The 230,686-nt window shown below is 32.6% G+C and carries 201 protein-coding genes and 35 pseudogenes (2 of these 236 cut by a window edge); 126 read left to right on the top strand and 110 right to left on the bottom strand.

Annotated features, from left to right (window positions below; genetic code table 11):
- A protein-coding gene (locus AC0L5U_RS16660; RefSeq protein WP_473417585.1) for an alpha-L-fucosidase crosses the window boundary here: on the top strand, positions 1-1,356 show its 3' portion. 144 nt of this gene lie to the left of the window's left edge; the window shows 1,356 of its 1,500 coding nt (coding positions 145-1,500); the start codon falls outside the window, past its left edge; its stop codon occupies positions 1,354-1,356.
- Positions 1,357-1,421: 65 nt separating this feature from the next.
- Complete coding sequence (locus AC0L5U_RS16655) at positions 1,422-2,036, top strand: class I SAM-dependent methyltransferase (RefSeq protein WP_473417584.1); 615 nt, start codon at positions 1,422-1,424, stop codon at positions 2,034-2,036.
- A gap of 37 nt (positions 2,037-2,073) precedes the next feature.
- On the opposite strand, the gene AC0L5U_RS16650 is transcribed toward AC0L5U_RS16655, so the two are convergent.
- Complete coding sequence (locus tag AC0L5U_RS16650; protein ID WP_473417583.1) at positions 2,074-3,708, bottom strand: sulfatase family protein; 1,635 nt, start codon at positions 3,706-3,708, stop codon at positions 2,074-2,076.
- A 102-nt stretch (positions 3,709-3,810) separates the two neighbouring features.
- Entirely contained in the window at positions 3,811-4,941 is a 1,131-nt protein-coding gene (gene folK, locus AC0L5U_RS16645) for a 2-amino-4-hydroxy-6-hydroxymethyldihydropteridine diphosphokinase (RefSeq protein ID WP_473417581.1), read from the bottom strand.
- Between the two features lie 140 nt (positions 4,942-5,081).
- Here folK and AC0L5U_RS16640 point away from each other — a divergent pair.
- The 12 genes and pseudogenes from AC0L5U_RS16640 to AC0L5U_RS16585 all read left to right on the top strand — a co-directional run bounded on the left by AC0L5U_RS16640 (position 5,082) and on the right by AC0L5U_RS16585 (position 14,034).
- Positions 5,082-5,716 (top strand): annotated as a pseudogene (locus AC0L5U_RS16640) (queuosine precursor transporter).
- Positions 5,717-5,839: 123 nt separating this feature from the next.
- Positions 5,840-8,518, top strand: a complete 2,679-nt coding sequence (locus AC0L5U_RS16635; RefSeq protein ID WP_473417580.1) for an AsmA family protein — start codon at positions 5,840-5,842, stop codon at positions 8,516-8,518.
- Between the two features lie 280 nt (positions 8,519-8,798).
- Entirely contained in the window at positions 8,799-9,662 is an 864-nt protein-coding gene (locus tag AC0L5U_RS16630) for a sigma-70 family RNA polymerase sigma factor (RefSeq protein ID WP_473417579.1), read from the top strand.
- A 102-nt stretch (positions 9,663-9,764) separates the two neighbouring features.
- Positions 9,765-9,959, top strand: coding sequence for a 30S ribosomal protein S21 (gene rpsU, locus AC0L5U_RS16625; protein WP_147765495.1), 195 nt, complete (start codon positions 9,765-9,767; stop codon positions 9,957-9,959).
- Positions 9,960-10,145: 186 nt separating this feature from the next.
- Positions 10,146-10,913, top strand: coding sequence for a helix-turn-helix domain-containing protein (locus AC0L5U_RS16620; RefSeq protein ID WP_473417578.1), 768 nt, complete (start codon positions 10,146-10,148; stop codon positions 10,911-10,913).
- A 20-nt stretch (positions 10,914-10,933) separates the two neighbouring features.
- Positions 10,934-11,398, top strand: a complete 465-nt coding sequence (locus AC0L5U_RS16615) for a hypothetical protein (protein WP_473417576.1) — start codon at positions 10,934-10,936, stop codon at positions 11,396-11,398.
- A gap of 23 nt (positions 11,399-11,421) precedes the next feature.
- Positions 11,422-12,093: an FAD-binding oxidoreductase gene (locus AC0L5U_RS16610; RefSeq protein WP_473417575.1), complete on the top strand. Its 672-nt coding sequence runs from the start codon at positions 11,422-11,424 to the stop codon at positions 12,091-12,093.
- On the top strand, positions 12,084-12,236 hold the full coding sequence (locus AC0L5U_RS16605; RefSeq protein WP_473417574.1) for a hypothetical protein: 153 nt from the start codon (positions 12,084-12,086) through the stop codon (positions 12,234-12,236). The genes AC0L5U_RS16610 and AC0L5U_RS16605 overlap by 10 nt, the downstream gene beginning before the upstream one ends.
- A gap of 21 nt (positions 12,237-12,257) precedes the next feature.
- On the top strand, positions 12,258-12,995 hold the full coding sequence (locus tag AC0L5U_RS16600; protein WP_473417573.1) for a hypothetical protein: 738 nt from the start codon (positions 12,258-12,260) through the stop codon (positions 12,993-12,995).
- 18 nt (positions 12,996-13,013) lie between these two features.
- A complete protein-coding gene (locus AC0L5U_RS16595; RefSeq protein WP_473417572.1) occupies positions 13,014-13,538 on the top strand; it encodes a hypothetical protein in 525 nt (174 codons plus the stop codon).
- 26 nt (positions 13,539-13,564) lie between these two features.
- Complete coding sequence (locus tag AC0L5U_RS16590; RefSeq protein WP_473417571.1) at positions 13,565-13,804, top strand: hypothetical protein; 240 nt, start codon at positions 13,565-13,567, stop codon at positions 13,802-13,804.
- Positions 13,801-14,034: a hypothetical protein gene (locus AC0L5U_RS16585; protein WP_473417570.1), complete on the top strand. Its 234-nt coding sequence runs from the start codon at positions 13,801-13,803 to the stop codon at positions 14,032-14,034. The genes AC0L5U_RS16590 and AC0L5U_RS16585 overlap by 4 nt, the downstream gene beginning before the upstream one ends.
- A gap of 294 nt (positions 14,035-14,328) precedes the next feature.
- Here the strand turns inward: AC0L5U_RS16585 and AC0L5U_RS16580 are convergent, their stop codons facing one another.
- Entirely contained in the window at positions 14,329-15,138 is an 810-nt protein-coding gene (locus AC0L5U_RS16580) for a hypothetical protein (protein WP_473417569.1), read from the bottom strand.
- A gap of 93 nt (positions 15,139-15,231) precedes the next feature.
- Between AC0L5U_RS16580 and AC0L5U_RS16575 the strand changes: the two genes are divergently transcribed.
- On the top strand, positions 15,232-15,855 hold the full coding sequence (locus AC0L5U_RS16575) for a LysE family transporter (RefSeq protein ID WP_473417568.1): 624 nt from the start codon (positions 15,232-15,234) through the stop codon (positions 15,853-15,855).
- On the opposite strand, the gene AC0L5U_RS16570 is transcribed toward AC0L5U_RS16575, so the two are convergent.
- Positions 15,852-16,646, bottom strand: coding sequence for a DUF2797 domain-containing protein (locus AC0L5U_RS16570; RefSeq protein WP_473417567.1), 795 nt, complete (start codon positions 16,644-16,646; stop codon positions 15,852-15,854). The two genes, AC0L5U_RS16575 and AC0L5U_RS16570, sit on opposite strands and share 4 nt — an antisense overlap.
- Before the next feature lie 44 nt (positions 16,647-16,690).
- Here AC0L5U_RS16570 and AC0L5U_RS16565 point away from each other — a divergent pair.
- Both AC0L5U_RS16565 and AC0L5U_RS16560 read left to right on the top strand, forming a co-directional pair.
- Positions 16,691-18,204, top strand: a pseudogene (locus AC0L5U_RS16565) (GH3 auxin-responsive promoter family protein).
- A 290-nt stretch (positions 18,205-18,494) separates the two neighbouring features.
- Positions 18,495-19,007, top strand: a complete 513-nt coding sequence (locus tag AC0L5U_RS16560) for an alpha-ketoglutarate decarboxylase (protein ID WP_473417566.1) — start codon at positions 18,495-18,497, stop codon at positions 19,005-19,007.
- Here the strand turns inward: AC0L5U_RS16560 and AC0L5U_RS16555 are convergent.
- Both AC0L5U_RS16555 and AC0L5U_RS16550 read right to left on the bottom strand, forming a co-directional pair.
- Complete coding sequence (locus tag AC0L5U_RS16555) at positions 19,004-19,354, bottom strand: hypothetical protein (protein WP_473417565.1); 351 nt, start codon at positions 19,352-19,354, stop codon at positions 19,004-19,006. The two genes, AC0L5U_RS16560 and AC0L5U_RS16555, sit on opposite strands and share 4 nt — an antisense overlap.
- Positions 19,354-20,328 carry a polyprenyl synthetase family protein gene (locus tag AC0L5U_RS16550; protein ID WP_473418319.1) on the bottom strand — a complete coding sequence of 325 codons (975 nt, stop codon included), beginning with the start codon at positions 20,326-20,328 and terminating at the stop codon, positions 19,354-19,356. Before AC0L5U_RS16550 ends, AC0L5U_RS16555 begins: the two co-directional genes overlap by 1 nt.
- Positions 20,329-20,453: 125 nt before the next feature.
- Between AC0L5U_RS16550 and AC0L5U_RS16545 the strand changes: the two genes are divergently transcribed.
- The 10 genes and pseudogenes from AC0L5U_RS16545 to AC0L5U_RS16500 all read left to right on the top strand — a co-directional run bounded on the left by AC0L5U_RS16545 (position 20,454) and on the right by AC0L5U_RS16500 (position 32,491).
- Positions 20,454-21,059 carry a TetR/AcrR family transcriptional regulator gene (locus AC0L5U_RS16545; protein WP_473417564.1) on the top strand — a complete coding sequence of 202 codons (606 nt, stop codon included), beginning with the start codon at positions 20,454-20,456 and terminating at the stop codon, positions 21,057-21,059.
- A gap of 1 nt (position 21,060) precedes the next feature.
- The gene (locus tag AC0L5U_RS16540) at positions 21,061-22,410 is read left to right on the top strand and encodes a TolC family protein (protein ID WP_473417563.1); all 1,350 of its coding nucleotides are present in this window, start codon (positions 21,061-21,063) and stop codon (positions 22,408-22,410) included.
- Positions 22,411-22,418: 8 nt separating this feature from the next.
- A complete protein-coding gene (locus AC0L5U_RS16535; RefSeq protein WP_473417562.1) occupies positions 22,419-23,588 on the top strand; it encodes an efflux RND transporter periplasmic adaptor subunit in 1,170 nt (389 codons plus the stop codon).
- Positions 23,589-23,760: 172 nt separating this feature from the next.
- A complete protein-coding gene (locus tag AC0L5U_RS16530) occupies positions 23,761-27,219 on the top strand; it encodes an efflux RND transporter permease subunit (protein ID WP_473417561.1) in 3,459 nt (1,152 codons plus the stop codon).
- A gap of 304 nt (positions 27,220-27,523) precedes the next feature.
- On the top strand, positions 27,524-29,278 hold the full coding sequence (gene aspS, locus AC0L5U_RS16525; RefSeq protein ID WP_473417560.1) for an aspartate--tRNA ligase: 1,755 nt from the start codon (positions 27,524-27,526) through the stop codon (positions 29,276-29,278).
- Between the two features lie 44 nt (positions 29,279-29,322).
- Complete coding sequence (locus AC0L5U_RS16520) at positions 29,323-29,718, top strand: DUF6503 family protein (RefSeq protein WP_473417559.1); 396 nt, start codon at positions 29,323-29,325, stop codon at positions 29,716-29,718.
- Positions 29,715-30,032, top strand: coding sequence for a DUF6503 family protein (locus AC0L5U_RS16515; RefSeq protein WP_473417557.1), 318 nt, complete (start codon positions 29,715-29,717; stop codon positions 30,030-30,032). The genes AC0L5U_RS16520 and AC0L5U_RS16515 overlap by 4 nt, the downstream gene beginning before the upstream one ends.
- Positions 30,033-30,037: 5 nt before the next feature.
- A pseudogene (locus tag AC0L5U_RS16510) lies at positions 30,038-31,817 on the top strand (chloride channel protein).
- Between the two features lie 4 nt (positions 31,818-31,821).
- Positions 31,822-32,250, top strand: coding sequence for a DUF1801 domain-containing protein (locus AC0L5U_RS16505; RefSeq protein ID WP_473417556.1), 429 nt, complete (start codon positions 31,822-31,824; stop codon positions 32,248-32,250).
- 4 nt (positions 32,251-32,254) lie between these two features.
- Entirely contained in the window at positions 32,255-32,491 is a 237-nt protein-coding gene (locus AC0L5U_RS16500) for a hypothetical protein (RefSeq protein ID WP_473417555.1), read from the top strand.
- A gap of 260 nt (positions 32,492-32,751) precedes the next feature.
- Here the strand turns inward: AC0L5U_RS16500 and AC0L5U_RS16495 are convergent, their stop codons facing one another.
- Positions 32,752-33,201: a nucleoside deaminase gene (locus tag AC0L5U_RS16495; RefSeq protein ID WP_473417554.1), complete on the bottom strand. Its 450-nt coding sequence runs from the start codon at positions 33,199-33,201 to the stop codon at positions 32,752-32,754.
- A 69-nt stretch (positions 33,202-33,270) separates the two neighbouring features.
- On the opposite strand from AC0L5U_RS16495, the gene AC0L5U_RS16490 reads away from it, so the two are divergent.
- The 4 genes from AC0L5U_RS16490 to AC0L5U_RS16475 all read left to right on the top strand — a co-directional run bounded on the left by AC0L5U_RS16490 (position 33,271) and on the right by AC0L5U_RS16475 (position 37,083).
- Complete coding sequence (locus tag AC0L5U_RS16490) at positions 33,271-34,110, top strand: hypothetical protein (protein WP_473417553.1); 840 nt, start codon at positions 33,271-33,273, stop codon at positions 34,108-34,110.
- On the top strand, positions 34,085-34,258 hold the full coding sequence (locus tag AC0L5U_RS16485) for an energy transducer TonB (protein ID WP_473418318.1): 174 nt from the start codon (positions 34,085-34,087) through the stop codon (positions 34,256-34,258). Before AC0L5U_RS16490 ends, AC0L5U_RS16485 begins: the two co-directional genes overlap by 26 nt.
- A 22-nt stretch (positions 34,259-34,280) precedes the next feature.
- Positions 34,281-36,035: a 1-deoxy-D-xylulose-5-phosphate synthase gene (gene dxs / locus AC0L5U_RS16480; protein ID WP_473417552.1), complete on the top strand. Its 1,755-nt coding sequence runs from the start codon at positions 34,281-34,283 to the stop codon at positions 36,033-36,035.
- 520 nt (positions 36,036-36,555) lie between these two features.
- Positions 36,556-37,083, top strand: a complete 528-nt coding sequence (locus tag AC0L5U_RS16475; RefSeq protein WP_473418317.1) for a glycoside hydrolase family 16 protein — start codon at positions 36,556-36,558, stop codon at positions 37,081-37,083.
- A 194-nt stretch (positions 37,084-37,277) separates the two neighbouring features.
- Here the strand turns inward: AC0L5U_RS16475 and AC0L5U_RS16470 are convergent, their stop codons facing one another.
- The 3 genes from AC0L5U_RS16470 to dgt all read right to left on the bottom strand — a co-directional run bounded on the left by AC0L5U_RS16470 (position 37,278) and on the right by dgt (position 40,534).
- Positions 37,278-38,501, bottom strand: a complete 1,224-nt coding sequence (locus AC0L5U_RS16470; protein ID WP_473417551.1) for a T9SS type A sorting domain-containing protein — start codon at positions 38,499-38,501, stop codon at positions 37,278-37,280.
- Positions 38,446-38,823 carry a hypothetical protein gene (locus AC0L5U_RS16465; RefSeq protein WP_473417550.1) on the bottom strand — a complete coding sequence of 126 codons (378 nt, stop codon included), beginning with the start codon at positions 38,821-38,823 and terminating at the stop codon, positions 38,446-38,448. Before AC0L5U_RS16465 ends, AC0L5U_RS16470 begins: the two co-directional genes overlap by 56 nt.
- 370 nt (positions 38,824-39,193) lie before the next feature.
- Positions 39,194-40,534, bottom strand: a complete 1,341-nt coding sequence (gene dgt / locus AC0L5U_RS16460) for a dGTP triphosphohydrolase (protein WP_473417549.1) — start codon at positions 40,532-40,534, stop codon at positions 39,194-39,196.
- A gap of 161 nt (positions 40,535-40,695) precedes the next feature.
- Here dgt and AC0L5U_RS16455 point away from each other — a divergent pair, with 161 nt between their 5' ends.
- The 3 genes from AC0L5U_RS16455 (at position 40,696) to AC0L5U_RS16445 (ending at position 45,471) form a co-directional block, all read left to right on the top strand.
- Entirely contained in the window at positions 40,696-41,079 is a 384-nt protein-coding gene (locus AC0L5U_RS16455; protein ID WP_473417548.1) for a carboxypeptidase-like regulatory domain-containing protein, read from the top strand.
- 311 nt (positions 41,080-41,390) lie between these two features.
- Entirely contained in the window at positions 41,391-44,228 is a 2,838-nt protein-coding gene (locus AC0L5U_RS16450; protein ID WP_473417547.1) for a TonB-dependent receptor, read from the top strand.
- 127 nt (positions 44,229-44,355) lie between these two features.
- Entirely contained in the window at positions 44,356-45,471 is a 1,116-nt protein-coding gene (locus tag AC0L5U_RS16445; RefSeq protein WP_473417546.1) for a multidrug transporter, read from the top strand.
- 66 nt (positions 45,472-45,537) lie between these two features.
- Here the strand turns inward: AC0L5U_RS16445 and AC0L5U_RS16440 are convergent, their stop codons facing one another.
- Positions 45,538-45,864 (bottom strand): nicotinic acid mononucleotide adenyltransferase, encoded by a 327-nt coding sequence (locus AC0L5U_RS16440; RefSeq protein ID WP_473417545.1) that lies wholly within the window; start codon positions 45,862-45,864, stop codon positions 45,538-45,540.
- Positions 45,865-46,263: 399 nt separating this feature from the next.
- On the opposite strand from AC0L5U_RS16440, the pseudogene AC0L5U_RS16435 reads away from it, so the two are divergent.
- Together AC0L5U_RS16435 and AC0L5U_RS16430 are read left to right on the top strand one after the other, a co-directional pair.
- Positions 46,264-47,454 (top strand): annotated as a pseudogene (locus tag AC0L5U_RS16435) (porin).
- 73 nt (positions 47,455-47,527) lie between these two features.
- The gene (locus AC0L5U_RS16430; protein ID WP_473417544.1) at positions 47,528-49,846 is read left to right on the top strand and encodes an anion permease; all 2,319 of its coding nucleotides are present in this window, start codon (positions 47,528-47,530) and stop codon (positions 49,844-49,846) included.
- Positions 49,847-49,927: 81 nt separating this feature from the next.
- Here the strand turns inward: AC0L5U_RS16430 and AC0L5U_RS16425 are convergent, their stop codons facing one another.
- The 4 genes from AC0L5U_RS16425 to AC0L5U_RS16410 form a co-directional block, all read right to left on the bottom strand.
- Positions 49,928-52,405: a TonB-dependent receptor gene (locus AC0L5U_RS16425; protein WP_473417543.1), complete on the bottom strand. Its 2,478-nt coding sequence runs from the start codon at positions 52,403-52,405 to the stop codon at positions 49,928-49,930.
- A gap of 165 nt (positions 52,406-52,570) precedes the next feature.
- Positions 52,571-52,693: a hypothetical protein gene (locus tag AC0L5U_RS16420; protein ID WP_473417541.1), complete on the bottom strand. Its 123-nt coding sequence runs from the start codon at positions 52,691-52,693 to the stop codon at positions 52,571-52,573.
- A 146-nt stretch (positions 52,694-52,839) separates the two neighbouring features.
- A complete protein-coding gene (locus tag AC0L5U_RS16415) occupies positions 52,840-53,502 on the bottom strand; it encodes a hypothetical protein (protein WP_473417540.1) in 663 nt (220 codons plus the stop codon).
- A gap of 17 nt (positions 53,503-53,519) precedes the next feature.
- Positions 53,520-54,332 carry a Na/Pi cotransporter family protein gene (locus AC0L5U_RS16410; RefSeq protein ID WP_473417539.1) on the bottom strand — a complete coding sequence of 271 codons (813 nt, stop codon included), beginning with the start codon at positions 54,330-54,332 and terminating at the stop codon, positions 53,520-53,522.
- A 150-nt stretch (positions 54,333-54,482) separates the two neighbouring features.
- Here AC0L5U_RS16410 and AC0L5U_RS16405 point away from each other — a divergent pair, with 150 nt between their 5' ends.
- Both AC0L5U_RS16405 and ppnP read left to right on the top strand, forming a co-directional pair.
- A complete protein-coding gene (locus tag AC0L5U_RS16405; RefSeq protein ID WP_473417538.1) occupies positions 54,483-55,346 on the top strand; it encodes an OmpA/MotB family protein in 864 nt (287 codons plus the stop codon).
- Positions 55,347-55,503: 157 nt separating this feature from the next.
- Entirely contained in the window at positions 55,504-55,785 is a 282-nt protein-coding gene (ppnP, locus tag AC0L5U_RS16400; protein WP_473417537.1) for a pyrimidine/purine nucleoside phosphorylase, read from the top strand.
- Between the two features lie 62 nt (positions 55,786-55,847).
- Here ppnP and AC0L5U_RS16395 read toward each other — a convergent pair whose 3' ends face one another.
- The 4 genes from AC0L5U_RS16395 to AC0L5U_RS16380 form a co-directional block, all read right to left on the bottom strand.
- Positions 55,848-56,369: an RDD family protein gene (locus AC0L5U_RS16395; RefSeq protein WP_473417536.1), complete on the bottom strand. Its 522-nt coding sequence runs from the start codon at positions 56,367-56,369 to the stop codon at positions 55,848-55,850.
- A gap of 144 nt (positions 56,370-56,513) precedes the next feature.
- Positions 56,514-58,316, bottom strand: coding sequence for a ribonucleoside-diphosphate reductase subunit alpha (locus tag AC0L5U_RS16390; protein ID WP_473417535.1), 1,803 nt, complete (start codon positions 58,314-58,316; stop codon positions 56,514-56,516).
- 3 nt (positions 58,317-58,319) lie between these two features.
- On the bottom strand, positions 58,320-59,594 hold the full coding sequence (locus AC0L5U_RS16385; RefSeq protein WP_473417534.1) for a ribonucleotide-diphosphate reductase subunit beta: 1,275 nt from the start codon (positions 59,592-59,594) through the stop codon (positions 58,320-58,322).
- A 480-nt stretch (positions 59,595-60,074) separates the two neighbouring features.
- A complete protein-coding gene (locus tag AC0L5U_RS16380) occupies positions 60,075-60,638 on the bottom strand; it encodes a DUF3109 family protein (RefSeq protein ID WP_473417533.1) in 564 nt (187 codons plus the stop codon).
- A gap of 108 nt (positions 60,639-60,746) precedes the next feature.
- Here AC0L5U_RS16380 and AC0L5U_RS16375 point away from each other — a divergent pair, with 108 nt between their 5' ends.
- From AC0L5U_RS16375 to AC0L5U_RS16365, 3 genes are read left to right on the top strand one after another with little or no spacing between them, the layout of a single operon-like run.
- Positions 60,747-61,328 carry a MarC family protein gene (locus AC0L5U_RS16375; protein ID WP_473417532.1) on the top strand — a complete coding sequence of 194 codons (582 nt, stop codon included), beginning with the start codon at positions 60,747-60,749 and terminating at the stop codon, positions 61,326-61,328.
- A 1-nt stretch (position 61,329) separates the two neighbouring features.
- Positions 61,330-61,533 carry a hypothetical protein gene (locus tag AC0L5U_RS16370; RefSeq protein WP_473417531.1) on the top strand — a complete coding sequence of 68 codons (204 nt, stop codon included), beginning with the start codon at positions 61,330-61,332 and terminating at the stop codon, positions 61,531-61,533.
- Between the two features lies 1 nt (position 61,534).
- Positions 61,535-62,143, top strand: coding sequence for an FAD-dependent oxidoreductase (locus AC0L5U_RS16365; RefSeq protein ID WP_473417530.1), 609 nt, complete (start codon positions 61,535-61,537; stop codon positions 62,141-62,143).
- Between the two features lie 91 nt (positions 62,144-62,234).
- Here the strand turns inward: AC0L5U_RS16365 and AC0L5U_RS16360 are convergent, their stop codons facing one another.
- From AC0L5U_RS16360 to AC0L5U_RS16350, 3 genes and pseudogenes are all read right to left on the bottom strand, one after another.
- Positions 62,235-63,821, bottom strand: a complete 1,587-nt coding sequence (locus tag AC0L5U_RS16360; protein WP_473417529.1) for a S41 family peptidase — start codon at positions 63,819-63,821, stop codon at positions 62,235-62,237.
- On the bottom strand, positions 63,821-64,252 hold the full coding sequence (locus AC0L5U_RS16355; RefSeq protein WP_473417528.1) for a deoxycytidylate deaminase: 432 nt from the start codon (positions 64,250-64,252) through the stop codon (positions 63,821-63,823). Before AC0L5U_RS16355 ends, AC0L5U_RS16360 begins: the two co-directional genes overlap by 1 nt.
- Positions 64,253-64,463: 211 nt before the next feature.
- Positions 64,464-65,053: pseudogene (locus tag AC0L5U_RS16350) on the bottom strand (HupE/UreJ family protein).
- 473 nt (positions 65,054-65,526) lie between these two features.
- Between AC0L5U_RS16350 and AC0L5U_RS16345 the strand changes: the two are divergent.
- The gene (locus tag AC0L5U_RS16345; RefSeq protein ID WP_473417527.1) at positions 65,527-65,685 is read left to right on the top strand and encodes a hypothetical protein; all 159 of its coding nucleotides are present in this window, start codon (positions 65,527-65,529) and stop codon (positions 65,683-65,685) included.
- A 58-nt stretch (positions 65,686-65,743) separates the two neighbouring features.
- Here the strand turns inward: AC0L5U_RS16345 and AC0L5U_RS16340 are convergent, their stop codons facing one another.
- The 10 genes from AC0L5U_RS16340 to AC0L5U_RS16295 form a co-directional block, all read right to left on the bottom strand.
- Positions 65,744-66,265: a hypothetical protein gene (locus AC0L5U_RS16340; protein WP_473417526.1), complete on the bottom strand. Its 522-nt coding sequence runs from the start codon at positions 66,263-66,265 to the stop codon at positions 65,744-65,746.
- A gap of 19 nt (positions 66,266-66,284) precedes the next feature.
- Positions 66,285-66,455 (bottom strand): hypothetical protein, encoded by a 171-nt coding sequence (locus tag AC0L5U_RS16335; RefSeq protein WP_473417525.1) that lies wholly within the window; start codon positions 66,453-66,455, stop codon positions 66,285-66,287.
- 144 nt (positions 66,456-66,599) lie between these two features.
- Positions 66,600-66,767, bottom strand: a complete 168-nt coding sequence (locus tag AC0L5U_RS16330) for a hypothetical protein (protein ID WP_473417524.1) — start codon at positions 66,765-66,767, stop codon at positions 66,600-66,602.
- A 232-nt stretch (positions 66,768-66,999) separates the two neighbouring features.
- Positions 67,000-67,311 (bottom strand): hypothetical protein, encoded by a 312-nt coding sequence (locus AC0L5U_RS16325; RefSeq protein WP_473417523.1) that lies wholly within the window; start codon positions 67,309-67,311, stop codon positions 67,000-67,002.
- Positions 67,286-67,774: a hypothetical protein gene (locus AC0L5U_RS16320; protein WP_473417522.1), complete on the bottom strand. Its 489-nt coding sequence runs from the start codon at positions 67,772-67,774 to the stop codon at positions 67,286-67,288. The genes AC0L5U_RS16325 and AC0L5U_RS16320 overlap by 26 nt, the downstream gene beginning before the upstream one ends.
- A 198-nt stretch (positions 67,775-67,972) precedes the next feature.
- Positions 67,973-68,182 carry a hypothetical protein gene (locus AC0L5U_RS16315; protein WP_473417521.1) on the bottom strand — a complete coding sequence of 70 codons (210 nt, stop codon included), beginning with the start codon at positions 68,180-68,182 and terminating at the stop codon, positions 67,973-67,975.
- A gap of 4 nt (positions 68,183-68,186) precedes the next feature.
- Entirely contained in the window at positions 68,187-68,423 is a 237-nt protein-coding gene (locus AC0L5U_RS16310; protein WP_473417520.1) for a hypothetical protein, read from the bottom strand.
- 20 nt (positions 68,424-68,443) lie between these two features.
- Positions 68,444-68,722: a M28 family peptidase gene (locus AC0L5U_RS16305; protein WP_473417519.1), complete on the bottom strand. Its 279-nt coding sequence runs from the start codon at positions 68,720-68,722 to the stop codon at positions 68,444-68,446.
- Positions 68,679-68,888, bottom strand: a complete 210-nt coding sequence (locus AC0L5U_RS16300) for a M28 family peptidase (protein WP_473417518.1) — start codon at positions 68,886-68,888, stop codon at positions 68,679-68,681. The genes AC0L5U_RS16305 and AC0L5U_RS16300 overlap by 44 nt, the downstream gene beginning before the upstream one ends.
- Entirely contained in the window at positions 68,873-69,289 is a 417-nt protein-coding gene (locus tag AC0L5U_RS16295; RefSeq protein WP_473417517.1) for a hypothetical protein, read from the bottom strand. Before AC0L5U_RS16295 ends, AC0L5U_RS16300 begins: the two co-directional genes overlap by 16 nt.
- Positions 69,290-69,430: 141 nt before the next feature.
- Here AC0L5U_RS16295 and AC0L5U_RS16290 point away from each other — a divergent pair.
- A pseudogene (locus AC0L5U_RS16290) lies at positions 69,431-69,887 on the top strand (CBS domain-containing protein); the annotation flags it as partial.
- 95 nt (positions 69,888-69,982) lie between these two features.
- Here the strand turns inward: AC0L5U_RS16290 and AC0L5U_RS16285 are convergent.
- The 6 genes and pseudogenes from AC0L5U_RS16285 to AC0L5U_RS16260 all read right to left on the bottom strand — a co-directional run bounded on the left by AC0L5U_RS16285 (position 69,983) and on the right by AC0L5U_RS16260 (position 74,500).
- Complete coding sequence (locus AC0L5U_RS16285; protein ID WP_473417516.1) at positions 69,983-70,207, bottom strand: hypothetical protein; 225 nt, start codon at positions 70,205-70,207, stop codon at positions 69,983-69,985.
- Positions 70,208-70,678: 471 nt separating this feature from the next.
- Positions 70,679-71,071: pseudogene (locus tag AC0L5U_RS16280) on the bottom strand (hypothetical protein).
- 2 nt (positions 71,072-71,073) lie between these two features.
- A pseudogene (locus AC0L5U_RS16275) lies at positions 71,074-71,537 on the bottom strand (GNAT family N-acetyltransferase).
- A gap of 79 nt (positions 71,538-71,616) precedes the next feature.
- Positions 71,617-72,533 (bottom strand): annotated as a pseudogene (locus tag AC0L5U_RS16270) (aldo/keto reductase).
- A 70-nt stretch (positions 72,534-72,603) separates the two neighbouring features.
- Positions 72,604-73,113, bottom strand: a complete 510-nt coding sequence (locus AC0L5U_RS16265; protein WP_473417515.1) for a DinB family protein — start codon at positions 73,111-73,113, stop codon at positions 72,604-72,606.
- Positions 73,114-73,729: 616 nt separating this feature from the next.
- Positions 73,730-74,500 carry a hypothetical protein gene (locus AC0L5U_RS16260; RefSeq protein ID WP_473417514.1) on the bottom strand — a complete coding sequence of 257 codons (771 nt, stop codon included), beginning with the start codon at positions 74,498-74,500 and terminating at the stop codon, positions 73,730-73,732.
- A 237-nt stretch (positions 74,501-74,737) separates the two neighbouring features.
- On the opposite strand from AC0L5U_RS16260, the gene AC0L5U_RS16255 reads away from it, so the two are divergent.
- Complete coding sequence (locus AC0L5U_RS16255; RefSeq protein WP_473417513.1) at positions 74,738-75,670, top strand: IS1595 family transposase; 933 nt, start codon at positions 74,738-74,740, stop codon at positions 75,668-75,670.
- 130 nt (positions 75,671-75,800) lie between these two features.
- On the opposite strand, the gene AC0L5U_RS16250 is transcribed toward AC0L5U_RS16255, so the two are convergent.
- Positions 75,801-76,040, bottom strand: coding sequence for a hypothetical protein (locus AC0L5U_RS16250; RefSeq protein ID WP_473417512.1), 240 nt, complete (start codon positions 76,038-76,040; stop codon positions 75,801-75,803).
- A 403-nt stretch (positions 76,041-76,443) separates the two neighbouring features.
- On the opposite strand from AC0L5U_RS16250, the gene AC0L5U_RS16245 reads away from it, so the two are divergent.
- Together AC0L5U_RS16245 and AC0L5U_RS16240 are read left to right on the top strand one after the other, a co-directional pair.
- Positions 76,444-76,569 carry a hypothetical protein gene (locus tag AC0L5U_RS16245; RefSeq protein ID WP_473417510.1) on the top strand — a complete coding sequence of 42 codons (126 nt, stop codon included), beginning with the start codon at positions 76,444-76,446 and terminating at the stop codon, positions 76,567-76,569.
- 399 nt (positions 76,570-76,968) lie between these two features.
- On the top strand, positions 76,969-77,301 hold the full coding sequence (locus AC0L5U_RS16240) for a single-stranded DNA-binding protein (protein ID WP_473417508.1): 333 nt from the start codon (positions 76,969-76,971) through the stop codon (positions 77,299-77,301).
- Positions 77,302-77,681: 380 nt separating this feature from the next.
- Here AC0L5U_RS16240 and AC0L5U_RS16235 read toward each other — a convergent pair whose 3' ends face one another.
- From AC0L5U_RS16235 to AC0L5U_RS16220, 4 genes are all read right to left on the bottom strand, one after another.
- A complete protein-coding gene (locus AC0L5U_RS16235; protein WP_473417507.1) occupies positions 77,682-80,882 on the bottom strand; it encodes a glycoside hydrolase family 2 TIM barrel-domain containing protein in 3,201 nt (1,066 codons plus the stop codon).
- A 41-nt stretch (positions 80,883-80,923) separates the two neighbouring features.
- On the bottom strand, positions 80,924-82,510 hold the full coding sequence (locus AC0L5U_RS16230; protein ID WP_473417506.1) for a hypothetical protein: 1,587 nt from the start codon (positions 82,508-82,510) through the stop codon (positions 80,924-80,926).
- A gap of 121 nt (positions 82,511-82,631) precedes the next feature.
- Positions 82,632-83,918, bottom strand: a complete 1,287-nt coding sequence (locus AC0L5U_RS16225; protein WP_473417505.1) for a glycoside hydrolase family 117 protein — start codon at positions 83,916-83,918, stop codon at positions 82,632-82,634.
- A gap of 10 nt (positions 83,919-83,928) precedes the next feature.
- Positions 83,929-86,757: a glycoside hydrolase family 2 protein gene (locus AC0L5U_RS16220; protein ID WP_473417504.1), complete on the bottom strand. Its 2,829-nt coding sequence runs from the start codon at positions 86,755-86,757 to the stop codon at positions 83,929-83,931.
- A 142-nt stretch (positions 86,758-86,899) separates the two neighbouring features.
- On the opposite strand from AC0L5U_RS16220, the gene AC0L5U_RS16215 reads away from it, so the two are divergent.
- Positions 86,900-87,121 carry a hypothetical protein gene (locus AC0L5U_RS16215; RefSeq protein ID WP_473417503.1) on the top strand — a complete coding sequence of 74 codons (222 nt, stop codon included), beginning with the start codon at positions 86,900-86,902 and terminating at the stop codon, positions 87,119-87,121.
- Between the two features lie 129 nt (positions 87,122-87,250).
- The gene (locus AC0L5U_RS16210; protein WP_473417502.1) at positions 87,251-88,045 is read left to right on the top strand and encodes a hypothetical protein; all 795 of its coding nucleotides are present in this window, start codon (positions 87,251-87,253) and stop codon (positions 88,043-88,045) included.
- An 18-nt stretch (positions 88,046-88,063) separates the two neighbouring features.
- Here the strand turns inward: AC0L5U_RS16210 and nadB are convergent, their stop codons facing one another.
- From nadB to AC0L5U_RS16190, 4 genes are all read right to left on the bottom strand, one after another.
- A complete protein-coding gene (gene nadB, locus AC0L5U_RS16205; RefSeq protein WP_473417501.1) occupies positions 88,064-89,632 on the bottom strand; it encodes an L-aspartate oxidase in 1,569 nt (522 codons plus the stop codon).
- 4 nt (positions 89,633-89,636) lie between these two features.
- Entirely contained in the window at positions 89,637-90,563 is a 927-nt protein-coding gene (nadA, locus tag AC0L5U_RS16200) for a quinolinate synthase NadA (protein ID WP_473417500.1), read from the bottom strand.
- A 202-nt stretch (positions 90,564-90,765) separates the two neighbouring features.
- Complete coding sequence (locus AC0L5U_RS16195) at positions 90,766-91,632, bottom strand: hypothetical protein (protein WP_473417499.1); 867 nt, start codon at positions 91,630-91,632, stop codon at positions 90,766-90,768.
- A 13-nt stretch (positions 91,633-91,645) separates the two neighbouring features.
- Entirely contained in the window at positions 91,646-92,593 is a 948-nt protein-coding gene (locus tag AC0L5U_RS16190) for a hypothetical protein (protein WP_473417498.1), read from the bottom strand.
- A 295-nt stretch (positions 92,594-92,888) separates the two neighbouring features.
- Here AC0L5U_RS16190 and AC0L5U_RS16185 point away from each other — a divergent pair.
- Positions 92,889-95,479 (top strand): annotated as a pseudogene (locus tag AC0L5U_RS16185) (phosphoenolpyruvate carboxylase).
- A 91-nt stretch (positions 95,480-95,570) separates the two neighbouring features.
- On the opposite strand, the gene AC0L5U_RS16180 reads toward AC0L5U_RS16185, so the two are convergent.
- The 5 genes and pseudogenes from AC0L5U_RS16180 to AC0L5U_RS16160 all read right to left on the bottom strand — a co-directional run bounded on the left by AC0L5U_RS16180 (position 95,571) and on the right by AC0L5U_RS16160 (position 99,745).
- Entirely contained in the window at positions 95,571-96,197 is a 627-nt protein-coding gene (locus AC0L5U_RS16180; protein WP_473417497.1) for a HEPN domain-containing protein, read from the bottom strand.
- A 313-nt stretch (positions 96,198-96,510) separates the two neighbouring features.
- Complete coding sequence (locus tag AC0L5U_RS16175; protein WP_473418316.1) at positions 96,511-96,840, bottom strand: P-II family nitrogen regulator; 330 nt, start codon at positions 96,838-96,840, stop codon at positions 96,511-96,513.
- A 175-nt stretch (positions 96,841-97,015) separates the two neighbouring features.
- A pseudogene (locus AC0L5U_RS16170) lies at positions 97,016-98,246 on the bottom strand (ammonium transporter).
- Positions 98,247-98,274: 28 nt separating this feature from the next.
- Positions 98,275-98,614: pseudogene (locus AC0L5U_RS16165) on the bottom strand (P-II family nitrogen regulator).
- A 77-nt stretch (positions 98,615-98,691) separates the two neighbouring features.
- Positions 98,692-99,745: pseudogene (locus AC0L5U_RS16160) on the bottom strand (outer membrane beta-barrel protein).
- A gap of 461 nt (positions 99,746-100,206) precedes the next feature.
- On the opposite strand from AC0L5U_RS16160, the pseudogene gltB reads away from it, so the two are divergent.
- Together gltB and AC0L5U_RS16150 are read left to right on the top strand one after the other, a co-directional pair.
- A pseudogene (gene gltB, locus AC0L5U_RS16155) lies at positions 100,207-104,720 on the top strand (glutamate synthase large subunit).
- 4 nt (positions 104,721-104,724) lie between these two features.
- Positions 104,725-106,185, top strand: a pseudogene (locus AC0L5U_RS16150) (glutamate synthase subunit beta); the annotation flags it as partial.
- Positions 106,186-106,248: 63 nt separating this feature from the next.
- Here the strand turns inward: AC0L5U_RS16150 and fbp are convergent.
- Positions 106,249-107,281, bottom strand: a pseudogene (fbp, locus tag AC0L5U_RS16145) (class 1 fructose-bisphosphatase).
- A gap of 122 nt (positions 107,282-107,403) precedes the next feature.
- On the opposite strand from fbp, the pseudogene AC0L5U_RS16140 reads away from it, so the two are divergent.
- From AC0L5U_RS16140 to AC0L5U_RS16110, 7 genes and pseudogenes are all read left to right on the top strand, one after another.
- Positions 107,404-107,882 (top strand): annotated as a pseudogene (locus AC0L5U_RS16140) (GNAT family N-acetyltransferase).
- Between the two features lies 1 nt (position 107,883).
- A complete protein-coding gene (locus tag AC0L5U_RS16135) occupies positions 107,884-109,134 on the top strand; it encodes an aspartate kinase (RefSeq protein WP_473417496.1) in 1,251 nt (416 codons plus the stop codon).
- A gap of 22 nt (positions 109,135-109,156) precedes the next feature.
- Positions 109,157-111,083, top strand: a pseudogene (locus AC0L5U_RS16130) (GNAT family N-acyltransferase).
- Positions 111,047-111,313 carry a DUF6597 domain-containing transcriptional factor gene (locus tag AC0L5U_RS16125; protein ID WP_473418315.1) on the top strand — a complete coding sequence of 89 codons (267 nt, stop codon included), beginning with the start codon at positions 111,047-111,049 and terminating at the stop codon, positions 111,311-111,313. The pseudogene AC0L5U_RS16130 and the gene AC0L5U_RS16125 overlap by 37 nt, the downstream one beginning before the upstream one ends.
- Complete coding sequence (locus AC0L5U_RS16120) at positions 111,249-111,788, top strand: helix-turn-helix domain-containing protein (protein WP_473417495.1); 540 nt, start codon at positions 111,249-111,251, stop codon at positions 111,786-111,788. Before AC0L5U_RS16125 ends, AC0L5U_RS16120 begins: the two co-directional genes overlap by 65 nt.
- A gap of 151 nt (positions 111,789-111,939) precedes the next feature.
- Entirely contained in the window at positions 111,940-112,320 is a 381-nt protein-coding gene (locus tag AC0L5U_RS16115) for a VOC family protein (RefSeq protein WP_473418314.1), read from the top strand.
- 36 nt (positions 112,321-112,356) lie between these two features.
- The gene (locus AC0L5U_RS16110) at positions 112,357-112,563 is read left to right on the top strand and encodes a TfoX/Sxy family DNA transformation protein (protein ID WP_473417494.1); all 207 of its coding nucleotides are present in this window, start codon (positions 112,357-112,359) and stop codon (positions 112,561-112,563) included.
- A gap of 74 nt (positions 112,564-112,637) precedes the next feature.
- Here the strand turns inward: AC0L5U_RS16110 and AC0L5U_RS16105 are convergent, their stop codons facing one another.
- The 14 genes from AC0L5U_RS16105 to ahcY all read right to left on the bottom strand — a co-directional run bounded on the left by AC0L5U_RS16105 (position 112,638) and on the right by ahcY (position 120,480).
- On the bottom strand, positions 112,638-113,261 hold the full coding sequence (locus AC0L5U_RS16105) for an arsenate-mycothiol transferase ArsC (protein ID WP_473417493.1): 624 nt from the start codon (positions 113,259-113,261) through the stop codon (positions 112,638-112,640).
- A 10-nt stretch (positions 113,262-113,271) separates the two neighbouring features.
- Positions 113,272-113,781: a DUF6428 family protein gene (locus tag AC0L5U_RS16100; protein ID WP_473417492.1), complete on the bottom strand. Its 510-nt coding sequence runs from the start codon at positions 113,779-113,781 to the stop codon at positions 113,272-113,274.
- Positions 113,782-113,831: 50 nt separating this feature from the next.
- The gene (locus AC0L5U_RS16095; protein ID WP_473417491.1) at positions 113,832-114,155 is read right to left on the bottom strand and encodes an ArsR/SmtB family transcription factor; all 324 of its coding nucleotides are present in this window, start codon (positions 114,153-114,155) and stop codon (positions 113,832-113,834) included.
- Between the two features lie 109 nt (positions 114,156-114,264).
- Positions 114,265-114,774, bottom strand: coding sequence for a YtxH domain-containing protein (locus tag AC0L5U_RS16090; protein WP_473417490.1), 510 nt, complete (start codon positions 114,772-114,774; stop codon positions 114,265-114,267).
- A 172-nt stretch (positions 114,775-114,946) separates the two neighbouring features.
- A complete protein-coding gene (locus tag AC0L5U_RS16085; RefSeq protein WP_473417488.1) occupies positions 114,947-115,174 on the bottom strand; it encodes a hypothetical protein in 228 nt (75 codons plus the stop codon).
- A gap of 14 nt (positions 115,175-115,188) precedes the next feature.
- Positions 115,189-115,398 (bottom strand): TSUP family transporter, encoded by a 210-nt coding sequence (locus AC0L5U_RS16080; protein WP_473417487.1) that lies wholly within the window; start codon positions 115,396-115,398, stop codon positions 115,189-115,191.
- On the bottom strand, positions 115,383-115,583 hold the full coding sequence (locus AC0L5U_RS16075; protein WP_473417486.1) for a hypothetical protein: 201 nt from the start codon (positions 115,581-115,583) through the stop codon (positions 115,383-115,385). The genes AC0L5U_RS16080 and AC0L5U_RS16075 overlap by 16 nt, the downstream gene beginning before the upstream one ends.
- A gap of 53 nt (positions 115,584-115,636) precedes the next feature.
- Complete coding sequence (locus AC0L5U_RS16070; protein WP_473417485.1) at positions 115,637-116,023, bottom strand: VOC family protein; 387 nt, start codon at positions 116,021-116,023, stop codon at positions 115,637-115,639.
- A gap of 16 nt (positions 116,024-116,039) precedes the next feature.
- Positions 116,040-116,411 carry a VOC family protein gene (locus tag AC0L5U_RS16065; protein WP_473417484.1) on the bottom strand — a complete coding sequence of 124 codons (372 nt, stop codon included), beginning with the start codon at positions 116,409-116,411 and terminating at the stop codon, positions 116,040-116,042.
- A 16-nt stretch (positions 116,412-116,427) separates the two neighbouring features.
- Positions 116,428-116,883 (bottom strand): DUF1801 domain-containing protein, encoded by a 456-nt coding sequence (locus AC0L5U_RS16060; RefSeq protein WP_473417483.1) that lies wholly within the window; start codon positions 116,881-116,883, stop codon positions 116,428-116,430.
- Between the two features lie 8 nt (positions 116,884-116,891).
- Entirely contained in the window at positions 116,892-117,398 is a 507-nt protein-coding gene (locus AC0L5U_RS16055) for a DUF4199 domain-containing protein (RefSeq protein ID WP_473417482.1), read from the bottom strand.
- Between the two features lie 114 nt (positions 117,399-117,512).
- On the bottom strand, positions 117,513-117,923 hold the full coding sequence (locus AC0L5U_RS16050; RefSeq protein WP_473417481.1) for a response regulator transcription factor: 411 nt from the start codon (positions 117,921-117,923) through the stop codon (positions 117,513-117,515).
- 9 nt (positions 117,924-117,932) lie between these two features.
- The gene (locus tag AC0L5U_RS16045) at positions 117,933-118,868 is read right to left on the bottom strand and encodes a 2-hydroxyacid dehydrogenase (protein WP_473417480.1); all 936 of its coding nucleotides are present in this window, start codon (positions 118,866-118,868) and stop codon (positions 117,933-117,935) included.
- 295 nt (positions 118,869-119,163) lie between these two features.
- Positions 119,164-120,480, bottom strand: a complete 1,317-nt coding sequence (gene ahcY / locus AC0L5U_RS16040) for an adenosylhomocysteinase (protein WP_473417479.1) — start codon at positions 120,478-120,480, stop codon at positions 119,164-119,166.
- A 131-nt stretch (positions 120,481-120,611) separates the two neighbouring features.
- Between ahcY and AC0L5U_RS16035 the strand changes: the two genes are divergently transcribed.
- The 7 genes and pseudogenes from AC0L5U_RS16035 (at position 120,612) to AC0L5U_RS16005 (ending at position 127,957) form a co-directional block, all read left to right on the top strand.
- Complete coding sequence (locus tag AC0L5U_RS16035; protein WP_473417476.1) at positions 120,612-121,238, top strand: 4'-phosphopantetheinyl transferase family protein; 627 nt, start codon at positions 120,612-120,614, stop codon at positions 121,236-121,238.
- Positions 121,238-121,960, top strand: coding sequence for a phosphoglycerol geranylgeranyltransferase (locus tag AC0L5U_RS16030; protein WP_473417475.1), 723 nt, complete (start codon positions 121,238-121,240; stop codon positions 121,958-121,960). Before AC0L5U_RS16035 ends, AC0L5U_RS16030 begins: the two co-directional genes overlap by 1 nt.
- A gap of 2 nt (positions 121,961-121,962) precedes the next feature.
- Positions 121,963-122,222 (top strand): annotated as a pseudogene (locus tag AC0L5U_RS16025) (hypothetical protein).
- Positions 122,206-122,838: a nicotinamide riboside transporter PnuC gene (pnuC, locus tag AC0L5U_RS16020; RefSeq protein ID WP_473417474.1), complete on the top strand. Its 633-nt coding sequence runs from the start codon at positions 122,206-122,208 to the stop codon at positions 122,836-122,838. Before AC0L5U_RS16025 ends, pnuC begins: the two are co-directional and overlap by 17 nt.
- A pseudogene (locus tag AC0L5U_RS16015) lies at positions 122,799-124,918 on the top strand (DUF4301 family protein). The gene pnuC and the pseudogene AC0L5U_RS16015 overlap by 40 nt, the downstream one beginning before the upstream one ends.
- On the top strand, positions 124,918-125,325 hold the full coding sequence (gene arfB / locus AC0L5U_RS16010) for an alternative ribosome rescue aminoacyl-tRNA hydrolase ArfB (protein ID WP_473417473.1): 408 nt from the start codon (positions 124,918-124,920) through the stop codon (positions 125,323-125,325). Before AC0L5U_RS16015 ends, arfB begins: the two are co-directional and overlap by 1 nt.
- Before the next feature lie 289 nt (positions 125,326-125,614).
- Positions 125,615-127,957, top strand: coding sequence for a TonB-dependent receptor (locus AC0L5U_RS16005; protein ID WP_473417471.1), 2,343 nt, complete (start codon positions 125,615-125,617; stop codon positions 127,955-127,957).
- A 120-nt stretch (positions 127,958-128,077) separates the two neighbouring features.
- On the opposite strand, the gene AC0L5U_RS16000 is transcribed toward AC0L5U_RS16005, so the two are convergent.
- Positions 128,078-128,521: a Rieske (2Fe-2S) protein gene (locus tag AC0L5U_RS16000; protein WP_473417470.1), complete on the bottom strand. Its 444-nt coding sequence runs from the start codon at positions 128,519-128,521 to the stop codon at positions 128,078-128,080.
- A gap of 158 nt (positions 128,522-128,679) precedes the next feature.
- Between AC0L5U_RS16000 and greA the strand changes: the two genes are divergently transcribed.
- Both greA and AC0L5U_RS15990 read left to right on the top strand, forming a co-directional pair.
- The gene (gene greA / locus AC0L5U_RS15995; RefSeq protein WP_473417469.1) at positions 128,680-129,153 is read left to right on the top strand and encodes a transcription elongation factor GreA; all 474 of its coding nucleotides are present in this window, start codon (positions 128,680-128,682) and stop codon (positions 129,151-129,153) included.
- A gap of 12 nt (positions 129,154-129,165) precedes the next feature.
- Entirely contained in the window at positions 129,166-129,555 is a 390-nt protein-coding gene (locus AC0L5U_RS15990; protein ID WP_473417468.1) for an HIT family protein, read from the top strand.
- 2 nt (positions 129,556-129,557) lie between these two features.
- Here AC0L5U_RS15990 and AC0L5U_RS15985 read toward each other — a convergent pair whose 3' ends face one another.
- A complete protein-coding gene (locus AC0L5U_RS15985; protein WP_473417467.1) occupies positions 129,558-129,911 on the bottom strand; it encodes a hypothetical protein in 354 nt (117 codons plus the stop codon).
- Entirely contained in the window at positions 129,908-131,062 is a 1,155-nt protein-coding gene (locus tag AC0L5U_RS15980; protein ID WP_473417466.1) for a sensor histidine kinase, read from the bottom strand. Before AC0L5U_RS15980 ends, AC0L5U_RS15985 begins: the two co-directional genes overlap by 4 nt.
- A gap of 120 nt (positions 131,063-131,182) precedes the next feature.
- Here AC0L5U_RS15980 and AC0L5U_RS15975 point away from each other — a divergent pair, with 120 nt between their 5' ends.
- The 3 genes and pseudogenes from AC0L5U_RS15975 to aat all read left to right on the top strand — a co-directional run bounded on the left by AC0L5U_RS15975 (position 131,183) and on the right by aat (position 133,263).
- Positions 131,183-132,052 carry a flavin reductase family protein gene (locus tag AC0L5U_RS15975; protein ID WP_473417465.1) on the top strand — a complete coding sequence of 290 codons (870 nt, stop codon included), beginning with the start codon at positions 131,183-131,185 and terminating at the stop codon, positions 132,050-132,052.
- Between the two features lie 74 nt (positions 132,053-132,126).
- A complete protein-coding gene (locus AC0L5U_RS15970) occupies positions 132,127-132,504 on the top strand; it encodes a DUF3127 domain-containing protein (protein WP_473417464.1) in 378 nt (125 codons plus the stop codon).
- A gap of 128 nt (positions 132,505-132,632) precedes the next feature.
- Positions 132,633-133,263: pseudogene (aat, locus tag AC0L5U_RS15965) on the top strand (leucyl/phenylalanyl-tRNA--protein transferase).
- A 98-nt stretch (positions 133,264-133,361) separates the two neighbouring features.
- Here aat and AC0L5U_RS15960 read toward each other — a convergent pair.
- The 5 genes from AC0L5U_RS15960 to AC0L5U_RS15940 all read right to left on the bottom strand — a co-directional run bounded on the left by AC0L5U_RS15960 (position 133,362) and on the right by AC0L5U_RS15940 (position 137,687).
- Positions 133,362-133,991 carry a DUF2490 domain-containing protein gene (locus AC0L5U_RS15960; protein ID WP_473417463.1) on the bottom strand — a complete coding sequence of 210 codons (630 nt, stop codon included), beginning with the start codon at positions 133,989-133,991 and terminating at the stop codon, positions 133,362-133,364.
- Positions 133,992-134,028: 37 nt separating this feature from the next.
- On the bottom strand, positions 134,029-134,628 hold the full coding sequence (locus AC0L5U_RS15955; protein ID WP_473417462.1) for a hypothetical protein: 600 nt from the start codon (positions 134,626-134,628) through the stop codon (positions 134,029-134,031).
- Entirely contained in the window at positions 134,594-135,163 is a 570-nt protein-coding gene (locus AC0L5U_RS15950) for a DNA-3-methyladenine glycosylase I (protein WP_473418313.1), read from the bottom strand. Before AC0L5U_RS15950 ends, AC0L5U_RS15955 begins: the two co-directional genes overlap by 35 nt.
- Positions 135,160-135,645 carry a T9SS type A sorting domain-containing protein gene (locus tag AC0L5U_RS15945; protein ID WP_473417461.1) on the bottom strand — a complete coding sequence of 162 codons (486 nt, stop codon included), beginning with the start codon at positions 135,643-135,645 and terminating at the stop codon, positions 135,160-135,162. The genes AC0L5U_RS15950 and AC0L5U_RS15945 overlap by 4 nt, the downstream gene beginning before the upstream one ends.
- Before the next feature lie 116 nt (positions 135,646-135,761).
- A complete protein-coding gene (locus tag AC0L5U_RS15940) occupies positions 135,762-137,687 on the bottom strand; it encodes a PQQ-dependent sugar dehydrogenase (protein WP_473417460.1) in 1,926 nt (641 codons plus the stop codon).
- 289 nt (positions 137,688-137,976) lie between these two features.
- On the opposite strand from AC0L5U_RS15940, the gene AC0L5U_RS15935 reads away from it, so the two are divergent.
- Together AC0L5U_RS15935 and AC0L5U_RS15930 are read left to right on the top strand one after the other, a co-directional pair.
- A complete protein-coding gene (locus AC0L5U_RS15935; protein ID WP_473417459.1) occupies positions 137,977-138,594 on the top strand; it encodes a thioredoxin family protein in 618 nt (205 codons plus the stop codon).
- A 248-nt stretch (positions 138,595-138,842) separates the two neighbouring features.
- Positions 138,843-139,310 (top strand): thioredoxin family protein, encoded by a 468-nt coding sequence (locus tag AC0L5U_RS15930; protein ID WP_473417458.1) that lies wholly within the window; start codon positions 138,843-138,845, stop codon positions 139,308-139,310.
- Here AC0L5U_RS15930 and AC0L5U_RS15925 read toward each other — a convergent pair.
- The 3 genes from AC0L5U_RS15925 to uppP are packed head-to-tail and all read right to left on the bottom strand — an operon-like array spanning position 139,294 to position 141,554.
- Positions 139,294-140,016 (bottom strand): hypothetical protein, encoded by a 723-nt coding sequence (locus tag AC0L5U_RS15925; protein WP_473417457.1) that lies wholly within the window; start codon positions 140,014-140,016, stop codon positions 139,294-139,296. The two genes, AC0L5U_RS15930 and AC0L5U_RS15925, sit on opposite strands and share 17 nt — an antisense overlap.
- 52 nt (positions 140,017-140,068) lie before the next feature.
- On the bottom strand, positions 140,069-140,758 hold the full coding sequence (gene truB, locus AC0L5U_RS15920; RefSeq protein WP_473417456.1) for a tRNA pseudouridine(55) synthase TruB: 690 nt from the start codon (positions 140,756-140,758) through the stop codon (positions 140,069-140,071).
- A 1-nt stretch (position 140,759) separates the two neighbouring features.
- On the bottom strand, positions 140,760-141,554 hold the full coding sequence (gene uppP / locus AC0L5U_RS15915) for an undecaprenyl-diphosphatase UppP (protein ID WP_473417455.1): 795 nt from the start codon (positions 141,552-141,554) through the stop codon (positions 140,760-140,762).
- A gap of 79 nt (positions 141,555-141,633) precedes the next feature.
- Here uppP and AC0L5U_RS15910 point away from each other — a divergent pair, with 79 nt between their 5' ends.
- The 3 genes from AC0L5U_RS15910 (at position 141,634) to AC0L5U_RS15900 (ending at position 143,756) form a co-directional block, all read left to right on the top strand.
- Positions 141,634-142,761, top strand: a complete 1,128-nt coding sequence (locus AC0L5U_RS15910) for a glycerate kinase (protein ID WP_473417454.1) — start codon at positions 141,634-141,636, stop codon at positions 142,759-142,761.
- A gap of 24 nt (positions 142,762-142,785) precedes the next feature.
- Positions 142,786-143,250 (top strand): type I phosphomannose isomerase catalytic subunit, encoded by a 465-nt coding sequence (locus AC0L5U_RS15905; protein ID WP_473417453.1) that lies wholly within the window; start codon positions 142,786-142,788, stop codon positions 143,248-143,250.
- A gap of 89 nt (positions 143,251-143,339) precedes the next feature.
- Positions 143,340-143,756, top strand: a complete 417-nt coding sequence (locus tag AC0L5U_RS15900; RefSeq protein ID WP_473417452.1) for a hypothetical protein — start codon at positions 143,340-143,342, stop codon at positions 143,754-143,756.
- Here AC0L5U_RS15900 and AC0L5U_RS15895 read toward each other — a convergent pair whose 3' ends face one another.
- From AC0L5U_RS15895 to AC0L5U_RS15885, 3 genes are all read right to left on the bottom strand, one after another.
- Positions 143,757-144,011, bottom strand: a complete 255-nt coding sequence (locus AC0L5U_RS15895) for a DUF3098 domain-containing protein (RefSeq protein WP_473417451.1) — start codon at positions 144,009-144,011, stop codon at positions 143,757-143,759.
- A gap of 74 nt (positions 144,012-144,085) precedes the next feature.
- A complete protein-coding gene (locus tag AC0L5U_RS15890) occupies positions 144,086-144,607 on the bottom strand; it encodes a PsbP-related protein (protein ID WP_473417450.1) in 522 nt (173 codons plus the stop codon).
- 27 nt (positions 144,608-144,634) lie between these two features.
- Positions 144,635-145,513: a cell division protein FtsX gene (locus AC0L5U_RS15885; protein WP_473417449.1), complete on the bottom strand. Its 879-nt coding sequence runs from the start codon at positions 145,511-145,513 to the stop codon at positions 144,635-144,637.
- A 126-nt stretch (positions 145,514-145,639) separates the two neighbouring features.
- Between AC0L5U_RS15885 and leuS the strand changes: the two genes are divergently transcribed.
- From leuS to AC0L5U_RS15815, 14 genes and pseudogenes are all read left to right on the top strand, one after another.
- Complete coding sequence (gene leuS / locus AC0L5U_RS15880; protein WP_473417448.1) at positions 145,640-148,474, top strand: leucine--tRNA ligase; 2,835 nt, start codon at positions 145,640-145,642, stop codon at positions 148,472-148,474.
- Positions 148,475-148,859: pseudogene (locus AC0L5U_RS15875) on the top strand (DUF4286 family protein).
- Positions 148,860-148,873: 14 nt separating this feature from the next.
- On the top strand, positions 148,874-149,656 hold the full coding sequence (gene rsmA, locus AC0L5U_RS15870; RefSeq protein WP_473417447.1) for a 16S rRNA (adenine(1518)-N(6)/adenine(1519)-N(6))-dimethyltransferase RsmA: 783 nt from the start codon (positions 148,874-148,876) through the stop codon (positions 149,654-149,656).
- A gap of 73 nt (positions 149,657-149,729) precedes the next feature.
- Complete coding sequence (mgtE, locus tag AC0L5U_RS15865; protein WP_473417446.1) at positions 149,730-151,103, top strand: magnesium transporter; 1,374 nt, start codon at positions 149,730-149,732, stop codon at positions 151,101-151,103.
- Positions 151,104-151,372: 269 nt separating this feature from the next.
- Positions 151,373-153,182, top strand: a pseudogene (gene uvrC, locus AC0L5U_RS15860) (excinuclease ABC subunit UvrC).
- Between the two features lie 82 nt (positions 153,183-153,264).
- On the top strand, positions 153,265-153,549 hold the full coding sequence (locus AC0L5U_RS15855; RefSeq protein ID WP_473417445.1) for a hypothetical protein: 285 nt from the start codon (positions 153,265-153,267) through the stop codon (positions 153,547-153,549).
- A 32-nt stretch (positions 153,550-153,581) separates the two neighbouring features.
- Positions 153,582-155,786 (top strand): patatin-like phospholipase family protein, encoded by a 2,205-nt coding sequence (locus AC0L5U_RS15850; protein ID WP_473417444.1) that lies wholly within the window; start codon positions 153,582-153,584, stop codon positions 155,784-155,786.
- Positions 155,787-156,014: 228 nt separating this feature from the next.
- Positions 156,015-157,169, top strand: coding sequence for a homogentisate 1,2-dioxygenase (locus AC0L5U_RS15845; protein ID WP_473417443.1), 1,155 nt, complete (start codon positions 156,015-156,017; stop codon positions 157,167-157,169).
- Positions 157,170-157,316: 147 nt separating this feature from the next.
- A complete protein-coding gene (hppD, locus tag AC0L5U_RS15840; protein WP_473418312.1) occupies positions 157,317-158,477 on the top strand; it encodes a 4-hydroxyphenylpyruvate dioxygenase in 1,161 nt (386 codons plus the stop codon).
- Between the two features lie 355 nt (positions 158,478-158,832).
- Entirely contained in the window at positions 158,833-159,618 is a 786-nt protein-coding gene (locus AC0L5U_RS15835; protein WP_473417442.1) for a DUF3108 domain-containing protein, read from the top strand.
- Positions 159,615-160,544, top strand: coding sequence for a tryptophan 2,3-dioxygenase family protein (locus AC0L5U_RS15830; protein ID WP_473417440.1), 930 nt, complete (start codon positions 159,615-159,617; stop codon positions 160,542-160,544). Before AC0L5U_RS15835 ends, AC0L5U_RS15830 begins: the two co-directional genes overlap by 4 nt.
- A complete protein-coding gene (locus tag AC0L5U_RS15825) occupies positions 160,502-161,827 on the top strand; it encodes a peptidoglycan DD-metalloendopeptidase family protein (RefSeq protein WP_473417439.1) in 1,326 nt (441 codons plus the stop codon). The genes AC0L5U_RS15830 and AC0L5U_RS15825 overlap by 43 nt, the downstream gene beginning before the upstream one ends.
- 11 nt (positions 161,828-161,838) lie before the next feature.
- Complete coding sequence (gene pgi / locus AC0L5U_RS15820) at positions 161,839-163,458, top strand: glucose-6-phosphate isomerase (protein WP_473417438.1); 1,620 nt, start codon at positions 161,839-161,841, stop codon at positions 163,456-163,458.
- A 104-nt stretch (positions 163,459-163,562) separates the two neighbouring features.
- On the top strand, positions 163,563-164,003 hold the full coding sequence (locus AC0L5U_RS15815; protein ID WP_473417437.1) for a hypothetical protein: 441 nt from the start codon (positions 163,563-163,565) through the stop codon (positions 164,001-164,003).
- Positions 164,004-164,010: 7 nt separating this feature from the next.
- Here AC0L5U_RS15815 and AC0L5U_RS15810 read toward each other — a convergent pair whose 3' ends face one another.
- Positions 164,011-165,060, bottom strand: coding sequence for an endonuclease/exonuclease/phosphatase family protein (locus tag AC0L5U_RS15810; protein WP_473417436.1), 1,050 nt, complete (start codon positions 165,058-165,060; stop codon positions 164,011-164,013).
- 124 nt (positions 165,061-165,184) lie between these two features.
- Between AC0L5U_RS15810 and AC0L5U_RS15805 the strand changes: the two genes are divergently transcribed.
- The 6 genes from AC0L5U_RS15805 to AC0L5U_RS15780 all read left to right on the top strand — a co-directional run bounded on the left by AC0L5U_RS15805 (position 165,185) and on the right by AC0L5U_RS15780 (position 172,318).
- Positions 165,185-167,632 (top strand): carboxypeptidase-like regulatory domain-containing protein, encoded by a 2,448-nt coding sequence (locus AC0L5U_RS15805; protein ID WP_473417435.1) that lies wholly within the window; start codon positions 165,185-165,187, stop codon positions 167,630-167,632.
- A complete protein-coding gene (locus AC0L5U_RS15800) occupies positions 167,584-167,964 on the top strand; it encodes a hypothetical protein (protein ID WP_473417434.1) in 381 nt (126 codons plus the stop codon). Before AC0L5U_RS15805 ends, AC0L5U_RS15800 begins: the two co-directional genes overlap by 49 nt.
- A gap of 74 nt (positions 167,965-168,038) precedes the next feature.
- Complete coding sequence (locus tag AC0L5U_RS15795; protein ID WP_473417433.1) at positions 168,039-169,475, top strand: DUF5689 domain-containing protein; 1,437 nt, start codon at positions 168,039-168,041, stop codon at positions 169,473-169,475.
- Between the two features lie 96 nt (positions 169,476-169,571).
- Positions 169,572-169,979, top strand: a complete 408-nt coding sequence (locus tag AC0L5U_RS15790; RefSeq protein WP_473417432.1) for a hypothetical protein — start codon at positions 169,572-169,574, stop codon at positions 169,977-169,979.
- Between the two features lie 74 nt (positions 169,980-170,053).
- Entirely contained in the window at positions 170,054-171,871 is a 1,818-nt protein-coding gene (locus tag AC0L5U_RS15785) for a glycoside hydrolase family 2 TIM barrel-domain containing protein (protein WP_473417431.1), read from the top strand.
- Positions 171,872-172,096: 225 nt separating this feature from the next.
- Positions 172,097-172,318 carry a hypothetical protein gene (locus AC0L5U_RS15780; protein ID WP_473417430.1) on the top strand — a complete coding sequence of 74 codons (222 nt, stop codon included), beginning with the start codon at positions 172,097-172,099 and terminating at the stop codon, positions 172,316-172,318.
- Here AC0L5U_RS15780 and AC0L5U_RS15775 read toward each other — a convergent pair whose 3' ends face one another.
- On the bottom strand, positions 172,319-173,134 hold the full coding sequence (locus AC0L5U_RS15775; protein ID WP_473417429.1) for an endonuclease/exonuclease/phosphatase family protein: 816 nt from the start codon (positions 173,132-173,134) through the stop codon (positions 172,319-172,321).
- Positions 173,135-173,368: 234 nt separating this feature from the next.
- On the opposite strand from AC0L5U_RS15775, the pseudogene hflX reads away from it, so the two are divergent.
- Positions 173,369-174,569: pseudogene (gene hflX, locus AC0L5U_RS15770) on the top strand (GTPase HflX).
- Between the two features lie 178 nt (positions 174,570-174,747).
- Here the strand turns inward: hflX and AC0L5U_RS15765 are convergent.
- The 17 genes and pseudogenes from AC0L5U_RS15765 to AC0L5U_RS15685 form a co-directional block, all read right to left on the bottom strand.
- Positions 174,748-175,678, bottom strand: a pseudogene (locus tag AC0L5U_RS15765) (DUF3078 domain-containing protein).
- 98 nt (positions 175,679-175,776) lie between these two features.
- Positions 175,777-176,319, bottom strand: a complete 543-nt coding sequence (locus AC0L5U_RS15760; RefSeq protein ID WP_473417427.1) for a DUF2480 family protein — start codon at positions 176,317-176,319, stop codon at positions 175,777-175,779.
- A gap of 3 nt (positions 176,320-176,322) precedes the next feature.
- Positions 176,323-176,574: a hypothetical protein gene (locus AC0L5U_RS15755; protein ID WP_473417426.1), complete on the bottom strand. Its 252-nt coding sequence runs from the start codon at positions 176,572-176,574 to the stop codon at positions 176,323-176,325.
- A gap of 219 nt (positions 176,575-176,793) precedes the next feature.
- On the bottom strand, positions 176,794-177,117 hold the full coding sequence (locus AC0L5U_RS15750) for an SUF system Fe-S cluster assembly protein (protein ID WP_473417425.1): 324 nt from the start codon (positions 177,115-177,117) through the stop codon (positions 176,794-176,796).
- Position 177,118: 1 nt separating this feature from the next.
- Positions 177,119-177,541 carry a SufE family protein gene (locus AC0L5U_RS15745; protein WP_473417424.1) on the bottom strand — a complete coding sequence of 141 codons (423 nt, stop codon included), beginning with the start codon at positions 177,539-177,541 and terminating at the stop codon, positions 177,119-177,121.
- Between the two features lie 38 nt (positions 177,542-177,579).
- Entirely contained in the window at positions 177,580-178,374 is a 795-nt protein-coding gene (locus AC0L5U_RS15740) for an META domain-containing protein (protein ID WP_473417423.1), read from the bottom strand.
- A gap of 51 nt (positions 178,375-178,425) precedes the next feature.
- A pseudogene (locus AC0L5U_RS15735) lies at positions 178,426-179,638 on the bottom strand (aminotransferase class V-fold PLP-dependent enzyme).
- Between the two features lie 97 nt (positions 179,639-179,735).
- Positions 179,736-181,048 (bottom strand): annotated as a pseudogene (sufD, locus tag AC0L5U_RS15730) (Fe-S cluster assembly protein SufD).
- A gap of 140 nt (positions 181,049-181,188) precedes the next feature.
- Positions 181,189-181,941, bottom strand: coding sequence for a Fe-S cluster assembly ATPase SufC (gene sufC, locus AC0L5U_RS15725; protein WP_109351692.1), 753 nt, complete (start codon positions 181,939-181,941; stop codon positions 181,189-181,191).
- Between the two features lies 1 nt (position 181,942).
- Positions 181,943-182,365: a hypothetical protein gene (locus AC0L5U_RS15720; protein ID WP_473417422.1), complete on the bottom strand. Its 423-nt coding sequence runs from the start codon at positions 182,363-182,365 to the stop codon at positions 181,943-181,945.
- A 10-nt stretch (positions 182,366-182,375) separates the two neighbouring features.
- Complete coding sequence (gene sufB, locus AC0L5U_RS15715) at positions 182,376-183,824, bottom strand: Fe-S cluster assembly protein SufB (protein ID WP_473417421.1); 1,449 nt, start codon at positions 183,822-183,824, stop codon at positions 182,376-182,378.
- A gap of 14 nt (positions 183,825-183,838) precedes the next feature.
- Positions 183,839-184,168 (bottom strand): HesB/IscA family protein, encoded by a 330-nt coding sequence (locus tag AC0L5U_RS15710; protein WP_109351689.1) that lies wholly within the window; start codon positions 184,166-184,168, stop codon positions 183,839-183,841.
- Positions 184,169-184,710: 542 nt separating this feature from the next.
- Positions 184,711-184,953: a hypothetical protein gene (locus AC0L5U_RS15705; protein ID WP_473417420.1), complete on the bottom strand. Its 243-nt coding sequence runs from the start codon at positions 184,951-184,953 to the stop codon at positions 184,711-184,713.
- 159 nt (positions 184,954-185,112) lie between these two features.
- Positions 185,113-186,111, bottom strand: a complete 999-nt coding sequence (locus AC0L5U_RS15700) for a cytochrome-c peroxidase (protein WP_473417419.1) — start codon at positions 186,109-186,111, stop codon at positions 185,113-185,115.
- Positions 186,112-186,185: 74 nt separating this feature from the next.
- Positions 186,186-186,950 (bottom strand): MbnP family protein, encoded by a 765-nt coding sequence (locus AC0L5U_RS15695; protein WP_473417418.1) that lies wholly within the window; start codon positions 186,948-186,950, stop codon positions 186,186-186,188.
- Between the two features lie 2 nt (positions 186,951-186,952).
- A complete protein-coding gene (locus AC0L5U_RS15690) occupies positions 186,953-187,849 on the bottom strand; it encodes a hypothetical protein (RefSeq protein ID WP_473417417.1) in 897 nt (298 codons plus the stop codon).
- 467 nt (positions 187,850-188,316) lie between these two features.
- Positions 188,317-189,389 (bottom strand): annotated as a pseudogene (locus AC0L5U_RS15685) (choice-of-anchor B family protein).
- 332 nt (positions 189,390-189,721) lie between these two features.
- Between AC0L5U_RS15685 and thiL the strand changes: the two are divergent.
- A pseudogene (gene thiL / locus AC0L5U_RS15680) lies at positions 189,722-190,766 on the top strand (thiamine-phosphate kinase).
- Here thiL and AC0L5U_RS15675 read toward each other — a convergent pair.
- The 3 genes from AC0L5U_RS15675 to AC0L5U_RS15665 form a co-directional block, all read right to left on the bottom strand.
- The gene (locus AC0L5U_RS15675) at positions 190,763-191,014 is read right to left on the bottom strand and encodes a hypothetical protein (RefSeq protein ID WP_473417416.1); all 252 of its coding nucleotides are present in this window, start codon (positions 191,012-191,014) and stop codon (positions 190,763-190,765) included. The pseudogene thiL and the gene AC0L5U_RS15675 overlap by 4 nt on opposite strands.
- A 79-nt stretch (positions 191,015-191,093) precedes the next feature.
- Positions 191,094-191,360, bottom strand: a complete 267-nt coding sequence (locus AC0L5U_RS15670; protein ID WP_473417415.1) for a hypothetical protein — start codon at positions 191,358-191,360, stop codon at positions 191,094-191,096.
- Positions 191,361-191,438: 78 nt separating this feature from the next.
- Positions 191,439-192,212 carry an alpha/beta fold hydrolase gene (locus AC0L5U_RS15665; RefSeq protein WP_473417414.1) on the bottom strand — a complete coding sequence of 258 codons (774 nt, stop codon included), beginning with the start codon at positions 192,210-192,212 and terminating at the stop codon, positions 191,439-191,441.
- 199 nt (positions 192,213-192,411) lie between these two features.
- On the opposite strand from AC0L5U_RS15665, the pseudogene AC0L5U_RS15660 reads away from it, so the two are divergent.
- Together AC0L5U_RS15660 and AC0L5U_RS15655 are read left to right on the top strand one after the other, a co-directional pair.
- A pseudogene (locus tag AC0L5U_RS15660) lies at positions 192,412-193,064 on the top strand (branched-chain amino acid transport system II carrier protein).
- Positions 193,061-193,690 (top strand): branched-chain amino acid transport system II carrier protein, encoded by a 630-nt coding sequence (locus AC0L5U_RS15655; protein WP_473417413.1) that lies wholly within the window; start codon positions 193,061-193,063, stop codon positions 193,688-193,690. Before AC0L5U_RS15660 ends, AC0L5U_RS15655 begins: the two are co-directional and overlap by 4 nt.
- Here AC0L5U_RS15655 and AC0L5U_RS15650 read toward each other — a convergent pair.
- Positions 193,687-194,343, bottom strand: coding sequence for a hypothetical protein (locus tag AC0L5U_RS15650; RefSeq protein WP_473417412.1), 657 nt, complete (start codon positions 194,341-194,343; stop codon positions 193,687-193,689). The two genes, AC0L5U_RS15655 and AC0L5U_RS15650, sit on opposite strands and share 4 nt — an antisense overlap.
- Positions 194,344-194,448: 105 nt before the next feature.
- Here AC0L5U_RS15650 and AC0L5U_RS15645 point away from each other — a divergent pair, with 105 nt between their 5' ends.
- Positions 194,449-195,771: an aspartate kinase gene (locus tag AC0L5U_RS15645; protein ID WP_473417411.1), complete on the top strand. Its 1,323-nt coding sequence runs from the start codon at positions 194,449-194,451 to the stop codon at positions 195,769-195,771.
- 169 nt (positions 195,772-195,940) lie between these two features.
- On the opposite strand, the gene AC0L5U_RS15640 is transcribed toward AC0L5U_RS15645, so the two are convergent.
- Positions 195,941-196,465 carry a heavy-metal-associated domain-containing protein gene (locus AC0L5U_RS15640; RefSeq protein WP_473417410.1) on the bottom strand — a complete coding sequence of 175 codons (525 nt, stop codon included), beginning with the start codon at positions 196,463-196,465 and terminating at the stop codon, positions 195,941-195,943.
- A 92-nt stretch (positions 196,466-196,557) separates the two neighbouring features.
- Between AC0L5U_RS15640 and AC0L5U_RS15635 the strand changes: the two genes are divergently transcribed.
- From AC0L5U_RS15635 to AC0L5U_RS15615, 5 genes are all read left to right on the top strand, one after another.
- Positions 196,558-197,433 carry a DMT family transporter gene (locus tag AC0L5U_RS15635; RefSeq protein ID WP_473417409.1) on the top strand — a complete coding sequence of 292 codons (876 nt, stop codon included), beginning with the start codon at positions 196,558-196,560 and terminating at the stop codon, positions 197,431-197,433.
- Between the two features lie 80 nt (positions 197,434-197,513).
- Positions 197,514-197,966, top strand: coding sequence for a DUF4199 family protein (locus AC0L5U_RS15630; RefSeq protein ID WP_473417408.1), 453 nt, complete (start codon positions 197,514-197,516; stop codon positions 197,964-197,966).
- A gap of 96 nt (positions 197,967-198,062) precedes the next feature.
- Entirely contained in the window at positions 198,063-198,731 is a 669-nt protein-coding gene (gene rplU, locus AC0L5U_RS15625; protein WP_473417407.1) for a 50S ribosomal protein L21, read from the top strand.
- A gap of 41 nt (positions 198,732-198,772) precedes the next feature.
- Positions 198,773-199,033, top strand: coding sequence for a 50S ribosomal protein L27 (gene rpmA, locus AC0L5U_RS15620; protein ID WP_054728409.1), 261 nt, complete (start codon positions 198,773-198,775; stop codon positions 199,031-199,033).
- A 100-nt stretch (positions 199,034-199,133) separates the two neighbouring features.
- Positions 199,134-199,769, top strand: coding sequence for an outer membrane beta-barrel protein (locus AC0L5U_RS15615; RefSeq protein ID WP_473417406.1), 636 nt, complete (start codon positions 199,134-199,136; stop codon positions 199,767-199,769).
- A 12-nt stretch (positions 199,770-199,781) separates the two neighbouring features.
- Here AC0L5U_RS15615 and AC0L5U_RS15610 read toward each other — a convergent pair whose 3' ends face one another.
- Entirely contained in the window at positions 199,782-200,255 is a 474-nt protein-coding gene (locus tag AC0L5U_RS15610) for a DUF1569 domain-containing protein (RefSeq protein WP_473417405.1), read from the bottom strand.
- A gap of 152 nt (positions 200,256-200,407) precedes the next feature.
- Between AC0L5U_RS15610 and AC0L5U_RS15605 the strand changes: the two genes are divergently transcribed.
- The 4 genes from AC0L5U_RS15605 (at position 200,408) to AC0L5U_RS15590 (ending at position 202,224) form a co-directional block, all read left to right on the top strand.
- Positions 200,408-200,617, top strand: a complete 210-nt coding sequence (locus AC0L5U_RS15605; protein ID WP_473417404.1) for a hypothetical protein — start codon at positions 200,408-200,410, stop codon at positions 200,615-200,617.
- A gap of 104 nt (positions 200,618-200,721) precedes the next feature.
- A complete protein-coding gene (locus tag AC0L5U_RS15600) occupies positions 200,722-200,901 on the top strand; it encodes a hypothetical protein (protein WP_473417403.1) in 180 nt (59 codons plus the stop codon).
- Between the two features lie 52 nt (positions 200,902-200,953).
- Positions 200,954-201,460, top strand: a complete 507-nt coding sequence (locus AC0L5U_RS15595; RefSeq protein WP_473417402.1) for a hypothetical protein — start codon at positions 200,954-200,956, stop codon at positions 201,458-201,460.
- An 11-nt stretch (positions 201,461-201,471) separates the two neighbouring features.
- The gene (locus AC0L5U_RS15590) at positions 201,472-202,224 is read left to right on the top strand and encodes a hypothetical protein (protein ID WP_473417401.1); all 753 of its coding nucleotides are present in this window, start codon (positions 201,472-201,474) and stop codon (positions 202,222-202,224) included.
- A gap of 161 nt (positions 202,225-202,385) precedes the next feature.
- On the opposite strand, the gene AC0L5U_RS15585 is transcribed toward AC0L5U_RS15590, so the two are convergent.
- Entirely contained in the window at positions 202,386-203,930 is a 1,545-nt protein-coding gene (locus tag AC0L5U_RS15585; protein ID WP_473417400.1) for an Rne/Rng family ribonuclease, read from the bottom strand.
- A gap of 319 nt (positions 203,931-204,249) precedes the next feature.
- Positions 204,250-204,540, bottom strand: coding sequence for an HU family DNA-binding protein (locus tag AC0L5U_RS15580; protein ID WP_055442767.1), 291 nt, complete (start codon positions 204,538-204,540; stop codon positions 204,250-204,252).
- 140 nt (positions 204,541-204,680) lie between these two features.
- Between AC0L5U_RS15580 and mutY the strand changes: the two genes are divergently transcribed.
- The 4 genes and pseudogenes from mutY (at position 204,681) to gldD (ending at position 208,196) form a co-directional block, all read left to right on the top strand.
- The gene (gene mutY, locus AC0L5U_RS15575; protein WP_473417399.1) at positions 204,681-205,721 is read left to right on the top strand and encodes an A/G-specific adenine glycosylase; all 1,041 of its coding nucleotides are present in this window, start codon (positions 204,681-204,683) and stop codon (positions 205,719-205,721) included.
- 87 nt (positions 205,722-205,808) lie between these two features.
- Positions 205,809-206,264, top strand: coding sequence for a single-stranded DNA-binding protein (locus AC0L5U_RS15570; RefSeq protein WP_473417398.1), 456 nt, complete (start codon positions 205,809-205,811; stop codon positions 206,262-206,264).
- 36 nt (positions 206,265-206,300) lie between these two features.
- Positions 206,301-207,603 (top strand): annotated as a pseudogene (locus AC0L5U_RS15565) (gliding motility-associated protein GldE).
- A 1-nt stretch (position 207,604) separates the two neighbouring features.
- A pseudogene (gene gldD, locus AC0L5U_RS15560) lies at positions 207,605-208,196 on the top strand (gliding motility lipoprotein GldD).
- Positions 208,197-208,231: 35 nt separating this feature from the next.
- Here gldD and AC0L5U_RS15555 read toward each other — a convergent pair.
- Positions 208,232-209,524, bottom strand: a complete 1,293-nt coding sequence (locus tag AC0L5U_RS15555; protein ID WP_473417397.1) for an aminopeptidase P family protein — start codon at positions 209,522-209,524, stop codon at positions 208,232-208,234.
- Positions 209,525-209,638: 114 nt separating this feature from the next.
- Between AC0L5U_RS15555 and AC0L5U_RS15550 the strand changes: the two genes are divergently transcribed.
- The 9 genes and pseudogenes from AC0L5U_RS15550 to AC0L5U_RS15510 all read left to right on the top strand — a co-directional run bounded on the left by AC0L5U_RS15550 (position 209,639) and on the right by AC0L5U_RS15510 (position 223,371).
- Positions 209,639-211,444: a T9SS type A sorting domain-containing protein gene (locus tag AC0L5U_RS15550; protein ID WP_473417396.1), complete on the top strand. Its 1,806-nt coding sequence runs from the start codon at positions 209,639-209,641 to the stop codon at positions 211,442-211,444.
- A gap of 147 nt (positions 211,445-211,591) precedes the next feature.
- Complete coding sequence (locus tag AC0L5U_RS15545; RefSeq protein ID WP_473417395.1) at positions 211,592-212,269, top strand: succinate dehydrogenase cytochrome b subunit; 678 nt, start codon at positions 211,592-211,594, stop codon at positions 212,267-212,269.
- Positions 212,270-212,280: 11 nt separating this feature from the next.
- Positions 212,281-214,293: a fumarate reductase/succinate dehydrogenase flavoprotein subunit gene (locus tag AC0L5U_RS15540; protein WP_473417394.1), complete on the top strand. Its 2,013-nt coding sequence runs from the start codon at positions 212,281-212,283 to the stop codon at positions 214,291-214,293.
- Positions 214,294-214,302: 9 nt separating this feature from the next.
- On the top strand, positions 214,303-215,046 hold the full coding sequence (locus AC0L5U_RS15535; RefSeq protein ID WP_473417393.1) for a succinate dehydrogenase/fumarate reductase iron-sulfur subunit: 744 nt from the start codon (positions 214,303-214,305) through the stop codon (positions 215,044-215,046).
- Positions 215,047-215,162: 116 nt separating this feature from the next.
- Positions 215,163-216,338, top strand: a complete 1,176-nt coding sequence (locus AC0L5U_RS15530) for a carboxypeptidase-like regulatory domain-containing protein (RefSeq protein WP_473417392.1) — start codon at positions 215,163-215,165, stop codon at positions 216,336-216,338.
- A 267-nt stretch (positions 216,339-216,605) separates the two neighbouring features.
- Positions 216,606-217,469 carry an NHL repeat-containing protein gene (locus tag AC0L5U_RS15525; protein WP_473417391.1) on the top strand — a complete coding sequence of 288 codons (864 nt, stop codon included), beginning with the start codon at positions 216,606-216,608 and terminating at the stop codon, positions 217,467-217,469.
- Positions 217,470-217,471: 2 nt separating this feature from the next.
- Positions 217,472-219,802, top strand: coding sequence for a PSD1 and planctomycete cytochrome C domain-containing protein (locus AC0L5U_RS15520; RefSeq protein ID WP_473417390.1), 2,331 nt, complete (start codon positions 217,472-217,474; stop codon positions 219,800-219,802).
- Between the two features lie 7 nt (positions 219,803-219,809).
- Positions 219,810-221,260, top strand: a pseudogene (locus AC0L5U_RS15515) (DUF1501 domain-containing protein).
- A gap of 122 nt (positions 221,261-221,382) precedes the next feature.
- Positions 221,383-223,371, top strand: a complete 1,989-nt coding sequence (locus tag AC0L5U_RS15510; RefSeq protein ID WP_473417389.1) for an FN3 associated domain-containing protein — start codon at positions 221,383-221,385, stop codon at positions 223,369-223,371.
- 6 nt (positions 223,372-223,377) lie between these two features.
- On the opposite strand, the gene AC0L5U_RS15505 is transcribed toward AC0L5U_RS15510, so the two are convergent.
- Entirely contained in the window at positions 223,378-226,800 is a 3,423-nt protein-coding gene (locus tag AC0L5U_RS15505) for a hypothetical protein (protein ID WP_473417388.1), read from the bottom strand.
- Between the two features lie 124 nt (positions 226,801-226,924).
- Here AC0L5U_RS15505 and AC0L5U_RS15500 point away from each other — a divergent pair, with 124 nt between their 5' ends.
- From AC0L5U_RS15500 to rimK, 4 genes and pseudogenes are all read left to right on the top strand, one after another.
- Positions 226,925-227,686, top strand: coding sequence for an exodeoxyribonuclease III (locus tag AC0L5U_RS15500; protein WP_473417387.1), 762 nt, complete (start codon positions 226,925-226,927; stop codon positions 227,684-227,686).
- Positions 227,687-227,715: 29 nt separating this feature from the next.
- The gene (locus AC0L5U_RS15495) at positions 227,716-228,675 is read left to right on the top strand and encodes an OmpA family protein (protein WP_473417386.1); all 960 of its coding nucleotides are present in this window, start codon (positions 227,716-227,718) and stop codon (positions 228,673-228,675) included.
- 249 nt (positions 228,676-228,924) lie between these two features.
- Positions 228,925-229,957 (top strand): annotated as a pseudogene (locus AC0L5U_RS15490) (aldo/keto reductase).
- Positions 229,958-230,317: 360 nt separating this feature from the next.
- Positions 230,318-230,686 (top strand): annotated as a pseudogene (gene rimK / locus AC0L5U_RS15485) (30S ribosomal protein S6--L-glutamate ligase) (it continues 506 nt past the right edge of the window).

Raw genomic sequence — 230,686 nt, 5'->3', positions numbered from 1 at the left:
GTTCCTGCTTTTGGTAATGAATGGTACCCTAGATGGATGTATTTTCCTGATAGAGGCGACAAATGGGGCGGGCAAGTTTATGAGCATCACAAAAAAACCTATGGAGATGTTTCAACATTTAACTATCATGATTTTATCCCAATGTTTAAAGCAGAACAATTTGATGCCAAAGAATGGGCAAATTTATTTAATAAAGCTGGCGCAAAATTTGCTGGCCCTGTAGCACAACATCACGATGGTTTCGCCATGTGGGATAGCAAAGTAAACCCATGGAATGCAAATGATATGGGACCTAAAAAAAATATTTTAGGAGATTTATTTAAAGAGCTAAAAGCGCTTAACCTTAAAACCATTGCTACATTTCATCATGCTAAAGTTGGACAACGTTATGCTAAAGATTCTACAAATTGGGCTGGAAACGGACCAAACGCCAGTAGACACAGTCATTTTCCTTACCACCCCGATTACATAACCTCTACAACAGACCCTAAATTAAGATTGTTTTATGGTAACTTAGAAGCAGAAGAATTTAACCAATACTGGTTAGACCAAGTAAATGAAGTTGTTGATAATTATGCTCCTGATATCATTTGGTTTGACTCATGGTTAGACCAAGTTCCTGAGAATTATTTAAAAAAAATGGTTGCCAATCATTTCAATAAAGCTACTAACAATAATCAAGAGCCAATTGTGGCCTATAAGCAAAAAGATTTACCAGCTAATGTTGGTGTTTTGGATATTGAACAGGGTGGCAAAACAGAAATATCAGATGATTATTGGCTTACTGACATAACCATAAGTCACAACAGTTGGTGTTATGTTGAAGGGCAAACCTATAAAGATCCAGCTTTGGTAATAAGAAATATGATTGACGTTTGGAGTAAAAAAGGCATTGTACTTTTAAATATTTCGCCGCGTGCTGATGGTGTTATTATAGACGAACAAAGACATGTTTTATCTGAAATTGGATCTTGGATAGAAAAACATAAAGAAGCCGTTTACAACACCAGAACACACTCTATTTATGGCTATGGTGTTGCTGCGTTTGAAAAAGGGCACTTTGGTGGACAATCAGCAACGATAAAATACAACAATCAAGACTATAGATTTACTACATCTAAAGATAAAAACACATTGTACATCTACACCTTAGGGCGTCCTGCTGCCAATACAAAATTAGCCATTAAACACGTTGTAGACACTAACAATTCAAAATCTATAAAAAAAGTTTCAGTAATTGGAAGTGACGCTATTTTAGAATGGTCTATCGATGCTGAAAATCTAATATTCCAAACACCAAGTGCTAATCAAATGAATGAAATTGCTACAGTTTTTAAAGTTGAGTTTGAAGATTAAATTGGGTATAGTAAACTAAATTAGGTGGTAAAAAAGTAAAGATACCTTGGCCGACAAAAGATGTGATGCATCAAATTTACGACAAGCATCTTTGGGGTGGAAACGAATTTGATTTTTATTCTGGATATGGTTCACATGACCCAAAAATCGTAAAACCTTATTTAGAATCAGTAATAACCTTTTTTAAATCCCACAATAATTCATTGGAAGTTTGCGATTTAGGCTGTGGCGATTTTAATATTGGAAAACACCTAACGACTCATACTAAAAACTACTTCGCAATAGATATTGTTGAAACGCTTATTGAAAGAAACAAAAAACTATTCAAAAGAAATAATCTAGAATTTCATTGCCTAGATATTATTGAAGATCAGCTTCCTCATGCAGACTGCATCATTCTACGCCAAGTATTACAGCATTTATCTAATAAAGAAATAAACCATTTAGTTGACAAATTATCAAATTATAAATATATAATTCTGACGGAACATATTCCTTCAAGTGATTTCATACCTAACAAGGATATTATTTCAGGACAAGGCATTAGATTAAAACAAAATAGTGGTGTTGATATATTGAAATACCCATTTAATCTTCAAATTAGAAAAACTGAACTTTTGAATGAGCATACTTTAGAAAGCAATAAAGGCAGAATAGCAACCAAATTATTCTACCTTTAATTTTTTATAAATTCAATAAAATTATAACAAGAATTTCTTAATCCCAATGTTCCTCAATAACTTCAACAATCTGAGGATATTTAGAATCATCTTCCTTAACTTCAGTTCTAAGATTCTTAAGTCTAACTTTTAAATCTTTGATAATTTCTGCATATTTTTCATCATCATAGCGGTTATCCATTTCTTTAGGATCATTTTTTAAATCATAAAACTCCCATGCTGGAGGTGTATTAAAGTCAGACATCGACTCAGGATTATGAGCCCATTCTTGCGCTTCGGTATTTCTTTCCGTATTATAATCTCTTCCGTAAAAAAATATCAACTTATAATCTTTAGTTCTTATACCAAAATGCCCTGGGTTATTGTGTTTATGTGCCATGTGCATCCAGTAACGGTAGTAGGTTTCTTGTTTCCACCCTTCGGGCTCTACACCTGTTTCAATAATATCTTTAAAACTATCTCCCTGCATATAATCTGGTGTTTCTCCTCCACCCATAGTTATTAAAGTTGGTGCAAAATCGGTGTTATTAACAATGGCATCAACCTTACTTCCAGCCTTAATTTTATCAGGATAACGCACTAAAAACGGCATACGCATTGACTCTTCGTACATCCAACGTTTATCAATATAATCGTGCTCTCCTAACATAAAACCTTGGTCACCAGTATACACAATTATAGTATTATCCATTAAATCTTCAGCTTCTAAATAATCAAACAAACGCTTTATGTTATCATCCACACCTTTTACACATCTTAAATAACGCTTTAAATATTCTTGATAAGCTAATCTTTTGTATTCTGGGTCTGGAATTTCAGGATCAATATCCATATGCATACCCATGTTTCGGATAATATTTCTATGCCCAATAGACGACCCAATAGTATCTATTAAAGTATTATTAATTCCACGAGTTCCTACAGAACCATTGTTTTTATTATCCCATAAACTAGCAGGTTCGGGGATATCAACACCTGCTAAATAATCTTCATATCTAGGTGCATATTCGAAAAAATCGTGTGGCGCTTTAAAATGATTCATCAAGAAAAATGGCTTTGATTTATCTCTTTTATTTTTCAACCAATCTAAAGCAATATCCATAATTACATCTGTAGAGTGCCCTTTGTATTTGGTAGCATTTACAGTTCTAATCAAATCTTCTTCAAAACGAAATTCTGTTGGTGTTCCTGCATCCCTGGCGTATAATGTAGGGTTAAAATAATCTCCTTGACCAGGCAATACATTGTAGAAATCAAAAGCTTCAGGCGCATGCTTTAAATGCCATTTACCAATCATAGCAGTTTGATACCCCAACTTACCCATTTCTCTTGGCAAGTGTTGGTCATCTTTTGCTAATCTTCCACTTAAATCTACTACCCCATTTACTTGCCCATACTGGCCTGTTAAAATGCTTGCTCTTGAAGGCGTACAGATAGAATTAGTACAAAATACATTTTCCATTAAAACACCTTCTTTCGCAATACGATCTATTGTTGGCGTTGGATTTAAACTTGCTAATCTACTACCATAAGCACCAATACCTTGAGTGGTATGATCATCTGACATGATGTAAATAATATTAGGCTGTTTTGATTCAGATGGTTTTTCTGCTTTTCCTTTGCAAGAAAACACAAATGCAACAAGTAAAAGCGAGGTAAATTTAATTTTCATTTTAGTGTAGTTGTTTAAAATCAAAAGTATTAAAATATGACTTTTAAGTATGAAAACAATGGTCTAATTAACAGAACATATCTGTCAAGATATTTAGAAAAGTTAACTTTTATTGATTTCATCTAAAACCCACAAGTAATCCTCTCTATTTTCCACAAAATCTCGGTTAGATACATCAATAATTTTCACATTGAAATCTTTTTGGGTTTTTAAGAAGTCTAAATACCCTGTATTGATTTTTTCTAAGTAATCATCGTCAATATTTTGCTCATAATCTCGACCTCGTTTTTTAATGTTTTGTTGTAAACGCTCTATATTTTGGTATAAATAAATATACAATTCTGGCTTTGCAATATCTTTATACATTAAGTAGAAAAGCTTTCTGTAAAGATTAAATTCATCTTCATTTAAAGTAATCTTTGAGAAAATTAGTGATTTAATAATATCATAATCACTCACAACAAAATCTTTGAACAAATCAAGTTGAGATAAGTCGTCACTAATTTGCTGGTAACGGTCTGCTAAAAAACTCATTTCTAAAGTAAATGCATATCTATTTGCATCTTCATAAAACTTGGGCAAAAACGGATTATCAGCAAAACGCTCTAAAATTAGTTTTGCATTAAAATCGTGTGCAATTTTTGTTGCTAAACTTGTTTTTCCTGCACCAATATTTCCCTCAATAGCAATGTAATTGTATTTTGAAAAATCAAATTGTTTACTTGGATTTTTTAGCCAAATTTTAATAGGTTCTAAAACCGATTTGTCTTCACATTCATCTAACAAAACACACACCTCTTTATCTAATTTTGGGTGTTTCTTTTTTGAAGCAATATCGTTAAGTGGCAATAGCACAAATTTACGCTTGCTCATTTCTGGATGCGGTACTTGCAGCAATTTTGTGTTGATTATTTCATCTTCAGCAAAAACAATATCTAAGTCTATGGTTCGGGCCTCATAACCTCTTGTTTTACTTCGGGTTCTTCCTAAGTCGGTTTCAATTTTCAATAAAGTTTTTAATACTTTTTGAGGTTTTAAATAACTCTCTAGCACCAAACAACAATTCAGAAAATCTTCCCCTTCAAAACCAAAGGCAGGCGATTTATAAACTTTCGAAATTAACTTTATTGTCCCAATACGTTCATAAATAGTATCAATAGCAAGCTGTAAATTCTTGAATTTATCGCCTTTATTACTTCCTAATGCTATATGAAACGTTTTTGGTTTTGCCATATGAGAGCAAAATAATAAAAAGTAAATGGAATTGGGTTATATTTACAGAACGTATTTATTCACAATTATAAATGACACCAAAAGACAAACTAGCTGCCCAACGCATTTACTTGCTTCTAGGTGGTTTATTCATCACATCATTGGTAGTTTCAAATCTAATTTTCCAGAAATTCTTTTATTGGTATCCGTTTGATATTGAAATTTTTGGGAGTAAGCTTTTTGAAATTTCGGTAGGTATTTTACCCTACCCCATAACTTTCTTAATTACCGATTTAATTAGTGAAATCTATGGAAAAAAAGAGCAAATGATGTGGTTGTGGTTGGTATTTTTGCTTCCATATTTTCTGTTTTAATTATTTATGTCGCTGATATGGTTCCGGCTTTAACAAATTCCCCAATACAAGATGATGTGTTTTCTAATGTCTTTGGAAGAACAATTTTAGCAGTTGGCGCAAGCATGTTTGCTTATTTATTTGCTCAGTTTGTAGATATTCGTATTTATCATTTTTGGAAACAACTTACTAAAGGAAAACATTTGTGGCTTCGTAATAATTTCTCAACCTGGTTATCTCAATTTGTAGATACTTTCTCGGTTGTATTTTTGCTGTGCATTTTTGAAGTTTTACCTTGGAGTAGTTTTCAAGGTCTTTTGATTAGCGGGTTTTTATTCAAAGTTATAGTTGCCGCTTGCGACACACCATTTCTTTATTTAGGTGTTTATCTTTTTAGAAAACGCTTTAATTTAAAGGTAAATGAAGAGATTAATTTGATTTAAAACCAAATCTTAACAAAATGATAAGATTTCTTTTCCAACCATTAACACTTTTTCTGCGTATATTAATATAGTCAGTTTCATTTAATAAAATTCCTGATTTATTAGGAATAACAAACAATATTTATGAAGAAAGCTTTTAAAATTATTGGTATTACTTTACTTATCATCATCGCACTTTTAATAGCAATTCCATTTGCTTTTCAAGGACAAATAAAAGATATGGTAAAACGTTTTATCAATCAGAATTTAAATGCAAAGGTTGAGTTTAGCGATGTGAGTTTGAGTTTTATAAGAAGCTTTCCTCAAGCACATGTTAACGTAAACGATTTGGTAATTACCAATTTTGAACCTTTTAAGGATGAAACTTTTGCAACTGCTAAGGATATTTCGTTTACAATGGATGTTAATGAACTTTTTAAATCTGCCGATGAAGATGCCATTGTTGTAAATTCAATAAACATTGACGAAGCGCTTTTAACCTTAAAAACGAATAAATTAGGCAACAATAATTACGATATTACTAAGGAAAAAGAAAATCAAACCACTTCAGGAAGCGAAAGTAGTTTTGCATTTAATATTGAAGATTATAACATAAAAAATAGTGCCATTGCTTATATAGATGAAGGTGCAAATATTTCACTTTACGTTACTGAATTGAACCACGAAGGTCATGGTACGTTTTCTGCCGAAACTTCAGAATTAAACACTAAAAGTGTAGCCAATGTGAGTATGACGCTAGATGGCACTCAATATTTAAGCAGCAACCCTATTAAATTAGATGCTTTAATTGGGCTAGATTTAAATAATAACAAATACACTTTTAAAGAAAACAAAGGTTTTATAAACGATTTACCTTTAGAATTTGAGGGTTATATACAGCAACTTGAAAACGGACAGCAAATTGATATTTCGTTTGAAAATCCAGAATCAGACTTTAAAAATTTCTTAGCTGTAATTCCAAAAACATATTCTAAAAATATTGAGAATGTTGAAACCAGCGGCGATTTTAAAATAAAAGGATTGATAAAAGGACTAAGTTCAGAGGAAACCATTCCTAATCTTGATATTAGCATTACTTCAAATAATGCGGCTTTTAAATATCCAGACTTACCAAAACGTGTGAGTAATATTTCTATCAACACCAGTATTAAAAATGAAACTGGAAAAACTGACGACACTTATATAAAAATTAAAACACTAAATTTTAAAATTGATGATGATGTTTTTAAATCATCGGCTACTCTAAAAAACATCACTAAAAACATGTTGGTTAATGCAAAGGTTGATGGTGTTTTAAACCTTGCAAACATTACGAAAGCCTATCCTGTCGAATTAGAAAATGCACTTACAGGTATTTTAAAAGGTAAAATCAACACATCGTTTGACATGAATGCCATTGAAACTAACACTTACGAACGCATTAAAAACAATGGTTCAGCTAGTATTAGTGATTTTGTATTCTCTTCGGAAGATATTGTAAACCCAATTCATATTTCCGAGGCACAAATGACATTTAATCCAGGAACAGTTGCTCTTAATAATTTTAAGGCAAAAACAGGCGATAGCGATTTAAATGCCACAGGAACCATCAACAATTTACTAGGTTTTTTATTGAGTGACAACACGCTAAAAGGAAATTTCAATGTGAATTCCGACCTCTTTAAAGTGAGTGATTTTATGTCTGAAGACGAAACCAATTCACAAGACAACAAAACTTCAAGTAAAGAAGCGTCGTTAAAAATCCCCGCATTTTTAGATTGTACTATTAATGCCAACGCAAAAACGGTGGTTTATGATAATTTAAACTTAAAAGAAGTTACTGGAAAGTTATTGATTAAAGACCAAAAGGCAAAACTTCAAAACATGACATCCAATATTTTTGATGGTGCTTTATCTATCTCTGGAGATGTTTCAACTAAAGAAGATGTTCCAACTTTTAATTTGAATTTAGGTGCATCAGATTTTGATATTTCACAATCATTTAAAGATTTAAAATTGCTACAAAACTTAGCACCTATTGCAAAATTACTACAAGGAAAATTAAATACTAATTTGAATTTATCAGGATCTTTAGATAAAGAATTTTCTCCAGTTTTAAGCTCTGTTTCTGGCGATGCTTTAGCTGAATTATTGACTACAAAAATCAACACCGAAGACGGACTTTTAAGTAAACTAGAAAGCTCTTTAAACTTTATAGATTTTGACAAACTGGACTTAAAAGATATAAAAACCAAGCTAGATTTTGCCGATGGAAAGGTAGCCGTGAAGCCTTTTGACTTAAAATATAAAGATATAGATATTGAAATTTCTGGAGCTCACGGGTTCGATAAAACTATTGATTATAACGCCGTATTTAATGTACCTGCAAAATATTTGGGTAGCGAAATTAACCAGCTTATTGGAAAAATAAATGATGAAGAAGTTAATAATATTACTATTCCTGTAACCGCAAATATTACAGGTTTATTTACTAACCCTAATGTAAAAACCGACTTAACGAGTGGTGTTAAAAACTTAACCAATCAGTTAATTGAAATCCAGAAACAAAAACTACTCAATCAAGGTAAAGACAAGGTTAAAGATTTAATTGGCGATGTAATTGGTGGCAATAAAACCAAAACCGATTCTATTAAAAAAGAGCAAAACAATACGGTTAAAGATGTGCTAAATGAGATTATAAAATCTAAACCAAAAACCGATTCTACTCAAATTGATAGTACCACAAGTACCGAAAAAACCATAAAAAATGTTTTAGGTGGTTTATTAGGCAGAACTAAAAAAACCAAGGATACGGTTAAGTAATTACATTAGCTGACTTGATGCGTTAGGGATTGTAGAGGAAAGCCCACAGCCCGACGAAGGAGGTGCGAGGACTTGAAACGGAAAGCCCGACCCCTTTTCTGGGTAACGCCAAAAAAAATAAATTTACTTTTTGTTAGAAATTAGCTAAAAACTGATAAAAAACAGCATTTTTCACTCAAAAAAGACTTGTTTTCTTAAAAAATTGCCAATTTATTAGGTTTTCCCATTTTTTAGGCTAAGTTGTTAAGATGTTTAATTTCTAAACCTTTTTTTATACTATATGCGTCAACTAAAAATTACGAAACAAGTTACCAACCGTGAATCTAAATCCCTAGACAAATACCTACAAGACATTAGCAAAATAGAACTAATTACCGCCGAAGAAGAGGTGGAATTAGCACAACGTATTAAAAAAGGAGACCAAAAAGCTTTAGATAAACTCACAACTGCTAACCTACGTTTTGTAGTATCTGTGGCAAAACAATATCAAAATCAAGGTTTAAAATTACCCGATTTAATTAATGAAGGTAACGCTGGATTAGTAAAAGCAGCTAAACGTTTTGATGAAACAAGAGGTTTTAAGTTTATATCTTATGCTGTTTGGTGGATTCGCCAAGCTATTTTACAGGCTCTGGCGCAACAATCTAGAATTGTGAGATTGCCTTTGAATAAAATTGGCTCGATTAATAAAATTAATAAAGCCTATTCATATTTAGAACAAGAGCATGAGCGTGCACCAAGTGCCCAAGAAATTGCAAGAAATTTAGATTTAACAATAAGTGATGTTAAGCAATCTATGAAAATTTCGGGCAGACATGTGTCTATGGATGCGCCTTTTAAAGAAGGCGAAACATCAAACTTATATGATGTAGTAAGCTCTGATGAAGCGCCGAGGCCAGATGCTGAATTAATAAAAAACTCTTTGAATATTGAAGTTAATAGAGTTTTGGATACATTATCTGAGAAAGAAGCTGAAGTGATTCGTCATTATTTTGGTATAAGCGTAAGGCATCCTAAAAGTCTTCAAGAAATTGGAGATGCATTTGGTTTAACCCGCGAACGTGTTAGACAGATTAGAGAAAAAGGTATTAGAAAACTGCGCCATACTTCGAAAAATAAAGTTTTAAAAACTTATTTAGGGTAATCTTTAAACAAAGCGTGTAATTAATTTGGTTTTTCTAATAAAAAAACTGAAATTTGCATCCCTTTTTAAGGAAAATTTAGAAAACGAAATAATAAAGTATATATGTTAAAGATTATTGTTAAAGATGGTGAAAACATCGAGAGAGCTTTAAAACGCTACAAAAGAAAGCATAGAAATATTAAAGTAATGCAAAACTTGAGAGAGGGACAATTTTTTACTAAACCTTCTGTAAAAAGACGTCGTGAAGTTCAAAAGGCTGCTTATATACAAAACTTAAGAGATCAAGAGGATATATAAATCTTTAATTACCTTATATATGAATCCCATTTACATTTTGTGAATGGGATTTTTTATTTGTACAAATTAATATTTAACAACTTTATTCTCAAACTTAAATTTCATAAATTGGTATTGATTAAATAATGACCATTATATACAATCAAGCTTTTTTTAATAAACATAAGTTTGGCTTTTTAGTTTTAAATGGAAGCAAATTCTTATCAAAAATATTCAGAAATAGATCCTTCGAAAGCGTTTTCGGATTATATAGCATCATATTTTCAATCAATTAATACATCAAATTCTCCTCAAGAATTCACTATCTGTCCCGATGGTTATTTCAAATTAATTATTCAATTACTTGACGGGAAAATTGTAGCCTACTTTTTAACTGGTATTTGGGCTAAAGAAATTGATATTATAATACAGCCTAGAGTTATTACTTATGCTATTAGATTCAAAATAATTGCGCCTGAGTATATTTTAAAAAGAGAGGTAAGCTCTTTGTTAAACACAATTGAACAACTAGATACTGATTACCTAAATATAAATCAAGTAGAATTTTCAAGTTTTCCAAAAATTGTGAACCAACTTGAAAATATTTTAGAAGAAAAAATTCCAAACGAACAAGATATCAAGACCAATAGACTGAGACTAAGTCAATTTCTCTACAGCCATTATGAAGATATAAAAGCAAGTGAAGTAGCAGACCAAATCTTTTGGTCTCAGAGAGAAATCAACAGATATTTAAGTAAATATATTGGTGTTTCATTAAAAAAGTATCTTAATATTCAGAAGTGTTACAGAGCCTATTTCCAAATTAGAGATGGAGATTTTTTTCCAGAAAAAGGTTTTTTTGACCAAGCACATTTTATTCGAGAAGTAAAAAAACATACTGGCAAAACGCCTACACAATTATACCAAGGACAAAATGACCAATTTATACAATTGAAAAACATGAAGCGAAAGTAAGTTTGTAAAAAACTTATTTTATGCGAATTCTAAAACAGGAAATTTATTTTCCAATCATTATTGGTATTCATTTTATTTTTTGGGCTATAGATTTATACTTTTATACTGGCTCATTTAAAGAAGTATCATCTGATACTTTATTTTTTGGAACTCTAACCGATGTTACTTGGAAAAACCCTCATCGCATTCTTGGGGAAGTATTTTCATCATGGGTAGTAACTGTGTTTGCCTTCAATTTTCTTATGGCTACAAGAGCTAGATGGGTTGAAAACATATTTGGAGGACTGGATAAAATGTACCTTATTCACAGAAGATCTGGTGTAATAGCAGTATTTCTTCTTCTAGCACATTTTATAGTAGTACCAAGAGATTTGATAGCATTTAATGCTGGAAAACCTTTAGGGTTTTATGCTTTTATTCTAATAATCATTGGTGTCATTTTATCTGCAGCCCCGATTTTTAAAAAAGAAAATCCCTTACAATAAATGGATAAGTTTCCACTAAACTTATGGGCGTATTTTACGCTATGGGTGTTATTCATGGTATTCTTGTTGATAGCTTAATTAAAGAATTACCTATCACAAGAATTTACGTTTTTGGCATGGCTTTCATTGGCATAATTGCATGGGTATACAGAGCGTTTTTATTCAATATTTTTAATAAAAAATTAGATTACTCAATCAATAACATCACCAAATTAGGGAAGAATACTGTAGAAGTTATAATGTCTGCAAACAATAATTCTTTAAACTACAAAGCTGGTCAGTTTGCGTTTTTCGCTTTTCCTTCAGTCAACAAAAGAGAGCAACACCCTTTTACTCTTAGCAGTCATCCTCATGATGAAAATCTAAGAGTTACAATTAAAGGTTTAGGTGATTACACAAACAATTTATCTTCAAAATTATCTATTGGAGATACTGTAAAAGTAGAAGGACCTTATGGGAAATTTTCAAGTGCATATTCAAAAGAAAAAGATCAAGTTTGGATTGCAGGTGGTATTGGCATCACACCTTTTTTATCATTAATAAAAGATTATTACACTAATAAAGTTACGTTGTATTGGTGCGTAAATAAAAAAGAAGAAGCATATTACAGTAAGGCTTTAGAAGCTGTAATTAAAAAAACCCACTTTTTGAATTTGTGCTTTGGGACTCCGGAAACAAAGGACACTTGTCTGTAGACAACATGAGTTTAAGAGAACCTAAAAGCAAGTCGTATCTCATTTGCGGCCCAGAAACTCTAAAAAAGAATATCACAAAACAACTTAAAGCAGAAGGCGTAAAACAAGAAAACATCTATGATGAAGAATTTGCCTTTAGATAAACAATATTTATAACTAATACAATGAAAGAAGAAAACTTTAACCCACTTATAAACGCAGTAGTTTCCATTAGACATTTAGCCATATCGGCATCCAATAATTGGACTGCTATGAACTCTAAAGGAAGTATTATTAAAAATGATATTGATGATGCATCAAATTTGATACATAAGTATGGGTCTGAAAAAACAAAAAACGATTGGCAACATGAAATTGATGATTTTACTAAAAACCTAAATCAATTAAAAACTATTATGGCTTCTGCTATTTCAAAAATAAAGCAAAAAAGTGCGGATAGTTTATCTAAAGATTGGATGGAATATCCTCAATACGCAGCTGGAATAGAGCATAGCTTCAAAAATCTTGAAACAATAGGCTTGTCCGTTTTACCAGAAAATGAAACATCAAAATGGTTAGAAAAATGGGCAAATATTAACAAAGCACATCATCAAATTAAAAGCGAGGCAGATGCCTGTAGTATCCATTTACAACTAATCGAGGAAAATAAACCAGAGGAGATAGATGAGTTAACGGCAACCATTTTAAAACATATTCCTATGAAATATTCTATTGGTGATGCTGAAAAATATACCAATGAATATATGAAAGCTTATGAAGCTATAAAGCGTGAAGCATCACAAAAGAAAAATCTTTGGGATAAATTTCTTGATATTCTCGCAGGAGGCACACAGCAAACTCCCTCACAACGTGTCATGATGCAACGTTGGGTAAACGGAGAAAAAGGAGATAACACACTATAAACTAACTAATACACTATTATGAATAAAATAAATTATTTATTATTAAGCGGATTATCGCTACTTGCTGCAGGTGCTACCCTTTTATTTTCTGAAAGTATCGGTATTGGTACATCAAAAATTCTTGTACCAGTTTCTTTCGTCTCAGGAAGCTTATTTGCATTCCTGTTTTCACAGGCTAATAAACAACATAAAATTGCCAATCAGTTTCATTTATTACAAAGCTTAGGTCTATTGGTATTTGGTGTTTTAATTGCTATGGTTCCAAAAAATCTTGAATCATTTTTAAACTTCACAACCTATTTTATAATGGCTTATGGCTTATTTGAAATCATGTTTGCTTTTGCTGTATTAAACAGTAATGTTGGTATAAACAGAAGTATTTTATTTGTACGATTAGCAACAGGGTTATTTAATCTATTGGGAGGTTTTATTCTAATTATTACTTTATCTGAAGATATTAAAACCGCATTAACCGTTGCAGGATGCTTAATTGTTATTGGTGGTTTGGGTTTTATTTGGTTTGCGAATAAAATGAAAAAATAGGCTATTTAAAACAAAAGCATATAATTATGAAGCTAAGAAAGGGTTTAAGTTTTATTCAAGAAATAGGCACAATAATGTATGTTGGAGGTATTTTATCTCACATTGTTATTGGCATATTATTTAAAGGCGCAGATGTTGAAGTCATCCATAATGTCTATGTGTATAAAGAACAAAGTGCATACATATTAATTCTTCCTGGTTTAGCTATAAAGATTATTTCTGATGTAATTTTATTTTTAGTTATAAGGAAAAACCAAATTGGTTGAAAATTAAGTTTTTGGCAGTAGCTTTTTTGGCAATTAATGCTTTTATATTTTTAGTTCCAATGATGCCTGAATTAGTAGGATTAGCAAAAAACTCAATTCCTAAAGGCAAATTAAGTGACCTATTTATAGAGAGAGAACACACAGAACAATTTATAGGACAACTAAATGTTATTCCTTTAATTTTGGAGTTGGCATTAGGTTCTTTTAAACCTAAGATTGGCAAAAACTAAAAAACCTCTTCATTGATGCTGTTTTAATTCGCAGTTATAAACCCCTTCTTACAAAAGCTACTTAAGAGATCAAGAGGATATATAAATCTTTAATTACCTTATAAATAAATCCCATTTGCATTTTTTGTGAATGGGATTTTTTATTTTTTAATCTTTATTTTTTTAACCACTTTTTTCGCTCTCGCTTACTCATTTCAGTCTGAATAATACTTGCATCACTAAATGTTGTGTAGGCTTCTCTATCACGTAGATTCATCAATCCGGACCCATCTGAATTCACACAAAACATTGGCTCTACATATGCGTATAAATGAACTTGATTACTATAAGTTTCTTTACTTCGATCATTAAAATTATAATCTCTAACAATCTCATCAAGATAATAAATAGATAATCGTATTTGACTGTTTTTTCTTTATCATAGGTTCCAGCCAAAGCCAATGGTGTTGAGGGAAAAACAACATCGCCAACTTCAACTATAAAGCTACCTTTTTTCAATACACTATAACTAGCAATTGTACCGTCGTCGTGTTCAATTAAAATGGAACTCACTTTATTTCGATAACCATATTCTAATTGTTCGTCTGTTTCTTCCTTTGCATCATCTTTTACTCTTATTACAACTCCCTTTCTTACTGCGCAAACCGTATCATTTAGCTGTGTTAAAAACTGGTAAGATGCCCAATTTTTAGGATCAGTATTTCCTAAACGCTTACCTAAATAACTAAGCTTTCTAACTTTAACTTCTTTCCCTTTTTTAAAAGGTAATACATATTTGAACTTAAAATCTGGCTTAGCATCAATATCTCCAAGAATAGACCGAGAGGAATAAGAAAAATTAATATTTTCATTGGTTTTTACAGGTAGCAACGTAACCATTTCGCCTCCGTAACCTTTAATAGTTTTTTTGACAACATCACTTGACGCATTTGATAATTGCTTGAATTTCAATATCGCAAAAACAGAACCTGGAGTTTCTTTAAAATAAGAAAATGTAACAGACTTATCTTCATTTCTTTCATATGTAACACCTTGTGTTGCAGTTTGAGAATAGCTAGAGTTAAAACATAAAACGAAGAACAATAAATAAGCTGAAAATTTCATAAATTAAATTGTAAATAATAGTTTACAATGATACTAAAAATCATTTTCAAATAGAAACTGTAAGTTTTTAGTTTTTTTCACAACAAAACATTTATGATTGTAATTTATTTACTTTTAGGAGTTGTGACTGCTATACTTAGCGCTCTTCCATTAGGAGCTTCAAATATTGCAGTAATTAACACCACGCTAAAACAAAATGCAAAACAAGCTTTTAAAATTGTAATTACAGCTGGTTTTGCAGAAGTAATATTATCTTATTATGCTTTAGATTGTAATCAAATTATCCAAGATTTTTTTAATGATAATTTATGGGTGCAAACTGTTATAGTAGCAATTCTCTTTTTGGCTGGATTATATTTATTTTTCAAAAAACAACCTGAAACTAAATCTAAAAAACTAAAATTATCTCAGTCTAAATATGCCACAGGATTTATACTTGGTATTGTAAATCCGCCTGTTTTAATTTATTGGGTAATTGCTTTTGGTGTTTTGCATAATAATGATATTATGTTGTCTTTAAAATCTTCTGCTTCAGTACTATTTCTCTTTTTTCTTGGTGTTTATTTAGGTAAGGTAATAACGCTATACTTTTACAGTAAACTAAGTTTGATAATTAAAAACAAAGTAAAGAATATATCTTTAGTAGTTAATAAAGTAACTGGTGTTTTGCTAATAGTAATTGGTTTTGCTCAAGCTGCAAAACTGTATTTTGTTTAGTTCACAGAGATATTTAAAACCAAACCTTCATTAGCACGAACATTAAAAACAGTTTCGTCTTCAAAAATAAGATACTGCCCTTTTAGACCAACTAACTTACCTGTGTAAGATTGTTCTTTTTTAATATTTAAGCTTTTTGGCTTTTCAGGATACTTATTTACTGGAAAATCTAAATTGGTTTCAGTATTGTTTTCAATAAAATATTCTGATACTTCATCTGGAATATAAGATTTCAATTTCTCTCGCCATTCTAAAAGATTTTCATCTTGAATATCATTTTTAAGCATACTTCGCCAGTTGGTTTTATCTGCTACATGATTTTTTAAAGCAACCTCGGTTATACCTGCTAAATACCTATTTGGGACCTCAACAATTTCAATAGCTTCGTGTGCACCTTGATCTATCCAACGTGTAGGCACTTGACTTTTTCTGGTTACTCCTACCTTCACATTACTAGAATTTGCTAAATACACAATATGCGGTTGTAGTTGCGCGCGTTTCTCATATTCTAAATCCCTGTCTTCTTTTCCTAAATGCGCTGTACTTAATTCTGGACGCATAATCCAATCTCCAGTCCGAGCAGTTTCATAAAAACATTGTTTATCAAAACCTTGACGGTAAATTGGTTTATCTAATCCACAGTTTAAACATTGAAATTTCACAAATTGCATGGTAATATTTTTGTTCAAAAGCTGATTCATGTTTATGAAATCATTTTCAAATATCAAATAATATTGAATTGGAATCGCTAATTCCGTTTGCATTTTAGTTAGTACACCTTGGTAGGTCATATAAAAAAAAGTGTTATTTTTAAAACCTTAAAGATAGCATAAATATGCCAATTCCCTTAGTGAATTCTATTGCATCCTGGTTCTTAAAGAAGCGATTTCATCAAATCGAATTGTTTCTTAAATACCCAAATGAAGTTCAAAATGAGCTCTTAATGAGCTTGATAGATTTTGCAAAACATACGGAAATAGGCAAACAATATGATTTTGCATCAATTAAAAATTACAAAACATTTTCAGAACGCATTCCTATTAAGAATTATGATGGTTGGCAAGATACTATTGAGCGTTCCAGAAGAGGTGAAAACAATATTTTTGGCCTACACCAATTAAATGGTTTGCAAAATCCAGCGGTACAACACGTGCAAAAAGTAAATTTATACCAGTAAGTGAAGAGTCTCTTGAAGATTGCCATTATGCAGCAAGTAAAGATTTATTGTGCATGTATTTAAACAATAATGAAGATTCTCAATTATTCACAGGTAAAAGTTTGCGTTTAGGTGGTAGTAAAGAATTGTACAAAGAAAACGGAACTATTTTTGGAGATTTATCTGCTATTTTAATTGACAATATGCCATTTTGGGCGGAATATAGTAGTACACCAAGTAATAAAGTCTCATTAATGAGCGATTGGGAACACAAAATGCAAGCTATTGTAAATGAAACTATAAATGAAAATGTTACAAGCTTAGCTGGAGTACCTTCTTGGATGTTAGTGTTATTAAATAACGTGTTGGAAACTACAGATAAACATAACCTACATGATATTTGGCCAAATTTAGAAGTCTACTTTCATGGTGGCGTTAGTTTTGTACCTTATAAAGATCAGTATAAAAAGATACTTCCTAAAAAAGATTTCAAATATTATGAAACTTATAATGCTTCGGAAGGTTTTTTTGCAATTCAAGATCAGAACAATTCTAGCGAATTGTTATTAATGCTAGATTACGGCATCTTTTACGAGTTTATCCCTATGGATATATATGCATCTTCAAATGAAAAAGCCATTCCATTAAGCGAAGTACAACTTAATAAGAATTATGCAGTTATAATTACTACTAACGCTGGTTTATGGCGTTATAAAGTTGGTGATACAATTCGATTTACCTCGTTGAATCCATATCGCATTAAAATAACAGGAAGAACAAAACATCATATTAATGTGTTTGGTGAAGAGCTTATTATAGAAAATGCTGAAAATGCATTAAAAAAAGTCTGTAAACGCACCAAGGCCGAAATAGTAGACTTTACAGCTGCTCCTATTTTTATGGAGGGTAAAGAAAAAGGCGCGCATGAATGGTTGATAGAATTTAAAACCCCTCCAAAAGACATCAACTATTTTAATGAGTTGTTTGACAATGCTCTAAAAGCATCAAATTCAGATTATGAAGCGAAACGTTACAATAATATCACATTAAATAAACCAACAATACATATGGCACGTCCCCAATTATTTCATGATTGGTTAAAACAAAATGACAAATTAGGCGGACAACATAAAGTGCCAAGGCTCTCTAATACGAGAGATTATCTAGATGATTTATTGAAATTGAATTCTTAATATTTCCATAACAAAACACTTCATTTTTACCCACTAAATATTTCAAAAAATATCGGTAAATAGATTAACTGTAAATTTATTTTGGCTTTAAACGAGTAAATCGCCCTGTTATCTAAAAGCTCAAAAACCGTTTGTTAGAAACATATGGTAAGTATATTTTTAACATCGAAATCAAAAAACAATCACAAAAAATCCTATATTAATTAATATATCCTTCAAAAAGATACCACGCCCATTAAGCGTGGTTTTTTTATATCCAAAATCTATTATCTTTACTGAAAAGTTGAATTATGTTACCATTAAAAAAACACTTTTTAATCACAATAGCAATATCTGTATTATCGTTTTGCGGAAACGCTCAACAAAATGATTTTTGGAAAAATGTACGATATGGAGGCGGTTTAGGTCTAAATTTGGGTAATGGTTTTTTTGGAGCAACTATAGCACCTAGCGCTATTTATGAATTTAACGACCAATTTGCTCTAGGACTTGGATTAAATGCAACATTCAATAACCAAAAAGATGTTTACAAAACTACCGTTTTGGGTGGTAGCTTAATAGGGTTATTTAATGTAATTCCAGAAATACAATTATCTGCAGAATTTGAACAACTTAATGTTAGCCGAAGGTATGACATTAAAGTAAACGCTCCAGATGACAAATATTGGACGCCAGCTTTATTTCTTGGTGCCGGTTACCGAAGTGGAAACGTTACTTTCGGGATTCGCTATAATGTAATACATGATGATGAAAAAAGTATTTATATAGATCCGTGGGTACCTTTTGTTAGGTTCTTTTTCTAAGAATATTTATTTTTGAACCAAACCTTTTGCCATTCGCGCTTTAGAATTAAAAACGAAACTTCTTCTGATAATTTTACAACATCATTACCATCTAAAGCTTTTACTTGTTTTTCTGAAACATCAATAATGTAAAGTAAATTTAGATATTCCATAAACTTTTCTTGAATCAACTTAAAGACGGTTTCGTGAAGTAACAATTTCAGGCTTGACGGTAAAACCTCTTCGTGAAAGTCCAAATCAATATTAGCCAAAAGAAAGTCTTTATTAAGTTGAAGAATTAATTTTCTGTATAAATCTAATTGATTGGCTTCTTCAATTAAACTATCAAAAGTATTTGGTAATTGCATCAAACAGTTCTGTTCATTAAGTTATTACCAAACGCTTTTAAAAGGTCTTTTTTATCCTCAGAAATATTTAAAGATTCCAAACCTAAAAAAGCTTTAGCTGTGTAATCTTTTATAGCTTGTTTTGTAGCATCAGCAGAACCTGTAGAAACGAAAAACTGTTTTGCAACCTCAATTTTGGTAGCCACATCATCTGGGTCTGAATTGAATAATTGAATCAATTCAAGTTTATCAGCTTCATTTGAAAACTCTAACGCTTTTAAATACAAATACGTTTTTTTATTCTCAATAATATCACCTCCAACTTGTTTACCAAATGTTTTAGGGTCTCCAAAAGCATCCAAATAATCATCTTGTAATTGGAAAGCAATCCCTAAATTCCTTCCAAACTCATAAATACCATTTTGGTCTTCCTCTGAAGCATTCGCAACAATAGCACCCATTTTCATAGCAGCACCAACCAAAACAGCCGTTTTATATTCAATCATTTTTAAATACTCAGGAATTGTTACATCATTTCGAGTTTCAAAATCCACATCATATTGTTGCCCCTCGCAAACCTCTAATGCCGTTTTACTAAATAATTTAGCCAATGCTTGAAATGTATCAGCATCATAATTCTCAAAAAGTTGATATGCCATAATTAACATGGCATCACCAGAGAGAATTCCCGTATTTATATCCCATTTTTCATGAACTGTTTGTTCGCCACGTCTTAATGGTGCATCGTCCATGATATCATCATGAACTAAAGAAAAATTATGAAAAACCTCAATACTCAAAGCAGCATTAAGCGCCTTTTTATAATCACCATTAAATATATCAGCGGTCATTAAAGTTAAAACAGGTCGCAAGCGTTTCCCTCCTAATCCCAATATGTAATCAATGGGAGCATAAAGGTTTTTCGGCTCTTTAATTGTAGCGTAATCTTGTAAATAAGAAATAAATTGGTCTTGGTATTTTTCTATTGAAAGCATCAAACAAAAATAGGCTAATTCATCATAATTTAAAACTCGAATATAAAGGATATGTTAAATAACTATTAAAACTAAGGAAACTTTTTTTGTTTTTAAAGTTTCCTAAACTATATTTGCACCGAATTATGAGAGAAAAAATCATACATAAATCTGCAGAATTATTTCTAACACTTGGTTTTAAAAGCGTTACAATGGATGATATAGCTCAAGAAATGGGCATATCAAAAAAAACTATTTACGTTCATTTTGCTAATAAAACCAAATTGGTAGAAGCAGTTACTTTCGAGTTGTTTGACACAATTTGTGAAGGTATTGATGATATTTGCGAAGCTTCAAACAACCCAATTGAGGAATTATACGATATCAAAATGTTTGTGATGCACAATTTGAAAAACGAAAAATCGTCGCCACAATTTCAGCTTAAAAAATACTATCCACAAATTCATGATGTATTAAAATTTAAACAATTTGAAAAGATGCATGATTCTGTTAAGGAAAGTCTTCAAAAAGGTGTTGACACTAAATTATTTAGACCGAATATTAATATTGATTTCATCTCCAGAATGTATTTCAACGGTATGATGGGTATAAAGGATGATGCAATATTCCCTAAAGAAGTTTACACCATGGATTACCTCATGGAAAGTTATTTAGAGTACCACTTAAGAGCCATTGTTACGGATAATGGACTAAACATATTAAACAAATTTATAACATCAAATCAATCATAAAATGAAACACAAACTAATTATATATTTTGGTTTATTAATCTCTATTAGTGTGTTTGCTCAAGAAACACCGCATAATTTTTCGCTACGAGAAGCGATAAATTTCGCCTTAGAGAATAACAGAAATATAAAAATTTCCGATTTAAACATCTTGGCTGCAAAACATCAAGTTTGGGAAACTACAGCGCGAGGTTTACCGCAAATTAGTGGAGCGGTAGATTATTCTATTTATTTAAAAAGACCTTCTTTTGAGATGGGTAGTTCAGAGCCCAATCCAGAACCAGAAATGGAGCAATTTAACTTATTTGATGTTTTCTTCCCTAAACACAACTTAACCCCATCAATAACTTTAAATCAACTAATTTTTGATGGCGGTTACATAGTAGGCTTACAATCTAACAAAGTGTTTTTGGAAATTTCGCAAAACGCTAAAGACAAAACTGTAAATGAAGTTGAAAATCAAATGGTTAAAGCTTACAACAATGCGCTACTAACCAAAGAAAGTATAGAAATCACAAAAAATAATATTGCAGTTTTACAATCTAATTTAGAAGAAACAACCAAAATTTTTGAAAATGGCTTAACTGAAGAAGAAGACGTTGAACAATTACAATTAACACTATCTAGTTTAGAAATAAATCTAAAAAACCTAGAGACACTTTATGATATTTCTGAGGGTTATGTGAAAATCCTTTTGGGTATTGATCCAAATGCTCCAATTACATTAACAGACTCTCTTGATGATTTAATTGCTGAAAATATTTCTCTAGAATTAATAGCTAATGACCATTCCGTAACCAATAACATCGATTATAAAATTGCTGCAAATGAAGCAGTAAGCAAAGGCCTAGAATATAAACTTGAAAAGTCTGAACAGTTACCAAAAATTAATGCTTTTCTAACATCAAACTATTTAGGTTTTGGAGATTCGTTTTCAAATTATTTTAGAAGAGAACAGGATTGGCTATTTACTACGCAAGGAGGCGTGAGTATCAGATTTCCAATTTTCTCCTCTTTTGGAGGTAAAGCTAAACGCGAGAAGGCAAAAGTTGAATGGGATATCGCAAAAAACAAACTCATTGTAGAAGAAAATCAATTAAAACTAGAATTCAAAAATGCTAAAAACGAATATAATTTAGCGATTGAAACCTATGCTAACAAACAAAAAAACTTAGCACTAGCTGAAAAAATCGAAAAGAAAAACACCATAAAGTATAAAGAAGGAATTGCGAGTAGCTTTGATTTAAGACAAGCCCAAATGCAATTATATGGGAGTCAACAAGAATATTTACAGTCTATTATAGACGTTATCAATAAAAAAGCAAATCTTAAAAACTTATTAAATATTAAATAACAACCACAATGAAATATATATACCTCACATTAATTAGCGCCCTAGTATTGACTTCATGTGGCGGAGACAAAAACAAATCAGTTGAAGATATTATTGCTTCAAATGATTTAGAATTAATAAGACAGAAGAAAACGGAACTAGATGCTAAAGCTCAAGAAATTTCAGCACAGCTTAAACAATTAGAAAAAGAAATAAAGACTTTAGATCCTCAGGAAAAAATCCCTTTAATCACAACTATTACAGCCAAAGAAGGTGTTTTTAATCACTTTGTAGAATTACAAGGTAACGTAAGCACAAAACAGAATGTGGTAATTACTGCAGAATATGGTGGTATTTTAAGTAAAGTATACGTTAAAGAAGGTCAAAAAGTACGTAAAGGACAAACACTAGCTAAAATTGATGATGGAGGCTTAAGTCAGCAATTGGCACAAGTAAAAATTCAAACCGAATTAGCTAAAACTACTTTTGAACGCCAAGCACGTCTTTGGAAACAAAAAATAGGGAGCGAAATTCAATATTTACAAGCAAAATCTACATATGAAGCGCAACAACAAGCGGTAAATCAATTACAACAACAAGTTGGCAAAACATTAGTTCGCGCCCCATTTTCTGGAACTGTAGATGATGTTATTACAGAACAAGGTAGTGTAGTTGCACCTGGGCAATCTCAATTATTTAGAATCGTGAATTTAGATGATATGTACATTGAAACTAATGTTCCAGAAGCATACGTTTCAGAAATAGTTCCTGGTAAATCTGTAAAAGTAAATTTTCCCGTATTGGGTAAAGAAGTTGATGCTAAGGTACGTCAAGCAGGAAACTTTATTAATCCAGCAAACCGAACTTTTAAAGTTGAAGTTGCACTACCTAAAAAAGGCATTACTGTTAAGCCTAATCTTACTGCAAAACTCAAGATTAACGATTATACTAACAATTCAGCTATTTTAATACCTCAAAGTATTATTTCCGAGAATGCCGAAGGCGAACAATACGTGTATACGATTTCGGATAAGGCTGACAAAAAAGCTAAAGCAAAACGTGCCATTATAGAAACTGGTAAAACACAAGGCGACGATATCGAAGTCCTTTCTGGAATCAAAAACGGAGATGAAATTATTGATGAAGGTGCACGTAGTGTAAAAGACGGGCAGGATGTAAAAATCCTTGCAGTTGAATAGACTTGTCATTCCTGTAAATGACAGGAATCTATTAATCAAAATATAAAAAGTGGATTCCTGCTTTGGCAGGAATGACAAAAAAAACACAACCAATCATGACAAAAGATAAAAAGAAAAAAAGGTAGACAAAGAATTTATTCTATCATCTTGGGCTATTAACAACAAAACTACCATGTACGTTTTAATAGCACTTATTTTGGTATTAGGGGCTGGTGCTTATTTTAGTATGCCTCGAGAAAACTTTCCAGAAATTAAAGAAACTAAAATCTACATTAGCTCTGTATATCCTGGTAATACTGCCGAAGATATTGAAAAGCTAATTACCGACCCGATAGAAGACAAACTCAAAACAGTAAGTAATGTTTTTGAAATCACATCAACATCACAAGAAGATTATTCTATTGTTGTTGTAGAATTTGATGAGAATATTTCGGTTGAAGCTGCAAAACAAAAGGTTAAAGACGAAGTAGATTCTGAAACTTCTGGCGAAGATTGGCCTACGTTTAATGGCGCAAAAGTTGAACCAAATATTTTTGATTTAAGTATGTCGGAAGAAATCCCAATACTTAATATTAATATTTCTGGAGATTATCCAATTGACAAACTGAAGGAGTTTGGCGAATATTTAGAAGATGAAATTGAAGGGCTTCAAGAAATAAAGCAAGTAGATATTCGTGGCGCACAAGAAAAGGAAGTTGAAGTAGCTGTTGATATTTATAAAATGATGGCTGCACAAGTGAGTTTTGATGACATCATCAACACTATAAGCAGAGAAAATATGACCATGTCTGCTGGTAATTTAATAAGTAGCGGGCAACGTCGTACCATTCGTATTCTAGGAGAAATTGAAAACCCTAAAGAGCTGGAAAGCTTTGTGGTAAAATCAGAAAAAGGGAATTCAATTTATTTAAGAGACGTTGCAAAAGTCACTTTTAAAGATGAAGACAAAACCACATATGCCAGAGAGTTTGGACATCCTGTAGTAATGCTAGATGTAAAAAAGCGCGCAGGTAAAAACATGGTTGCAGCTGCAGAACAAATTCAAAAAATTAAAGATGATGCTGTAGCAAATGTATTTCCTCCTGATTTAACCGTTACAATTGCTAACGATCAATCCTCAAAAACCATTGGTCAAGTTGATGATTTAGTCAATAATATCATCTTCGGAATTATTCTCGTCGTAACCGTTTTAATGTTCTTTCTAGGATTTAAAAACGCTTTATTTGTCGGGTTTGCCATTCCTATGTCTATGTTTATGTCGTTGATGATATTGAACTACATGGGGTATACCATGAATACTATGATTCTCTTCGGATTAATTATGGGACTTGGTATGCTTGTAGATAACGGAATTGTTGTTGTAGAAAACGTATATCGTTTAATGTCTGATGAAGGCATGAGCCGGATTGAAGCCGCTAAAAAAGGTATTGGAGAAATTGCATTTCCCATAATCATTTCAACTTTAACAACTGTAGCAGCGTTTGTTCCATTAGGTTTATGGCCAGGAGTTATGGGACAGTTTATGATTTACTTCCCAATAACATTATCTGTTGTTTTAGGTTCTTCATTATTTGTTGCCATCTTTTTCAATTCGGTTTTGGTATCTCAATACATGACAATTGAAGATAAAGAAATGCCATATAAGAATATCATCAAGCTTTCAGCAATCATAGGAGGTATTGGATTATTAATTTTAATTTTCGGAGGAACTGCTCGTGGATTAGGTAGTGTCATGATTTTTTCAATCATCTTACTTTGGGCGTATCGTTTGTTCCTAAGAAATTGGGCTAATGGTTTTCAAAATAAAATCTTACCAAAATGGGAACGTTTTTATGAAAAAACACTTCGTAAAGCGCTAAGTGGTAGAAAACCTGCGCTAATTACTATTGGTACTTTTGTATTACTTATTGTAGCTTTTATGGGCTTTGGTGCTTCTGTTGGAAGTCAGCGTACAAAAGTGGAGTTCTTTCCAGATAATACGCCAAATCAAATTATAGTTTATATAGAATATCCTGAAGGTACAGATATTAAAAAAACCAATGCTATTACGAAGGATATTGAAGAGCGTGTTTATAAAATCATAAATGATGAAGCCTACATGAATGGCGACTTCAATTTCTTAACTGAAAGTGCTGTTTCTCAAGTTGGAGAAGGAGCAGGAAACCCTCAAACAGATGGTGGTTCTGCTGCTGAAATGCCGCATCGTGGAAAAATTACTGCTACCATGCGAGAGTACAAATTTAGAGATGGCGCCGATAGCAACGTCCTGCTGAAAAAAGTTCAGGAAGATTTAAAAGGTATTTATCCTGGTGTAGCCATTTCAGTTGAAAAAGATGCTGTTGGACCTCCTGCAGGTTATCCTATTAACTTAGAATTAAAAGGAGAAGATTATTCTGAGTTGATTGCTACTGCCGAAAAAATGCGCGATTACATCAACACTAAAAATATACAAGGTATTGATGAGTTAAAGATTGATGTCAATAAATCTAAACCATCAATGCAAGTAGTGGTTGATAGAAAAAAAGCTGGAGAATTAGGTGTGACTTCTGGACAAGTGGGGCAACAATTGCGTAATTCAATTTTTGGTGCAAAAGCAGGCATTTATAAAAAAAATGGCGAAGATTACGACATTTATGTTCGGTTTAATGAAGAAAACCGCTATAACACAAGTGCACTTTTCAATCAGAGAATTACATTTAGAGATATGGCTTCTGGACAAATTAAAGAAATTCCAGTCTCTACTGTAGCAAAACAAACTAATAATTCTGGTTTTAGTGCTATAAAACATAAAGAAGTAAAGCGTGTTGTAACTCTATACTCTGCTTTAGCTCCCGGCTTTACAGATGCAGCTGCAATTGTCTCTAAAATTCAGAATGAAATGAAAGGTTTTACGGAAAAACCAGATGGTGTTAAAATCAATTACACAGGTCAAATTGAAGAACAGACTAAGCAAATGAAATTCTTAATGGGAGCATTCTTTACAGGTTTAGGCTTAATTTTCTTCATATTGATATTCCAATTTAATTCGGTTTCAAAACCAGGAATAATCATGTTGGCAATTTTCCTGAGTTTAATTGGAGTATTTGGAGGTATCGTTCTAACAGGAAGCGCCTTTGTGATTATGATGACCATGATGGGAATTATTTCCCTCGCAGGAATTGTAGTAAACAACGGTGTAGTATTACTCGATTACACCCAACTTTTAATTGATAGAAGAAAAGTAAAACTAGATTTAGAGGACGATCAATATTTATTAAGAGAAGACTTAATCGAAGCCATCGTAAAAGGCGGAAAAGCACGTTTACGCCCAGTATTGCTAACTGCAATTACCACCATTTTAGGATTAATTCCGTTAGCAACAGGTTTAAATATTAATTTCTTTACCTTATTTAGTGAGTTTGACGCTAATATTTATGTTGGTGGAGATAACGTAATTTTCTGGGGACCACTAGCATGGACAGTTATTTACGGTTTGTTTATTGCTACGTTTTTAACATTGATAGTAGTTCCTATTTTATTCTACTTAATAACGAAATTAAAAATGAATCTCTATAAAAACAGAGTTACAGATAAAAGCCTTGTTACAGAAGAACAAACGTTTAACATGGATAAAAGGATTCAAGAAGCCTAAATTCCAATACGATTTTTTAATTGTTTGACTAATTCAATTAATAGCAAGAAAGAGCCACTAATTTATTGTGGCTCTTTTCATTTTAATCTTATTTAAAGTAACAGTTTCCCTCCTAGCAAGGAAGGATTAAGGGAGGTGTAAAAATTAATCCATTGTGGTAACAAATAATACACCCCTTACTCCCCTCTTAGTAGAGTGGAAACTCATACCTACTCAATTTCTCAAAATAGCACCCTAAATTCAAGCTTCAAATACATATATAATCATATATCTTATGTAAATTTGCACCTCAATTTTCACGATAATGTATAGAAGTCATAATTGCGGCGAATTAAGAGCTGCACATATTAATACAGAAGTTACTCTTGCAGGGTGGGTACAAAAATCTAGAGATAAAGGTTTTATTGTTTGGGTAGATTTAAGAGACCGTTACGGCATTACACAATTGGTTTTTGACGAAGAGCGCACTTCTAATGATTTAATTCAACAAGCTCAAAACTTAGGTAGAGAATTTGTAATTCAAGTTAAAGGGAAAGTAATTGAGCGTGCTTCAAAAAATGTAAACATCCCAACTGGAGATATTGAAATTTTAGTTTCAGAATTAAATATTTTGAATGAAGCTTTATTACCACCTTTTACTATTGAAGACAAAACTGATGGTGGAGAAGATTTAAGAATGAAATATCGCTATTTAGATATTCGCCGAAATCCTGTAAAAAACAGTTTAATTTTTAGACATAAAGTTACTCAAGAAGTAAGAAACTATCTTTCAAAAGAAGGATTTATAGAGGTTGAAACGCCTTATTTAATTAAATCTACTCCTGAAGGTGCGCGTGATTTTGTAGTGCCTTCAAGAATGAATGAAGGGCAGTTTTACGCATTACCACAATCGCCACAAACCTTTAAACAATTGTTGATGGTTGGTGGTATGGATAAATATTTCCAGATTGTAAAATGTTTTAGAGATGAAGATTTACGAGCTGACAGACAACCAGAATTCACACAAATAGATTGTGAAATGGCGTTTATCGAACAAGAAGATATACTTAATGCTTTTGAAGGATTAACACGTCATTTACTAAAAGAAGTAAATGGTGTTGAAGTCGATAAATTCCCGCGACTACTATACGATGATGCCATGCGTTTATATGGAAATGATAAACCAGATATTCGTTTTGGAATGCAGTTTGGAGAACTAAACGGAGTTGCTCAACATAAAGATTTTAATGTATTTAATTCGGCTGAATTAGTAGTTGGTATTGCTGTTCCTGGCGGAAATACTTTTACAAGAAAAGACATTGACAAATTAATTTCTTGGATAAAGCGCCCGCAAGTTGGAGCCTTAGGCATGGTGTATTCGCGTTGTAATGATGATGGCTCTTTCAAATCTTCAGTAGATAAATTCTACGACCAAGACGATTTAGCAAAATGGGCAGAAGTTACAGGTGCAAAAGCAGGCGATTTAGTTTGTGTGCTTTCTGGCGATAAAAACAAAGTAAGAGCGCAATTAAGTGCCTTGCGAATGGAATTAGCAGAACGTTTAGGTTTACGTAAACCAGACGAATTTGCACCACTTTGGGTTATGGATTTTCCTTTATTAGAATGGGATGAGGATACAGAGCGTTACCACGCCATGCACCACCCATTTACCGCTCCAAAACCTGGACAATTAGAATTATTAAAATCAGACCCTGGCGCTGTAAAAGCAAATGCGTACGATTTAGTATTAAATGGTAATGAAATTGGTGGAGGTTCTATAAGGATTCATGACAAAGAAACACAATCCTTAATGTTCGATTATTTAGGGTTCACACCTGAAGAAGCCAAAGCTCAGTTTGGTTTCTTAATGGATGCATTCCAGTACGGCGCACCACCTCACGGTGGTTTAGCATTTGGATTGGATAGACTAGTTGCTATTTTAGGCGGACAAGAAACCATTCGTGATTTTATTGCATTCCCTAAAAACAATTCGGGTCGAGATGTGATGATAGACGCTCCTGCTCCAATTGATGATGAGCAATTAACAGAATTAAGCCTAAAACTTAATTTAAAATCATAAAAATCAAATCCCGCTAATGCGGGATTTTTTGTTACTTTTAGTTTATGAAAAATGTATTTCTAGTATTTGTATTGATGTTTTCAACACTTTCCTTTTGCCAAATATTGGCTGGAAAGCAATTACTAGAAAAAGCAATCCAATACCACGACCCAAATGGAAACTGGGACACCTTTAAAGGCAATTTATCCATAACCATGGAAATTCCTGAGAAACCAAATAGAGATAGCGAGATTTCAATTGATTTACCTAATGAATTCTTTTCAGTTAAATCAATTATAGACGATAATACTTCAGAATATATCATCAATAAAGATAGTATTACTATAATTTTCAATGGCGACAAAAACCTTTCAAAAGACATTTTAGAAAAATACCGACTTTCCAAAAAAGAGCCAAACTATTTCAAAATTATTACACTTATTTATATGGTTTACCTATGAAATTAAAAGACCCGGGTACCATAATTCACGATAAAGTTGAAACTAAAACCTTCAAAGGAAAAGACTATTGGGTTTTAAAAGCAACCTACAATGAAGCTGTTGGCAAAGATATTTGGTACTTTTATTTCAATAAAGATACTTACACCATGGAAATCTATCAGTTTTTTCATGATGAATCAAAAAACGATGGCGAATACATTTTATTAACTGAAGAAGAAACCATCAATGGCATAAAAATGCCAAAAAACAGAGCTTGGTATGTCAATAAAGATAATAAGCATTTAGGCATCGACATCTTAAAACCATCGAAATAAAACATATGGGTTTTAAAAAAATACTTCGTAAATTTTTAATTTGGAAATACAAGCATATTTCCGAACGGCAATTTATATACATGCTTAGTATTCTCGTTGGTTTTCTAGCAGGAATGGGTACGGTAATGTTAAAAAACTTAACTCATACCATTCGCTCACTTTTTGGAGATTATGTATTTAAAGATTATCAAACATCGCTCTATTTTGTACTTCCAATAATTGGTTTATTACTTGTTTACATCATCAAACAAACATGGTTAAAAAAACACATTGGCCATGGTATTTCTACAACACTCCATGCAATTTCAAAACTTAACGGTATTATTCCAAGATATAATATCTATGCAGCTTTAATTACTGCGCCTTTAACCGTTGGTTTTGGTGGTTCGGTGGGACTACAAGGACCAGCGGTAAGCGTTGGTGCTGCATTAGGATCTAATGCGGCTAGATTATTTCATATGAATACTAAAACAAGGATGCTACTTATAGGTTGTGCTGCTGCAGGCGCTATGGCATCTATGTTTAAAGCACCAATTGCGGCTATTATTTTTGCCATAGAAATTTTTAGTTTAGACATAGCTTTTGCTTCACTTGTACCACTTTTATTAGCATCAGTTTCAGCAGTTATAACTTCATATTTTTTCTTAGGAACAGATGTTTTATTGCGATTTGAACTCATAGATAAATTTCAAATAAATGACATTGGTTTTTACACCGTTCTAGGTATTGTTACTGGTTTAATGTCGGTATATTTTTCAAAAGTGTTTTTGGAATTACCAATTTTTTAAACGTTTTGAAAGTCGTGCAAAACGTTTATTAATTGGAGGTTTAGCCATTGGCACTATGCTTTTTATAATTCCACCACTTTATGGGGAAGGTTACGGCATTATGAATAATCTTTTAAAAGGCGACCATTTAGCAGCCATTGGCAACACGCCATTCAATTTAGATTTAGAAAACATTTGGATTGTTATCATCTTACTTTTAGGCATTGCTATTTTTAAAGCCATAGCTATGACTACCACATTTGGTGCTGGTGGTGTTGGTGGTGTTTTTATTCCAACATTGGTTATGGGTAGTGCTTTAGGAAATGCCTTTGCCAAAATAATCAATAATTTAGGCTTGGATTTTCATGTTTCAGAATCTAATTTTACTTTAATTGGGATGACGGGCTTAATGGCAGGAGTATTACATGCACCACTTACTGCAATTTTCTTAATAGCCGAAATTACAGGTGGTTACGAATTATTTGTACCCTTAATGCTGGTTGCCGCAATATCATTTTCCATAACAAAATATTTCATTTCGCATTCTATTTACACATTAAAATTAGCAGAACGCGGTGAGTTAATCACACATGACAAAGATAAAAATGTACTAATGATGTTGGAAATAGATAAAGTGATTGAAACAAATTTTATCATCTTAACACCAGAAATGAAACTTCGAGAGGTACTAGAAAACGCTGTGGCAAAATCATCACGAAACCACTTCCCTGTGGTAAATAAAAAACATGAATTTTTGGGTGTTATCCGTTTAGATGACATACGCCATATGATGTTTAATACCGAACTTTACGATAAAGTAGATGTTGAAAGTTTAATGCATGCTGATCATGGAATTATCAATTATGATGAGGATTCTATGAACGACATCATGAAAAAATTTAAAACTAGCGGCGCATGGAATTTACCAGTCATCAAAAATGGAAAATACTATGGTTACATCTCTAAATCTAAGCTACTTACCGCTTATAGACGCCAATTAATCAATGTAACGCAGTAAATAAATGAAAAACCTTGAGGTAACTACAGACCCAAAAGTAGACGTAGTTTTCAATAACTACCCAGAAGATATCAAAGAAAAATTGCTATATCTCAGAACACTAGTTATAGAAACTGCTGCAGAACTAGAAAACGTTTCACACCTCGAAGAAACCCTAAAATGGGGTGAACCAAGTTACATCACAAAAATTGGCAGTACATTACGCATTAATTGGAAATCTAAAGTAAAAACACAATATGCCATGTACTTTAAATGTACTAGCAAATTAGTTACCACATTTAAAGTAATTTACAAAGACATTTTTAAATTTGAAGGTACACGTGCCATAGTCTTTAATTTAGAAGACGAAATCCCAAAAGCAGCACTAAAAAATTGTATTAAAGCAGCCCTAACCTATCACAAAGTAAAACACCTACCAACTTTAGGCATATAAACACATGAAATACCTCATTCTAGTTCTATTTTTAGCATCAGCAGGGTTAATCATCGCAGGATTAACAATCACTTCTGAAAATTCACAAAAGTTAATTGGCTCTGGTGTAGCATTACTTTTCTTAGTCGTTTTTCCGTTGTTTTCTTATTACCGTTGGAAAGATAAAGACCCAAAAGACTACATGCTCACAAAAGAAAATTTAGATAAAATGAGAGAAAATCAACATAGTAAAAAGTATTAATATTTGGGCGTTACCACAAAGGTTGGGCTTTCCGTTCCAAGTCCTCGCTCGTACTTCGCTGTGGGCTTTCCTCTGCAATCCCTAACGCGGGGTCAGTCCGCTGTAGGTAGTACTCATTAGCAAATGAGTGGTATGTTTAAATAGACCCTATCTCGAAAAAGCTGGCACAAACTTTAAAAAGTTAATAATTCCTTCCCTTATTAAGGGAAGGTGGATTTCAATTCCCTAGAATTGAAAGACGGAAGGGTTGAAAATAGAACTTAATTCAAATTACGCCTCAAAATAAAAAAACGCTTCAACAAATCCCCAGCTTCATCCCCCATAACACCACCCTCAATCTTAGTCTTAGGATGTAACTTCGTTTTCAAATTGATGCAACCACGTTCAACATCCCTAGCACCATAGACTATTCTAGAAATCTGACTCCAATATAAAGCCCCAGCACACATTTGACAAGGTTCTAAAGTAACATACAAGGTACAATCCTTAAGATATTTACCTCCTAAAAAATTAGCAGCAGCGGTAATGGTTTGCATTTCTGCATGTGCGGTAACGTCGGTTAGAGTTTCGGTTAAATTATGTCCGCGAGCAATAATTCTGTTATCAATAACAATTACAGCACCCACAGGAATTTCTCCTTTTTCAAAAGCATATTCAGCTTCCTGAAACGCTTTTTTCATAAAATAGACATCGTCAAAAGGTTCTATCATAGTCACAAAAATACAATTTCAAATTACTTCGGCAAGAAGTTTGATAAGTTAATGGAAAGCTATTAACCCATGAAAACATACTATTCAATTTCAATTCCAAAACCATGTCATGAAGATTGGAATACAATGTCGCAGCGCGAAAAAGGTAAATTTTGTAGTTCTTGCTCAAAAACTGTGATAGATTTTACCAAAATGAATACAAACGCTATTCAAGATTTTATTCATGAAAACAGACAGAATAATATCTGCGGTCATTTTAAGCAAACACAGTTAAATAGTATTAATTTACATGTGCCATCCAAAGTTTTGGAACAACATTATAACTTTCATAAGTTATTCTTACTTGTTTTGTTAATTACAATGGGCACTACGCTTTTTAATTGCACTCATAAAAATGGCACTTCACAAAAAATAGATAGTATAGAAGTGATTGACACTTTAAATCAAAATAAGGTTATTAATATTACAAGTGGTTTACCTAGAATAGAAAAAACAGATGCTATTCCAGAAAAAACCTGTTCATCTTCAAAAGATAAATCTGAGAAAAACATAATTGAAGAAATTCATACTGATGGCGAAATGATTATAGAAATTGTTGGAGACATAGAAATTCAAGAACCTGAAGTCAATATAGATTCATTAGATATTATTGGACCTCCATGGTGTCCTAGTCCAAAAAAAGAAGGTAACGATGTACCTTTAGTAGTTGGTTTCATTTCTGTTGAAACTCCCCCAGAATTTAAAAACACACCAATACACTTAACAAAATCAGAAAAGAGAAAATACTTTTCAAAAGGAATATCAGAAGTTGTAACTAAAAACTTCAATACAAATATTTACTCCAATTTAAAAAGGAAGACAGAGAGTAAACACTCAATTCAAAATAGATACAAAAGGAAAAATTACTGACATAAAAGTTAGAGCACCGCATCCATTAATCGAAAAAGAAGCAAAGCGAGTTTTGAAACTTCTACCACAATTTATTCCTGCAAAACAAAAAGGAAAACCTATAAATATGATTTATACTTTACCAATTATTTTCCAAGCAGAAGAATAATAAATTCTTGTACTTTTGTTTCGTGCAAGAAAGCCTTTTACAACATATAAATACACCCAAAGAACTCCGTCTTTTAAACCAAAAAGACCTACCTCAACTTGCTCAAGAATTACGTGAATTCATTATCAATATTGTAGCGACCAAAGAAGGGCATTTAGGTGCAAGTTTGGGCGTTGTAGAATTAACAATTGCACTACATTACGTATTTAACACCCCAGAAGACTTGTTAATTTGGGATGTTGGTCATCAAGCTTACGGACATAAAATATTAACAGGTAGAAAAGATAATTTTCACACCAACAGGCAATTGGGCGGCATAAGCGGTTTCCCAAAACGAAGCGAAAGTGAATTTGATGCATTTGGTGTTGGACATTCCTCAACCTCCATTTCGGCAGCATTAGGAATGGCAATTGCTTCGAAATTAAAAGGAGAAAACAAACACCACATTGCAGTAATTGGAGACGCTTCCATAGCTAGTGGGATGGCATTTGAAGGTTTAAATCACGCTGGTGTAACAGATGCCAATCTATTAGTAGTTTTAAATGATAACGCTATTGGCATCGACCCGAGCGTTGGCGCATTAAAACAATACTTAACCAATGTTAAAAAAGGGACTCAAAAACGAAATAATATTATTGAAGCCTTAAACTTTGACTATTCAGGGCCTATTGATGGTCATGATATACATACGGTTATTTCAGAATTAGAACGTTTAAAAACCGTTAAAGGCCCAAAGTTATTGCACATCATAACTACAAAAGGCAAAGGCTTAAAACAAGCTGAAGACGACCAAGTAAAATACCATGCTCCTGGGAAATTTGATGCCAAAACTGGAGATTTGGCTGTAAAATCCAATAAAGTACAGCCCCCAAAATATCAAGATATTTTTGGACATACCATTGTTGAACTCGCCAAACTAAATAAAAACATTGTGGGTATTACTCCTGCGATGCCAACAGGAAGTTCGTTAAAATATATGATGAATGAAATTCCAGAGCGTGCTTTTGATGTTGGCATTGCCGAACAACATGCCGTTACATTAGCTGCAGGTATGGCAACACAAGGTTTAGTGCCTTTTTGTAATATTTACTCAACGTTTTTACAACGTGCTTACGACCAAATAATTCATGATGTGGCGCTACAAAAACTACCTGTTATTTTTTGTTTAGACCGATCTGGTTTAGTGGGAGAAGATGGTGCAACACATCATGGGGTTTTTGATTTAAGTTATTTAAGTTGTATCCCAAACCTCATCATTTTTGCACCACGAAATGAAATTGAATTGCGCAATATCATGTACACCGCACAATTAGGTTTAGAGCAACCTATCGCCATTCGCTATCCGAGAGGTAGAGGTGTTACTTTAGATTGGAAACAGCCTTTTTCTAAACTAGACATTGGAAAAGCAGTACAACTTAAAAAAGGAAACAACCTTGCAATATTAAGTATTGGTGCAATTGCAAAAAATGTTTCGGAAGCTATTGAGGATTTGGATGTGTCGCATTACGATATGCGTTTTGTAAAACCTTTAGATGAAAAACTATTGCATACTATTTTTGAAACCTACAAAACGATTGTAACTATTGAAGATAATAGTATTAAAGGTGGGTTTGGAAGTGCTGTTTTAGAATTTTCTTCAGAACATAATTATAAAAACACCATTAAAACCTTAGGTATTGCTGATGCTTTTGTGGAACATGGGAGTGTTGAGGAATTGCAAAAATTGGCTGGGTTAAATCCTGAAAAATTAAAGAAAACCTTTGAAGAATTTTTATAAGGTTTTTGATATAAATAGTGAATTTAATCCCATGTGGCTTCTCGATACAATTTTTCCTTATCTGCGTTTCGAAAAAATCACTTGAAGTAATATCGAATATTAATTTATCTTATGTCAGTTCAAGTACTACAACACAAGAGCAGTATATGGAGAACCAATTAAATAACTAAAATGCTTATCTTCATACTATGAAAAAACGGATTTTTATAATTGCTCTTATTATTGTTGCTTTAACATTCCTAGTATTTCAAGTTTTTAATTCAACTGAAGCTACTGCCATTGAAAACACCAACATAAATTCCGAATTCGACTCACTTGTTTGGTCTGATGAGTTTGTGGATAATGGTGCTATTGATACAACGAAATGGTTTCATCAAACTAAACTTCCACCCCATGGGAGTTGGTATAATAATGAAGTTCAGCATTACACCAATAGAGTTGATAATTCATTTGTAAAAGATGGGTTTTTACATATTGTAGCAAAAAAAGAAACCTTTGAAGACCAAGGGCAAACCAAAGCATATACCTCAGCGAGATTAAACTCAAAATTTGCATTACCTATGGTCGCATTGAGGTTAGGGCAAAATTACCAACAGGCATTGGTACATGGCCTGCCATTTGGATGCTCAATAAAACCATTAATGAAAAAGGGGCGTATTGGGAAACTCAAGGTTTTGGAAGCTCTAGTTGGCCCAATTGTGGAGAGATTGACATTATGGAACATTGGGGCAGTAAGCAAAATCTTGTGCAAAGTGCACTACATACAGGTGCTAGTTATGGCGATTTGGTTAAAAACTTAGGCGGTAGAACTACAGAGAATGTCTCTAACGAATTTCATGTGTATGCTTCGGAATGGACTGAAGAAAGTATTACATTTAGTGTTGATGGTATTACACATTATACTTACAACCCAAAAACCAAAACAAAGGATACATGGCCATTTACAACCGATCAATATTTACTACTAAATATTGCCATTGAACCTAAAATTGATTCGTCTTTTATTGAAGGTGCTATGGTTGTGGATTATGTTAGGGTGTATCAGTAATTTTGAGGTATTCCTAGCATTCTTTTTTACTTCATAAAAAACATACTTGAATCTTGAAAAAAAACCCCAGCAAACACACCCCGCGTTAGGGATTGAGGTATTTGTTGAAGCTCCCCGACGCAGGAGGGAGCGACTGCCGAAAGCCCGACCCGACCTTAGGAGGGGAACGCCCAAATTTTTATTTAAGACCGAATTTAATTAGAAACTACTTTTTTAACTCTAACGCCTTTATTAGTAATAAGCTTTACAAATAACATTTGTTTACTACGGTTTGTTAAATTGAGTTTTGTGGTAGATTGAGAACCACTTGCATAATTTTTATTTACAATACTTTTAATTAATGTGCCTTTAAGATCATATAATTGAATGGCAACATCGGTTTGATAATCAAAAGAATAATTAATAAACAACTCTTCTTCAAATGGAATAGGATACATTGTAAAGTTAGTGTTACTGTCCACAGAAGTAACGTTTAAGGTTGAACTTTCAAAATTCGCTATGTTTATGTTTACATTGGTTATGTTTGAGGTATAAGGACCCGAGCCATCATGAAACGAATCAAAAAAACGTGCTGTTAAATTACTACCCCCTACATATTTTTTATTTAAAACACCTACCCAGTTTAGAGTTGTTGCATTACCATTATCCATTGCCCCAAAAGTGGCTTTACTAAGGCTTTTTAATATATCGCTACCCCCATCATTTAATTCTAATTCAATAGTGCTTGACCAGGCTGTATTTCCTGTTCCTACAAAATCTGCTGAGACTTGGTAGATTAAATAATCTCCCATAATACCTGTTGTTGTTAATGGTACAGATACTCCTGAGGTTCCGCTTGTAAGCGTACCTGCATCAAAACTTGAAAAAGATTGAGGGTTTACTTTTGAAATAGTAATTACTACATTGGTTATATTAGAGGTATATGGCCCTGAGCCATCATGAAACGAATCAAAAAAGCGCGCAGTTAAATCATCGCCACCTACATATTTTGTGTTTAATACCCCTGTCCAATATAATGTTGTAGCATTCCCGTTATTCATTGACCCAGAGGTTGCTTCACTAAGATCTTTAAATGTATTACCACTCCCATCATTTAATTCCAATTCAATACTATTTGACCAAGCTGTATTTCCTGTTCCTACAAAATCTGCTGAGACTTGGTAAATTAAATAATCTCCTGTTACCCCAGTTGTAGTAATTGGAACAGATACTCCTGAGGTTCCGCTTGTAAGGGTACCAGCGTCAAAGCTTGTGAAAATATGAGAGTCTGCCTGAGAAATAGTAATGACGACATTGGTTATATTAGAAGTGTACGGTCCTGAGGCATCATGAAACGAATCAAAAAAGCGTATTGTTAAATTATTACCTCCAACATATTTTTTGTTTAATATCCCAGTCCACTCGCAACGTTGTGGCATTCCCGTTATCCATTGCTCCAGAAGTTGCTTTACCAACGTTTTTAAATATGTCGCTGCCTCCATTATTTAATTCCATTTCAATGGTGCTAGACCAAGCTGTATTTCCTGTTCCTGCAAAATCTGCTGAGACTTGGTAGATTAGATAATCTCCTGTTACCCCAGTTGTAGTAATTGGAACAGATACTCCCGATGTTCCGCTTGTAAGTGTACCCGCATCAAAACTTGTGAAAGTATGTGATTGAGCATGGGTAATAGCGATACTTATCAAAAAGAGCAACAACGCTAATGACTTAGAAATATTAATGTGTAAACATTCAAGCATCTCTTTGGAATAAAAATTCACTTGAGAAAAAATTAATGTAAAAGGTTTAAAAGTAAAAGTGTTCATATAGATTTGGGTATAAATGGTTGATATTAATCCTTAAATAAATTTAAATATCCTATATAATAAGTAAAGTATAAGATATTTATTACAAACAATAAATGTACGAATTAATTTTAAACAATAGTGAATTTACTGTCATTTATAAACACTTTTAATTTATGCTTTATATAACTAAGCAAGATCATTTTAGACTATCCATTACTCTTTTCTTAAGAGTATTAATACCTTAAGATTACATCTCATTAGGCAACTCCAAAATTCTTGATTCAATTTAGATAATAATTAAATCACTCAAAATGACTTCTTCTTAAAACGTAACGCCTTCAATCTTCTTAAAATTCTGGATGGCTTTACTATCGGAAAGTAACGATACGTAATGGCAAACTGCAAGTAAGCGCTGGTATAAATCGGCATCGTTAAAATTGATGGTTTCAGGTAAACGTTTTAAAATTAAGGCGTTGTAGTTAGATGCGTTACCATGAAAGTTGTTGTTTACGGCGGCTGTGTAGACACTCAATAATTTATTAATGATTTGGTAGCCAGCGATTTCTTTATCGATAACTTCTTCGGATTGGTAAATGTTTTCGACACTTATTTTAATAATATCCTTTATTTGCGCATCGTACTTACTTTTATCTAAAAGGGCACAATTAAATTTATCGCTTAAAATATCATCTTCATACTTCATGAAAATATCTACGGCATCATTAATTAATGCGCCAATGGCGAGTGCGCGTAGGTACCCAATGCGGTCTTCTTTATTCGAAAGTGCATAATAATTCTCGGGTATGATGTTCTCTCTGATAACTTTTGAAAGATATTCGAGTGCAAATTCTTCTTGAATGAGACCGAGATTGATACCATCTTCAAAATCTATAATGGTGTAACAAATATCATCGGCTGCTTCCACAAGATATGCTAATGGATGGCGGGAATAACTGGTGTCTTTTTCACTACGTTTTTGTAATCCTAGCTCGTTGGCAACATTAATAAAGGCTTCTTTTTCTGTTTGGAAAAATCCATATTTTTTGTCGGCTATATGCTTTGTTGGTTTTTTAGGTAATGATTCCTTTGGGTATTTTGTGAAGGCGCCTAGAGTTGCGTAACTTAAACGTAATCCGCCTTCTCGCCCAGCCCTACTTTGAGTTAAGATTTTAAAACCGTTTGCGTTGCCTTCAAAATCACAAAGGTCTTGATATTGTTTATCCGATAATTCGGTTTTATATTTTTTCCCTTCTCCAGATTTAAAAAATTCGCCTATTGATTTTTCTCCTGAATGTCCGAATGGTGGATTCCCTATATCGTGCGCTAAAGCTGCTGTGGCAACTATGGCTCCAAAATCGTTGGCTTGATACCCGTGTACATTTTGTAAATGCGGATGTTTTTCTAGTATTTTCTGCCCTACTTTTCTACCCAAAGACCGCCCAACAACGCTTACTTCTAAACTGTGGGTTAAGCGGGTGTGTACAAAATCGGTTTGTGATAGCGGAATAACTTGTGTTTTGTCTTGCAGACTTCTAAATTCAGATGAAAATATAATACGATCGTAATCCACATCAAAGCCTAAACGGGTTTCGTCTTGTTCTTTTCTGAGTCGTTTATTGGTATCGCCAAAGCGTTTTAAGGAGAGTAGTTGTTCCCAGTTCATGGTATTTGTTTAAAGCAGGAGCAAGATAGTAAATTCATTAAAAAATGTATTGTAAAATCTCTTAACATTAGGATAACATTTTAATCATAGTTGTTTAATAATTTGGTAACACAAAATTATGGCTTCCAGATGTATTTTTGTTGTGTATTTAAGAATAACACATGAAACATATTACATACATAGCTCTCTTTTTTATTTCCGCATTATCATATGCTCAGGATTCAGGTTCTATAAATGGAAGCTTATTAGATTACGAATCTAATAACCAACCTTTAATATTTGCTAAAATTTCTATCAAAGAAACTGGTGCTGAAGTTTTATCTGATGAAAAAGGTGTTTTTAAGTTTGAAAATTTAAACAATGGGGAATATACTTTAGTAAGTAGTTTTACAGGTTACCAAACTAAAGAAACAAAAATAAAGGTTGCTTCAAACAAAATAGCCTCTACTAAGATAGTTTTAGAAGCAAGTACAATATCTTTAGAAGACTTAATGTCTACAATAGCTAGTGCTGATGTAAAATCAAGCACTATTACAAATAATTAGTTTAGTTAGTTAGCTATTATTATAGCTTGGTAAGCTGTAATAACGATAGTAAAAAAAGCTTTCACTATAAATGTGAAAGCTTTTTTTATGAACTAAAATAAATAACAAGTCTCTAATCTTGATTTATCAATACTATATGGACTGATGCTCAAACACATAATTTTCTAATGTTAAATTAATGTAACCACTTATAAAAAATAGTATAAAATAAGTAACATTAACCTAACACTTTTATTACAGTTCTTTAATCGTCCCATAACACATTCTTTACAATCTAGTAGTTTCTTTGCACCGAGAAATTAAGATAAATAATGAAACATATTTTACTATTATTACTCTTTACATCAGTTGTACTTCATGCACAAACTGGTTCTGTTAAAGGGAAATTGACAGACAAAGAATATAATAATGAGCCTTTAGCGTTTGCTAACGTATTAATTAAAGGCACAACTAAAGGTACAACATCAGACTTTGATGGGTTATATGAACTTACAGATTTAGATGCAGGAACCTACACCTTAATGTTTAGTTTTGTAGGTTATGAAACTCAAGAAATTGCTGTTACTATTATTGCAGGACAAGTAGCTGAAGTTAATGTGGCTATGAGTGCAAGTGCTGCCTCTCTTGATGAAGTTGTTATTACCACGACTACTAAACGTGAAAGTGAAACCGCATTACTATTAGAACAAAAGAAAGCTGTTGAAATTAAGCAAAGTATTGGCGCTGTAGAATTAGCCAAAAAAGGTATTAGTGATGCTGCTGGTGCAGTTGCAAAAATTTCGGGAGTTTCAAAACAGGAAGGCTCTAGTAATGTTTACGTTCGTGGTTTAGGCGATCGCTATTTGAATACTACTATGAATGGGTTATCATTACCTTCTAATGATGTTAGCAAAAAGAATATTGATCTTAACTTGTTTTCATCTGATGTTATTGAAAACGTATCTATAAGTAAAGCCTATTCTTCTAAATATTACGCAGATTTTGCTGCTGGAAACGTTGATATTTCCTCTAAAGATTATAAAGGTAATGGATTCTTCGATTTTGGTGTAGGGTCTTCATTTAACACAAATGCCATTGGAAAAGATTTTGTAAGAAGTGAGGGTACTGGTCACTTTGGATTCTACAATAGATACGCACACGACCCTTTTGCTGTTATTTTATCACATGGATTTGACCCTGTTGATGCTGGAACGCCAATTAACACAAGTTTTGGTGGTGCTTTTGGTAAATCTTTCAAATTTGAAAATGGTGCTAAACTTAGCTTTTACGCTACAGGTTCTTTTGAAAATGATTATCAATACCGAAGAGGTTCTAACGTAGATTATACTAACGTTGAGAAAAAAGCTTTTGAAGATGCTGAAGAATTTGAATATGGTACTACTACAACCGCAATGGCATCTATTATTTATAAGATAGATAATAACAGTACATTAAAATTCAATTCCTTATTCGTAAATAGTTCCTCAGATAAGGTTGGCTATTTCGGTATCGATGGAAAAGGTCGCAATAGAGATGCTATCGCGAATACAGATGAAGGATTCTTTCAACAAAATATTCAATTTAATGAAAACCTTATTTATGTAAACCAACTTACAGGAAAGCATAAATTTGATAAAATTGACCTTGATTGGGGTTTTGGGCACAACTTTGTAAATGCTCATGAACCTGACAGAAAGCGTTTAAGTTTTGAAAACTATCATTTTGCCTTAGATAATGATCCTACCACAAATCCTATATTCTATAGTAACGTAGATTTTGATAACCAACGTTATTTTCAAGATATTCAAGATGAGGAACTAAACGGACGTTTAAACCTTGCTTTTAAAGCAAACGAAAACATTAAACTTAATGTTGGTTATAATGCGAGATCTAAAGAACGTCGCTTTAACAATGTAAGATACGGGTATGATATTATTGACAATAGCGGTATTGCAGATGTTAACGATTTAAATAGCTTCTTCACTTTAGATAATTTAAATTTAACAAACAACCAAGGCACTTACGAGATTAAAGTGATTAAACCTTACCCAAATCTTGGTAATACAAACAGACCTGGGTTAGACGAAAATACCTATAAAGGTAAACTAGATATATATGCTGGTTATTTAAATGCTGAAATTAATCTAAGTGAAAAATGGTTGGTTATTCCTGGTGTGAGATTAGAGTCTTTCAATCAATTTATAGAATACGATGTAATTAACCTTGGTGTTAATGGTAATGACAATATTAGCGCATCTGATGTGTTACTTTTGCCAAGTATAAGTATAAAACACGCTTTAAACGACGACCAGAATTTACGTTTTTCTGCGAGTCAAACCATATCATTACCAGAGTTTAAGGAAGTTGCACCTTTTGTTTACGAAAGTGTATCACAGCGTATTGGTGGTAACCCAGATTTATTAGGACATAAAGATGGTTTTAACTATACCAACGTAAAAGATGTGTCTTACTCAAAAATATTAAACGTTGATTTAAAGTATGAATGGTTTGTAACTAAATCCGAATTAATAGCAGTCAGCGCATTTTACAAACAAATTGAAGACCCTATAAACCAAGTTGTGGCTTTTGATGCAACTGGTACTCAGCGTTTCTTTCGAACTGGAGATAAAGCTCAAATATACGGTATTGAAGCTGAACTTAGAAAAAACATCATCACGGACGAAAATGATGCACCTCAACTTTCATTTGGTGTAAATGCTACTTATATGCATACTGAGCAAGATTTATACAGCGATATTGTTGGAAGTAATTTCAATGTAAGTTTTGTTGAAAACAAAGAAGAATTACAAGGTGCTTCTCCATTAATTGTAAATGCAGATATTAGTTATTCGCCAACTTCATTCCAAACATACAAACCTATTGCAACATTAGCATTCTCATACTTTTCAGATAGAATTGATGCTTTAGGCTCTGGACTGCTTGGTAATGTTATTGAAAAAGGAGTTCCAACATTAGATTTTATTCTTAAAAATAAAATTGGTGAAGATTTCGAAATCAACTTTGCAGCAAAAAACCTGCTAAACCCGAATATCACTTACATAAGAGAAACTACACAAGGAAATATTGTGGTAACGTCTCCTAACGGAAAAGATGTATCAGACTATAAAAAAGGAATGAATATAGGATTACAATTAAAATACAAATTTTAAATAACGCATTAATAACAATAAAAAATAAATTTAGAAACGATGAAAAATAATTTATTATTAGGATTAGCAATTACAGCATTGCTTTTTAACTCTTGTTCAACTGATGATACTGCTGATATCATTATTAATGACAACGAGTGTAATTAACAACAATGGTGGTGGAAATACTGGTGGGTCTGGTGAAGAAATTGCAATTAGTGCCGCAGAATACTCTTCTGATTTAGTGCTAGATGCTGACAAAACGTATACAATTAGTGGTCCAGTAATTATGACCAATGGTGCAAATTTAATTATTGGAGAAGGTGTTACTATTAAAGCAGTAGCTACTGGTGCTGATGTTTACATTGCTATCTCTCAAGGTGCAAAAATTATTGCTAATGGTACAGCAGCTAAGCCAATTGTTCTTACCTCTGGTTCTGCAAATCCTGCAGCAGGTCAATGGGGCGGTTTAATCATCTTAGGAAAAGCCCCAATTAACTCTGTAACTGGAAACGCTACTGCAACTTCAGAAATTGGAAGTTTACCTTATGGTGGTACTGAAACTTCTGATAGTTCAGGAATTATCCGTTATGTACGTGTTGAATATTCTGGAGGAGCTGCTGATGGCTCTTCTGAAAACAACGGGTTCTCTTTTTACGGTGTTGGTGCTGGCACAACAGTAGATTACATTCAAGCTTACGAAGGTGCTGATGATGGTATTGAGTTTTTTGGTGGTAACGTTGAAGTAAACCATGCTGTTGTTGTGAATTGTCAAGATGATTCAATAGACTGGACTGAAGGTTTTACAGGGAAAGTAACTAACGCTTATGTAAAGCATGGCGCAGATCATGACAAAGGATTTGAATGTGATGGTTACAATACTGATATAGGAAATTTATCTAGCCCAAAATTTTGGTCTAAGCCAATTGTAAAAGATGTAACTATTGTAGGTTTAGGTTCCGCAACTGGAAACGAAGCTATTAGATTAAGAGCAGGTACTCAAGGTATTTTTGACAATGTATTAATTGAAGGTTTTGCTGAAGGTTTTGATTTAGATGGAGATGTTGGAGCAACTAGTGATAACCCAACTGGAACCGGAGTAATTAATGGAGATTTAGACGTTACCAATGTAACATTTACTGATGTAACTGTTCAGTTAAAAAATGATACAGGCGAAACTTTTACTGATGCTGATTTTATGACAGGGATTGGAAACGCAACAGGTACAGATTTTGCAACTTGGGGAACAGGTTGGACAAAGTAAGTAATATGATTTGAAAGCATAAAAAAGCATCCTAATATTAGGATGCTTTTTTGTGTTTTCACTTTGCTAAAATAAATTATAGCGAAGCAACATTATTTTCATAATTGACTTCCTTTTTAACTCCGTCAATCCAATAAATCCATTTGCCGACTTTTTTCCATTATCATAATTTGCAGAAACCGTTTTCTTGCCTTCTGTGTTAAAGCTTAACCAAACACCTTGAAGTTTACCATCTGCTGTGTAAGATCCTGTTTGACTTACAACACCATTGTCATGATAATAAACAACATCAATTAAATTTGTGTCTTTATTAAGTTTTAATTCTCTTTTTTGCTCTTGAGCAAAAGATACCACAGTAATTAAAAAGGCAAAAACGAAAAATAACTTCTTCATAATTATGGGGGTTTTTAACATTATACTCCAAAGATAAAAAATAGCTAACATTTACACAACATTTACATAACATTAAATTAACATTAAAATCACAAACAATTGATAGATAGGTATTTATATTTAAAGATTTAACATTGGAATATTAATGATTACTTAATATTGAGGTTACATTAAGATTACTTAAAATGGCGATATTTGTAGTGTCTTAAGACAAAACCAATTAGTATTTCATATAACAATTAGTTTTTGTCGACTACATTATCATGATTTCTAATGAGACTGCTTTGGCCAAGGCAGTCTTTTTTTATTAAATAATTTAACAATAAGGAAACATTAGACTCATATAATAGTAAGTTATTTGCACTCGACAAAAACTAATATAATTCTAATGAAATTTAAATTTTTTTAGCGCTATGTTTTAGTGCTATACTCTCAGTAAAATCTCAAGAAATTAGTGATACCTCATTTGGAAAAGGTCTCATCAATTTTACTGCAAAAGATAGTTCGTTTAGTATAAAATTTGCGCCTCGGTTTCAAATGCGTTACGTATCCTCATGGGATCATGATGGCAATCAATATGGTCCAGCAGAACACAATTTTATTATTCGCCGTGCACGTTTAAAGTTTGACGGTTTTGCTTATAGCCCGAAATTAAAATACAAAATTGAGTTAGGACTTTCTAACCGCGATTTATCTGGTGGAAACCAATTTAACCGCAATACACCACGTTATATTCTTGATGCTGTTTTAATGTGGCACTTTGCCAAAAATTGGGAGCTTTGGGCTGGCCAAACTAAATTACCAGGTAACGTTGAACGTGTAATATCTTCAGGTAACCTTCAACTTATAGACCGCTCATTACTTAACAGTCGTTTTACTTTAGACCGTGATATAGGTGTTCAATTACGTCATAAATTCTATTTAGGAGATAATTTTTTAATACGTGAAAAAGTTGCGCTCTCTCAAGGAGAAGGCAGAAATGTAACCGAAGGGAATGAAGGAGGCTTACAATATACCGGTCGTTTAGAACTTTTACCATTTGGAGCTTTTAAATCTAAAGGCGATTATAGTGCTTCCGATTTAAAAAGAGAAGAAACCCTAAACTATCATTAACATTCACTTATAACTTTAATGAAAATGCAGTTAGAGAAAGAGGGTTTGCTGGCGATTATATGATCAGAACAGATGGTTCTATTTTCGAAACTGATCAAACAACTATATTTGTAGATGCTATGTATAAGCATAATGGTTTTTCATTTATGGGTGAGTATGCAAAACGTACTGCTGATGCACCAATAGCTCTTGAGGCAGATGGTGTAACGCCCACTCGGAGACATCGTGCTAACAGGTAATGCATTAAACTTACAAGCTGGATACTTATTTAAAAGCAATTATGAGATTGCCGGTAGGTTCACAACTTTAGATTATGAAGCAATTACAAATGCACTTCCTGTAAAACAATATACTTTAGGCTTTAATAAGTTTGTTCATGGACACAAATTGAAAGTACAAAGCGATATAAGTTATACATCCCTTGATGGTAACGATGATAATATTACATTTAGATTAGGATTTGATTTCCATTTTTAAATCATAACATTTAGGTAACTTTATACTCAAGTAGTATAATGATATTTGCAAACTTATTTTAATTAAAAAAATTATGGATAATATTTATTTATTAATGCTAATTGCAATAACTACACTAGCTGTATTTGATATTATTGTTGGTGTAAGTAATGATGCTATTAATTTCCTTAATTCTGCAATTGGTTCTAAAGTATTGTCTTTAAGAACAATAATGATTGTTGCTAGTTTAGGTATTTTTATTGGAGCCGTTTTTTCTAGCGGAATGATGGAGGTAGCCAGAAAAGGTATATTCGTTCCAGCACAATTTGAGTTTGGAGAGATTATGCTAATTTTTATGGCTGTAATGATTACCGACATTTTACTATTAGACTTCTTTAACACACTTGGGCTTCCAACATCAACAACTGTTTCAATTGTGTTTAATTTATTGGGAGCTGCTGTAGTAATGTCATTAATTAAAATTAGCCATTCTGAAACTGAAACCTTTGCAGATTTAGTCAACTATATAAACACAGAAAAGGCTATTACAATTATCTCAGGTATTTTGTTGTCTGTTGTTATTGCTTTCTCTGTAGGTGCACTTGTACAATGGGTTTCTAGACTTATTTTTACATTTAATTACGAAAAAAGAATTAAGAATTTTGGAATCATCTTTGGTGGTGTTGCACTTACTGCAATTACTTACTTTATCTTTTTAAAAGGACTTAAAGGCACTCCTTATTACAAAGAATTAAAAGGATTATTAGAAGGAAATGAGATATATACCATTCTAGGAAGTTTTGTGTTCTGGACATTGTTTTCATTTATATTCGAAAAATTAACTAAAAAAACCGTACTACTTGTTGTAATTGCAGTTGGTACATTTGGATTAGCTTTAGCATTTTCTGGAAACGATTTAGTAAACTTTATTGGTGTTCCTATGGCAGCTTATCATTCTTATGAAGCTTGGATTTCCGGAGGTATGGATGTAGCCATGTCTATGGAAGTTTTAGATAAGAAAGTACCTGCAGAACCTGTATTACTTTTTATTGCAGGTACTATTATGGTATTAACACTATGGTTTTCTAAAAAAGCAAAAACAGTTGCTGAAACAGAATTAAGCTTATCGCGTCAAGGTGAAACGCATGAAAAATTTGAACCTAATTTATTATCTAGATCAATTGTAAAAGGATCCACTCAATTATCTAACTACTTTGGTGTTCTTTTCCCAAAATCAGTTCAGAATAGGCTTGCTAAGAGTTTTGACAAACCTGAAGTGGTTTTAACCAAAGATCAAAGTATAGATGCCCCTGCATTTGATATGATTAGAGCATCTGTAAACTTAATGGTAGCTGGTGTATTAATTGCAATTGCTACCTCAATGAAATTACCATTATCTACAACTTATGTTACTTTTATGGTAGCAATGGGAACTTCTTTAGCAGATAAAGCTTGGGGAAGAGAAAGTGCCGTATATAGAGTTGCTGGTGTATTAAACGTAATTGGCGGATGGTTTGGTACTGCTCTTGGAGCATTTATTGCTGCAGGAATTGTGGTATTTTTAATCAGTTGGAATCCTAAAGTAATGATACCAATTTTATTGCTTTTAACTGCAATTTTATTATACAGAAATTACAAATCTCATAAAAACAAATCGACTAAAACACCAGATGCTGATAGTTTAAAAACAACTGGCAGTAGATCTGTACAAGGTGTTATTCTTGAAAGTGCTGGAAATATTTCTAATGTTGTAAAACGTGGAAATAAAATTTATTCTAATGCAGTAAATGGTTTATCTAAACAAGATTTAACTTTATTAAAAAAGAATAAAAAACAGGTTGACAAACTATCTGATGAAGTTGACAACCTACGTGATAATATCTTCTATTTTATTAAAAATCTGGATGAAACTAGTTTACGTGCTAGTAGTTTCTACATTAATATCTTAGGGTATTTACAAGATATGACACAATCTTTAGAATACATCTCAAGAGCTAGCCATAAACACGTTAATAACAATCATAAGAAACTAAAGTTTAATCAGATAAAAGAATTAAAGGAAGTAGACCAAGCACTAGAATTTTTATTTAATGATACCAGAAATGCTTTTGAAGCTGGAAACTTTGAAGATATAGGTAACATATTAAACCGAAAAGGCGACATATTTAATCTAGTATCGGAAAAAATCCAAAAACAGGTGGAGCGCACGCGAAGTGATGAATCTAGTCCTAAAAACACAACCCTTTATTTTGGGCTATTGTTAGAAACTAAAGATTTACTAACTGCTACCATGAATCTTTTAGAAGAGTATTATCAATCACATGATAGTTCTGTAGAACCAGCTACAATTGTAGATAGTTCTTTAGAAGATAATACTATTATAGATAAAGAAGAAACAGAAGAAAATTTATAAAGAACAATTGATCTAATTTAAAAAAGCACAGAAAATAAATATTTTCTGTGCTTTTTTGTTCTTGAAAACTAAAGAATATATTTAAAACTCTTTCTTACCAAATTCACTATCAATAAACTTAGACTTGTTACTTCCTTTCTTAAAAGTATAAGAGAGATTCAGCAACACCATATCAACTTCATAGATGTAATTTGTGGTTGTGAAAAACTCATTAGCCCTAAAGGTTGTGATGCGTTGCTCATTGGTATCTAACATTCCTAAATCTATATTTTGCCATTGCAATGTTGCCGTAAGTCTATCATTAAAAAATGATTTTTGGAACGTTAAGTTTGGTGAATAAAAACGGGAATCTTCGCCTTGTGCTGTATTTCTATCAGATAAATAATTGAATGTAAATTGTAAAGAAGCATTGTCCCAAAAACGCCACGTTGAATTCAAGTTAATAGAATATATAGTAGCATCAGTATTAATAGTTCTATTATCAAAACTACCATCAATGCTATAATTATAAATATTTGCTCCAATAAAATTAGTCCAATTTTTTGTTGGTTTTAATTGCGCACCAACCTCTAAACCAATGGCTTTTGCATTACCTACATTAGAGTAAATTCTGTTTAAAATAGTGTCATTATAAATGGTATTTACACGATTTACAACATTATCTACATGTCTAAAATATCCTGTTGCAAAAATGGAATTTCCGCCTTTTAAATCTTTAGTAATCCCTAATTCAACTAAATCTATAAACTCTGGTCTTAAATTTTTATCACCTTGCTCTAAAGTTTCAGAATGTTCGCGCTCTGCAAACGGATTCATTTTAAATGTAGAATTGCGTTCCACACGTTTACTATACGCTGCCTTAATTTTGGTTTTATCATTTATAGCATATTGAACGGAGGCCGAAGGGTACAGTTTTACGAAATCGTACAAAAGGGTTTCATCAACAGTATTGGTTTTATCTTTTAGCCTGAATTTTCTATCCATAACCTCTAATCGAGATCCTGCTGCATAGTCCCACTTACCTTTTTTTCCGGAAAGCTGCACATATCCTGAATGAATGGTACGCTCTAAATCCACTTCACTTGAAAATTCAGGAACCAATTCAAATTCATCATTAAAGTCGGTTCGTCTTTCATACACAAAATCTCCTGTATGTGATAAATCTCGATATTGGTAACCTGTTTCTAAAGTTCCAAAATCAAAAGGTTTTAATTTATAATCTAACTGAAAACGCACACCGTTTAAAGGATTATCGTTGGTATTAAATTCATCTTGAAATAATATAGAGCGATCTGGCTCTCCTAAATTTTGATTTACAGTTGGGCCACCTAATAAAGTATATTCGTATAGAAAAGAAGCTGATAATTCTGAAGCATTTGTAAAACTGTGTGTCCAATCAAAACTTCCCAACACAAAATCGCCTTTACGCTCTCTTAAGTTATGATTAAAATATTGAAACGTATAATCTCTATTAGTACTATTTGCTGGTGTAACTGAATGATTATCATAATACACAATATCTGCCAAACGTGCTTTACTACGTTTTCCTGCATAAAACCCTAATGAATAAGTATCTTTGGTACTTGGCGTAAAATCTACCGTAAACCGCCCGCTGTAATTGGTTTCATCAAAACTACGTTCTCCAGTAGATGGAAATTGGGTTTTTGTATCATTTATAATTGTAAAAACATCGCCTTCACGTCTGCCTCCTAAATCGTTTCTTTGGTAATTTGCTCCCAAAGAAATATTCCATTTATCGGTTCTAACATTATAAGTCGCATCAATACCATGGCGTTTATGCGATACATCGTTACCATAGGTTTCAAAAGAAGGCAATCCTCCTTTTATATTAATTTGACCAAAAGCACCATTAGCTGCACCTTTTTTGGTTAAAATATTAATAATCCCAGCTTTTCCTTCAGGGTCGTATTTCGCAGATGGAGCTGTTATAACCTCAACACGTTCTATAGCATTTGCAGGTAACTGCGCCAATAAATTACTAGCATCTCCTTGAATAGGTTTTCCATTTAATAATGCAACGAAACCTTTACTACCACGAACACTAATTTCTCCCTGACTATCCATACTTACTGAGGGTAAATTCCGAATAACATCAACACCTGATCCACCTTGAGCACTTTTAAATTTTGAGGCTTCAAAAACTTGACGGTCAATTTTATTAACTACAGTATTGCGTTCACCTTTAACAACAACTTCGTTTAACTGAGTTCCTAAAGCGAGTTGGATAATCCCTAAATCTATATTTTGGTTTGAACTAGTTATCGCAATAGATTCTACACGTTTTTTTTCATATCCTAAAAAAGAAACTTCAATATAATATGTCCCTCTTTTAACAGCATCTATTTTAAAGACACCTGTCTCGTTGGTAATCACACCTGCTACTAAACTCCCGTCTTGAATTTTATACAAGGCTGCAGTTGCGTATTCTAATGGTGTGTTTTGTTCGTCAACAACTTTTCCTTGTATTTGGGCTAACGCCTGAAAAACATTTAAAAAGCAGCATACTAATACCAAAGCGTATTTAATCTTTTGAGACATGTTCTATTCTATTTTAAGATTGTAATTAATGTGTGCAAATCTAGTAAAAACAATGTTTGTATTTTTTAAAAACAGTAATTATATACGGCTAAATATTATACATTAAAAACACACTTTTAGCACAAAAAAGGTTAACTATTTAGGATGTGTAGTTACAACCTAGTTTTACTTTCCACCATTTTCATCAAGCAATGAATCGTATTTGCCATATAATAATTCGGCAACATCAATTAGCTTTTTAATCATGTCATTTACGTTGGTGTAATCATTAAATAAAGATGATGCCATTTCAGCAGTAATTAAATCTTTTCTGATTAATTTATCTATCGAAGTATTGCTATGTCTAACATTAGCCTTTGCCTCTCTTTTAAGTTCTTTTAATTTGAGCGCATATTTTTCAGAATCGTCTTCAGTTCTAAATAGATGGATTACCCTTAAAACCTTTGTGGTTTTTTTCGATAACTGTCATATTCTTTTTTTAAATGCTTGTTATCAGAACTTAATACCAATGTTATATTTTTATTCAATTCTCTGGAATCTTTAAGTATTTCAACCATTTTTCTATTAGCTATCTTAATAGAAGTAATGGTTTTAACTTGCTTATCATTCAAGCTTAAAGTGCTTTCTGCCATAGAACTGTACCTAATAATTTCCCCATAGATTGTTTTAACTTTGGAATAATATAAGTCTTCAACATTAGTGTCAAAATCATTTGTAGATTTTTTAATTATCGTCTTCAACTTTTCATCAGATTTAATATCACCTCTATGAATATTTAAAGCATGAGCTACTATTTCAAACACACTTTTCTTAAAGAGGTAACGAGATTCTTTGAGTAATGCAGTAATTACAGTACTAGGAAATTTTAAAATAGCCTCATTAAGATATTTTGGTTCATGAACATCTTTACCCTTTTCTTTAAAGAATTGCAACAAAAAACGCTCCATTACCTTAATAAAAGGTAGCATTAAAACAACACCTAAAACATTAAATATGGTATGAAATAGTGCTAACTTTAATGTGTAATTTGTTGCTGCTATTTGCAAAACTTCCGATAAATTATTTACTAATCTAGCCAATGGGAATATAAAAATCATTGTCACTAGACCAGTTACTATATTAAAAACAAAGTGTCCTGCGGCAAGTCTTCTCCCGCACTATTTGACCCCAATGACCCTAAAACCGCAGTTATTGTAGTACCAACATTAGCACCTATAGCCAAAGCTAAAGCATTTTCATATTCTATTTGTCCTGCAGCTAAAGCTGTTAAAATTAATGCTAATGTTGCACTACTTGACTGTAAAATGGTAGTGATAATTATACCCAAACCAGTATAAATTAAAACGCCTAAAAATCCAGAAACCGCATATTGTGATAAATCAATATATTCTTTAAAAACATCGAATCCCTCTTTCATGTAGTGGATGCCAAGAAAGAAAAAACCCAATCCTGCTAGCACATTACCAATACCTTTAAAAGACACTTTCTTTTGAAATGAAAAAATAATTCCAAAAACCAGCATTGGCATTGCTAATACAGATATTTTTATTTTAAGTCCAAACCCTGCAACCAACCACGCAGTAGTTGTTGTACCAATATTAGCCCCAAAAATCAACCCCAATCCACCAGCTAAAGAAATTAACCCTGCACTTATAAAAGATATAGTAATGACTGATACTAGAGAACTCGATTGTATTAATGCTGTTACAAAAGCTCCAGCTGTGATACTTTTATAAAGTTTATTTGTAGCATTTTTTAGTATATTCTGTAAAGGCCCTTTTGTAAAAACCTTAAAACCTTCTTCTAACATTATCATCCCAAAAAGCAATATTGCAACGCCAGCTGAAATCGTTTTAAAATTAGGATTTAGATACAACAAAACACCTAAAGCAATTAATAGAATAAAGAATAAAGATTTTTTAATCATGTATTTCTACTTATGAAGAACAACTAATAATTACACAATATAAACTATTTTAAAACTAATACAAATGATTAAAAATTCAAGTAAAATGATTCCTAACATCTAAATCATCAGAATTAACGTAAATAGATGAAACCTAAAGATTATTAAATTATGAAGAAAATTTCTGTTTTGCTAATTATAGCAATTGTTACCTTTTCTTGTGTTTCAAAGAAAAAATATTTGGCACTACAACATGAAAATGGCGAAATTAAAAGTGAATTACAAAAAACTAAAGTTGCTAAAGAAGATTTAGAAGCTAAGTTTGATAAAATTCAATCTAGAGTAGAGGCTTATAACTCTAAAATAGCCTCTCTTAAACAAGAAAGTGATTCTAAATTAGAAGTTGTTGAAAATGTGGCATTAATGTCTAACAGCACTAAGACAAAAATGCGAGAAACATTGAAAAATGTTGATCCAGCTAAACTGAGTCAAGCTAAAACACTTAAAGATTCAATGAATTTAGCGGTGGCGTATAATCTTAAAAAAACAATTAATGAGAGTAATATGAATGAAGACGAAGATTTCGCTGTAAACATCAACGAAACTGTAGTTATGATTTCTATTGCTGATAACATGCTATTTAATTCTGGAAGCTATAGATTGAGCTCTAAGGCTGATACTGTTTTAAAGAAATTAGCGGATGTTATTAATTCTGAACCTAGTTTAGATGTTATGGTTGAAGGACACACAGATGCTAGAACAATTAATACTGAATTCCTTTCAGACAACTGGGATTTAAGTGTGATGAGAGCAACTTCTGTAGTTCGTAAACTTCAAGAAAAATATAATGTTTCTCCAGAGAAATTGATCGCTGCTGGAAGAAGTAGCTACCAACCTGTAGCTGAAAATAATTCTAGAGAAAACAGAGCAAAAAATAGACGTACAAGAATTATCATTCTTCCAAACATTAATAAGTTTTTTGCGTTAATGGCTGAAAATGATAATGCTGTTGCCGAAAACACGATATTAGATTAAGTTATTTTTAAATAAAACACATTAAAAAAGCATTCCATATAAGGGATGCTTTTTTATTGGTAAAAAATTACAAACCTCATAGAACGAAAAGATTCTATAAAAATTCTTAAACTCTAATTCAGTTTAATATTTTTGTGAAAAATTAAAATTGAATATTATGATTTCAACTAACGAGTATTTTGACGGAAATGTAAAATCTCTAGGATACACAACTAAAATTGGACAATCAACTTTGGGTGTTATGAATGCTGGCACCTATGAATTTGGTACTTCTAAACACGAAACTATGATTGTTGTAGAAGGCGAAATGACCGTAAAATTACCAGGAAGCTCTGAATGGGTTAGCTATAAAGCAGGAGATGCTTACCAAATTGAAGCCAATGAGAAATTTCAGGTAAAAGTTTCTGAACAGACTTCTTATTTATGCCAGTATAAATAAAAAATGCATTCCAATTGGAATGTATTTTTTATGATTACTTTACACGTTTTCAAACAACAAACTTAAAATTCTTGCGCAACTCCAATTTGATCTAGCTCATCTTGAGATTGAATTTTTGACTCAAATTTAGCTATATCAACCACATAAGTTTTAGATATGGTGTCATGCCAACCTCTTCCTTCGGCACCTAAAAATGAAAAAGCTTCAAACGGAATAATTCGTGAAAAACTTCGTTTTAAATAATCGCTTATAGTTGGTTGAGTCCCATCTTCTTTAACAACTTTTGTCTTGGTTACATATTTACCAATACTTCTTCCTTTTGTAAAAAATTCTAAAGCAAAATATAACATCGCCATAACTACACTTGTTATCAACCTATCAAGTAAAGGGTTCATTTCTTCCTCTTCATTTAGAAAGCCATCTATTGCAGTAGTGTCTTCTGCAAAAGAATAATAGATATATGTGGCTACAAAAACAACACCTAGAAACAAGACTACCAAGAATATAGCATCTATAATGTAATTCGCAAAACGATTACCTTTGGTAGCGTATAAATCTGGGGTTACAGTAAACGTATTTGTCATAATTTTCAGTTAAATTTATGTAGCTAATATATTAATAAATAAGAAAAGCATCCCAATTGAGATGCTTTTCTATTTAAATTTGGGGTTCCCTCTTTCGAGGGAACAAACCCAATAACTTTGTTGTAATTCGCAGATTAAATACTGTTATCCTTCACAACTAGCACATTCTTTCTTTTGCTTAAATTTCTGTGCTGCATTCATACTGTGTTGGTAATACAATGATTTAACACCTAGTTTCCATGCGTTAACATAAATTTTATTAATGTCTTTAACTGGCATATCTGGATGCACCATAATATTTAAAGATTGACCTTGATCTATATGATATTGCCTGTTTGCTGCCTGATAAATAATAGTCATTTGATCAATTTCAGAATAAGTTTTAAACACATCTTTTTCATGATCTGTTAGTTCTTCTAAATGTTGAACAGAACCATCATAATCACGAATACTTCTCCAAATTTCAGGTGTATTTAATCCTTTCTCTTCTAAAAGTTCTAATAGATAAGGGTTTTTAATCGTAGTTTTTATTTTCGCAATATCTTTCACATAACTATTAGACCAAATTGGTTCAATACCTTGAGATACTTGTCCTAAAATAAAAGCCGACGATGTTGTTGGCGCTACTGCATTCAAAGTTGTGTTACGTCTTCCGTAGCCTTTTAATACTTCTGGCTCACCAAATAATTTAGCCAATTCTACAGATGCTTTTTGTGATTTATCTTGAATCGTTTTAAATATTTCGCTATTCAAATTAAAAGCTTCTTGACTATCAAAACCTAGCATTTTAGATTGTAATAACGAGTGCCAACCTAAAGCTCCCATCCCTAAAGCTCTATTTTCTTTTGCGAAATTATAAGCCTTTTCCATAAACAAAAATGTTTGTCTATCGTCACGATCTAAAGAATCTCTGTAAACTTCTAATTTAGTGATAAACTCTTCCAGAACCGCATCTAAAAAGTACACCATGGTTTCAACTGCATCAGTATCTTTCCATTTATCATAATGCAATAGGTTTATTGAAGACAGTACACATACAAAAGACCATTTCTCATTTGTAGGCAACATGATTTCTGAACACAAGTTACTTGCGTAAATTTCATGATTTTTATCTTTATAAACGTCTGGCGCATTGTTATTAGCGTTGTCTCTAAAGAATATGTATGGATATCCTATTTCGCCTCTACGCTGTAAAACTTTTGCCCAAATTGCTCTTTTATCAGTATCTCCAGCAATCATTTCTTCCATCCATTTATTTCCAACGGTCACACCATGTGTTAACTCTTGAATTGGATTTCCTTCCGTTCCTATTTCTAAAAACTCATGAATATCGTTATGCTCAATTGGCAAATATGGAGAAAAACGACCTCGTCTTACAGAACCTTGACTTACAACATCCACCATTTTCTCAAACAACTGCATTATATGTACAGCTCCAGAAGATTCTCCATTATTTTTTACTGGCGCACCTCTATGACGTAATTTGCCGAAGTAACCAGAGGTTCCACCCCCTAATTTAGACATCATTCCTACTTCCGATTGTGTGTACAGGATATCTCCCATGTCATCAGAAATATGCGACCCAAAACAACTAATTGGTAAGCCACGTTTTTTTCCAAAATTAGACCATACTGGAGATGCTAATGAGTAATAGCCCTCTGCCATATATCCATAAAACTTATCTGCAAAACCATCGATTTTTAAAATTCTCTCTGCATTTTCTGCAATTTCTCTAATACGCTCTTCAGGCTTAGTATCTTCTGTAAGATAACCAGATGATAAAAATTTACGACTGTGTTCTGTTAACCATTTTATTTCTGGTTGTGCAGCAGTCTTAGCTTCTTTTATAGCCTCTTTTCTGGCTTTTAATAATTCATCGTGGTTAGAAGTTTTTGAAGTTTCTAAATTTACGTTTTGGTCAATTTCTAGATTAGTGTTTTCGCTCATGGTTTAAAATAGGTCGTCGCTAGTTATACTTTTTGTTCTTTTACTGTAGTTTACGGAACGCTTCACGAAGAAATCCCCATGCTTTGTTCCTATTATTTCATCGTCAAACCATTCGGTTTGCTCTAATAATATTTCGTTTACATCGAATACTTTTTCGATACCAATGCTTTCTAATGAATTATTAAATCTGTTTTTTATAAACTCATTAATAACATCTTTTGATAAAAACTCTAATTCACCAGCTTCAAAAATCCAATCCACAAGTTTACTTTCCGACACAAACGCTTCCTTACATAATTCTCTCACTATGGCACTATGCTCTTCGCCAAACCAAGTTGGGTTTTCATCTTTTATAATTCTAATAATATCAATACCGAAATCTCCATGAATTTGCTCTTCTTTTGAAGTTGCTTCAACAACATTAGAAACACCTTTAAGCATGTTTTTGTGTTTGTTGAAAGCCATAATTATTAAAAACTGAGAAAATAAAGACACGTGCTCTATAAAAAGAGAAAACAATAAAATAGACTCTGCATACTCTTTATTATCCTCACTTTTCGCATTTTTTAAAGCGGTTTCTAAATAATGAACACGTCTCATTATTACCGGCTTTTTCTTAAGGTGCTTAAATTCATTATTAAGACCTAAAATTTCCAATAAATGTGAATAAGCATCATGGTGGCGCACTTCACTTTCTGCAAAAGTTGCCCCTACCGATCCTATTTCTGGTTTTGGCATTTTATTGTAAATCTCTCCCCAAAAAGATTTTACTGCAACTTCAATTTGAGAAATAGCAAGCATTGTATTTTTTATTGCATTTTGCTCTACAATAGTTAGCCTTGTTTTAAAATCTTGAATATCACTTGTAAAATTGAATTCAGAATGAATCCAATAGGAATGCCTAATAGCATCTACATATTCATTAAGCGCAGGGTATTCATAAGGCTTCAAGTTAATACGCTTTTCAAAAATATTTGTTTTTCTGCTTCTAGCTTGCTCGTCTCTGTATAATATGTATGCTTTTGCTACACCAGGAAAAGAACTTGTCATTAATGTTTCCTCAACAAGGTCTTGCACCTCTTCAACAGTAGGTAAATAATTATAATCTATCGCTTTTCTATCCAACAATTTTTGTAAAACATTTACAGAAATTGAGTTTGCATCTTCCTTAGTCCCGTTTCCAACAGAAATCATTGCTTTCTCAATAGCATTTGAAATTTTATTTAAAACAAAAGGACTTGTTTCATAGTCTCTCTTTATAATTTGAGTAATCTCCATAAGAAGTTTTAATTTAAAGGATTAAATAGTTAATAGAATATTAATTGATTTTCTAAATTTATTTGGCAATCCAAATACTAGCTTCTTGCTTTTTGTACCATTCCCTAATAATATCGTGTTGGATAGAAAAAAACAAAATAATCCTTGTTTTTTTTGAAGGGAAAGTTCAATTGCTTGAGACATAGTTAAATGGACTTTTTAATAAATTTTAACGAAAATTATTTACGTTTCGGGATTACAAAGATTGTAAAATGATTGATACATTTTTAAAAAAAATGGAAACGTTTTCAACAAGTTTTTAACAAACAATAAAAAGATTAAAAATGAATAAGTTTGCAAAAAAAATGATTAAAATATTGATTATCAATATTTTATATTTTTCGTAAAACAAAAAAGTTTACAAAAAAAAATCAAGTTTTAAGCATAAAAGCCTTTGTTTATAAGGCTTTTTCTAAAGTTTTTTTATTGAAATTTTGGGTGTTAAAAAGTTTTTGCAACCTTTTCTAATTCGGTATACCAATCTTCACCAAATTTGCGTATTAAGGCCTCTTTTACAAATTTATAAACTGGCACTCCTAATTCTTCTCCAAGCTCACATGCATCATCACAAATTTGCCATTTATGATAATTTACTCCAGAAAATTCTGTGTAATCTCGAACTCGAACTGGATACAAATGACAAGAAATAGGTTTTTTCCAAGAAATTTCTCCTTGGTTATATGCCTCTTCAATAGCACAAAGTGCAGTTTCGTTTTCATCAAAAATAACATATGCACAATCAGCCCCATTTATTAATGGAGTTTCAAAATCACCATCTTCAGTTGTTGTGTAAATACCTTGCTTTTCGATAGCACTAATACCTTCTTCTCGCAAAAAAGGTTTTACTTTTGGATAAATTTCGCTAAGAATTTCTGTTTCTTCTTTATCTAACGGTGCTCCAGCATCACCGTCCACACAACAAGCACCTTTACATGCACTTAAATTACACAAAAAGTCTTTTTTAATAATATCTTCTGAAACTATAGTTTTTCCTAACTGAAACATAAAATTATCTCTAAAAATAATTTACAAAAATAACTAATATTTGACTTTATTTTTAAGATAATTCAGTTTTAATACTATATTTTTGCGGAAAATTTAAAACTCATTATAATGCAACTTAATTTTAAAGAAATAATTACTGCATTTATGATATTATTTGCTGTAATTGATATTGTTGGAAACATTCCTATTGTTATCGATTTACGTAAAAAAGTAGGCAAAATAGAAAGCGGAAAAGCATCGATAGTCGCTGGTTGTATTATGATTGTTTTTCTATTTCTTGGAAAAAGCATTTTAAATCTTATTGGGATTGATGTCAATTCTTTTGCTGTTGCTGGTGCTTTTATTTTATTTTTTATCGCTTTAGAAATGATATTAGGTATTACCCTATACAAACAAGAAGAAACTAACCCAATGACTGCCTCAATTTTTCCATTAGCTTTTCCTTTAATGGCTGGACCTGGAAGCTTAACAACGTTGTTATCATTGCGCGCTGAATTTAGAGTTGAAAATATTATCGTTGCTATAATTCTAAACGTTCTTTTTATATTTGTAGTCTTGAAGACATCTTCAAGAATAGAACGCTTTTTAGGCGCCAATGGCATTAGTATTGTCAGAAAAGTTTTTGGTGTAATTTTACTGGCTATTGCTGTTAAATTATTTGCTCATAATATTAAAGTCCTATTTACATAACATGAAATACTTTGCATACATCATTATAATTATTGCCTTTGGCCTAGGTGTTTTCAATGCTAGAGAAATAGATCCAAACGCTCCTTTTCAAGGTCAAAGCATGGTTGGACTTATAACTGTTTTAGCATCACTTTGCGCTATTGTTTTAATGTTAATATTATTAACTTCAAAACGTATTGAAGAAAAAGTAAAAAACCGAAAGTAATATGTATGATGTTTTAATAGTTGGCGGAGGAGCTGCTGGATTATCTTGTGCTTTGGTTTTAGGTTCAGCAAAAGACAAACCTTTTGCTAATAACAAAAGCATCGGAATTATTACTCACCAAAAAACATCACATCTTCAAACTGCATTATTTAATAACGTTTTAGGGTTAACACCTGGCACTACAGGAGCTTCAATTTTAGAGAGTGGTAAAGCACAACTTTCAAGTTTATATCCACATGTTCAGCAAATTGAAACAGAAAAGGTTCTAGAGGTTTCAAAAATCGAACATCATTTTGAAGTCAAAACCAACAAGAATACCTACAAATCTAAAATAGTTGTAATTACAGTAGGTTATACCAATTTAATGCGTATTAAAGGTTTAGAAAAACATATTGAACCACACCCAAGAGCTGCGATTAAAAAAGACCGAATTTGGTTAAAAAATAAAGATCATTTAATAGAAGAAAACCTTTACGTAGCAGGCACTTTAGCTGGATGGCGTAGTCAATTTTCTATAGCTTCCGGAAGTGGCGCACATGTGGCTACTGATATTTTAACGCTTTGGAATGGTGGCAAGCATACTAAGGTTCATGATAAGATTTCAGAATAGCTACATTAATACTTAGATTGACAAAGAAACATAAGGGTTTATAGAAAGGAAAGTTTAACGCAAAACAACAACTATGACTGCGACTAAAAAACTACTTCCCCTCACTCAACCTAATTACCTCATCAATCATAATATCATGTTGATTGATAACTTCCTCAAAAGCGCCATCGCCAAATAGTTGATCGGCAAGTGTAGCTTTTATGTATTGCTTTACTTCGTCATAATACGCTACAAAAGTAATTTTAGCATCAGATCTGATATTCAAATAGTCTTGAAACTCAGAAATCATGGCATCACTCACTATAAAAGTTTCTACAAATTCTTGTCTACTATAGTTTTTAAAAGCATCACGGTTTTTTTCTAAAGTTTCAAAAACAAAAAAACCAATAACACCTCTACGCTTTAAATAAGTAAGTGTTTCGTTTTCCATAGATTTATCTACAGGCACAAAAACATCAGGAATAATACCGCCACCACCATACACAATTTTCCCTTCGGGAGTTGTAAATTTTAAAGAATCAGCGACTTCAATTTTATCTCCATCAGAAAGTTCGCCTGTTTCTAATCTTTTATAATAATCTTCATAATAAGCTCTATTACCTTTGTCATAAGGACGTTGAATAGAACGCCCCGTAGGCGTGTAATACCTGGACACCGTTAAGCGCACCGCACTACCATCACCTAAATCCATTTCCTGTTGCACCAAGCCTTTTCCATAGGAACGACGTCCAACAATAGTCCCTTTATCATTATCCTGTAAAGCCCCTGCAACTATCTCACTTGCTGAAGCTGAATTTTCGTCTATTAATACATAAACAGAACCATCTTCAAAATCACCATCGCTAGTCGCAAAACTTTTCTCAATATGTCCGCGTTTGTTTTTCGTAAACAATAACAACTTATCGTCTTCTAAAAATTCATCAAGAATTTTTTCAGCTATTCCTAAAAAACCACCAGGGTTATCTCGTAAATCTAAAACAACTTGATTTGCTCCTTTATCTATTAATTTATCAAGTCCTTTTTTAAATTCTTTATATGTAGATTCAGCAAACCTATTAATTTTTATATAGCCTAAGTTTTCAGTAAGCATATATGATGCATCTACACTTTTTATTGGAATTTTACTGCGTTTCACTTTAAAATCCAAAAGTTCAGGTTCACCTTTTCGGTACACCTTTAAAGTGACATCAGAACTTAACGGCCCTTTCAATTTTTTAATAATCTCAGGATCACTCAAACGTTCACCATAAAGTGTATCGTTATCTGCCATCACAATTCTATCACCACCTCTAATACCAGCCTTTGCACTCGGCCCGTTTTCAATAGCACGAATCACCGCAATGGTATCTTTATACGTATAAAAACTCACGCCAATACCCACAAAATCACCTTTCATATTTTCGGTAACACGCGCTAAATCTTCTTTTGGAATATATACTGAATGCGGATCTAAATTCTCCAAAATACCATTAACCGTAACATCAACTATACTATCGGTATTTATCTCATCTACATAGTCGTAATCAATGAAATCTATAAGTCTATTGAGTTTCTCCTTTTTACTGTTAGATGAAAATAATCGGTCTGGCGCATCACTAAAATTTAGTTTTCCACCCACAAATATTCCGGCCGCAATAGCAACACCTATGAATAATGGTAGATATTTTTTCTGAAACATTATGCTTTTATATCTTCAATTAATTTTAATTCAATTCCTGCTTTTTCCAAAAATTTCAATCCCGAATCATCTTTATAACCCTGATGATACACCACTTTCACAATACCAGCTTGATGTATCAATTTACTACATTCCTTACACGGCGAAAGCGTAATATATAGCGTTGCCCCTTTACAAGATTGTGTAGATGCAGCAACTTTTAAAATAGCATTTGCCTCGGCATGCAACACATACCATTTGGTATAGCCCTCATCATCTTCACAAAAATTCTCAAAACCAGATGGCGTACCGTTGTAACCATCAGAAATTATCATTCTATCCTTCACAATAATTGCGCCAACCTGCTTACGCTCGCAATACGACAATTTCCCCCATTCCTTGGCAATACGTAAATAAGCCTTATCATATTTTAATTGTTTGTTTTCCTGCATTAATTTCTATTTGGGCGTTACCCTCAATTTATATTCCGAAAGATAAATAAACTTTCGTGTTCGGGTCAGGCTTTCTATTCCAATCTTTTTGCTTGTGCCTTACAAAAAGGATTTTCTCTGCAATCCTTAACGCAAAATACCATGAATGTATTTTAATTACAATTAAAGCCCGTTAAAGTTTTTACAAAAGTTAGCAACTAAATTTCAACATCTAGTCAAAAATACCATTATTTAAAAGCATTGGAATTACCAGTCCAATAACAACAGACGAAATTACCAATACCCAATCCCGTTTTGAGAATCTAAATATAGTCTGTACTAAATACCCTAAAAATAACACTAGGAATACAATAATAATTTGAGCAATTTCAATCCCAAAGCAAACTCTAAAAGCAATACCAATTTTTGTTTTGAATCTCCTAATAACATCTGAAATTCTCGTGCAAAACCCAAACCATGTATCAATCCAAAAAATAATGTTGTAAAAAACAATATACCTATCCTTTCCTTTTTAGGACCCTTACCAGCAGTAAACACATTAAAAACAGCAACAACTAAGATAGTAATAGGAATTAAAAGTTCAACCAAAGCACCACTTACTGACACAACATCGTAAACTGCTAAAACTAATGATAAGGTATGCCCAAGCGTAAACAATGACACGAGTAATAAAACGCGTTTCCAATCTCGAAAAATATAAGGAATAGTGAGCACCATCAAAAATAAAACATGATCGTAGGCGTTTATATCTAGTACATGCTTGGTACCTAATTCAACATTAAAAAGAAAATCGTTAAGCATAATATTAGATTTTAGGGTGCTTCAAATATACAATTAATCAAAACGTAAAAAAAGCAAACTATTACTCTATATTTGCATTAAATGATGATAAAAAGTAAGCCACTTATGTCTTTAAGATTTTTGGAATTTTAGGTATCTGTTTTATAGTATTATGTTGCAATAATTCAACTCAAAATACAACTGAATCTGATGATGATAAAAAAGTCATTAAAAACAGTATTCTTAGTGAAGCAGAAATATCAAAATTAAAATATATTGATTTCACTTTAGACTCCAGAGCTGAAGTTTTAGTCGAATCTTGGGAACCTTACTCAAGGCTTACAAACACAATTGAAAACATTAAAAAAGCTGACTTCTCATTTTTTGTTGACGATAACCATGCTACGTTTGAGCTCATAAAAGATTTAAGAAAAACCATTCCCAAGGAACTCAAAAATCAAGCTGTTTTAGCTAGAATTAAAATTATTGAAACCATGCTTTTTAAATTGGATGAAACTTCAAAATTCTCTAATATTACGAAGTCTGAACTTTCAAACATAGTAAAAGGTGTATTAGTATCATTCTCAAACTTAAACTTTCAATTGAATAAAAAATTAGAGAAAGATAGTCGACAAATTCAACGCCCAAATTAGTTCATAAAAAAAGCGTATTCTAAAAGAACACGCTTTAATAAATTAATTTTACAGCAATCTATTGCTTAGGCTGTGCTGCTTGAGCTTGCATAATTTGCTTTTGCCTTAACAACTCGTTTTTTGTAATTTGAATCAAGCTAAAATTTGGTGCTGCTTTTAAAGCTGCATCTAAAATATCAACTGCCGCATCAATATTATTTTTTCTGTCTTGAAACACATGTAACGCTTGTAAATACATAAAAGCACTTTTTAAATCTACCTGATAAGGTTGTTGCTTTTCGTAGTAAGCACGTTTCATATCTGGTTTGGAATTTGCCAAACCATAATTAATATGCTTTATGGATTCGTCTAGCTTTTGCAATTGCATGTTAAGTTCTGCTAATTCATAAGCCAACTCAGGACTAGGACTTCTTTTAAACATTTCATTAAAATGCACCAAAGCACGTTCTGGCTGTTTTACTGCCTTTAGTGACATAGCTTTTACTTCAACAGCAATATCAGAGTCGTCCACTTTTGGATCAATACCAATAGTGTTCAAGGCTTGCATGTATTGGTTCTCACTCATATAAATATACGCCAATGTATCTTTTCTTGCTTCGCTAGGCGCTTAACACGTTTAAATGTGTCATAGCATTAATAATTCCTTGAATATCTCCCTGTAATTGCATTTGGGTTTTATATGCTTCAAAATGTTTTATCAATTCAGCATTACTTTGTGCTCCTATTTGAAGCGCACTTACAAACACTAAAAGTGCTACTAATCTTTTCATCGTCTATCTAGTTTTATATTTAATTCCCAAAACTATGAAAATTTAACAGTTTTTCTCTTAAAAAGTTTATTAATTGTTGGTTAGAATAAGTATTGGGAGTTAAGAATTTGATTTAATTGCTAACAATTAAACAAGTATTTATAATTATTCAGATGTTTTACTATATTCAACCTCTTTTCCATTGGTTATTAAAATCATCTTTTTAGAATTTAAGTACTTAAGTTCAGAGATAAAACTTCCTGACAAATTGGTATATTTTAGTTTAAATCCGCTGTCATACTTAATTATTTCTACAAATGGATGATCATCCAAAACAATATATTCATTCTCATCGTCGGTTAACTCAACTTCAGTTAGATTACCCTTCCCTTTTTCAAACCAGTAATAATATCTAATTCTAAGATTCAGAATTTTTCATTTTCCAAAATCCATTAATATAAGTTTCAACCTCTCTTTCGGATTCACAACACTTTAAGTATTGTCCAAATAAACTAACAGGAAGTAACGTCAATATTAGAATCATCGTATTTTTCATATTCAAAAACTAAGGCACCAAAATAGTCTTCTTAACAACAACAGCATCATTCAAAACAAATGGTTTAGGTATCATACTTGAATATCTATCAGGAACTTCTAATGCCTCGTTTTCTAACAAATCGTAAGATGCTTCATATAACAGTATCTCTAATTTTTGATCTTTATGAAAACTAAAATTCATCTCTAGTGGTTCGTTATTGGACACATAATAGGTTAATAATCGGTTAGATTTTCGGTTATTGAAATCAAACTTACCATCTTCCTCAATTGTGAGTCCATTTATTTCTAAACTATCAAAAACAGTTGGATTTATCAACAAAAACAGCAATACGATGTACGTTTCGTTGTGGTGTAATACAAATGTCTACAAATTTAGAATCTTCAATAACAGTATCATTTACAACCTCAACAATAGGTTTTAAAATTGGAATTACATCGGTTTGTTTTGTAAACTTAATTTTAGTTCTATACTTACTAGATTGTACGTTTTGTTTATTAACATCGGATGCTACTTTATCAAAAAAATGTGCTGTCCAATCATCCAATCTATTATCATAAGTTGCCCATTTTGCAGTATTTTCATCAGCATCTAAAACATACAACAAACTGTTTGGTTTTGGACGCTCTCTAGTAAAATCACTCTTAAAATGTGCATTTATCAAACAACACAATCCCAAAAATAAAAACAGATAACTCCAACGTTTTTTATGTCTGAAATATGCAAAAACAGAAATTAATAATCCAAATATTAAAGCAATTAATACCGTAGACGAAACCAGCATTTTTAAACCTAACCCAACTGAGGAATTGCTGCACCAATGGCGAAAAAACAAATAAGGTTGGAAAACCCAACAAAGCCATAACAATCAATCTTGGTTTACTTCTTCTTAACAACACAAAAAAGCTCAACAACCCAAATAACACAGGAATAATAAAAAAGCTTGCGCCTGCTAATTTAAAACTTAAAACACCACATATTATCAACCAAAAAATAAAGGTGCAACTAGTAAACTTGCAGCATTTTCTGGTTTATAAACTTTACTGTAGACGAATAAGCAAATAGCTATAGACAAACATACAAATGCACCAATATAAATATGACCATTATAGGTAAACCCTGTAGTATTTCTCCATATTCTGGATAAATAAGCTGTATTAATTTCCAGCCAAAAACCCCAACTAATCCACATATAACTAAGGCTGTAAAAAAGCTGCAAAACCTCTAGCAACAGGTTTTATCTCAATAGTCCTGTGTTTAAATCCATAAATAATTAAACCTGTAAACACCAATACAGCAAGCATAAATAGTGGTAAAATCCATGAAAAGGGATACGTTATCATTTTAAAAAAGGGCACATTAAAATAAACAGAATCGTCTATACTTTTTAATGTATTTAAATCGGTATCAGCAAAATAACTCAGTAGAGGCATTAAATAACTGCCTTGGTGCTCTAAAGTGCATTTCGGTCTAACCGCTCATAAGTATCTAAACTGGTGTGGTAATCAAAATGATCATCAATAAATGCAAAATTGAACCCATCAATATCGCCATCTTCTCTAAATCGTGTTAAATCAGTATCATTTGGTAAAATTTTATACAGACTATAAAACAATGAATTTCCCAAGGGATATTCTGGATTTGCTTCTGTAAATGCCTTAATTAAATTCGCATTCCCCTTATTAGTTTCAGCAAACATAATACTTGATACCACCGCTACCTCTTGCTTCAAAATTCAATACAATCCCAACATCTTTTGCCCAAGGGTGTTTGTTTGCAAAAATATCTGCACCGCTAAGTCCTAATTCTTCTGCATCGGTAACTAAAACTATAATGTCATTTTTCGGTGTTTTATTTTTGCTTAAAAAAGCCCTAAGTCCTTCTAAAATAGTAACCACTCCGGAGCCAGCATCACTAGCTCCAAAGAAGAATGCGGATCACTATCATAATGTGTTAAGAGCAAAACCGCCTTTCCTTTTTCTTTGCCTTTTAATCTTCCTAAGATGTTTATAGGTTTAGCAAACTCGCCAACTTCATCAATAGAAAATCCTTCTTGAACTTCTGTTTCTAGTCCTAGATTCTGTAAGTTTTTCAAAATATATTCGCGAACTTCAGTATGTGCAACACTACCCGAATAGTGTTTTTCTTTTGAAATTTCTTTAAGATGAATTAATGCTCTTTGAGTCGAAAATTGGTTATCAGGAGCATCAATAGCAGATATTTTATTGGGGATAATTGATGAAAAACTCCAATAAATGGCTAAAAATATCAATAACAGCGCAATAGCTTTTTTTATCATAATTTTAATTTAGTTTTTCCGTATTTATAAAAGTACATAATTTAAGATTTACATTTTAACATAAAAACATACTTTTAGGAAAACTAAAAAAAATTACCTACATTTAGTTTTACTAAAAAATCTAACATATTATGGCTATAAAAAGTTTTTCAAGGGGCGAGAAGACAGCAAACAAATGATGATGATACACCCCTAAAAGTAAGTGACTACATGACAAGGGATTTGATAACATTTACTCAAGATCAAACTATAGAAAATGTAATGCAAACCTTAATAACCAATAACATTTCGGGTGGCCCCGTGGTAAATGATAAAGACGAATTGGTTGGTGTTATTTCTGAAACAGATTGTATTAAACAAATTAGCGAAAGCCGCTACTACAATATGCCAATGCAAGATAAAACCATTGAAAAATATATCACTACTGATGTTGATACTATAGATGGTAATATGAATATTTTTGATGCAGCTACAAAATTCTTCGAAAGCAAAAGAAGACGTTTTTCCTATTGTTGAAGAAGGAAAATTGGTAGGACAAATTAGTCAAAAAGATGTTTTAAAAGCTGCCATGAAACTTAAAGGGCAGACTTGGAAATAAAACTTGAAATTAAATTTCAAAAACAACTTATTCCAATAAAAAAAAAACAAAGAGCAAGCCTGAAGCCTATAAACAATTCTATAGTTGCTTTGTGTTTACTCTCTTGCTATTGGCAAATCTGTAATTATAATTTTGTATTTACCATCACTTTCTAGGGTTGCAATTTTAGAATAGTTGTAACCCGTTATTTTTGTATCTAAAACCTTCCATTTTGCAACACCTCCAACAGTAACAGTTTCTCCTACTTCTAAAATACGCTCAGAATATCGCAACCTTTTATTAAAGCCTAAAATGTTTTCACCTCTTAATGTGAAATTCATTTAATAAGTTTTGAAATTCTGGTGAAGGATCGTTCAAAAAACCTGAAGACACAGTTTTATCTTCAACTAAATAACTTTTATATTTCTGTAGAGATTTTGAAGGTTTAATCATAACTACTTCTCCTTTTTTTCAATAAAAAAGTCTTGTATATCTTCTTTTTCAACTAAGGTTTTCCAATATGAGTTTTTACCACTACTCCTTTTTTGTTGGATTTAATTTAGTGACGTCACACATTTACGTTTGCTGAATGGCGCAACAAAAGGCTCGTGCACATGCAACACCTTTCCTGTAATTTTGGTAGGCTCGTTAGTTCTGAAAAGGATTGTAAAATTTCTTTGAGTTTGAATTTTTTAAGACCTCCTAAAATAGTCATTGCTTTTTCCGAAGTAATAGGTTAAAAAAGCAATTGTTATAATTACACAAACTATTAAAGGAATTATAATTTCTGGAGGCATTTACTTTGCAATGGTTTAATTATTAGTATATCGTTTTAAGCAATTGCTTACGGCGTTGCTCAACGCTTTTCGCTTTACTAAGGCATAATAATCGCCTTCAATTGGTAAATATCCTTGATCGTAAACAAAATAATACACCTTGCCTGCCTTTGTAGTGTATATACTTGTGAAATAATTAAAATCGAAACCTGCTTCAATAAGCGTGGCTTTAGACCGTGTGACTTTCTCGTCAGGATTAAGGCGTTCTAAAATTCGATGGTTTTTCTTAAACGATTATTAGTATTACGTATTAAGTTCTTGCTATCCTTATTAATTCGGTTATTGTATGAATTTCTACAACCGTCACTACAGAATTTTTATCAATTCTGCTACAATTTTCTCCCCACATTCTAAACATTGTTTTTCCATCACTATTCGTTTTCAATTTTATACCATCTTAGATTTAAGTCTTCTTCCTCAAAATAAAAATCTTCAATATAACTTAGTCCTATTTTTAAAAGCGCATTATGAGATGCTTGATTTCTCATTTCGGTCGTACCGTAAAGTCTTGATAGCTTTAAAACATTAAATGCATAATCCACAGCTGCTTTTCCAGATTCTGTAGCATAACCTTTGCCCCAATACCGTTTTATGAATCTGTAACCAACATCATAATATCTAGTAAACCCATTCATATTATATTCTGTGTTTAATCTAATTCCAGACCAACCAATAAAATCTCCTGTGTTCTTTTCAATAGCAGCAAAACGTCCGACACCCTTTCTTCATACTGTTTTAAAACACTTTCTATAATCTTCTGAGATTCTGCTTTTGTTTTGACAGGCTTATTTCCTAAATATTTATGCACTTCTGGATCAGAATCCAATTCAAACATGCCTTCTAAATCAGTCAATTGCAGCTCTCTTAAAATTAATCGTTCTGTTTCTATATGAAATGTCATTTTTAATATTTAATTACGCCCAAATACTTTCAAGTGTATACGGACTGCCTTCATACACCCAATGCTCTCCCGTTAAAAACCTGAAATTCATATCCAAAGCTGCTATTTTATCCATATCGCCTTCTGATAATTCAACGGTTTGAGATTCAAAATTTTGAGCAATTCTACTCGGATTTACAGATTTAGGAATAACTGATGTACCACGATGCAATGCCCAACTTATTAAGATTTGTCCAGGTGTAGCATTTTTAGATTTAGCAATTTCTAGAATTACTGGATCTTTTAATAACTTAGGTTCGTTTTCAGCTTTAAATTTTGCTGCTCTATCTCCAGATCCCAAAGGTGCATAGGCTGTAAAGTGTATATTATGAGCTTTACACAACGATAACATTCCGTTTTGTTGATAATAAGGGTGCGCCTCAACCTGATTCATTTCTGGTTTAATTTTAGAATTTGCAATAAGTTGCTCCAATGCTTTGGCCCAAAATTAGACACACCAATATGTTTTACTAAACCAAGTTCCACACCTTTTTCCATGCCTTCCCATGTGACTTCGTTAGGTAATTCATCTAAAGGAATAAAATGATCCACACTACTTACAAAAGGCACTTCCTTTTTTTGTGCTATAGGCCAATGGATTAAATACAGGTCTAAATACTCCAATTGTAAATTGTTTAATGATTGCTTTAAAGCAAGAATCACATCATCCTTAGCATGCATATTACTCCAGACTTTAGATGTAATCCATAAATCTTCTCTAGCTACAATACCATCTTTTATAACTTCTGATAGTGCTTTGCCAACTTCATGTTCGTTACCGTAAGCAGCAGCACAATCAATATGCCTATACCCTAATTTAATCGCAGTTTTTACCGCATTGTATACTTCGCCTTCTCCAGATTTCCATGTTCCTAAACCAAATGCTGGCATTTCATCGTTATTACTAAACTTCAATGTTCTCATGTTTTATTTTTAGTTATTTTATTTAATCAATAATATTTTACCAAACTCCAGCATAATTCAAATCTATTTTGGAAGATGATTTTAAAAGCTCAAACTTGTACCGAAGGATTTGTTTAATATGTAAATAATCATGCGCCAACCAATTTCTTAAAAACAGTTCTGCAGATAGGTTTCCTAAGTCAGGATGTTTTAATGTATTACTCCAATTAACTTCATCTAATTGCATGAGCCAATTAATTGAATTTTGTCGTTCTTCTAAAAATGATTTTAGTGTTTCATTATAATCTTTTTCTAGGTACTTATGAATTACTACCCACCCTTCTGGATCAATAGGAATAACATCTTTTTCTGGGTGCTCCAACGCATGCTTTACACGAGCTCTAAAATCATAAATTTCTTCATCTAAAAGATGACAAACAATCTCTAACAAACACCATTTTTCAGGTTTTGGTCGCCACAAAAATTGATTTTCGGATAAATTTTTTAAAAGATTTTCAAAAACGTTTTGATTGAGTTGTAATTGAATGACAATTCCCTTAAAGCCCATATTTACTAATATCTAGTACAAACATACATGGCATCTATATACATTGAGGGACAAACACCAAATACAGTCCTGCATTTTTAAAAAATAAAGGTAAATAAAATTATCCGATTACAAACGTTTACAGATGCAATGAGTAAAATATAGTAAATATTACTATATTTGTAGAACCAAAAAACCCCAACGGTGCGAACGTCAGGGTTTAGGAGTAATTTTTTAGGAGTGTTTAGGATTCTTGGTTATGAATCAAGTCCTAATTTAACTTTCAGCCTTGTATATGTTTGCAAAGCCCTCAAAAATCACTTAGTAAATAAAAGAGGTTGAGTATTCTAAACTCGATTTAGGAATGGCTAATGAGACCATCTTCAACCCCTCTTTCACTTGATATTTTAAGCACTCTTTATGGGTGCTTTTTGTTTACGCTTCAAATTTACAATTTTATAAATTACATTCAAAAAGTGTCATAAAATTAATGACAATCACTCTAATTCATTGAAATAATGGCATTAAAATTATATTTTTTTACATATTTTTTGTATTTTTACATTACTACAATCGCCCTATGATTGTATTAAATATCGACACGAATAAAGCCACCAAATAGGTGGCTTTTTCATTATTAATACTGGTTTCTTATCAAACCTATATAAGATATGATAAAGTCAAAATCAGCACTACTAACATCACTAGGTAACAATAATTGCGCTGGCAATTTATTCTTTAATGGTATATTATGAGGTATTGCATTGCTGTTTATTTTTTGATTAGAATTATTCACTTCATGGCTTTTATCATCACTCATTTCAGGCACAACCACAGGGCTAAAATTACTATTAGTACTTTCTTCTTCATTAACACTTTCTTCAACTTCTTCTATAAAGCTTTCTTCAACTTCTTCTGTGTCAGACACAAATGTCAAAAACCTATCTTTATTAAGCACACCAACACTTTCTGCACTTGCCACAAACACTTCTGCCGCCTTATCACTTGCGCTATCTGATATATTGTGTTTCTGAAATAAAATATTTGATAACGGTCTAACAGGCGGTAAATAATTTTCCCTAAAAGCTTCAATCAACTCTATGTATAATGGAGGGTTAGAGAAAGCTTCAATTAAAGATTTTTTCTTAGATTCCTCGTTTAAAGGTCTATAACATTTTGTAAATAATTCGGTTACTTTATATCCCTCTTTTGATTTCATGTCAAGGAAACCATATTGAGAAGCAGAACTAACTTTTTGAGTTAGACTGCCGACAGAATAATTAAGAGCCTCTGCAATATCCTCTCTAGTAGCTCTGTAATTGTCACCGTAATTTTTATAAATCCTCTCTGCAAACTCTAAAGATTCGCTTATAGTATATGATGGATATGCTGAACTTCTTTTTCCCATGATTATTATTTTAAAATATTCGACAACACAAAACTATAACAATAATTTTAAATCACCAAATTAGAATGTAATATTTTATGCTTTTTGTATTTTGATTTTTTTAAAGTCAATAAATACAATACCTCAAAGCGCATTATTTAAAACACAAAAAAATAAGAATTAATTTATTTTGTATTTTATTAGGTAGTTGTTGGGACAATTTGTATATTTGTAATGTCGAATTAATACAATTACATCATGAATTTCAAATCTCTACCACAGCTTTTAGACTACTTTAAAGAAGAAAGTACTTGTATTGAATATTACGAGCAGATTCGTTGGAATGGTAAGCCTGTATGTCCTCATTGTGGTAGTGAGAGAACGTATAAGACTACTAGAGGTTATAAGTGTGCTAATAATGAGTGCTACAAAAAGTTTACGGTAAAAGTTGGCACAATCTTTCATGGTTCTAAAATCTCTTTAAGAATATGGTTCGCAGCTATCTTTTTAGCAACTACACATAAAAAAGGTATTAGTTCGGTTCAACTGGCTTTGGATTTAGGGATTACACAAAAAACAGCTTGGTTCGTACTACATAGGATTAGAGAAATGCTAAAGGACAAAGCACCGCAAATGTTAGGAGAAAACAATATGGTAGAAGCTGACGAGGCTTATGTGGGTGGACGTGAAAAGAACAAACATTTAAACAAAAAACGTTCTTTAACAGATAAAACCCTTACTAATGAGGGTAAACCTTTTAAGGATAAGAAAATGGTAATAGGGCTTATAGAGCGAAACGGCAAAGTCGTTCTAAAACACGTTCCTAGTGCCGACTTAAATAATGTAGGCAAACTTATTAGCAAACACGTTCCAAAAGGTTCAACTATATATTCTGATGAAGCACCAGTATATAATCACTTGAAAAAGTATTATACACATGACAACGTTAAGCATTCATTAAATATTTATGTTGAGGGCAATGTTCACACAAACACTATTGAGAACTTTTGGAGTGTTTTAAAGCGTGGTTTATACGGTATTTACCACCAAGTAAGCGATAAGCATTTAGAACGTTATTTAGATGAATTTAGCGCACGTTTTAATACTCGTAGATTGTCTAGTCAAGAGCGTTTTGAAAAGTTTTTGGTGGATAGTGAGAGCGTTTTGAGTTATAAAAGATTGATAAACTAAAAAAGCCACTTATGAGTGGCTTTTTTAACTATATCTATCTGAATTACCATTCAGTATCATTATAATTTTTCATAATATTAAGATTTAGTTAATGTAAATATATATTAAATTTCGCAATAAACATGCCGTTTTAACGAATTTTAGTCTTTGTAGAGTTTCCAAATTCAAACTCATGACCATTATTTATACAACCTTTTCTATTAAATTGTTTTGTCTTAGTTCTAGATAGGTTTGATAATCCATGCCTAAGAGATATCCTTAATTCCAACATAGCTCCAAAGGTTGTTAAGACTTCTTCAAGGTCTTTATTTTTAAAATCAAATTTTTCTAGTTTTCCTAATTCATCTAAAAAAATTTTATTGTTATACAATGTGGTGCATATTTAGTTTTTTCAAATACAGGCTTCCATCCTGAAACAAAAAAAGAACCTGTCCTTGACATTGGAATCTGCTCATAAGTCACATTAACCTGAACATCACTTGCTTCTATTGGTTGACCAAAAAACAATGTTGGATTCACGTCCACAGCAGAAAAAAAGATTTATTATAAAATTTAAATTGATAGTATTCTCGTCCCTCTTTAGTTTTGTCTCTTACAATACATCCAGATATTTTTATTTTTGGTCTACATAATAAAAAAAATAATATCGCAGTCATAGACCCACCAAGTAAACTTGATAAAATACTCTGAAAATTAATATATGAATCCATAATTTATTTCTAAATATCCAAATAAAGAATTATTTTTATATTTACTTAAGTATTTTTGACAAAATGACAGAAAAAACAGATAAAAAGAAAAAAGAGCGTTCAAAAGAGTACAACGATAAGTTAAAAATCAACACCTCTTTAGACGACGTATTAAAGGCTTCGATTCCTAAGCCAAAACAAAAGGGATAGCATCGTTATTGGACGTATTTTAAGACCAAGCCCAAAGTAGGTAGGTATTAATGTTGTGCGACACGTTATTTGATAGAATTACCTTTGATTAGAACTATTTCGGCAAGATGCTCATATGAGGGTTTCTGAATTAGTGGATTCCTGAATATGGATTAAAGGTTTGACTTCGCAAAAAAAATAGCCGTTCTAGGCTAGATTAAATTATCATTTTCTCTTGTCCCTTGTTGTATATAGATGCCACATACATAAAATAATATCCATTTACAAACGACTACAAACATTTACAAACGAATTTAAACGTGTAATAACCGAATAAAATCTGGAAGCCATTAGATATTTGCAGTGTCGAAACATAAGAACTCGATAGTATTAACTGTTAAACATTAAAAAACAAAAATTATGAACGCACTTAGAAACAAAGTACAGTTGATTGGTAGATTAGGACAAGATCCTGAAATTATAAACTTTACCGATGGTAACAAAATGGCGAAATTCTCATTGGCTACAGATGATAGCTACAAAGACAAAAGCGGCAACAAAGTAGAACGTGCCTATTGGCATAATGTTGTTGTAAGAGGAGGCTTGGTAAACGTGGTTGAAAACTATATTACAAAAGGAAAAGAAGTTGCTATTGAAGGCAAGTTAACTAATAGAAGTTATGAAACTAAAGAGGGTGAGAAGCGCTATATTACTGAGGTTATATGTAATGAATTATTGATGCTTAGTAAATAAACCTTTTTTTGTTCAAAAGGAAGAAAGGTGCTTTGAGGGAAGCACCTTTTTTATTTTAAAACAGTAGCTATAGGGTTATATTATACTTCTGGAAATTTAATCAGTAAAGTTTGCATGGTAAGTTCCTAATCAACTTTTACAAGTGATAGCAATATCATAAGCAGGCAGAATATATCCCAATAAAAATACATACTCAATTTAGCATCTTGAAACCATTATGGAGCTGCTTTATGTTTAGAAAAGATTAAAAATTTGGTTCGTATTTTTCAATTTCCTAATGATGCTCTATGGTGTTTTATGATTTTTTTCATGCTGCCAACTATAATTAAATGAGGCACTAAAATTATAAGAAAAAAATAGGAATAGTCCTTTATATTTATTTAATGGCTTAAATGAAGTGTAAAATTGAATTCATAAGGTTGAACTATTAAAAGATACTGTTGCATGGGTTTAGGTCCGCAACTGGCATTGCCTAAACCTAGCATTTCCGCATCGATACATAAAATAGTTTCCTTTCTGTCTTTTAAAAATGTTGGACGGCTTGCCTTAATTAAATCGAGTGCATCATAATGTAAGGCTGTAAATATAAATGGTTTATCTGATGTGACTTTTAACGCGGGTTTATTTTGACTTTTGAACGATAGTTCTAATGAACGTATATCCGAACGCGCACCGTTTTCTTGTGGTACTAAATAAGGCACGAATAAGTCTGAAACCGTAGATTGATAATTTCCTAAAAATGCCGATTCATTTCTATCAGGATAATTTTCTTGCGGCCCACGGCCGTACCAGTTCACTTTTTCTAAACCTGCAACCAGTCCTAATTTTAAACCAACCTTAGGTAATGTTTCTAGACTTTTAAAGCCCGTTGGTGTCATTTTATTTTTCAATGTGATGGCGCCCTGTCCGCTAATATCATAAACACATTCATGTTTTATACTCCCAGAATCCGATTGAAATTCTCTAACGATAGTGATAGACGATAACGATTTGTTTATCTGTTTCGATGTAACCGAAAGCACCTTATGCTCTAAATTTTTGAGATTTGCCTGCTTCCATGGCTTTTTAAAAGGTCTGTCGTTTTCCGTTGGTGCCCGAAACACATTCAGCGAAGGTCCGTTGATATCTCCATTTTGGGCAATTAACTCCCTTTTGTTAGAAACTATTGACCTGATTTTACCTTCGGATTTATCAAAACTAACTTTGAAATGTTTTCCTGATGCAATGATTTCATTGTCTGTTTCTGATATTGAAACAGTTCCTGTGGGCTTTTCTATTTTTGAAGTAAACTTTTGAAGCATGATTTCTTCTTTTGCTACTTCAAATCCTGCATCCTCCCATAAGGTTGGTTGTTTCAAACGATAGCTAAAGTTTAGACTATATTCTGATTCGTTATCTAACTTCGGAAGATTTAATGTGATTTCAGTTGATGCACTAGGCGCTAAATCTAATTCTGGAATATCACCTTCTTTAACTTTTTTACCATTTTTAAGCAATTTCCAGCTTCCAGAAAATGCATTAAGGTTAGTGAAATAATATTTGTTTTTAATCTGAAATACATCCTTTTGGTTTTCAACCGAGCTTATCCCAATATATTGTTGCGCCTTTTTCATTTCTACCATCGCTGGTTTTGGGGTACGGTCCGCAAATACTGCACCTTTGGCACATTCGTTTTTCAATTCTACAATTTCTGAAAAATCACCACCGACAGGAAGACTGTCGATTGGGTGATAGTCCAATCGATGACTTTGACGAATACGTCCATCTGGCATTTTTTCGTTGTATGTTTGATTTACCCAATCCCAAATGTAACCGCCAATAAAAGATGGATTTTTCTCCACCACACGCCAATACTCCGCAAAATTCCCTAAAGAATTCCCTTGGGCGTGCGCATATTCAATCATGATGTATGGCTTCTCGTATTTAGGTTCTGCCCAAAAACTCAATAGTTTCCAATGTTTCTGTGATTCATCGTCCTCGATAAATGGGTACATCGAACTATTCATATCAAAATAATCTTTTTGTGCCCAACAATCGGTTTCTCTTCCATCATAAGAAATTAAACGTGTTGGGTCGAAACGACGGATATAATCACTCATCAAAGCAAAGTTTTGACCAAACCCAGATTCATTCCCTAGTGACCAGAAAATAATTGATGGATGATTTTTAGAGCGTTCTACCATAGCTACCGCTCTATCTAAAGCCGTTGCCATCCAACTGATATCACTTCCTGGTAATCCGTTACCTCGTATAAAGTAATCTGGAGTTTCTAAAGCTTCATCCATGACATACAATCCGTACTTGTCACATAATGCGTACCATCGTGGGTCGTTAGGATGATGACTGGAGCGTACTGCATTAAAGTTGTTTTGCTTCATCAGTAAAATATCCTGAATCATGGATTCTTCCGATAGGGTTTTCCCAGTTTCCGGATGTGATTCACCACGATTAGCACCTTTTATTTTAATAGGTTTTCCGTTGATGTGCACTTGCAAATCCTTCATTTCAACCTCACGGAAACCAAAAGTAGCTCGCGTGACTTCTTGAATATTTCCTTCGGCATCCTTTAAAGTAAGAACAATGGTATATAAATTTGGAAATTCAGCAGACCACAGTTTTGGGCTCTTAATAGTTGCAGAATATTCCAAAATACTTTCCTCACCCAAATTCCCCATGCGCCAGCCTATTTTAGGACTGTTTTTTCCAGATGCTGATATTAGATTTCCCTCTGCGTCATACACATCAATTTCAACCTGATAGTTTTTTGGCACAGCATTACTATTGTTAAACACTTTTATTTTAGCATTCAATTCAGCATCCTTATAGTTTTCATCTAAATCTGAAGTGAAGAAAAAGTCTCTTATTCTAACTTTGGGACGACTTTGCAAATACACGTTTCTAAAAATACCACTAAACGTCCAAGTATCGCCAGACTCAAAATAGCTACCCGTTGTCCAACGATAAACTTCTACCGCAATTGTATTCTTGCCTTCTTTTAAGAATGGTGTGATGTTAAACAACGAACTTGTCATGGAATCTTCATCATATCCAACATATTCGCCATTAATCCAAAGGTGAAATGCGCTTGCTACCCCATCAAAATTTAAAAAGGTTTCGCGCGCTTTCCAGTTTTCTGGAATTTCAAAAGTTGTTCTGTAACTTCCAACGGAATTGTCGTCTTCAGGTACATTAGGGATTTTAATTTTTTCCGCTCTTACCAACATTCCTAAACCGCGATGCGACGGTGTACCATACCCTTGACGCTCCCAACAGGAAGGCACAGGAATAGTTTTCCAATTGCTATCATCGTAAGCTGTTTTGTAAAAATCTGCGGGTTTTTCAGAAATATTATTGGTCCAATTGAATTTCCAATCGCCATCTAAACTTTGGAAATAAGTTGAATTTTTATAATCTCCTTCTAGCGCAGATGCTACATCCGGAAACTCAAAATGAGTAGTTGCGTGAGGTTCGGTTCCCACGGTATACACTTGTTTGTCTTTCCAAAATTCTTGAGCGTTTAATGCAAGTGATGGAATTAATAATAAAAATAGTAGCAGAAGATTATTTTGTACTGTTCGCATTCGGTTCTTTTCTTAAAATTTAGCAATCAAATTTAGTTGAGTTATTCTTCAATTAGTTGTTCTAATCTTTCAATTGAAACCACAAATGGTTTGTTACCCTGACAATGGATGGCTTCATAGTCTACATAAAGTGTTGGACAGTTAGTATTTTCCTTTTTTAGAGTACGCCATTCGTCCCATTTTTTAGTATATGTTTCTAAAATTAGTTTCGCTTCTTTTTTATCAAAAGGCACATTGTTTATCTCCATTTCAGCAAACATAATCTGGGTTCGAAAAATCAATTCGATTAATTCATATTTGATGCGACCGTAAGTGGTGGAAACTCTTATAAAATCTTCATCTCCTTTATTTGGAAGCTTAATATTATTAGCCATCTCTTCCATTTTGTACCATGTTTTGAGATTCTCTTTTTTCTCAGCTAAAACTTCTTTTGAAATCCCTTTTTTGACGTAGATGGACATATCCTGAGCTGAGAAAAAATGGTCACGAATCCACCAAGGCGCCATATGTTGAAGTGCTGTTGCTTGACCTTTAAAAACCGCATCAACTGAACGCATACAAAGTTCTCTTAGTTTTCCAATATTTTCTGGTGTCATTTTTAAAATATTGGTTGCATAATCGTTAAAAATGGCTTCCTCAGACTTTAATGGATTTTTAGTGAATTCTTGAATGACATGGGCATTTAAATCTATCCAGAATTCGTTGCCAAAATATGGGCCATACCAACCATCACCCCAAGTCCAAGTCCAGATGCCTTTTATTTGTGGATTGTCATATAAGTCTTGGAGTCCTTTTGTATGCTCCATTTCTGGCCAACCTTCAATAACGCCTTTACCTATGTAGTACGGATGGGCATTTCTACCATACATTCCTGCTTGATTAGTAGACACCTCAACAATTTGTTGATGCTTCCCAATTCCTAGCGTTTTATTAAAAGGAAGCCCTCGTAAAAAATCTCCATTCACATGTTTTGTTGAAAAATATAAATTGGGATGGGGCTCTACAGCATTTGTAATTTTTAGATACACCTCGGGCACCAAATGAAATTTTCTTTTGATTTTTCCCCAATCCCAGGTGCGGTAAAACAGTTTTTTATTTCGTTTTACACAAACTTCTTCACGCAGTATATTTATAATCTTGATGTGGTCTTCTGGGGAATACACGGGTCTATTCCCCTCATGAAAAGGCGTATCTTGCAAATATGTTTCCCCAAAACGAATGGTCAGTCCTCCCAATTCGGGAAATCTTTTGAAAATTTCGCCAATTTGAGCTTTCAAAATTTCTTGTGTTCTTGGTTTTTGAATAGAAAGCTTGCCATCAATCTTCATCTCATCACCGTACTTTTTCATTACCGATTTTGGAACGACAAAGACATCCGTAAATGGATAAATAGGCATTCCTGCGCGTTTGGCTTTATCAAGTTGTATCCTGATATCAGACGCCTTTCGCTCAATCCATAATTTTTCAGGAGTTTTATCTGGCACCAAATTATTTTCATAATCATCATAGGTAACAGCGCATTGGATTTCAAACTTAGGGATTTGTCCGTTGTAACCTAAAGTTTTGATGTATTCAGGGTTGATGTATTTTGTATTGAATCTTGGTTCACCTGGGTTGTGGTGTACCATGTTCATTAAAATTGGGTATCGTTTGGACACCTTTTTTCTTGAGCCTTTACAATTGATAGCTGGCTCATTAAAAAGACAATTAATAATACTTCAATTCTTTTCATTTAAAATTATTTAAAAGCTACTTATGTCTTGTTTTGAATGCCTCATTTTCCTCCATAATACGCCCTTTTTGTTTTCCATTTAAACCATGCTCTTTATAATAGAAATCCTGTGGATATGCGTAATAGTGTTTTTTCATATCATCGTCGTGAATATCCAAACTTAAATCGCAGTCAAAGCGTGTTAATACGGTGTGATTCCAATTCCCATCGGCGTTGATAAAATGTGATATTCCCCAAGTGATTCCTCTGCCATCTTTAGTATCTGTAAATGCATCTGGTACAAAGGGACCTGCGGCAAGTGGTAATAATTCTGTAATTGAGGCAATTTCAAAATTAACCCAATCTTTTGCATATTGAATGGTATTATGTTCTTGTCCATCTCGTTGAACGATAGCAGCAACGCCCTCTCTAAAAGGAAACAAGGTTGTCTCATGACCTGAATTGATTACGGGATTCAATAGGTGCTTCACAAATGGCCCCAACGGGTTTTCAGCAATTGCCAAACCTTGCATTCTTATTTTAGATGGTTTTAGTTCTGGGTGTTTGTCAAAATCAGCCTTGTAATATAAATATATTTTACCATCGTGAACTAAAGGATACGGGTCGTGTATTGAATATTGATCCCACGAACCTTCTGGACCATTTGGAATTACTATTTTATTTGAATGTGTCCAAGGGCCATCAGGACAGTCGGCATACGCAACAGATACAGGGCAAAAATCCCCACGCAGTCCGCTAGCTTCCATAAATGCCTGAAAGTATAAATAATACTTCCCTTGCCACTTTAAAATATCTGTTGTAGTTACTGAGCGCCACCCAGGCTGTGGTTTTGGAGGACGTGGTACTGCAATACCCTGTTCTTCCCAAGTAAAGCCATCTTCTGAAGTGGCATACCAAATATCTGCTAAATCCCAATCTGCCGAAGGTATCACATCTGTGGCTTCTTTAGCCCGAGACATTCCAACAGGTTTTACTGGGGATTTTCTCCCTGTATACCAAACATAATATTTGCCATTTTCAAAAATCACTTTTGATGGATCGCGACGTGTAATTGTTCCATCACCTCCACTATAATCAAATCCATTTAGCTTAGTGTATTTAAATTGTGTGTATAATTCGTTCTGTTCTGGACGGATTGATTCATATGCATTATAATTCCGTTCTACAGCTTTACTTAATTCTTGATTTGGTTTCTCCGAAGGAATAAAAAACGGGAAATCGACATGTCCTCGCTCTTGATTTTTACTAGTTTCACAAGAAAATATCACAATTAAGACGCATATCAGTAATAGAAAGTTTTTCATTTGTTTTATTTTAAAATTCAAATAGTAAGTTAATCACAATAGGCGCATCATCATTCCCAAAATAGTTTTCTGAATGTCCTTGCGGACCCATTTTATCACTTGTTTGAAATTTGGTTCCTATCCCAGGAATATTCTTTACAAATGAAATATCTCCCTCTGGAAAATCTACCGAAACTCTATGATTAGGATCTTCTTTAGGTTGTTGCGGTGTTAACATTCGTAAAAACGTATTTTCAGAATTACAATATACTGTAAAGCCATTGTTATTTTTGCCATCCACTTTAACCCAAAATAAACTTGAGAAAAAACCTTTAAATTCGGGATAAACAAAACTAGATTCGCCAGTTACCGTATTATTATAATCGTTTTCCCAAACTTGAAATTTAGTGCCTCTCATTCGGTTTCTCCATACGCGGTATGGTCCATCTCCCAACCATTTCATACCTGCAACTTCTTCCTCTGGAAAAGAAAAGGTAATCCCTTTGAATCCTTTTACTATTTTCTTTCCTTTTATTTCCACATATAAATCAAGCAAACCATTGGGATAAATAGTCCATTTTATAATATCCGAACTATACTCCTTATGTGACGCCCAACTTGGAGACTTATCAGTCATTTCGAAGACTGTTACAATTTCTACCCTTTCTTCAAAAGTATTTACCTTAAAAGATTCTATTTTATCTTTATGACCAAGAATGATTGGCCCATTATTTAATGGGATAATTTTCCCATTCTTTGTTACTTCTTTCAAAAGACTTGTTTCTTTTGAAAACTTGTAGTTAATTCCGTTAGATTCAACATGAATAAATCCATTTTCTTCCTTTGTTGTAATTTGACCATTACCTGAAGTACTTATTAATTTTGTATTAATTTGACTAGGAGTTTTAACGGGGTATGACCACGTAAATATTTCTTTGCCATGTTTATCTATTGCTTTTAAATGTAGAGCATCTGCTGCCTTCCAATTTTCTGGCAAATCAACAGAAAACATTCCTTTTGCTGATGGCTGTAAATCTGGTAACTCAATATTACTTTCCGAAACAATTTCAATACCACCGATTTCGTGAGGCCCTTTAAAACGAATCCATTTAGCAACCATACTACATTCATTCAGGTTGGTGTAATGGTATCTGTTTTCAACTCTAAAAACACCGTTAAAATCAGGTTTAATATAGCGATCTTCAATATATAAAGGAGACCAAACTTCTTTTATGGTAAAATAGCTCGCTTCCTTTTCTCCATACGGACCAAGAATGCCATCAGCAGCATGATTACCATCAGTATCTAAAACACCACCTTTATCTGTTCTTACAACAGCCTCATCAGCAAAATCCCATAAAAATCCACCTGCAGCCAATGGCATTTGCCACATTTGTTTCCAGTAATCATCTAAACCTGCTCCGTGCCCGCCGTCATATAAACCATGCAAAAACTCGGTTGGAAAATAGATTTTATCCTTTGCATAGGTATCATAGGCAAATATGTGATAGCTTGGATAATGCATGGTATTGGTTTTATTGAAAATATTCCACGGATGAATAACCTCTCGTTTTTGAATATCCCAAATAGCATAGTCATCATCCAACTCAGTATTCCAACCCGTTTCGTTGCCATTTGCCCAAAGTAGAATTGACGGATGATTAACATCTCGTACAACTGTTTCTCTTACAATTTTCTCTCCCACTTCTGTATCTAAATGCGGCGAATGCCAAGTACAAACCTCATCAATTACAAACAACCCTAATGAGTCGCAAACGTTTAAAAAATGTTTGTCTGGTGGATAATGAGACATTCTAACAGCATTCATATTCATATCTTTCATCATTTTTACATGGGCAACACTAAGTGCTTTAGAAGTTGTTCTTCCCGAAGATGGATAAAACGAATGCCGATTAACACCCTTAAATTTTATACGCTGTCCATTTACATAAATACCATCTGCTGCAACAACTTCAACAGTTCTAAAACCAATGCGCTGTGTTATCTGATGCAATACTTTTCCTTTTTTATCTAAAGTCTGAATGTTTAAGTTATAAAGATTTGGAGATTCAGGATTCCATGATTTAATATTTTTGACTTTGGTAGAAACATGCCATACACCTTCACTTTTATAGGTTGCTCCTTTCAAATTTTGAACTTCTTCTCCATTCAAATTATATAAAGAAAGACTTAAAGAATTTATTTTTTTTGAATTTGAAAAAATATCCGCCTTAATTGCTCCATCAGCTTTTGCATCAATAGCAACGCGTTCGATGTTATCCTTTGGAGAAATTTCTAAATACACCGGACGAAATATGCCACCGAAAATCCAAAAATCGGCATTACGTTCAGCATAATTTATAGATTCATTTGTAGAAACTTTATTGACTTTTACTTCCAATACATTTTCTTGACCATACTTTAATAACTTACTTATTGCATATTTAAATTCATAAAAAGCACCTTGATGAATTTCGCCAGCAAGTTTTCCATTTATCTTTACCTCAGCATCAGTCATCACACCTTCAAAAACAATTTTTACGTCTTTGTTTTTCCAATCTGAAGATGCTAGAAATTTATGTTTATAAAGTCCATATTCATTATATATCTTTTTCCCAGACTTTTGGTCATGTCCGTAATTATAATTTCCAAAACCTTGTAATTCCCAACAAGAAGGCACTCCTATTTTTGTCCATTTTTTACTATTCATTCCATCAGAACAGTAAAAACCCCAATCAACAGAACTATCTTTTCCTTTTCCTGATAGATATTTTATTTCTGTAATACTACTTTCCTGAGAGAAACCTTGGTAAAACACTATAGCTATTAATAGTGGTAGAATCTTTCTTATTTTTTGCATAACTCTTATTTAGGATTGATATAAAAACTCCTTTCAAAAATAAACACAACAGTTTGTTTTATTAACTTTAACGATATCTTAACGGTAGCTATAACGGTTAAAGTTATTTTTAATAGCTTTGATTTTCAATTATTTACTCCAAATGAAACTCGTAGAAAACCAAAAAAGGAACATTGTATCAAAAATAAAACAAAGTGATACTTTTAAGAATGCACCAACAAGTATTGCACTACTTCAGTATTTATTCAATGCAACCTCTAATGGAGAACAGTTAAAAGAGAGTGTGATTGATATTGATTTTTTGGAAATAAGAACTCATCAGACAGGACTAACCCCAGAGTTAGGGTTAACGTTTATAATCTGAGAAAAAAATAACTCAGTACTATGAAAAAGAGGGTAAAGGAGACAAATGGCGTTTAGTTATTGAAAAAGGTCAATATCACATTAAATTTTATAAATACAATTTAAATAATAGTATTTTTAAAAAACTTCGTTGGCACTTTATCCTGCCTTACCTAGCATTAGCTACAATTTTAACAATCCTTGTATTCAATTATATACCACAAAAAAATCTAGTTTATGGAAACCCTTTCTGAATAATGACAGACAAACAAACCTTTACATTGGAGATCATTTTGGAGTCATGGGAAGTACCATTACTAAGAGTAAGGGCTGGACAAGAGATTTCACAATTAATAATGCAGATGAGTTTTACGACTTTATAAATAAAAATCCAGAGTTAAAAGACAGTTTAAAACCATCAAAATACTCCTATACCACTCGTATGGCAGCAATTGCTTCACAAAAACTTCAGAGTTTCTTTCAAAACTACAACAAGCCTTTCAGTATACGTTTTTCTACACAAACCTCAACATCAGAAATAAAAGAAGGCAATGCCATATATACGGGACCTAGTAAGAATGACAATCAGTTTTTATACTTTTTTAATCAGAATAACCCATACTTTGAGATTTCTAAAACTTCACTTAAATTTTCAAATCACCCCAGCTTAGCAGACAAATTTTATAGTTTAAATTCAGGTGATGAGACCTCTGAATATGCAATTGTATCTAAGTATTCTGTAGACAAAAATGCCCATTTTGTTTTTTTCTCTCAACACGATATAGGTGTTAGCGCAACTGTAGAATATTTTACTGACGTTGATAATTTAGAAAATTTTAAAAAAAACTACCTTAAAGAATTTCATTATTTTACAGCAATTTTTAAAGTAAAAGGGCAAGACAGAACCAATACAAGTATAGAGCTCATTTCTGTTATTCCTTTTTAATAACACAAAACAAAAAAACTACCCAACAACAACGTTTATATTATCACTATTAAAATAACCACCTCTATTTTCTTTGCGCTCTAAAGATTGATGAATAATTAAATGCGCCACATTAACCATGTTTCTCAATTCACAAAGTGATGTAGTTATTTTAGATTCCCGGTACAAATCCTCAACTTCATTATAAATTACATCGAGGCGTTTTATGGCACGTTTTAAACGCCTGTTACTTCTAACAATTCCTACATAATCACGCATTAAAGCTTGTAATTCTTTTAAGTTATGCTGAATTAGAATATGCTCCTCAGGGATAACCGTGCCTTCGTCATTCCAATCTGGGATATTAACACCAATAGATCTATAGTCGTTTTTAGTATGGTATTTAAAAATATTGTGAGCATACACCAAAGCTTCTAACAACGAATTGGAAGCCAACCTATTTGCGCCATGCAAACCCGTTCTAGAACATTCTCCGCAAGCAAATAGATGCTTTATAGTTGTTTTTCCTTTTTTGTTCACTTTAATACCGCCACACAAATAATGGGATGCTGGCACTACAGGAATCCAATCGGTTTTTATATCAATATGATGTTCTAGACACTTGCTATAGATATTAGGAAAATGTTCGAAAAACGCATCCATATCCAAATGGGTGCAATCCAAATACACATTAGGTTCTCCTGATTTTTTCAATTCGCTATCTATACTTTGAGACACAATATCACGCGATGCTAATTCGGCACGTTCATCGTAATCTAGCATAAAACGTTTGCCTTTTTTATTTCTCAAATAGGCGCCAAAACCTCTTACAGCTTCAGAAATTAAAAAGGAAGATTCGCCTTTAGCATCATATAAAGCTGTGGGATGAAACTGTACAAATTCCATATCCTTGATACGTGCTTTTGCCCTATACGCCATAGCAATACCATCGCCAGTAGCAATAACAGGATTTGTAGTATGTCCATACACACAACCAATACCGCCAGACGCCAACAACGTACTATTGGCTTTTATTGTAAAAACCTCTCCAGATTTTTGATTAAAAACATAGGCACCATAACAGGTTAATTCTTCAGAGTCAACTTCTGTTAAATGATGGTTTGTTATTAAATCTATCGCGAAATGATGTGGTAAAATAGAAATATTTTTTAATTGATGTGCTTTACTTAACAATGCACGTTCAATTTCATAACCCGTAATATCTTTATGATGTACAATCCTATATTCTGAATGACCTCCTTCTTTCCCCAAGTCGAACTTACCAGAATCATTGACATCAAAATTGGCACCCCAAAGTAGCAGTTCCTCTAATCTGTCAGGCCCTTCTTTGACCACCATTTCAACAACGTCTTCATCACAAAGTCCATCGCCAGCAATTAAAGTATCTTTTATATGCTTTTGAAAAGAGTCTTGGTCTTTATCCAAAACAACAGCTACACCTCCTTGTGCGTATTTAGTGTTAGATTCATCTTCGCTATCTTTGGTAACGATGACAACCTTTCTATTTGGAAATTCTTCAGCTATTTTTACAGCAAAAGTTAAGCCAGCTATCCCTGAACCAATTACCAAATAATTTGTAATAATCATAAATTTATTTTGAAAGCTCCAACATACGCTCAATAGGTAAAAGCGCACGATCTATAATTGCAGAATCAACTTGAATTTCAGGAGATTCATTCAACATGCAATCGTAAAGTTTTTGCATTGTGTTCATTTTCATGAAATGACACTCACTACATGCACATGTGTTATCTTCTTTAGCAGGAGCAGGCAACAATTCAGTATTAGGCATCTCTTGTTGCATTTTATGCAAAATTCCAGCTTCTGTAGCAACTATAAATTTCTGATCTTGATGCTCTTTTACATAATTTATCATCCCTGATGTTGAACCTATGTAAGTTGCAGTATCCAAAATATGAGTTTCAGATTCTGGATGTGCTATAATTTTATAATCTGGATATTTTTTATGAAGTTCTATTAATTTATCCATAGAAAAAGCCTCATGCACAATACAACTTCCGTCCCAAAGCAACATATCTCTTCCAGTTTCATTGATAATATACCTCCCTAGATTCTTATCTGGTGCAAAAATAATTGGAGTTTCTTTCGGAATTGAATTTACAATTTTTAATGCGTTTGAAGATGTACAAACAATATCACTCAATGCTTTTATTTCAGCAGAACAGTTTACATAAGTAATCACTACATGATTTGGATGTGCTTTTGTGAATTTTTCAAATTCTTCTGGTGGACAAGAATCTGCCAAAGAACAACCCGCATTTACATCTGGTAATACTACTTTTTTAGTCGGACTTAAAATTTTTGCAGTTTCTGCCATAAAATGTACGCCTGCAAATACAATCATGTCCGCATCCGTTTCAGCTGCTTTTTGAGATAATCCTAAGCTATCGCCAACATAATCAGCAATATCTTGAATTTCACCTATCTGATAATAGTGTGCTAGAATAACTGCTTTTTTCTCTTTTTTAAGACGATTTATTTCTTTTACTAAATCCATTTTAACTCTTCAGAATGATTAAATAACATGAAAAATTGGAATAACCCAACATGTTAAGATACAAATATCTTAAATAAAAAGTTCAATAATATGTTATTCTCCTGAAAAAAAGATGTTGATTAAATTCCCGCAATCAATTTGTATAAATTCTAAAATATCATCAAGTAATCATGGAAATTATTAGTAAAATGAAAACTCAATTTTATAAAGAAGCCAACTCCTTTTGCTTATTTGCTATATTTTGAATCTCTAAAAGTATTTGGTTTAAAACAAGCTCACTTTTTTCTAATTCAGATTGAATATTACCTTTCATAGTATTGAAAGCTCCTTTTATATCAACAAATAAGTTTTTGTAATAAGAAATACCTTCTTGCATATTGTTGGTAAAAGTCAACAAGTATTTCTCCTCTTTTTTGGTCATTGATGTTTTAGATTCTTCAAATTTATTCTTTAAATAATCCATATAAATATGCAATTCTTTTATAAAAAGATTAGGGCGATTGGTTTTTGATATCATATTCGCTCTTCCGTAAATATGGTCTGTTATATTTTTAAGACTCATAACTTTAGAATAATAGGCCATATTAGGTCCTGGACATACTGAAACACCTTTCCCTTCAACCTTAGTATCTAAATTATAAGTCAATAATGTCGACGTACCTAAACCTACACAAGTACACGATTTTTCAATGATTTTATTGTATTCTTTCTGATAAACATCTTGAGATAAACCTTCTTTTTCAAGGGCTTTAATCTTAGAATATTGATATTCTCTTGATGCTGTACACATTCCTTTTTCTTTAAATTCTTTATTCATAGCAACAAACTTTTTAGGACACGAACTTCCTGGTCTACCTTTATCAATTAAAGTTTGCTTTTCTAAATCCTTAGTATTGTCTTTTAAGTTATTAAAAGGTATTCCAAGAGGCGAAATATCACTTAAATACAAATCTTCCTCTTCTGCTTTTACTAACTTACTTAAAGTAACATCATCTACTGTAGTTGCCTCTGGCACTAACAAAAATGGACTTCCCCAACCTACTGAATCTAAATTATAGTGATCTAGCAAAAATGCATGCTCCTCATCTGTTCCTACACCTCCTTGTGCTGTTATTCCAAAAATTAAGTGGTTTTGTTGGTATCGTTTTGTTTTGGTTTAAAAGTTCTTGACACAAAACACCATAAATAGCCTCCTGCAATTCATTTCGTTTTTCTTTAAACTCAGCTAAAACTGGCCCTAATAAATAACCATCTGTTGCAAAAGCGTGTCCGCCACAATTTAAACCAGATTCAATTCTATATTCTGAAATCCACAATCCTTTTTTGGCTAAAAACTTTCCTTGGATTAGTGCAGATCTGTAATCACTCACTTTTAAAATAATTCGTTTTTTGAATTGCCCATTTTCATCTGGAAAAAAATCATCAAATTGAGACATATATGCATACAATCTTGGATTCATTCCTGCAGAAAGCACCACAGACGAATTTAATTTACTATTTGCAAACCCACGTAAAGCCGCATGAGCATCATTATACTCAACAGGCAATTTTTCATCTTTCTTATAATTATCTTTATCTACCTTGGTCATGATGTTTACATCAATACTTCCAGCGGTTAATGAATCACAAGCCCATTTTTTTATTTCAGAAAAATTAAATTCTTTAGTTGTTAATTTTTTGAATTCAGCCTTAAGCTTAGAACTATTAGGAAGCATATCTATATATACCAAAAGATCATCACTTTTATCAGATGTAATATGTTTTAAAGATTCAAATTTTTCATCTACCAAATCACTCATCATATTCAAATACGAAGTAATTCTTTTTGCTCTAAAATCCTCTATTTTATCTGTAATTTCGGTATAAGGTATTTTAAATTTTTCGCTATACATTTTTCTTAATTTTTCCAGAAGAATATCATCTACTAGAGAAATTACAGAATCCATACCGTATTGTGCCACTTTAAACGGTGAATCTATCGTAAAACCAATCCCCATTACTGGAATATGAAATGAATGTGTGTTTTTCATGAGTACTTAATATTAATCGGCAAAGATATTATTAGTATAAGTACTAGAATATGATATAAATCATACTCTAAGTATTGAATTTCTCTAAAAAAATAGGACAGCCTATTTACTATTGATAAAAAACCCGGCTTTTAGAGAATGAAATAATTATCGAGAAACACACTTAGTTGCTTTTTTATTTAATTATTCTTAACTAAAATTCCATAAATAGCAAAAATTGACAAAACTTTAAATCGTCTGGGTGGTTCAGCAAACCTTTAGTATTTTTATGGCTAATTTTTACTTAAACTAAATTATGTCTGTAGAACCAAAGTTAACGAGATTCAATCAAACTGTTATGTCAAAATATCAAATATACAACAGTATATTTATGACCTTACCTTTTGATGCGGTTACAAAAACAGGCGTTTTATTGCCTTTATTTCACGAAACCTGTGAAAAAGGATTTAAAAAAGGTGATGACCCTACAACTATTGTAGAAACTTTTTTCACAAAATACCAAGCGCGTAGAAACAAACAAAGTCAAATAAATCTATTATTCAGATTTATACAATACATAGAAAGACAGGTGGTTTTATTTGATGCCATTGAAGATGCTGCATTTTCTACTGTAAATAATATGGATGGCGTTGGCACATTAAGAAACTTGAAAGGTTCTGCTACTTCCGAAGGAAACATAGAAGAACTAAAAAATATCTTGAAGAATTTAAAGTGCGTATTGTTTTAACAGCTCACCCTACTCAATTCTATCCAGGTTCAGTTCTTGGTATTATTACTGATTTAACAAAGGCAATTGAAGAAAACGACCTTTCAGAAATTAATAATTTATTTGGTCAACTAGGAAAGACACCATTCTTCAAACATAAAAAACCAACACCATATGACGAAGCTAAAAGTTTAATTTGGTACTTGGAGAATGTATTTTATGAAGCTTTTGGAGATATATACAATTATATCCAAACAAATATTTATGCTGATGGCAAGAAGCACAATGACATTATAAATATTGGATTTTGGCCAGGTGGAGATAGAGACGGAAACCCTTTTGTAAAGCCTAAAACAACTTTAAAAGTTGCCGCAAAACTTAAAAAATCTATTCTTAAAAAATACTATCAAGATTTAAAGAATTTAAGACGAAAACTCACATTTAGAGGTGTTGAAGAACGTATTATTCGTCTTGAAACTATACTTTATGAATACAGTATTGATTTAAAAACAAAAAACAAAATTACAGCCAAAGAGCTGAGACAGGAGTTATTAAGTATTAGAGATTTGGTAGTTGAGCAACACCAATCACTTTATGTTAATGATATAAATAACTTAATTAACAGAGTCCATCTTTTTGGTTTTAGGTTTGCTACATTAGACATCAGACAAGACAGTAGAATACATCACTCGGTTTTTACAACCGTAATAGATCATTTAATAGAAAGAGGTAATTCTTCTTTCCCAGATAATTATCATGATTTATCTGAAAGCGAGCAAGTAGAAATTCTTTCTAAAGCTAATGATGATATAGATGATTTAGATGTTTTTGAAGACGAAATGGTTAGAAATACACTAAAAACCATTTCAATTATAAAAGACATTCAGGAAAGTAACGGAGAGCGTGGTGCTAATAGATACATAATAAGTAATAACCAGACTGCGTTGAACGTTATGCAATTATTCGCCATGTTAAAAATGGTGGCTTTTAAGGATAATCTTACTGTTGATGTTGCACCACTATTTGAAACTATTCCAGATTTAGAAGATGCTCCTGCTGTTATGGAACAATTGTACCAAAACCCAGCATACATGGCGCATTTAAGATCTAGAGGAAGCAAGCAAAACATTATGCTTGGTTTTTCTGATGGCACAAAAGATGGTGGCTACTTAATGGCAAACTGGGGTATTTATAAAGCAAAAGAATTACTAACTGAAATGTCTAGAAAATACGATATTACAGCAATTTTCTTTGATGGCCGTGGTGGACCTCCAGCAAGAGGTGGTGGAAAAACGCATAATTTCTATTCGTCTTTAGGACCTACAATTGAAGACAAAGAGGTACAGATAACTATACAAGGACAAACGGTAAGTTCTAACTTTGGAACTTTAAACTCATCGCAATACAACTTAGAACAATTGATAAGTTCTGGTATTAAGAATAGAATTGATGGCGAAAAGAACAAATTATCTGATGAAGATAGATTTGTGATGAATGATCTTGCAGTAACGAGTTACGAGACTTATAAAGATTTTAAAAATCATGCCATGTTTATCCCTTATTTGGAACGCATGAGTACTTTAAAATACTATGCCAAAACAAATATTGGTAGTCGTCCTTCTAAAAGAGGAAATTCGGATAAATTAGTGTTTTCAGATTTAAGAGCCATTCCTTTTGTAGGTTCTTGGAGTCAGTTAAAACAGAATGTTCCAGGTTTTTATGGAGTTGGTACAGCTTTGAAAAAGTATGAAGATGCAGGAGAATTTGATAAAGTAGAACAGCTTTACCATAACTCTAAATTCTTTAAAACATTATTAGAAAACAGTATGATGTCATTAACTAAATCATTTTTTGATTTAACAAAATACATGGCAAAAGACGAGGAATTTGGTGACTTTTGGAAAATTATTTTTGAAGAGTACGAAACCACCAAACGCTTACTTTTAAAGCTTACTGGATATACTGAATTGATGGAAAACGAACCTGCAGGAAAAGCCTCTATACAGGTTAGAGAAAACATTGTTTTACCATTATTAACTATTCAACAATTTGCCTTAAAGAAAATACAAGAACTTGAAAAAGCTGGTGTTCCTAATGATGACCCAGAAAAACTTATTTTCGAAAAAATTGTAACGCGTTCTTTATTTGGTAATATTAATGCTAGTAGAAACTCGGCTTAAGTATATAATCCATATTTTAAAGATCAAAGCCTTCATTATTATAATAAAGGCTTTTTTTATATATACCGAATTTACCAAGTAATAAAAACCTCTATTTTATTGCATATAATGATGGATAAAAATGCATTCTAACTTTATGAAATCTTGCCGTTAAATTATTATGCCTTTTTCGATAAGAGATATTCCTATGAGTTACATAATACTTCGGTTGAGATATAAACATGTTCTCAAAAATTGACACCATTAAACCTGTTCTAAATAAAACCTCCTCAGGCAATGGAGATATATCGATTAAGTAAAAGAAAAATTCATCAATTTCTTCAATTTCATTTCCTCCCCATGAATAATTAATTGAACCAATTTTATTATCTGGATATCTAAACATTTCATATGTCTCTGAAAGTCTTATTGCTAAAATTAAAAATTTATTGAGCCCCTTATCCGATAATGATTGAATTCTATTAATTAATTTTTCAATTTTATGATTATTATATTTTCTGATATTTTCTTCTGGATTGATAGATAATAAAATAAGCTTTAATTGTTTTTCAATTGCTTGTTCAGCTAACACATATGCTTGGTTAAGCATTTCATTTAAATATAAGCATCTATATGATATATAGTCATCAGAGGCTATTGTATGTAAGTTAATTAACTTTCTATTATCTGTTAAGAATTTTAAAAATTCTTCTTTGCTCAACAATTCATTTTTCTTCAAAGTATTTCAGGTTTAAAGTTTTTAAAAAAATCATTCAGAAATCATAATAAGTATTTTTTTCTTGATTTTGAGACAAGTTACTAAATCAAAAGATCTCTGTATACTTACTACTTGTAATTTTTCGCACATAAAAGATCGAACTAACCTCTCCAAAAACAAAACAGCCTTTACTTTAAAAACACAAGTTAGCACACAATTGCGTTAGGGATTAAACGGCATGTTTGAAATCCCCGACGAAGGAGGGATTGAGTAGTGAAAGCCCGACCCTTTTCGGGTAACGCCCAAATAAGAAGCTTAGTTATAAGGTAAACTATCAATTCAAAGTATCTCCACCTTTCTCACCTGTTCTTATTCTGTAGCATTCTTTTATATCTGAAACAAAAATTTTACCATCACCCACCTCTCCTGTGCCTGCAGAACTAATAATGGCTTTAATTGTGGTATCTTCAAAATTATCGTTTACAACAATAGAAAGGTATCTACGTTGAATATCACTTGTGCTATACGAAACACCTCTATAAACATGCCCTTCCTTTTCATTTCCAATTCCAGTAACATCCCAATAGGAAAAAAAGTTTACACCCACTTGATGAAGCGCTTCTTTAACTACTTTATATTTAGACTTTCTTATAATGGCTTCTATTTTCTTTCATGATACTTTATTTTTTTACCATATCTTCATTGAAATGGTTTTAGTTTCTTTTATAAAAGTAAAAAATATTTTAAAGCCAAGACGTGTTACATCATAAATAACAAAAAAGGATGCCTTGTATAAAACAAGACATCCTTTTTAACAAACTAACTAAACTAATATACTATTAATGCTCGTTTAATCGGAAATCTGGATAAGCATCCATTCCGTGCTCATGAGCATCAAAGTCCTTCTAATTCTTCTCTTTCAGAAACTCTAATTCCTACTGTTTTCTTAAGAGTGAATATGATTAAGAAAGAACACACTATACAAAACGCTGCATAACATGCTACACCTGTTAATTGAATTAAAAATGTGTGCTCTGAGTTAGTTGAAAAGATTCCAACTGCTAAAGTTCCCCAAATACCACAAATTAAGTGTACTGCAATTGCTCCTACAGGATCATCTAATTTAATAGCATCTACAAATGAAACAGCAAATACTATAAGCGCACCTGCAATAGCTCCAATTATAATAGCGCTTTCTGGTGTCATAACATCAGCACCAGCAGTAATACCTACTAAACCACCTAATATACCATTTAAGAACATTGTTAAATCTAAATTCTTATACTTTAAGAAAGATACAAATGCAGCAACTACACCACCTGCAGCTGCAGCTAAACATGTGGTAACTAAAGTTAATGATGTTAATTCTGGATCAGCAGAAAGTACAGAACCTCCATTAAATCCAAACCATCCTAACCAAAGTATTAATACACCAGCAGTTGCCAATGGAATACTGTGTCCAGGGATTGCTTGAGGTTTTCCTTCTTTAAATTTCCCAATACGAGAACCTAATAAGTAAACAGCAACTAAAGCTGCCCATCCACCAACAGAGTGTACTAAAGTAGAACCTGCGAAATCATAGAATCCCATTTGGTCTAAAAATCCGCCACCCCATTTCCATGATCCAGCAATTGGATATACTAATCCAACGTATATTACTGTAAAAATCATAAATGGTCCAATTTTCATACGTTCAGCAACAGCACCAGAAACTATAGTTGCAGCAGTTGCAGCAAACATACCTTGGAATAAAAAGTCTGTCCACCATGTGTAACCTCCATCAGCATATTCTGTAGTCATTCCGTTTTCAGGAGCTGCAATTCCAAATCCTGCAAAATCAATAAACCCTGCAGAACCTTCTGCAAAACCAGGGTACATTAAGTTAAACCCACCAATATAGTAAAGCAATAGCCCTACTGTAATAATGAATATATTTTTAAATAAAATATTAATTGTATTTTTTTGTCTTGTTAATCCTATTTCTAAGAATGCAAAGCCTGTGTGCATAAAGAAAACAAGAGCAGTACAGATCATCATCCATACATTATTAGCTGTAAATAATCCTTCCATAATTATAAAAGTTTTTTTATTAATGTTATTATTTTAAAGTGTCACCACCTTTTTCTCCTGTTCTTATTCTATAACACTCATTGATGTCTGATACAAATATTTTACCATCACCAACTTCACCTGTGCTTGCCGCTTCAAGAAGCGTTTTAACAGTTATTTCTTCAAAATCATCATTTACAACTATAGATAAATGTCTACGTTGAATATCACTTCGTACTGTAAGACACGCCTCTATAAACATGACCTTCTTTTTCATTCCCTAAACCAGTAACATCCCAGTAAGAGAAAAAGTTTACGCCAACATTGTGCAATGCATCTCTAACAGCACTATACTTGGACTTTCTTATTATTGCTTCAACTTTTTTCATATTTAAATATGTTTAATTGATTAGTTAATATTTAAGAAAAGCACCTTCAGAATTTTTGAAGGTGCTTTTTATGTTTGTTAGAACGAGTAGATTGCAGCTAAAACAAAAGAACCTAGACTTTTAGATCCCATTAAGTCATTATCAAGAAACGACTCTTCGCTTGCGCTATCTAATCTAATTTCTGGCTTAATAGTTAAGTTATCAACTTCTAAACTACCTGTTAGAGTAACAGCAAATACAGAGTTATCTCCATTAGCATCAAAAGCAGTTGGGCCACCACCATTTCCTATGGCTCCAAACATATCGCTTTCTGTAAAATACTCTCCTCTTAATCCAATTGTAAATGCATCAGAAGTAGCTAATTGAGGATATAAAGCAACACCTGCAAAAGAACCTCCATCATCTTCAACAGTTAAATATGCTGCGTTAATTCCTAAAGAAGAAATCATCAGACAAATCAAATCCACCTGTAAAATCAATTTCAGTAAATGATGGATCTAACAAGAAGTTTAAATATTGACCTGCATATCCTAATTGTGCACCAAATGCATAATCACCTGTTGTATTAAACTCAGTAATATCAGTATCATTCATTACACCTAGCATTAAGCTAAAATCATCAGATAATGCGATATCAGCTTTAATACCTGTATGGCTAAAAGGACCATAAGAGAATAAATAAGATGTACTGTAGTTAAAGTTTGCAGTTGGAGAAATTACTTCGTAACCTAAAAAGGTATTAAAGTTACCTAATGTTAATGTTACACTCTCACTTACATTCCAATAAGCATACAATTGGTTAACAATATTTGAAGACGCGTAAAAAGCGCCAGCTTGTGGAGAGTTGAATACAGCATCAGCTCCTCTAGGACCAAATACTAAATCAGCAACAAAACCAGCTTTTTCGCCTTCGTAACCTAATACTACATTTGCCATACCTAAAGCAAATCCAGGTAATTGTGCAAATGATGAACCTGGCGCGATTGCGTTTTCATCATTTGGAGCAGTTAAATTAGCTCTATAATAAGCATCAACACTACCACTAACAGTAAATGATGGCTTAGTCTCTTCTTCCTGTGCAAATAATACAGTTGCAAAAAGAAGCATTGTAAGGGTAAATAATTTTTTCATAATTGTTTAAATTTTGGTTATTAATTTTTAAAGTTTATTTCCTTTAGACAGGGCTAAACTATTTAAAAAAGAAGTCTCCCCCTAAAAAAAGGGGGTATTTGATTAACTTTTATCATTTTTTTAGTTTTACCCCTATTTTTTTAAGGGTATTATGTTACTTTTTGATTTTATGAATTTTTAACAATTAGATAATTTGAATAATTGTCAGGTTTTACGCCTTTTTAGTGCTATTCTTTTTAAGAAAATCAATATTTCTTAGTTTTTATTTCACGGATTCCTATTTATACCTATATATTATAGATTGAATATTTATTAAAATATTTGATTATTATTGATGAAACCTATTTTTAAGTTCACTTAGATTAAAAAATCGAAATAATAAATATGCCCTATTGTAAATCAAAAACTAGCGCGTATCTTAGCCTTTCAACTCAAGTTTTTAAACTAATTTATTGTTGATTATGATTAAGAAACAAGGACTTTATTTACCAGAATTTGAACATGAAAACTGCGGTGCTGGATTTATTTGCAACCTAAATGGTGAAAAATCAAATCAAATAATCCATGATGCCCTTGAAATTCTAGTAAAATTAGAACACCGTGGAGGTGTAAGTGCTGATGGAAAAACTGGTGATGGTGCTGGTTTGTTAATTGATATCCCTCACGACTATTTTAAACGCGTTTGTAATTTTGAAATTCCTGAACAAAGAGCTTATGCTGTTGGTATGGTATTTTTACCTAAAACTTCAAACCAATATAATTATTGCAAAAAAACATTTTGAAGACGAAGTAAATACTCAAGGCTTATCTGTATTGGGATGGAGACAAGTTCCTGTAGACTCTTCTCAATTAGGACAAATTGCATTAGCATCTGAACCTAATATTGAACAATTGTTTATTGGCAAAACAGAAGCTATAGATGAAGCTACTTTTAAAGCTAAATTGTATGCGGCTAGAAAAATAACTGAACACGCTATCAGGGAATCTAAAATTTCTGAGAGTGGTTATTTTTATGTACCTAGTTTGTCAACAACTACTATTATATACAAAGGTATTATAATGCCTGAAGATATCGGACCTTATTATACTGACCTACAACAGATTGACCTAGTAACTCGATTAGCTTTAGTACACCAAAGGTTCTCAACAAACACTATGCCTACTTGGGAATTAGCTCAACCATTCCGCCATATGTGCCAGAATGGAGAGATTAATACGCTTCGTGGTAACGTAAGTAGAATGCGTGTTCGTGAAGAAATCATGAGAAGTGATGTTTTTGGACCACAAATAGAAAAATTATTCCCAATAATACTACCTGGAAAATCAGATTCAGCTTCTATGGATATGGTTGTTGAATTATTGACACATACAGGACGTTCTCTTCCAGAAATCATGATGATGATGATTCCTGAAGCTTGGGAAAAGCATGCTACCATGTCTGATGAACGTAAAGCATTTTACGAGTACAACGCCAGCATCATGGAACCATGGGATGGCCCTGCTTCTGTGCCTTTTACAGATGGTGATTATATTGGTGCTTTGTTGGATAGAAATGGTCTAAGACCTTCTAGATATACCGTAACTAAGAGTGGAAAACTTATTATGTCATCTGAAATTGGTGTTGTAGAAGTTGCTCCAGAAGATGTTAAAGAGCACGGTAGATTAGAACCAGGAAAAATGTTCTTGGTTGATATGAACGAAGGTAGAATCATTCAAGATGAAGAAATAAAAAGTAAAATTGTTTCTGAAAGACCATACCAAGAATGGCTTGATAAAACAAGGTTACACTTAAAAGATATTCCTTATAACAACGAAACTTGCCCAATTGAAACTATTGATATCAAAACGCGTCAACGTTTATTCAACTACACTTTTGAAGATATTCAAGAGGTTATCACACCAATGGCAATAGTTGGAAAAGAAGCTTTAGGTTCTATGGGTATAGATACGCCATTAGCGGTTTTATCTGATAGACCTCAATTAATTTCAAACTATTTTAAGCAACTATTTGCTCAAGTAACAAACCCTCCTTTGGATGGAATTCGTGAGGAAATTGTAACAGATATTAGCTTAAATCTTGGAAAAGATAGAAACATATTCAGTATTACAGAAAGACAATGTAGAAAATTAAAAATTCAAAACCCTGTAATTTCTAATGCCGATTTAGAAAAAATCAGAAGTATCTCTGTTGAAAGCTTTAAAGCTGAAACCATTCAAATGCTTTATCCAAAAGCTCAAGGAATGAATGGTTTGGAAGATGCTCTTGATGACATTATCATTCAAATTGAAAAAGCTTTAGAAAGAAAAACAAACATTATCATTCTTTCAGATAGAGGAGTAAATGAAGAGTTTGCACCTATTCCTGCTTTATTAGCTTGTTCTTATGTAAATCATGAAATGAATCGTTTACGTAAGCGTTCTTTTTTCGATATAATAATTGAATCTGCAGAACCTCGTGAACCTCATCATTTTGCAACTTTATTCGGATATGGCGCTAGTGCAATAAATCCTTATATGGTAAATGAAATTATCAGAATGCAAGTTAAAGAAGGCTTCATTACTGGCATGGATGAGCAAAAAGCTGTTGATAATTTCAATAAAGCTATTGGAAAAGGTATTTTAAAAGTGATGAATAAAATTGGAATCTCTACACTACACTCGTACAGAGGTTCTCAAATTTTCGAAATTGTTGGTTTCAATTCTCAATTTGTAGAAAAATATTTCCCATACACCGCTTCAAGAATAGAAGGTATTGGTTTATATGAAATTGAAAAAGAAATTGACCAACGTTACAAACAAGCTTATCCTGACAATAGTATAGATAAAAAACTTGGTTTAAATATTGGTGGAGATTATAGATGGAGACGTAATGGAGAACGCCACTTGTTTAACCCAACTACAGTTTCTAAATTACAACAAGCGGTTCGATTAAGTGATCAAGCTAGTTATGATGTTTATGCTAAAGCGATAAACGAACAATCTGAAAACTTAATGACCATTCGTGGTTTATTTGAATTTGACAACTTAGACCCTATTCCCTTAGAAGAAGTAGAACCTTGGACAGAGATTGTTAAAAAGTTTAAAACTGGAGCCATGTCTTACGGGTCTATATCTCGTGAAGCACATGAAAACTTAGCGATTGCTATGAATAGAATTGGAGGAAAATCTAATTCTGGTGAAGGTGGAGAAGATAGAAAACGTTTTCAAAAAGATATTAATGGCGATAGCCGTAATTCAGCAATAAAGCAAGTTGCTTCTGGTCGTTTTGGAGTTACATCACATTATTTAACTAATGCGAGAGAAATCCAAATAAAAATGGCTCAAGGTGCTAAACCTGGAGAAGGCGGACAATTACCTGGTGAAAAAGTACTACCATGGATTGCTTCGGCACGTAACTCAACACCTTTTGTAGGGTTGATTTCACCACCTCCGCATCACGATATTTATTCAATTGAAGATTTAGCTCAATTGATTTACGATTTAAAGAATGCAAATCGTGAAGCTAGAATTAATGTGAAATTAGTATCAGAAGTAGGTGTAGGAACTATTGCTGCCGGTGTAGCAAAAGCAAAAGCCGATGTGGTATTAATTTCTGGATATGATGGTGGAACTGGAGCATCTCCGTTAACATCATTAAAACATGCTGGTTTACCTTGGGAACTAGGTTTATCAGAAGCACAACAAACACTAGTTTTAAACAATTTAAGAAGTAGAATTGTTGTAGAATGTGATGGCCAGTTAAAAACAGGTAGAGATGTTGCTATTGCAGCTTTATTAGGTGCTGAGGAATTTGGTTTTGCAACTGCCCCTTTAGTAGCTTCAGGTTGTATTATGATGCGTAAGTGTCACTTAAATACATGTCCTGTTGGTATTGCAACTCAAGATAAAGAGTTACGTAAAAACTTTAAAGGCACACCAGAACACGTTATTAATTTCTTCTATTATATCGCTGAAGAATTAAGAGGTATTATGGCGCAGTTAGGGTTTAGAACGTTAGCTGAAATGGTAGGTCAAACACATAAAATAAATGCTAATAAAGCGATTAAGCATTATAAAGCGAAAGGTTTAGATTTATCAAGTATTTTACACAGACCTGCTGCATATAGAGAGTTGACTGTTAGAAATACAGAGCAACAAGATCATAATTTAAAGAACGTTTTAGACTTTACTATATTAAAAGATTCTCATAGAGCTTTATATAGAAAAGAAAAAATGACTTTAGAATATCCGATAAACAATATAGACCGTACAGTAGGAGCTATAGTTAGTAATGAAATTTCTAAAATTTACGGACATTTAGGTTTACCTGAGGATACTTTAAATATCAATTTCACAGGTTCTGCTGGACAAAGTTTTGGGGCTTTTGGAGCTCACGGACTAACGTTCACTTTAGAAGGAAACACAAACGATTATTTAGGTAAAGGATTATCTGGCGCTAAATTGATTGTTAAAACCAGCTAAAGCAGACTTTATTGCCGAAAACAACATTATAATTGGTAATGTATGTTTATTTGGAGCCGTTGCAGGTGAAGCCTATATAAATGGTATAGCAGGAGAACGTTTTGCAGTAAGAAACTCTGGAGCAACAACAGTTGTTGAAGGTGTTGGAGACCATTGTTGTGAATATATGACTGGTGGAAAAGTAGTTGTTCTTGGTAAAACAGGAAGAAATTTTGCTGCAGGTATGAGTGGTGGTATTGCTTATGTTTATGATCCTGAAAACAAATTTGTAAACGGATTGTGCAATACAGAAACTATAGAATTTGAAGACATCACTAGTGAAGATGCAAATGATTTAAAACAAACTATTGAAAAGCATGTGCTTTATACAAACAGTAGTCTAGGTTCAAAATTATTAGCAGATTGGGATGCTAGTTTAGGAAACTTTGTGAAAGTGATGCCTATTGAATATAAACGTGCATTAAAACGTTTAGAGACTGAAGAACAAATGGTAGAAGAATTAACAACAGCATAGTGTCATGGGAAAAGTAACTGGATTTAAAGAATTTGAAAGACAAGATGAGACTTACAAGCCTGTAAAGGATCGTGTTAAAAATTATAAAGAATTTACGGTATCACTTAGTGAGCCAGAATTAGAAAAACAAGGATCGCGTTGTATGGACTGTGGCATTCCTTTTTGCCATAGTGGTTGCCCGTTAGGAAACTTAATTCCTGATTTTAATCACATGGTACATCAAGGTGAGTGGCAAAAAGCCTCTTGGATACTACATTCAACAAATAACTTTCCAGAGTTTACAGGTCGTTTATGCCCTGCACCATGTGAAAAATCGTGTGTATTAGGTATCATAGAAGATCCTGTATCTATTGAAAATATAGAGAAAAACATCGTTGAGCGTGCGTTTAAAGAAGGTTGGATTAAGCCACAGCCACCAAAAACAAGAACAGGAAAAACTATTGCTGTTGTTGGTTCTGGACCTGCTGGTTTAGCTGCTGCACAACAATTAAACAGAGCTGGACATACAGTAACTGTTTTTGAACGTGATGATGAAGTTGGAGGATTATTACGTTACGGTATTCCTAATTTCAAAATGGAAAAAGAAATTATAGACCGTCGTATTGCTATTCTAGAAGCTGAAGGTATCACATTTAAAACTAACGTAAACGTTGGTGTTAATTATGATGTTGAAGATTTAAAAGCATTTGATTCGGTTGTACTTTGTGGTGGAGCAACAGAAAGACGTAGTTTACCAACACCTGGTATTGATGCTGATGGTGTTGTACAAGCTATGGATTTCTTAACGCAACAGACTAAAGTATTATTTGGTAAGAAGGTTGAAAACCAAGTGATGGCTACTGATAAAAACGTAATCGTTATTGGTGGTGGAGATACGGGTTCGGATTGTATTGGAACATCTAATCGTCATGGTGCAAAATCGGTAGTTAATTTTGAAATTATGCCGAAACCACCAGGACATCGTTCACCAACTACACCTTGGCCTTTTTGGCCATTACAGTTAAAAACATCGTCTTCTCATCAAGAAGGTGTTGAACGTAATTGGTTAATCAACACAAAAGAATTTGTAAAAGATAAAAACGGAAAATTAACAGCTTTAAAAACGGTTAATGTTGAGTGGAAAATGGTTCCAGGTCAACGTCCTCAATTAATCGAAATTGAGGGTACTGAAAAAACATGGCCTTGTGATTTAGCTTTATTAGCACTAGGTTTCACAGGACCAGAAAGTACACTTGCTGATAAATTAGGCATTAAAACGGATGCACGTTCTAACTACAAAGCTGAGTATGGAAAATATCAAACTAACATTCCTAACATATTCACTGCTGGAGATATGCGTCGCGGACAATCCTTAATTGTTTGGGCGATTTCTGAAGGTAGAGAAGCCGCAAGACAAGTAGATTTATACTTAATGGGTAAATCTAATTTACCATCAAAAGATGTTACTGGTGATTTGGTTGCTATAGTAATTCAAGTATATAAAATTTTAATAAAAAAAATGCGAACTGAAAAGTTCGCATTTTTTTTATTAAAGATAAATAACACCCTTTATTATTTCAGCATTCTGCATAAACTCCTCAGCCTTTTCAACCATATTTTTTACTTCCGCAAATAAACGGCACACGCTGATGAAGTTCAGTTGGCTCTACATCCATAGTTCTTGTAAAACCATCACTTGACTTGCCGTTAGCTTGTTCTGCCAAAAATGCCATTGGATTACATTCATACAACAAACGCAACTTTCCGTTAGGGTTTTTAGAACTTTGAGGATACAAATAAATCCCGCCTTTAATCATGTTTCTATGAAAATCCGAAACCAAAGAACCTATATATCTTGAAGTATAAGGTCTATCACCTTCTTCTAACTGACAATATTTAATATAATTTTTAATCCCTTGTGGAAAATGAATATAATTACCCTCATTTACTGAATAAATATTTCCATCCTCAGGAAACTGCATTGCAGGATGTGATAAATAAAACGAACCAATTGCTGGGTTTAATGTAAAGCCATTTACACCATCACCTGTTGTATAAACCAACATAGTAGAGGTACCATAAACCACATAACCTGCGGCTACTTGCGCACTACCCTTTTGCAAAAAATCTTCAATTCTAACTGGTGTTCCTATAGGCGTTACTCTTCTATAAATAGAGAATATGGTTCCCACAGATACGTTAACATCAATATTTGAAGACCCATCTAAAGGATCAATTAGAACCACATATTTATTTTGATGATTTTCATCCTGACTATTTATAGATATAAAATCATCTTCTTCTTCACTAGCTAAACCACATATAATATCACGTCTTGTTAGTGTTTGAATAAATTTATCATTAGCATATACATCCAGTTTTTGTTGATCTTCACCTTGTATATTAGTATCACCAACAGCACCAATAATATCTACTAATCCAGCTTTATTAACTTCATGGTTTACTATTTTTGCTGCTAAACGTATGGAGTTTAAAAGACTGGATAATTCCCCAGAGGAATATTTGAAGGATGATTGATTTTCAATTATAAATTCTCCGAGAGTTTGTTTTTTATGAGCCATAAATGTAAATGTTTACGATTGCAAATATCAATAAAATTTAACAAACTACAACGTTTTCGTTAGATATACGTACATTAAAATATTGACTTTTAAGCTATATTTGAATTCAATTAGAAATTATTATGAATTTAACAATTAGAAACGCTAAGAAAGAAGACATGAATCAAGTTCTAGGTCTAATTAAAGAACTAGCTGTTTTTGAAAAAGAACCTGATGCCGTTGAAGTGACTGTAAAAGACTTAGTAGAAGACGGTTTTGAAGCAAGCCACAATTTCATTGTTTTGTAGCAGAGGTAGATTCTAAAATTGAAGGTATTGCATTAGTTTATAACAGATATTCTACTTGGAAAGGAAGAGCTATTCATTTAGAAGATTTGATTGTAAGCAAATCTATGAGAGGTAAAGGTCTAGGTTCTAAATTACTTGATGAAGTTATTAAATACGGACACCAATTAGGTGTAAAGCGTATTAACTGGGAGGTATTGGACTGGAATGAACCAGCAATAGAATTCTACAAAAAAAATGGAGCCAACGTAATGCGTGATTGGGATGTTGTTCAACTCAACGAGGAAGGCATTAAAAATTATATTTCAAAATTATAAAATGCAAATATTTAAGTTTGGTGGTGCTTCAGTTAAAGATGCCGACGGTGTAAAAAACTTAGCCAAGGTATTGCAAACTATAGGTTATAAAAACACACTTATTGTAGTATCTGCAATGGGTAAAACAACTAATGCTTTAGAAATTGTAATAAAAAATTACTTTGAAAACAAAGCGGAGTTAAAGAGTGCTTTACAAGATGTAATTAAATATCACAACAGTATTTTATTAGATTTATTTGATAATGAATCTCATCAAATATTTAAAAAAGTCGCAAGTTTATTCAGAGAAATAGATGATTTTTTACGCTCAAACAAATCGCCAGATTACAATTTTGTTTACGACCAAATCATAGGTTATGGCGAATTAGCTTCAACCTCAATAATTAGCGCTTATCTTGAAAAAATCAACATAAAAAATAATTGGATTGATGCAAGAGAACACATAAAAACAGATAATTATTACAGACGTGCTAATGTCAACTGGAAAACGACACAACAAAAGATTGCTTTAAGTTTTAATAAAAACAGATTAAACATCACTCAAGGTTTTATAGGAAGTGATGCTAATAATTTTACAACAACTTTAGGACGCGAAGGAAGTGACTATACTGCAGCCATTTATGCCTATTGTTTAAATGCTGAAAATGTTACTATTTGGAAAGATGTCCCTGGTGTTTTAAATGCAGATCCTAGGTATTTTGAAAACGCGCAATTGTTACATCAAATATCGTATACCGAAGCTATAGAACTCACGTTTTACGGTGCTTCAGTAATTCATCCTAAAACACTACAACCATTACAGCGCAAAGAAATCCCGCTTTATGTAAAGTCGTTTTTAAATCCAGAAAAACCAGGAACAAGAGTTGGTAAAGGCATTACTTTAGAACCAAATATTCCGTGTTTCATTGTTAAAAAAAATCAAGTTTTAATCTCATTGTCTTCACTTGATTTTTCATTTATCGTTGAAGAAAATATTAGTGAAATATTTAGCTTATTACATCTTTACAAAATGAAGGTAGATGTGATTCAAAACTCCGCTATTAGCTTCTCTGTTTGTGTAGATAATATATACAATAACTTAGAAAAATTGTTGCAACACCTAAAAGCAAAATTTAGCGTAACTTGTCACAAAAACGTTTCGCTTTACACTATTAGACATTATAACAATACTGTTTTAAAAGCGTTGGAAGAAGACAAAACTTTGTTATTGAAACAATTAACACAACAAACAGTACAAATGGTAACTAAATAGTTTATTTATTACTTTTACGCTTATGGGTAAACAACAAGATACTGGATTGGTAACCGCAAAAGAAGTTGCAAAAGCTATACAGTTAGACAAGTATGGTTTTTTAGGTACTTTTATGGGTTGGATATTAATGAAAGTTCTTAAAATATCTACGCTCAACAAGGTTTATATGCGTAATAAACATTTAGGCGATGTCGAGTTTCTGAATGGTATCTTAGATGATTTTCAAATTAAGTTCAGAAATCCCTGAAGAAGATTTAAAACGTTTGCCAAAAGACGGTGCATATATTACAGTATCCAATCATCCTCTTGGAGGAATTGACGGTATTTTGCTCTTAAAATTGATGTTGGAACAGCGTAAAGACTTTAAAATTATTGCCAACTTTCTATTACATCGTATAGAACCTCTGAAACCTTACATTATGCCTGTAAATCCTTTCGAGGACAGAAAAGATGTAAAATCTAGTATTGCTGGGTTTAAAAATGCCATAATGCATTTACGTGATGGTCATCCATTAGGAATTTTTCCAGCAGGAGAAGTGTCTACTTATCGAGATGGTAAATTGGTGGTAGATAAACCATGGGAAGAAGCTGCCATGAAACTAATTAAAAAAGCTGAAGTACCTATTGTTCCTATATATTTTCACGCCAAAAACAGTAAGTTATTTTACAAACTATCTAAAATTAGTGATACGTTTAGAACAGCAAAATTACCTTCTGAGTTACTAACTCAAAAACGACGCACCATAAAGGTTCGTGTTGGAAAACCAATTTCAATTACCGATCAAAAAGAACATGAAACTTTAGAAGATTTTTCAGAATTCATAAGAAAAAAACATACATGTTGTCTCATGCTTTTGAGGACAAACCGAAAATACTCGACAATATATCTTCATCTCTAAAAGTCCCTAAACCTCCAAAAAACATTGTTACACCTGTTGACAATGCATTAATGATTAAAGAAGTTGATGCGCTCAGAAAAGATGATTCTAGACTTTTAGAAAGTAAAAACTATGAAGTGTTTTTGGCGCAAGCTGATAAAATACCTAATATTCTTAGAGAAATTGGAAGGTTAAGAGAAATTACTTTTAGAGAAGTTGGAGAAGGTACAAATGAAGCTATAGATTTGGATACTTTTGACAACTATTACCACCATATGTTTTTATGGGACAATGACAAAAAAGTGCTTGCAGGTGCTTACCGCATGGGGTTAGGTTCAAAAATATTTGCGCAACATGGTATTGATGGCTTTTATTTACAAGATTTATTTCGTTTTGAGCCCGAGCTCTATAAAATGATGAGCGAATCCATTGAAATGGGACGCGCCTTTATCATCAAGGAATACCAACAGAAACCAATGCCTTTATTTTTACTTTGGAAAGGCATAGTGCATACCACATTGCGCTATCCCGAACATAATTTTTTAATTGGTGGCGTAAGTATCAGTAATCAGTTCTCCAACTTCTCAAAATCCTTGATGGTTGAGTTTATGAAATCACACTATTACGATCCTTATATTGCGCAATATGTACATCCAAAAAAGGAGTTTAAAGTAAAATTAAAAGACGCAGATAAAGATTTTGTGTTTGATGAAGCCGAAGCCGATTTAAACAAGTTTGATAAGTTTATAGATGAAATAGAACCTGGAGCTTTACGTCTGCCTGTGCTTCTAAAAAAATACATAAAACAGAATGCGCGCTTAGTGGCTTTTTAATGTAGACCCTTTATTCAACAACTCCGTTGATGGTTTGATGTATATTAGAATTGCCGACTTACCCGAAAGCACGGTAAAACCCGTAATGGAAGAGTTTCAAGCAGAATTGGAAAGAAAGCTTTTGGGAATAATGAAAGCGTTTGAATCAATAAAAGACTATTATAGACCAATTCAACCTTCTATCAGAAATGAGGAGACGCCATTTTATACCAAGAACATTTCCCAGATTCTACATTAGAGAATTTCATTTACTGCTATTGGCAATTAAAAACCAAAATACCTTTAAAAACCCCATTTATCTACCGTGTAGTATCAGATGGTTGTATTGATATTTTCTTCAACCTAAACAATCCTCAAGAAAGTTTTGTTATGGGCTTTTGTAGAAAATATACAGAGTTTTCAATTGGGACTGAATCTCGATTATGTGGGTATTCGGTTTTTACCATCTACTTTTCCATTAATATTTAATATTAATGCTAAAATATTGAGCAATAAAGACCATAAGTTGAAATCTATCTTACCTGATATAGCAAAAGATATTCAACAACATATAGTACCACATCAAAATTTCTCTATAGTTTCAGAAAAATCCCATCTCATAATTGCGCCCTATATCGTAAATAAAACATTTGATTTTGATAAGCGATTCTACAAAGCACTAAATTTAATCTTTAGATCATCTGGAAACATAGAAACCGAAAATGGTTTAGATACTGGATTAAGTCCGCGACAATTAAGACGTGTTTTTAATTTCTATATAGGTACAACTCCAAAAGCATTTAGTAAAGTAGTACGATTTCAGCAGTTTTTAAATATGAAACCTTCCTCTCAAAGCTTAAAAGCCCAAAAACTGTTTTTTGATGTTGGGTTTTATGATCAAGCCCACTTTATTAAAGACTTTAAAACGTTTTACGGCGTTACACCTTCGCAAGCCTATAAATAGAGTTTGTCCGTTTTATACAATTTCTGCAAAGTGTTTGGTTCTAAATTTGTCTCAACAAAACATCAGAACCATGAAAACAATAATAATTTTAGCTTTTACAGTAATTACTGGAATAGCACAGAGTCAAGTTGAACATCAAAATTTAAAAACCATGAAACTAAATGCAGGAATCATTACCGAAAAATTAGACGAAACAAAAAAATTCTACACCGAAATCCTAGGATTTGGAGTAACTTTTGAAAACGATTTTTATTTATTAATGCATACTCCGAATGAGCAAGCAGAAGTAAGTTTTTTAAAACCAAATCATCCAAGTCAGCAATCTATATTTAAACCTGCTTTTAACGGAAAAGGCGTTTACATCACTATAGAAGTTGATAATGTAGATGAATTGTATAAGACATTAAAAAACAAAAATATTGACATTGCCTTTGAAATAAGAACTGAACCTTGGGGCGACAGACACTTTGCAATTCTTGACCCAAACGGCATAGGGATTGATATTGTAACATATACTAAACCAGAGGAATAATGAATACAACTATAGCAAAAAATATAGGCGCAACCATTGAAAAAGCGATTAAACGAAATAGGTATTTATACCATGGTAGATCTTGCAGAAACAACTGTTAAAAAAGCATACAAGAAGATATGCCAAAAGCACCCAGATAAAACCATACCAAAGTGTTACTATTTATACTCACTTCAAGGCGCTTTAATGGATTTAGATTGGAGAAAACTTCCAGAGGATATTAAAAAGGAATTATTGAGTTAGTAAAAATGCCCTAGAAATTAAAATTCTAGGGCATTTTTAGTTTAATTATACAAACCTTTTAAAAAATCAGACTACTAACTTAAACTAGAAAAAACAAACTTCATCTCTCTTGCTATTTCCAAACTTCTATTAAAATAAATCTCTGTTTGAAGTGGCGTTCCATCAGATTTTTTTGGATCCTCATAAGTAATGGCGATACGTTTATCACAACCAAAAACCATGGGGCAACCTTTATCTGCACTAGAGCACGTCATAATTGCAGCAAACTCTGAAGCTGGATTATAATCGTTACTAAATTCCTTAGAAAATGCAATCACAGCAGGTTCGTTTTCTGAAAACTTAATACTGTAAACAGGATTGTTTTCTTCTGAAAGCTTACTAATTTTAAACCCTTGATTAATTAACGTCTCTCCTACTTTGGGGAACATAGCAGTAGCTTCAGTTCCTCCAGAATAACATGACACATTTTTGATATTATAATATGCTGCCATAGTCTGCGCCCAAATTTGGGATAAATGACTACGACGCGAATTATGCGTACAAATAAAATTTAATCGAATAGATTGATTCGCATCTATTTTCTGTTTCAAATAATCAATTAACGGTTTGAGTATGGCTTTTCTATCTTCAGAAATAGCATTAGTATCTAATGCATCTATATGCTTAGAAATAGGCTCAAACAACTTTATAATATTCATAGTATATTGGTTAACAACAACCTGAACTAGGCGAACAACAAGCCTCAACTTTTTCAACAACTTTTTCGGCAAGTTCAACAACCTGTTCTGGAACACCGCAAAGCTCTTTTGCTTTACAGTCTGTTTTTTGAATGGCTAATTTAACTATTATGTTATTGTCTTGTATTTCGAAATCGTTAACAAATAATTGTGCTGTGTGGAAGTTGGCATTACTATATTCAAATTTTACTTCAGAATCTAAATCATAAGATTTTAGTTTACCAACCTTATTTAAAATCCCTAAAGCTTTAAGCACAGACATATATTCTGTTTTACCCTTTTCTAATGGGCTTTCCCATAACTGAATAATAGTTTCATTCCATGAGTCACTTTGCGCACCACAATCTACAGAATCAACTTTAATATGTTTTACTTCTGTAATATGATAGTTAGCACCAACTAATTCATTAGGTTTATATTCAAACAACAAAGATTTGTCTTTGTTTACCTCTAATACTGAAAATAATTCTTGTGTTTTCATTTCTATTATTTTTTACGTTTGAGTGAGATAATTAAATGCCTATTATAGGCTTAGCAACAATTAGATTTAGTTTTATTAAAAAAACTATTAAACTGCGATTGAAATTCTTGAAAACGTTCCACATTTAAACAATAACAAATGCTTTTACCTTCAAAATTTCCTTTAAGCAAACCTGCATCATTAATAACTTTTAAATGTTGAGAAATAGTAGGTTGTGATAATCCTATTTCATCTACAATATCATTACAAATACACGATTCTTGTTTACTTATATATTGCAGAATAGCAATACGTGCAGGATGCGCAAATACTTTAGCTATAATTGCCATTTTGTTGATACGCTCTGAATAAATATCGAGTTTTGACGCTCCCATAGCTTTGATAATATGAAGCAAATATACAAATAAAATGTAATATTGCAATATTACAATAATAAATAAATTAAAAAAACCAAAAGCAATACACTTTTGGCTTTTCAATATTTTATAGTCCTTTAAACCAATTCTGGAAATGTTCTCCTAAAACTGGGGTAAGTTTCTTTTCGCCGCCTAAAGCACCAATTAAACTCATAACCCAAAGCACAATCATCAATAAATTTAAAATCCATCCTACAAAAGGAATAAAGCTTAATATTAATGAAAGAATCATAAGTCCTAGCATTTGTCTAATATAAAATGAACCTATTTCAGATTTGTTACCATTATTCATTACTAAAGCAATAATCCAACCTATTAATGTGATATGAGCTATAATAGCAACATTTTTTCCATCACTTAAAACTTCTTTAGTATCTTCAGCAAATTCTGAAGCAGTTTCCTTAGCTTCACTAGCAAACTCTTTTGCTTTTTCTTTTGCTTCTCCAGCTAGTTCCTTAGCATCATCTGCTAATTCTCCAGCCTTATCACTTACTTTATCGGCTGCTTTTTTAGCGCCATCTTTAGCATCGCCTAACATATCGTTTAAGTCGTCGCCCAAATTTTTTTCGTCTGACATTGTTTTTAATTTATGATTAGAATTTAAAAGTAATAAAAAATTAACGTATTACTAACTATATGTGTTTCAAAGTTTAAAAACGTTACAGTTATTTATTTGATTAGCATTATAATACCTCCAAGAGCAGTTACGATAATTATAAATCGCCTGTAATTTACATTCGATATTAACTTCACAAGCTTTGTCCCTGCAAAAAGCCAATAATAACTGCTGGAATTAAAGTTAAATTTAAAGTTAAACTTTCCATTGTTACTGTTTTCCAAACAAAAAAATGAAAGGGTAATTTAAATACATTGATAATGAAAAATAACCAAGCGGCAGTTCCAATAAACTCGTTTTTTGGAAGCCTTATTGCTAAGAAATAAATATTAGCAATGGGACCAGCTAAATTTCCAATCATTGTCGTAAATCCTGCTAAAATCCAGCCGAATTGGAGAACCATTTGTTTTGAGGAACACTAGTAGATTTTCGCTTTTCAAAATACCACATGATTAAAATAGACACAATTATGATGATTGCCATAATGCGTTTAAACACAACTTCTGAAATAGCGTCTCCTACCCAAACACCAACCAGAACACCAACAACCATTGCTGGCATTAATTTTTTTAATAAAAACGCCATTGGGTATGCCTGTTGTAATAAGTTACTGCCAAAATATCTGCACCAATAAGCATAGGTAATAAAATGCCTGTAGATGCTTTTTCTCCAAATACAAAAGCTAAAATTAGTATGATAATAATACCAATACCTTTAATTCCAGATTTGGAAAACCCTAAAACAAAAGCAGCCAAAAAACTGCTACCCATTGAAGAGTACCTAAATTATAGGATTGTAAAATTTCTGCTACGTCCAAATTCGGTTATTTAAAAGCAGCATCAATAGGCTCCCAAAGTTCAATTTTATTGCCGTCGTTATCTAGAACCCATCCGAATTTGCCGTACTCATATTCCTCTATTTCCCCAACAATGGTTACGCCTTCTTCTTTTAAAACTTCCAATAATTCCTTTAGATTTTCAACACGATAGTTGAACATGAAATCCTTTTTTGATGGTTCATAATACTTCGTGTTTTCTGGAAAGGGACTCCATTGTGTGGAACATTCTTTTCCGTCATTATCTTTCCACCAAAAAGTACAGCCGTAATCATCAGTATTAAAACCTAAGTGCTTTTTGTACCAATCTTTTGATGCATTTGGGTCTTTTGCTTTAAAGAACAAGCCTCCTATTCCTGTTACTCTGTTTTTCATGTCGTTTTGTAAAGAATTATACGTGTTGGTCTATTAATATGGTATTTCCATCAGGATCGTTTAATACTGTACTTGCAGGGCCAGAAGTGCTTTCGTCAGCTTCTTTTTCAAGTTTTATCTTGTTACTTTTTAAATGTTTTTGAATGGTTCTAACATCATCAAATGGATCCAATTTATTGGCACTTTCATCCCAACCTGGATTAAATGTTAAAATATTTTGTTCAAACATCCCTTGGAACAAGCCTATTAAAGCATTACCGTTTTTCATGATGAGATAGTTTTTTTCAACATCTCCTGCAAATTGTACAAACCCAAGGGTTTCGTAAAATTGTTTTGAAGCCTTAATATCTTTCACACTAAGACTTACTGAAAAAGCACCCAATTTCATAATTTTTGTTTTATTATTATTTTTTAATGGCAGATTCATAAATATCAATCCATTCTTCACATGTCATTTTTCTAGTCAATTCTGCTATCAATTCAAAAGGAATTTCATCTACATATTTAAAGCGAATGCAGCTTTTACCCATATCTAGCTTACGTTTGCTATGTTTTGGAAATTCAGACACAAACCAACCATAGAGTTCCTTTTTTGCATAAATTCCGCTATGGTATAAATTCACAGAGTTTTTTTGTGATGCAAAACTCATAAATGGCAAGGGTGTTTTTGAGTCGCAATGGTACCCATCTGGATATACCGAATGTGGCACATAATAACCAATCATTTTATAAATCATACCTTCCTCAAAACCTTTTGGCAAATTAGTATTTATAATATTTCGTAATTTTTTCAAAGCCCCTTGTCTTTCCTCAGGAACTTGGCTTATATAATCGTCTGGTGATGTAGCTTCATATTGCATAATCTATATTATTTACGTTGAAGGATTAAACCTGAAATTAAAGAAATTATAAAACCTAAAATTATAACCGATGCAAACATCATGAATGCCATAAAACTGGGGCTTCCATAATCTTTCATTTGCTGAGTTAACTCAGCAGCTTTTATTTTAACTTCTTCAGCAGATAACGTCTCTTCCATCTTTTTAACAGAATACTCTAAATACTCACTTGCAAAATCAGGGTTTATATAACTTGTATAAATGTAATCGAAAACTGCAACACCTATGGCAGAAAATAATGCGATTGACATACCAATTGCAATGGCTTTACCTAAAGATACTTTTCCGTTATTTACTGTATCACGGTAGTGTTTAATTCCAAAATAAACGAATAATAAGGATAGCACCATAGATGTGTAACCTATAAGTTCGCCATATTCAAAATCTACTCCCATTCCTAGAAAGAACGGCAGACCAAATAGCACAAAACCACTTAAAAGTGCATAAATACCATATTTAATGACAGTTTGTTTCATTTTAAATTATGTATTAGTTAGTAAACCAAAGGTAGGATGATTGGAAGAATTGAAGCTCATACTAAAGTACTAAATTCATAATACTTTAGTTGTAAATCTAATAAAATATAAACTTCAAATAATATTAAACTCTTTTGAAATTTGAATAGCTTGTGTACGTCGTTTAGCATTTAACTTTACCAAAAGATTAGAAACGTGTGTTTTTATAGTGCTTTCTGAAACAAATAATTTCTCTGCTATTTCCTGATTTGATAATCCAAGGGCAACTTCTTTTAAAACTTCATATTCTCGTTTACTCAAACCTAACTCGTCAACTTTTTGAAGATTTATTGTATTAGTTGAGTTGAGGATTTCTTTTTGAGTCTTTTTATTTATAAATATACCAATACCCAAAAACACAATGGCAATTATTGCCATAATGTATTCCATTTTTAAGTCGCCACTAACTAATGTGTATTTACTAAATTGAAACAGTAGTAGTAATGCTAAAATAAGTAGCGAAAAAACGAGAATGGTTTTCTTCATGCACTAAAATTAACAAAATTTTGCTTTGATTTTATCTACAATTGTTTGCGCTAGTTTTTCTTTACTCTCAAATGTCCAACCTGCGACATGAGGCGATAGCAATACACTTTTTGAGTTTATTAAATATTGGAATGCTTCTGGCAATTTTTTAGCAAACAAGTTTTCAAAAGATGCCTTTTCATATTCTAAAACATCGAGTCCAGCGCCTAAAATTTTTCCTGATTTTAAAGCTGAGACTAAATCTTTAGTGAATACACTTTTTCCCCTTGCAGTATTTAACAACCAAAATGGATTTTTAAACTGATTAATGAATTGCGAATTAATTATATTGAGCGTTAAAGGTGTTTGTGGTGTGTGTAAACTCACAACATCTACTTTTTCTTGAAACTCTTTTAAACTTACTTGTTCTGCGTTTTTATCTCCAACATTATCTTTTATATCGTAACACAAAACCTCAACATCAAATCCTCGTAGCTTTTTTGCAAAAGCTTTTCCCATGTTTCCGTAGCCAATAAGTCCGACTGTTTTTCCATCTAGTTCGATACCTCGATTGTCTTCTCTTAACCATTTTCCTTGACGCACCTCTTCATCTGCTTTGTTGAGTTTATTGAAAAGTGATAGTAACATCCCCAAGGTATGTTCGCCAACTGCATTTCTATTACCTTCTGGGGCTGAAATTAGATATACGCCTTTTTGCTCGGCATAATCGCAATCTATATTTTCTAGACCCGCACCTACTCTACCAATAAATTTTAGATTTTTAGCTGCATCTAGAAATTGTTTGTCTATTGTAAAACGACTTCTAATTATAAGTCCATCGTACTCATGAATTTTGGCTTCAATGGTTTCTTTTGAAGACGTGTAATCTTCATGGTTTGTAAAACCCAAGTCGTTGAGTTGATGTATTAATAGTTCGTGATTGGTATCTAGATGTAAAACTTTCATTTGAATAACTTAGTTTACAAAAATACGACGTTTTTTGCGTTAGAGATTGCAACGGCATCCTTTTTAAAACACAAGAAGTAATGAATTTAGATTTAGAAACACAACTTAGCAGATTACTTCGTCGCCAACTCCTCACAATGACTCTTTAAAAAGATATAGTGAAAAGCCCGACCCTTTTCGGGTAGCGCCCAACTTCTCGATAATATTTCTCATATTTCTGAATCACTAGAAAAGACAAAAAAACCCAAACATTACTGCTTGGGATTTAGTGTTTTATAATTGGATTTTCGTTTTTCTAGTAACGGTAATGCTCTGGCTTATAAGGTCCATCAACAGTTACACCTATATAACTTGCTTGGTCTTTACGAAGTTCTGTAAGTTCCACCCCAATTTTAGCTAAGTGTAATTTTGCTACTTTTTCGTCTAGTGCTTTTGGTAACATATATACCTCGTTTTTATAAGCATCTGCATTGTTCCAAAGTTCAATTTGCGCCAAAGTTTGGTTTGTAAATGAGTTACTCATCACAAAACTAGGGTGACCAGTAGCACAACCTAAGTTTACTAAACGCCCTTCGGCAAGTATAATGATATCTTTTCCGTCGATTGTATATTTATCTACTTGTGGTTTGATGGTGTTTTTGGTATGGCCATGGTTTTCATTTAACCAAGCCATATCTATTTCGTTATCAAAATGCCCGATGTTACACACTATAGCTTTGTCTTTTAAAGCTTCGAAGTGATGACTTTGAACAATATCTTTATTTCCTGTAGTTGTAATTACAATATCTGTATTACCAATAACAGTTTCTAGTTTTTTTACTTCAAAACCATCCATTGCCGCTTGAAGCGCGCAAATAGGATCAATTTCTGTTACGGTTACGATACTTCCGGCTCCTTTAAAAGAGGCTGCAGTTCCTTTCCCAACATCACCATAACCACAAACAGTTACACGTTTTCCGGCTAGCATAATATCTGTAGCTCTTCTAATCGCGTCAACAGCAGATTCTTTACAGCCGTATTTATTATCGAATTTAGATTTTGTTACAGAATCGTTTACATTAATAGCAGGCATTGGTAAAGTTCCATTTTTTACACGCTCGTATAATCTGTGAACCCCTGTTGTTGTTTCTTCAGATAGGCCATTGATTCCTGCGGCTAATTCTGGGTATTTATCTAAAACCATATTTGTTAAATCTCCACCATCATCTAAAATCATGTTTAATGGTTTTCTGTCTTCTCCGAAAAATAGTGTTTGTTCTATACACCAATCAAATTCTTCTTCGGTCATATCTTTCCAAGCATAAACCGCAGTTCCAGCGGCAGCAATAGCAGCAGCAGCTTGATCTTGAGTTGAGAATATATTACAAGAACTCCAAGTTACTTCTGCCCCTAAAGCCTGTAAGGTTTCAATTAACACAGCTGTTTGAATCGTCATGTGTAAACATCCTGCAATTCTTGCTCCTTTGAGTGGTTGCTCGTTTTTGTATTCTTCACGAAGGCTCATTAGTCCTGGCATTTCTGCTTCTGCCAATTCAATTTCTTTTCTACCCCAATCGGCTAATGAAATATCTTTAACTTTATTAGCTACGTAAGGAATTGTTTGTGTGCTCATAGTATTTTTTTCTTTTGTTTAAAAACCTAAAACTTGATTGTTATTGGTGCTTAATTTGGTTAAATTCGCTTGCCAAATAATTTATTTCGCTTAGGCGGTGCAAAGATAACTATTAACTTTTAGAATATTAAATGCCTTTATATAAAACCATTACTCCAAATTCACAAACTACTGTTAAAATCTGGAAGATTACAGAGTCATATGATGAGTTGATGGCAAAAGTTGACTTAAAATCGGTTGCTCTAGAGCGGGTTTTAGGCATGAAAAGTGAATTACATCAGCGCGGGTTTTTAAGTGTGCGTCACTTATTGCAAGAATTTGGGTATACTGATTCAGATTTGTTTTATGACGAAAATGGAAAACCACATTTAAAAGATGGTAAGCAAATTTCTATTACACATTCATTTAACTTTTCGGCAATTATTGTTAGCGATTTAATAGTTGGGATAGATATTGAAAAACAGCGAAATAAAATTTCTATTATTGCTCATAAGTTTATTGATTATGAATTTTATTATTTAATCAAAGAAGCTTCAGATTACATTAAAAAGCTGACTGTAATTTGGTGTGTAAAAGAATCGTTATACAAATTGTTTTGTACACCAGGGTTGAGTTTTAAAAATCATTGTTTAGTAATTCCTTTTACTATCGAGGACGATGAAACCATTGCTTGGATTGATTATAAGGAACAGAAATGTCGTTATAATATCGAGTTTTTAGAGTTTGAGGGTTTTACTTGTGCATATGCTATTGCTTAATGAGTATTTATGAAAACATACTGGCTTCTATTGATAAAGACGAAAGACTTTTAGCTGTTTTAATTGATCCTGATAAATTTTCAATAGAGAACACAAAACCTTTTATTGCAAAAGTAAACACTTCAATTGCTACCCACATTTTTGTTGGAGGAAGTACAGTTGAAGCTAAAGCAACCAAAAATCTAGTTGTTGAAATAAATAAATACACCAGATTACCTATAGTTCTATTCCCTGGAGATAATACCCAAATAACTGATAGCGCAGATGCTATTCTATTTTTATCATTAATTTCTGGGAGAAATCCAGAGTACTTAATTGGTAAGCATGTAAATTCAGTTTCTAAATTGAGGAATTCGAGTTTAGAAATAATTCCAACAGGTTATGTTCTAATTGAAAGCGGAAAGAAAACAGCGACAGAGCAAGTGACTAATACTAAACCAATATCACGAGATAATATTCAAAAGATAGTTGATACAGCCATAGCAGGACAGTTATTAGGTATGAAGCTTATATATTTGGAAGCTGGAAGCGGCGCAAAACAACCATTAACCACTAAAATAATTAATGCTGTTAAAAGTGAATTAAAAATTCCGTTGATAATTGGCGGAGGTATTAGAAGTAAAAACGAAATAGAAAACGCTTTTAAATTTGGAGCAGACGTAGTAGTTATTGGAACTGTATTTGAAGAAAATGAATCGTTTTTTGAATATATAAAAAAATAGGCATGAAAATATCGGTAGAACTAACATTAACACCATTGCAGGATGATTTTGAACCTGCAATTATTCATTTTATAAAAAAATAAGGGCATCAAAATTAGAGGTGCTTGAAAATCCTTTGAGCACTCAGGTTTATGGCGATTACGATGAGGTAATGGCGCTTTTAACTTCAGAAATAAAAGAAGCTTTTGAACTTATTGAAAAAGGGTTACTTTACATGAAAATAGTAAAATCTGATAGACACGAATATGAGCCCCATTTTTGATTTCTTTCTTGAACCATACAGAAATAGGGAAATATCATTAATAATTCTTGAGGCTATTGCCTTTGTTTTTGGTATTGCTAGTGTTATTTATGCTAAAAGAGAAAATATTTTGGTTTATCCAACTGGATTGGTGGCAACTGTAATTACCGTTTATATTTTTTTGAAAGATGAATTAATGGGTGACATGATGATGAATTTTTACTATTCCATAATGAGTATTTATGGTTGGTGGAATTGGTCTCGTAAAAAAGATGATAAGGTTTTAGTTCCTATTTCAAGAACCAGTTCTAAAGAGAAAATAATAGGATTTGGTATGTTTATAATAACAATGATTGTTACTTATACTGTTTATAAAGGATATGGAACAGAAATCACATCGTCAAACTACATCGACATATTTACATCAGGTGTGTTTTTTACTGCCATGTGGTTTATGGCAAACAAAAAAATAGAAAACTGGACACTTTGGATTTTTGCTGATATTATTACGGTACCACTTTATGCATCTAGAGGTTGGGGAATGTTCTCACTTCAATATTTAATCTTTACTATATTAGCAATTCAAGCATATTTTGCATGGAAGAAAAGTTTAAACAGCAACCATCAAACTGCGTAAAAGTAGTTTTATTTGGCCCTGAATCTACTGGAAAAACAACGTTGTCACGTCAGTTAGCACGTCATTATAATTCTGTTTGGGTACCAGAATATGCACGAGAATATCTTCAAAACAAATGGAATAATGAACGAAAAACTTGCGAGCCTCAAGATTTATTGCCTGTTGCTGAAGGTCAAATGAAATTGGAAAACGAACTTTCTAAAAAAACAGATTCCGTTTTAATTTGTGATACAGATTTGTTAGAAACTAAAGTATATTCTGAAGCGTATTACTTAGGAAGTTGCGACCCAATTTTAGAAAAATATGCATTAGAAAATACCTATGATTTATATTTTTTAACTTATATTGATACACCTTGGGAAGCTGATGATTTAAGGGATAAACCCGAAGACAGGGAGAATATGTTCATGGCTTTTGAAAATGAGTTAAAAAAACAAAACAGGGCATATGTTTTACTCAAGGGTAATAAAAAAGAACGTCTTGAAACTGCGGTTTTTCATATTGATAAATTACTAAATAAAAAAGAAATAATGTTTACAGATAAAGATATTGAGCAAATACGCAACAAAGGTATTAGCTTAGATCAAGTTAATGCTCAAGTAGAACGTTTAAAAAACGGAATGACACACTCAAATCTGGTATCTGCTGCTACTGTTGGCAGAGGGATTCAAAGTTTTGATTCGGAAGAATTGACCGACTTAGTAAACCTATACAACACAAAACAAGATGACTTGGAAATCTTAAAATTTGTTCCAGCTTCTGGTGCTGCTACAAGAATGTTTAAATTTTTATTTCAGTTTCTTAATAATTTTAATCCATCAAAAGATACCATCAAAAAATATGCTGAAAAACAAGGTGATGATTTAATTATAACGTTTACTAACAACTTAACTAAATTCCCGTTTTATAAAGAAGTTATTAATGCAATTGAAACATCAGGAGTAAATTATAAAAGTTTAAAACAAGAAGAACAACATTACGAGTTTGTAAAAGCTATGCTGAATGAAGAAGGCTTGAATTATAGTTTTTTACCAAAAGGACTATTACCTTTCCATGCTTATAAAAATCAAACAGTTACTGCATTTTATGAGCATTTATTTGAATCTACTTTATACGCATCATCAAAACAAAATTCTAACCTGCATTTTACAGTTTCTGAACAACATCACAATTATTTTTTAGATAATTTCAAAGCAGTAAAACAATCTTTAGAAGAAAAAGAAAATACTGTTTTTAATGTTTCGTTTTCTTATCAAAAAGAAGCTACAGAAACTGTTTCGCTAACCAAAAGCGGAGAAGTTTATAGAAATGATGATAGCTCAATTTTATTCAGACCTGCGGGTCATGGTGCACTTCTAGAGAATTTAAATGATCTGGAAAGTGATATAGTTTTTATAAAAAATATCGACAATATTGTTGTAGAACAGCAAAACTTAGAAAACACAACCTATAAAAAATTATTAGCTGGTGTATTACTAAAAACTCAAGATCAAGTTTTTAGCTATTTAAAACAAATAGATGAGGGTAACATTGATAATGCTGATATCACTACAATAGCCTTTTTTTAAGAAAACAATTAAATATCGCCATAGATTCTGATTTTTATGATTTCAATTTTGAGCAAAAAACAGCTTATGTAAGAGAAAAACTAAACCGACCTATTCGTGTTTGTGGCATGGTAAAAAATGAGGGAGAGCCTGGTGGAGGGCCGTTTTGGGTTAAGGATAGCGAAGGTACGGTTTCATTGCAAATAGTCGAGTTTGCTCAAATTGACTTCAGAAAAAGATCTCAGCAATCCATTGTTTATAAAGCAACACATTTTAACCCAACAGATTTGGTTTGTGGCATTCGAGATTACAAAGGCAAACCTTTTAATCTTTTAGATTACATAGATCCGGAAGCAGCTTTTATAACCATGAAAACACAAAATGGAGTTGATATAAAAGCACTAGAGCGCCCAGGATTATGGAATGGAAGTATGGCATATTGGAATTCAATTTTTGTTGAAGTTCCTGTTGAAACTTTTAATCCAGTAAAAACAGTAAATGATTTACTAAAACCCGCACACCAAGGTTCGTAATGTTTGATGAAGAAGCTATAATTAAAGAATTAAACTTTAAAGGTGTTAGAAGCTCAGGAAGCGGCGGGCAGCATGTAAACAAGGTGTCTTCTAAAGTTGAATTATCTTTTGATTTAAATGCATCTTTAGTTTTTGATGAAATTCAAAAAGCATTACTTCAAGAGAAACTTCAAAATAGATTGACTAAGGAGAATGTATTGATTCTTCAATGTGGAGAAAGTCGCAGTCAACACAGAAATAAAGAGCTAGTTATAAAACGCTTTTTAGAGTTGATAAAAACAGCTTTAATTATCCCGCAAGAACGACTCCCAACTAAAATTCCAAGAGCTGTAGTTAGAAAACGTCTCAAAAACAAACGTAATCTATCTGAGAAAAAGGCAAATAGAAGAAAACCAGATTTAGATTAAAAAATTGAGAATTGTAAATCTTAATTCAAAAAACTAATATATCTTTGCAGCGTTCTCAAAAAAGGGGTGCCCATATCGGCTGAGATCATACCCATTGAACCTAGAACAGGTAATGCTGTTTAGGAATTTTAAATTTAAACGTCATTGCGAAGTAATTTTTTAATTACTGTGGCAATCTGTTAAAAAAGAATAGATTACCACGTCGTAAAAACTCCTCGTAATGACAAAAACTATTAATTAACAACAAAGAATAATTACCTCTTTTTATTCGATTATAAAAATAATCGTAATGAAAAATTTATTTCTTTTTTTAACACTATTAGTGTTATCGGTCTGTGCTAGTGCACAAGAAAAATTCAAAGTATCAGGAGTTTTCTCCACAGAAAAAAACGAACCCTTGCCTGGCGTTAGCATTGTTGTAAAAGGAACAACAACGGGAACACAAACCGACTTTGACGGCAAGTATCAATTTCAATTAGTTGAAGGTCAATATACTTTAGTATACAGTTATATGGGACCGACTACGATAGAAAGAACCTTTTATCTAAATACAGATTTAGAATTAGACGTTCAAATTGGAAAAGATCTTGAAAAACTAGACGAAGTTTTAGTAAGTGCTGTTCGCGTAGATGCAGATTCTCCAATCACACATTCCAATGTTTCTAAGGAAGAATTAGCGAAACGTAATTTAGGGCAAGACATTCCAATTTTATTGAATTTTTTACCGTCTGTAGTAACCACAAGTGATGCTGGCGCAGGAGTTGGCTACACAGGTATTAGAGTTCGTGGTACTGATGCAACTCGTGTGAATGTGACCATTAACGGAATTCCGTATAACGACCCAGAAAGTCAAGGGACGTTTTGGGTAAATTTAGGAGATTTTGCATCATCAACTGAAAGTTTACAGTTACAACGTGGTGTTGGAACATCGACAAATGGTTCTGGTGCTTTTGGCGCTAGTTTAAATTTATTAACTGATGCATTTGCAGATGAAGCTTCAGGTGAGATCTCTAATAGCTTTGGGTCTTTCGGAACAAGAAAACACACCGTAAAACTAAGTACCGGTTTGTTAAATGACCATTTCGAGATTTCTGGTCGTTTTTCAAAAATTGATTCTGATGGTTATGTAGATAGAGCGTTTACAGACTTAAAATCATATTTCTTGCAAGGTGTCTATAAAGATGATAACACATTGATTAAAGCGTTAACTTTTGGAAATGTTGAACAAACTTACCAATCTTGGTTTGGTTTAACAGCAGACCAATTACAAGAAAACCGCCGCCAGAACCCTTACACATATGATAACGAAACTGATAATTACTGGCAAGATCATTACCAACTACATTGGAATCAACGTTTTGATAACAACTGGTCTACTAATTTAGGTTTAAATTATACTAAAGGGAAAGGCTATTTTGAACAATACAAAGCCGAAGAATCTGCAGCAGATTTTAATAATTTAATAGAAGAAGATTCTGATGTGATTGTTAGAAGATGGTTGGATAATAATTTTTATGTATTGAATGCCAATGTTACTTATAAAAACAATGCTTTAGAAATTATTTCAGGCTTATCATTGAGTTCTTATACAGGCGATCATTTTGGAGAAGTAATCTGGGGAAGTAATTTAACTTCTGGAACTAATATAAGAGATCGTTATTACAAAGGTGACGCTACAAAAAATGATTTTAGTGTGTTTTCTAAAGCAACATTTAAAATGGCTGAGAAATTTACGGGGTTTGTTGATTTACAAGGGCGTTTTGTGAGTTACAAAACCAATGGTTTAAATTCTGATAGAGGCGAATTTGTTACTGATGCCGATTTTAGTTTCTTCAATCCTAAAGTAGGTTTAACTTATAAACATTGTGATTTTAATAGTTTTTATGCCTCTTTTGCCGTTGCTAATAGAGAGCCAAATCGTGATGATTTTCAAGGTGGTGTTACAGAACATGAAACTTTAAATGATCTTGAATTAGGTTGGCGTTATACCAGTAAAAAAGCAGCTATAAGCAGTAACTTATATTATATGTTTTATAAAAACCAGTTGGTATTAACCGGAGAGTTGGATGATGTTGGTAGCCCTTTAAGAGCTACAAGTGGTAAAAGCTATAGATTAGGTTTGGAGATAGATGCAAATATCCAGTTTTGTAAAGCATTCAGCACGTCTACAAATATTGCTGTAAGTAGTAACAAAAATAGAGATTTTACAACTTCTGTAAATGGAGAATTGGTAAATCTAGGGAACACTAATATTTCATTTTCGCCAGATGTAGTAGTCGGTAATGCACTTAATTTTTTCCCAGCGGAACGTTTGCAGCTATCATTATTAAGTAAATATGTTGGCGAGCAGTTTATGGGAAATACTGATAATACAGAATCAATTTTAGAGAGTTATTTTGTAAACGATTTTAATATTGTTTATGAAATAAAGCCTAATAAATTGTTTAAATCTATTGTGTTGTCTGGTTTGGTAAATAATATTTTTAACAAAAAATATGTCTCTAACGGGTATTTCGGATCTTTTGATTTTGATGATAACACAAGCCCAACAGGAACAACTACTGGCTATTTTGCTGGGTATTATCCGCAAGCCACGACTAACTTTTTACTCGGTGCTACTTTGAAGTTTTAATATTTATATTAGGGATTGAAAAGCGTAGTTGATGTAGCGTTAGCTGCGCTTTTTTTATATGTAATTTAAAACATAAACCAACAATCAAAAGCCCAACGTTTGGGTAACGCCAAAATATTACTAATTAAAAATAAGTAGCGTATTTCCAGTTTGCTCTACACGATAACGTCTTAATGCGCAACGAGGTGTGGGCGTTTCGGAATTTGTATCTTCTAGAGGCAAACCGTTAAAAAGGCTAAATCTATTTTTGTCATCACATCCACATTCTCCAATAACGCCATTTATGGTAAGAATTGAACAAGTATCGAAAGTATGATTTGGGTCTGCGGCATCAAAAGCTGCATAACCACTACCTACATTTGTAATAATTATACCGCCATTTCCAGCGTTTTGAATATACACTCGATTACTCGGAGATTGGAGTTTGATGTATTGTGGAAAATTGAGGTTAATAGATTCGTTTACGCCAATATCCAATAAAAATCTACAATTTTCATTATCTACAGAATTACTGCTACAAGTAGTTAAAACCAAGAGACTCAATAGGGCAAAAAATATTCTCATAAAACGTTAAAAATTAGAATGCTAATTTACAACAAAAACAAAACGGACTTAAATATTTTGTATATTTGCAGCACAATCTCGTGTAAGCGGGATTTTTTTGATGCTGCCCCGAAAATCATCGGGAGTTCCAGCATCTTTTTAATTTAAACGATGAAGTTATGAGTAAAGTATCTTACTATACGCCAGAAGGGTTGAAAAAATTAAGAGAGGAGTTAAAACAACTTAAAGATGTAGAGCGCGTAAAGGCCTCTAGGGCAATTGCCGAAGCCAGAGATAAAGGGGATTTAAGTGAAAATGCTGAGTATGATGCTGCAAAAGAAGCACAAGGAATGCTAGAGATGCGTATTTCTAAACTGGAAGATGCTTTGGCTGGTGCTCGTGTTATTGATGAGTCACAGTTAGATAATTCTAAAGTTTTAGTGCTTTCTAAAGTGAAAATAAAAAATCAAACCAATGGTATGGAAATGAATTATACTTTGGTGGCTGATGGTGAAGCAGATTTAGCTTCGGGTAAAATTTCTGTAAATTCTCCTATCGGAAAAGGTTTATTAGGGAAATCTGTAGGGGATGTTGCCGAAATTCAAGTACCTAATGGTGTCATGAAATTTGATGTTATTGAAATTTCTAGGTAAATTAAATTAATTATGGGTTCAATTTTTACAAAAATAATCAACGGAGAAATTCCGTGTTATAAAATTGCTGAAACTGATGATTTTTTGGCATTTTTAGATGTAAATCCCAACAACATAGGGCATACACTTTGTATTCCAAAACAAGAAGTGGATAAACTATTTGATTTAGATAAAGCAACTTACAATGGGTTAATGCAATTTTCTAGAAAAGTGGCGTTAGCTCTTAAAAAGGCTGTACCGTGCAAGCGTATTGGTGTAAGTGTTATTGGTCTTGAAGTACCACATGCACATGTACATTTAATTCCGTTACAATCTATGGATGATGCTCGTTTTATAAATAAAGTAAAGATGACTCCTGAAGATTTTCAAAATACTGCCGAAGCTATAAAAGCTCACTTGTAGTTTTATTCTAAATACAAAGTGAACAGGATTATTCCTGAGAAAACTAATATTATTCCAGTAATAACAATCCCCCAAAATAACTTTTTAAAGGATCTTGATGTAGGTCTGGGTGTAAATGCTTTTTGTTGATATTCAAACATGCGTTCTATATCATCAGTCCATCTTTCTGGATAAATAATACTATCACATTTTGTGCAATTTATTTCATGCTTTATTTCGTTTGTGATGGATTTATGAAATGAATTTTCTACGAATTTCTGTTTAAAAACAAGATTTAAACCATCCTTACTAAAACATTCGGGACAGTTGTTTTTCAAGGCAACTTTTTTTATCGGAATAAGCTTTTCAGTTGTCATGCGTTAGAGCGTTTTAAACTAATCTGGATTGTAGTACCTTTTCCAATGGTAGATTCTAATACTTTAATTTTTCCGTTATGGAAATCTTCAATAATACGTCTTGTAAGAGATAAACCTAAACCCCAACCTCTCTTTTTGGTGGTGTAACCAGGCTCGAATATTCTATTATAGTTTTTCTTTGAGATGCCTTTGCCTGTATCAGTAACTGAAATTTTCACATTACTTTCTAATTGCGAAATTTCAAGTTTAAGCTTACCTCTACCTTTCATGGCATCAATGGCATTTTTTACAAGGTTTTCAATGGTCCAACTGTACAATTGTTTATTAATTTCAACAGGAATCTTTTCATTAGGAACGATGAGTTCAAATTCGATTAAATCTGAAGAGCGTCGTTTTAAATAATCGTAAGAATTGATGGTTTCTTCAACAATATCAGTTTTCTCAAGTGTTGGTAAAGACCCTATTTTACTGAAACGTTCTGTAATAGTTTGCAACCTGTCAATATCTTTTTCAATTTCAACAATATAATCAGGGTTTATGTTTTCGGTTTTTAAAATCTCAGTCCAACCTATCAAAGACGATAAAGGCGTACCTATTTGATGTGCAGTTTCCTTTGCCATCCCAGACCATAACTTGTTTTGGGAAGCGTTCTTGCTGCTCTTATAAAAAAAGAAAATAACACTACCAAACAAAAATATTATAAGAAGTAAAGCCAAAGGATAGTACTTTAATTTATTTAAAAGTGGTGAATTACCATAATATATTGTGGAGAATACTTTACCCTTATGTTTTATTTCAATAGGGTTGTTTTCACTTTCAAAACGGTTAATTAGTTTTTGAACAAACTCTGGGTTATTTAATTTTTTTTCATCGAAATTATTATGATTTGAAATAGAGCCGTCGCTATTAATTACTAGCATTGGCGTTGTATTATTACTCCCTAATATTTTTAATATCAAATTTATATTGGTATTTGTATCAGAGTTCACAAACTCATCTTGAGCAAACGCCCAATTTTCCATTTTTATACGTTCTTCCTCTTTAAAATTTTGAAAAAACACATACGTATTCCATAAAATAAGTGATACAATAATGAAAGATACAGCAATCATTACCCATCGGAATGTATTAGAGTATTTGGTAAAAATCATTCAAATTTTGATTAATCAGTAATATAATGCAATTCTGTTAATATTATTGTGCTAGTTGTTAGTAAATCGGTTTTTAGATGAATACAAGAATAGTTACATTTGTTCAAATTGAAAAATTAGATGGCATCATTTGATCCAAAATCATTATCAACCAGTAAATTACATGGTTATTTGCTGAGTGCTATTGCTCCAAGACCAATAGCTTTTGCGAGTACTTTAGATGCTGATGGAAACCCAAATTTATCACCATTTAGTTTTTTTAACGTGTTTAGTGCAAACCCGCCAATTTTAATTTTTTCACCAGCTCGAAGAGGAAGAGATAACACCACAAAACATACGTTACATAATGTTGAAACCACAAAAGAAGTTGTAATAAATGTTGTAAATTATGATTTAGTGCATCAAATGTCCTTAACAAGTGCTGAATATGCCGAAGGTGTTAATGAGTTTGAAAAGGCAGGCCTAACAATGCTGAAATCAGATAAAGTAAAACCATTTAGAGTTGCTGAATCGCCTGTGCAGCTTGAATGTAATGTTAATGAAGTAGTGCAATTAGGAACTGAAGGTGGTGCAGGGAATTTAGTGATTTGTGAAGTGCTTAAATTCCATATAGATGATGAGTTTTTAGACGCAGACGAAACTATTAACCAAAAGAAACTGGATTTAGTTGCCAGAGCTGGAGGTAGTTTTTATAGTAGAGCAAATAAAGGCTTTTTTGAAATTCCTAAACCATTGTCGAAATTAGGAATTGGAGTTGATAATTTTCCTGATCATGTTAGAAATAGTATGATTTTGACAGGAAATAATTTAGGAATGTTGGCAAATGTTGAAGCATTACCAACTAAAAAAGAGGTTGAAGAGTTTGTGAAAGACTCTGGGTCGCGTTATCCAAAAATTAAAGAAGCATCGCATAGAGAAAAACACACATTGGCGCGTAAATATTTAAGCTATGGTGATGTGCAAAGTGCTTGGAAAATATTATTAAGCTAATTAAATAAAGTCCCTGCGAAAGCGAGGATCTGAATAAAACTATTAAAATTAATATAGATTAAATAAATAAGTAAATGGAAGTTCAAGGAAGAATTAAAATGGTTGGTGAGACCCAAACTTTTGGGAGTAACGGATTTAGAAAAAGAGAGATTGTTGTAACTACAGAAGAGCAATATCCACAACATATTATGGTGGAGTTTGTACAAGATAAAACAGACTTGTTAAACAATTACCAAGTAGGACAACAAGTAAAGATTAATATCAATTTACGTGGTAGAGAATGGGTAAATCCGCAAGGAGAAACTAAATATTTTAACTCTATTCAAGGTTGGAGAATTGAAGCTTTACAACAAGAAACTGGTGGAGAAAACATGCCTCCTGTACCTCCTGCTGATGCTTTTGAGCCTGCTGGAGATTTAAATAAAGAAGATCACGACGATTTACCGTTTTAATTATAAAAACGAAACAGTTGTTATCCTGAAATTATCTCAGGATAAATTAAAAGCTAACCTCAATGTTTCATAAGACATTGAGGTTTCTTATTTTTATAAAAAATTTGCAAGCCCTAAATTAATTTGTCGTGAAATTCTTAACAGAGGAATTATCATTTCCAAACGTAACCGAAGCTAACGAAGATGGTATTCTTGCCATTGGTGGCGATCTTTCTGTTGCACGATTGTTATTGGCATATCGCTCTGGAATATTTCCTTGGTTTGAAACTGATGAACCTATTTTATGGTGGTCTCCAGACCCGCGTTTTGTACTATTTCCTAAAGAAACTGAAAGTCTCCAAAAGTATGAATCAAGTTCTACGAAATAAAGAATACAAAGTTACAATCAACAAAGCTTTTGAAAACGTAATTACAGCATGTGCTCTTACAAAACGTAACGGACAAATGGGGTCATGGATTACTAAAAATATGATTACAGCATATACTGAATTATATGAATTAGGTTATGCAAAATCTGTTGAGGTTTGGGATGATCACGAATTAATTGGCGGACTTTACGGTATCGATTTAGGCAACGGTATTTTTTCTGGAGAAAGCATGTTTTCAAAAGTAAGTAATGCAAGTAAAGTTGCTCTCATCAGTTTTATTAAGAATACAAATTATAAATTAATAGATTGCCAAGTATACACAAATCATCTTAAAAGCTTAGGGGCTGAAGAAATTTCGAGAGATGTATTTTTAAACTATATGAAAAGTTAAAGCCTTCTCTTTTGAAAATATTTAGCAATTACGTCAAAACGTGGAGTTGAAAATTATTGAGAAATAAAAAGACGTATATACATTATTAATCACCCCCACTAAATCCTTAAAATAGCAGAAGTCAAAACAAATAAATTATGTTTTGCAATCAAATTAAAAGCTTCAAATCGATGTTCCAAACCAGTTTGTAATTTTAAATCTTCATTAATTTGCCACCCTATTTGTGACGAAATTCTAATGTCGGTTTCTGGTTGGTCTGGTTTACTTAAACTTAATAAACCTTCAACGGCACTCACTAAATAAGCTTCTCCAATATCCAGTTTTTCACCATTCAAAGGAAAATCTACTGCAAATCGGTATCGTTGTCTGAAAATTGTTTTAGTGCCTAGAATGCGTTGTTCGGCTCTGAATCTATGACCGTAACGCACACCTAATTTTTGTTTGATAAAGTTAAATTGTTGAGTAAAACGAATTTCATCGCTGCCTGTTTCAAACCAATCTCTGTTTCGGTAATACACACCAAAACTTAATTTATGATTGTAATTCAGTTTAAACGTAGAAAAATGATACACATCTACCTGTTGTTGTTGGTATTGTAAACCATCATCATTATACAATACATATCGGCTTCTAAATGCGAAATTCATACTGTATTCTTTAGAAACCTTATGATTTAAGGATACTACAGATTCTCCTAAAGATGTAAAATTGCTCTGCGCAAAAAACATTGAGCAAGTAAAATAGAATATGCATACACATAATTTTTTAATACAATGCATGCTCGTATGATGATGAGGTTACTATTCTAGATATTTCGAATTCCCCGTTTTTATCAAAAATAAATTCTCTTAACTCGTGTTTTTGCTTTGTTTTAATTTCAGCTATAATTTCAAAATGAGTATGTTTATCGTTTGGATTATCTACAATATGCTGAATGAATTGTTTATCAGATTTATTTGTGTAGTTCACATACCTTTTCTGAATCTTTAGCAACCGTGCTTTTTTAAAATTGCCATCAAAATATTTTGAGATTTCAGCTAGTGTGTTTTTTGGAATGTATTTTTCTTTTATAACAATTTCAATATCCTCTAGTTTTCCAAGCGTATCAAATTCAAGACTATAATACAGCTTATTTATTTTGAATTTAACTTCGAAACTATGTTTTTCACCATCAGTTTCTTTATAAAATTTCAGGTATTTTACATCATGAGAAATGGTATTAAAATACGTTTGGGCAACTTTTGGAAATTCAGAAATAGAAATTCGTTCTTCTCTTTCATATTTGCTTTGAGAATTACATATCGAAATAGAAACTAAAAATATGATAATGCTAAACCTCTTCATATCTAAAACAACTAGTTTCATGGTCGTTTACCATTCCAGTAGCCTGCATGTGCGCATAAACCACAGTAGAACCTACAAATTTAAACCCACGCTTTTTTAAATCTTTACTTATGGTATCACTTAATGGCGTATTTGCTGGTGCTTTTTTATAATCGGTTAGTGTATTTTTTATAGGTTTACCATTTACAAAGCTCCAAATGTAATTACTAAAACTTCCAAATTCATCTTGAATTTTCATGAAGGCATGCGCATTGGTAATGGTAGCTTTAACTTTTAGTTTATTACGAATAATACCAGCATCTAATAATAAACTATCAATTTTATCTTGATTGTAGTTTGCAATTTTTTTATAGTCGAAGTTATCAAAAGCTTTTCGAAAATTTTCACGTTTTCTTAATACGGTTATCCAACTTAATCCAGCCTGAAAGGTTTCTAAAATTAAAAATTCAAATAATGTATCGTCATCATAAATAGGCACACCCCATTCTTCATCATGGTAGGCTTCATATAAAGTATCACCTTCACACCAACCACATCTGGATTTTTTAGCACTTATTTTTTCAGAATTTTTAATGTCTCACCGTTTTTTATTTTTAAAACATACAATCCAGATGGGTAATTTGCAACAGATAGGATTGAGCCTCTTCCCTGATTCAATTTCTTTCCGAGTGTATTAAAAATAGTCCATTCTTTTTCAGAACTTAAATTCACTACACCATCTGTAGGATTAGGATAAATATAAAAAATAGTTTTGTTAGGTATGTCATTTACACTTAATAAATTCGCAGATAACCATTTGGCAGCATTTTGAGCACTAACAGCTCCAGAGTTATTAAAACTACCTCCCGAAAATATTTTATCAGTACCATCACTATCTTTAGCAAAAGCCATAGTGTTCACCTTAACATCAACACCCACATTGGTATTTGTACCTAGAGCTTTCCATCCCTCGGTTTCGTTCCATTTTGCTATATTATTAACAATAATGCTATTATTTAAATCAATATTACTAGTATCAAAAGTCCCTCCTACGTACAAGTTTACTCCATCATGGATTAAACTAGTTACGAGGTTACTTACTCCATTTCCTAATGCAGACCAACTATTTCCTACTTTATTCCATTTTGCAACTCTGTTTACAGTTATACCTCCAGCTAGTGCAAAATTCCCCCTACAAAAACATCAGTAGGTGTTACAGTAATAGCTTCAACAAATCCACTTGTTCCAGAGCCTAAAGTTCCCCAATTAGTACCGTCCCAAGTTGCAATTCTGTTTGCAGTATTACCACCAGCTTCGTCAAAATTTCCACCAACATATAAAACTCCATTACTATCAATGTCTAAAGATCTAATTTCATTATTAGTTCCAGAACTAGCATTTGTAGTATCAGTTAATTGAGACCAAGATGTTCCGTTCCATAGTGCAATATTTCGCACAGTCATTCCATCAACAGTTTCAAAAGCACCACCAACATAAAGATTGTTACTAGAATCCAACTCTAATGCAGCAACAGGTCCATCAACTCCCGAGCCTAAAGCAGACCATGAAGTACCGTTGTAAACAGCAATATTTTTAGCTGAAACACCATTTACTTCAGTAAAAGCACCTCCTATATATAGTATGCCTCCTGGTGTTATTTTTAAAGTATTTACTGATCCATTAGTTCCTGTACCAAGAGATTGCCACCCTGAAGTTTCATTCCAAATTGCGATATCAGAAATATTTGTATTTCCTGCTTGACTAAAATCACCCCCAAAGCAAACATCTCCATTTGAACTTGCGTATACAGCATTAACAACGCCATCGATACCTTCTTCTAGAGTATTCCATTTTCCAATACCATTAACTGCAGTTCCTGCAGGCGGAGTTGTACCATCAACTAGTTTATAAATCTTGGCATTAGTTCCATAATCACTAAAATACAATTCACCATTTTTATCAACTCCAAAAGAAGAAACCGCTTCTCCATTAGTTTTAAATAAAAGAGTACTGCTTGAAGCTCCTGTAGTAGGATTGTAGTTTAAAGCCCACACTCTACCACTTACAAAGTCTCCAAAAATATATTTCGAAGAAATACTGGGATTTAAACTTGTTATTTCAGAACCTCTATAAACGTAACCTCCAGTAATTGATCTATCTCCTTGAGACCTCCCATAAAAAAATATAGGACTTTCGGTAGAACCAGTTATTGTTACATTGTTTACCAAAGTATTAGCCTCAAAACGCTTCCAACCATAATTTGAACCATTGGTAATGATGTTAATTTCTTCAAATCTGCCTTGGCCTACATCTGCTCCCCAAATTGTTCCTGTAATATTATCAATAGAAAATTTCCATGTATTTCTAATACCATAGGCAAAAATTTCATCTAAACCAGCACTACCAACAAGCGGGTTATCACTAGGTATTTCATAATTTCCATTGGGTAAATCTGGATTAGTTTCAACTGGATTACTACCATCAACATCAACATCTATTCTGCAAATAGAACCAAACACGTTTGTTAGATTTTGAGCATTACCTTGTGGGTCGTTTGCGCCACCTCCATCACCAAAAGAAATATAGAGGTAATTATCTGTACCAAAAGCAATTTTACCCCCATTGTGATTACTATTTAATTGGTTTTTGTCAAATTGAAAAATAACCAGTTCGCTACTTGCATCAGCGCTATTAGCATCCCCACTATTAACTGAAAACCGTGAGAGTACCATTTTAATATCTACTCCAGATATATTGCTATCGGCAGTATAGTAAACATAAAAATAACCGTTGTTTTCATAATCAGGATGAAAAGCCAAACCTAATAAACCAATTTCTTGTCCATTTATAAAGCGTACTCTGTCACTAATATCTAAAAACGTATCGACATCTACAGAGCTTACGGTTGATGTTCTAGGAAACACTTTTATTTTACCATCTTGTTCTAAAACAAACATACGGTCACTACCATCAGGAGGTGATTGGATTTCTACAGGAAAACTAAAATCTATGTTTGGAAATGCAGATTCGTAAGTGATTTGCGAATTAATTAATAGCGGGCATGATAATGCAACGAATAACTTGAGGAGTGTCTTTTTCATATTAGATTTATTCTTAGGGAGTTACAAAAGTACGATAAAAAATTCATTTTGTCTATGAAATGATTTTTTTGTAAGATTATATATTCAAAAATATGGTTTTATATGAACAACTTTATTAAACTAAAATTGTTAGCTATTCATGTCTTTACTAAAATTCACATGTTAGTATTAGACACAATTAACTTTAAAAAGTCACTTTTATATTTTAATTTTAAAAGACATGTAAGGTGTAAATAAATTTGAAGACAAATTATTTCAATCAATTTTTTTGTTAACTCAATTAAGCATAATGAATTCAATTATAAAAAATAGTCTAGAAAGAAGTATTTCATACCAAGATTATAGAGATTTGGTACATGATTTAGCTGAAGAGCACGATACTTCTGGCTTAGAAAAAACAGAAGCTTTAATTAATTATACAAAACTCAACGATAGACGCATGAAGCGTTGGGATAAAACGGTAAAAGTATCTGAAGAAGCTCAAACTAAAATTTCTAAATTCAATCAAAAGATAACATGGTTAATTATTACTGAAAGTTGGTGTGGAGATGCTGCTCACGTGATACCTGTACTTAATAAATTGGCTCAATTGAATGTTAATATTGATTTAAAAATAGTATTTCGTGATGAAAACCTTGAGTTAATGGATTTATTTTTAACTAATGGTGGTAGAGCAATCGCGAAATTGATTATGATTGATGATAAAACAGGAGAGGTATTGAATACCTTTGGACCAAGACCTAGTGAAGCAACTGCAAATGTAGCAAATTACAAAGCTGAACATGGAAAGCTAACTCCAGAGTTTAAGGAAGAGCTGCAAATCTGGTATAACAAAAATAAAGGGCAGAATATTATTGAGGATATATCGCAATTATTGTGTGATTTAGAATCTAAAATTTGTGTATAGAAATATCCATTTGAGTATTTTATTTTCATAGACATGACAAAAATCAGCTAATAGAGAAGTACAATCTTCTAAATTTGGCAATCCATAAAAATCTTTGTCATGAAATCTATAATTGAAACTAGTTTAGAAAACAGTATGTCTTATTGGACATACCGTAATTTGACTGAAACACTTGTATTAAAAGTGAAAGTACTGGAGATGAACAATCTCAGTCATTAATTAATTACACTAAGCTTAATGATAGACGCATGAAACGCTGGGATAAAACTCTAAAAGTTTCAGACCAAGCTAAAAAGATAATCACAGCTTTTGATATCAAAACCACTTGGTTAGTTATTGCTGAAAGTTGGTGTGGAGATGCTGCACATGTTCTACCTGTTCTAAATAAATTAGCAGAATTAAACACCAAAATTAATTATCGCGTTGTTCTTAGAGATGAAAACCCTGAATTAATGGATGCTTTTTTAACTAATGGAAATAAAGCTATCCCTAAGTTGATTATTATTGATAGTAAAACAAAGGAAGTACTTACTACTTATGGCCCCAGACCAAGTGAAGCAGCAGGATATGTTAAAAGGTTTATAGCTAAAAATGGAATTCTTACTGCAGGTTTTAAAGAAGATTTACAACATTGGTATAACAAAAATAAAGGGCAAAATATAATGGATGATATAACGGGAATTCTTTGTGAATTTCAATCTATGGCTTGCCAATAAAATTAAAAGTAATTGAGCCTATTTGTTTGTCTTTTGAAACATCTTCACTAAATCGAGCATCTTTTGCATATTGAAGTGCATGTTCTACCAAACATTCATTTGATGATGTTGAAGATGTATTTACATAAGCATCAATAACATCTCCGTTTGAATTTACAGTAATATTGATTACTATTTTTCCGCCATTTTCACATAAATAAACAGGTGTAGGCAAATAATAATGTGAGCGATTTACTAAAGAATAAGACATGGTGCTTTTTGTGTTAGCCCCATCCTCTTTTTGCTTTTTTAATAGCTCATTTACTTTACTAAAAGAGGACATATCCTTATTTTTTAACTTGGCAGCATTAGAGTTTTGGTATTTCGCTTTATAACTATTAATTGCATCAGAGTTATTGAATTCACTATGTTCTGGCACGTAATCTTCGGGTGGTGCAATAGTTTTATATGCCTGGGCAAAATGTTTGTTGTTTTTTGTTTCGTTGAAAGCCTTATTTGTTTCAGCTTTAGCATTATTTTGATTATCTAAAGCTTCTTTAATCTTTATTTCTTCTTCTGTAAGTTCTTTTTCAGGCTCAATATCATAGAAAGTTTCAGCAATAATAGTGTCATGTTTTTTTAGGCTAAGATTAAAAATAGACATAACTACCGTTCCTGTAATAAGAAAGGTTAATAGTAGGGCTTTATGTTGATCTGTTAGGTTCAAATCTGGGATTTAGCAATGCTTTTGTGTTGAAATATACGTAAAAATAAACTGTTTAGTCTTTTAGGCTTTCTATGAAGGTAGCAATAGACGTGCCATTTTCAACATTAAAGTCGCCAATTTTGGTACGTCTAAGCGCTGAAAGATGTGCGCCAGAATTTAATGCTTTTCCAAAATCATTAGCTAAAGAGCGAATATAGGTGCCTTTACTACAAACAACTCTGAAGTCAATATTTAACCCATCAATTTTAGTAATCTCAAATTCTGAAATATTTATAGTCCTCGATGGAATATCTACATGTTCTCCTGCCCTTGCAAATTCGTACAATCGCTTCCCATCTTTTTTTAAGGCTGAAAAAACCGGCGGAAACTGCTGAATTTCCCCTATAAATTGTTTGGTCGTATCGTGGATTAAATCTTCAGAAATATGTTCTGTCGGAAAAGTAGTTTCAATTTCCGTTTCTAAATCAAAAGAAGGTGTTGTACTGCCTAAAACAAAAGTACCAGTATATTCTTTTACTTGGCCTTGAAATGTATCAATTTGCTTGGTCATTTTCCCTGTACAAACCACCAATAAACCAGTTGCTAGAGGGTCTAGTGTGCCAGCATGACCAACTTTTATTTTTTTTATATTGAAGGCTTGACGGATTTCCCAACGTAGTTTGTTTACCACTTGAAATGACGTCCAATTTAAAGGTTTATCAATTAATAAAACCTGACCAGAAAGATAATTTTCAGCAGTCATACTAATTCGCTAAAGCAAAAATTATAGCAATAACACCAACGATAACACAGTAAATTGCGAAATAAGAAAGTTTGCTTTTCTTCACTAAAGCAATCATCCATGTACAAGCAAATAACCCAGCTACAAAAGCAGCTACAAAACCTACTGATAGCGCTGTGATGTTCTGACTTTCAGTTGAAATATCTCCGCTTAAAATATCTTTAGCAATTTTACCAAAAATTAAAGGCACAACCATTAAAAAAGAAAAACGAGCGGCTTTAGTTTTATCGTTTCCTAATAACACCGAAGTAGAAATAGTTGCTCCAGAACGTGAAATACCAGGAAGCATTGCAATAGCCTGCGAAATTCCAATTACAAAAGCATTACTGAACGTTACTTTTTTATTAGTGTCTTTAGCCTTGTCGGCTAGAAAAAGTAATAAAGCTGTTACAATTAACATACAACCTACTAAAAGAATGTTGCCTCCAAAAAGCGCTTCTAACTGTTCTTCAAAAAACAAGCCAACAATTACAGCAGGAACCATCGATACTATAATTTTTGCTAGAAATTGCATATCCTCATTCCATTGAAATTTTAAAATGCCTTTAATAATATCTAAAATATCTTTTCTAAAAACCACTATGGTGCTTAAAGCTGTTGCAAAATGAAGCACAACTGTAAACAATAAACTTTCTTCTGGCACAGAATTATCACCCAAAATAGCTTTTCCTAATTCTAAATGCCCACTAGAAGAAACAGGTAAAAACTCTGTAAGTCCCTGAATAATACCTAATATAATTGCGTCTATGATATCCATGTCGCAAAAATATTAAAATAGTGTTATAAATACCTTTTAATCGTTTAAACTTTAAAAATAGGAGTTGTATTTTAGATGAATGAAGATTGTTATTGCTCCTGATAAGTTTAAAAACTCATTAACTGGGTTAGAGTTTTGTAATGCCGTTGCAAATGGCATTCGTGAAATAGCACCTAATCTAGAAATAATAAAACTTCCCTTAGCTGATGGTGGCGATGGCACTATTAAAGTAGTAAATTATTATTTGAAAGGAGAAATGATTGATGTAATAGTAAGCAATCCGTTTTTTCAACCTGTTCAAGCTTCATATTTATATTCTGAAGCGTCAAAAACTGCATTTATCGAAATGGCAGAAGCTTCTGGTATAAAACTTTTAAAACCTGAAAAATTCGATTGTAAAAATGCTACAACTCTAGGGACAGGCGAAATGATTCTAGATGCCATCAATAAAGGCGCTTCAAAAATTATTTTAGGTATTGGCGGTAGTGCAACCAACGATTGTGGTATTGGTATGGCAACCGCGTTAGGTTTTCGGTTTTTAGATAAGAACAATAATAAAATAAAACCTATTGGAGCAAATTTATCACAGATAACATCAATTGATGTTTCCAATTTACATGATAAATTATATGAAGTTGATTTTAGAGTAGCATGCGATGTTACCAACCCACTTTATGGAAAAAATGGTGCAGCACATATGTATGGTGCACAAAAAGGGGCAACTTCTGGCGATATTGAATTATTGGATAAAGGACTAAGTCATTTTTCAAAAATTTTAAATGCAGTTTTTAATATCGATTCTCAATCTGTAAAAGGGGCTGGAGCTGCAGGAGGTATGGGTATTGCTTCAAAAGTATTTCTAAATGGTAAATTAGAACCAGGGATTCAGTTGATTAAAAATTTAGCTCAATTCGATGCTAAACTAGAAAACACCGATTGGATTATTACTGGCGAAGGTAAATTGGATACTCAAACCATGTCTGGAAAAACGATTCAAGGCGTATTGGTTTCCGCGAAAGCAAAACATATAAAATTAGCCGCTTTTTGTGGCGCTATAGATTTAGAAGGCAATAATCCAGAAGATTTTGGAATAGAATATGCCGATGCTGTGATGAATTACGCTGAAAATTTTGAAGACGCGATGAAAAATGGGTATTATTACGTAAAAAAAATGACAAAGGTATTCGCGAATGATTTTTTAAAATAACCCTTATAAATTGAAAATTATAATATGGAATTATATCCTTTAAAGTTTAATCCAGTTTACAGTTACCGTATTTGGGGTGGTGATAAATTAAAAACAATTTTAAATAAAAACTATCAAGAAGATTCTATTGGAGAATCTTGGGAGGTTTCAGATGTTGAGGGTTATAAAACAAAAGTGTCTGAAGGTTACTTGAAAGGACAGACTTTAAAGCAACTCATAAAGACATTTAAAGCCGATTTTGTTGGTAATAGTGTTTATAATAGTTTTGGAAATGATTTTCCTTTATTGATTAAATTTATTGATGCAAAAACACCACTATCCATTCAAGTACATCCTAGTAATGAGTTAGCAAAAGTACGTCATAATTCGTTTGGTAAAAATGAAATGTGGTATGTAATGCAAGCTGAAGAAAATGCTGAATTAATTATTGGTTTCAACAAAAAAACAAAAAGAAAAGTTACCAGACACATCTTAATGATTCAACTTTAACTGAAATTTTAAATATTGAAAAGGTTGACAAAGGAGACACCTTTTATATTCCAACAGGAAGAGTTCATGCTATAGGAGCAGGTGTTTTATTGGCCGAAATCCAACAAACATCTAACATAACATATCGAATTTATGATTATGATAGAGTTGATGCTAAAACTGGCAAAAAAAGAGAACTTCATACTAATATGGCAATGGATGCTATTGATTTTAATTATTACAAGGATTACAGAACAGAATACTCAATAAATGATAATGTTTCAAATAAATTAGTGCACTCGCCTTATTTTAAAACTAATATCTTAAGCGTTTCAAAAACAATGAACATGGACTATTCTACAAGAGATAGTTTTGTAATTTATATGTGTGTTGAAGGTCATCTTGAAGTTGAGTATAACGATAAAATTTATAATCTTCAAATGGGTGAAACTCTAGTAATTCCAGCTATAATAAATCAACTAAATCTCTTTGGAACTAAAGCAAAGCTTTTAGAAATATATCTATAATTACTTCTTATCAGGATTCAACAAAATAGCATAAATCTGAATACCAAAACCAATTAACACTAAAGTTGGTGCTAAACGAATACGTCTCCAATGGAATATTTCAGGATTAAAAACATTTGGGTCGTCACTTCCGCCGCCAGACATTAAAATAAAGCCAAGTGCAATAAAAGCTAAACCAATAAACATGAATTTGTAATTTTTTTTGCCAAATACAAAAACAGGTTTTGCGTTTTCTTTACGTTTTTTTTCTCCCATGACTTAATTTCAATATGAATGCAAATTAACTGATTTATTTTAACCCAATGTGTTAATGATTTTTTAATTTTTAATCAAATGAGTTTAAAACTAGAAGCAACTTTGTCGTAAAGGGGCTTGTATTTATTGAAATTTTCTTCAGTTGACATGAGTGTCATCATATATGATTCATTATTGATGAACGTATAATACATCATGTTTTTTCTATTCTCCCCATTAATTCTACTTTGAGTTTCAACTATAAGTTTCTTAAATTTTACTCCGTTGATAGAAATTATTGATTCCTCAAGAATTTTAAATTTTTGTTTATAATAACCTTCAAGCAGTCCGATATATTCTAGGTATGCATCATTAAAACTGCTTTTATCAGTTTTTACGTGTTTCATACCAATTGCTTCTACTGGATTAGACTCCTCTTTAGTTTTAGGTTTTAAAACCATTAAACTCATTGAATCAAATGAAAAATTCTTATCGTCCCAATCTTTAGGTATTTTTATTTCGTATCCTTTTTCTTTTACAATTTTATTTACAAGTTCTTGAGAATAAGATTGTGAAATAAAGAAGAGAAGGGCAAAAAGTAAAAATTGCTTACACATGCTTTTTAGGTTTTTTATTAAAATTAACTAATAATACAACTCATCCGTCTTCAAATTCAAAAAGCGTTGTGTCGCAAAATGCGTGCTTATCCAAGTAATTACAATGCCTAACGCAAAAATTACTACAAACAAAACTATCATTAAAATTGGGTTTGCCAATAACTCTAATTCAGGGAATGTTTTGTTGACATAATACAGTACAATTGCCATTCCTATTAAAGCTAAAACAGCACCAATAACACCTAAACGCACACTTTTCCAAACAAACGGGCGACGAATAAATCGTTTTGTAGCCCCAACCATTTGCATCGTTTTTATGGTAAATCGTTTTGAATAAACAGCCAATCGTAATGAGCTATTAATGAGTAAAACAGCTATTAATGTGAATAAGCCACTAAGCACCAACACCCAAAAACTGATTTTCTTTACATTATCGTTCATAAGGTTTACCAAATCATTATCATAAGTAACTTCTTCAACAAAAGTTTTATTTAAAGCTTCGGCTGAAATTTTTTCTAAATGCTCTGAGGTTACAAAATCTGCTTTCAAATGCACATCGATAGAATTTTGTAACGGATTATAACCCACAAAATCCATAAAATCTTCGCCATTTTCGGCTTTCATAAATGCTGCAGCTTGCTCTTTGGAGACATATTCGGTAGATTTTACGTAATCTGCCATCGCTAAACTCTTTTCTAGTTGCTTGCGTTCAACTTCTTTAGCGGTATCTTTTAAGTAAATGGTAACTACAACTTGCTCCTTAAAATGGTCGGAAACTTTTTTTGCATTTACTACTAGCATACCTAGTAAACCTAATAAAAACAATACAAGCGCGATACTTATCACTACCGAAATGTACGAAGAAACAAGCCTGCGTTTTTGATGTTTTTCAAAAGATGAACTCATAAACTAAATGGATTAATGCTGTAAAAATAATAAAGAATTGTGTTTCGTTTAGTATAACAACGTTTAAACTTTCAATAGTGTTATAATAAGTTTAAATTTGCGCCTTAATAAGCGGAATTCATTACAATGAAATACAATTTCAACGCCATTGAAGTTAAATGGCAAAAATATTGGGCAGACCATCAAACATTTAAGGCCGAAAACGGAAGCAACAAACCAAAATATTACGTTTTAGATATGTTCCCTTACCCTAGTGGTGCGGGTTTACACGTTGGGCATCCGTTAGGATATATTGCTAGTGATATTTATGCGCGTTACAAGCGCCATCAAGGATTTAATGTGTTGCATCCACAGGGTTATGATTCTTTTGGGTTACCTGCAGAACAGTACGCCATTCAAACAGGGCAACATCCTGCAATAACAACTGCTGAAAACATAAAAACGTATCGTCGTCAATTGGATCAAATAGGGTTTTCCTTTGATTGGTCTCGTGAAGTACGAACGTCCGACCCTAGTTATTACAAGTGGACACAATGGATTTTTATTCAATTATTCGAATCTTGGTACTGTAAAGACCACGAAAAAGCGTTTGCAATTACTGATTTGATTGATGTTTTTAAAGATTCAGGAAACGAGAATATAAATGCCGTTTGTGATAATGATACAGAACCATTTACCGCTGGAGAATGGAATGGATTTTCTTCTGAAGAACAACAAAAAATATTATTACAATACAGATTAACCTATTTAGCAGAAACCGAAGTAAACTGGTGTCCTGCATTAGGAACGGTTTTAGCTAACGATGAAATTGTAAATGGTGTTTCAGAACGTGGAGGGCATCCTGTGGTTCGTAAAAAGATGACCCAATGGAGCATGCGTATTTCAGCCTATGCGGAACGTTTGCTACAAGGGCTCGAAACTATAGATTGGACGGATTCTTTAAAAGAAAGTCAGCGTAATTGGATTGGAAAATCAGTTGGAGCGCAAGTAAAGTTTAAAGTGGTTTCAAATGAAGTAAAAGAATCGCCAGAAATTGAAGTATTTACTACAAGACCCGATACTATTTTTGGAGTAAGCTTTATGACTTTAGCTCCAGAACACGATTTGGTGCAACAAATAACAACGCCTGAGCAAAAAGAAGCTGTTGATGCCTATATTGAAGCTACTTCAAAACGTAGCGAGCGCGATAGAATGGCTGATGTAAAAACCATTTCAGGCGTGTTTACGGGGGCTTACGCCATTCATCCATTTACACAAAAGTTAATCCCGATTTGGATTGGCGATTATGTTTTGGCAGGTTACGGTACAGGAGCAGTCATGTCTGTGCCATGTGGCGATGAGCGTGATTACGCTTTTGCAAAACATTTTAATATCCCGATTCCTAATATTTTTGAAGGGGTTGATATTTCAGAAGAAGCGTTTTCAGATAAAGCAAAAACCGTTATTGGGAATAGTGATTTCCTAAACGGATTAAACTATAAAAAAGCGACTAAGCGCGCTATTTACGAACTAGAAAAAATAGGACAAGGTGAAGGTAAAACCAATTACCGTTTGCGTGATGCTGTGTTTAGCCGTCAGCGTTATTGGGGTGAGCCGTTTCCTGTGTATTATGTAAATGGGATGCCACAAATGATTGATGCAGCACATTTACCAATTAAACTTCCAGAAGTTGAGAAGTATTTACCAACCGAAACGGGCGAACCACCACTAGGAAATGCGACTGTTTGGGCTTGGGATACCGAGAAAAATGAAGTGGTTTCAAATGATTTGATTGATAACGAAACTATTCATCCTCTTGAGTTAAACACCATGCCAGGGTGGGCAGGAAGTTCGTTCTATTTTATGCGTTATATGGATCCTGATAATCAAAATGAGATTGCTTCAAAAGAAGCGATGGACTATTGGCAAGATGTTGATTTGTACATTGGCGGAAGCGAACATGCTACAGGGCATTTATTATACTCTCGTTTTTGGCAAAAATTCTTGTTTGATAAAGGCGTTGTGCCTAAAGATGAATATGCTAAAAAGCTGATTAACCAAGGAATGATTTTGGGGACTAGTGCTTTTGTTTATAGAGAAGAAGGTACAAATACTTATTTGTCTTTAGGATTAATTGAGTGTAAAAAGGTGCAACCAATTCATGTAAAAGTAAAATATATTAACGCTTCTGATGAATTAGATATTGAAGGGCTAAAAGCTGATGCCGAATTTGGAGAGGATTATGCTGATGCCGAATTTATTTTAGAAGATGGTGTTTATAAAGTAGGTAGAGACGTCGAAAAAATGTCCAAATCAAAATACAATGTTGTTAATCCAGACGATATCGTTTTAGATTATGGCGCAGATAGCTTACGTCTTTACGAAATGTTTCTTGGGCCATTAGAGCAATACAAACCTTGGAATACCGCAGGTATTACAGGTGTGCATAGTTTCCTTAAAAAACTTTGGAAATTATATGTTGATGATAACGGATTGAAAGTTACAGATACCGCACCAACCAAAGACAATTTAAAAACGCTACATAAAACTATTAAAAAGGTTCAAGAAGATATTGAGAATTTTTCGTTTAATACATCGGTATCTACCTTTATGATTGCTGCTAATGAGTTAACAACTCAAAAATGTACTAGCAAGGATATTTTAGAACCTCTGTTGGTTTTAATTTCTCCTTATGCACCACATATTGCAGAGGAATTATGGAGCCAGTTGGGTAATAATGCCTCTATTTCAACTGCGCCTTTCCCAGAATTTGATGCAAGTCATTTAGTAGAAAGCAGCAAGAATTACCCGATTTCGTTTAATGGTAAAATGCGTTTTACTATGGAATTGCCTTTGGATATGAGTAAAGATGCTATTGAAGAAGCTGTTTTAGCAAACGAAAAAACACAAGAGCAATTAGCAGGACGTACCCCTAAAAAGGTAATTGTAGTTCCTGGTAAAATAGTAAACATCGTAGGATAAATGTACATATACAACGTAACAGTAAATATTGATGAGTCGATTCATGACGAATGGTTAGTGTGGATTAAAGAACATATTCCACAAGTATTAGCTACCAGAAAGTTTGAAAAAGCAACACTAACTAGAGTTTTGGTAGAGGAAGATATGGGTGGAGTTACCTATTCTATTCAATATCGTTCTTATTCAAGAGAGAGCTTTGGATGCTTATTACAAAGAAGATGCAGAAAAGTTACGAAATGACGGTTTAACACGTTGGAAAGGAAAATCTTTAGCATTTAGAACCGAGCTTCAAATTATTGATGAATATACTGTGAATTTTAGAGTAATGCCCTGTCACCCTGAGCGCAGTCGAAGGGTCTTTTTTAAATTATTCGTGAATTCGTAGTAAATCAAAAGTAAATGAACGTTAAAGCAAAAAAACATTTAGGTCAGCATTTTTTGAAAGATGAAAACATCGCTCAAAAAATAGCGGACACCCTTTCATTACAAGGCTACACCAATGTTTTAGAAATTGGCCCAGGCATGGGCGTGCTCACAAAGTATTTGCTTGAAAAGAAAGTCACGACTTACGTTATAGAAATTGATACCGAATCGGTAGAATATCTTCAAGCAAATTACCTCAATCTCGCCCCAAGGATCATAGAAAAAGATTTCTTGAAATATGATTTAAACGACGTTTTCAATGGAGAACCTCTGGCAATCATCGGGAACTTTCCATACAATATATCATCACAAATTCTATTTAAAACATTAGAATTACGCGATCAAATTCCAGAATTTTCAGGGATGTTTCAAAAAGAAGTAGCGCAACGAATTTGCTCAAAAGAAGGCAATAAAGTATACGGTATTTTGTCTGTATTAACTCAAGCGTTTTATGATGCTGAATATTTATTTACTGTGCCACCTTCAGTATTTAATCCGCCACCAAGAGTAGATTCTGGTGTATTGAGACTAACCAGAAAAGAAAATTACAAACTAGCGTGCGACGAAAAATTATTCTTCAAAGTTGTAAAAGCAGGTTTCCAACAACGCCGAAAAACATTGCGTAACAGTTTAAAAACATTTGATTTATCAGATAATTTAAAAGCAAATGTTATCTTTGGCAAGCGTCCAGAACAATTGCAAGTGCAAGAGTTTATTGAATTAACGCAGTTGATTGAAAAGGATCGAAAATTAGCGTAGCTTTTTTTAAGTTCTTTAAAATAATAGACCTGTCAATTATTTTTCATAGAAACGGCTTTTAACAATCCAGTTGATGGAAGAGGAAAAAGAAAACATACAATTTGAGCTAACTGATGCCCTTTTAGAGCAAGTAGAATTACTTATCGAAGAACAAGACGATAAGGAACTTCAAAAGCTACTTAAAGAGTTTCACTACGCCGATATTGCTGAAATTTTAGATGAATTAGATCTAGAACAGGCAATCTATGTCATAAAACTTCTAGATTCTGAAACCACCTCAGACATCTTAATGGAGCTCGATGAAGACAATCGGGAAAAAGTCTTAAAAAACCTTTCTGTTAAAGAGATTGCCGAAGAAGTTGAAGAATTAGATACCGATGATGCCGCAGATATTATTTCTGAACTTCCAGAAGAACGTCAGCAAGCGGTAATCTCTCAAATTGAAGACGAAGAGCATAAAGAAGAAATTAAAGAACTTTTAGCTTACGATGAAGATACTGCGGGTGGATTAATGGCAAAAGAACTCGTAAAAGTTTACGAAACTTGGACGGTTGCAGGTTGCATGCGTCGTATTCGTGGCCAAGCCAAAGAAGTAACTCGTGTCCATTCTATTTATGTTGTAACTAAAGAAGAAAAATTGATTGGCAGACTATCTTTAAAAGATTTAATTGTTGCCAAAAGCGAACAAAAAATAGCAGATTTAGTAAAGGTTAATGTAGATTCTGTCAATGTAAATGACGATGTAGAAGATGTTGCAAAAGTAATGGCAAAGTACGATTTAGAAGCTATCCCAGTAGTTGATGAAAACCAAATTCTTTTAGGCAGAATTACTATTGATGATATAGTAGATGTTCTTAAGGAAGAAGCCGATAAAGATTACCAGATGGCTGCAGGTATCACAGGAGATGTAGATTCAGACGATACCATTCTAGAACTAACAAGAGCCCGATTACCATGGCTATTCTTAGGATTAGTTGGTGGAATAGGCGCATTTTTAATCATGGAAGGTTTTGAAACTCTTTTTACAGGAAAAGCAGTTGTTTTATTCTTTTTTACACCGCTAATTGCTGCAATGGCAGGTAACGTTGGTGTACAATCTAGCGCTATAATAGTACAAGGTCTCGCAAACGACGACGTAAGAGGTAGCGTGAATAGCCGTTTAATAAAAGAAATGTTGCTCGCAGCCCTCAATGGTTTAATACTCGCCCTATTTCTCTTTCTATTCGTGTGGGCATTCAAAGGCGAATTAAACACCGCACTAGCAATTTCCGTATCACTTGTAGCCGTAATTATCGTTGCAGGTCTTATAGGTACATTTGTCCCCTTATTTTTAAACAAACGCGGTATAGACCCTGCAATTGCCACAGGGCCATTCATCACAACAAGTAACGACATTTTAGGAATTTTACTCTATTTCTGGATAGCAAAAATGATTTTAGGGATTTAGTTTAAACTCTAAGTAAGCAACTTGTAAATAATACCAATAATTCTATTTTAGTACTTCATATTAATTATTTCGAATATTTCAATAAGTGATATCATTTTCGCTATTCAAATAATAGCTTCCTTGAATTAAACTTCACCTTTCAAAAGGCGTTTAGAGTTCTTAAAAAAGGTCTGAGATTTACATATTCGTTTTACATTTCAAAATTTCAAAACGTTAAATCGTGTGTAATTTCAACTAGAAAAAACATTAAAATAATTACCTTTACAATAATGGATATCCCCAACTTAGAGATACAATTAAAAACCTTGCCAAATCAACCTGGAGTTTATCAATATTTTGATAAAGAGGGCACGATTATCTACGTTGGAAAAGCAAAAAACTTAAAAAAACGCGTAAGTTCATATTTTACCAAAACTCATGAAAATGGTAAAACGCGAGTATTGGTAAAAAAAATAGTCAATATAAAACACATTGTTGTCGAAACCGAAACCGATGCACTTTTACTAGAAAACAATCTTATAAAAAAGCATAAACCGCGCTATAACGTTTTACTTAAAGACGATAAGTCATACCCGTGGATTTGCATAAAGAAAGAACGCTTTCCAAGAGTATTTTCAACCCGACGTGTTTTTAAGGGTAGTGGCGAATATTTTGGGCCATATACCAAGTGGAAAAACAGTACATACCCTTTTAGATTTAATAAGAGGCTTGTATAGTTTAAGAACATGTAATTTTAATTTATCAGAAGAAAAAGTAGAAGCTGGTAAATACAAAGTCTGTTTAGAATATCATTTAGGAAACTGTAAAGGTGCCTGCGAAGGTTTAGAAACCGAGGCAGAATACAACAAAAACATAAAAGCCATAAAAGAAATTTTAAAAGGAAACTTTAAAGATTCGTTGCAGCAATTTAAAAAGCAAATGCATCAATTGGCTGAAAATATGCAGTTTGAAGAGGCTCAAAAAATAAAAGAAAAAGTTGAGGTTTTAGAAAACTACCAATCAAAATCTACCATTGTTAATCCAAAAATTAGCAACGTAGATGTATTTTCTATTATGAGTGATGAGAGTTATGGCTATATCAACTTTTTGCAATTATCCTACGGTTCGATTATTCGTTCTCATACCTTAGAAATTAAAAAGAAGTTAGACGAAACCGATTTAGAATTATTAGAACTAGCCATCACAGAAATCAGGCAGCGTTTCAATTCCAATTCCAAAGAAATATATGTGCCTTTTAAGGTTGATATAGGTGAAGCTATAAAAGTTACCATTCCAAAATTAGGAGATAAAAAACATATTTTAGATTTATCACTCAGAAACGCCAAATATTTCCGAATGGAGCGTTTCAAACAAATGAAAATTGTAGACCCCGATAGGCATGCCAACCGTATTATGGCACAAATGAAAGCCGATTTACGTTTATCTGAAGAACCACGACATATTGAGTGTTTCGATAACTCAAATATTCAAGGTACACATCCTGTAGCCGCATGCGTGGTGTTTAAAAACGGGAAACCAAGCAAAAAAGATTACCGTCATTTCAACATAAAAACCGTAGAAGGTCCAGATGATTTTGCATCCATGGAAGAAGTAGTGTACCGCCGCTACAAACGTTTAGTTGAAGAAGAGCAACCTTTACCGCAACTCATTATCATAGATGGTGGAAAAGGGCAATTATCATCCGCATTAAAAAGTTTAGATGCGTTGAATTTAAGAGGGAAAATTGCCATCATCGGAATTGCCAAACGTTTAGAAGAATTATTTTACCCAAACGATCCAATTCCCTTATATTTAGATAAGAAAAGTGAAACCCTAAAAATTATTCAACAGCTACGAAACGAGGCTCATCGTTTTGGAATCGAACATCACAGAAATAAACGCAGTAAAACAGCGTTAAACACAGAGCTAGAAACCATAAGCGGCGTAGGCGAAAAAACGGTTGTAGAATTGCTAAGGCATTTTAAATCGGCAAAACGAGTAGCCAATGCAAAGTTAGATGAGTTGGAAGCTGTGGTTGGGGTATCTAGGGCAGAAAAGGTTTATAATTATTATCATGAAAACACAAAAAATAAGATTTAAGAATAGGATGTTGTATTTACTATTGATTAGCTGTCTAATTTTACTTTCGGCTTGGAACATCTATGCTTTAACTATTGGAAATTTGAAAGCAATAATTCCTATAATAATCCAAGGAATATTACTTTTTTTAATATTGACTGAAAATAAACATACTAAACTTGGAATTAAAATTTGGGCAATAATATTAATATTGAGTAATGGAATTTCATTTTTGGCAAAACTTCTGAAAATATTTCTTGGTGATGAAATTGTGTTTTCGGATTTACTAAATAAAACTGTATTTATTACAATTGGAGTTTTAATGTATTTATTTAATAAAAAATATGTTGAAATATCAACAATTAAAAAATCACTAACAAAAACTTGAACATAAAACCAATCATATTAACCCTATTCCTAATGGCTTCACTTTCCGCGAAAGCGCAAAACGAAGCACAAGAAAAACCTACGCAAAAAGTAGGTCTAGTGTTAAGTGGTGGTGGCGCAAAAGGCTTAGCACATATTGGTGTTTTAAAAGTAATTGATAGCTTAGGTGTAAAAGTAGATTATATAGCTGGAACTAGTATGGGGGCTATTGTTGGTTCGCTGTATGCTTCTGGGTATTCAGGAAAAGAGTTAGATTCTATCTTCAACGAATTGGATTTTGATAAAATTATAAACGACAATTTACCAAGGGCTTCAAAAGCGTTTTATGAACGTAACAATTCTGAACGTTATGCTGTCACACTACCCTTTGAAGATTTTAAATTAAAGTTACCTTCAGCGTTTTCTAGAGGTCAAAATACTTATAATTTATTTTCTAGATTAATGCTTCATGTTAATCATATAAAAAAGTTTGAAAATTTACCTATTCCTTTCTTTTGTATTTCAACCAACGTAGAAACTGGAAAACAAGTTATACTAGATAAAGGGAATTTAGCATTAACTGTGGTTGCAAGTGGCGCATTACCATCATTGTTTCAGCCAGTAACTATCAATGGAGAAGTTTTAATTGATGGCGGCGTTGTAAATAATTATCCTATAGATGAACTCAAGGAAAAAGGAATAGATATTATTATAGGTGTTGATGTGCAAGATACTTTAGTTAAGCGAGATGAATTAACGTCTGCTCCAGATGTTCTGTTTCAAATCAATAATTTCAGAACAATTAATGATATGAAATTGAAATCTAAAAAAACGGATATCTATATTAAACCAAATATTAAAGATTTTAATGTGGTATCATTCGATCAAGGCAATGATATTATAGCCAATGGAAAGAAAGCTGCTTTAGCCTATACAAGTGACTTAAAAAAGTTGACATATAAACAAACTAGTACTCCTAAAAAAACGATTCCAAGAATTGTAAAGGACAGTATTGTAATTCGCAACATAAAAGTAAGTGGTAATAAAAAATACACGCGCTCTTATATTTTAGGTAAATTAAAATTAAAAGGACTTGAAAGAGTTGCATATTCTGATTTTGTAGATGGTGTAGATAATTTAGTGGCAACAAATAATTTCGATTCATTTCAATATCAATTAATACCTACAAACGAAGATAACACCTATGATTTACAAGCTAACATAACAGAAACAAAAACTACTACATTTATAAAATTTGGAGGTCATTACGATGGTTTATACAAAAGCGCCGCACTTATAAACCTAACAAAAAAACGATTACTTTTTAACAATGATATTGCGTCCTTGGATGTAATTCTGGGAGACAACGTGCGCTATAATTTTGACTATTTAATTGACAAAGGGTTTTATTGGAGTGTGGGTTTAAGATCTCGATACAATCAGTTTAAAAAAGGTATTAGTGCAGAGTTGCTACTAGATGATGTACAGATTGAAGGGACTGGTTTAAATAAAATTGATGCGATACTCCACGATCAAACCAATCAATTTTATCTAGAAACCTTATTTAGAAAAGATTTTGCCTTTAGTATGGGCGCAGAACATAAACGTTTGGAAATTAAATCTGAAACAATTACAAGTTCTAATCAAGATGAATTTATTTTTGAAAATACCGACTATTTTAGTGCGTTTGGAACTTTAAGATTAGATACTTACGATAACAAGTATTTCCCAAAAAAGGGTGTTTATTTTAATGGCGATTTACACATGTATTTATTTGCATCTCACTTTAATGAAAATTTTGATAGTTTCTCAATAGCAAAAGCCGAAATTGGGTATGCTTTTAGTGTGTCTAAAAAGCTAGCTTTTATTGTAGGAACTAGCGGTGGCTTTAAGTTTGGTGATAAATCCACAACCACCTTAGATTTTGCCTTAGGAGGTTATGGTAATAACCTTATAAATAACTTTATCCCTTTTTATGGCTATGATTTTATTGCGTTAACAGGAAATAGTTTTGTAAAGGCTAATATGAGTATAAATTATGAGATTTTCAATAAAAACCATATTACTTTAGATGCAAATTGGGCAAATATTGATGATGATATTTTTGAATCTGGAGAATGGTTTACTTTACCAGATTATAGAGGCTATGCACTTGGTTATGCATTGGATAGCTTTTTTGGACCTATTCAAATAAAATATAGTTATTCTCCAGAACAAAATAATAGTGTTTGGTACTTTAATATTGGTTATTGGTTTTAACACACTCTATAACTAAAATATTTTTTTACGATATTTGTATGGTTATGAAGTTTTTATTTGAAGGCTTACTACAATTTCTTCACTACCTTATCAAGAGGAATCCTGAATAGGCAGGTGTTATTATTTCTGTTAATACCGATATTTCTCGGGAAAGAATCTTTTAATTTCATTATCTTTAGTTTAATTCGTTAGCCTTTTTTCTAGGGGCTAATACTTAAATCTTTAAAAATGCCTTTTTATCATAAACTTGGAGATATTCCTCCTAAAAGACATACACAATTCAGAAAAGCAGATGGTAGTTTGTATTACGAGCAATTGTTTGGAACCATTGGTTTTGATGGTATGTCCACAAATAGTTATCATGAACAACGCCCAACGCAAGTAAAAAAAATAGGGAAGCAATATAGTGTTGCACCAAAAATTGCAAAAGCAAATAACATCAAATCTTATCGATTAAAAGGGTTTCAAATAAAACCTGAAAACGATTATTTAGAAAGTCGCAAAACAGTTTTAATCAATAGTGATTGTGCCATTATTTTAGCTGCACCAAAAAAATCTACTGAAGATTATTTCTATAAAAATACCGATGCAGATGAATTATTTTTCATCCATAAAGGCTCCGGGAAATTGAGAACCATGTTAGGCAATCTAGATTTCAAATATGGCGATTACTTATTAATTCCCAGAGGAATCATTTATAAAATAGATTTTGATACTGAAAAAAATCGTTTATTTATAGTAGAATCTCGCAGACCAATTTATACGCCTAAACGATACCGCAATTGGTTTGGGCAATTACTAGAACATTCGCCTTTTTGTGAGCGTGATATTCGTCAGCCACAAGAATTAGAAACACATAATGAATCTGGAGACTTTTTAATTAAAGTAAAAAAACAAGATGATATTATAGAAATGACGTATGCCTCCCACCCTTTTGATGTGGTTGGATATGATGGATATAATTATCCATATGCGTTTTCAATTCATGATTTTGAACCTATTACTGGAAGAATCCATCAGCCACCACCAGTACATCAAACTTTTGAAACCGATGCCTTCGTGGTGTGCAGTTTTGTACCACGTCTTTACGATTATCATCCACAATCTATTCCAGCACCATACAATCATAGCAATATAGATAGCGATGAGGTATTGTACTACGTAGATGGAGATTTTATGAGTAGAAATGATGTTGAAGCAGGGCATATTTCGTTGCATCCAGCAGGTATTCCGCACGGTCCTCATCCAAGAGCCACCGAGCGTAGTATTGGAAAAACGAAAACCGAAGAACTTGCTGTAATGGTAGATACTTTTAAACCTCTTATGGTTACAGAAGAAGCTATGAAAATTGCAGATGATACTTATCATAAATCATGGTTATAAAGAGCCTTCCCTAACCCCTCCAAAGGAGGGGAAATGAATACTCATAATATCATTTTGAAAGATTTAATTGAATAAAAAACATAAATAAATACTCAAATTCCTGCTTTGAGTTTCTCCCCTTTGGGGAGATTAAGAGGGGCTTCTTTTATCATGAAAGACATAAAATCAGTAAACTACGGTTTAGAAAAAATATTTGAAGGCGCGCAAGATTTCTTGCCTCTTCTAGGAACAGACTATGTAGAATTCTATGTAGGTAACGCAAAACAAGCAGCACATTTTTATAAAACAGCATTTGGGTTTCAATCTTATGCCTATAAAGGCTTAGAGACAGGCTCAAAAGACTCTGTAAGTTATGTATTAAAACAAGATAAAATTAAATTGGTATTAACTACACCATTAACAAGTAAATCGTCAATAAACGACCATATTGTAAAGCATGGTGATGGTGTAAAAGTAATTGCACTTTGGGTAGAAGATGCCAAAAAAGCCTACGAGGAAACTACAAGTAGAGGAGCAAAATCATACATGAAGCCAACCGTTGAAAAAGATGAACATGGCGAAGTAATTCGTGCAGGCATTTACACTTACGGCGAAACAGTACATATGTTTGTAGAACGTAAAAATTACAACGGTACTTTTCTACCTAGTTTCCGTGAATGGAAAAGTGATTACAATCCAGAACCCATAGGATTGAAATACATAGATCACATGGTTGGTAACGTAGGTTGGGGACAAATGAATACTTGGGTAAAATGGTATGAAAATGTGATGGGCTTTGAAAATTTCTTATCCTTTGATGATAAACAAATCCATACTGAATATTCTGCTTTAATGAGTAAAGTGATGAGTAATGGCAACGGACGCATAAAATTTCCGATTAACGAACCTGCAAAAGGCAAGAAACGCTCACAAATTGAGGAGTATCTGGATTTTTATGAAGGTGCGGGCGTACAACATATCGCAGTCTCAACTGATGATATTATTTCTACAGTATCCAGTTTAAGAGCAAGAGGCATCGAGTTTTTATCTACGCCACCAGAGGAATATTACAGAGCAGTACCTGGGCGTTTAGAGGAACATAGTCACGAACTTAGAGAAGACATTGAAACTCTAAAAGGTTTAGGTATTATGATTGATGCTGATGAGGAAGGTTATTTGTTACAAATTTTCACAAAACCTGTTGAAGATAGACCGACACTTTTCTTTGAAATTATTCAACGTATGGGAGCAAGAGGTTTTGGTGCGGGTAATTTTAAAGCACTTTTTGAATCTATTGAAAGGGAACAAGCCAACAGAGGTACGCTTTAAAAAATAAAAGGCACGTTTACTCAATGTAACCGTGCCGTTATCAAACTAAACTAACTTAAACAAGTATTATTAATACTTGGTTTTTATTCTACATCGGGCCAATGTAAAAATGTGAGCATTTTAACTTTATAAAATAATAAGTAGTAGATAAGTCTGCTAGGTGTTGTAGTGTAAAACTCGACCCTTGTAGTAGCGCCCAAAATATTCTTGTTTTCTAGGCTTTCTAACATAACTATAACACTTGATAGGGTTGCTATTTCAATAAAATTTATATTTTTGGAACAGTAATTGTAATTTCTTACTTGAAAACAATAAAATGTATCAGAAGAAGTTACATTATAATTACCCCAGAAAGATGAAAAAATTACTACTTATAATAATTACTTTTAGTGCTATGCAAGTGTCTTTTGCGCAGCAAGAACCTGCCTTTGGAGAAGGGGAATGGTTTAAATTTAAAATGAGTTATAGTGGCTTTTTAAAAGCTGGAAATGCTACGCTTACTGTAAAAGATTCAAAATTAGATAACAAAGATGTGTATCATGTTGTTGGAAAAGGTTGGACAACCGGTATGATTCGCTGGTTTTTTAAAGTAAAAGATCGGTATGAAACGTATTTTGATAAAGCAACTACAATGCCTTATAAGTTTGTGAGAAACATTGATGAGGGTGGACATACTAAGGATATTGAAATTAATTTTGATCAAAAAAATAACAAAGCTCATATTAATAACAAAAAGCATAAAACCAAAAAAGTTATTGATACCAAACCTAATATTCAGGATATGGTATCTACGTTTTATTATTTAAGAAACAATTTGGATACCCGTAATTTAAAGATTGGCGATGAAATTAAGGTAGATATGTTTTTTGATGAAGAAAATTACGGTTTTAAACTGCAATATTTAGGCGAAGAAACTATTGATACTGAATTTGGAGATGTAGAATCTTTAAAATTTAGGCCTTATGTGATGGCAGGACGTGTTTTTAAGGAAGAAGAAAGTTTGACGCTATGGGTATCTAAAGACAAAAATAAAGTACCTTTGCGAATTAAAGCAGATTTAGCTGTTGGATCGCTACGTGCAGACTTAGAAGCTTTTAAAGGGTTAAAACATCCTTTTCAAATAGTTGTTAAAAAAGAATGAAATTAGACTCAGACATAACCAACCAACTTAAAGAAAAATACGAGTCTATAGACCAAGATTTAGATGTTCATTTAGAAGGGTTGCTGCATAGCAAACCTATAAGTTATTGGGATTATATACAAACAGATGTATTGTTAAATCTCCAAAAACCAAGAACAGACTTCCCAGATGAGATGGTATTTATTATGTACCATCAAGTTAGCGAGTTACTTTTTAAAATGATATTAACTGAAATTAAGCAGGTAGCTGAAAATGAAGTTGATGATTTAGATGCGCAGATTTTTACTGAAAAAATAATGCGTATTAGTCGTTATTTTGATGTGTTAACATCTTCTTTTAGCATCATGAAAGATGGGATGAACATTGAGCAATACAATCAGTTTAGAACCACATTAACACCTGCTAGTGGCTTTCAGAGTCCGCAATATAGATTGATTGAGTTTGCCTCTACCGAAATGATAAATTTAATCGATAAGCGTTTTAGAGATACATTTGATAAAAATTTATCTTATGAAGATGCCTTTGAATATTTATATTGGCAAGCTGCAGGTAAGGATTTTGAAACAGGAAAAAAAACATATACTTTAAAAGCTTTTGAAAAACGTTTTAAAGATGAATTTATTAGGTTTACAAAGTTTTATCAACACAATAACCTTTGGACTAAATTTAAAGAATTACCTGTTAAAACTCAGGAAAACAAAAATTTAATAAAAGCTATGAGGCATTACGATTATACAGTTAATGTAAAATGGGTTATAGCACATTACAATACTGCAAATCATTATTTAAATATTGGAGGAAAAACAGCTGAAGCTACAGGCGGCAGCGAATGGGTTAAATATATGCACCCTAAATATCAAAAAAGAATATTTTTCCCAGATTTATGGACAGAGAAAGAAATACAAGAGTGGGGAATAAATATTTAATTATAGCATTACTTGGTTTAATTTTCATGGGTTGTAAAGACGACCCAAAGCCTGAGGTAGAAGAAATTGTTGAAGTTATTCCCGAACCAGAGCCAATTACCCAATTTGGATTCATTTTAGATGATTATATTGTTAAAAACGACACTATAAAACGTGGCGATAGTTTTGGTGAGATTTTAGAACGTAACAATGTAGGTTATCCTAAAATTTTTCATATTGCTGAAAAGGCGAAAGATACTTTTGATATTAGACGACTTCAAGTAGGCAAGCCTTATACTTTGCTGTGTGCTAAAGATTCTTTACAAACACCAGAATCTTTTATTTATCAACCATCCAAAGAAAATTATGTGGTTATAAATTTCAAGGATTCTATTCATGCTTTTACCGGCAGAAAACCTATAAGATATGTTGAAAAGGTAGCTACAGGTGTTATAACCAGTAATATATCTACAACTCTTGATGAAAAAGGTTTAAGCCCAAGACTTGCCTATAAAATGGCTGATGAAATTTATGCTTGGACCATTGATTTTAGGCGTTTACAAAAAGGAGATCGTTTTAAAGTAATTTATACAGATAAATACATTGATGATACCACTTACGTAGGTGTAGACAATATTAAAGCAGCATATTTTGAGCATAATAAAGAACCTTTTTATGCTTTTGAATTCACAACAGATTCTACAAAGGGAATTATCGATTACTTTAACGAAGAAGCTAAAAATTTAAGGCGTGCGTTTTTAAAAGCTCCTGTTAAATTTAGTCGTGTATCTTCAAGATATAATTTGAAACGCCGAATAGCCGTTTATGGATTTAGAGTTAGACCTCATAAAGGCACCGATTTTGCAGCACCAATAGGAACACCTATTATGGCAACAGCTAATGGAACAGTTACAAAATCTGAACGCAGAGGTGGTAATGGTAATTACGTTAAAATCCGTCACAATGCTACTTACGAAACACAGTATCTACACATGAAAAAGCGTAAAGCAAAAGTAGGGCAGTTTGTAAAACAAGGCGATGTTATTGGTTGGGTGGGTATGACAGGAAATACAGGTGGTCCACATGTTTGTTATCGTTTTTGGAAAAACGGCAAACAAGTCGATCCTTTTAAACAAAAATTACCTGAGGCTAAACCAATTTCAGATTCACTTAAAGTTGAATATTTAAAATTTATTGAACCTATAAAAACACAGTTGGATAACATCGATTTCCTAGAAGATATTTTTGAAGATGAAAGCCAACCAGAACATACATTAAAAGAAAACACTAATCCTATTTCATAGCACCTTAATTCATGGCATTACCAAGTATTAACCCCACTACAACAAAGTCTTGGGAAAAATTGCAAGATCATTTTAAAGACATAAAAAGCATACAAATGAAAGATTTGTTTGCTCAAGATAAAGGTAGAGCAGATAAATTTACCATTACATGGGACGATTTTTATTTGGATTTTTCCAAGAATAGAATTACCAGCGACACTTTTAAATATCTTTTAGAATTAGCAGAAGATGTGAAGCTAAAAGAAGCGATTGAAAGTCAGTTTTCTGGAGATAAAATTAATTTAACCGAAGGCCGTGCTGTATTACATTCAGCACTAAGAGCACCAGAATCTGCGGTTGTAAACGTTGATGGAGAAAACGTAATTCCTGAAGTTTACAAAGTAAAACGAAAGATTGAAGGCTTTACCAATGAAGTTGTAAACGGTATTAGAAAAGGCTACACAGGTAAACAATTTACCGATGTTGTAAATATTGGTATTGGTGGTTCAGACTTAGGACCCGCAATGGTTGTGGAAGCACTTCAATATTATAAAAATGATTTGACTACGCATTTTGTGAGTAATATTGATGGCGATCATGTAAATGAAGTTATCAAAAAATTAAATCCAGAAACAACACTTTTTGTAATTGTTTCTAAAACATTTACCACTCAAGAAACCATATCTAATGCGAATACCATCAAAGCTTGGTTTTTGAATTCAGCTAAAGAAGAAGATATCGCAAAACATTTTGTAGCAGTATCCACTAATTTAGAATCGGTTAAGAATTTTGGAATAGACTCAAATAACATTTTCCCAATGTGGGACTGGGTTGGTGGTCGTTTCTCATTATGGAGTGCCGTTGGTTTAACCATAAGTTTAGCAGTAGGATATAACAATTTTGATGGTCTTTTAAAAGGGGCTAACAAAATGGATGAGCACTTTAAAAACGAAGATTTTAAAAATAATATCCCTGTTGTTTTAGCTTTAATCAGTATTTGGTATAATAACTTTTTTGAAGCTGAAAGTGAAGCTGTAATTGGCTACTCTCAATACTTAAATCAGTTTGCAACGTATTTGCAACAAGGTATTATGGAAAGTAACGGAAAAAGTATTGATAGAAATGGAGATAAAATAGATTATGAAACAGGAACTTTAATTTGGGGAGAACCTGGAACGAATTCTCAACACGCCTTTTTTCAATTAATACACCAAGGTACAAAATTAATTCCAGCAGATTTTATTGGTTTTACTCAATCGCTTCATGGTAATCAAGACCATCAAGATAAATTGACCTCAAACTTTTTAGCACAAACAGAAGCATTATTAAATGGTAAAACCAAAGCTCAAGTAGTATCGGAAAAAACACCAGATTCTATAATTCCCTATAAAGTATTTGCTGGAAATAAACCAACAAATACTCTTTTTATAAATAAATTAACCCCTGAAAGTTTGGGGAAATTGATTGCTATGTACGAGCATAAAATATTTGTTCAAGGTGTTATTTGGAATATATACAGTTATGATCAATTTGGAGTAGAATTAGGAAAGCAGTTAGCATCAAAAATTTTAAAAGAATTTGATGGTAGTGCAATAAATGAACACGATTCTTCAACAGCTAATTTGCTGAATCATTATAAAAAAATGTCTTAGTACACTAAATAATTTTTAATGAAAAGCATCGGTATTCTTAGTAGCGGTGCTTTTTTATGAATTAAAATCAGTATTTTTGAAGCGTTAAATAAAAATTCAAAATCATGTACGAAACTATTCAAGTATTACATTCATATTGGGCTTACTTAGTGCTTATAATTCTAATTATTGCCGTAGTTAACGCCATTGCTAAATCGATTGGCCAAAAAGAGTATAGTCCTGTAGATTTTAGAATTTCATTATTTACTTTAATAGTGTCTCATATTCAGTTGTTAATAGGGTTTGTGCTTTATTTCGTAGCACCTCGATTTGCTCTTTTTAACGAAATTGGTATGGGAGAAATCATGAAAGATGCAACAAACAGATTATACCTTGTGGAGCATCCTTTAATAAACATTATAGTAGTTGCATTGATTACTATTGGCTATTCTAAACACAAGAAGAAATTAACATCTGTACCAAAATTAAAAACAATTGCAATTTTTTATACAATAGCTTTAGTGTTATTAGTATCAAGAATTCCTTGGAGTGCTTGGTTAGGATAGTATCTAACTATTTTACTTCTTTAATTAAATACATATATACTGGAAAATGGTCGCTAAAGCCATTGCTAAACCCACCATCATTCCAACTTCTAAAAGGATAACCTTTGTATTTACCTTTAGTGGTAATTAAGTAATTCTTGTTAAAAATACCTGATTTATAATACCTAAAAGAGGAATAGTCTTTTTCTAGAAATGGTTTTGAGATAATTATTTGATCGAACAAACTCCATGAATCTCTATAGGCTGTGGTGCCTAATCCATCTCTATAAAAGTTTTCAAATGGGTTATATAATTCTTTAAAGCCAATTTTTTTACGTTTACGTTTCGTTTTTAAAGCATCTTTTAAACTAGCGTTATTTGGGTTATCATTTAAATCTCCCATTGTTATAATTTTAGCATAGGGGTCTAAGGCATGAAGAGAGTCTATAATTCGTTTGTTTAATTTAGCAGCAGCTACACGTTTGGGTCTACTTTTAGCCTCTCCCCCTCGTCTAGAAGGCCAATGATTCACTATAATGTGTATTAGATCATCCTCAAGTTTTCCAGTTACTAAAAGTTGATCTCTCGTTGTTATTCGCTTTCCATCTTGGTCATCATAAATTTTTAAAGTATGAGAGCTTGTACTTATAGGCGTAAATAAACTTTTTTGATATAAGAGTGCCACATCAATTCCTCTAGCATCAGGCGATTCATAATGAACAATACCATAATCTTTTTCTATTAATAAAGCATCATTTAATACAACTTCTAAAACATTTTTATTTTCTATCTCACTAACTCCTATAATAGCAGGCGAATTTTTAGTAATATCCTTTCCAATTTCAGAAATAACCCTAGCCATATTTTGCGTTTTTTGCTTAAAAGCATCAGCACGGTTCGTTTTCAATTCCATCATAGGGCTATACTCGTCAAACTTTGTAGGGTCATTTATCGTATCAAATAGATTCTCTAAATTATAAAAGGCAAGTGTATGAATTTTGAATTTTTTATCTTGAGCATTGGTAGATATAAAAAAACTCAAACATAAAATAGATATAACAAGTTTTAAAAAATTCATTCAGTCAAAGTAAAAGATTATAATGTCTACAATACAAAACTTAAGCCAAAGTTAAAGTAATGATTTTAAAATTTTTAGAATCAATCAGTTACTTTTTCATATTATTGGTGTCTTAAAGATAACTATGAATAAAATAGCCCTCATTTTTTTATTCGGAATTTTTTCAATATCCCTCTATTCTCAACAAACTATTGTTAAGGGGAGTGTTAAAGATGGGGTGTCGTTTCAGCCTATTTTAAATGTAACAGTTGGTATAGAAAACACAGATTTTTCAGTCTTAACAGATGTTCAAGGGGAGTTTCTATTTTCGTCAAATCTCCCTTTAGGCGAACAAATATTAAAAATTTCTAAATCTGGTTATATTACAAAACGTTTCCCGATTATTATAAATGAAGGGAAAACTGTAGATATTTCTGGGATGACTTTAGAGCGCGATTTATCTCAAAGTCAAGATTTATTCACTATTACATTGTCTGATGATGAGTTAGATAACGATGCAAGTGGCGCAGATAATATTACCGGGTTGTTATCATCTTCTTTAGATGTGTTTCAGCGTACTGCGGCATTTGAATTTAGTCAATCTTTTTTTAGATTAAGGGGGCTAGATTCCGAAAATGGCTTGGTACTCATCAACGGTATTTCCATGAATAAATTATATAGCGGAAGACCGCAATGGAGCAATTGGGGAGGCTTAAACGATGTAATGCGAAATCAAGAACTAACTTCAGGCTTATCGCCATCAAGTTATAATTTCGGAGGTGTTTTAGGGACTACAAATATTAATGTAAGGGCTTCTCAATCTAGGGAAGGTGGGCGTATTACCTATTCATCTTCAAACAGGAGTTACACAAATAGGTTAATGGCAACCTATGCTTCGGGCCTATTAGAAAACAACTGGGCATATACTATTTCCATTGGCCGGCGTTGGGGAAACGAAGGTTATCAAGCTGCAACTGTTTACGATGCAAATTCATTTTTTCTTTCTGTTGAAAAGAAACTGAATGCAAAACATAGTTTGAATTTTACAGGCATGTATGCGCCAAATCGAAGAGGGAAATCATCTCCCAATACCCAAGAAGTTTTCGATTTAAAAGATATAACCTACAACGAATACTGGGGCTGGCAAGATGGTGAAAAACGAAATTCTAGAATTAAGGAAGTTGAAGAACCTATTTTTATGTTAAATCATTATTGGGATATCTCTTCAAGAACAACTTTAAATACGAATATTGCGTATCAATTTGGAAAATTGGGCAATAGCCGATTGGATAATAACGGCACCGATTTGGTAAACGGTTTTCCAGAAGGTGGAGGTGCAAACCCAAGCCCAACCTATTATCAAAAACTACCAAGCTATTTTGAGCGTAACTTTCCAAACGATTTGCAGTTCGCATATACCGCATTACAAGAGTTTCAAGATAACGGACAAATAAATTGGAATGCACTTTATGAGGCCAATATAGGCAATGCACAAACAGGTAGAAATGCCATTTATGCGTTGTATGAAGATAGGGTTGATGACACCCAATTTACCGTTAATTCTATTTTGAATCATGAATTGAATGATAATATTGTGTTTAATGCAGCAGTAAATTACCAACGCTTGAAATCTGAAAATTATGCTCAAGTTTTGGATTTATTTGGAGCAGACACCTATTTAGACATCGACCAATTTGCTACAGATATAGATGAGGCGCAAAACGATTTACAAAACCCAAACAGATTGGTCTCTGAAGGCGATACTTTTAAATACAATTTTAATCTTTCTGCTAATATATTGAATGCCTATGCTCAAGCCCAATTCACATATAGTAAATTGGATTTTTTCGTTTCGGGAAGTGTTACAAACACCCAATACCAAAGGGAAGGTTTGTATCAAAATGGTGCTTTTCCAGATAACTCATTAGGTAAAGGGGAAAAATTAAACTTTACGGGTTTTGGAGCTAAAAGTGGGTTGACATATAAAATCTCAGGCAAGCATTTATTAAATGTTAATGGTGGTTATATGTCTAGAGCACCTTCATTAAGAAACACCTATTCTAATTCTAGGGAAAACCACAATATTGTTCCGAATATTACCGAAGAAAAAGTAATGTCTACAGATGTAAGTTATATTTTTCGTTCATCAATAATTAAAGCAAAACTCACAGGATATTACACGAAAATTGAAGATGCCAACGAGATCTCTTTTTTCTTTGCTGATGGTATTGGAGGCGATAATGTGGCGTTTGTTCAAGAGATTTTACAAGGTGTAGATAAACAACATATAGGAGGAGAATTAGGTGTTGAAGCACAGGTTACGCCAACTATAAAACTAAAAGCTGTCGCTTCTGTGGGTCAATTTACTTATGCCAATAATCCTAATTTGTATTTAACGACTGAAGCTGATGAAGAGTCTGTTGCTGCAGGTTTCGTCAACGGCTTTAAAGATTTTGGGCAATCTAATTTAAAAGATTATAAAATCGCTGCAGGACCACATCGTGCCTATTCTGTAGGTTTTGAGTATAGAGATCCCGACTATTGGTGGTTTGGGGCAACGGCAAACTTTTTACAAATACGTATATTGATATAAGTCCGTTAACACGATCTTCAAATTTTACAACAGATTTTGATGGGAATATATTTAACGATTATGACGAAGATTTAGCCAGAGAATTATTAAAACAAGAACGTTTTGATGATTATATGGTTGTGAATTTAGTAGGCGGAAAATCATGGAAAATAGGCAGTAAATACATTAGTGTTTTCGCAAGTGTAAATAACCTTTTAGATGAAGTTTTTAGAACAGGAGGTTTTGAGCAAGGTAGAAATGCAAATTACAGGGAATTGCGAGATGATAAAGCTTTAAATACTCAAGTTTTTGGTTCTAAATATTGGTATGGTCGTGGTGCAACCTACTTTTAAATGTGAATTACAGGTTTTGACAATTCTCTGAATTGTCATCCTGAACTCGTTTCAGGATCTAAAAAATATAAATTATGAAAACAATTAATTACAAACTAGTATTAACCTTCATAGGGATGCTACTCCTATGTTTGTCATGCGTCCAAGACGACGATTTTGGAGTTCCAAATATTACAAAAGAAGACCTCGATATTCCCGCAGAAAAATTGACAACCTTTAAGGCGATTAAATCACTTTACGAACAAGCTGTAAATGGCGGAAACACAACAGCAGTTATAAGAGATGATGTTTATATTGAAGGTTATGTGGTATCATCAGACAAAGCAGGAAACTTTTTTGAAGAATTAATCATTCAGAATAAAACAGATGATAGCAACCCTGATAACGATCCAAGATTGGGTTTTAAAGTTGACATCAATGTAAGCAGTTTGTCCGATACCTATAAATTTGGTCAAAAAGTATTCATAAAACTCATGGGGTTAACCGTTGGGGAAACTAGTGGTGTCATTACAATCGGTAAAGGCGATGCGGTTAATGTGAAACAAATTCAACCTGCAGAATATAAAGATATTGTATTAAGAACTAACGAAATAGCAGAAATCAAACCCATGATAGTTGGTTTGGCAGATTTAACCGAAAATTTTGAAAATACTTTGATTCAGTTAGACAATATCCAATTAAATAGATTTGAATTGGGGGCAACCTTTGCTAGTGAATCTTTTGATGAATTTGATGGACTACGATTATTAGAAAGTTGCGATTCTGGTATTCAAATAATAATGCAAACCAGTACATTTTCCGATTTTAAATCCTTGATCGTGCCCCAAGGAAAAGGAAGTGTTACAGGCGTTTTTAGTCGCGATTTTAGAGATAATTTTAGTGTGCTAGTCATCAACAGTTCTGCCGCCATTAATTTTGATAGTAACGATCGTTGCGACCCTTTAGAGTTTACATGTGGTTTAGCTTCAACCATAGGGTCTGGGAATTTACTGTATGAAGATTTTGAGCCTCAAAGAAATAACCGACCCATTGCAATTGCAGGGTGGACAAATTACATCGAAGCAGGTACAGAAGCTTGGGAAGGCTTTTCCTCAACATCCTCAAATGCGTCTTTGGGGCGTTCTGCGAGATTTCAATCTGCAAGTTCTGGAGATATAAGTAACATTGGTTGGTTGATAACCCCTGCCATAGATCTAGATGCACAGGATGGCGAATCGTTACGCTTTAAAACCTCTAGTAGTTTAGCTGACAGTAGTTATATGGAAGTGTTTTATTCTGATGATTGGGATGGTACTGAAGCTAACGTCACTTCAGCAACATGGGCAATATTAACCGATGCTTATATTGTAAAAGATTCTGATTCTTTTGCACCTTGGTTTAGTTCTGGGAATGTAGATTTATCGTGTCTCTCAGGAACAATTCACATCGCATTTAAATATACAGGAAGCGGCCAAAGCACTTTTGATGGGGTTTATGAATTGGACGAGATTAGTGTGGATTATGTACCTTGATAGCTTTGCTAAAGAATAAAAAACTCTCACTTCAAACACCTTAAAGAGAATTCATACTTTTACCGGAGATATTAAAAGTTTTAAGCAAGCTAAAAAATGAATATTAAAAGAAATATTCTTTGGATTTTATTACTGTTAACCATTTACAGTTGTCAAATATTTGAAAAAAGTAAAAACGAGTTGATAAAGGAATATTATAATCCTGAAGATAGTATGAAAGTGATCATCTTCGAAAAACTTGGAAATGCCACCGTAAATAATTCAATTCAAGCTTCAATCAAAGGGTATGATTATGAATTGACTGACAAAGAAGGTGGAAACGTTTTCGTTGCTGACCAATTTGAAGGGTTAAAAATATCTAAAGATAGTTTACTAATTGTAAATTGGATTGACAATAAAACAGCAGAGTTTATTTATCCGAAAAAAATCCAAATTTTTAAAGCTGAAAGCCTATTAGAAAATAACATTGGAAAAGTCAAGATTAAATATAAAACAAGTGAATAGAAACGATTATCAGTAGATTTTTTACTTCAGAAAAAAGCACATGTAAGTTCTTCTAAATAATCTTATATTTAAGTATGAACAAAATTCAATCTCTTTATATACTTCTATCACTTTTTATCAGTATTTGTGTTTCAAAGTCAAATGCCCAAACCACCCTCCAAAAAACAAATAATAATTGGGAGCTCATTGTCAATGGTAAACCTTTCGAAATAAAAGGCGCAACTTTCGGTTACGATAAAGATGTTGCTAATTACGACACCTATTTTAAAGATTTAAATTTCCTTGGTGTTAACAGTATCAGAACTTGGGCAACTGGTAAAAACACAAAACAACTATTAGATGCAGCACATAAGCATAACATTAAAGTTATGGTTGGTATTTGGATGCGACATGGACGTCCAGGAATGGAAGACGACGACAGCTTTAATTATCTCGAGGATAAAAAAGGGATGGAAGCGATGTATACAAATGCCATCAACACCGTAGAAAAATATAAAAATCATCCAGCAGTTTTAAGTTGGGGCATTGGGAACGAAGTGTATTTAAATTTGGCTACAGATGATGAAAAAACAGTCTATTCTAAATTGTTAGAACGTATTTGTAGTGAAATTAAAAAGCGAGACAAAAATCATCCAATTATTTCTGTAGAAGCATGGACTTTCGGATTAGAATGGTGGCAAAAGTATGTACCATCTATCGATATCTACGGATTGAATAGTTACGGCGCAGGCGCAGGAGTTTTAGCTTCGGAACTCGAAAAAAGAAGTATTGACAAACCATATATCATAACAGAATTTGGAGTAACCGGAGAATGGGACATTCAAACCGAAAAAAACGGTATTAAAGTAGAACCTAGCGACCAAGAAAAATATGATGTTATCGTTAAAGGCTATCGAGATTGGATTGTAAATAAGTCTACAAATTTAGGGGTGTACGTATTTCATTATTCTAGTGGAAATACTTTTATCTCGCCTTGGTTGTTTACGCATCATAACAAAATGTACCGTCCGCAGTATTGGGCAATAAGAGACGCTTATACTGGACAAAAGCCAATAAATAATATTCCGATAATCGAAACATTCGAATTACCAGATATTAAAACTAAAAACGGTTCATGGATTCCTATAGACTTAAAAGTTTCAGATATTGAAAATGAAAATTTAGAAATTAGTTTTCATTATAACCAAAGAACGGGAAGCAGAAAACGAAGAGATCAAATCAATCCTCTAAATTTTAGAGGCGATTTTTCAAAAGGCTTTGAAATTGAACTTCCAAATGAGGATGGTGCAATAAAAATATATGTAAATGTAATAGACACGTTTAACAATGTTGGAATTGCTTCCACTTCTATTCTTGTGGAGAACAAATCCGGAAAACGAAAATATTTAGTACCAAAAGTGAGCTTGCCATTTTACGTCTATAAAGATGGTAATGAAAATCCTTATACGCCATCTGCATACATGGGAAATATTGAATCGATTACTGTAGATATGAACCATAAAAACATCGTGTATTCTGGAAATTCTTCATTAAAAATCGGATATAATTTAGAACATGATTGGTATGGTTTGGGTCTTGTAGACCCTGCAAACGATTGGGGAGAAATGCTAGGGGGTTACGATCTAACTGGTGCTAAGAAATTTAGTTTTTGGGCAAAAGCAACTAAAAAAAATGTAACTGCAACTATTGGTTTTGGATTGATAGGAAAAGACAAACCGTTTCCAGATACCGCAAAAAAATCTATTGAAGTGAAACTAGGCACAAAATGGAAAAAGTATTCTATTAATATTAAAAAATTAGACTTGAGTTGTATTCGATCAGGTTTAGTACTTTTTTCTAGTAGCTATGAGGTATCACAGGATATTTATTTAGATGATGTAGTTTTTGAATAACTATAATTAAATTCTTAGAATTACAATTCAAAATATTATGTTCTACCTTTGGCATAAGAAATTACTAAATGACCGTATTCGATAAACTATTCTTTCGTTTTTTTCAGCATTACAAAACCAAAAAGGGCAAAAAAGGCGAATAGTATTGCCACCTTTTACATTACCATTTTACAATGTAGTTTACTGTTACTTCTAGGCGTGTTTTTTGCAGGCTTTTTTAGGCAAATGCATATAGATACCATGTCGTCAACTAAGGCATGGGTGCTATTTACATTAGTAGTTGTTTTTCTGTATTTTAAAAACTGGATGCAATACGGTGGTAGAAAACGCAATGTATTAAATGCGAAAATGCTCAAAAATAGAAAGCTGACGTATAATATCTGGTTACTTTGGTTATTACCTATTGTTATTTTAGGTTTAACTTTTATTGTTTTTCAAGCTACGTAGCTACTTCTTAAAAATAGCATAAACAGGAAAGTGATCGCTATATCCACCTTTATACTTTTTGCCAACGTAAGTTCTAAACGGGGAGCCTTTAAAAGGTCCACTAAATAGTTTTAAAAAGTCTTCATCAAAAATATCAGCTTTATAAAATTCAAATTTATCTTTAGAACTTTTAAAATAATTAGTTGATATTAAAATCTGATCAAATAAAAACCATTGGCGTTTATGTTTTACCGAGCCTCGAGTATACGATCGTAAAGTTTCAAAAGGATTATATAAACCGAACTCATCAACTAAACGTTTCAAACTAATATTTTGTGGGGTGTCGTTAAAATCTCCAATAACAATAATTCTAGTATCAGGATCTTCTTGTTTCAAAGACAAAATAACTTCACTAACTTTTTCAGAAGATGCTAAACGCTTAAATTCTGTTTCTTTTTGGCCTTCTCGTCTAGAGGACCAATGGTTAATAATTACATTGACGTTTTCATCTTCTAATAAACCTGAAACCAATAAAATATCTCTTGTATAGTCAGGCGTGCCATCTTCATCCGTAAGTCTAATTGTAAATGTTTCAGAATGAGATACTTCAAAAACATTAGAATCGTATAATAATGCCACATCTATTCCCCGTTCATCTAATGAATCAAAATGTACATAATCATAATTGTAATCATCTAAGTGTTTTGAATCTAATAAATCTTTAATCACCTTGGCGTTTTCAACTTCTGCTAAACCAACTAGAGCAGGATGTTTTCCTGTTTCTCGCCTTCCAATATTAGAAATAGCAAAACCTAACTTCCTTAATTTATTTTTCATAACGCTTGGGTGTCCATCGCTTTGCGGAATTTGGTAAAAAGTCGTTATCGTTAGTGTGCTTACTATTCTTTAAAATCAAATAAATTTTCAATATTATAAAAAGCCACAGTTTGCATATCGTGGTGAACGGGAATATCTTCAAAAAAATCTGTCATGTCCCAAAAATATAAAAATTAAAATGACTTCAATTATGTAACTTTGCAGTATATTATTTTTTATAGTTAAGAAGCATATATGGGATTAGAAAAGGCTGTTTTAATAGGAGTAATTACTAAAGAGCAAGATGAGGCTAAGTCTAAAGAATATTTAGATGAGTTAGAATTTTTGACTTTTACTGCAGGCGGATTTGCTGTAAAACGTTTTACACAGAAAATGGATATGCCAAATCCTAAAACATTTATAGGGTCAGGTAAGATGGAAGATGTTAGTCAATTTATCAAAGAAAACAATATAGACACAGCCATTTTTGATGATGAATTATCGGCAGCTCAAGAGCGTAATATCAGTAAAATTCTAAATGTAAAAGTATTAGACAGAACTAATTTAATCTTAGATATTTTTGCGCAACGTGCACAAACCAGTTATGCTAGAACACAAGTAGAATTGGCACAATGCGAATATTTATTACCACGATTAAAAGGAATGTGGACGCACCTTGAACGTCAAAAAGGAGGAATAGGAATGCGTGGTCCTGGAGAAACAGAAATTGAAACAGATAGACGTATTGTTCGTGATAAAATTGCACTTCTCAAAGCCAAAATTAAAACCATAGACAAACAAATGGCGGTGCAACGTGGTAACCGTGGTAAAATGGTACGAGTAGCACTAGTAGGATACACTAATGTTGGAAAATCCACCCTAATGAATGTGGTTAGTAAAAGTACCGTTTTTGCTGAAAACAAACTATTTGCAACCTTAGACACCACCGTTAGAAAGGTTGTAATTCAAAATTTACCATTTTTATTGAGTGACACCGTAGAGGTTTATTCGTAAGCTGCCTACGCAATTGGTTGACAGTTTTAAAAGCACTCTTGATGAAGTTCGAGAAGCCGATTTATTACTACATGTTGTTGACATTTCTCATCCAAATTTTGAAGACCACATCGCATCTGTAAATAAAATTTTAGGCGAGATAAAGAGTAGTGATAAACCAACTATTATGGTGTTTAATAAAATTGATGCCTACGAAGCTGAACCTATAGCCGAAGATGATTTAGAGACAGAAAAAATAGGAAAACATTACACGCTAGAAGAGTGGAAAAGCACATGGATGAGTAAAGTTGGTAATAACGCGCTCTTCATTTCGGCAATAAATAAAAGTAATCTGGAAGACTTTAAAAAACGTGTTTATGACGAGGTTCGCGAGATACACATCACACGTTTTCCATACAATCATTTCCTTTATCCCGATTATAATTACGAAAATATGGAGTAAAATGGCGTTACCCCGAAAAGGAAACTATCCGTTACAAGTCCCCGCACCTCCTTTGTCAGGTTGTGGGCTTTCCACTTCCTAATCCTTAAAGCAAAAAAAATACGCTTCCCAGAAAAAAGGGGAAGCGTATTTTTTTATCACTTCTAATACCGCACCAAAAGCGAGATGCGTTTAGTATTTAGAACTTGTAGCTTAAACCAAAAGTGTAATACGTTTGTAAATCGTTATCAACATCATCAAAAGATGTTGCGGTTGCAGGATCTTGAGCTAAAGCATAGTTTAAAGCTTCTTGCTGATTGCTTCTTAAACCAAAATCAAAACCAACACCAATCATTTTCCAAAGCGTGTAACTAAAAGAGTTTGACCAAGTCCAGTTAGATAAGTCTCCAGACTTATAACTTTGAAATGCAGACAGGTTTGTTTTAAAAGCAATAGCACCAATTTGTCTTGTATAATCAGCAACAATTTTAGCACCTAAAGACGATTCAAAAACATTGTCATTATCAGCAAAAACAAAGTTGTAGTTTAATGGGTGTACCACTACAATTAAGTTTTCAATAGGTGTCCATGTAGCACCAATACCAATATCTAAATATCCAGGATCATTAAAGTTGTTCAATACAGTCGTTCTGTATTCAGCTAATGCTGAAGCAGCTAAATTTTTAGCTATGTTTCTACCGTATAAAGATGAAATATTAAAAACATCAGTTGTAGGTTCAAAACTGTCATCGGCATCTGTACCATTATCTTTATTATCTAACTTTACCCAGTTTAAGTTAGTAGCTAATGAGTTTCTCCAAAAGTATTTCTCTTGAATTAAATTAGCAAAAGCATTAACAGTAAAACCAATATTACCAGAAGCATTGTTTGGAGCTGCTTGAGCATACCAGTTGTTAAAACCAGATAAGCTACCACCAATAGTACCAAAAGCTACCTTTCTTCCAACCTGGAAGGGCATCAATTTTAGCTTGTAAAGCATTAGCTTCTGCTTGAGCAGCATCAGCTACAGCCTGTTTCTCAGCTTTTTGAGATTCTAATTCTTCTTTAGTTTGAGCGTTCATTGTAATAACACTAAAACATAATACAGTTAAAAAAAGTATTCTTTTCATTTTAAATAAATTTAATTTTTAAAATTTTTGGCAAATATATGTTAATTTTTAACAAATGTTAATTAATATAAACAAAAGAGAAATTGTGTTTATGTATTTTAAGACCCTGATAAGATTATAAAGTCACTTTTGAAAACTATTTTTTTAAATAAAGGCACAGAAGAGCAAGCTTCACCATACATAATAGACTTAGCAACAGGTTTTAACTTATTTGAAAGCATGATGTATGCGTTTTGAGGTACAGGTTTATTAGAACAACCTTTGATAATAATAGGCTTTTCCTCATATTCTAAAACATCAAGATCATTAATAATATCTTGATATACCGAAGTTTCTAACTGTTCTAAATCACCTACAATAACCTTTTTAGCGAAAGGTTCTAATTGAATACTTAGCAACATATAAGCCCAACCGGGGATAATAGCATCAGTACTGCAAGTTAATGCCACATAATTATCTTGATATTTGCTCCAATCAAATTCAGCTACTTGGGTTCTGAAATCTTTTTCACGCAATACAAAGCCTTCGAAAAGCCAATCTTTAATATCAAACAACATACGTTTACCTTCTGGATAGAAGTCCTCAAGGTCGATTGTTATTAACTTACTATTCGCTACGCGATTTATGATTTCGTCTGCCATGTTTTATTCAATCACAATTTTATTTCTTACACCAATATAAGTTCTTTCGTCAAATTCAAAATCAAAGTAACCTGCACTTCCATAAACACCATAAATGTCTTTTTTTGTCCTGCCTATTTCTAAATTGTTTTTATTGAAAGCCTTTGCTGTTACTTTTTTTATTTTAAAATCTTTTTCAAAAATCAGATAAAGTCTTAATAAATTATTCTCTCCTCCTAATTTTCTGTTTTCAATTGAATACGTGCCTGTTTTCAAGCCTTTGTCAGTTAATTCTTGAGAAAGTACAATCTCACATTCTAGTGTTTTATCAATACCTTCCGTAACACCTTCAAAAAACTCGGTGGCTGTTTCTCCAACAACTTCTCCTCCTTTATTAATAGTTTCTTTTGTTTTTTGTAACTCGATTACAAGAAGTAAATGTTATTATAATTAGTATTAAAATAAAATTTATGAAAATTTTCATAATGAAACGTATTATAACATTCCCAACTCTAACTTCGCTTCCTCACTCATTAAATCTTGCGTCCAAGGTGGATCGAAGGTTATTTCAACTTCAGCATCTTTAACATCATTCAAGGATTTTACTTTTTCCTCAACTTCTAGTGGTAACGTTTCTGCTACTGGGCAGTTAGGTGTTGTTAAGGTCATTAATATTTTAACATCGTAATCTTCGTTTACAAATACGTCGTATATTAAACCTAATTCATAAATATCAACAGGTATTTCTGGATCGTAAATCGTTTTAAGAACATTTACTATTTTTTCGCCTAATTCGGCAGTTTCTATAACTTCACTCATTTTAATTCAATTGTGTTTGGTATGCTATTGCATACATTTTTAATTGCTTTACCATACTTACTAAACCATTAGCTCGTGTTGGAGATAAATGCTCTTTTAAACCAATTTTATCAATAAAACTAGTGTCGGCATTAATTATGTCTTTTGGGTGTTGATTTGAAAATGTTCTTATCAAAATAGCTATAATACCTTTAGTAATTATCGCATCACTATCAGCAGTAAACTCAATTTTGTCGTCATTCATTTCGGCATGCACCCAAACCTTACTTTGGCAGCCTTTAATTATATTGTTATCGGTTTTATATTGGTCGTTAATTAGGGGTAAATCTTTCCCTAAATCAATCATATATTGGTAACGTTCTTCCCAATCTTCAAACATTGAGAATTCGTCTATTATTTCGTTTTGAATGTCTTCAATACTCATACTTTCAATTTTATACAAAAATACAACAAGAAATGCTGCTATTCAATCTTTTCGGTTAATGATAGTATTTCTTTAACTAATGGAGCTATCTCTTTAGGGGGATTGCCGTGATCAAAAGGTGGCGACTCGAAAGTTTTTCCGTTTGAAGTAATTTTTAATCGCGCTAAAGCAGCACCATCAAACTGAAAGGTTTTACTAAGCGCTTTAATATTGGGGATGTTTTTAAAATCAATGGGATTAGAAGCTTTTGAGACAGCGTTCCATGATAGAGCATCGCAATCTTGCGTTAAAGTTTTTCCACCTTTTTCTTTTGAAAACGTTATATGTTCTTTGCTTATTTTTATGTTTTTATAAGTCCCTCTTGATGTAGCTGAATATTCAAAACTTAAGGTGTCTTCTTCTAATACTTTTGATGCTGATAATAACAATCTCTTTTTATTGAATAATGTAAAACCATTTTCCGAAAAGAATATAATATTTGCTTTATCAAAAGCTTTAAGCAGTTTTTGTTCTAAATTATTTTTATCATCAGAGCATAACATTCTTGTTGACTCTAATTCGCTGAATCCAAGAGTATTTTTATTTAGATTATAAGATCCAAAAAAACGATTGCAACCAGAAAATCCTGAAACCTTTTTTGCATCATCATTAAATACAATGTTGAGATTAAAAGCTGATACATCTTCGGCGTTCAAAGTATTTATAAAATATTTTCCATTGAGTATTTTCACGTCTGAGGTGTTATTTTGTAAACCTTGCATTAATTGAAAATCTGTTGGACCCCAACAACAGCGCAATACAATCATGCTGAAAACAAGTAACATACTTTTCATTTAAATATAGATTTTTTTACAATTGAATATACAAAAACGAAGCCAAAAATATTAAGACAGCATCATTTTAGCTTTCTTTACACCTTCAACTAATGCGTCAATTTCTGCTTTAGTATTGTAAAAAGCGAAAGAGGCACGAACGGTTCCTGGGATTTTGTAAAAATCCATGATAGGTTGCGCGCAATGGTGTCCTGTTCTTACGGCTATTCCTAGTTTATCTAAAATGGTTCCAACATCATAAGGATGAATACCTTCTAAATTAAAAGAAATAACAGATGTTTTGTGTTTTGAAGTCCCGTAGATTTTTAAACCTTCTATTTCTAGGAGTTTTTTTGTGCCGTATTCTAGAAGCTTATTTTCTTGTGCAATTATATTATCAAAACCAACGCTATTCATATAATCTATAGCTGCTCCAAAAGCGATACCTCCACAGATATTAGGCGTTCCTGCTTCAAATTTATGTGGTAAATCTGCGTAGGTAGTTTTCTCGAAAGTAACTTCGGCAATCATTTCGCCGCCACCTTGGTAAGGTGGTAACTTTTTAACCATTCCTTTTTTCCGTAAAGCATTCCCATGCCTGTTGGTCCACAAATTTTGTGAGCTGAGGTTACATAGAAATCTACATCTAAAGCTTGAACATCTGGTTTAATATGTGGTGCAGATTGTGCGCCATCAATTAAAACTGCTGCTCCAACGGCATGTGCTTTTTCAATGATGTATTCAATAGGGTTTATGGTTCCTAAGGCGTTTGAAATATGATTTACAAATACCAGTTTTGTGTTTTGAGATAGCAAGTTATCGAATTCAGATAGGATGAGTTCGCCATCTTCATTCATAGGAATCACTTTTAAAGTGGCACCTGTGCGTTCGCAGAGCATTTGCCAAGGCACAATATTACTATGATGTTCTAAAGCTGAAACTATAATCTCATCGCTTTTTTTAATAGGGATGAAAAACCGTTTGCAACTAGATTGATGCCATGTGTTGTTCCTGATGTGAAAATAATTTCGTGAGAGAACTTTGCATTGAAATGTGCTTGTATTTTTTGTCTTGAAGCTTCGTATAAATCGGTTGCTTCTTGACTTAACGTATGCACACCACGATGTATGTTTGCATTGTAGTTTGAGTAATAATCTACAATTACATCTATTACCTGTTGCGGTGTTTGCGATGTTGCTGCATTATCAAAATACACTAAAGGTTTACCGTTTACTTTTCGGGAAAGTATCGGGAAGTCTTTTCGTATGGTGTCTACATTGAACATGGCGGATAGGTTAGCCCCGATAGAAGCGGCATCCTTTTTTGCCATTAAAAGCAAAAAAGATATAGCGGATAGCGGGAAATAGCTTCAAATAAAAATTTTATAAATCGAATCCAATATCTACCCCCAATTTGTTGGCGATAATTTTGGTAATGCGTTGTTTTAATTCAGGAATTTTAACCGAACTAAGCACGTTATTGCTAAACGCAAACATTAATAATGCCTTGGCTTCTTTCTCTGGAATACCGCGCGAACGCATGTAAAACATGGCGCTTTCGTCTAGTTGACCGATGGTGCAACCGTGAGAACATTTAACATCATCAGCAAAAATTTCTAATTGCGGTTTGGTGTTTATGGACGCTTTATCGCTTATTAAAATGTTGTTGTTTGCTTGAAATGCGTTAGTTTTTTGAGCTTCTTTTTCTACGACAACTTTACCGTTGAATACGCCTGTAGATCTATCGGCAAAAATGCCTTTGTAGTCTTGATGACTTTCGCAATTTGGCTCGATATGATGCACTAAAGTATTGTGATCTACGTGTTGTTTTTCGCCAATAATCGTGATGCCTTTTAGAGTTGAATCGATACGTTCTCCTTCTTGATAAAAGTTGAGATTGTTGCGAATTAACTTGCCTCCAAATGAAAAAGTATGAACCGATGCGAAACTTTCTCTGCTTTGTTTAACGAAAGTGTTATCTATTAAAGATGCGTTTTCGTTATCGTTTTGAATCTTGTAATAATCGACAATAGCACGTTTGCTTGCGAAAATTTCGGTAACGCTGTTGGTTAACACAGGATTGCTGGTTAAACTCTGGTGGCGCTCGATAATTTGTACATGCGAATTCTCTCCAACTACTACTAAGTTACGCGGTTGTAACATGGTTGCCGACTCGTTTCCTGTTGAAAAATGTAGAATTTGAATTGGTTTTTCTACAATTTTATTTTTAGGAATATGGATGTAAGCGCCTTCGTTTGAAAATGCTGTATTTAATGATGACAAGCTGTCTTTTTTTGCAGCTTTATTGAAATAATTCTCAATAACCAATTGATATTTTGGCTTGTTTAAAGCGGCTGACATCAAACATACATCTATACCATCGTGTGTGGTTTGCGATAGGTGTGATGAGTATTTTCCATCAATAAAGATAATCTTATAAGTATCAATGTCGTGAATGAAATATTTCTTCACTTGAGGATACTCCAAAGCGTTTTCTTGTTTTGGGAATACACTATAATCTTCTTTTAAAATACTGTTTAAAGAGGTGTATTTCCAAGCTTCATCTTTTTTAGAAGGGAAGCCTTTTTTTCGAATGTTTTTATAGCATCAGATCTCACATCGTGAACATAGCTGTCTATATCGACACTATTTTCAAATGCTAAAAATGATGAAACTAGTTTTTCTTTTAAATCCATTGTTTTCAGTTTTCAGTCGCAGTCTCAGTTTCAGTTTCAGTAAAAGAAAAACTAAGCATAGACTGTTTACTATTTTTAATGTTTTGAGTAATCAGGTTTGAGTAAGCATCTGCTAACTGTGACTGAATACTGAGACTGTTTTAAGCGTTCACTTCTTCTTTAATCCAGTCGTAACCTTTTTCTTCTAACTGATGCGCTAGCTCTTTACCTCCAGATTTTACAATGCGTCCATTGTACAATACATGTACAAAATCAGGAACTATATAGTCTAATAAACGTTGGTAGTGTGTAATAACTACCACAGCATTGTCTTTGCTTTTTAGTTTGTTTACACCATTGGCTACAATACGAAGGGCATCAATATCTAATCCAGAATCTGTTTCATCTAGAATAGCCAATTTAGGCTCTAACATCGCCATTTGGAAAATCTCGTTACGTTTCTTTTCTCCTCCAGAAAATCCTTCGTTTAAAGAACGTGATAAGAACTTTCTATCAATTTCTAGAAGCTCAGATTTCTCACGAATAAGTTTCAACATGTCTTTTGCAGGCATGTCTTCTAAACCTTTTGCTTTACGTGTTTCGTTTATAGCGGTTTTCATGAAGTTAGTTACAGATACTCCAGGAATTTCAACAGGATATTGAAACGATAAAAACACACCTTTGTGTGCGCGTTCTTCAGCAGCTAATTCCTCAATATCTTCGCCTTCAAAGATGATATTACCTTCGGTAACTTCGTATTCTTCTTTACCTGCAACAACTGATGCTAAAGTACTTTTACCAGAACCATTAGGTCCCATAATAGCATGAACTTCACCTGGTTTTACTTCAAGGTTTATACCTTTTAAGATGCTTTTGTCTTCAACACTTGCGTGTAAATTGTTTATTTTTAACATACTATTGATTTCCTAATTTTATAATTGTGTTTTCTTCTTTAGAACCTGGTTTTACACTTAAAATTTCAACAATTTCAACCTTGTTCTCCCAAAGAATTTTTTCGTCTTTTTGGTTTGTGATTTTTCCTCGTATTTCAATTTGAACCATATCTGTAGGCTCAGTTATATACTTTTCAGCCTCTTTTTGAAGTTCTTGTAATTTATCAGTAATTAAAACCCCGTAAATTTCAGAATGTGTTTGTAGAACAGCAGCACCGCCGTAGTAAACAAATTCACCTTTTAATAAGGTTAGTCCGTCGCTTTGTTTTGCAGTTCTTTCTTCGCTATCATTGATGATAGTTTCTTCTGTGTTTTGAGATTTAACGTCTTTTTTACAGCTTAAAAATGCTGAAAGACATAACAATAGAATTAATGCTTTTTTCATTTTTATCAATTTAACCAACACTTCCTTCTAAACTTATTTCTAATAGTTTTTGAGCTTCAACAGCAAACTCCATTGGCAATTTATTTAATACTTCTTTACTAAAACCATTTACAATTAATGCAATGGCTTTCTCAGTATCAATACCACGTTGGTTACAATAGAAAATTTGGTCTTCACCAATTTTACTAGTCGTAGCTTCGTGTTCTATTTTTGCCGTTTTGTTTTTTGCTTCTATGTATGGGAAAGTATGTGCACCACACTCGTTACCCATTAATAAACTATCACATTGCGAAAAGTTACGTGCGTTTTCTGCTCTTGAGTTTACTTGAACTAAACCACGATAACTATTTTGAGATTTCCCAGCTGAAATACCTTTAGAAATGATAGTCGATTTAGTGTTCTTTCCTAAGTGAATCATTTTAGTTCCCGTGTCTGCTTGCTGATAATTATTAGTTACAGCAATAGAGTAAAATTCACCAACTGAATTATCACCTTTCAAAACACAACTAGGGTATTTCCAAGTTACTGCAGAACCAGTTTCTACCTGAGTCCATGAGATTTTTGCGTTTTTCTCGCATAAACCACGCTTAGTTACAAAGTTGAAAACACCACCTTTACCTTCAGCATTTCCTGGGTACCAGTTTTGTACTGTTGAATATTTTATTTCAGCATCATCCAAAGCAATAAGCTCTACAACGGCTGCGTGTAATTGATTTTCATCACGACTAGGCGCTGTACAACCCTCAAGGTAACTTACATAACTACCTTCATCTGCAATTACTAAAGTTCTTTCAAATTGTCCTGTTCCTGCTTGATTAATTCTAAAATAGGTTGATAGTTCCATTGGGCAACGTACCCCTTTTGGAATATAACAGAAAGAACCATCACTAAACACAGCAGAATTTAAAGCCGCATAAAAGTTGTCTTTCTGAGGAACCACAGTTCCTAAATGTTTTCTCACAAGCTCTGGGTGCTCTTTAATAGCCTCAGAAATACTCATAAAAATAATACCCTTTTCACCTAAAGTTTTCTTGAACGTTGTAGCTACCGAAACAGAATCCACAACCACATCCATAGCAACTCCAGCAAGTTTCTTTTGCTCGTCAAGAGAAATCCCTAGTTTTTCAAAAGTTGCCAATAATTCTGGGTCAACTTCATCGATACTATCATATTTAGGTTTGCTGTTAGGTGCAGAGTAATAAGAAATGCCTTGAAAATCTGGCTTTTGGTAATTTACATTAGCCCATTCAGGCTCTTCCATTTCTTTCCAAACCTTAAAAGCTTCTAGACGCCATTCAGTCATCCATTCAGGCTCTTCTTTCTTTTTAGAAATAGCACGAACAATATCTTCATTTAAACCATTCGGAAATGTTTCAGAATCTATATCCGTATAGAATCCATACTCATATTCCTTGGTTTTTAGTTCTTCACGTAAATCATCCTCGGTATACTTCGACATATTGCTTTCTTATTTTATAATGAAAATGATTCGCCACAACCGCAAGTACGGTTAGCGTTGGGGTTGTTAAATACAAAACCTGTTCCGTTTAAACCACCAGAATATTCTAGAGTAGTGCCAATTAAGTACAAAAAGCTTTTTTTGTCAACTATAATTTTTATATCGTTATCCTCAAATACTTTATCGCCTTCTTGCTGTTCTTTATCAAACTTTAAATCGTAAGATAAACCAGAACATCCACCACTTTTCACACCCACACGAACGTAGTCTGTTGTTGCATTATAACCATCATCGGTCATAAGCTCAACCACTTTCTTCTTAGCTGTTTCAGAGACTTTTATCATATAATTTTTTTATTAAATTTAGGTTTGTCCTCAATGTTTTATTAAGACAGTTTCTAAATAGAGGACAAATATACAATATAAGTCCCTCAAAATCGAATAACCTAACATTATATTAGCATATAGTTTAATAGGTTTTTGTTATGGGAAAAGATTGAAAATATACTGGTAATAAGTAATCAATTTATTATGAGTAGTTAAAATAATCAGAGTCTAGTTATCCAATTTTTTTGTGCTTTTTTTGAAGCGTTAAAGGCGTTTTGTTTTTTGAGGTATTAATCATTACAATTTTACCATCATGATTATATTCAAAGGTTTGTTTACATCCTTTACATATTATAATTGAAGATTTAGAGTTGTCTATACGAAAGTAATTATGTCCGTACACCAAGCAAAAAGGGTTTGAATATACTTTAGCAGCCATTCATGGATTATATTAATGACATCAATATAATTAAAAAATCGACTCATTTACGGATGAGGTGTGATTTTTTTCGACAAAAACACCTTTAACTGATTTATTTTAAAAAAATTATGTAACTAGATTAGTTCTTAAAAACCAATAATTCTATTAAATTTTGAAACCCTTTTTTTTCAAAATAGTTTGACAAACTGTACGTTTCTCGATGTGCAGAAAGATTCATAATGTTTCCACTATTAGTTGATACAAAATGGTTTTTACATGATTTACAGACTAACTCTGATGTTTCCTCATCAATTTTAGAGATGTGTTTAAGATTATGTCCAAATACAGCACAGAATCTATCAATAGGTTTTTCGTGAATCATAATTAAAAAGACTTGGGGCTATAAATATCAATAAAAAAGAATGAAAAACCGATGAAGTGTATTTATTTTCGATTAAAAACATAAATTTTTAACATATGGAGAAGTGTAAATCTTTTGTAAATGGAACAGCTTGAGGTTGAAATTCTAAATACTTATTATCTAGTTATCTAAGAAATCCGGATTTTTCACAAAGGTTTCATCAGATAGCGTGAGTAGAAATGCTTTTAAATCTGATTTATCTTTATCTGATAATCCAACGCCTCCTTGAGATACTTTTTTCATTAAAGGGTCGATAGTTGAAGAGTTTTTTAAGCCTTCACTATAGTGATTAATTACTTCTTCAAGCGTAGCAAATCTGCCATCGTGCATATACGGCGCTGTAAAAGCTAGATTTCTCAAAGAAGGGGATTTAAATTTCCCGTTATCTGAAGGATCACCTGTTACTGCACCTAATCCCTTATCTGTGAATATTTCATCTAAACCATTATTATGAAATATGTTATCAGTCCAAAGCGGATTTTTATCACTACCATGACAATGAAAGCAGTCACCTCTTGTTTCGTCCATAAATATATTGAAGCCATTAAGTTCTTCAGGAGATAATTCAATTTCATCTAAAAGGTATTTATCAAATTTTGAATTAGCAGAAATTAAGGTTCTTTCAAATTGAGCGATGGCCTTTGTTATTAAAGTAGAATCAATAGTTGAAGTTCCAAAAGCTTTTTCGAAAAGAGTAGGATAGTTGGAGTCTTGTTGTAGTTTTTGTTCTATATCCATCCATTTGCTATTCATTTCAACAGGATCTGTAACTGGAATAAAGGCTTGATGTTCTAAGCTAAAAGTGTTGCCATCCCAAAAGAATTTTTCATCATAATTCCATGCTAAATTGAAAAGAGGCATAGAATTCCTTGTTCCTATACTTCCATTAACACCATCGCTAAATCTGTCGGAATCAGTAAATGCATTTTCTGGGGCATGACAATCGGCACAGGCTTGAGTATTATCAATAGATAAAATGGGGTCAAAAAATAATTTCTTTCCTAGCGCTACACCTTCAATAGTTTGAGGATTGTCATTTGGAATAACAGGTGCAAGTATATTTTCTTCAAATAAAGTTGGTATTTCTAAAGGGCTTAGAGTAGGACTATAATTGGCCACGCTTTCATTTGAACACGAATAACCAATGAGAACAATCAAAACGCCAATATGTAAGCTCCATTTTTTCAAATAATTTATTGATTAACTGATTTTAAACTAAATACATTTTGTCCGTTTTCAAACATCATTATCTGTGCATCAAAATTTGGCATCAACATATTATTTAATGTATTCAAATCCCAAATATTTGGGCTTTTAAACCACTCTGCAATATTCATTTCTATATTAAAAGTTGCATTGTTTGTTAAGTTAATTGCTCCTAAGTTTACCTCAAAAAAAGTGTCCTGAAATGTTTGTGTAGTTCCAGAATTGTCTACTGCTCTAATAACATGGTATGCGTACCCTTTTTCTTCTGAAGCATTATCAATAAACTTACCTTCTAATTGCATGTAATGGTAACCTCCTCCAAGAATTTCTGGTACATTCCATGATATGGAATTTAAATCTTGATAGTTGTTGTTATAATTGTCATCATTATTTAATCCAAAAGTGAATGATACATTGCTATAAGTTTCTAATGGAATTGATCCAAATAATACGAAAGAAAGGTTATTGTTATTTGTGAAATCTACCATATTATATCCATTAAAAATTAATTCTTCGCCACTTGATCTGGTAAAAATAATTCTTGAAATTATGTAGCGTAACTTTGAAATGCTTAAATTTTCTCCATTTTCATTAGTATATTGAATTTGGTTAAAGTCAGCATCTGTAACGTTAGTTCCGTCCCAAGAATGTGTGAAGTTAAAAATAACATTAGCTCTAGGCTCTACCCTATCTTCATCTAGTCCGCATGAAAACAAAACAGTAATTAACAATAAGGGGATAATTTTTTTCATCTTTATTTTATTTTGAATATTAATAAGTCTGTAAATCCTTTGTTTTGTTCAATGTCAAAATCAGTACTGCTAGTTTCTCCAACAGCAATTATAGAGCCGTCATTAAGTTCTAAAACATCGTAGGCAATGTCAACATTACTGCCGCCAATAGTTTTATGCCATTCTAAATTAGCGTTAGCATCTATTTTTAAAATTAAAGCATCATTTTGACCTTTGTTTTCAGTAATATCAACATCAGAACTTCTTGAACTTCCTGAAATTAAATAACCGCCATCGTTTGCTTTAGAGATAGAACGTGCGTTATCAAAACCAGTACCTCCAAACGTTTTTTGCCAAATAAGAGTCCCCTCAGGTGTTATTTTTATCAAAAACACATCGGCTGCTCCATTGTTTTTAGAGACATCTTTGTCATTACTTCTAGCATCTCCAACTATTAGGTAATTGCCATCGTTTGAAGCTGTGATACCCCAAGCTTCATCAATTTGAGTACCTCCAAAAGACTTTTCCCAAAGTAGAGTTCCTTCTTCAGATATTTTTACAACCCAAAAATCATAAGTGCCTTTGTTGTTTTTTACATCTACATCTTCACTATCGGAAGATCCGATTATTAAAAAACCTTTATCGGCAGTTTCAATTAAATCATAAGGTGTGTCTGTAAAAGTTCCACCATAAAATTTACTCCATAGTTTTTCTCCATTTGCATTTAATTTTATAACCCAATAATCTCCCCCTGCATGTTTGGTTGAAGAGTTTTTGCTATTACCTTGTCCGTTAGAAGCCGACACATCTATAACTCCAGTTAATAAATAACCACCATCTTTGGTTTGAATTATAGCGTTGCCATTGTCTGATCCAGAAAAGCCAAGAGATTTTTCCCAAAGAAATGTTTCCTGAACCATCTAATTTAAGTACCCAAAAATCATTAAAGCCAAAATTTTCGCTAGTGTCTTCGTCGTTACTTTTACTGTATCCTAAAATTGCATAACCACCATCAGTTGTTTGGGTAATATCATTTCCTCTATCATCATCACTTCCTCCGTAAGTTTTTTGCCATTGTAATTGGTTAGTACTACTGAATTTTAAAAGCCAATAATCAAAAGATGTATTTGATTTGTTTTCAATGCTCCCATCCATACTTTGCGTATGCCCTAAAATTGCATAACCACCATCAGAAGTTTTGATTATAGATTGCCCGCTTTCATTTAAACTACCACCAAATGTGCTAACAAAATCTAGTAATTTTTCTATGGGTTTAAAACTGTTATTATCATCATTATTAGAACAGTTTTCAAATAAAAAAGTTGTAATAAAAACAAAACAGATGCTGAGTAAAATATTCTTTTTCATATGAAAGAAGGTGGAAGGATTACTCACTTTTTCGAACAACAAAAAGTCCTCTATTAATATCGCTTATAATGATGTTGCCACTTTCAAAATACGGATAAACATTCCAGGCGCCATCAAAAGCGGTAGCATTGTCTTCAGGATATGTATCGAAGAAACCTATTTCGGTAAATGATTTATTGGCTATGTTGTTTAAATCAAGAATCCTCAAGCCAGCTCGGTAACTTGCCTGATAGTATGCGTTATCTTTTACATATCCATTATGGTCAATAGATTCGTTATTTGCTAAATACTCAAAATGATACTTTGGATTGTCTAAATCTGTAAAATTAAATGTTATAATTCTTGTGTTGTTACCTATTCGTAATTCGTCTAATTCATCGCCAAGAATAAAGTATTTCATGTCTTCTGTAAACCAACCTTGGTGTGCATATCTAACATTGGGGTAAGATATAGTCGAAATTTTAACTGGATTTAATTTATCTGTAACATCTGCAATTACAACTTCGTTTTCGTTGCTACCAATGAGAATTTCTTTTCCTGAATAATCAGAGTCCGGTCCGGAATAAGTAATTACCTGAGCATCATGAGAATACCCCCTTCTCCAAATCCTCCCTCTATTACAGGAGATTTAGGATTTTGAATATTAACAAATATTGGACCGCCTGAATAACTATTACTTCTATTGCCTCCTACAATGTATGCATAGCCACTTTCTTCATTAATTACTATGTTATGGGCTCTACCAACTTCAGCTAAACGTGCATCTGAAGTAAATGTTTCTGGCGGATTTGATACATTTCTCAATCTGGTTAAATCAAAAACTTGCATACCGTGACTATCTTCGCCTTGATTATTATCAGCTACTATAAATGCATGATCTTTGTAAACTTTTACATCACGCCATGGACTATTAGTTGTTGCGGTTGGAAGGTTTCCTAAATATATAGGTTTTTCAGTGTCTGAAATATCTACAAAAGCTGTATTTGTATTGGTCGCTACTAATGCATATTCTTTTCCTGTAGTAGTATCTGTCCACCCCCAAGAGTCATTTACAGCTCCTGCTCCAAAAGTTTGTATTGGTATTTGTGTCATTAAATCGTAGCCATTACATGGATAGATATCAGCAAAACCATTCTCACATTCGGCGAAAGGAACAAAACTTGCCTTTTTAGAATCCATTATAAAATTTGAAGGCTCTTTATCGCAAGAGTATATTAAAACAGCAGTAATACAAATTATAGGTAAGACTCTTATTATTTTTTTAAATAAAATCATAAGCAGTAATTTTTCTTTTCAAAGCATAATAAGAACGTGCTTTTTGCAATTTATATTGTAACGCTCTACTATCTCTAACAAATTTAGGGTATTAAAATTAAATATGAGATTTGAGGCCTTAAAATAAATAGCCTTCTTATTTTTGCATTATGATAGAAGATAAAAATGAACAACGTACAGATTTGAACGATTTAGGAGAGTTTGGATTGATAGACCATTTAACTAAAAACTTCAAAATAACTCAAAAATCAACAATAAAGGGCATTGGCGATGATGCCGCTGTTTTAGATTTTAAAGAAAAAAATTGTTGTTACAACAGATTTGTTAGTTGAAGATGTTCATTTTGATTTGAGTTATATGCCTTTAAAACATTTGGGCTACAAAGCGATTATTGTAAATTTATCGGATGTGTATGCTATGAATGCTAGAGCTACACAAGTTACAGTTTCCATTGCGGTTTCTAATAGATTTTCTTTAGAAGCTTTAGAAGAACTTTATGCAGGAATTGAAACTGCTGCATCTATTTATAAGGTGGATGTTGTTGGTGGAGATACAACTTCGTCCAACACTGGGTTATTAATCTCGGTAACTGCAATAGGCGAAGTTGAAGAAGACAATGAAGTATATAGAAATGGTGCCAAACCTAATGATTTACTGGTTGTTTCGGGAGATTTGGGTGGTGCCTATATGGGGCTTCAAGTTTTAGAACGAGAAAAAGAAGTGTTTAAAGTGAACCCAAATAATCAGCCAGATTTGGATGCTTATACTTATATTATTGAACGTCAATTAAAACCAGAAGCTCGAAAAGATATTATAGAATTACTAAAAGAGTTACAGGTTAAACCAACCGCTATGATTGATGTAAGTGATGGTTTGTCATCTGAAATTTTACACTTGTGTAAAAAGAGTAATGTAGGTTGTGATGTATATGAAAATAAAATCCCGTTAGATCCTCAAGTAATTTCTACTTGTGAAGAATTTAATGTGGATAGTACAACTGTTGCTTTAAATGGTGGGGAGGATTATGAATTATTGTTTACTATTGATCAAAAAGATTTTTCGAAAATAAAAGCAAATCCTAGTTTAACTGTGTTAGGGTATATGGCAGAAGCTTCGGCAGGAATACATTTGGTTACTAGAGCCGAAACCAAAATAGAATTAAAAGCACAAGGCTGGAAGAATTTTAATGATTAGCCAGCTGCTAATAAATTTTTATTTTGCTGTTTATTGTAATTTTGTAAACGTAATCTTCTTTTTATATGAATACGCTCTAATACATCATTAATTTCTTTGAATTTAGGCGTTAATTCTGTTAAGTTACCTTTACTGTTAGTAGTTAACTCTTTTTTACAAGTGCTACAAGTGTATTCTTTTACATGATAAGTTACGTTTCTTGACACTTTATAGTCGTGTCCAAAAACTTTGCAATGAATATGTTTCATTTTGTCTGCATATTAAATTCATTTTCTAGGAGAGAGGCTCTAAAGTATTAAAAACCAATAAGAAAATGTTGATAGACAGTTAACAAATCGATGAAGCGAACGTTTTTTTCTTTAAACGTTGCATTCTGGATTGATGTATACGCTCCAAGATGGCATTTATCTCTTTAAACTTAGGAGTGAGCTCCACCAAATTTCCATTTCCATTAGTGGTTAATTGCTTCTTGCAATGTGAGCAAGTATATTCTTTAACATGATATGTTACTTTTCTAGTAACTTTATAGTTGTGACCAAAAAGGCTACAGTAGACTTTTGGTATTAGCGTAGGCTTAGTAGTTTCATTTTGCATAGGTTAAGATTTTGATTTTTAAGTACTAAGGGCATGTAAATGTAGAAAAAAAATCAATATATTCGATATAAGGTAAAATTATTCGATGAAATACATAATTTCTTGTAAAAATTCTTCTTCATTTTCAATAAAACTCATATGTCCATCTGGAAACTCAACAACTTTAACTTTGGAGCATTTTGTTTGTAAAATTAATTCGTCATAATTTAAAACAGGATCGTTCTTTCCGATAATCATCATTTTTCTATAAGGACTAAAATGCAATAAAGTTTCACGATCTTCTCTAATCTTCATTCCTTCTAGAGCAGCAATAATTCCTTGTAAAGGCATTTTTAACGCTTGTGTTTTTAGCACTTCAATTTCTTCAGAAAAAACAATTCGATTTTCAGGTTTAAAAAGATTTCCAATCGCCATTCTAATGAATGTCTTGTGGTTTTCTTTAATAGCTACAATGGCACGATCTCTATTAAGTTTCCGTTCTTTGCTATCAGCTCTTGCAGTAGAGTTTACCAAACATAAACCTCTAACCATATCAGGTTGTTTTTCAGCAAATGCAAGTGCTACATACCCTCCCATTGAGTGCCCCACAAAAATTGAGCGTCTTATTTTTAAATGTTTCAATACAGCGTTAACAGCTTCTGCCATTAGTTCCATACTATGAACATAACCTAAACAACCTGTTTTACCGTGACCTAATAAATCTATAGTAATTATGCGATTTTTTTTAGAAAGTTTAGGCGTTATACAATCCCAAATAGAACTATTTTCTAGAAATCCATGTAAAAGCACAACTGCTTTACCCTTACCAGTATCGGTATAAAAAATAGTAATGCCTTTATATTTTAGAATCATTTTTAATTAAATTTTCGGAGATATAGTCTCAGAATTCTTTTGTAATTATCGATGCAATAAAAAAGAAATTCAAAATAAAGATTTTTCACTTTTATCAACTATTAAAATACGATTCTAAAAGACAAATAGTTTATCTATTTCAAAAATAACAGATATTAAAAAATTCTTTATTTATATTAGGCAAAGATAAAATCATCCTATGAATAAAACTAAGGAAACCTTTGTGTTTGGTTTTGCATTATTTGCTGGTTTTTTTGGAGCTGGAAATTTAATATTACCTCCAATGTTGGGTTTCAAATCTGGTTCAGATTGGTGGCTAGTAGCTTTTGGATTTATAATTTCTGCTGCGGTAATTCCGCTACTTGCTATTTTCGCTCACGCAAAGTTACAAGGCACTATGTTCGATTTTGGAAAAAAGTTTCAAACCTTTTTAGTAGTATTTTTTGTTTGTGTATGTATGCAATTACTATCGCATTACCATGTCCTAGAACAGCAGCTGTTACACACGAAATGGCAATAGCACCCTTTTTCAAAGTAAATGCTTTAACAACAAGTATTGTCTATTTTGTTTTGGTTTTTTTATTCGTAATAAACAGAAACAAGGTGCTTCAGGTATTGGGTAAATATTTAACACCAATTATAGCTTTAATTGTATTATTAATGATAGCAATAGGTGTTTTTTCTCCTCAAACTAAAATGCTTTCATCTGATTTTGAATTACCATTAATAGATGGTTTACTTGAGGGCTACCAAACTTATGATGCTATGGCTGGAATTATTATGGGAGGCGTTGTACTTGTGTCTCTTAATGGTTTGGCCACAGTAATGTCTTTTCAAGAGAAAAAAGAATGATTGTTAGGTCTGGATGTATTGCTATATTTGGTCTTTTAATTATTTACTCTGGTTTAATAGCAGTTGGCGCTAATTTCAGCGGAGCGTTTGACGCAAACATTTCTAGAATAGATTTGCTTTCAGGACTTGCTGAAAAAACATTGGGTAGCATAGGCGCTACTTTTTTAAGTGTACTTGTTGCAGTTGCTTGTTTTACAACTGCAGTTGCTATAATTGTTAGTGTTTCAGATTTTTTTAAAAGCTATTTTAGTAACTACAAAAATGCGTATTTAATTTCAGCAATTATATGTTGTTTGGTAGGTATAGTTGTAGGGCAAATGGATGTTGGTTACATCATTGATATAGCGCTCCCGGCATTAATGTTTATATACCCTTTATGTGTTGTGCTTATTGTATTAAATGTGATTCCAGAAAAATATGCGTCAAGTTTGGTGTTTAAATTGGTTGTGCTCATCACATTTATTTTTAGTATCCCTGACTTTTTAGGATTTATTATTCCTGCTAAAAGTTTAGAATATGTAAAAGCGGTTATCCCTTTTGCTAACCAAAATTTAGGATGGCTTTTGCCTGCATTAGTAACTTTCATATTGGTTAACACACTTCAAAAGAAAGAAATAACAACTTAAGACTTGACTTTTTTAATTGCTGAAAACGCTTTATCTACAAATTCATCTTCCACAAGAATTGTAAATTCGTTTGTAGTGGAAAGCACCTCATAAAGTACTACGCCTTCCCAGGCTAAACGTTTGAAAAAGTGGTAGTACAAACCTGCAATTTTAGAGTTATCTTGTGGTAGGTTAATACTAATTGCAGAAAGATTTTCTTGTACTGCTATGAAGGATTCGTTTTTTAAATGATTATTGACAAAATCATTTAAGCTACTAGATACAACAAGGTTGCTTTCATGGATACCACGGGCAAAAGCATAAAATAATTTATCTTCTTTATTAATACGTTCTAATATTTTTGCATGATTATCTATAAGAGTAGCTGAATTTTTCACAGTAAAATCTGTTAAGTTAGAACGTACCGTTATATCTCCAAGATTCTGAATAACACGTTTCATCTTAATAGTATTCCCTAGAGTTGGCGGTGGATTATAACGCCTTAATGCCATCATAATAGCACCAGGTTTTACATCTTTTTTCAGCATTTTACTAATAGGTTCTGTCAATTCTAGAGCTAAAGCACTAAAGTTTATAATATTTCTAGAAAGCGCTTCCTCAAGATAAGGTTGTGTGATTAAAATGTCTTCTACACAATTAGATACGGTCTTCATGTTAATTATTTAACAATTTGTGTAAAAATAAATCATTTTTTTTAAAAATGCTTTGAATTTAGATATGTATGCTACTTTTGCTCCTCAAATCAAGAAAACAAACGGATGAAAGTATTAAAGTTTGGTGGCACTTCAGTAGGTTCTGTTGAAAACATGACCAATGTGAAAAATATTATTACTGATGGTAATAAGAAGATAGTAGTGCTTTCAGCAATGTCTGGAACAACTAATATATTGGTTGGAATTGCTAACGATATCAAATCTAATAATATAGATAAAGCTCTAAGGGACATTAGTACACTCCACGAAAAATATACTGGTGTTATTGATGCGTTACTAAATGATAACGCATTAAATACTGCAACTAAAAATTATATTTCTGAGCGATTTAACCTTTTAGTTGAATGTACATATAAGTCTTTCTCTAATATATTAGAAAACGAAATATTAGCTCATGGAGAGTTGATGTCAACGTTTATGTTTAATGCTTTTTTACAGCAAGAAGGCATCAATTCGGCATTATTGCCAGCACTAGATTTTATGAAAATTGATGCGGTTAAAGAACCAGATTTCAAACATATAAAAGCGAAATTATCAGATGTTTTAACAAATGTTCCAAATGCTGATATATATATTACCCAAGGTTTTATTTGTTTGAATAATGATGGAGAAACTTCTAATTTACAACGAGGAGGAAGTGATTATACAGCTACAATAATTGGTGCTGCGATTAAGGCTGAAGAAGTACAAATTTGGACAGATATAGATGGCATGCATAATAATGATCCTAGATTTGTTGAAGGCACAAAACCAATTTCTGATTTATCTTTTGATGAAGCTGCTGAGTTAGCTTATTTTGGCGCAAAAATATTACACCCTCAAACTGTATTACCAGTTAGGGAAGATGGTATTCCTGTACGATTAAAAAACACAATGGATCCTGCTGCATTAGGAACATCAATTACTAGTAATCATGTTGAAACTGGAATTAAAGCAATTGCAGCTAAAGACAATATTACTGCCATTAAAATTAAGTCTGGAAGAATGCTTCAGGCACATGGTTTCTTAAAAAAAGTATTTGAGATTTTTGAGACTTATGAAACCTCAATTGATATGATAACCACTTCTGAAGTTGCTGTCTCATTAACAATTGATGATGATAGAAATCTTGAAAAGATAGTTGCTGAATTAGAGGTTTTTGCTACAATTGAAGTAGATAAAAACCAAAGTATTGTATGCTTAGTTGGGCATTCAATTGTAAACCATGAAGGCACACACAAACTATTTAAAATTTTAAAAGACGTAAAAATTAGAATGATATCTTATGGTGGAAGTAGAAATAATATTTCGCTATTAATTGATACTCAAGACAAAATAAAAACACTTCAAAAACTAAATAATTATTTATTTGAATTAGTCACTCTGTAGATTACATTTTTTTGGTATTTTGATATTAAATCGTCTAAAAAGCAGTTTTTAGGCGATTTTCTTTTTTCTACATATACTAAGTTGTGATGTATTTATCATCCATTAAAATGGAGCTCCCTGTATAATTAGAAATGAATTCTTTTAATAAAGTAGTTTATAATTGTACTTATTAATAGTCGGCAAGGCATTTGTAGTATTTAAGCTTTTTTAGCGCAACAATCTTTTTGCAATCTGGTTTACAGGCTATCTTTTTACCTTCACCTTTAGCACAACATGCTTTTTTACAATCGGCAGCACAAGCTTTTTCCACAGAAAACTTCTCAACTGTTTTCATATCACTAACCTTATATAAATTGGCAACGCTAGTAACTGTGCTTTCTAAAGATGTAGGTGTTACTTTAGCTTCATCATATTCAACCATTGCTAGTTTCTTATCAAAATCTACCTTAGCAAATTTAACACCTTCCATTTTTGCTATTTTCTTTTCTATAGTAGCAGCACATCCAACGGCACATGTCATACCATCAACTGTAAATTCTGCTTTTGCATAAGTTGCATTTGGGTCTAATTCTTTTTTTGTAGTAGCAGTTTCAATTTCAACAGTTTTTATATCAGCTTTAGCTTCATTTTTACAACTTACAACTAAAAGCAGCACAAAGGAAATTCCTAAAATATATTTTAATGTTTGCATCATTTTTATGTTTAAAACTTTATGATACAAAATTACTAAAAAACGCTGTTTATTGTTTTAAAAATTCCACTTTTGTGATGTAATTAACAAGGTTTATGTCTGGAAATTCAGTTAAATGGCTTTATCTCTTCATACTTTCTTTAATATGGGGCAGTTCTTTTATCCTCATAAAAAAAGGACTTGTTGGTTTAACTCCTGTACAATTAGGAGCTGTAAGAATTATTTTTACGGGGATTTTCTTATTCATTGTTGGATTCAATCGCATTAAAACTATATCAAAAAAAGATTGGAAATGGGTTGCACTTACAGGGTTATTGGGCACTTTTTTTCCTGCGTTTTTGTTTGCATATGCTGAGACTGAAATAGATAGTTCCGTAGCATCAATTTTAAATTCGTTAGTCCCTTTAAACACTATTATTTTAGGATTTATAATTTTTAAAATAAATTCTACTAAAAAACAGGTTTTAGGAGTTTTGATTGGTTTAATAGGTACATTACTGCTTATTTTAAATGGTGCATCCTTAAATCCAGATCAAAATTACCTTTACGTTACTTATGTGATAATTGCAACATTTATGTATGCAGCTAGTGTAAATATTTTAAAACGCTATTTACAAAACATGAACGCTTTAACCATTGCAGTTGGGAATTTTGCAGTTATTTTTATTCCAGCGTGTTTGATACTTATAGCTTCAGGATTTTTTAAAGAAGAATCGTTAAATGCTCCAACACTCAAGCCTGCTTTGCTTTACATGCTTATATTATCCTTATTTGGTACTGCAATTGCTAAAGTGTTGTTCAATAAATTAGTGCATATTGCCACACCTGTATTTGCGTCTTCGGTAACGTATTTAATGACGATTGTGGCAGTTTTTTGGGGAATTTTAGATGGCGAACGTTTTGGAATATTACAAGGTGTTGCCACAATAATCATTCTAATTGGCGTGTATTTGGCGCACAAACGAAAGTGATTAAAGGGTAATTAAGTGCCAATAAATTATTAAGATTCAATTTTTTTCACGAAATTTAAGAGATTTAACCCTTTTGAATTATGAAAAAAATAATCCTTCCTATTCGTTTTGGTTTAGTAACTAGTGCGGTTTTAATTGCTTATTTCTTAGTATTATCCCTGTTCAATAGGCATACAAATCCAGCATTCAGTTTGGTAAACGCAGCCATAACTTTATTCGGAATTTATGAAGCCGTTAAAGTTAGTAAATTACAAATACCTGAAACATTTTCATATGGAGAAGGTTTTAAAATAGGTGTCATAACTGGTTCAGTTGCTACTTTAGTTTTTACCTTCTTTTTTCTGTTTTATGCTACCGAAATAAGTCCAAACTTTCTAACAGATTTATTGATAAATATCAAGTGGGATTTTCAATCCAATATTGGGCTTATTGTCTTTATAGTCGCCATTATGGGATTATCTACCACAGTAGTTTCTTCCCTCACTATAATGCAACTTTTTAAAAAGAGTAATAATTACGTTGAAAACAAGTAAAACGTTTGTAGATTAATTAATTAGAGCTATATTTGCACCCGCCTTAAGTAAATTAGGGTGTGATTTATAAAAATTAATTAATAAAAACGTTACGCTATGTACGCAATTGTAGAGATAGCAGGGCATCAATTCAAAGTTGAAAAAGACCAAAAAGTTTTTGTTAATCGTTTACAAACAGAAGAAGGTAAGAAAGTTTCTTTCGATAACGTTCTTTTAATTGGAGATGGTGACAATGTAACTGTAGGCGCCCCAGCTATAGGCGGAGCACAAGTAAGTGCAAAAGTCCTGAAGCACCTTAAAGGAGATAAGGTGATAGTTTTCAAAAAGAAAAGAAGAAAAGGTTACCGTGTAAAAAACGGACACAGACAATCTTTATCTGAAATTGTTATTGAAAGCATCGTAGCTTCTGGAGCAAAGCCAGCTAAAAAGGCTGCTCCAAAAAAAGAAACTAAAAAAGCTGAACCAAAAGCAGAAGCGAAAGCTGCTACACCTAAGGCTGCTGCTAAAAAAGCAACAGGTAAAGCTGATGATTTGAAGAAAATTGAGGGTATCGGTCCAAAAATCGCATCTACATTAGTAGAAGCAGGCATTGTAACATTTGCTGACTTAGCAAAAGCTAAACCTGAGGCTATTTCTGAAATCATCGCAGGAGTTCGTGGAAACCACGTAACTGATACTTGGCCAGCACAAGCTAAATTAGCTGCTGATGGTAAATGGGATGAGCTTAAAAAATGGCAAGACGAGTTAGATGGTGGTAAAGCATAATTGCTGAGCTACTTAGTTTAATAATATAAAATCGAAATAAAATGGCACATAAAAAAGGAGTCGGAAGTTCGAAAAATGGTAGAGAATCAGAATCGAAACGCTTAGGCGTTAAGATATTTGGTGGTCAAGCTGCATTGGCTGGAAACATTATCGTAAGACAAAGAGGAAATACACATCATCCAGGTGAGAATGTATATTCTTCAAAAGATCATACATTACATGCCTATGTTGATGGTGTTGTAAAATTCACAAAGAAAAAAGACAACAAGTCTTACGTTTCTATAGAGCCTTTTGAGGTTTAGAAACTGTTTTTCTTAAAATACTAAAACAAACCCTTTCTGGAAACAGAGAGGGTTTTTGTTTTAAATTCCTTAATTTTCCTTCATTATTAAAAATCCAAATATGAAAGCTAAACTCTTCTACCATTTTTTAATCACATTGTTTAGTGTATCAAGTGTTTTTTCTCAAAAAGCAGTTAAAGTAGGCATTAACGTTGGTGGACAAATAACTAGTTTGAGAGGAATAGAGCATGAAACCAATACAAATTTTAGTTTAGTACCAAGCCTTGGAATTAACTTAGAGGTTGCTATAAGTCAATCAATTTCTATTGTTACAGCTATAAATTTTGAGCGTTGGAAAAAGAAAAGGGATTTTACAAATTTTGATCCATATGCCATACCAATAGGAGAAACAAACTATAAAGAAGGCTACGACTTTTATAATATCCCTTTGCTTATTCGCTATAAATTTGGTAATAAAAAAGATTTCTTTATTGATGCAGGTGCATTTGTAAATTACTTCAACAAGGGAAGACCAAATAGTAGATACATGTCACTATTTATACAATTTGAAGATTATAATTTTGGAGCGGCATTGGCATTTGGTAAAGTTTTTAATATTACTGAGAGGACAAATATTGCTTTACAATTGAGAAATGAGCTAGGTCTCTCCGATATAAATAAATATGAATGGGAAATAAGTGGAGAAGTAATGACAAATACAATAAGAATGATTGCAACTTTAAGCTATAAATTATAGCTTGCGTTTTAGTCATTTTTTTATAATATCCCTTACTATTTTTAAATGATGCTTGGTGTGTATTTCTAAAAAGCGAAGTGTTTGCTTTTTAGATAACATTCCAAAAACATGGTGATTAAAATAAACATTTTGTGGTAATGCTGTTAAGGTTTCAATATTCGCTTTTGCTTCGTGTAATTGGATTTTTAAATCTTTATCATCAATAATCTCTGGTGGTAGCACTTTTTTTGGCGCTCTGGCTTTTCCTCTTGGTATATAGCATAACGGGAATAAAATCAAACGCCATTTATTAAATTTTTTCTTGTAATCTTTTGGATTAGATACTGCTGCCCACTTACTAACCGCATTAAAAACCTTTAAGGTATGATCTAGTTGCCAACCAATTGAAGCTTTAGAAATCGATTCGTTTATTACATTTTTATTCGGGATGTTTTCTTCAATTTCTGATAATAGGTCGTGTAAAATTTTAGTTTTTTTATTTGCCATAAGCTAATTTAGTTATATAAAATCAAAATAAATTACTAACTTTAGGTATTGCATTCGCAATTAGCGATTATGTTTCACTTAAATTTTGTGCTTATGCTTCCTTTTAGATCAGAAATTAGAAATTCCCCTTCACAACCTACAATTAAGATTTTTTGAGTGATGAATCTTTAGATGCCAGAATTAAAAAGCATTTGGAGCATTTTAATGAAATTGAAGAAATTGAATTAAGAGAAAGTATTGGTCAAAATAGAGCAAATGAAAATATTACCGTGTTTTTAAAAGATGATGTTGATATTAACAAGATGAAAGCATCAATAGATTCTAGCCTTTGGTGGTATTTTGAAGAAGATTTGGTGGATTAATAAATAATTCTCACTTTTTAAATACTATTACTTCTCAGTATTGAGTTATTATATCATACACATATAACATGCTCAAAAAAAATCACTTACTAATCTTATTAATTTTGATGTTTGGGTGCAAGTATCAAAAAGAAGATAAGCAGCTAACAACAGTAATAAATACTGATACTGAAATTGAAGTTAATTACAAGAGTTTAGATTCCAGTAAACTAAATATAAACTTCAAAAAACATGGCGACTACAATTCACTTAAAACTTCCATAAAATCAGATAAAGTTTTTTAAAACACTTCTAGAAACGTATCCCGTAAAAGCAATAGATAGCGCTTCAAGTTATTTGTATTCAAAATTAATAAATGATATTGTGCCGCATTGGTATGGCACTAGATGGGATTTTAATGGTCATACTAATATTCCAAATCAAGGAGATATAGCATGTGGTTATTTTGTTTCAACAACATTAAAACATCTGGGGTTTGATGTAAATCGCTATAAAATGGCTCAACAAGCTGGCTTGATCGAAGCAAAAGTTTTACAATCTAAAAATAAACTTAACCTTTTTTCTAATGTTTCATTTGAAGTTTTAAAGCAAAAGTTAAATGCATTTTATTCTGATGGAATTTATTTCGTTGGATTAGATAATCATGTTGGCTATGTTTTAATAAAAGATAAGGAACTCTATTTTTTACATTCCAGTTATTATGATGACATGGTGATGATTGAGCTTGCTGAAAACTCGCCCTGTTTTAGTTCTAATTTTTATGTATTTGCAGAATTAACAACAAATAAAGAACTTATCAAAAAATGGATTTTAAATGAACGCTTAGAAATACCTAATTCTTAATGAAACGACTAATGCTTATAATATTTTTGATTGTTTTTAATGTTGGGTTTAGTCAATCTAAATCAAAAACAATTCATGTTTTTGTGGCTTTGTGTGATAATTTAAATCAAGGTATTGTACCTGTACCTGCAAAATTAGGACACGGACAAGACCCTAAAAACAACCTCTATTGGGGAGCTATGTATGGCATTAAGAGTTATTTTAAACGAAGTAAAGATTGGGTGTTTGTTTCTTCAAATTTAAACCCAGAAACACATATATTAGAACGTATTTTGTTCAAACATAAATCATCTAACACTTATTTATTGGCAGATGCCTATGATGGGAAATATATTAAAAACACCACCAAAGCTTTTTTAGAATCTACTGCTGGACAAAATAGTATTGTAATTACTCACGGAAAACAGAAATTAAATTTTGGTGGTAGTTCTAATCTGTTAGCTTACATAGGACATGATGGTTTAATGGAGTTTGATGTTTCAGGAACATTTAAACCAATTAATGCAGAAAAAAGAGATGCTATAATTTTGGCTTGTGTGAGCAAATCTTATTTTAAACCATATCTAGAACTCACAAAAGCTAATCCTTTATTATGGTCTACGGGATTAATGTCGCCGGAAGCTTATACTTTAAAATGGGCACTTGACGGGTGGGTTTTGAATGAAACCGATTTGCAAATTCGAGAACGTGCTGCAAAGGCGTATCATCATTATCAGAAATGTGGTATAAAAGGTGCAAAACGGTTGTTGGTTACTGGATTGTAATTTCTGCGTTAGGAATTGAACGGCATGTTTGAAATCCCAACTCTGGAGGCATTGAGTAGTGAAAGCCCGCCCCCTTTTTTCGGGGTAACACCCAAATAATTTTATACCCAAACTTCATAAAAGCAAAAAACCCCTAACTTAAAAAAGCTAGGGGTTTTTATTTATTTAATTCGGTTACCATCTTTATCGAAAAAGTGGTACTCTAAATATGTGTAAGCATCGCGGGGTAAAACTTTAACCCATTTTTTGTGTTCTAAAAACCATTTAGAACGTATAGATGGAAAGCCCTTTGTTAAAAAGGCTGCTATAAAAGGATGTGTGTTTAAGGTCAACTTTTTATAGTCTTTTTTAAATAGTCTTTCAAGATCTTGGTTAATTTTTTGCACTATTCCTATTGGTGCTTCTACCTCAGCGCCATTTAAACCATCGGGGTTTTCCTCTCGGGTTTTAATGTTCATTTCTGGGCGTGTCCGTTGTCTTGTTATTTGTATCAAACCAAATTTACTTGGTGGCAGTATTTTATGTTTTGCTCTATCGTCTTTCATTTCATCACGTAGATGATTGAAGAGCTTCTGCCTGTTTTCAGACTTCGTCATGTCTATAAAATCTATTACTATGATACCACCCATATCGCGTAAACGCAATTGACGGGCAATCTCGGTTGCTGAGATTAGGTTGACTTCTAAAGCTGTTTCCTCTTGGTTGTTTGATTTGTTAGATCTGTTACCGCTATTTACATCTACAACATGAAGGGCTTCGGTGTGTTCTATTACCAAATAGGCACCTTTTGTCATTGATACGGTTTTTCCAAACGAGGTTTTTATCTGTCTTTCAATTCCAGATTTTTCAAAAATTGGAACTTTAGATTGATACAATTTAACTATTGATTCTTTTTTTGGTGCAATTTCTTGCAAATACTCTTTAATTTGATAGTACAGCGTTTCATCGTCTACAGTAATTCCTGTAAAGGAATCGTTGAATATGTCTCGTAAAATAGATGAGGCTTTATTCATTTCTCCTAATACTTTACTAGGATGATGTGCTTTGTACAATTTTTTACACATTGCATTCCATCGCTGGAGCAAATTTTGTAAATCATTATCTAATTCGGCTACTTTTTTGCCTTGTGCTACAGTACGAACAATAATACCAAACCCTTGTGGTGTGATACTTTTTACCAAGCGTTTTAAGCGGTCTTTTTCTTCGCGGTCTTCTATTTTTTGAGAAATAGAAATACGATTGGAAAAAGGCATTAAAACAATATATCTACCAGCTATAGATAACTCAGATGTTATCCTTGGGCCTTTAGTAGATATTGGTTCTTTTACTATTTGTACTAGTAACGATTGATTGGATTTTAAGACGTTGGCAATTTTACCATCTTTCTCAATATCCTTTTCAAATGGGAAGTTTTTTAAAGAAAAATCTTTTAGTTTACCTGTGCTTACACGTTTTGTGAATTTTAAAAGTGAAGGCAATTTAGGTCCTAAATCATGATAGTGCAAAAATGCATCTTTATCATAGCCAACATTAACAAATGAGGCATTCAGTCCTGGAACAGTTTTACGTATTTTGGCGATAAACACGTCGCCAACCGAAAAATTGTTATCATCTTCATCCTTTTGTAATTCAATAAGTTTTCCATCTTTAAGTAAGGCAAAATCAACAGCTTCTGAATTAGATCGAATAATCAATTCTTTATCCATTGTGTTAATTTTAATCCATCACATTTTATAGTGACAGATGGATTATACATTATTTTTTCACAGGATTTAATCCGTGGAGTTCAAAACACACTAGTTATAGTGCTAAAAATTTATGAACTCATTTCAAAGAACTTTGTTGTTTTTAAAATCAAAAAAAGTAGCTAATCTAACTACTTTTTTGATTTATTTTTCTTTTTGTGACGGTTAGCGCGTCTACGTTTTTTTCGCTTGTGCGTCGCTACCTTATGTCTTTTGCGTTTTTTACCACTTGGCATAAATAGTGTCTTTTTTAAATTAATAATTTATTTTAATGCGTTTGTTACTTAACATCTACATTGGTTTTCACACCTTCTACAAAAACTTTTGCAGGCTTAAATGCAGGAATGTTGTGAGCAGGTATTTTAATAGTGGTATTTTTAGAAATGTTTCTACCAGTTTTTTCAGCTCTTGTTTTGATAATAAAGCTACCAAAACCTCTTAAATATACATTATCACCTCCTTCTAAAGAAGTTTTTACTTCTTCCATAAAAGTTTCAACAGTTGCTTGAACATCTCCTTTTTCAATTCCTAATTTTTCAGAAATTTTTGCTACTAAATCAGCCTTCGTCATTTTAATATTTTATTTTTTAGGTTATTATAAATTCTAAAAGGGATGCAAATATATGCATTTAATATTCAATATTTCAAACCTAATTCATTAAAATTTAAGATTATAAACGTTTAATTTAGCACTTGGTAGAATTATAACTCATGTCTTTTTCTAAAATTTTAACACGCTGGTATTCAGTTAATAAGAGAAATTTGCCTTGGCGAGAAACTCAAAATCCTTATTTTATTTGGTTGTCTGAGATTATTTTGCAGCAAACACAAGTAAAACAGGGTTTACCTTATTATGAAACTTTTGTGAAACATTTTCCCACCGTTTTTCATTTGGCTAAAGCCGAAGAAAGCGAGGTATTAAAGTTATGGCAAGGTTTAGGCTATTATTCGCGAGCTCGAAATTTGCATTTCACCTCAAAACACATAGTGAATGAACTCGATGGAGAATTTCCAAACACACATAAGGACTTATTAAAATTAAAAGGTGTGGGCGATTACACAGCAAGTGCTATTGCATCTATTTGTTTTAATGAGGCAACAGCTGTTGTTGACGGTAATGTATATCGAGTATTGTCGAGATATTATGGCATTGATACACCTATTAATGAAACTAAAGGGATTAAGGAATTTAAAACTTTAGCTCAAAAGCTGATTGATACTAAAGACCCTGCAACATTTAATCAGGCCATCATGGAATTTGGCGCCACCCAATGCAGACCAAAAAAACCTGATTGTTTGTTTTGTCCTTTTAGAGAAACTTGCGTTGCTTACAATAAAGGAGTAATAGGTACACTACCTGTTAAGTTGAAAAAGTTAAAAGTTAAAAAGCGTTACTTTAATTTTTTGGTGTTCCTATCTGATGACAAAAAAACTATTTTAGAAAAACGAGAAGGCAAAGGCATTTGGCAAAACCTGTATCAATTTCCTTTAGTTGAAACCAATGCAACTATAGATTATGATACTTTTTTTAAATTAGTTGAAGGTCAATCTGAATTAAAAAATAAGACGTTTGAATTATTACAATATAATGATACTCCAAAAATCCATAAGTTATCACATCAACATTTATATACTACCTTTTGGATTGTTAATGTAAATACCATTAAACATGGAATTTCATTTGATAAAATCACGTCGTTTCCTGTACCAATTTTAATTGGAAATTTCATAGAAGATTTTAATTTTGAATAGTTTAGTTATAACAATCATATTTTTTTATTAATTTTAGAAAAGTGAAAATCAAATAGTTATTTTTGCGCTCTTTAAAAATTTGAAATTATGGCTGGAAGTTTAAATAAAGTAATGTTGATAGGAAATTTAGGGGATGATGTTAAAATGCATTATTTTGATGATAAAAATTGTGTTGGGCGCTTCCCTTTAGCCACAAGCGAAACTTATACTAGCAAGCAAACCAACGAACGTATTACAAATACCGAATGGCACAATATAGTGGTACGTAATAAAGGTGCCGAAATTTGCGAAAAATATTTAAGCAAAGGCGATAAAGTATATATAGAAGGCCGTATTAAAACAAGAAAATGGACAGACGATAAGGGGAACGACAGATATTCTACAGAAATACAATGTTCTGAGTTTACATTTTTAAATACAAAAAGCGAAAGCGGAAATAATGCAGGAAATTTAGCTGCACCTTCGTCGCCTTCAAGTCCTGTCGCAAATGAGCCAACTCCAAGTCAATCCGTTTCTGAAGATAACGACGATCTTCCTTTTTAAGAAAAGAGAACATAAGTTTAACTAAAACCAAAGTATTTGGACCCAGAGCCTCCTAGTTTACATTCTTTAATTTTAGCAATTGACATTTCAGTTGTTTCAGGTTTTATATTACTGTTTTTATTGTTGTGTTGTTCTGCGCTTATTTCTGGAGCAGAAGTGGCATTGTTTTCGCTAACAAGAACCGATATAGATAATCATGATGAATCTGAAAGCAGGCCCTTTAAAATTATTCTTCAACTTCTAGAACGACCTAAAAAGTTGTTAGCAACCATATTGGTAGCCAATAATTTCATCAATATTGCTGTGGTAATTTTGTTTGCTTATTTAGGCGATTTTATGTTTGAAAGCATTACAAATACAACAATAAAATTTGTACTAGAAGTTGTTGTTATTACCTTTTTAATTTTATTATTTGGAGAAATTTTACCTAAAATTTATGCCAGTCGAAACAATTTAAAGTTTGCTAGCTTTATGGCGTATCCCTTAAAAGTATTGGATGTTGTTTTATCTCCAATAAGTCTTCCAATGAGAAGCGTAACCTTAGGAATTCATAATAAGTTAGGGAAACAAAAATCTAATTTAAGTGTCGATCAATTATCTCAAGCTTTGGAACTCACAAGTCATGAAGACACTTCTAAAGAAGAGAAAAAATATTGCAAGGTATTGTGTCCTTTGGAAATACAGATACTAAACAGGTTATGCGCCCTCGTATTGATATTTTTGCACTTAATATCGAACAAAAGTATATTGAAATTTTACCTGAAATTATAGAAAATGGCTATTCTAGAATTCCTGTTTATGAAGAAAACGTAGATCAAATAAAAGGGATTTTATATGTAAAAGATTTACTGCCTTACGTTGATAGAAAACAATTTGATTGGGTAAGCTTATTGAGAGCACCGTTTTTTGTGCCAGAAAACAAGAAATTGGATGATTTAATGGCGGAGTTTCAAGAGAAAAAAGTCCATTTAGCAGTTGTTGTAGATGAATATGGTGGCACTTCAGGTTTAATTTCATTAGAAGATATTATTGAGGAAATTGTAGGCGATATAAGTGATGAGTTTGATGATGAGGATTTAAAATACTCTAAACTGGACGATAAAAATTATGTCTTTGAAGGTAAAACGGCTCTAAAGGATTTCTATAAAGTTTTAAAACTTGAAGATGATGCTATTTTTGAAGATGAAAAGGGAGAAGCAGAAACTGTTGCCGGTTTTGTTTTAGAAATTTCAGGAAGCTTCCCAAAATTGCAATCTAAAATATTTTTAAAAATTACGTTTTTACTATTGAAGCCATGGATAAAAAACGCATTAAACGTGTAAAGGTTAGTATCAATTAATATGAAAATAAAGCTAAGTTTTATTGGAATCCTAATTTTTTTATTGACATCCTGTGGCAATGAAGATTATTTACCCAAAGCCAAAAGCATTTTTAAGATTAGATTATCCAGAAGCATCTTATGAGAAAACGAAACTCTCTAATATGCCTGTTTCTTTTGAAATGAGCGGTTTGGTAGATGCCATTAAAACGAAAACCATTCGAGGTAATACAAAAAGTTATGGCGCTAATCTTGAATATAAATCTTTAAGAGCAACTTTGTTTTTAACTTACAAGTCGATAAATAGAGATGGTCTTAATTTAAGAGATTTCTTAATAGATGCACAAAAACTAACTTTAGAACACACTAAGAAAGCTGATGAAATCCCTGTATATCCATACGAAAATGCAGCGCGTAAAGTTTATGGAAAACTATCTGAAGTGAAAGGCAATGCTGCGTCTTTAGTACAGTTTTATGTTACCGATAGTGTTAATCATTTTTTAACAGGTTCTTTATATTTCAACACTAAACCTAATTACGATTCTATTTTACCAGCTGCTAATTATCTTCAAAAAGATATTCAACGGATTATTGAGACTTTAGAGTGGCAATAAAAAACTAGCCGTGATTTATCAAAAGAAATCACATACTAAGAATTCATAATATCTTCAATATCATTAACTTCAATTGGAATATTTTTCATTAAGTTGAATGGTTCTCCTGATTTCTGAATCACAACATCATCTTCAATACGAATTCCAAAACCTTCGTCAGGAATATAGATTCCTGGCTCGACAGTAAAAACCATATTGGCTTCCATTGGTTCAGTTAAAATTCCATAATCATGAGTATCTAATCCCATATGATGACTTGTGCCGTGCATTAAATATTTTTTATAAGCTGGCCATTCAGGGTTTTCGTTTTTTACATCAACTTTATCAAGCAGTCCAAGATGAAGCAACTCTGAAGTCATTATTTTACCAACTTCAACATGATAATCAGCCCAAATAGTTCCTGGTACTAGCATTTTAGTCGCTTCTTTTTTTACTTTTAAAACAGCATTATAGACCGCCTTTTGTCTTTTAGAAAAACGACCAGAAACAGGGATTGTTCTTGTCATATCACTAGAATAATTAGCATATTCAGCACCAACATCCATTAAAATTAAATCGCCCGATTTGCATTCTTGATTATTTTCAATGTAATGCAATACATTAGCATTATTTCCTGATGCTATAATGGGAGTATATGCAAATCCTTTAGAGCGGTTTCTAATGAATTCGTGAATATATTCAGCTTCAATTTCGTATTCCATCACACCAGGTTTTACAAAATTTAAAACTCGCTTAAATCCTTTTTCCGTGATGTCACAGGCTTGTTGTATTAAATCAATCTCAATAGATTCTTTTACAGAACGTAAACGTTGTAAAATAGGATTGCTTTTGGCAACCGAATGTGCAGGATATTTTTCTTTTAGCCATTTTGTAAATCGGTCTTCTCGTGTTTGGGTTTCAACATTTGCACGATAGTGCTCGTTTGTGTTGATATATAGGGTATCGCATTGAGTCATTATTTCAAACATAACTTTTTCTAGATCTTGCAACCAATACACAGTTTTTATACCACTTGTTTCAAAAGCTTTCTCTTTAGTTAATTTCTCTCCCTCCCAAACCGCTATATGGGCATTGGTTTCTTTTAAAAATAGAATTTCTCTATGTTTTTCTTTTGGGCAATCAGGAAATAAAACTAAGATGCTTTCTTCTTGATCTACACCGCTTAAATAAAATATATCTCTATGCTGTTCAAAAGGCATAGTACTATCTGCACTTATTGGGTAAATATCGTTTGAATTAAAAACAGCCAAACTATTTGGTTTCATTTTAGAAATGAATTTTCTTCTGTTTTTAGTAAAAAGCTGATTGTTTATAGTAGTATACTTCATGTTATGTTGCAGTTTATTTTACGACTGTTGTAAAAGTATAAATAAAAAAGAAGATTTTTAATTCCTATATTTGATTTATCCCTCTTGCATTTTTTGAACTTAAAATTTTTAATTATGAAGAATAATGTACTGTTAAATTCCTTGTTGGTGGTATTTGTTGTGTTTATGAATAATTCAATGACCCACGCTCAAGGCATGGTTGTAAAAGTGCCATTAAAACAACAAGTTGAAAAATCCAGTTTGGTTGTTGAAGGAAAAGTAGTTGCTAAAAAATCGGTATGGAATTCAAAAAAAAATAATATTCACACTATAAACACAATAGAAGTTTATAAAGTGTTTAAAGGAAAACCAGTTTCAATAATTGAAATTATAACTCCAGGAGGCACTATCGAATCTTTAAATCAAGATGTAATCCCTAGTTTAAACTTAAAGGTTAATCAAGTTGGCGTTTTTACTTTATATGATAATAATATTTCACTTATTCCAGAAGAAATATCAGCTTTAAAAAAATTCAAACCCTACAGTTCTTTACAAGGATTTTATAAATATGATTTAATAAATAACACAGTCAACAACACTTTCAGTTCAAAACAAAATTTTAAAAATTCATTCTATAATGAATTAATTAAACTTACCAAGAAAAATTATATTGAGGTAGCTTCCTTTGATAGAAAAAATATAGGTACAAAGACAAATAAAAATATTAGTTCAAAGCCACCAAGCGGTATAACTTTTTCCCCTATGAATATTGCTGCTGGAGCCAAAGAAGAGTTAACTATTAGTGGTAATGGTTTTGGAGGAACAAAAGGCAAAGTAGAGTTTCTTGATGCAGATGAAGGAGGTACTGATAATATGGGGAATACTATATTTATTGAGGCTTTAGATTCTCAAATTACTACATGGACAAATACTCAAATAGTTGTTGAAGTACCATCTGGTGCTGGAACTGGAATTATAAGAGTTACGGATGATTTTGGCGTATCTGACGTGTCTACTGATATTTTGACTATTGATTATGCATTTTCTAATAGAGAAGATTCTGGAAATGCTATTCAAGTCCAACATACTGGCACAAGCTATGATGGAAGTGAAATCGTGTGGACTATGAATGCAGATTTTGAAACTAACACTTTGGCTAAAGAAGCTTTTTTAAGAGCATTTGAAATTTGGCGTTGTGAAACTGATATAAATTGGACTTTGAATGGAAGTAATACATCTGTAAATAGTGTGGCTATAGATCAAATAAATGTTATTACTTTTAGCACTCTGGAAGAAGGTGTGCTTGGGCGATGTACTGTAATTTCTGGCTTATGCGGAACAGATGGTTTTGCTCCACAAGTAGATATTGAATTTAGTAATGATATAGATGTGCCTGCCACACCAGAAATAGAGGTCTGGAATTTTTCTTCCAATCCACCAACGTCTTTGCAATACGATTTTGAAAGCGTTGCATTGCATGAGTTAGGACATGGACATATTTTAGGACATGTAATTAACCCTAATGACGTAATGCATTACTCTATTTCAAATGGAGTAAGTTTACGGGTATTAAGTGCAAATAATAAAATTGCAGCAGGTATTATTCAAAGTAAAGGTACTACCACTCCTGTATGTTCACAACCATTACTAACTGATTATAATGGTGTATGTAATTTAAGTTTAGATGAAGAAACGTTAAATAATAACGTTAGTATATTCCCTAATCCAACTAGCAGCAAATTTCAAATTAAAAATGAATCTCCAATTACTATTGAAAAGGCTGATATTTATGATGTAAGTGGTCGTTTAATTTCAAGTCATGATTTTGATAATGCTAACAGATTTAAAACTATTAATATGACTAATGCTTCTAAAGGACTGTACTTTGTAAAAATACATTCGAACAACACTTCGATTACCAGAAAGTTGATTTTAGAATAGAAATTTAAAGCCCATTTGAAAATGGGCTTTTTTGTTTTTACCACTTCTTTTTTAAAATCATTCTAAATAATAAAACATGACATTTGTTATTTGTCTAAGAGTACATCCATGCCTACCTTTGTTTAAATCAAAAAAAAACTTCTAATAATGGGCGGATTTTTTAAATCTTCGATAGGAAGAAAAGTAGCTATGGCACTTTCTGCATTCTTCCTCATGTTTTTCTTAATAATTCATTTGGCTGTAAATATTACATCACTTTTTAGTGAAGATTTATTTAACGAATTATCTCATTTTATGGGAACAAATCCTCTAGTGCAATTTGCTTTACAACCAGTTTTAATTTTTGGAGTAGTATTTCATTTTGTGATGGGTTTTGTTTTAGAATTAAAAAACAAAAAAGCAAACGGCGTGAGTTATGCAAAAAATAATGGCGCTGCAAATTCATCATGGATAAGTAGAAATATGATTTATAGTGGTTTGGTAATACTCGCCTTCATCGTATTGCATTTCATCGACTTTTGGATTCCAGAGTTAAATACTAAATATGTTTTAGGAGATATGTCTGGTATGCATGATGGAAACTACAGGTACTTTCATGAAATGGTAGAAAAATTTCATAGCCCACTAAGAGTAGGTGTTTATGTAATTTCTTTTGTTTTATTGGGATTGCATTTAGCTCACGGATTTACTTCGGCATTTCAATCTATGGGAGTTACTGCAGGTCGTAAAAAAACACTACAGCAAATAGGTAAAGCATATTCAATTATAATTCCTTTAGCATTTATAATTATTGCGCTTTTTCATCATTTAACACATAACCATTAATCTTAAATACTATGGCTTTAGATTCAAGAGTACCAAAAGGTCCAATTCAAGATAAATGGACAGATTACAAAAATAAAATTAACTTAGTTAATCCTGCAAACAAACGACATATTGATGTCATTGTTGTAGGTACAGGATTAGCAGGAGGTTCTGCTGCAGCAACTCTTGCAGAACTAGGGTATAATGTAAAAGCATTTGCATATCAAGATTCTCCAAGAAGAGCGCACTCTATTGCTGCTCAAGGAGGTATAAACGCTGCAAAAAATTACCAAGGTGATGGTGATTCAACATACAGATTATTTTATGATACTGTAAAAGGAGGAGATTATCGTTCTCGTGAAGCAAACGTGTATCGTTTAGCTGAGGTATCTGCCAATATTATTGACCAATGTGTGGCACAAGGGGTTCCTTTTGCACGTGATTATGGTGGGTTGTTAGACAACCGATCTTTTGGTGGTGTATTGGTGTCTAGAACGTTTTATGCGAAAGGACAAACAGGACAACAATTGTTGTTAGGTGCTTATTCTGCAATGAATCGTCAAATTGCTCGTGGTAAGATTGAGATGTTCAATCGTCACGAAATGCTTGATGTTGTAAAAGTTGATGGTAAAGCAAGAGGTATTATTGCTAGAAACTTAATTACTGGAGAGATAGAGCGTCATTCTGCACATGCTGTGGTGGTTGCAACTGGTGGTTACGGAAACGTATATTTCTTATCTACTAATGCCATGGGTAGTAACGTAACTGCTGCTTGGAAAATACATAAAAAAGGAGCGTATTTTGCAAACCCATGTTATACGCAAATTCACCCAACCTGTATTCCACGTTCAGGTGATTATCAATCTAAATTAACATTGATGTCTGAGTCGCTTCGTAACGATGGACGTATTTGGGTGCCAAAGAATTTAGAAGATGTAAAAGCAATTAGAGAAGGTAGTAAAAAACCAACCGATTTATCTGAGGACGAAAGAGATTACTACTTAGAGCGTCGTTACCCTGCATTTGGTAACTTGGTACCTCGTGATGTTGCATCTCGTGCAGCTAAAGAACGTTGTGATGCTGGCTATGGAGTAAATGCAACAGGTGAAGCTGTCTATTTAGATTTCGCTGCAGCTATTGAGCGTTACGGAAAAGAGCAAGCAAAGATTCATAATATTGAAAATGCTTCAGATGCAAAAATATATGAACTAGGTCAGGCAATTGTAGAGGCCAAATACGGAAACTTATTCCAAATGTATGAGAAGATTGTAGATCAAAATCCATATAAAACCCCAATGATGATTTATCCAGCGGTTCACTACACTATGGGAGGTGTTTGGGTAGATTACAACTTAATGACTACTGTTCCTGGGTTGTACTGTATAGGTGAGGCTAACTTCTCAGATCATGGAGCTAACAGACTAGGAGCTTCTGCTTTAATGCAAGGTTTAGCTGATGGTTATTTTGTGTTGCCATATACAATTGGAGATTACCTTTCTGATGATATTAGAACTGGTAAAATTTCAACGGACACTAAAGAATTTGAAGAGGCAGAAAAAGAAGTGAAAGCTAAAATAGATTTCTTTGTTACTAACAAAGGCACAAAGTCTGTTGACTATTTCCATAAGAAGCTTGGTAAAATAATGTGGGATAAGTGCGGAATGTCTCGTAACGAAAAAGGCTTAAAAGAAGCCATGGTAGAAATTAAAGCCATTCGTGAAGAATTTTGGAAAGAAGTTTCAGTTCCTGGTACAGCAAATGAAATGAACCCTGAACTTGAAAAAGCAGGTCGTGTTGCTGATTTCTTAGAATTAGGAGAATTGTTTGCTAAGGATGCTTTAACAAGAAATGAATCTTGTGGAGGGCACTTTAGAGAAGAATCTGCTGAAGAATCTGGACCACAAAAAGGAGAAGCAAAACGTAATGATAAAGATTATGCGTTTGTTTCAGCTTGGGAATATAAAGGAGAACCTGCAGATGCAGTATTACATAAAGAACAATTAGAATTTAAAGATATTGAACTTAAACAACGTTCATACAAATAAGAAAGACCTATGAATTTAACACTTAAAATTTGGAGACAAAAAGACTCAAATGCAAAGGGTCAAATGGTCGATTATAAAGTAACTGAAATTTCAGAACATATGTCATTTCTTGAAATGATGGATGTATTGAATGAACAGTTAGTAAACTCTGGTGAAGAGCCAGTAGCTTTTGATCATGATTGTCGTGAAGGTATTTGTGGTATGTGTTCTATGTACATTAACGGAGAAGCGCACGGACCAGATAGAGGTATCACAACATGTCAATTACACATGCGTATGTTTAATGATGGAGATACTATTACTATCGAACCATTTAGAGCAGCTGCATTTCCAGTAATAAAAGATTTAGTAGTTGATAGAACTGCTTTTGAGCGTATTCAGCAAGCAGGAGGTTATATTTCTGTAAACACATCTGGTAATACACAAGACGCGAATTCAATTCCTATTTCTAAGCACGATGCAGATGAGGCTATGGATGCTGCAACATGTATAGGTTGTGGAGCTTGTGTCGCTACTTGTAAAAACTCAAGTGCTATGTTATTTGTAGGTGCTAAAGTGTCTCAATATGCTTTATTGCCACAAGGACAAGTAGAAGCAGCAGATCGTGTGCAAAACATGGTAGCTCAAATGGATTTAGAAGGTTTTGGTAATTGTACAAATACAGGAGCTTGTGAGGTGGAATGCCCTAAAGGAATTTCGTTAGATAACATTGCAAGAATGAACAGAGAATTAATGAAAGCTTCTATTAAGTAGTTTAAGTTTCTCTTAAAAAATATAATCTAAAAAACTCATTTCTTGTCGATTTGAGTTTTTTTGTGGCCTTACACGCTTTCTTTTTTATGTATATTGTCATTATAATTTTAATGGCTATGCATAAAATAAAGCATATTTTTTTCTTTCTAGGGCTAGGTTTATTCTCTCTTTTAGGTTTTTCACAGCAACAAGTTATTGAATTAAAAGGCCTCATAGTTGATGAATCTCAATACCCTGTTCCTTATGCTGCTGTCGGTATACCTTCTAAATACAAAGGCACAGCTAGTACTGAAGATGGAACCTTCAATTTATCACTATCAAAAAGCAATCTTACTGATTCACTTGAGGTTTCAAGTATTGGTTATATCACACACAAGATTAAAGTTAAAGACTTCTTAAATCAAAAAGATAAGGTAATAATTCTTAAAGAAGATATTGTCTCTTTGGATGAGGTAAATCTTTTAGCTCCTGCAGAGTATGTAAAGTTGGCATTTAAAAACTTAAAGAAAACTACAATTACAACGCCTCATCAATTAAATATCTTGTATCGTAGATTTTCTTCTGAAGCCGGTAAAGCCCGTTTTTTAGTAGAACATTATCTGAATGTGTTGGATTATGGGCCTAAGTATGGTGAGTTTTTAGGAGAAGATATTGTAGCTGGTCGAAAATCTGCGGATTATAGATTTGTTAAGAAAAAATTGTATGGCCACCCTATTAACGTAATTGCAAAATTTAATCCACTTCGCGCAAATATTCGTTTGAAAGATTATAAATGGAAAAAAGTTGGTGATTCTTCTTATGATGGAGAAGATATTATTGTAATAGAAGGACAAAATCCAAAAGAAAAATGGAGATGGGAACGTTTTTATATTGGGATGAACACTTATGGTGTATATAAAATAGAGTCTGGTGCTTTACGTTCGTTGTATATATATAAGAAAGATGAAAATGGTAAATTGAGTTTAAGTTATCATAACAGAACAAGAACAGGGAAAGTTAAATTAAATGAAAAACAAAAAAAATTATTGAATATTAATAATAATGTGGTTAAAGAATCATACAAGCATGAAGTTTTTGTTTTAGGGATTAATCATGACAGAAAAATAGTAAACAGTAGCAATTATATAAAGCATAAAAAAGATATGGGAGATATTGTATTTAAATATTCTGCTGAATTTTGGAAAAACCTAAATATACCCCCAGAAACGTCATTCTATAAAAAAAGCGTAAAAGAATTGGAGTCTGTTTTTGGTGTTCCATTGGAAAAACAATTTCAGTTGATTAACAAATAATATTTGAGTTTAATATTATTAGTACAAATAGCACTTTTTCCAGTAATAAATAAAAATATGAAATTAAATGGTAAACTCACGTAGAGATTTTTAAAAAAAGCTGCATTAGCAAGTACTGTATTATCCATCCCTTCATATGGTTTTACAATATTAAAAAAGCCTGAGTTACATGAGCAAATTATTGGTCATGGCGATTTTAGATACAGAGTACATAAATCTTGGGGGAATTTAAATCCTAATTCTACTCCCATTAAAAATTGTCATGAAATGGTAATTGATTCTAAAGGACGGTTAATAATGATTACTGATGAGATTAGAAACAATATTATAGTTTACGATAAATCTGGAAAACTTTTAACATCTTGGACACATAATATGAAATCTGGTCATGGACTTACCCTATTTAAAGAAGGAGAAGAAGATGTATTGTTTATTACAAACCCAGTACGTAATAATGGTCAAGTTGTTAAAACAACGATAGATGGTAAAATCATTATGGAATTACCACACCCAAAAAATATTGGGGTTTATTCTGAAAAACAACAATATAGACCAACAGAAACTGCGATTGCGCCTAATGGAGATATATATGTATCTGACGGTTATGGTTCAGATTATATATTACAATTTAATAAAGAAGGAGAATTTATTAGAAAATTTGGAGGTAAAGGCCATAGAGATGAACAGTTAAATAATGCACATGGAGTTGCAATAGATGATAGAGACCCAAATAACATTACATTATTATGTACTTCTAGAACTCATAATTCATTTAAAAGATTTACTCTTGATGGTAAATATCTGTCTACTATTTTTCTTCCAGGTGCCTATGTTTGCAGACCAGTAATAGATGGAGAAAATATTTATTCAGGTGTATGTTGGTCTAGAATGAAATATTTAGAACGTGTTCCGGACTCTGGTTTCATTACTATTCTGGACAAGAATGACAAAGTAATTTCTAACCCTGGGGGCTCTAAACCTACATATAAGGGTGATGAACTTGAACTGATGCTGCAAAATATTCCTCTTTTTAATCATTGCCATGATGTTTGTATAGATGAAGATAAAAACATTTACGTATGCCAATGGAATGCTAACAAATCTTACCCAATTAAATTAGAAAGAATTTAAAAATGAAACGTTTTTGCATAGCTTTAATAACTTTAGTGTTTTTTGCATCATGTAAAAATGATTCATCAAATTATACCAATATACCAGAGAAAAATGTCCCTAAAATAGTAGATTATAATTTTGATGTCAGACCAATTTTATCTGATAAGTGCTTTAATTGTCATGGACCAGATGCCAATAAACGATCAGCTGAACTTAGACTAGATTTAGAAGAAGGAGCCTATAAAGCATTAAAAGATAATCCTGATAAGTTTATCATTGTAAGTGGAAAACCTCACGAATCTGAGCTGTTTTTAAGAATTACTGCTCAAGACACTTTTAAATTAATGCCGCCAAAAGAATCTAATCTTACCTTGTCAGATTATGAAACTAAGGTCATAAAAAAATGGATAAAGCAAGGTGCTAAATATAAACCTCATTGGGCATTTGTGTCGCCAGTAAAACAAAATATTCCACAAGTAAAACAAGGCGACTGGCCTAAAAATGAAATAGATTATTTTATTCTAAACAAGATCGAATCTGAAGGTTTAAAGCCAAATGATATTGCAAAAAAGGAGCGCCTTTTAAAACGTTTGTCTTTTGATTTAATTGGTTTGCCTCCACCGATTGAATTACAAGAAAAGTTTTTAAATGATAATTCTAATTCAGCTTTCGAAAATCTGGTTGATGAATTAATGAATAATAAACATTATGGGGAAAAAAGGGCAATTAGTTGGTTAGATTTAGCAAGATATGCTGATTCTCATGGTTATCAAGATGATAGTGCAAGAACAATGTGGCCTTGGCGAGATTGGGTAATACATGCGTTCAATAAAAACTACTCTTATGACAAGTTTATAACATGGCAATTAGCGGGAGATATGTTGGCTGACAAAAAAATTGAAGCTGTTTTAGCTACAGGCTTTAATAGAAATCATAAAATAACTCAAGAAGGCGGTGTGATTGATGAAGAATACAGAATAGAATATGTAACTGATAGAACCAATACTTTTGGCAAAGCATTTTTAGGTTTAACTTTTGAATGTGCTAAATGTCATGACCATAAATACGATCCTATTTCACAAAAAGAGTATTATCAAACTTTCGCATTCTTTGATAGAGTACCCGAAAGAGGTTTGCATTCAGGAAAGGGATCTGCTACAGTTGCTCCTAATACTTTGGCGGCAAAACCTTTAATTAAAATTACCGATAGTCTTGTAAAAAATGAATTGTCATTTATTAATAAAAAGAGTAAATATGATATTAGTGTAATGGTCATGAAGGATTCATTAAATATTCGAAAAACTCATTTACTAGATAGAGGTGTTTATGATGGAAAGACGGGTGTAGTTGATTTTTCTACACCAAAAGCGATATTAAATTTTAATAAAGAAAAATTTGAAAGTAATAGACTGGGATTAGTAAAATGGCTTTTTAATGAAAAAAACCCTTTAACCTCGCGTGTTTATGTGAATAGAATATGGCAAGAGTTTTTTGGTAGAGGTATTGTAAATACGCCTGGAGATTTTGGTATGCAAGGAGACTTACCTACACACCCAGAATTATTGGATTGGTTAGCATCAGATTTTCAAGAAAATGGCTGGGATATAAAAAGACTTATAAAACAAATTGTTACCTCTGCTACTTACATGCAATCGGCAGTTGTAGATTCGAAATCACTAAAAATTGATCCAGAGAATATGTATTTGTCTAGAATGGGCAGGAATCGATTTTCTGCTGAGGTTATTCGAGATTTTATACTAGCAAGTAGTGGCTTGTTAAATACTGAAATTGGTGGACCTAGTGTTAGAATTTATCAGCCTGATAATTATTGGAAAACAGCTTCAAGTGGAAGAGGCCCGCTATCAACCTATGTTCAGGATCACAATGAAAAATTATACAGAAGAGGTATGTATACTTTTATAAAAAGAACTGTTTTACCTCCTGTACAAGCTACTTTTGATGCCTCAGCAAGAGATCAATGCGAAGTCAGACGTATAACCACCTCTACGCCATTACAAGCATTAATAATGTTAAATGGACCTACAACTTTAGAAGCTTCTAGAGTATTATCAGAAAGGTTAAATCAAGAGGACATGTCTTTAGAAGAAAAAGTTGAAAAAGCATTTAGACTTATATTATGTAGAAAAGTAAAACTTGAAGAGAAACAGATTTTGTTAAACTATTACAACGAACAGAAAAAATTATACGAAGCAACTCCAGAAGAAGCAAGCTTATTTATTGCAGCAGGGGAATACCCTATAATGGAAGATAGAAATGAAATTGAGGTTGCTTCTTTAATGCAAATTATTCACATGATGTATAATATGGAAGAAGCGATAATGAAAAGCTAAATTACTTATGGCAAAAGAATTTTTTGAGCATAGATTAAATATTAATCGTCGTCATTTTTTAGGCAAAATGGCTTTAGGTGTTGGTGGAGCAGCTCTAGGGTCCTTATTAATTCCTGATTTATTTAAAGGAATAGGTGGTAATGATGAATTACCATTGGGTATAAAACATTTTGCGTCTAAAGCAAAACGAATTATTATGCTTACCCAGAATGGAGCACCATCTCAGTTAGAAAGTTTTGATTATAAACCAAAGTTAAATGAGATGTACGGTCAAGAGCTTCCTGATTCTATTAGACAAGGGCAACGATTGACAGGAATGACTTCTGGCCAAAAAACTTCCCTCTAGTGGGATCAAAATTTGGTTTTAATCAATACGGAAAATCAGGTACATGGATTAGCGATTTATTTCCGAATATCGCTAAAATTACTGACGACATATGTGTTATTAAAAGTATGCATACAGACGCTATAAATCATGATCCTGCTTTAACATTTCTACAAACTGGTTCACAACAAGGTAATAGGCCCAGTATGGGATCTTGGCTTAGTTATGGTTTGGGTAGCGAGAATAAAAATTTGCCTGCATTTTGTGTGCTATTGTCAAAAGGGGGCGGTAATGGTCAAGGCGTATATTCTAAACTATGGTCTAATGGGTTCTTAGATAGTACACATCAAGGAGTGCAATTAAGTGCAAGTGAAGATCCTATTTTATATTTAAACAATCCAGATGGTGTAAGTAAAGCTCAACGTAAAAAAATGTTAGATCATTTAGCTGAATTAAACAATTTAGGTCAAGCGGAGTTTGGAGACCCAGAAATTCATTCTAAAATAAAACAATACGAAATGGCTTTTAGAATGCAAACAGCTGTGCCTGAGATAACCGATTTGTCTAGAGAGCCTGATCACATAACAAAATTATATGGTCCCGATTCTATGATTCCTGGTACTTATGCATCAAACTGTTTATTGGCTAGAAAACTGTCTGAGGCTGGTGTGCGTTTTGTGCAATTGTATCATCAAGGCTGGGATCAACACAATAACTTAGTAAACGAAATGCCAGGTCAAGCTTTAGATGTTGATAAAGCCTCGGCAGCATTAATTACAGATTTAAAACAGCGAGGCTTATTAGACGAAACTTTGGTAATATGGGGAGGCGAGTTTGGACGCACCAATTACTGTCAAGGTAAACTTATAAATGGAAATTATGGAAGAGACCATCATCCTAGATGTTTTAGTATGTTTTTAGCAGGTGGAGGTGTTAAATCAGGAATATCTTATGGCAAGACAGATGAGTTTGGATACAATATCGTAGAAAACCCTGTTCATATACATGATTTACAAGCTACAATTATGCATTTAATGGGGTTAGATCACGAAAAGCTAACTTATAAACACCTTGGAAGACGATTTAGGCTAACCGATGTTCATGGTCATGTTGTAAAAGATATTTTAGCTTAAGTATGAAAAAACTTAAAAAAATATCCTTAAATCTATTATTCTTTCTCCATGTTTTTTTGATTGTTCTTTTACTTTTTGAAAGTAAATTAGTAATCCCCATATGGCTTCAAACTTTAGGAAGGATGCATCCATTACTGCTCCATTTTCCAATAGGATTTATTGTTCTTTTGGTTGTGTTGAATGCGTTAAAACATCATATAGAAACTAATTCTTTTGAGAAGATAAATCAGTTTTTAGTAATCATTACAGCACTATTAACTGTTTTAGTAGCTATAATGGGTTTGTTTCTTTCAAAAGAAAGTAATACAAGTAATTTGTTGGTATTGCATAAATGGATTGGGGTAGGTCTCAGTTTTTTAGTATATGCTTTAATATTCGCTTTTAAAAAGCCAAAACTTTTTAAGCCAATAATGTATTGTGGCTTAATAGTCGTTGTTTTTGCTGGACATTATGGTGCAGGATTAACACATGGAACTGATTTTTTGACTGAGCCTCTTAAGAAATCTAAAAAGGAAGAGATGAATGAAGATACTCCAATCTTTACTGGTTTTGTACAACCAATAATAAATGCCAAATGTATTGGTTGTCATAATGAGAATAAACTAAAAGGAGGTTTAAATATGTCTAGCTTTGAGAAAATTAAACTTGGAGGGGAACATGGCGAACTATGGATAGCTGGTAAGCCAGAAGAAAGTACTTTTTTAAAACGAGTACATTTACCAATTGAGGATAAAGAGCACATGCCACCTGATGGTAAAAGGCAACTTACAAAGCATGAGCTTCAATTATTAGAAACTTGGATTGAAGATGGTACAAAAAATGATGTACCATTATCTAGTTTAGATAAGCAAAGTAAACTAGGGCAACTTTTGTATGCACAACTAGAATCTGAAAAGAATAAGATTGTATATGATTTTGATTTTGCTGATAAGGAGAAAATTGAGCTCTTAAATCATCCCTATAGAACTGTGAGTCAAAAATCGCCAAACTCTCCTGCTATAGATGTAGTCATAAATGGTAGTGAAACTTATAAACCAGAATTTCTACAAGATTTAAAAATAATTAATCTGCAAATAGTCAGTTTAAACCTTTCATTTCTACCAATAGATAAGAGTGCCATACAATTTATAGGCACTCTGGAAAATGTAGAAGAATTGTTGTTAAATTTCACAAACTTAAACACCGAAGATTTACAAGATTTAAAATTGTGTTCTAAGCTAAAATCTTTATCCTTAACAGGTACTAATGTTGATATAGGGATAAAGAATATAATATCTCAGTTACCAAACCTTAATAGAGTTTACCTTTGGGAAACAAAAATTTCTGAAGAAGAAATAAAAGCCTTAAAAAAAGATTTCCCAAATATAAGTTTTGAAACAGGCTTTATTGACAGCGAGAAACTGCAGTTAACCCCTCCATTATTAATTAGCGGAGCAACAGTAATAGGTAAAAATGATTATGTGGAATTTATCCATAAATTAACAGATGTAGAAATACGATATACAACAGATGGAAGCGAACCAAACACAAATTCAATATTGTATAATGCACCTTTTCAGCTAGATCAAATTAAAAAATCAAGTATTGTAAAAGCAATAGCTTACAAAGATAATTGGTTACCTAGTGACTCAAAAAAATATGTGTTTTTTAATAGAGGATATAAACCAGATAAATTTGAGCTACTTCATAAAGGAGTGTTTAGCGATTATGTAGGCGACGCAGCAGATATCTTGTTAGATGATAAAAAAGGATCAAAAGTTATAACGGCAAATAAATATTGGGCTACGTTTGAAAAAGAAAAACCGCTTTTAGGAGTGGCTGACTTTGGAGTTAACTATCCTTTAATTAATGAAATTATATTGAGTTACACAATGACCTATTGGCAAGGGGTTGAACCGATTGAAAAAATGAATGTTTGGGTAAGTAATGATAGTATAAATTGGAAAAGCTGTAAAGAAATCAACAAAAGTGCTGAGAAAATAGGGTTTGATAGAAGAAAAGGGCAATACTTGATTATAGAAATACCTAATACAAGCTACAGGTATTATAAAATAGAGGTAAAGATTAGAAGTGATGAACGTCTATATACCGATCAATTATTCTTTTATTAAATGGTTCTAAAAATAAGCTTTCAACTGAACAGTTCCAGTATGTACCGTTCTACTAGTTTCGGTTTTCCTTCCAAAGTAACTCAAGTTCAAATCCAGAAATTTTGTTAACTTCTTTTGTGCTAATAATGTCCAAGTAAAGTTTTTGCCTGGTTGTAAACCTTCTAACATTTGGTAAGCTACGGGAGTATTTGGGCTACCATCGAAATTGTTTGAAAAATAATTTACTTCACCATTTATCGCTCCTTTTTCATTTTTTGATAAGTTAAAACCTATACCAAATTTTTGCTGTTTTAAAGTTTCTAATCCACCGATAGTATTATCTTTTGTGGTGTATTGATAGAAGACATCAAAACGGCTATTTTCATTAAATAGATAAGAAAGTTTTGGATTGATTAATGCTTCATCAAATTTAAAATTTTTACTGACAAAGTTTTCACTTGTACTTTTATTTATTCCAATTGTAGATTGTAAATTAATCAACCAATTTTCGGCAATTTTATGATTAAAATTTAGCTGGTGGCTTCTTAAATTATTCTCTAATAAACCTACAGAAAGCGTATTGCTAGATTTATTAGAAAGATAAGTGTAAGATGTGGTGTAATTCTGTTTCCCTCTATTTAAAAACAATACATTCCTGAAATTAAGCTGTAATCCTAGTTGGTTTTCGGCATCACTTTCAAAAGGATTTAAATTGAAGTTACTTCCGTTTCGTTGAATTTTTCTATCAATTAAATAACTAGTCTGGTTATAAAAATGAGACAAAAATTTCTCAGATTTATTTTTTGAAATACGCCATAGTGAAGGATTTATAGTAAGAGTTTGACTAAATCTGTTTTGATGTGTTTTTATAAATATACGATTAGGTAGTAATACTCTAATATAAGACCCTTGATCTTGAAACTGAGCGATCTCAAATTCTTCTAATTCTTGAATACCATTGTCATTATAATCTAACCATGTGTATGTGCCTTGCCCAGGTTCTACTTCAACGTATGTGAAATCTTGTTGCGGTAATGAGCCCGAATTTGTTTCAAAAACAGTATTACTTTGTATGATATTTTTAAATAATTTTTGATTGAATTGTAATCTGGAGTTTAAAGAGTTTTCGTCTTCAATAACCTCATCTTCATGATTTAAAGTTCTATAATTAACGTAGAGTGATAACTTGGTGTTTTTATTTTGAATGATACGGGAATCAATATAAAACGTGTTTGATGTATTCACCTTTTGTAATTGGTTGGCTCTAATACTATCATTTACTCGATTTTTATAACCAACTTGAACGAAAACTTTTGTGCTATCGCCAATTCCAGAAAAAGCCTCATATGATTTAAATCTTTGACTTAAAGGGTTTAATGCTTGTGTTGCAATTTCTGTTTTCTGATTGTTTTCAATAGAGAATTTAGCACCAATCCAACTCTTTTTTAAGTGATAGGTTACAATATTATGAGATCTTAAAAATGAAGATGTGTTTTCGTTAGAACTTGAATTTAGATAACTGGTTTGAGAATTAATACTTAAATTTTTCAATTGAAGGTTAACATCTGTATGATGTCGACTACCATTGTAGCCCAAAGAAAAATTAAGATATTCAAAATTATAATTTATAAATCCTTTCTTTGCATGATATAATCGTAAACCTGAATTTAATAGTACTTGATTTCCTAATCCGCTAATTATTTGGTTGCTGGCTGGTTGATCTATATTCCAATCGCGATTAAATTCAGGATTATAAAGCCCCTCAAGGTTTCTAAAATTATCTTGAATATAATCGGTATTTATATAGCCATCCATATTCCATAGGCTATCATTTTTAATAATTCGTTTTGCAACTTCTAATCTTCCTGCAAATCCGTCATTATTATCATCCTCTATATTTGAGAATAAATTTAAATCGTTTTTACTACCTGCTAATTCAAAATTAATAGTAGTATTTTCTGAGGAAGTATAGCTACCATTAATAACCGCCATTTGTAATTTGGTTGGCGCAATAAGTTGAACTACAGGTGCATAATCTCCCTGTAACTCACCAGCGTATTCATAAATATTATTAATAGCATTTGTACTACTTAATACATAATCACCTTGGTTTGCACCAACTAGTGTAAAAGAAACTCTAAATAACTCATCGTTTGGGTCATTTGAAAACACAAAAACTTCATTGCCACCAATAAGTTCTTTCTTATATAAAATTCGGTTTTCACTAAATGATTCCAGTACTTCTGATGGTGCAATCATTTCAGACATGTCATCTCCAGCTCCAGATAAAATTTGCACTTGAGCTTCAGATAAATTTTGCTGCAAAGGCTGATTTTTGGCATCACTTTCAGAATACACAGAAACACCTATTTTTAATTTTTCGCTACTATAATTTGCACCTCCATAAGTAACTAACCTAGAATAATTTCTGTCGCTAAATTGATAGTCTATCAAGATTCGCATTTCAGAAGTAATAGGAAATGTGGTATTGAAAATTAACTCACCAGCATTATAATCAATAATATAATCTTTATCCTCTCCACGCTCTAAAGCAACGCCATTTACATAAACTGTTTCACTTCCAGAGACAATCAAAACAAAAAGCTCACCATTTGGCCCTTGAATTTTGTAAGGCCCTTGGTTACCTTCTTGAGCTGTAAATTGACTTGTAGTAAATTGCCCTCTAACCAATGCTCCAGCAGCAAATAATTGTGTTTGAGAATTTTCGCTATCTAAATTCACATTTACCGATAACCCTTGAACACGCTTTGAAAAACCAGCAAAATAAGAGTTGTCATTCTGCAAGTCTATATCTCCAGCACGCACATTCCAATTGTCGCTAAATAATTCAATAAAAACTTGATCGAATTCATCCAAACGCTGGCTATAACCACTTTCTTGTAATGGGATATTTGCATCTTGAATAGAGGCTCGCAATGACACTTTATCATTAAGCTTACCAGTAATTTGAAGATCTAATTCACTATTTAAAACAGAATTTTGATTGTTTCCAACGGTAACACCTCTAGAGATACTTCCAGAAGTTGTCAAACCATCAAAAGGTACAAAATTTCGTAATGTATTTGGTGGAGATAATTGGTATAGCTTTTCAACACCATCATTGTTTTCTACAATAATGCTTTCGTCCAGTTGTTTGTATGTTTTGGTTAAATATTCTGGAAATTTCAGATAGTTTATGATTAAGGAATCTGTATCAATAGGTTTTTTTATTGTCAATTTGGCTTTTGGAAAGTCAACATCATAAAAAGAAGAATCTACAACTTTTCCATCTTTAGTTTTAAGAGAAAACCAACTGGAATTTATACTTACACTATCTATAACAATGGTGTCTCTAACCGCTACTTTTTTAGTCTTATACTTACTGTTTTGGTCTTGAGCAAAACTGCCAAAACTAAGCAATAGCAAAATAAATACTAGGAAACACTTCATTGGATATTTAAACTGTAAATAGTCTAAAATATTTTGTTAATAGAATTCGTTAAAACTCCTTATGTAAATTATAGTGTAAAAGTAATGTATTATTTATTTTAGCTGAAATAGTCATAAGAATCATATGAAAATTATATCATACAACGTAAACGGTATTCGTGCAGCAATAAACAAGGGCTTTATAGATTGGTTAAAAAGTGCCAATCCAGATGTAATTTGTCTGCAAGAAATAAAAGCAATGAAGGAACAGTTAGATTTAACTTTATTTGAAGCTGCTGGTTATAAATATAATTACTGGTTTAGTGCACAAAAGAAGGGGTATAGCGGTGTAGCAATTTTAAGTAAAATAGAACCTAATCATGTGGAATACGGTACCGGAATAGGGTCAATGGATTTTGAAGGACGCAACATTCGAGCAGATTTTGATGGTGTTTCTGTAATGAGTTTGTATTTACCTTCAGGAACAAATGATGCACGCCTAAATCACAAATTAGAGTATATGGATTTATTCCAAGATTATATCAATACTCTAAAGCAAGACATTTCTAATTTGGTGATTTGTGGCGATTATAATATTTGTCATGAAGCAATAGATATTCATAACCCAAAAATGAAAGGTGTTTCAGGATTTTTACCTGTGGAGCGCGAATGGATAGGTGATTTTATTGCAAGCGGATTTATAGATTCCTTTAGATACGTAAACCCAGAATTACAACAATATAGTTGGTGGAGTTATCGTGCCAATTCACGAGCAAACAATAAGGGTTGGCGTTTAGATTACGCAATGGTTTCACAACCATTACAAGAAAACATAAAAAGAGCCGTTATACTAACCGAAGCAGTACATAGTGACCATTGTCCTATTTTGTTAGAAGTAGAAGTTTAATATAAAAATCAATTAAAAACAATCAAACAATGATTAAAAATAGTTTGTTAATTTTAGTAGCCTTGGTATTCGTAACATCATGCGTATCGCCAAAAGTGTATAAAGATTTAGAAAGTAAGTACGCCACTTTAAAGCAAGATAACAGAAAGCTTTCAAAAGAAAATGAAAAACTTTTAGCAGGTAAAACTACTATAGAAAATGAATTTAAAAAATTAAAAACGGCTTATAATGATGCGGTTGCAGAACGAGATAAACTGCGTAGTGATTATAAAGCCACAAAATCTAATCTAGATGCATTAAAAGCATCATATGCAGCGTTGGAGAAAAATAGTTCTGCTGCAATTACTAAGAATTCTGAAAAAAATCGTGAACTTTTAGCAAAGCTAGAAGCTAAAGAACAAGCTTTAGCAGCCGAAAATGCCCGCTTAGAAAAATTAAAGAAAGCATTAGAAGAACGTTCCAGTCGTATTGCCGAATTAGAAAATGTTATTGCAAGTAAAGATGCTGCTATGACACAATTAAAGAATGCAATTTCCCGTGCCTTGACAGATTTTGAAGGTAAAGGTTTAACCGTGGAGCAACGTGGTGGAAAGGTGTACGTTTCTATGGAAAACAAGTTGTTGTTCCAATCTGGCAGTTGGGCAGTAGGTACAGATGGTCAAACAGCTGTAAGAAGTCTAGGAAATGTATTGGCCGAAAACCCAGATATTGCTGTTTTAATTGAAGGACATACCGATAATGTACCCTATTCCGGTAGTGGACAATTAACTAGTAATTGGGATTTATCCACGAAACGTGCTACTGCAATTGTAAATATTTTAAGAGAAAATACTGCTATAAATCCAGAAAATCTTACTGCCGCAGGACGTGGAGAATATGCCCCAATAACATCAAACGAAACCTTAGAAGGTAAAGCAAAAAACAGACGTATAGAAGTAATTTTAACGCCTAAGCTAGACGAATTGTCTAGATTGTTAAACGAGCAATAGTGTTTTGGCGTCACCTTCAAGGGGTCGCACTTTCACTACTCGCTCCCTCCTGCTTCGAGGATCTTAAATATTCCGTTCAATCACTAACGCATAAAAAACCGTTAAAAGAAAAAAATCTTTTAACGGTTTTTTATCTTTACAGTCATTTTAAATTAATATTTGTCATTCTTGCATAAGCAGGAATCCACAGTTTAATAATAGGTTTAAATAAAGAGATTTCCGTCTTCACGGAAATAAAAAAATTTTTTAATGAAATACACAACATTACCCAATACCAATATAAAAGTTAGTAAAATTTGTTTAGGCACCATGACATTTGGCAATCAAAATACCGAAGATGAAGGTCATGCCCAATTAGATTATGCTTTTGATAAAGGTGTAAACCTTATAGATACTGCAGAATTATATCCTGTACCCGCAACCGCAGAAATTAGCGGACGTACCAGTAAAATAATTGGTACTTGGTTAAAAAAATCAGGAAATAGAGATAAAGTTATTATTGCCACAAAAATCGCAGGTGGTGGCGATTATACGGCTCATATAAGAACAACAGGTTTTAGCTCTAGTGCTATAAAAGAAGCGGTAGATTTAGAATTAGCGCGTCTACAAACCGATTATATTGATTTGTATCAATTGCATTGGCCAGAACGTGATACAAATAGATTCGGGATTAGAGATTATAAACACGATGCTAAATGGAAAGATAATTTTAATGAAATTCTTAATAGTTTAGACGGTCAAATTAAAGCTGGTAAAATTAGGCATATCGGAATATCAAATGAAAACTCTTGGGGCACCATGCGCTATTTAGAAGAACATAAAAACAATAATTTACCAAGAATAAGTACTATTCAAAATGCGTACTCAATGTTATGCAGAACTTTTTGAAACCGATTTAGCTGAAGTATCCCTTAGAGAGAATGTTGGTTTGTTAGCGTATTCTCCAATGGCATTTGGCGTACTTTCAGGAAAATACATAAAAAGAAATGCAAGTGATGATGCACGACTAAAACTATTCCCAAGATTTGCAAGATATAGTAGTGAACAAGCTACCGAAGCTACAAAACGCTATTTAAAAATTGCTGAAGACAACAACATTAGTTTAGCACAAATGAGTTTAGCCTTTGTAAACCAACAACCTTTTGTAACAAGCAATATTATTGGTGCAACAAAGTTGGAACAGCTTAAAGAGAATATTGATAGTATTGATTTGATTTTAAGTGAGTCCGTTTTAGAGGAGATTAACGAAGTACACCAGACTATACCTAATCCAGCAACTTAATAAAATTTCTTTACCTGAAAATAAACCACATATTTTGTCATAAAAAATAAAACTAAATGGCTTCAAATTATTAGAGAGTATTTCAGGCAAAACACAATATAGAATCCCTCGAGAACACTAAATTTTCATTTGTATTAGTAAGGGTATCTTATGCCCAGAAATACAATTTAGACAAACTATTAATGCAAAAAAACATTGAACGTCTTGGTTTTTGGATAATCATATAGAATTAACTTAACTTTAAGCACAAGAAACGATATGAAGTTCCACGTTTTAATTGGTAGAAAATTTTCAAAACAAACGTTTTGGTTGATGTAGGTTTTGAAAATGTTTCTTTTTAAAATAAAACACAATTGATAAATGAATATAGTTATACTATCCAGAAACGCAAATTTGTACTCTACCGACCGACTTATTGAAGAGGGAGAAAAAAAGGGCATAAAATGGAAGTGATAGATCCTTTAAAGTGCGACATTATCATTGAAAAGGAGAAGCCCACTATCTATTATAAAGATAGGTATTTAGACTATGTTGATGCTATAGTTCCTAGAATTGGAGCTTCGGTAACCTTTTATGGCTGCGCAGTAGTGCGACAATTTGAAATGATGGGGGTTTTTACGATTGTAACATCGGATGCTATACAACGCTCTCGCGATAAGCTGCGTAGTTTACAACGCCTAAGTAAAGCTGGTATTGGGATGCCAAAAACGGTATTTACCAACTATTCTA

Source organism: Jejuia sp. G7-7, from assembly GCF_055808955.1.
This window is presented reverse-complemented; position numbering and strand designations above follow the sequence as displayed.

Bases quoted from the DNA above. Each gene is read 5' to 3' on its own strand.
- AC0L5U_RS16655 (WP_473417584.1), top strand. From the start codon at position 1,422: ATGCATCAAATTTACGACAAGCATCTTTGGGGTGGAAACGAATTTGAT.
- AC0L5U_RS16650 (WP_473417583.1), bottom strand. From the start codon at position 3,708: ATGAAAATTAAATTTACCTCGCTTTTACTTGTTGCATTTGTGTTTTCT.
- folK (WP_473417581.1), bottom strand. From the start codon at position 4,941: ATGGCAAAACCAAAAACGTTTCATATAGCATTAGGAAGTAATAAAGGC.
- AC0L5U_RS16635 (WP_473417580.1), top strand. From the start codon at position 5,840: ATGAAGAAAGCTTTTAAAATTATTGGTATTACTTTACTTATCATCATC.
- AC0L5U_RS16630 (WP_473417579.1), top strand. From the start codon at position 8,799: ATGCGTCAACTAAAAATTACGAAACAAGTTACCAACCGTGAATCTAAA.
- rpsU (WP_147765495.1), top strand. From the start codon at position 9,765: ATGTTAAAGATTATTGTTAAAGATGGTGAAAACATCGAGAGAGCTTTA.
- AC0L5U_RS16620 (WP_473417578.1), top strand. From the start codon at position 10,146: ATGGAAGCAAATTCTTATCAAAAATATTCAGAAATAGATCCTTCGAAA.
- AC0L5U_RS16615 (WP_473417576.1), top strand. From the start codon at position 10,934: ATGCGAATTCTAAAACAGGAAATTTATTTTCCAATCATTATTGGTATT.
- AC0L5U_RS16610 (WP_473417575.1), top strand. From the start codon at position 11,422: ATGGGCGTATTTTACGCTATGGGTGTTATTCATGGTATTCTTGTTGAT.
- AC0L5U_RS16600 (WP_473417573.1), top strand. From the start codon at position 12,258: ATGAAAGAAGAAAACTTTAACCCACTTATAAACGCAGTAGTTTCCATT.
- AC0L5U_RS16595 (WP_473417572.1), top strand. From the start codon at position 13,014: ATGAATAAAATAAATTATTTATTATTAAGCGGATTATCGCTACTTGCT.
- AC0L5U_RS16590 (WP_473417571.1), top strand. From the start codon at position 13,565: ATGAAGCTAAGAAAGGGTTTAAGTTTTATTCAAGAAATAGGCACAATA.
- AC0L5U_RS16580 (WP_473417569.1), bottom strand. From the start codon at position 15,138: ATGAAATTTTCAGCTTATTTATTGTTCTTCGTTTTATGTTTTAACTCT.
- AC0L5U_RS16575 (WP_473417568.1), top strand. From the start codon at position 15,232: ATGATTGTAATTTATTTACTTTTAGGAGTTGTGACTGCTATACTTAGC.
- AC0L5U_RS16570 (WP_473417567.1), bottom strand. From the start codon at position 16,646: ATGACCTACCAAGGTGTACTAACTAAAATGCAAACGGAATTAGCGATT.
- AC0L5U_RS16560 (WP_473417566.1), top strand. From the start codon at position 18,495: ATGTTACCATTAAAAAAACACTTTTTAATCACAATAGCAATATCTGTA.
- AC0L5U_RS16555 (WP_473417565.1), bottom strand. From the start codon at position 19,354: ATGCAATTACCAAATACTTTTGATAGTTTAATTGAAGAAGCCAATCAA.
- AC0L5U_RS16550 (WP_473418319.1), bottom strand. From the start codon at position 20,328: ATGCTTTCAATAGAAAAATACCAAGACCAATTTATTTCTTATTTACAA.
- AC0L5U_RS16545 (WP_473417564.1), top strand. From the start codon at position 20,454: ATGAGAGAAAAAATCATACATAAATCTGCAGAATTATTTCTAACACTT.
- AC0L5U_RS16540 (WP_473417563.1), top strand. From the start codon at position 21,061: ATGAAACACAAACTAATTATATATTTTGGTTTATTAATCTCTATTAGT.
- AC0L5U_RS16535 (WP_473417562.1), top strand. From the start codon at position 22,419: ATGAAATATATATACCTCACATTAATTAGCGCCCTAGTATTGACTTCA.
- AC0L5U_RS16530 (WP_473417561.1), top strand. From the start codon at position 23,761: ATGTACGTTTTAATAGCACTTATTTTGGTATTAGGGGCTGGTGCTTAT.
- aspS (WP_473417560.1), top strand. From the start codon at position 27,524: ATGTATAGAAGTCATAATTGCGGCGAATTAAGAGCTGCACATATTAAT.
- AC0L5U_RS16520 (WP_473417559.1), top strand. From the start codon at position 29,323: ATGAAAAATGTATTTCTAGTATTTGTATTGATGTTTTCAACACTTTCC.
- AC0L5U_RS16515 (WP_473417557.1), top strand. From the start codon at position 29,715: ATGAAATTAAAAGACCCGGGTACCATAATTCACGATAAAGTTGAAACT.
- AC0L5U_RS16505 (WP_473417556.1), top strand. From the start codon at position 31,822: ATGAAAAACCTTGAGGTAACTACAGACCCAAAAGTAGACGTAGTTTTC.
- AC0L5U_RS16500 (WP_473417555.1), top strand. From the start codon at position 32,255: ATGAAATACCTCATTCTAGTTCTATTTTTAGCATCAGCAGGGTTAATC.
- AC0L5U_RS16495 (WP_473417554.1), bottom strand. From the start codon at position 33,201: ATGATAGAACCTTTTGACGATGTCTATTTTATGAAAAAAGCGTTTCAG.
- AC0L5U_RS16490 (WP_473417553.1), top strand. From the start codon at position 33,271: ATGAAAACATACTATTCAATTTCAATTCCAAAACCATGTCATGAAGAT.
- AC0L5U_RS16470 (WP_473417551.1), bottom strand. From the start codon at position 38,501: ATGCCACAACGTTGCGAGTGGACTGGGATATTAAACAAAAAATATGTT.
- AC0L5U_RS16465 (WP_473417550.1), bottom strand. From the start codon at position 38,823: ATGCTTGAATGTTTACACATTAATATTTCTAAGTCATTAGCGTTGTTG.
- dgt (WP_473417549.1), bottom strand. From the start codon at position 40,534: ATGAACTGGGAACAACTACTCTCCTTAAAACGCTTTGGCGATACCAAT.
- AC0L5U_RS16455 (WP_473417548.1), top strand. From the start codon at position 40,696: ATGAAACATATTACATACATAGCTCTCTTTTTTATTTCCGCATTATCA.
- AC0L5U_RS16450 (WP_473417547.1), top strand. From the start codon at position 41,391: ATGAAACATATTTTACTATTATTACTCTTTACATCAGTTGTACTTCAT.
- AC0L5U_RS16445 (WP_473417546.1), top strand. From the start codon at position 44,356: ATGACAACGAGTGTAATTAACAACAATGGTGGTGGAAATACTGGTGGG.
- AC0L5U_RS16440 (WP_473417545.1), bottom strand. From the start codon at position 45,864: ATGAAGAAGTTATTTTTCGTTTTTGCCTTTTTAATTACTGTGGTATCT.
- AC0L5U_RS16430 (WP_473417544.1), top strand. From the start codon at position 47,528: ATGGATAATATTTATTTATTAATGCTAATTGCAATAACTACACTAGCT.
- AC0L5U_RS16425 (WP_473417543.1), bottom strand. From the start codon at position 52,405: ATGTCTCAAAAGATTAAATACGCTTTGGTATTAGTATGCTGCTTTTTA.
- AC0L5U_RS16420 (WP_473417541.1), bottom strand. From the start codon at position 52,693: ATGGCATCATCTTTATTTAATGATTACACCAACGTAAATGACATGATT.
- AC0L5U_RS16415 (WP_473417540.1), bottom strand. From the start codon at position 53,502: ATGATTTTTATATTCCCATTGGCTAGATTAGTAAATAATTTATCGGAA.
- AC0L5U_RS16410 (WP_473417539.1), bottom strand. From the start codon at position 54,332: ATGATTAAAAAATCTTTATTCTTTATTCTATTAATTGCTTTAGGTGTT.
- AC0L5U_RS16405 (WP_473417538.1), top strand. From the start codon at position 54,483: ATGAAGAAAATTTCTGTTTTGCTAATTATAGCAATTGTTACCTTTTCT.
- ppnP (WP_473417537.1), top strand. From the start codon at position 55,504: ATGATTTCAACTAACGAGTATTTTGACGGAAATGTAAAATCTCTAGGA.
- AC0L5U_RS16395 (WP_473417536.1), bottom strand. From the start codon at position 56,369: ATGACAAATACGTTTACTGTAACCCCAGATTTATACGCTACCAAAGGT.
- AC0L5U_RS16390 (WP_473417535.1), bottom strand. From the start codon at position 58,316: ATGAGCGAAAACACTAATCTAGAAATTGACCAAAACGTAAATTTAGAA.
- AC0L5U_RS16385 (WP_473417534.1), bottom strand. From the start codon at position 59,594: ATGGAGATTACTCAAATTATAAAGAGAGACTATGAAACAAGTCCTTTT.
- AC0L5U_RS16380 (WP_473417533.1), bottom strand. From the start codon at position 60,638: ATGTTTCAGTTAGGAAAAACTATAGTTTCAGAAGATATTATTAAAAAA.
- AC0L5U_RS16375 (WP_473417532.1), top strand. From the start codon at position 60,747: ATGCAACTTAATTTTAAAGAAATAATTACTGCATTTATGATATTATTT.
- AC0L5U_RS16370 (WP_473417531.1), top strand. From the start codon at position 61,330: ATGAAATACTTTGCATACATCATTATAATTATTGCCTTTGGCCTAGGT.
- AC0L5U_RS16365 (WP_473417530.1), top strand. From the start codon at position 61,535: ATGTATGATGTTTTAATAGTTGGCGGAGGAGCTGCTGGATTATCTTGT.
- AC0L5U_RS16360 (WP_473417529.1), bottom strand. From the start codon at position 63,821: ATGTTTCAGAAAAAATATCTACCATTATTCATAGGTGTTGCTATTGCG.
- AC0L5U_RS16355 (WP_473417528.1), bottom strand. From the start codon at position 64,252: ATGCAGGAAAACAAACAATTAAAATATGATAAGGCTTATTTACGTATT.
- AC0L5U_RS16345 (WP_473417527.1), top strand. From the start codon at position 65,527: ATGCTTTTTAAATTGGATGAAACTTCAAAATTCTCTAATATTACGAAG.
- AC0L5U_RS16335 (WP_473417525.1), bottom strand. From the start codon at position 66,455: ATGAAAAGATTAGTAGCACTTTTAGTGTTTGTAAGTGCGCTTCAAATA.
- AC0L5U_RS16320 (WP_473417522.1), bottom strand. From the start codon at position 67,774: ATGCTGGTTTCGTCTACGGTATTAATTGCTTTAATATTTGGATTATTA.
- AC0L5U_RS16315 (WP_473417521.1), bottom strand. From the start codon at position 68,182: ATGTGGATTAGTTGGGGTTTTTGGCTGGAAATTAATACAGCTTATTTA.
- AC0L5U_RS16310 (WP_473417520.1), bottom strand. From the start codon at position 68,423: ATGCCTCTACTGAGTTATTTTGCTGATACCGATTTAAATACATTAAAA.
- AC0L5U_RS16295 (WP_473417517.1), bottom strand. From the start codon at position 69,289: ATGATAAAAAAAGCTATTGCGCTGTTATTGATATTTTTAGCCATTTAT.
- AC0L5U_RS16285 (WP_473417516.1), bottom strand. From the start codon at position 70,207: ATGAATTTCACATTAAGAGGTGAAAACATTTTAGGCTTTAATAAAAGG.
- AC0L5U_RS16265 (WP_473417515.1), bottom strand. From the start codon at position 73,113: ATGGGCTTTAAGGGAATTGTCATTCAATTACAACTCAATCAAAACGTT.
- AC0L5U_RS16260 (WP_473417514.1), bottom strand. From the start codon at position 74,500: ATGGGAAAAAGAAGTTCAGCATATCCATCATATACTATAAGCGAATCT.
- AC0L5U_RS16255 (WP_473417513.1), top strand. From the start codon at position 74,738: ATGAATTTCAAATCTCTACCACAGCTTTTAGACTACTTTAAAGAAGAA.
- AC0L5U_RS16245 (WP_473417510.1), top strand. From the start codon at position 76,444: ATGACAGAAAAAACAGATAAAAAGAAAAAAGAGCGTTCAAAAGAGTAC.
- AC0L5U_RS16240 (WP_473417508.1), top strand. From the start codon at position 76,969: ATGAACGCACTTAGAAACAAAGTACAGTTGATTGGTAGATTAGGACAA.
- AC0L5U_RS16235 (WP_473417507.1), bottom strand. From the start codon at position 80,882: ATGCGAACAGTACAAAATAATCTTCTGCTACTATTTTTATTATTAATT.
- AC0L5U_RS16230 (WP_473417506.1), bottom strand. From the start codon at position 82,510: ATGGTACACCACAACCCAGGTGAACCAAGATTCAATACAAAATACATC.
- AC0L5U_RS16225 (WP_473417505.1), bottom strand. From the start codon at position 83,918: ATGAAAAACTTTCTATTACTGATATGCGTCTTAATTGTGATATTTTCT.
- AC0L5U_RS16220 (WP_473417504.1), bottom strand. From the start codon at position 86,757: ATGCAAAAAATAAGAAAGATTCTACCACTATTAATAGCTATAGTGTTT.
- AC0L5U_RS16215 (WP_473417503.1), top strand. From the start codon at position 86,900: ATGAAACTCGTAGAAAACCAAAAAAGGAACATTGTATCAAAAATAAAA.
- nadB (WP_473417501.1), bottom strand. From the start codon at position 89,632: ATGATTATTACAAATTATTTGGTAATTGGTTCAGGGATAGCTGGCTTA.
- nadA (WP_473417500.1), bottom strand. From the start codon at position 90,563: ATGGATTTAGTAAAAGAAATAAATCGTCTTAAAAAAGAGAAAAAAGCA.
- AC0L5U_RS16190 (WP_473417498.1), bottom strand. From the start codon at position 92,593: ATGAAAAACACACATTCATTTCATATTCCAGTAATGGGGATTGGTTTT.
- AC0L5U_RS16135 (WP_473417496.1), top strand. From the start codon at position 107,884: ATGCAAATATTTAAGTTTGGTGGTGCTTCAGTTAAAGATGCCGACGGT.
- AC0L5U_RS16115 (WP_473418314.1), top strand. From the start codon at position 111,940: ATGAAACTAAATGCAGGAATCATTACCGAAAAATTAGACGAAACAAAA.
- AC0L5U_RS16105 (WP_473417493.1), bottom strand. From the start codon at position 113,261: ATGAATATTATAAAGTTGTTTGAGCCTATTTCTAAGCATATAGATGCA.
- AC0L5U_RS16100 (WP_473417492.1), bottom strand. From the start codon at position 113,781: ATGAAAACACAAGAATTATTTTCAGTATTAGAGGTAAACAAAGACAAA.
- AC0L5U_RS16095 (WP_473417491.1), bottom strand. From the start codon at position 114,155: ATGGGAGCGTCAAAACTCGATATTTATTCAGAGCGTATCAACAAAATG.
- AC0L5U_RS16090 (WP_473417490.1), bottom strand. From the start codon at position 114,774: ATGTCAGACGAAAAAAATTTGGGCGACGACTTAAACGATATGTTAGGC.
- AC0L5U_RS16085 (WP_473417488.1), bottom strand. From the start codon at position 115,174: ATGATTGGAAATTTAGCTGGTCCCATTGCTAATATTTATTTCTTAGCA.
- AC0L5U_RS16080 (WP_473417487.1), bottom strand. From the start codon at position 115,398: ATGGCGTTTTTATTAAAAAAATTAATGCCAGCAATGGTTGTTGGTGTT.
- AC0L5U_RS16075 (WP_473417486.1), bottom strand. From the start codon at position 115,583: ATGGGTAGCAGTTTTTTGGCTGCTTTTGTTTTAGGGTTTTCCAAATCT.
- AC0L5U_RS16070 (WP_473417485.1), bottom strand. From the start codon at position 116,023: ATGAAAAACAGAGTAACAGGAATAGGAGGCTTGTTCTTTAAAGCAAAA.
- AC0L5U_RS16065 (WP_473417484.1), bottom strand. From the start codon at position 116,411: ATGAAATTGGGTGCTTTTTCAGTAAGTCTTAGTGTGAAAGATATTAAG.
- AC0L5U_RS16060 (WP_473417483.1), bottom strand. From the start codon at position 116,883: ATGCAATATGAAGCTACATCACCAGACGATTATATAAGCCAAGTTCCT.
- AC0L5U_RS16055 (WP_473417482.1), bottom strand. From the start codon at position 117,398: ATGAAACAAACTGTCATTAAATATGGTATTTATGCACTTTTAAGTGGT.
- AC0L5U_RS16050 (WP_473417481.1), bottom strand. From the start codon at position 117,923: ATGAAGAAAACCATTCTCGTTTTTTCGCTACTTATTTTAGCATTACTA.
- AC0L5U_RS16045 (WP_473417480.1), bottom strand. From the start codon at position 118,868: ATGAAAGTTTTACATCTAGATACCAATCACGAACTATTAATACATCAA.
- ahcY (WP_473417479.1), bottom strand. From the start codon at position 120,480: ATGAGCACACAAACAATTCCTTACGTAGCTAATAAAGTTAAAGATATT.
- AC0L5U_RS16035 (WP_473417476.1), top strand. From the start codon at position 120,612: ATGCCTTTATATAAAACCATTACTCCAAATTCACAAACTACTGTTAAA.
- AC0L5U_RS16030 (WP_473417475.1), top strand. From the start codon at position 121,238: ATGAGTATTTATGAAAACATACTGGCTTCTATTGATAAAGACGAAAGA.
- pnuC (WP_473417474.1), top strand. From the start codon at position 122,206: ATGAGCCCCATTTTTGATTTCTTTCTTGAACCATACAGAAATAGGGAA.
- arfB (WP_473417473.1), top strand. From the start codon at position 124,918: ATGTTTGATGAAGAAGCTATAATTAAAGAATTAAACTTTAAAGGTGTT.
- AC0L5U_RS16005 (WP_473417471.1), top strand. From the start codon at position 125,615: ATGAAAAATTTATTTCTTTTTTTAACACTATTAGTGTTATCGGTCTGT.
- AC0L5U_RS16000 (WP_473417470.1), bottom strand. From the start codon at position 128,521: ATGAGAATATTTTTTGCCCTATTGAGTCTCTTGGTTTTAACTACTTGT.
- greA (WP_473417469.1), top strand. From the start codon at position 128,680: ATGAGTAAAGTATCTTACTATACGCCAGAAGGGTTGAAAAAATTAAGA.
- AC0L5U_RS15990 (WP_473417468.1), top strand. From the start codon at position 129,166: ATGGGTTCAATTTTTACAAAAATAATCAACGGAGAAATTCCGTGTTAT.
- AC0L5U_RS15985 (WP_473417467.1), bottom strand. From the start codon at position 129,911: ATGACAACTGAAAAGCTTATTCCGATAAAAAAAGTTGCCTTGAAAAAC.
- AC0L5U_RS15980 (WP_473417466.1), bottom strand. From the start codon at position 131,062: ATGATTTTTACCAAATACTCTAATACATTCCGATGGGTAATGATTGCT.
- AC0L5U_RS15975 (WP_473417465.1), top strand. From the start codon at position 131,183: ATGGCATCATTTGATCCAAAATCATTATCAACCAGTAAATTACATGGT.
- AC0L5U_RS15970 (WP_473417464.1), top strand. From the start codon at position 132,127: ATGGAAGTTCAAGGAAGAATTAAAATGGTTGGTGAGACCCAAACTTTT.
- AC0L5U_RS15960 (WP_473417463.1), bottom strand. From the start codon at position 133,991: ATGTTTTTTGCGCAGAGCAATTTTACATCTTTAGGAGAATCTGTAGTA.
- AC0L5U_RS15955 (WP_473417462.1), bottom strand. From the start codon at position 134,628: ATGAAACTAGTTGTTTTAGATATGAAGAGGTTTAGCATTATCATATTT.
- AC0L5U_RS15940 (WP_473417460.1), bottom strand. From the start codon at position 137,687: ATGAAAAAGACACTCCTCAAGTTATTCGTTGCATTATCATGCCCGCTA.
- AC0L5U_RS15935 (WP_473417459.1), top strand. From the start codon at position 137,977: ATGAATTCAATTATAAAAAATAGTCTAGAAAGAAGTATTTCATACCAA.
- AC0L5U_RS15930 (WP_473417458.1), top strand. From the start codon at position 138,843: ATGAAACGCTGGGATAAAACTCTAAAAGTTTCAGACCAAGCTAAAAAG.
- truB (WP_473417456.1), bottom strand. From the start codon at position 140,758: ATGACTGCTGAAAATTATCTTTCTGGTCAGGTTTTATTAATTGATAAA.
- uppP (WP_473417455.1), bottom strand. From the start codon at position 141,554: ATGGATATCATAGACGCAATTATATTAGGTATTATTCAGGGACTTACA.
- AC0L5U_RS15910 (WP_473417454.1), top strand. From the start codon at position 141,634: ATGAAGATTGTTATTGCTCCTGATAAGTTTAAAAACTCATTAACTGGG.
- AC0L5U_RS15905 (WP_473417453.1), top strand. From the start codon at position 142,786: ATGGAATTATATCCTTTAAAGTTTAATCCAGTTTACAGTTACCGTATT.
- AC0L5U_RS15895 (WP_473417451.1), bottom strand. From the start codon at position 144,011: ATGGGAGAAAAAAAACGTAAAGAAAACGCAAAACCTGTTTTTGTATTT.
- AC0L5U_RS15890 (WP_473417450.1), bottom strand. From the start codon at position 144,607: ATGTGTAAGCAATTTTTACTTTTTGCCCTTCTCTTCTTTATTTCACAA.
- AC0L5U_RS15885 (WP_473417449.1), bottom strand. From the start codon at position 145,513: ATGAGTTCATCTTTTGAAAAACATCAAAAACGCAGGCTTGTTTCTTCG.
- leuS (WP_473417448.1), top strand. From the start codon at position 145,640: ATGAAATACAATTTCAACGCCATTGAAGTTAAATGGCAAAAATATTGG.
- rsmA (WP_473417447.1), top strand. From the start codon at position 148,874: ATGAACGTTAAAGCAAAAAAACATTTAGGTCAGCATTTTTTGAAAGAT.
- mgtE (WP_473417446.1), top strand. From the start codon at position 149,730: ATGGAAGAGGAAAAAGAAAACATACAATTTGAGCTAACTGATGCCCTT.
- AC0L5U_RS15850 (WP_473417444.1), top strand. From the start codon at position 153,582: ATGGCTTCACTTTCCGCGAAAGCGCAAAACGAAGCACAAGAAAAACCT.
- AC0L5U_RS15845 (WP_473417443.1), top strand. From the start codon at position 156,015: ATGCCTTTTTATCATAAACTTGGAGATATTCCTCCTAAAAGACATACA.
- AC0L5U_RS15835 (WP_473417442.1), top strand. From the start codon at position 158,833: ATGAAAAAATTACTACTTATAATAATTACTTTTAGTGCTATGCAAGTG.
- AC0L5U_RS15830 (WP_473417440.1), top strand. From the start codon at position 159,615: ATGAAATTAGACTCAGACATAACCAACCAACTTAAAGAAAAATACGAG.
- AC0L5U_RS15825 (WP_473417439.1), top strand. From the start codon at position 160,502: ATGGACAGAGAAAGAAATACAAGAGTGGGGAATAAATATTTAATTATA.
- pgi (WP_473417438.1), top strand. From the start codon at position 161,839: ATGGCATTACCAAGTATTAACCCCACTACAACAAAGTCTTGGGAAAAA.
- AC0L5U_RS15815 (WP_473417437.1), top strand. From the start codon at position 163,563: ATGTACGAAACTATTCAAGTATTACATTCATATTGGGCTTACTTAGTG.
- AC0L5U_RS15810 (WP_473417436.1), bottom strand. From the start codon at position 165,060: ATGAATTTTTTAAAACTTGTTATATCTATTTTATGTTTGAGTTTTTTT.
- AC0L5U_RS15805 (WP_473417435.1), top strand. From the start codon at position 165,185: ATGAATAAAATAGCCCTCATTTTTTTATTCGGAATTTTTTCAATATCC.
- AC0L5U_RS15795 (WP_473417433.1), top strand. From the start codon at position 168,039: ATGAAAACAATTAATTACAAACTAGTATTAACCTTCATAGGGATGCTA.
- AC0L5U_RS15790 (WP_473417432.1), top strand. From the start codon at position 169,572: ATGAATATTAAAAGAAATATTCTTTGGATTTTATTACTGTTAACCATT.
- AC0L5U_RS15785 (WP_473417431.1), top strand. From the start codon at position 170,054: ATGAACAAAATTCAATCTCTTTATATACTTCTATCACTTTTTATCAGT.
- AC0L5U_RS15780 (WP_473417430.1), top strand. From the start codon at position 172,097: ATGCATATAGATACCATGTCGTCAACTAAGGCATGGGTGCTATTTACA.
- AC0L5U_RS15775 (WP_473417429.1), bottom strand. From the start codon at position 173,134: ATGAAAAATAAATTAAGGAAGTTAGGTTTTGCTATTTCTAATATTGGA.
- AC0L5U_RS15760 (WP_473417427.1), bottom strand. From the start codon at position 176,319: ATGGCAGACGAAATCATAAATCGCGTAGCGAATAGTAAGTTAATAACA.
- AC0L5U_RS15750 (WP_473417425.1), bottom strand. From the start codon at position 177,117: ATGAGTGAAGTTATAGAAACTGCCGAATTAGGCGAAAAAATAGTAAAT.
- AC0L5U_RS15745 (WP_473417424.1), bottom strand. From the start codon at position 177,541: ATGAGTATTGAAGACATTCAAAACGAAATAATAGACGAATTCTCAATG.
- AC0L5U_RS15740 (WP_473417423.1), bottom strand. From the start codon at position 178,374: ATGAAAAGTATGTTACTTGTTTTCAGCATGATTGTATTGCGCTGTTGT.
- sufC (WP_109351692.1), bottom strand. From the start codon at position 181,941: ATGTTAAAAATAAACAATTTACACGCAAGTGTTGAAGACAAAAGCATC.
- AC0L5U_RS15720 (WP_473417422.1), bottom strand. From the start codon at position 182,365: ATGAAAAAAGCATTAATTCTATTGTTATGTCTTTCAGCATTTTTAAGC.
- sufB (WP_473417421.1), bottom strand. From the start codon at position 183,824: ATGTCGAAGTATACCGAGGATGATTTACGTGAAGAACTAAAAACCAAG.
- AC0L5U_RS15710 (WP_109351689.1), bottom strand. From the start codon at position 184,168: ATGATAAAAGTCTCTGAAACAGCTAAGAAGAAAGTGGTTGAGCTTATG.
- AC0L5U_RS15705 (WP_473417420.1), bottom strand. From the start codon at position 184,953: ATGATTCACGAAAAACCTATTGATAGATTCTGTGCTGTATTTGGACAT.
- AC0L5U_RS15695 (WP_473417418.1), bottom strand. From the start codon at position 186,950: ATGAAAAAAATTATCCCCTTATTGTTAATTACTGTTTTGTTTTCATGC.
- AC0L5U_RS15690 (WP_473417417.1), bottom strand. From the start codon at position 187,849: ATGGTTCAGGAAACATTTCTTTGGGAAAAATCTCTTGGCTTTTCTGGA.
- AC0L5U_RS15675 (WP_473417416.1), bottom strand. From the start codon at position 191,014: ATGAAACATATTCATTGCAAAGTTTTTGGACACGACTATAAAGTGTCA.
- AC0L5U_RS15670 (WP_473417415.1), bottom strand. From the start codon at position 191,360: ATGCAAAATGAAACTACTAAGCCTACGCTAATACCAAAAGTCTACTGT.
- AC0L5U_RS15665 (WP_473417414.1), bottom strand. From the start codon at position 192,212: ATGATTCTAAAATATAAAGGCATTACTATTTTTTATACCGATACTGGT.
- AC0L5U_RS15655 (WP_473417413.1), top strand. From the start codon at position 193,061: ATGATTGTTAGGTCTGGATGTATTGCTATATTTGGTCTTTTAATTATT.
- AC0L5U_RS15650 (WP_473417412.1), bottom strand. From the start codon at position 194,343: ATGAAGACCGTATCTAATTGTGTAGAAGACATTTTAATCACACAACCT.
- AC0L5U_RS15645 (WP_473417411.1), top strand. From the start codon at position 194,449: ATGAAAGTATTAAAGTTTGGTGGCACTTCAGTAGGTTCTGTTGAAAAC.
- AC0L5U_RS15640 (WP_473417410.1), bottom strand. From the start codon at position 196,465: ATGATGCAAACATTAAAATATATTTTAGGAATTTCCTTTGTGCTGCTT.
- AC0L5U_RS15635 (WP_473417409.1), top strand. From the start codon at position 196,558: ATGTCTGGAAATTCAGTTAAATGGCTTTATCTCTTCATACTTTCTTTA.
- AC0L5U_RS15630 (WP_473417408.1), top strand. From the start codon at position 197,514: ATGAAAAAAATAATCCTTCCTATTCGTTTTGGTTTAGTAACTAGTGCG.
- rplU (WP_473417407.1), top strand. From the start codon at position 198,063: ATGTACGCAATTGTAGAGATAGCAGGGCATCAATTCAAAGTTGAAAAA.
- rpmA (WP_054728409.1), top strand. From the start codon at position 198,773: ATGGCACATAAAAAAGGAGTCGGAAGTTCGAAAAATGGTAGAGAATCA.
- AC0L5U_RS15615 (WP_473417406.1), top strand. From the start codon at position 199,134: ATGAAAGCTAAACTCTTCTACCATTTTTTAATCACATTGTTTAGTGTA.
- AC0L5U_RS15610 (WP_473417405.1), bottom strand. From the start codon at position 200,255: ATGGCAAATAAAAAAACTAAAATTTTACACGACCTATTATCAGAAATT.
- AC0L5U_RS15590 (WP_473417401.1), top strand. From the start codon at position 201,472: ATGCTTATAATATTTTTGATTGTTTTTAATGTTGGGTTTAGTCAATCT.
- AC0L5U_RS15585 (WP_473417400.1), bottom strand. From the start codon at position 203,930: ATGGATAAAGAATTGATTATTCGATCTAATTCAGAAGCTGTTGATTTT.
- AC0L5U_RS15580 (WP_055442767.1), bottom strand. From the start codon at position 204,540: ATGACGAAGGCTGATTTAGTAGCAAAAATTTCTGAAAAATTAGGAATT.
- mutY (WP_473417399.1), top strand. From the start codon at position 204,681: ATGTCTTTTTCTAAAATTTTAACACGCTGGTATTCAGTTAATAAGAGA.
- AC0L5U_RS15570 (WP_473417398.1), top strand. From the start codon at position 205,809: ATGGCTGGAAGTTTAAATAAAGTAATGTTGATAGGAAATTTAGGGGAT.
- AC0L5U_RS15555 (WP_473417397.1), bottom strand. From the start codon at position 209,524: ATGAAGTATACTACTATAAACAATCAGCTTTTTACTAAAAACAGAAGA.
- AC0L5U_RS15550 (WP_473417396.1), top strand. From the start codon at position 209,639: ATGAAGAATAATGTACTGTTAAATTCCTTGTTGGTGGTATTTGTTGTG.
- AC0L5U_RS15545 (WP_473417395.1), top strand. From the start codon at position 211,592: ATGGGCGGATTTTTTAAATCTTCGATAGGAAGAAAAGTAGCTATGGCA.
- AC0L5U_RS15540 (WP_473417394.1), top strand. From the start codon at position 212,281: ATGGCTTTAGATTCAAGAGTACCAAAAGGTCCAATTCAAGATAAATGG.
- AC0L5U_RS15535 (WP_473417393.1), top strand. From the start codon at position 214,303: ATGAATTTAACACTTAAAATTTGGAGACAAAAAGACTCAAATGCAAAG.
- AC0L5U_RS15530 (WP_473417392.1), top strand. From the start codon at position 215,163: ATGCATAAAATAAAGCATATTTTTTTCTTTCTAGGGCTAGGTTTATTC.
- AC0L5U_RS15525 (WP_473417391.1), top strand. From the start codon at position 216,606: ATGGTAATTGATTCTAAAGGACGGTTAATAATGATTACTGATGAGATT.
- AC0L5U_RS15520 (WP_473417390.1), top strand. From the start codon at position 217,472: ATGAAACGTTTTTGCATAGCTTTAATAACTTTAGTGTTTTTTGCATCA.
- AC0L5U_RS15510 (WP_473417389.1), top strand. From the start codon at position 221,383: ATGCATCCATTACTGCTCCATTTTCCAATAGGATTTATTGTTCTTTTG.
- AC0L5U_RS15505 (WP_473417388.1), bottom strand. From the start codon at position 226,800: ATGAAGTGTTTCCTAGTATTTATTTTGCTATTGCTTAGTTTTGGCAGT.
- AC0L5U_RS15500 (WP_473417387.1), top strand. From the start codon at position 226,925: ATGAAAATTATATCATACAACGTAAACGGTATTCGTGCAGCAATAAAC.
- AC0L5U_RS15495 (WP_473417386.1), top strand. From the start codon at position 227,716: ATGATTAAAAATAGTTTGTTAATTTTAGTAGCCTTGGTATTCGTAACA.